Source organism: Mesorhizobium sp. M0518, assembly GCF_040321125.1.
Classification (GTDB): Bacteria; Pseudomonadota; Alphaproteobacteria; order Rhizobiales; family Rhizobiaceae; genus Mesorhizobium.
In genome coordinates this window covers 111,662-277,217 of record NZ_JAMYQY010000009.1, presented here as the reverse complement: position 1 = coordinate 277,217, position 165,556 = coordinate 111,662, and the positions used below count along the sequence as shown (strand labels likewise).

Annotated in this window: 159 protein-coding genes, 1 tRNA gene and 3 pseudogenes (1 of these 163 only partly in view); 86 read left to right on the top strand and 77 right to left on the bottom strand. The window is 61.1% G+C overall.

What is annotated here, in order from left to right; all coding sequences use genetic code 11:
* Positions 1-128 precede the first annotated feature (128 nt).
* The 5 genes from NKI66_RS15990 to NKI66_RS15970 are packed head-to-tail and all read right to left on the bottom strand — an operon-like array spanning position 129 to position 4,358.
* Positions 129-902, bottom strand: coding sequence for a LamB/YcsF family protein (locus NKI66_RS15990; RefSeq protein ID WP_031212611.1), 774 nt, complete (start codon positions 900-902; stop codon positions 129-131).
* A gap of 37 nt (positions 903-939) precedes the next feature.
* Positions 940-1,329, bottom strand: a complete 390-nt coding sequence (locus NKI66_RS15985; RefSeq protein ID WP_023809521.1) for an acetyl-CoA carboxylase biotin carboxyl carrier protein — start codon at positions 1,327-1,329, stop codon at positions 940-942.
* Positions 1,319-2,692, bottom strand: coding sequence for an acetyl-CoA carboxylase biotin carboxylase subunit (gene accC / locus NKI66_RS15980; RefSeq protein ID WP_023809522.1), 1,374 nt, complete (start codon positions 2,690-2,692; stop codon positions 1,319-1,321). Before accC ends, NKI66_RS15985 begins: the two co-directional genes overlap by 11 nt.
* Before the next feature lie 5 nt (positions 2,693-2,697).
* Complete coding sequence (locus NKI66_RS15975) at positions 2,698-3,147, bottom strand: acetyl-CoA carboxylase biotin carboxyl carrier protein (protein WP_023809523.1); 450 nt, start codon at positions 3,145-3,147, stop codon at positions 2,698-2,700.
* Positions 3,148-3,155: 8 nt separating this feature from the next.
* Positions 3,156-4,358 carry a pyridoxal phosphate-dependent aminotransferase gene (locus NKI66_RS15970; RefSeq protein WP_352442509.1) on the bottom strand — a complete coding sequence of 401 codons (1,203 nt, stop codon included), beginning with the start codon at positions 4,356-4,358 and terminating at the stop codon, positions 3,156-3,158.
* 203 nt (positions 4,359-4,561) lie between these two features.
* On the opposite strand from NKI66_RS15970, the gene NKI66_RS15965 reads away from it, so the two are divergent.
* Positions 4,562-5,740: an NAD(P)/FAD-dependent oxidoreductase gene (locus NKI66_RS15965; protein ID WP_352442508.1), complete on the top strand. Its 1,179-nt coding sequence runs from the start codon at positions 4,562-4,564 to the stop codon at positions 5,738-5,740.
* A 106-nt stretch (positions 5,741-5,846) separates the two neighbouring features.
* Positions 5,847-6,500, top strand: a complete 654-nt coding sequence (locus NKI66_RS15960; RefSeq protein WP_023809526.1) for a GntR family transcriptional regulator — start codon at positions 5,847-5,849, stop codon at positions 6,498-6,500.
* 46 nt (positions 6,501-6,546) lie between these two features.
* On the opposite strand, the gene NKI66_RS15955 is transcribed toward NKI66_RS15960, so the two are convergent.
* The 5 genes from NKI66_RS15955 to NKI66_RS15935 all read right to left on the bottom strand — a co-directional run bounded on the left by NKI66_RS15955 (position 6,547) and on the right by NKI66_RS15935 (position 10,543).
* The gene (locus NKI66_RS15955) at positions 6,547-6,996 is read right to left on the bottom strand and encodes a VOC family protein (RefSeq protein ID WP_023809527.1); all 450 of its coding nucleotides are present in this window, start codon (positions 6,994-6,996) and stop codon (positions 6,547-6,549) included.
* 20 nt (positions 6,997-7,016) lie between these two features.
* Entirely contained in the window at positions 7,017-7,796 is a 780-nt protein-coding gene (locus NKI66_RS15950) for an SDR family NAD(P)-dependent oxidoreductase (RefSeq protein ID WP_023809528.1), read from the bottom strand.
* Between the two features lie 94 nt (positions 7,797-7,890).
* Positions 7,891-9,369 carry an aldehyde dehydrogenase gene (locus NKI66_RS15945; protein ID WP_352752197.1) on the bottom strand — a complete coding sequence of 493 codons (1,479 nt, stop codon included), beginning with the start codon at positions 9,367-9,369 and terminating at the stop codon, positions 7,891-7,893.
* Positions 9,370-9,377: 8 nt separating this feature from the next.
* Positions 9,378-9,965 carry a thiamine pyrophosphate-dependent enzyme gene (locus NKI66_RS15940; protein ID WP_023809529.1) on the bottom strand — a complete coding sequence of 196 codons (588 nt, stop codon included), beginning with the start codon at positions 9,963-9,965 and terminating at the stop codon, positions 9,378-9,380.
* A gap of 5 nt (positions 9,966-9,970) precedes the next feature.
* Positions 9,971-10,543: a thiamine pyrophosphate-binding protein gene (locus NKI66_RS15935; protein WP_023809530.1), complete on the bottom strand. Its 573-nt coding sequence runs from the start codon at positions 10,541-10,543 to the stop codon at positions 9,971-9,973.
* A gap of 101 nt (positions 10,544-10,644) precedes the next feature.
* Here NKI66_RS15935 and NKI66_RS15930 point away from each other — a divergent pair, with 101 nt between their 5' ends.
* From NKI66_RS15930 to NKI66_RS15875, 11 genes are all read left to right on the top strand, one after another.
* A complete protein-coding gene (locus NKI66_RS15930) occupies positions 10,645-11,580 on the top strand; it encodes a LysR family transcriptional regulator (protein ID WP_127267891.1) in 936 nt (311 codons plus the stop codon).
* 105 nt (positions 11,581-11,685) lie between these two features.
* Positions 11,686-12,834, top strand: coding sequence for an acyl-CoA dehydrogenase family protein (locus NKI66_RS15925; protein WP_023809532.1), 1,149 nt, complete (start codon positions 11,686-11,688; stop codon positions 12,832-12,834).
* A gap of 9 nt (positions 12,835-12,843) precedes the next feature.
* The gene (locus NKI66_RS15920) at positions 12,844-13,584 is read left to right on the top strand and encodes an NAD(P)H-dependent oxidoreductase (RefSeq protein WP_023809533.1); all 741 of its coding nucleotides are present in this window, start codon (positions 12,844-12,846) and stop codon (positions 13,582-13,584) included.
* Complete coding sequence (locus NKI66_RS15915) at positions 13,577-14,707, top strand: CaiB/BaiF CoA transferase family protein (RefSeq protein ID WP_352442506.1); 1,131 nt, start codon at positions 13,577-13,579, stop codon at positions 14,705-14,707. Before NKI66_RS15920 ends, NKI66_RS15915 begins: the two co-directional genes overlap by 8 nt.
* A gap of 10 nt (positions 14,708-14,717) precedes the next feature.
* Positions 14,718-15,560, top strand: a complete 843-nt coding sequence (locus NKI66_RS15910) for an HTD2 family dehydratase (RefSeq protein ID WP_023809535.1) — start codon at positions 14,718-14,720, stop codon at positions 15,558-15,560.
* The gene (locus NKI66_RS15905) at positions 15,554-16,366 is read left to right on the top strand and encodes an HpcH/HpaI aldolase/citrate lyase family protein (RefSeq protein WP_023809536.1); all 813 of its coding nucleotides are present in this window, start codon (positions 15,554-15,556) and stop codon (positions 16,364-16,366) included. Before NKI66_RS15910 ends, NKI66_RS15905 begins: the two co-directional genes overlap by 7 nt.
* A gap of 26 nt (positions 16,367-16,392) precedes the next feature.
* Complete coding sequence (locus NKI66_RS15900) at positions 16,393-17,769, top strand: MmgE/PrpD family protein (RefSeq protein ID WP_023809537.1); 1,377 nt, start codon at positions 16,393-16,395, stop codon at positions 17,767-17,769.
* An 825-nt stretch (positions 17,770-18,594) separates the two neighbouring features.
* The gene (locus tag NKI66_RS15890) at positions 18,595-19,086 is read left to right on the top strand and encodes an alcohol dehydrogenase catalytic domain-containing protein (protein WP_023809539.1); all 492 of its coding nucleotides are present in this window, start codon (positions 18,595-18,597) and stop codon (positions 19,084-19,086) included.
* 937 nt (positions 19,087-20,023) lie between these two features.
* Complete coding sequence (locus NKI66_RS15885; protein ID WP_023809540.1) at positions 20,024-21,238, top strand: glycosyltransferase family protein; 1,215 nt, start codon at positions 20,024-20,026, stop codon at positions 21,236-21,238.
* Position 21,239: 1 nt separating this feature from the next.
* Positions 21,240-22,484, top strand: coding sequence for a glycosyltransferase (locus NKI66_RS15880; protein WP_023809541.1), 1,245 nt, complete (start codon positions 21,240-21,242; stop codon positions 22,482-22,484).
* Positions 22,481-23,632: a glycosyltransferase family protein gene (locus tag NKI66_RS15875; protein WP_023809542.1), complete on the top strand. Its 1,152-nt coding sequence runs from the start codon at positions 22,481-22,483 to the stop codon at positions 23,630-23,632. The genes NKI66_RS15880 and NKI66_RS15875 overlap by 4 nt, the downstream gene beginning before the upstream one ends.
* 36 nt (positions 23,633-23,668) lie before the next feature.
* Here NKI66_RS15875 and NKI66_RS15870 read toward each other — a convergent pair whose 3' ends face one another.
* The gene (locus tag NKI66_RS15870; RefSeq protein ID WP_081734794.1) at positions 23,669-24,334 is read right to left on the bottom strand and encodes a class I SAM-dependent methyltransferase; all 666 of its coding nucleotides are present in this window, start codon (positions 24,332-24,334) and stop codon (positions 23,669-23,671) included.
* A 233-nt stretch (positions 24,335-24,567) separates the two neighbouring features.
* On the opposite strand from NKI66_RS15870, the gene NKI66_RS15865 reads away from it, so the two are divergent.
* From NKI66_RS15865 to NKI66_RS15855, 3 genes are read left to right on the top strand one after another with little or no spacing between them, the layout of a single operon-like run.
* The gene (locus NKI66_RS15865) at positions 24,568-27,282 is read left to right on the top strand and encodes an ABC transporter transmembrane domain-containing protein (protein ID WP_352722834.1); all 2,715 of its coding nucleotides are present in this window, start codon (positions 24,568-24,570) and stop codon (positions 27,280-27,282) included.
* 34 nt (positions 27,283-27,316) lie between these two features.
* Positions 27,317-27,763, top strand: coding sequence for a cyclic nucleotide-binding domain-containing protein (locus NKI66_RS15860; protein ID WP_031212612.1), 447 nt, complete (start codon positions 27,317-27,319; stop codon positions 27,761-27,763).
* A 23-nt stretch (positions 27,764-27,786) separates the two neighbouring features.
* Positions 27,787-28,641, top strand: coding sequence for an MBL fold metallo-hydrolase (locus tag NKI66_RS15855; RefSeq protein WP_023809545.1), 855 nt, complete (start codon positions 27,787-27,789; stop codon positions 28,639-28,641).
* Position 28,642: 1 nt separating this feature from the next.
* On the opposite strand, the gene NKI66_RS15850 is transcribed toward NKI66_RS15855, so the two are convergent.
* Positions 28,643-29,404, bottom strand: a complete 762-nt coding sequence (locus tag NKI66_RS15850; RefSeq protein ID WP_023809546.1) for a polysaccharide deacetylase family protein — start codon at positions 29,402-29,404, stop codon at positions 28,643-28,645.
* Positions 29,401-30,489 (bottom strand): glycosyltransferase family 4 protein, encoded by a 1,089-nt coding sequence (locus tag NKI66_RS15845; protein ID WP_023809547.1) that lies wholly within the window; start codon positions 30,487-30,489, stop codon positions 29,401-29,403. The genes NKI66_RS15850 and NKI66_RS15845 overlap by 4 nt, the downstream gene beginning before the upstream one ends.
* 74 nt (positions 30,490-30,563) lie before the next feature.
* Here NKI66_RS15845 and NKI66_RS15840 point away from each other — a divergent pair, with 74 nt between their 5' ends.
* The 8 genes from NKI66_RS15840 to NKI66_RS15805 all read left to right on the top strand — a co-directional run bounded on the left by NKI66_RS15840 (position 30,564) and on the right by NKI66_RS15805 (position 40,713).
* Positions 30,564-31,745, top strand: a complete 1,182-nt coding sequence (locus tag NKI66_RS15840) for a DUF3095 domain-containing protein (RefSeq protein WP_081734769.1) — start codon at positions 30,564-30,566, stop codon at positions 31,743-31,745.
* Between the two features lie 179 nt (positions 31,746-31,924).
* Positions 31,925-32,029, top strand: coding sequence for a hypothetical protein (locus NKI66_RS15835; RefSeq protein WP_023809549.1), 105 nt, complete (start codon positions 31,925-31,927; stop codon positions 32,027-32,029).
* 535 nt (positions 32,030-32,564) lie between these two features.
* A complete protein-coding gene (locus NKI66_RS15830; protein ID WP_352442503.1) occupies positions 32,565-33,899 on the top strand; it encodes an adenylate/guanylate cyclase domain-containing protein in 1,335 nt (444 codons plus the stop codon).
* A gap of 157 nt (positions 33,900-34,056) precedes the next feature.
* Positions 34,057-35,952 carry an ABC transporter ATP-binding protein gene (locus tag NKI66_RS15825; RefSeq protein ID WP_023809553.1) on the top strand — a complete coding sequence of 632 codons (1,896 nt, stop codon included), beginning with the start codon at positions 34,057-34,059 and terminating at the stop codon, positions 35,950-35,952.
* Positions 35,949-37,847, top strand: coding sequence for an ABC transporter substrate-binding protein (locus tag NKI66_RS15820; RefSeq protein ID WP_023809554.1), 1,899 nt, complete (start codon positions 35,949-35,951; stop codon positions 37,845-37,847). The genes NKI66_RS15825 and NKI66_RS15820 overlap by 4 nt, the downstream gene beginning before the upstream one ends.
* Positions 37,848-37,849: 2 nt before the next feature.
* A complete protein-coding gene (locus NKI66_RS15815; protein ID WP_023809555.1) occupies positions 37,850-38,848 on the top strand; it encodes an ABC transporter permease in 999 nt (332 codons plus the stop codon).
* The gene (locus tag NKI66_RS15810) at positions 38,845-40,026 is read left to right on the top strand and encodes an ABC transporter permease (protein ID WP_031212616.1); all 1,182 of its coding nucleotides are present in this window, start codon (positions 38,845-38,847) and stop codon (positions 40,024-40,026) included. Before NKI66_RS15815 ends, NKI66_RS15810 begins: the two co-directional genes overlap by 4 nt.
* A gap of 207 nt (positions 40,027-40,233) precedes the next feature.
* Positions 40,234-40,713 (top strand): class I SAM-dependent methyltransferase, encoded by a 480-nt coding sequence (locus NKI66_RS15805; RefSeq protein ID WP_023809557.1) that lies wholly within the window; start codon positions 40,234-40,236, stop codon positions 40,711-40,713.
* A 124-nt stretch (positions 40,714-40,837) separates the two neighbouring features.
* Here the strand turns inward: NKI66_RS15805 and NKI66_RS15800 are convergent, their stop codons facing one another.
* A complete protein-coding gene (locus NKI66_RS15800; RefSeq protein WP_023809558.1) occupies positions 40,838-42,253 on the bottom strand; it encodes an adenylate/guanylate cyclase domain-containing protein in 1,416 nt (471 codons plus the stop codon).
* A 189-nt stretch (positions 42,254-42,442) separates the two neighbouring features.
* Here NKI66_RS15800 and NKI66_RS15795 point away from each other — a divergent pair, with 189 nt between their 5' ends.
* The 3 genes from NKI66_RS15795 (at position 42,443) to NKI66_RS15785 (ending at position 45,260) form a co-directional block, all read left to right on the top strand.
* Positions 42,443-43,282, top strand: coding sequence for a hypothetical protein (locus tag NKI66_RS15795; protein ID WP_023809559.1), 840 nt, complete (start codon positions 42,443-42,445; stop codon positions 43,280-43,282).
* A gap of 74 nt (positions 43,283-43,356) precedes the next feature.
* A complete protein-coding gene (locus tag NKI66_RS15790) occupies positions 43,357-43,881 on the top strand; it encodes a GNAT family N-acetyltransferase (protein WP_352630582.1) in 525 nt (174 codons plus the stop codon).
* Positions 43,881-45,260 carry a hypothetical protein gene (locus NKI66_RS15785; RefSeq protein ID WP_031212620.1) on the top strand — a complete coding sequence of 460 codons (1,380 nt, stop codon included), beginning with the start codon at positions 43,881-43,883 and terminating at the stop codon, positions 45,258-45,260. The genes NKI66_RS15790 and NKI66_RS15785 overlap by 1 nt, the downstream gene beginning before the upstream one ends.
* A gap of 306 nt (positions 45,261-45,566) precedes the next feature.
* Here NKI66_RS15785 and NKI66_RS15780 read toward each other — a convergent pair whose 3' ends face one another.
* From NKI66_RS15780 to NKI66_RS15765, 4 genes are read right to left on the bottom strand one after another with little or no spacing between them, the layout of a single operon-like run.
* Positions 45,567-46,637, bottom strand: coding sequence for an adenylate/guanylate cyclase domain-containing protein (locus NKI66_RS15780; RefSeq protein WP_128303844.1), 1,071 nt, complete (start codon positions 46,635-46,637; stop codon positions 45,567-45,569).
* 3 nt (positions 46,638-46,640) lie between these two features.
* Entirely contained in the window at positions 46,641-47,135 is a 495-nt protein-coding gene (locus NKI66_RS15775; protein ID WP_023809564.1) for a Rab family GTPase, read from the bottom strand.
* Between the two features lie 13 nt (positions 47,136-47,148).
* The gene (locus tag NKI66_RS15770) at positions 47,149-49,827 is read right to left on the bottom strand and encodes an OmpA family protein (protein ID WP_128303843.1); all 2,679 of its coding nucleotides are present in this window, start codon (positions 49,825-49,827) and stop codon (positions 47,149-47,151) included.
* 7 nt (positions 49,828-49,834) lie between these two features.
* The gene (locus NKI66_RS15765) at positions 49,835-50,509 is read right to left on the bottom strand and encodes a coiled-coil domain-containing protein (RefSeq protein ID WP_031212622.1); all 675 of its coding nucleotides are present in this window, start codon (positions 50,507-50,509) and stop codon (positions 49,835-49,837) included.
* Positions 50,510-51,411: 902 nt separating this feature from the next.
* Here NKI66_RS15765 and NKI66_RS15760 point away from each other — a divergent pair.
* Together NKI66_RS15760 and NKI66_RS15755 are read left to right on the top strand one after the other, a co-directional pair.
* The gene (locus NKI66_RS15760; RefSeq protein WP_352752191.1) at positions 51,412-54,318 is read left to right on the top strand and encodes a glycosyltransferase; all 2,907 of its coding nucleotides are present in this window, start codon (positions 51,412-51,414) and stop codon (positions 54,316-54,318) included.
* Positions 54,319-54,476: 158 nt separating this feature from the next.
* Positions 54,477-54,644: pseudogene (locus NKI66_RS15755) on the top strand (IS1595 family transposase); the annotation flags it as partial.
* Positions 54,645-54,737: 93 nt separating this feature from the next.
* Here NKI66_RS15755 and NKI66_RS15750 read toward each other — a convergent pair.
* Together NKI66_RS15750 and NKI66_RS15745 are read right to left on the bottom strand one after the other, a co-directional pair.
* The gene (locus tag NKI66_RS15750) at positions 54,738-55,820 is read right to left on the bottom strand and encodes a RelA/SpoT domain-containing protein (RefSeq protein ID WP_352752189.1); all 1,083 of its coding nucleotides are present in this window, start codon (positions 55,818-55,820) and stop codon (positions 54,738-54,740) included.
* Positions 55,821-56,228: 408 nt separating this feature from the next.
* The gene (locus NKI66_RS15745; protein WP_352752187.1) at positions 56,229-56,609 is read right to left on the bottom strand and encodes a type 2 periplasmic-binding domain-containing protein; all 381 of its coding nucleotides are present in this window, start codon (positions 56,607-56,609) and stop codon (positions 56,229-56,231) included.
* Positions 56,610-56,620: 11 nt separating this feature from the next.
* Between NKI66_RS15745 and NKI66_RS15740 the strand changes: the two genes are divergently transcribed.
* The gene (locus NKI66_RS15740; protein WP_348629834.1) at positions 56,621-57,097 is read left to right on the top strand and encodes a UvrD-helicase domain-containing protein; all 477 of its coding nucleotides are present in this window, start codon (positions 56,621-56,623) and stop codon (positions 57,095-57,097) included.
* A 632-nt stretch (positions 57,098-57,729) separates the two neighbouring features.
* Positions 57,730-58,209 (top strand): tyrosine-type recombinase/integrase, encoded by a 480-nt coding sequence (locus NKI66_RS15735; RefSeq protein WP_352752185.1) that lies wholly within the window; start codon positions 57,730-57,732, stop codon positions 58,207-58,209.
* Positions 58,210-58,610: 401 nt separating this feature from the next.
* Here NKI66_RS15735 and NKI66_RS15730 read toward each other — a convergent pair whose 3' ends face one another.
* From NKI66_RS15730 to NKI66_RS15650, 17 genes are all read right to left on the bottom strand, one after another.
* Positions 58,611-60,908: a molybdopterin-dependent oxidoreductase gene (locus tag NKI66_RS15730; protein ID WP_352752183.1), complete on the bottom strand. Its 2,298-nt coding sequence runs from the start codon at positions 60,906-60,908 to the stop codon at positions 58,611-58,613.
* Positions 60,905-61,783, bottom strand: a complete 879-nt coding sequence (locus NKI66_RS15725) for a nitrilase-related carbon-nitrogen hydrolase (protein ID WP_352752181.1) — start codon at positions 61,781-61,783, stop codon at positions 60,905-60,907. Before NKI66_RS15725 ends, NKI66_RS15730 begins: the two co-directional genes overlap by 4 nt.
* Complete coding sequence (locus NKI66_RS15720; RefSeq protein WP_352752179.1) at positions 61,770-62,789, bottom strand: M14 family metallopeptidase; 1,020 nt, start codon at positions 62,787-62,789, stop codon at positions 61,770-61,772. Before NKI66_RS15720 ends, NKI66_RS15725 begins: the two co-directional genes overlap by 14 nt.
* Positions 62,790-62,815: 26 nt before the next feature.
* Positions 62,816-63,628, bottom strand: coding sequence for an IclR family transcriptional regulator (locus NKI66_RS15715; RefSeq protein ID WP_352752177.1), 813 nt, complete (start codon positions 63,626-63,628; stop codon positions 62,816-62,818).
* A 39-nt stretch (positions 63,629-63,667) separates the two neighbouring features.
* On the bottom strand, positions 63,668-64,273 hold the full coding sequence (locus NKI66_RS15710) for a DUF1989 domain-containing protein (protein WP_352752175.1): 606 nt from the start codon (positions 64,271-64,273) through the stop codon (positions 63,668-63,670).
* The gene (locus tag NKI66_RS15705; RefSeq protein ID WP_352752173.1) at positions 64,270-65,025 is read right to left on the bottom strand and encodes an ABC transporter ATP-binding protein; all 756 of its coding nucleotides are present in this window, start codon (positions 65,023-65,025) and stop codon (positions 64,270-64,272) included. Before NKI66_RS15705 ends, NKI66_RS15710 begins: the two co-directional genes overlap by 4 nt.
* Complete coding sequence (locus NKI66_RS15700; RefSeq protein ID WP_352752171.1) at positions 65,015-65,821, bottom strand: ABC transporter ATP-binding protein; 807 nt, start codon at positions 65,819-65,821, stop codon at positions 65,015-65,017. The genes NKI66_RS15705 and NKI66_RS15700 overlap by 11 nt, the downstream gene beginning before the upstream one ends.
* On the bottom strand, positions 65,821-66,810 hold the full coding sequence (locus tag NKI66_RS15695) for a branched-chain amino acid ABC transporter permease (protein WP_352752169.1): 990 nt from the start codon (positions 66,808-66,810) through the stop codon (positions 65,821-65,823). Before NKI66_RS15695 ends, NKI66_RS15700 begins: the two co-directional genes overlap by 1 nt.
* A 2-nt stretch (positions 66,811-66,812) precedes the next feature.
* A complete protein-coding gene (locus NKI66_RS15690; protein WP_352752167.1) occupies positions 66,813-67,679 on the bottom strand; it encodes a branched-chain amino acid ABC transporter permease in 867 nt (288 codons plus the stop codon).
* A gap of 34 nt (positions 67,680-67,713) precedes the next feature.
* A complete protein-coding gene (locus NKI66_RS15685) occupies positions 67,714-68,856 on the bottom strand; it encodes an ABC transporter substrate-binding protein (RefSeq protein ID WP_352752165.1) in 1,143 nt (380 codons plus the stop codon).
* 93 nt (positions 68,857-68,949) lie between these two features.
* Positions 68,950-70,587 (bottom strand): rhodanese-like domain-containing protein, encoded by a 1,638-nt coding sequence (locus NKI66_RS15680; RefSeq protein WP_352752163.1) that lies wholly within the window; start codon positions 70,585-70,587, stop codon positions 68,950-68,952.
* 10 nt (positions 70,588-70,597) lie between these two features.
* Positions 70,598-71,179 (bottom strand): cysteine dioxygenase family protein, encoded by a 582-nt coding sequence (locus NKI66_RS15675; protein ID WP_352752161.1) that lies wholly within the window; start codon positions 71,177-71,179, stop codon positions 70,598-70,600.
* Positions 71,163-72,338 (bottom strand): cystathionine beta-lyase, encoded by a 1,176-nt coding sequence (metC, locus tag NKI66_RS15670; RefSeq protein WP_352752159.1) that lies wholly within the window; start codon positions 72,336-72,338, stop codon positions 71,163-71,165. Before metC ends, NKI66_RS15675 begins: the two co-directional genes overlap by 17 nt.
* A 412-nt stretch (positions 72,339-72,750) precedes the next feature.
* Entirely contained in the window at positions 72,751-73,692 is a 942-nt protein-coding gene (locus NKI66_RS15665) for an ABC transporter permease (RefSeq protein WP_352752157.1), read from the bottom strand.
* Positions 73,689-74,783, bottom strand: coding sequence for an ABC transporter permease (locus tag NKI66_RS15660; protein ID WP_352752155.1), 1,095 nt, complete (start codon positions 74,781-74,783; stop codon positions 73,689-73,691). Before NKI66_RS15660 ends, NKI66_RS15665 begins: the two co-directional genes overlap by 4 nt.
* Positions 74,780-76,198 carry an ABC transporter ATP-binding protein gene (locus NKI66_RS15655; RefSeq protein WP_352752208.1) on the bottom strand — a complete coding sequence of 473 codons (1,419 nt, stop codon included), beginning with the start codon at positions 76,196-76,198 and terminating at the stop codon, positions 74,780-74,782. Before NKI66_RS15655 ends, NKI66_RS15660 begins: the two co-directional genes overlap by 4 nt.
* 204 nt (positions 76,199-76,402) lie before the next feature.
* Positions 76,403-77,377 (bottom strand): BMP family protein, encoded by a 975-nt coding sequence (locus tag NKI66_RS15650; protein WP_352752153.1) that lies wholly within the window; start codon positions 77,375-77,377, stop codon positions 76,403-76,405.
* 224 nt (positions 77,378-77,601) lie between these two features.
* On the opposite strand from NKI66_RS15650, the gene NKI66_RS15645 reads away from it, so the two are divergent.
* The 4 genes from NKI66_RS15645 to NKI66_RS15630 all read left to right on the top strand — a co-directional run bounded on the left by NKI66_RS15645 (position 77,602) and on the right by NKI66_RS15630 (position 80,618).
* Entirely contained in the window at positions 77,602-78,420 is an 819-nt protein-coding gene (locus tag NKI66_RS15645; protein WP_352752151.1) for an amidase family protein, read from the top strand.
* Positions 78,417-78,932, top strand: a complete 516-nt coding sequence (locus NKI66_RS15640) for an amidase (RefSeq protein WP_352752149.1) — start codon at positions 78,417-78,419, stop codon at positions 78,930-78,932. The genes NKI66_RS15645 and NKI66_RS15640 overlap by 4 nt, the downstream gene beginning before the upstream one ends.
* Positions 78,933-78,997: 65 nt before the next feature.
* Positions 78,998-79,696, top strand: a complete 699-nt coding sequence (locus NKI66_RS15635; protein WP_352752147.1) for a DUF1989 domain-containing protein — start codon at positions 78,998-79,000, stop codon at positions 79,694-79,696.
* A 67-nt stretch (positions 79,697-79,763) separates the two neighbouring features.
* Entirely contained in the window at positions 79,764-80,618 is an 855-nt protein-coding gene (locus NKI66_RS15630; protein WP_352752145.1) for a polysaccharide deacetylase family protein, read from the top strand.
* Here NKI66_RS15630 and NKI66_RS15625 read toward each other — a convergent pair.
* Together NKI66_RS15625 and NKI66_RS15620 are read right to left on the bottom strand one after the other, a co-directional pair.
* Positions 80,597-81,517 carry a LysR family transcriptional regulator gene (locus NKI66_RS15625; RefSeq protein WP_352752143.1) on the bottom strand — a complete coding sequence of 307 codons (921 nt, stop codon included), beginning with the start codon at positions 81,515-81,517 and terminating at the stop codon, positions 80,597-80,599. The genes NKI66_RS15630 and NKI66_RS15625 overlap by 22 nt on opposite strands.
* A gap of 13 nt (positions 81,518-81,530) precedes the next feature.
* Entirely contained in the window at positions 81,531-82,544 is a 1,014-nt protein-coding gene (locus NKI66_RS15620; protein WP_352752141.1) for a GntR family transcriptional regulator, read from the bottom strand.
* 129 nt (positions 82,545-82,673) lie between these two features.
* Here NKI66_RS15620 and NKI66_RS15615 point away from each other — a divergent pair, with 129 nt between their 5' ends.
* Positions 82,674-83,891: an ABC transporter substrate-binding protein gene (locus NKI66_RS15615; protein WP_352752139.1), complete on the top strand. Its 1,218-nt coding sequence runs from the start codon at positions 82,674-82,676 to the stop codon at positions 83,889-83,891.
* Between the two features lie 86 nt (positions 83,892-83,977).
* Here the strand turns inward: NKI66_RS15615 and NKI66_RS15610 are convergent, their stop codons facing one another.
* Positions 83,978-84,640: an FMN-dependent NADH-azoreductase gene (locus NKI66_RS15610; RefSeq protein WP_352752137.1), complete on the bottom strand. Its 663-nt coding sequence runs from the start codon at positions 84,638-84,640 to the stop codon at positions 83,978-83,980.
* Between the two features lie 507 nt (positions 84,641-85,147).
* Between NKI66_RS15610 and NKI66_RS15605 the strand changes: the two genes are divergently transcribed.
* The 5 genes from NKI66_RS15605 to terL all read left to right on the top strand — a co-directional run bounded on the left by NKI66_RS15605 (position 85,148) and on the right by terL (position 90,372).
* The gene (locus NKI66_RS15605; protein ID WP_352752135.1) at positions 85,148-86,425 is read left to right on the top strand and encodes a hypothetical protein; all 1,278 of its coding nucleotides are present in this window, start codon (positions 85,148-85,150) and stop codon (positions 86,423-86,425) included.
* Positions 86,422-86,799, top strand: coding sequence for a hypothetical protein (locus NKI66_RS15600; protein ID WP_127291969.1), 378 nt, complete (start codon positions 86,422-86,424; stop codon positions 86,797-86,799). Before NKI66_RS15605 ends, NKI66_RS15600 begins: the two co-directional genes overlap by 4 nt.
* A gap of 299 nt (positions 86,800-87,098) precedes the next feature.
* Complete coding sequence (locus NKI66_RS15595) at positions 87,099-88,478, top strand: site-specific DNA-methyltransferase (protein WP_352752133.1); 1,380 nt, start codon at positions 87,099-87,101, stop codon at positions 88,476-88,478.
* Positions 88,475-88,921, top strand: a complete 447-nt coding sequence (locus tag NKI66_RS15590; protein ID WP_352752131.1) for a DUF5681 domain-containing protein — start codon at positions 88,475-88,477, stop codon at positions 88,919-88,921. Before NKI66_RS15595 ends, NKI66_RS15590 begins: the two co-directional genes overlap by 4 nt.
* On the top strand, positions 88,918-90,372 hold the full coding sequence (terL, locus tag NKI66_RS15585) for a phage terminase large subunit (protein WP_352752129.1): 1,455 nt from the start codon (positions 88,918-88,920) through the stop codon (positions 90,370-90,372). Before NKI66_RS15590 ends, terL begins: the two co-directional genes overlap by 4 nt.
* Positions 90,373-90,764: 392 nt before the next feature.
* Here the strand turns inward: terL and NKI66_RS15580 are convergent, their stop codons facing one another.
* Positions 90,765-90,995: a hypothetical protein gene (locus NKI66_RS15580; RefSeq protein ID WP_352752127.1), complete on the bottom strand. Its 231-nt coding sequence runs from the start codon at positions 90,993-90,995 to the stop codon at positions 90,765-90,767.
* 1,411 nt (positions 90,996-92,406) lie between these two features.
* Between NKI66_RS15580 and NKI66_RS15575 the strand changes: the two genes are divergently transcribed.
* Complete coding sequence (locus NKI66_RS15575) at positions 92,407-92,706, top strand: hypothetical protein (protein WP_352752125.1); 300 nt, start codon at positions 92,407-92,409, stop codon at positions 92,704-92,706.
* Between the two features lie 412 nt (positions 92,707-93,118).
* Positions 93,119-93,292 carry a hypothetical protein gene (locus NKI66_RS15570; RefSeq protein ID WP_023809614.1) on the top strand — a complete coding sequence of 58 codons (174 nt, stop codon included), beginning with the start codon at positions 93,119-93,121 and terminating at the stop codon, positions 93,290-93,292.
* A gap of 489 nt (positions 93,293-93,781) precedes the next feature.
* Here the strand turns inward: NKI66_RS15570 and NKI66_RS15565 are convergent, their stop codons facing one another.
* On the bottom strand, positions 93,782-93,970 hold the full coding sequence (locus tag NKI66_RS15565; protein ID WP_352752123.1) for a DUF3606 domain-containing protein: 189 nt from the start codon (positions 93,968-93,970) through the stop codon (positions 93,782-93,784).
* A 111-nt stretch (positions 93,971-94,081) separates the two neighbouring features.
* On the opposite strand from NKI66_RS15565, the gene NKI66_RS15560 reads away from it, so the two are divergent.
* Positions 94,082-94,945: an ATP-dependent DNA ligase gene (locus NKI66_RS15560; RefSeq protein WP_352752206.1), complete on the top strand. Its 864-nt coding sequence runs from the start codon at positions 94,082-94,084 to the stop codon at positions 94,943-94,945.
* Positions 94,945-95,172: a hypothetical protein gene (locus NKI66_RS15555; protein WP_352752121.1), complete on the top strand. Its 228-nt coding sequence runs from the start codon at positions 94,945-94,947 to the stop codon at positions 95,170-95,172. Before NKI66_RS15560 ends, NKI66_RS15555 begins: the two co-directional genes overlap by 1 nt.
* Here the strand turns inward: NKI66_RS15555 and NKI66_RS15550 are convergent.
* Together NKI66_RS15550 and NKI66_RS15545 are read right to left on the bottom strand one after the other, a co-directional pair.
* On the bottom strand, positions 95,169-95,414 hold the full coding sequence (locus NKI66_RS15550; RefSeq protein ID WP_352752204.1) for a hypothetical protein: 246 nt from the start codon (positions 95,412-95,414) through the stop codon (positions 95,169-95,171). The genes NKI66_RS15555 and NKI66_RS15550 overlap by 4 nt on opposite strands.
* Before the next feature lie 11 nt (positions 95,415-95,425).
* Positions 95,426-95,659 (bottom strand): hypothetical protein, encoded by a 234-nt coding sequence (locus NKI66_RS15545; protein ID WP_023809618.1) that lies wholly within the window; start codon positions 95,657-95,659, stop codon positions 95,426-95,428.
* A gap of 80 nt (positions 95,660-95,739) precedes the next feature.
* Here NKI66_RS15545 and NKI66_RS15540 point away from each other — a divergent pair, with 80 nt between their 5' ends.
* Positions 95,740-96,459 carry an SOS response-associated peptidase gene (locus NKI66_RS15540; RefSeq protein WP_127291943.1) on the top strand — a complete coding sequence of 240 codons (720 nt, stop codon included), beginning with the start codon at positions 95,740-95,742 and terminating at the stop codon, positions 96,457-96,459.
* Here the strand turns inward: NKI66_RS15540 and NKI66_RS15535 are convergent.
* Complete coding sequence (locus tag NKI66_RS15535; RefSeq protein ID WP_023809620.1) at positions 96,456-96,644, bottom strand: hypothetical protein; 189 nt, start codon at positions 96,642-96,644, stop codon at positions 96,456-96,458. The two genes, NKI66_RS15540 and NKI66_RS15535, sit on opposite strands and share 4 nt — an antisense overlap.
* A gap of 167 nt (positions 96,645-96,811) precedes the next feature.
* On the opposite strand from NKI66_RS15535, the gene NKI66_RS15530 reads away from it, so the two are divergent.
* On the top strand, positions 96,812-96,997 hold the full coding sequence (locus NKI66_RS15530; RefSeq protein WP_245273113.1) for a hypothetical protein: 186 nt from the start codon (positions 96,812-96,814) through the stop codon (positions 96,995-96,997).
* A complete protein-coding gene (locus tag NKI66_RS15525; RefSeq protein ID WP_023809622.1) occupies positions 96,994-97,281 on the top strand; it encodes a hypothetical protein in 288 nt (95 codons plus the stop codon). The genes NKI66_RS15530 and NKI66_RS15525 overlap by 4 nt, the downstream gene beginning before the upstream one ends.
* Positions 97,282-97,603: 322 nt before the next feature.
* On the opposite strand, the gene NKI66_RS15520 is transcribed toward NKI66_RS15525, so the two are convergent.
* Together NKI66_RS15520 and NKI66_RS15515 are read right to left on the bottom strand one after the other, a co-directional pair.
* Positions 97,604-98,326 (bottom strand): Crp/Fnr family transcriptional regulator, encoded by a 723-nt coding sequence (locus NKI66_RS15520; protein WP_023809623.1) that lies wholly within the window; start codon positions 98,324-98,326, stop codon positions 97,604-97,606.
* A 561-nt stretch (positions 98,327-98,887) separates the two neighbouring features.
* Entirely contained in the window at positions 98,888-100,330 is a 1,443-nt protein-coding gene (locus NKI66_RS15515) for a LuxR C-terminal-related transcriptional regulator (protein ID WP_031212654.1), read from the bottom strand.
* A gap of 192 nt (positions 100,331-100,522) precedes the next feature.
* Here NKI66_RS15515 and NKI66_RS15510 point away from each other — a divergent pair, with 192 nt between their 5' ends.
* Positions 100,523-100,897: a hypothetical protein gene (locus tag NKI66_RS15510; RefSeq protein WP_031212655.1), complete on the top strand. Its 375-nt coding sequence runs from the start codon at positions 100,523-100,525 to the stop codon at positions 100,895-100,897.
* 424 nt (positions 100,898-101,321) lie between these two features.
* Positions 101,322-103,145: pseudogene (gene ligD / locus NKI66_RS15505) on the top strand (DNA ligase D).
* Between the two features lie 43 nt (positions 103,146-103,188).
* On the opposite strand, the gene xth reads toward ligD, so the two are convergent.
* Complete coding sequence (xth, locus tag NKI66_RS15500) at positions 103,189-103,974, bottom strand: exodeoxyribonuclease III (protein WP_352752119.1); 786 nt, start codon at positions 103,972-103,974, stop codon at positions 103,189-103,191.
* Positions 103,975-104,525: 551 nt separating this feature from the next.
* Between xth and NKI66_RS15495 the strand changes: the two genes are divergently transcribed.
* From NKI66_RS15495 to NKI66_RS15445, 11 genes are all read left to right on the top strand, one after another.
* Positions 104,526-105,695, top strand: coding sequence for a fasciclin domain-containing protein (locus NKI66_RS15495; RefSeq protein ID WP_352443095.1), 1,170 nt, complete (start codon positions 104,526-104,528; stop codon positions 105,693-105,695).
* 914 nt (positions 105,696-106,609) lie between these two features.
* On the top strand, positions 106,610-108,247 hold the full coding sequence (locus NKI66_RS15490) for a methyl-accepting chemotaxis protein (protein WP_023809629.1): 1,638 nt from the start codon (positions 106,610-106,612) through the stop codon (positions 108,245-108,247).
* A gap of 23 nt (positions 108,248-108,270) precedes the next feature.
* Positions 108,271-108,738, top strand: coding sequence for a chemotaxis protein CheW (locus tag NKI66_RS15485; protein WP_127297589.1), 468 nt, complete (start codon positions 108,271-108,273; stop codon positions 108,736-108,738).
* On the top strand, positions 108,735-109,973 hold the full coding sequence (locus NKI66_RS15480) for a CheR family methyltransferase (RefSeq protein ID WP_352443092.1): 1,239 nt from the start codon (positions 108,735-108,737) through the stop codon (positions 109,971-109,973). The genes NKI66_RS15485 and NKI66_RS15480 overlap by 4 nt, the downstream gene beginning before the upstream one ends.
* Complete coding sequence (locus tag NKI66_RS15475) at positions 109,973-110,677, top strand: chemotaxis protein CheW (RefSeq protein WP_127297588.1); 705 nt, start codon at positions 109,973-109,975, stop codon at positions 110,675-110,677. Before NKI66_RS15480 ends, NKI66_RS15475 begins: the two co-directional genes overlap by 1 nt.
* Positions 110,674-112,947 (top strand): hybrid sensor histidine kinase/response regulator, encoded by a 2,274-nt coding sequence (locus NKI66_RS15470; protein ID WP_023809633.1) that lies wholly within the window; start codon positions 110,674-110,676, stop codon positions 112,945-112,947. Before NKI66_RS15475 ends, NKI66_RS15470 begins: the two co-directional genes overlap by 4 nt.
* A 22-nt stretch (positions 112,948-112,969) precedes the next feature.
* Entirely contained in the window at positions 112,970-113,989 is a 1,020-nt protein-coding gene (locus NKI66_RS15465) for a chemotaxis response regulator protein-glutamate methylesterase (protein ID WP_127297587.1), read from the top strand.
* 64 nt (positions 113,990-114,053) lie between these two features.
* Positions 114,054-115,007: a response regulator gene (locus tag NKI66_RS15460; RefSeq protein WP_023809635.1), complete on the top strand. Its 954-nt coding sequence runs from the start codon at positions 114,054-114,056 to the stop codon at positions 115,005-115,007.
* 362 nt (positions 115,008-115,369) lie between these two features.
* Positions 115,370-115,828 carry a YidB family protein gene (locus NKI66_RS15455; RefSeq protein ID WP_023809636.1) on the top strand — a complete coding sequence of 153 codons (459 nt, stop codon included), beginning with the start codon at positions 115,370-115,372 and terminating at the stop codon, positions 115,826-115,828.
* Positions 115,829-116,267: 439 nt separating this feature from the next.
* Positions 116,268-118,004 carry an adenylate/guanylate cyclase domain-containing protein gene (locus tag NKI66_RS15450; protein ID WP_023809637.1) on the top strand — a complete coding sequence of 579 codons (1,737 nt, stop codon included), beginning with the start codon at positions 116,268-116,270 and terminating at the stop codon, positions 118,002-118,004.
* 111 nt (positions 118,005-118,115) lie between these two features.
* Positions 118,116-118,652 carry a GNAT family N-acetyltransferase gene (locus NKI66_RS15445; protein WP_023809638.1) on the top strand — a complete coding sequence of 179 codons (537 nt, stop codon included), beginning with the start codon at positions 118,116-118,118 and terminating at the stop codon, positions 118,650-118,652.
* 219 nt (positions 118,653-118,871) lie between these two features.
* On the opposite strand, the gene NKI66_RS15440 is transcribed toward NKI66_RS15445, so the two are convergent.
* Entirely contained in the window at positions 118,872-119,846 is a 975-nt protein-coding gene (locus tag NKI66_RS15440; protein WP_352752115.1) for a 5'-nucleotidase, read from the bottom strand.
* A 366-nt stretch (positions 119,847-120,212) separates the two neighbouring features.
* On the opposite strand from NKI66_RS15440, the gene NKI66_RS15435 reads away from it, so the two are divergent.
* The 3 genes from NKI66_RS15435 to NKI66_RS15425 are packed head-to-tail and all read left to right on the top strand — an operon-like array spanning position 120,213 to position 122,784.
* A complete protein-coding gene (locus NKI66_RS15435) occupies positions 120,213-120,587 on the top strand; it encodes a DUF3489 domain-containing protein (RefSeq protein ID WP_245273115.1) in 375 nt (124 codons plus the stop codon).
* 5 nt (positions 120,588-120,592) lie between these two features.
* Positions 120,593-121,099, top strand: coding sequence for a DUF2924 domain-containing protein (locus NKI66_RS15430; protein WP_032908834.1), 507 nt, complete (start codon positions 120,593-120,595; stop codon positions 121,097-121,099).
* Positions 121,096-122,784, top strand: coding sequence for a recombinase family protein (locus NKI66_RS15425; RefSeq protein ID WP_023809640.1), 1,689 nt, complete (start codon positions 121,096-121,098; stop codon positions 122,782-122,784). The genes NKI66_RS15430 and NKI66_RS15425 overlap by 4 nt, the downstream gene beginning before the upstream one ends.
* Before the next feature lie 213 nt (positions 122,785-122,997).
* On the opposite strand, the gene NKI66_RS15420 is transcribed toward NKI66_RS15425, so the two are convergent.
* Positions 122,998-123,073, bottom strand: a tRNA-Ile gene (locus NKI66_RS15420).
* Between the two features lie 135 nt (positions 123,074-123,208).
* Between NKI66_RS15420 and NKI66_RS15415 the strand changes: the two genes are divergently transcribed.
* Entirely contained in the window at positions 123,209-123,922 is a 714-nt protein-coding gene (locus NKI66_RS15415; protein WP_352752112.1) for an SIMPL domain-containing protein, read from the top strand.
* 186 nt (positions 123,923-124,108) lie between these two features.
* Here the strand turns inward: NKI66_RS15415 and NKI66_RS15410 are convergent, their stop codons facing one another.
* Entirely contained in the window at positions 124,109-124,465 is a 357-nt protein-coding gene (locus NKI66_RS15410; RefSeq protein WP_023809642.1) for a hypothetical protein, read from the bottom strand.
* Between the two features lie 249 nt (positions 124,466-124,714).
* Positions 124,715-125,161 (bottom strand): YcgN family cysteine cluster protein, encoded by a 447-nt coding sequence (locus NKI66_RS15405; RefSeq protein WP_013530173.1) that lies wholly within the window; start codon positions 125,159-125,161, stop codon positions 124,715-124,717.
* A gap of 197 nt (positions 125,162-125,358) precedes the next feature.
* Here NKI66_RS15405 and NKI66_RS15400 point away from each other — a divergent pair, with 197 nt between their 5' ends.
* Both NKI66_RS15400 and NKI66_RS15395 read left to right on the top strand, forming a co-directional pair.
* Positions 125,359-127,503 carry an OmpA family protein gene (locus NKI66_RS15400; protein ID WP_352752110.1) on the top strand — a complete coding sequence of 715 codons (2,145 nt, stop codon included), beginning with the start codon at positions 125,359-125,361 and terminating at the stop codon, positions 127,501-127,503.
* 305 nt (positions 127,504-127,808) lie between these two features.
* Positions 127,809-128,333 (top strand): TIGR00645 family protein, encoded by a 525-nt coding sequence (locus NKI66_RS15395; protein WP_352752108.1) that lies wholly within the window; start codon positions 127,809-127,811, stop codon positions 128,331-128,333.
* Positions 128,334-128,467: 134 nt separating this feature from the next.
* Here the strand turns inward: NKI66_RS15395 and NKI66_RS15390 are convergent, their stop codons facing one another.
* On the bottom strand, positions 128,468-129,334 hold the full coding sequence (locus tag NKI66_RS15390) for an SDR family oxidoreductase (protein WP_128305473.1): 867 nt from the start codon (positions 129,332-129,334) through the stop codon (positions 128,468-128,470).
* A 179-nt stretch (positions 129,335-129,513) separates the two neighbouring features.
* On the opposite strand from NKI66_RS15390, the gene NKI66_RS15385 reads away from it, so the two are divergent.
* Together NKI66_RS15385 and NKI66_RS15380 are read left to right on the top strand one after the other, a co-directional pair.
* Positions 129,514-129,780 (top strand): type II toxin-antitoxin system VapB family antitoxin, encoded by a 267-nt coding sequence (locus NKI66_RS15385; RefSeq protein WP_023809646.1) that lies wholly within the window; start codon positions 129,514-129,516, stop codon positions 129,778-129,780.
* On the top strand, positions 129,777-130,166 hold the full coding sequence (locus NKI66_RS15380; protein ID WP_352555774.1) for a type II toxin-antitoxin system VapC family toxin: 390 nt from the start codon (positions 129,777-129,779) through the stop codon (positions 130,164-130,166). Before NKI66_RS15385 ends, NKI66_RS15380 begins: the two co-directional genes overlap by 4 nt.
* Positions 130,167-130,172: 6 nt before the next feature.
* On the opposite strand, the gene NKI66_RS15375 is transcribed toward NKI66_RS15380, so the two are convergent.
* Positions 130,173-130,808 (bottom strand): helix-turn-helix transcriptional regulator, encoded by a 636-nt coding sequence (locus NKI66_RS15375; protein WP_127297399.1) that lies wholly within the window; start codon positions 130,806-130,808, stop codon positions 130,173-130,175.
* Between the two features lie 8 nt (positions 130,809-130,816).
* Positions 130,817-131,689, bottom strand: a complete 873-nt coding sequence (locus NKI66_RS15370) for a S1C family serine protease (RefSeq protein ID WP_023809649.1) — start codon at positions 131,687-131,689, stop codon at positions 130,817-130,819.
* A 168-nt stretch (positions 131,690-131,857) separates the two neighbouring features.
* Between NKI66_RS15370 and NKI66_RS15365 the strand changes: the two genes are divergently transcribed.
* Complete coding sequence (locus tag NKI66_RS15365) at positions 131,858-132,808, top strand: S1C family serine protease (protein WP_352752106.1); 951 nt, start codon at positions 131,858-131,860, stop codon at positions 132,806-132,808.
* 6 nt (positions 132,809-132,814) lie between these two features.
* Here NKI66_RS15365 and NKI66_RS15360 read toward each other — a convergent pair whose 3' ends face one another.
* Positions 132,815-133,240, bottom strand: coding sequence for a VOC family protein (locus NKI66_RS15360; protein ID WP_023809651.1), 426 nt, complete (start codon positions 133,238-133,240; stop codon positions 132,815-132,817).
* A gap of 66 nt (positions 133,241-133,306) precedes the next feature.
* On the opposite strand from NKI66_RS15360, the gene NKI66_RS15355 reads away from it, so the two are divergent.
* On the top strand, positions 133,307-133,927 hold the full coding sequence (locus tag NKI66_RS15355; RefSeq protein WP_023809652.1) for a TetR/AcrR family transcriptional regulator: 621 nt from the start codon (positions 133,307-133,309) through the stop codon (positions 133,925-133,927).
* Here the strand turns inward: NKI66_RS15355 and NKI66_RS15350 are convergent.
* Positions 133,866-134,816: a LysR family transcriptional regulator gene (locus NKI66_RS15350; protein WP_023809653.1), complete on the bottom strand. Its 951-nt coding sequence runs from the start codon at positions 134,814-134,816 to the stop codon at positions 133,866-133,868. The two genes, NKI66_RS15355 and NKI66_RS15350, sit on opposite strands and share 62 nt — an antisense overlap.
* Positions 134,817-134,927: 111 nt before the next feature.
* On the opposite strand from NKI66_RS15350, the gene NKI66_RS15345 reads away from it, so the two are divergent.
* Positions 134,928-135,563, top strand: a complete 636-nt coding sequence (locus tag NKI66_RS15345; protein WP_023809654.1) for an FMN-dependent NADH-azoreductase — start codon at positions 134,928-134,930, stop codon at positions 135,561-135,563.
* A gap of 55 nt (positions 135,564-135,618) precedes the next feature.
* Here the strand turns inward: NKI66_RS15345 and NKI66_RS15340 are convergent, their stop codons facing one another.
* Both NKI66_RS15340 and NKI66_RS15335 read right to left on the bottom strand, forming a co-directional pair.
* Positions 135,619-135,918 carry an AzlD family protein gene (locus NKI66_RS15340; RefSeq protein WP_023809655.1) on the bottom strand — a complete coding sequence of 100 codons (300 nt, stop codon included), beginning with the start codon at positions 135,916-135,918 and terminating at the stop codon, positions 135,619-135,621.
* Entirely contained in the window at positions 135,915-136,649 is a 735-nt protein-coding gene (locus tag NKI66_RS15335; protein WP_023809656.1) for an AzlC family ABC transporter permease, read from the bottom strand. Before NKI66_RS15335 ends, NKI66_RS15340 begins: the two co-directional genes overlap by 4 nt.
* Positions 136,650-136,822: 173 nt before the next feature.
* Between NKI66_RS15335 and NKI66_RS15330 the strand changes: the two genes are divergently transcribed.
* From NKI66_RS15330 to NKI66_RS15305, 6 genes are all read left to right on the top strand, one after another.
* Positions 136,823-137,281 carry an Lrp/AsnC family transcriptional regulator gene (locus NKI66_RS15330; RefSeq protein WP_352677273.1) on the top strand — a complete coding sequence of 153 codons (459 nt, stop codon included), beginning with the start codon at positions 136,823-136,825 and terminating at the stop codon, positions 137,279-137,281.
* A 126-nt stretch (positions 137,282-137,407) separates the two neighbouring features.
* Positions 137,408-138,610, top strand: a complete 1,203-nt coding sequence (locus NKI66_RS15325; protein ID WP_352723225.1) for an MFS transporter — start codon at positions 137,408-137,410, stop codon at positions 138,608-138,610.
* Between the two features lie 21 nt (positions 138,611-138,631).
* Positions 138,632-139,318 carry a hypothetical protein gene (locus tag NKI66_RS15320; RefSeq protein WP_352613118.1) on the top strand — a complete coding sequence of 229 codons (687 nt, stop codon included), beginning with the start codon at positions 138,632-138,634 and terminating at the stop codon, positions 139,316-139,318.
* Between the two features lie 116 nt (positions 139,319-139,434).
* On the top strand, positions 139,435-139,698 hold the full coding sequence (locus NKI66_RS15315; protein ID WP_127297410.1) for a YMGG-like glycine zipper-containing protein: 264 nt from the start codon (positions 139,435-139,437) through the stop codon (positions 139,696-139,698).
* A 49-nt stretch (positions 139,699-139,747) separates the two neighbouring features.
* Complete coding sequence (locus NKI66_RS15310) at positions 139,748-140,371, top strand: outer-membrane lipoprotein carrier protein LolA (protein WP_023809660.1); 624 nt, start codon at positions 139,748-139,750, stop codon at positions 140,369-140,371.
* Positions 140,372-140,464: 93 nt separating this feature from the next.
* On the top strand, positions 140,465-140,674 hold the full coding sequence (locus NKI66_RS15305; RefSeq protein WP_023809661.1) for a hypothetical protein: 210 nt from the start codon (positions 140,465-140,467) through the stop codon (positions 140,672-140,674).
* 88 nt (positions 140,675-140,762) lie between these two features.
* Here NKI66_RS15305 and NKI66_RS15300 read toward each other — a convergent pair whose 3' ends face one another.
* Positions 140,763-141,062, bottom strand: a complete 300-nt coding sequence (locus NKI66_RS15300; RefSeq protein WP_127268097.1) for an HlyU family transcriptional regulator — start codon at positions 141,060-141,062, stop codon at positions 140,763-140,765.
* 112 nt (positions 141,063-141,174) lie between these two features.
* On the bottom strand, positions 141,175-141,876 hold the full coding sequence (locus tag NKI66_RS15295; RefSeq protein ID WP_023809662.1) for a PadR family transcriptional regulator: 702 nt from the start codon (positions 141,874-141,876) through the stop codon (positions 141,175-141,177).
* Between the two features lie 271 nt (positions 141,877-142,147).
* Here NKI66_RS15295 and NKI66_RS15290 point away from each other — a divergent pair, with 271 nt between their 5' ends.
* Positions 142,148-142,405: a DUF2798 domain-containing protein gene (locus NKI66_RS15290; protein ID WP_023809663.1), complete on the top strand. Its 258-nt coding sequence runs from the start codon at positions 142,148-142,150 to the stop codon at positions 142,403-142,405.
* 67 nt (positions 142,406-142,472) lie between these two features.
* On the opposite strand, the gene NKI66_RS15285 is transcribed toward NKI66_RS15290, so the two are convergent.
* From NKI66_RS15285 to NKI66_RS15255, 7 genes are all read right to left on the bottom strand, one after another.
* On the bottom strand, positions 142,473-142,841 hold the full coding sequence (locus tag NKI66_RS15285) for a thiol-disulfide oxidoreductase DCC family protein (protein ID WP_023809664.1): 369 nt from the start codon (positions 142,839-142,841) through the stop codon (positions 142,473-142,475).
* Positions 142,842-143,906 carry a DMT family transporter gene (locus tag NKI66_RS15280; RefSeq protein ID WP_352752105.1) on the bottom strand — a complete coding sequence of 355 codons (1,065 nt, stop codon included), beginning with the start codon at positions 143,904-143,906 and terminating at the stop codon, positions 142,842-142,844. It lies immediately after the preceding gene.
* A gap of 26 nt (positions 143,907-143,932) precedes the next feature.
* Complete coding sequence (locus tag NKI66_RS15275; protein WP_023809666.1) at positions 143,933-144,202, bottom strand: putative hemolysin; 270 nt, start codon at positions 144,200-144,202, stop codon at positions 143,933-143,935.
* 106 nt (positions 144,203-144,308) lie between these two features.
* A complete protein-coding gene (locus tag NKI66_RS15270; RefSeq protein WP_023809667.1) occupies positions 144,309-144,602 on the bottom strand; it encodes a GYD domain-containing protein in 294 nt (97 codons plus the stop codon).
* Positions 144,603-144,783: 181 nt separating this feature from the next.
* Positions 144,784-146,805 carry an RNA polymerase sigma factor RpoD gene (rpoD, locus tag NKI66_RS15265; protein WP_023809668.1) on the bottom strand — a complete coding sequence of 674 codons (2,022 nt, stop codon included), beginning with the start codon at positions 146,803-146,805 and terminating at the stop codon, positions 144,784-144,786.
* A gap of 423 nt (positions 146,806-147,228) precedes the next feature.
* On the bottom strand, positions 147,229-149,163 hold the full coding sequence (gene dnaG / locus NKI66_RS15260; RefSeq protein WP_023809669.1) for a DNA primase: 1,935 nt from the start codon (positions 149,161-149,163) through the stop codon (positions 147,229-147,231).
* A 136-nt stretch (positions 149,164-149,299) separates the two neighbouring features.
* Positions 149,300-149,680, bottom strand: a complete 381-nt coding sequence (locus NKI66_RS15255) for an RcnB family protein (RefSeq protein ID WP_023809670.1) — start codon at positions 149,678-149,680, stop codon at positions 149,300-149,302.
* Positions 149,681-150,067: 387 nt separating this feature from the next.
* On the opposite strand from NKI66_RS15255, the gene NKI66_RS15250 reads away from it, so the two are divergent.
* Both NKI66_RS15250 and NKI66_RS15245 read left to right on the top strand, forming a co-directional pair.
* Entirely contained in the window at positions 150,068-151,732 is a 1,665-nt protein-coding gene (locus tag NKI66_RS15250) for a Na/Pi cotransporter family protein (protein WP_023809671.1), read from the top strand.
* 144 nt (positions 151,733-151,876) lie between these two features.
* Complete coding sequence (locus NKI66_RS15245; protein WP_023809672.1) at positions 151,877-153,061, top strand: MFS transporter; 1,185 nt, start codon at positions 151,877-151,879, stop codon at positions 153,059-153,061.
* Between the two features lie 59 nt (positions 153,062-153,120).
* Here the strand turns inward: NKI66_RS15245 and NKI66_RS15240 are convergent, their stop codons facing one another.
* Positions 153,121-155,295, bottom strand: coding sequence for a heavy metal translocating P-type ATPase (locus tag NKI66_RS15240; RefSeq protein ID WP_023809673.1), 2,175 nt, complete (start codon positions 155,293-155,295; stop codon positions 153,121-153,123).
* 106 nt (positions 155,296-155,401) lie between these two features.
* Between NKI66_RS15240 and NKI66_RS15235 the strand changes: the two genes are divergently transcribed.
* Positions 155,402-155,818, top strand: a complete 417-nt coding sequence (locus NKI66_RS15235; protein WP_023809674.1) for a MerR family transcriptional regulator — start codon at positions 155,402-155,404, stop codon at positions 155,816-155,818.
* A gap of 8 nt (positions 155,819-155,826) precedes the next feature.
* On the opposite strand, the pseudogene NKI66_RS15230 reads toward NKI66_RS15235, so the two are convergent.
* Together NKI66_RS15230 and katG are read right to left on the bottom strand one after the other, a co-directional pair.
* Positions 155,827-156,383, bottom strand: a pseudogene (locus NKI66_RS15230) (GNAT family N-acetyltransferase).
* Positions 156,384-156,564: 181 nt separating this feature from the next.
* Entirely contained in the window at positions 156,565-158,763 is a 2,199-nt protein-coding gene (katG, locus tag NKI66_RS15225) for a catalase/peroxidase HPI (RefSeq protein WP_023809675.1), read from the bottom strand.
* 263 nt (positions 158,764-159,026) lie between these two features.
* Here katG and NKI66_RS15220 point away from each other — a divergent pair, with 263 nt between their 5' ends.
* A complete protein-coding gene (locus NKI66_RS15220; protein WP_023809676.1) occupies positions 159,027-159,980 on the top strand; it encodes a hydrogen peroxide-inducible genes activator in 954 nt (317 codons plus the stop codon).
* A 19-nt stretch (positions 159,981-159,999) separates the two neighbouring features.
* Here the strand turns inward: NKI66_RS15220 and NKI66_RS15215 are convergent, their stop codons facing one another.
* Complete coding sequence (locus NKI66_RS15215) at positions 160,000-160,713, bottom strand: DNA helicase (protein ID WP_023809677.1); 714 nt, start codon at positions 160,711-160,713, stop codon at positions 160,000-160,002.
* A 403-nt stretch (positions 160,714-161,116) separates the two neighbouring features.
* Here NKI66_RS15215 and NKI66_RS15210 point away from each other — a divergent pair, with 403 nt between their 5' ends.
* Both NKI66_RS15210 and NKI66_RS15205 read left to right on the top strand, forming a co-directional pair.
* Positions 161,117-162,100, top strand: coding sequence for a hypothetical protein (locus NKI66_RS15210; protein ID WP_023809678.1), 984 nt, complete (start codon positions 161,117-161,119; stop codon positions 162,098-162,100).
* A gap of 78 nt (positions 162,101-162,178) precedes the next feature.
* Positions 162,179-162,322 carry a zinc-binding dehydrogenase gene (locus NKI66_RS15205; protein WP_023809679.1) on the top strand — a complete coding sequence of 48 codons (144 nt, stop codon included), beginning with the start codon at positions 162,179-162,181 and terminating at the stop codon, positions 162,320-162,322.
* 103 nt (positions 162,323-162,425) lie between these two features.
* Here NKI66_RS15205 and NKI66_RS15200 read toward each other — a convergent pair whose 3' ends face one another.
* From NKI66_RS15200 to pcaD, 3 genes are all read right to left on the bottom strand, one after another.
* Positions 162,426-162,575: a hypothetical protein gene (locus NKI66_RS15200; RefSeq protein ID WP_245273118.1), complete on the bottom strand. Its 150-nt coding sequence runs from the start codon at positions 162,573-162,575 to the stop codon at positions 162,426-162,428.
* A 111-nt stretch (positions 162,576-162,686) separates the two neighbouring features.
* On the bottom strand, positions 162,687-162,932 hold the full coding sequence (locus tag NKI66_RS15195; protein ID WP_023809680.1) for a hypothetical protein: 246 nt from the start codon (positions 162,930-162,932) through the stop codon (positions 162,687-162,689).
* A 262-nt stretch (positions 162,933-163,194) separates the two neighbouring features.
* A complete protein-coding gene (pcaD, locus tag NKI66_RS15190; RefSeq protein ID WP_023809681.1) occupies positions 163,195-163,986 on the bottom strand; it encodes a 3-oxoadipate enol-lactonase in 792 nt (263 codons plus the stop codon).
* Positions 163,987-164,088: 102 nt separating this feature from the next.
* Here pcaD and NKI66_RS15185 point away from each other — a divergent pair, with 102 nt between their 5' ends.
* Positions 164,089-164,994: a LysR family transcriptional regulator gene (locus NKI66_RS15185; protein ID WP_023809682.1), complete on the top strand. Its 906-nt coding sequence runs from the start codon at positions 164,089-164,091 to the stop codon at positions 164,992-164,994.
* A gap of 114 nt (positions 164,995-165,108) precedes the next feature.
* On the opposite strand, the gene NKI66_RS15180 is transcribed toward NKI66_RS15185, so the two are convergent.
* Together NKI66_RS15180 and NKI66_RS15175 are read right to left on the bottom strand one after the other, a co-directional pair.
* Positions 165,109-165,423, bottom strand: coding sequence for a hypothetical protein (locus NKI66_RS15180; RefSeq protein WP_023809683.1), 315 nt, complete (start codon positions 165,421-165,423; stop codon positions 165,109-165,111).
* 128 nt (positions 165,424-165,551) lie between these two features.
* On the bottom strand, positions 165,552-165,556 hold the end of the coding sequence (locus tag NKI66_RS15175) for a GatB/YqeY domain-containing protein (RefSeq protein WP_023809684.1). Its footprint extends 445 nt past the window's final position; only the last 5 of its 450 coding nucleotides appear in the window; its start codon lies beyond the right edge, outside the window; it ends in the stop codon at positions 165,552-165,554.

The window sequence follows — 165,556 nt, the reverse complement described above, 5'->3', positions numbered from 1 at the left end:
ACCACCATTTGGCCTTTCCGGCCGCCCCCCCCAAGCCCGTTAACCCTCTGGCACGCGCCCCCGCCCGGTGGGTTGCTCAACCGCCCGCGCCGGGCCCCTGCGCCAGGGCCGCGTAACCGTTCGGTCGCTTAGGCCGCGAACGCTCTGACCCTGACGCCGCTTGCCTCAAGCCGTCTCCTGACATGCGCGGCGATGGCGACGGCAGCCGGCGTGTCGCTGTGGACGCAGATCGAATCGATCGGCGTCCGCAGCATCTGCCCGGAAAGCGTCTCGATGGCGCCTTGCTTGACCATTCGGACGACCCGTTCGGCTGCCCTCTCGGCGTCGTGGATGACAGCGCCTTCCAGCTTGCGCGAAACAAGGAAGCCTTCCTCCGTATAGGCGCGGTCGGCGAATATCTCGGACCTGACCGTCAGCCCAGCGTCGCGCGCGATCCTGTCCTGGAAGCCGAGCGCAATGACCAGGCAGATCAGGCCGGGATCGACGGCCTTGACCGCGCGCGTCACCGCTTCGGCGACGCCACGATCGGTCTGGGTAAGATTGCCTAGCGCGCCATGCGCCTTCACATAGTGGATCGGGTGGCCGGCATAGGCGGAAAGCGCCTGCGCCGCGCCGATCTGGTAGGCGACCAGCCTTTCGATCTCATCCATGGAATGCGGAATGATGCGGCGTCCGAACCCCCACAGATCGGCGAAGCTCGGATGCGCGCCAACGGCAACGCCCTTGTCGCGCGCCATCGAGAAGGTGGCAGCCATGATCTCGGGGTCGCCGGCATGAAAGCCGCAGGCGACATTGGCGGAACTGACGATGTCGAGGATCGCCGCATCGTCGCCGAGCCTGTAGGCTCCAAAACCCTCGCCCATGTCGGAATTGATATCGACCTGCAATCCTTGGGCCGCCATGGCGCTTTCCTCAGTGGTTCGAACCATCGCCTTTGCTTCACACCAGCTCGTAGAGCGGCGTGCCGTAGCCGACGACCGCTCCGTCCTCGATCAGCGCCGCGCCCAGCACGCCGTCTACCGGCGCGAGCACGGCCTTCAGGCATGGGCCGACCTGCAGGACGCCGACCGTCTCGCCCTTGCGAACCACCTGGCCAGGGTCGGCAACCGGCCGACCGGTCGTTGGATGATCGAGACGGAACACGCCGACGCCGGGCGCGCGCACGCCTTTGAAGACCGTTTCGGCCTTCGGGGCTTCGGCCGCGGGTGTCGAGGGAACAACGGATTGCATGTGCAGGCGCAACGAAAAGCCGGCCTCCGACACTTCGATCTCGCCGATGCCGGCGCTAACACACCAGCCGGCCAGCCTTTCGAGCTCCTCAACCGTCATCGCCGCCTCGTCCCTGGAGCAGACCGCCTTCAATGAGACGTTCAAGATGATGGATATCGAAGCCGCCGGCGGCAAAGCCGGGCTCCTCCATCAGGAGGCCGTGGAGCGGCGCGTTGGTGGCGATGCCGACAGCCTCCATCTCGCCCAGCGCGCCGCTCATGCGCCGGATCGCCTCGGCCCGCGTCGCGCCATGCGCCAGCAGCTTGGCCACCAGGGAATCGTAGTGCGGCGGCACGGTGTAACCGGAGTAGAGATGCGATTCGACGCGGATTCCCGGGCCGCCGGGCGGCGTCCAGCGCTCGACCCGGCCCGGATGCGGGCGAAAGCTGTAGGGATCTTCAGCGTTGATGCGGCATTCGACGGCGTGGCCCTGGATGCGGATGTCTTCCTGGCTGAACGACAGGGCTTCGCCCCGGGCGATGCGGATCTGCTCGCGCACGATATCGATGCCGGTGACAAGTTCCGTGACGGGATGCTCCACCTGCACGCGGGTGTTCATCTCGATGAAAGAGAAGCGCCCGTCCTCGTAGAGGAATTCGAACGTGCCCGCGCCTGTATAGCCGATGGTTAGGCATGCGTGGGCACACAGCTCGCCGATCTCGGCAATCGCCTCGCGGGCGATGCCGGGCGCCGGCGCCTCCTCAATGATCTTCTGGTGGCGGCGCTGCATGGAGCAATCCCGCTCGCCTAACCACACCGCCTTGCCATGCTTGTCCGCCAGAATCTGAATCTCGATATGGCGCGGGTGCTCAAGGAATTTCTCCAGATAGACTTGCGGGTTGCCGAAGGCCCGGTCCGCCTCTTTCACCGCCATCGAAACGGCTTCCAACAGAGCGCGCTGCTCGCGCACGATGCGCATGCCGCGCCCGCCGCCGCCGCCCGCCGCCTTGACGATGACCGGATAGCCGATGGCCTCGGCAATGGCGCGCACTGCCTGCTCGTCCTGCGGCAGCGCCCCCTCCGACCCTGCAACGCAGGGAACGCCGGCAGCGATCATCGTGCGCTTGGCGGAGACCTTGTCGCCCAAGGTGCGGATCGCCGCGGCCGACGGCCCGATGAAGGCGAGGCCGGCATTTTCGACGGCCTCGGCGAAGGCGGCGTTTTCCGAGAGGAAACCATAGCCCGGATGGATCGCGCCCGCGCCGGTGAGTTGCGCGGCCGCGATGATCTCGGCGATATTGAGATAGCTCTCCGTCGCCGCAGCCGGCCCGATGCAGATCGCCCTGTCCGCCAGCGCGACATGGCGAAGGCTCGCGTCGGCTTCCGAGTGCGCTGCCACCGTCTTCAATCCGAGATCGCGGCAGGCGCGCAGGATGCGCAGCGCGATTTCACCGCGGTTGGCGATAAGGACGGTGTCGAACATCGCCGCTAGCCCAAATCTTCGAGAACGAACAGCACATCGCCGGACTGCACGGCGGCATGGTCGTCCAACGCGATCTGGACGATCCGCCCAGCGCGATCGGATTCCACGACGTTGAACGTCTTCATGGCTTCGAGGACACCGACCTTCTGCCCTTCCACGACCACATCGCCAACCGAAGCGAGCGGCGGTTCGCCTTCGGTGCCGGAACGGTAGAACACGCCGGTCAGCGGCGCGCGGATCGAATGCCGCGCGATGGGCGGAGCTGTCGAAGCCGGATTTGTGAAGACGGCAGGGCCGGCGGCTGACCCCGACTGCGGCGAAGGCTGCGACGCGGATTGCGCCAGCACCCCCTGCCTGGACATGCGGATACGAACGCCATCGCGCTCGATCTCCAACTCGGCAATGGGCGAACGCGAGACAAATTCGATCAGCTTCTGGACGAAGTCGAGATCCATCGCCGGCCCTACCGCAGCGCTTCGACAGCCTCGGCGATACGCCCGATCGCTTTTTCGATCAGGTCCATCGACGTGGCTATGGAAATGCGGAAATGCGGCGACAGGCCGTAGGCAGAGCCCTGCACCACCGCGACCCGCGCCTGATCGAGCAGGTAAAGCGAGAAGTCGTCGTCGCTGCCGATAGGAGTGCCGTCCGGGCGGCGACGACCGATCAGGGCCGAGCAATTGGGATAGAGATAGAAGGCGCCCTCGGGCGTCCGGCAGGTGAGACCGGGAATCGCGCGCAGCAGATCCAAAGCGCGGTCGCGCCGTGCCTGGAATTCAAGCGCCCGAGGGCGAAGAAAGTCCTGAGGACCTTCCAGTGCGGCAATGGTCGCGGCCTGCGAGATGGACGACGGGTTGGACGTGCTTTGGCTCTGCACGGTCGCCATGGCGCGGATCAGCGGTTCCGGCCCGCCGGCATAGCCGATCCGCCAGCCGGTCATGGCATAGGCCTTCGACACCCCGTTCACTGTCAGCGTACGGTCCTTCAGCCTCGGCTCGACGCCGGCGATGGTATGGAAGGTTCGTCCATCGAACAGGATATGCTCGTAGATGTCGTCGGTCAGAACGTGCACATGCGGGTGATCGAGCAACACCCCCGCCAGCCCCGCAAGTTCGTCGCGGCTGTAGACGGCGCCTGTCGGGTTGGAAGGCGTGTTGAGCAGCAGCCATTTGGTGCGCCCGGTGATCGCGGCTCGCAGGGCTTGCGGTGTCAGTTTGAAGCCCTGCGGCTCCGTGCAGGGAACGACCACGGGCTTGCCTTCGCCGAGCAGGACGATGTCGGTGTAGGAAACCCAATAGGGCGCTGGGACAACCACCTCGTCGCCGGGGGCCAGCGTTGCCAGCAGGGCGTTGTAGATGATCTGCTTGGCGCCGCCCGCGACACTGATTTGCGAAGGCTTGTAATCGAGGCCGTTCTCGCGCCTGAATTTTCCGGCCACCGCCTTCTTCAGCGCGGCGGTGCCGTCGACCGCCGTATAGCGCGTCTCCCCCCTGCGCATCGCCTCGTAGGCCGCCTCGACGATGTGCGGTGGCGTTGGAAAATCCGGCTCGCCGGCGCTCAGGCTGATGACGTCGATGCCGGCCGAACGCATTTCGATTGCCCGCGCGGTGACCGCCATGCTGGGGCTTGGCTTGATGACGTCGAGACGGGGAGCGATGAGGCCCACGGGAAATCCTCGGCATGGCTGCCGCGACGTTGCCGGGCAGGTGATATCTGTTACAAATTGGATAATGTATTCTGTTTTTCACGTCAAACCTCTTTTTCTGCATCGAAGACCGGGTTATGTCTCGTTTTGGACGTGGACCGATAGAGGAAGATATCCAATCCTTGTCGCCGCGGATGATATTCGAGATAGGGAACGCGATTGGTATGGGCACAAACTATGATGTGGTGATCGTCGGCGGCGGCGTTGTCGGCAGCTCGATCGCCTACTTTCTGTCAGCCAATCCGGATTTCGATGGCAGGATCGCGGTGATCGAGCGGGACCCGTACTACACGGCGTCCTCGTCTTCCTTGTCGACCAGCGCCATCCGCCAGCAGTTCGGCACGGCGCCCAACATTGCCATGTCGAAGTTCAGCATCGACTTCCTGCGCCAGGTAAAGACGCGGCTTGCCATCGGCGACGAGTTGGCCGACATCGGCCTGCATGAGCCCGGCTACCTCGTGCTGGCGACACCCGAGCGGGCCGACGCGCAGCGTGCCAAGAACCGCGTTCAGCGCGGCATGGGCGTCGACGCCGAACTGATCGAGCAGGCCGATCTGGCGCGACGCTTCCCATGGCTCAACACGGACGATCTCGCCCTTGGCTCGCTCGGCCTTGGCAGCGAAGGCTGGTTCGACGGCCCCGGCCTGATGCAGGCATTCCGCCGCAAGGCACGCACGCAGGGCGTGGACTATCTTGCCGCGACCGTGACCGGACTGACCATGGCGTCTCCCGGCAAGGTTGGCGAAGTGGTTCTGGACAATGGCGACCGGCTTGCCGCCGGCACGGTGATCAACGCGGCCGGGCCATGGAGCGCGGGCATTGCCAGGATGGCCGGCGCCGACCTACCGGTCGTCCCGAGCAAGCGATGCGTCTTCGTCTTCGAAACACCGGCAAGGATCGAGAACTGCCCCTTCATCTTCGACACAAGCGGCCTCTGGCTGCGGCCGGAAGGTCAGCTCTTCCTGTGCGGTATTCCACCGGTACGCGAGAACGACCCGGACGATTTCGGCCTGGATGTGGACTACGACCTGTTCGACGAGTTGATCTGGCCAGCACTCGCCTATCGTGTGCCAGGCTTCGAACAATTGCGCATGCTGCGCGCCTGGGCGGGGCTCTACGAGTACAACACCTTCGACCACAGCGGCATCATCGGCCGGCATCCCGAGATCTCGAACTTCGTCCTGGCCACCGGCTTCAGCGGCCACGGCATGATGCACGCGGCGGCGACCGGGTCGGGCGTCAGCGACCTCATTGCCTACGGCGAGTACCGATCTGTCGACCTCTCGGCCTTCCGCTACGAACGGATCGCTGGCAATCAGCCTATCGAGGAACATGTCTACTGAAGCGAAACGGGCGACATGGCATCGCAGTGACAACGGTGCTATGCGTCCACTTCTTCAATCAAAACGGCGCCAGTCAACAAACACGGCGGCCGCCTCAGGCTGATTCATGCTCGTACAGAAGAAAACCATCTCGACCCAGGTCGCCGATGCCATCAGGCAGAAGATCCTGATCGGCGAATACGAGGCCAACTTTCAGCTGCGGCAGGAGCATCTGGCCACCGAGTTCGGCGTCAGCCGAATTCCGGTGCGAGAGGCGCTGCATCAGCTTCATTCGGAAGGCTTCGTCACGCTGGTTTCCCACAAGGGCGCCGTCGTTACCTCCATTTCCCTGGACGAGATTCTCGAGCTCTACGAATTGCGAGCCCGGATCGAAACATGGCTGCTAGCCCTGGCCATTCCAAGGATGACGGAGGCAGACCTCGCGCTGGCCCGCGAGCGCGCAAAGCAGCACCAGGAGCAGGGCAAGACAGGCGAGTACTCGAACCAGCTCAACTGGAACTTCCACGCCGCGCTCTACGCGCCGTCCGGCCGCAAGGCGACGATCGAACTGGTCGGGCGCATCTACCAGCAGCTGGAACGCTACACGCGCATGATGGTGACGCTCACCGAAATCCAGGCCCAGTCCGACCGCGACCACTGGCAGCTCATCGACCTGTGCGAAGCCAAGGATACGCTGCGCGCCGTCGGCCTTTTGGAAATGCATATCATCACCAGCGGCAAATTCCTGGTCGACCGGCTTGAGGAATTGCGGGGCAGCTGATCAGTCGCCCCGTCTCCTTGTCCAGCCCCAATCCTTCGCGCGAAGATCATTTGCCGGGCAGATTGGTCGCCCGGGTCAGCAGGATCACGCCTGCCTTGTCGGCTGTGTCGTAGTAGGTGAAGCCGGTGCGGTTTTCCCGGCGCCCGCGCATCAGCACGGCAAGTCCGTCGGTTTTCGCCTTGGTTTCGGCTGCGTCCGCATCACGAACCTCGAAGCCGATATGGAAGACACCTTCACCCTTGCTGTCGAGATGAATTCGCTGCGGTGAAGGATCGCCGTTCGGCTGGCACAGCTGCAGCTGAACGTTCGGCAAGTTGCAAATCCGATATTGCATCGCCTTGAAACCCTCGGGGCTTGGGACCTGCAGTTCTTCGTATTCAGCCAGCGGCGGATAGGGCTCCCATGGCCCGATGCCGATGGAGTCGTAGTAGGCCTGCGCCTTGTCGATATCGTGCACGACGATGCAGATGTGATGCAGCTTTTCGAAATTACCCATGTCGTCACTCCCCATTCTTCTCACTCCTTGATCGGGACCGTATAGTTCAGCACGCGGCGCCCCCCGTCGGGGTAGATCGTCTCGCCGGTGATGTAGGAAGCGTCGTCGCTGGCCAGGAACGCCACGACCGAGGCGATCTCGGCTGCCGTGCCGAGGCGCCCGAGCGGTGTACGCGAAAGGACCGCCCGTCTCATTTCTTCCGAATCGATGAATGTCCCGTCCATGACCATGTCCGTGGCGATGGTGCCCGGGCCGACACCGACCACACGGATGCCATGGGGAGCGAAGGCGACGGCCGCGGTGCTGGTGACCTGGTTCATGCCGCCCTTGGAGATCGCGTAGGTGGCGACACGCGGGTTGGCGAGGCCCGAATTGATCGACGACATGTTGATGATGACGCCGCCTCCACCTTGCGCGATCATCTGGCGGGCGGCCGCCTGGGTGCCCATGAACGCGCCCTTCAGATTGACGGCGAGAACCCTGTCGTAGTCCGCCTCTGTGATGTCGAGAAAGTCCTGGACCGGAGCGATGCCGGCATTGTTGACCATGATGTCGACACGGCCGAACTTCGCCACCGCCGCTGCAATCAGCCCATCGATCTGTTCCTTCTTGCTGACATCCGTAACGACCGCCAGGACGCTGTCGGTGGTGCCGATTTCAGCGGCACATTTTTCTAGCTCCACGGCATTGATGTCGCCGAGCACGAGCTTCGCGCCTTCGGCCAAAAAGCGTTCCGCGCAAGCGCGTCCGATGCCGCGCGCCGCGCCTGTGACAACCGCCACCTTGCCTGCCTGTCTCATGTCCAATCCTTCGATCATTTGTAAGTCGGCCACCGTCTCAAGGAGTATGGGCCGAGCTTGGCTACGGATGGGGATTCTCCCACCGAAGCCTAGCCTAGCGGATAACGAAGGGATTGGCGGTCTTGCCGGCGGTGTCTATCCACACCGTCTTGGTCTGCAGATAGGAATTGATGGCATCCTGCCCGCTTTCGCGCCCGATACCGCTCCTCTTGTAGCCGCCGAAGGGCGCCATGTAGGAGACGGCACGGTATGAATTGATCCAGACCATCCCCGCCTCCATTGCGGCCGCGCCGCGCAACGCCCGGCCCATGTCGCTGGTCCATATTCCTGCCGCCAGCCCGTAGGGGCTGTCATTGGCAATGGCGAAAGCCTCTTCCTCGTCGTCGAACGGAATGACCGAAAGGATCGGTCCGAACACCTCTTCGCGCGCGATCCGCATGGTGTTGTTCACGCCAGTGAAGATGGTGGGCTCGACGAACCAGCCCTCGGCCAATTCACCCGAGGCCGGCTTGCCGCCGCCCAGCACGCAAAGCGCACCCTCGCGGCGCGCGATGCCGAGATAGGACAGCACCTTCTCGCGCTGGGCTTGCGTGGTGATCGGCCCGACCTGCGTCTCTTGCAGCGCCGGATTGCCCAGTCGAGCGCTGGCCGCCAGCGTTATGACGCTCTCCACGAACCGGTCGTGGATTTTGCGATGCACCAGCAGCCGCGAACCCGCGATGCAGGTCTGGCCACTGGCGGCGAAGATGCCTGAGATCGCGCCGTTGACCGCGCCCTCGATATCGGCGTCGTCGAAGACGATGTTGGCCGATTTGCCGCCGAGCTCCAGCGTGACGACTTTTAGCTGTTCGGCAGCCGCTCGATAGACCGCGATCCCGCCAGGCTCACCACCGGTGAAGGCGATCTTGGCGACGTCGGGATGAGAGACGAGTGGCGCGCCGACATCAAGCGGCATGCCGGTAACGGTGTTGACCACGCCGGGCGGGAAGCCTGCCCGCGCAAACAGTTTCACGAACTCCAGCGTCGAGGCCGAGGCGTCTTCCGACGGCTTGATGACGACAGTGTTGCCTGCCGCCAGCAGCGGCGCGAGCTTCCATGTCAGGAGTAAAAGCGGCGAATTCCAGGGCACGATCGCTGCAATGACACCCAGCGGCTCGTGGCGGGTGAACGCGAACATGCCAGCCTTGTCGATCGGCAGCACCGCACCTTCGATCTTGTCGGCAAGACCGCCGAAATAGCGGAACCATTCCGGGATATAGCGCAGCTGTGCCGTCATTTCGGTGAGCAGCTTGCCATTGTCGCGCGTCTCGATGGCGGCAATGCGATCCGCGTTCTCCGCGATCAGCTCAGCCAGCCGCACGAGCAGCTTGCCGCGCGCGGTGGGCGTGATCCCGGCCCACTCCTTCGACCGGAAAGCAGCCTTGGCGGAGGCTACGGCGGCATCCACCTCGGCCTGTCCATCGCGCGGAATCAGCGCCCAGGGCCTGCCGGTGAACGGATCATGGCTCTCGAATGTATCGGCTGTCGATTGCAACCGACCGCCGACCGTGTTCTGGAAACTGACCAGCGCCATATCGGTCCTCAACAGGTGGTAAAGCCCAGATGGGCGCGAAAGCGGTTCTTGACCTCGACCGCGTCGCGCGGCGGCAGCGAGCGCGGCAGGTTCTCGGCGGTGATTTTCAGCACGAAAAGGCGCGGACCGTCGGCCGGATGCCGAAGCTCTTCACACAGCGTGTCGACCTCCTCCAGCGTACGCAGCTCGGCGGTCTTCAAAAAACCGCAAGCGGCCGCGACCTTGTCGAAACCAATGCCCTTGCCGGTATGGCTGGACTGCATGCCGGTCTCGCCGAAATGCTGATTGTCGAGCACGATCAGGTCGAGATTTTTCGGCCGCGCCACCGAGATCGTCGCCAGCGAACCGAACGCCATGAGCTGTTCGCCATCTCCGGTGATCACCATGACCCGCTTCTGCGGCTGGGCCTGGGCAAGCCCCAGGCCGATCAGCGCAGCACCGCCCATGGCGCCCCACAGATAATAGTTGTCGTTGCGGTCACCGGCAGCATGCACGTCGTAGCTCGGCGAGCCGAGACCGGTCACGACCAGGGCTCCGTCGCGGGCGTCAAGCAGCTTCTTCACCGCAACCCGGCGGTCCATCGTCGGTAAATTCATGTCGCTCACCACTTCTTCTTGCCGAGCAGCCGCTGCCCGATCAGCACGGCAATCTGCTGGTCGGCGTCGAAAGCCATCAAGGCTGCCTGCGCCACCGTCTCCACGAGATCGGGACCGGTCTCGGCGCGCAGCACCCTGAGGCCGATCGCCTTCAGCGAGGCCTCCGTCGCCTGCCCCATTGGCACCTGCCACGGATTGAACTCGGCCCACTCGCCTCGCATCGTCACCAGGACGAGCAGGGGAAAGCGCGCCTGCACGGGAAGCGACAGCATGTTGATGCAATTGCCGACGCCTGAGGATTGCATGAGCACGACGCTCCGCTTGCCGCCGAGCCAGGAGCCTGCGGCAATGGCGATGCCCTCCTCCTCCGTCGTCAGCACATTGGTGACAACCTCGGGATCCGTGCTGAAGCGCTCAATCAATGTGGTGTGGCCTGCGTCGGGCACGTAGGACATCTGGCTGATGCCGGCGGCCTTGAGCACGTCATAGACCGGATCCGGCCACTGCTTTTCAGACGCCGCCGGAGCGGCTGCAAGTGCTGCCGCTTGCGGATGTTTTGCTTCTATGCTCGCCGTCACCTTGGACCCCCGGGAATTTGGATTGGAACCAGGTTACCTCGGCTGTCCAATCTAATCTTCGTCCCTTTATTGTGATCAGATATAATGATATTCGATAGCTCATGGAGTTATCGCAGCTACGCACGCTCATCCACGTCGCCGAACTCGGCAGCCTCAGCAAGGCCGCCGACCGGCTGCACATTGCGCAGCCGGCGCTCAGCCGGCAGGTGCGCATGCTGGAGGAGGAATTGGGCTTTGCCCTTTTCCTGCGCCATGGACGCGGCATGGTGCTGTCTGAGCAGGGCAAGGAGGTGCTGGCGCACGCCATGCGCGTGATGGCCGAGATCGACGAGATCCGCGCCACGGCCACGCCCGCCGATGCGCCGCTAACCGGCGAAGTGGCCATCGGCCTGCCGCCCACCGTTGCCGACATTATTTCGCTACCGCTGGCGGCCGCCTTCGGCAAGGCCCATCCCAAGGCCAAGCTCAGGCTTGTCAGTGCCTACACCGGCTATCTGCTGGACTGGATGCACCGCGGCGAGGTGGACGTTGCGGTGCTCTACGACCCGCGCATGGCGCGTTCGCTGCGCTCGCGCCCGCTGCTCCTGGAAAACCTGTTCCTGATCGGACCGCCGGACGCGGGTTTTTCAACCGTGCGCGCCGTATCGTTCGCCTCGCTCGCGGGCAAGCGCCTGCTGCTGCCCAGCATCAAGCACGGGTTGCGCATCATCGTCGAACGCTGCGCCACGGATGCCGGCATCACGCTCGATGTCGGCATCGAAGCGGACTCATACTCCGCGCTGAAGGACCTAGTGCGCAACGGCCATGGCTGGACGATCCTGCCGCTCGCTCCTATCCATGCCGACGTGACCGCCGGGCTGCTCACCGCCGCGCCGTTGATCGATCCGGTGCCCGTGCGCCGCCTGATCCTTGCATACCCGGCGGACCGGCCTGCCTCGCGGCTGGCGCGGTTTGCCGGACAAGCGATCGAGGACATCGCCAAGGATCTTGTCGGGCGGGCCGTCTGGGTTGGCCAGCTTCTCGGTCCTCCGCCATAAGCATTTGAATTTCGTTATATCTGCTCACGCCTGCCTTGCATTGCGGATAGGGCGTCGAGGCGCGATAGTGAGGCCTGCAGCAAGACGAAAAGCCGGACAAACCTCATGGAACACTACCAGGACATTCGCGATGCCGTCGCCAGGTTGTGCGCGCGCTTTCCCGGAGAATACTGGCGCGCACTCGACAGGGACATGACCTACCCCGGTGAATTCGTCGCAGCGCTGACGCAGGCCGGTTGGCTCTCGATCCTGATCCCGGAGGCCTATGATGGCTCGGGCTTGCCGCTTTCGGCCGCCGCTGCCGTGCTGGAGGAAATCCAGCGCGCCGGCTGCAATGGTGGCGCCTGCCATGCCCAGATGTACACGATGGGCACGCTTGTTCGCCACGGCTCGGAAGCCCAGAAGCAGCGATATCTGCCGAAGGTCGCCACAGGAGAATTGCGCCTGCAGGCCTTCGGCGTCACGGAACCGAGCAGCGGCACCGACACCGGCGCGCTCAAGACTACTGCTCGCCTCGACGGCGATCATTTCGTGGTCAAGGGCCAGAAGATCTGGACCAGCCGTGCCGAGCATTCCGATCTGATGCTGCTGCTGGCGCGGACCACGCCGCTGAAGGACGGCATGAAAAAGACCGACGGCCTCTCCGTCCTCATCGTCGACATGCGCGAAGCCGTCGGCAACGGCCTCACAATCCGGCCGATCCGCACCATGATGAACCATGCCACCACGGAAGTCTTCTTCGACGATCTGCGCGTGCCGGTCGAAAACCTGATCGGCGAAGAGGGAAAGGGATTCCGCTACATCCTCTCGGGCATGAACGCCGAGCGTATCCTGATTGCCGCCGAGTGCATCGGCGATGCGAAATGGTTCATCGAAAAGGCCAGCACCTACGCAAAGGAGCGGCATGTGTTTGGCCGGGCAATCGGCCAGAACCAGGGCATCCAGTTCCCGATCGCAAGGGCCTACGCCAACATGCGCGCAGCTGAATTGATGGTGCGCCAGGCGCTGAGCCTCTACGAGGCCGGCAAGAACCCCGGCGCTGAAGCCAACATGGCCAAGATGCTGGCGGCCGACGCTTCGAACGAAGCCGCCAATGTCTGCATCCAGACTTATGGCGGGTTCGGTTTCGCTGAAGAATACGATGTCGAGCGCAAGTTCCGCGAGACGCGTCTCTATCAGGTCGCGCCGATCTCGACCAACCTCATCCTGTCATACCTTTCCGAGCACGTGCTTGGACTGCCGCGTTCCTACTAGGAGTCGTCCGTGAACGTCCTCATCGTCTACGCCCACCCGGAAGCAAAATCCTTCAACGGCGCCATGAAGGATCTCGCCGTGGAAACCCTGACCCGCGCCGGCCACGACGTGGTTGTCAGCGACCTCTATGCGATGGGCTTCAATCCTGTCGCAGGGCCGGGCGACATATCGGGCGAGCGCAACGATCCAGACTTCTTCAGCCTGCCGCGCGAGCAGACCGCCGCCTACGAGGCCGACGCACTCGCGGCCGACATAAACGCCGAGGTCGAAAAGGTGAAGCGGGCGGATTTCGTGCTGTTCCAGTTCCCGGTCTGGTGGTTCGGAATGCCTGCAATGCTCAAGGGCTGGGCCGATCGCGTCTTCGCGCGCGGTTTCGCCTATATGCCGGGCCGCAAATACGACACCGGCATGTTCAGGGGAAAGCTCGCCATGGTGGCCGCCACCACGGGCACGTCGGCCGACACCTACGCGCCCGATGGCATCGACGGCGACATCCTCACGGTGCTGTGGCCGATCCACAATGGTCTGCTGCGCTATTCCGGCTTCGACGTGCTGCCGCCCTTCGTCGCCTATATGCCGGGCCGTGTCGGCGACGATGGCCGCAAGGCCTATCTGGAAGCCTACCGCAAGAGGCTTGAGGACATTGATGGCACGCCGCATCTGTTCTTCCACGCAGCCGAGGACTACGGCAAGAACGAGCGGCTGAAGCCTGGTGTGCTGGCGCGCTCGGGAGTGCAGCGCAATGTCTGACGGCGCCCGCCCACTGGAGGGCCTGTTTGTCGTTTCGATCGAGCAGGCCGTCGCCGCTCCGCTCTGCACGGTCCGCCTTGCCGATGCCGGCGCACGCGTCGTGAAGATCGAGCGCCCGGAAGGCGAAACCGCGCGTCACTACGATTCCGCAGTGGAGGGCATGTCCGCTTACTTCGTCTGGCTCAACCGCGGCAAGGAGAGCGCGGTGCTCGACCTGAAGACCGAGCACGACCTGGCTCTCCTGCACCGGATGGTCGCGCGCGCCGACGTCCTCGTGCAGAATCTCGTGCCGGGCGCCATCGACAGGCTCGGCCTCTCGGCCGATACAATCGCGAAGGAGTTTCCTCGGCTGATAGCCATCAACATCGTTGGCTACGGGCAGGACACGCCCTACGCGGCCATGCGCGCCTACGACATGCTGGTGCAGGCCGAAAGCGGCATCTGCGCCGTTACCGGCACACCGGACACGCCGAGCAAGGTCGGGGTTTCCGCCGCCGACATCGCCACCGGCATGAATGCCCATGCAGCGATCCTCGAAGCCTTGCTCGCGCGCCAGAAGACTGGGCGCGGTCGCATTGTCGAGATTGCCATGTTCGACGCCATGGCCGATTGGATGACCGTGCCGCTGCTGCACTACGAATATGCGGGCCGTGAGACCCAGAGATATGGCCTGGCGCACGCTTCGATCTACCCCTATCGACCCTATGCCTGTCGGGATGGCAGCGTGGTCGTGTCCATCCAGCAGAACAATGAATGGAAGCGCTTCTGCACGCTCGTGCTGCAAAGGCAGGATCTGTTCGCCGACGAACGCTTCGCCACCAATGCCTGGCGGGTGGCCAATCGCACGGCACTCGACGCCGAGATCGAACCGATCTTCGCGGCAATCGACTGCGAAGTGGCTATAAACCGTCTCAACGAGGCGCAGATCGCCTGGGGCCGGGTGAGCGCAATGAACGACCTGCCGCACCACAAGGCGTTGCGCCGGACAGAGGTGGCGCTGCCGGACGGCAGGCGCATCTCCGTGCCGATGCCGGCAGGGCGGTCGGAGGGGTTCGCAACGGTCCCCAGCGTTCCCGCCCTTGGCGCCGATACGGACCGGATCCGGTCCGAATTCGCCGCCTGACGAGGACCTGATGAGCCTGGACATAACCACGCTGCAGGAATGGGTTGGACGCACACACACGGTCGAGGACATTGTCACCCCGCGCCTGCTGGCCAGCTTTGGCGCCACGCTTGGGGACCACGCGGCGCAGACTGCCGAGGGCGCGGCCCCGCCAGGACTGCACTGGTGCCTGACGCCGGACATTGCCGCCATGCGTGAACTCGGACCTGACGGGCACCCGGCCAAAGGCGGCTTCCTGCCACCGGTGCCGCTTCCGCGCCGCATGTGGGCTGCCAGCGACGTGCGTTTCATGGCGACGATCCGCTCCGGCGACCCCATCCGCCGCCGCTCGACATTGACCGCCATAGAGGAGAAGCATGGCCGCAGCGGCCCCCTCACCTTCGTCACGGTCCGGCACGACATTGCCAACGATTCCGGTCCGGTGATCGAGGAGGACCAGACCATCGTCTATCGCGCCGCCGAAGCTGCTGCGGCGACCCCTGCCCCGCCGGCCAATTCGCCCCTGGCCGCATCGCACGAGCGCACGATCAACGTCGATCCCGTGCTGCTCTTTCGATATTCCGCGCTGACGTTCAACGGGCACCGCATCCACTATGACGCGCCCTACGCCACGACGGTCGAGCACTATTCCGGGCTCGTCATCCATGGCCCGTTGCAGGCGACGCTGCTGATGAACTTCGCCACCGCCATTGCCGGCACGTCGCCGCGCCGTTTCTCGTTCCGCGGCGTGCATCCCGCGACCGGCCCGCAGCGCCTGCTTTTGAGCGCAACATCCCGAGGCCAAGATGGCATGGCCCTCGAGGTACGGTCGGCCGACGGCCATGTGACGGTGAAGGCCACGGCGCAATGGTGAGCTTCGTCACGCCTGTGGTGCCGCTCTTCGTACCCGGCTCGCGGCCGGAGCGCTTTGCCAAGGCCGACAGCAGCGGCGCGGATGCGGTCATTCTCGACCTCGAGGATGCCGTCGCCCCTGGCGACAAGGAGCGCGCCCGGGAAGCAGTCGTTGCCCATGCAGCCGTGCTGACATCCGCGGTCGTGGTTCGCATCAACGCCGTCGGCACACCCTGGCACGAAGTGGATATCGATGCCGTGCGGCGCCTCGACGGCGTCTCCGTCATGCTGCCCAAGGCCGAGCGGCCGGAAGACATTACTGATATGACCAGGCACATGGCACGCAGCGTTTCCGTCATCGCGCTGGTCGAGAGTGCTGTCGGCCTTGCCAATCTGCCGGACATATTGGCCACGCCCGGCGTCGTTGCCGTCGCCTTCGGCTCGGTCGACTTCTCGCTCGATCTCGGTTGCGCGCATGATCGGCTGATCCTGCTTGCGGCTCGCAGCGAAATCGTCTGGCGCTCGCGCGCCGCTGGCCGGGCCGCGCCGATCGACGGCGTAACGACCGACCTGAGCAATCCTGAAATCACGGAGGATGACGCCCGCCACGCCATGAAGATGGGTTTTGGCGGCAAGATGGCCATCCATCCGAGGCAGATCGAGCCGATTCGCAATGGCTTTCGCCCGAGCGAAAATGACATCACATGGGCACGCGACATCATTGGCGCGGCCTCATCAGGCGAAGCCAGCCAGGTGAACGGCGAGATGGTGGATCGGCCGGTCATCGAACGTGCAAGGCAGGTCCTGCGCCGGGCCGCTTTGGTCTAAAGGGCATGCCAGAGGAGGAGCAACAGATGAGCACGGACACCGCCGATTGGCCGACCGCCAGGCTCTGCTCGTTCATCGCCGAACTCGACTTCGAACAGATCCCGCCGCGCGTCGTTCATTTCGCGAAAGGACTGATGATCGACTGGCTCGGCTCGGCGCTGGCCGGCAAGGGTGCGCACCAGGTCGAGATCATCGACGGCTTTGCGCGTGCCATGGGGCCGGCGGACGGCCCAAGCACCATCATCCCGACGCGGCGGCGCACAAGCCCCTATTTCGCGGCGATGGTCAATGCGGCGGCCTCCCATATCGTGGAACAGGACGACGTTCACAACGGCTCGGTCTTTCACCCGGCGGCCGTGATCTTTCCGGCGGTCCTGGCGGTTGCCGAGGCTGAGGGGAAGACCGGCCGCGACGTCCTGACTGCCTGCATCGCCGGCTATGAAGTGGGCATCCGCGTAGGAGAATTCCTCGGACGCTCGCACTACGAGATATTCCACACCACCGGCACCGCTGGCGCTGTCGCCGCGGCCGCGGCGGTCGGCAGATTGATCGGACTGGACGCAGCCGGTCTCAACCATGCTCTCGGCTCCGCCGGCACCCAGGCGGCAGGGCTCTGGGAATTCTTGCGCGATGCCGCCGATTCCAAGCAGCTTCATACGGCGCGAGCCGCCGCCAACGGCCTGTTTTCTGCCTATCTGGCACGCGATGGCTTCAAGGGGGCCGCGCAGATCCTCGAAGGGAAAAAGGGCATGGCTTCAGGCATGTCCAGCGACGCCGATCCGGCCCGCCTGACGGACGGCCTCGGCAGCCGTTGGGCAACCGAGGAGACCTCCTTCAAATGGCACGCCGCCTGCCGGCACACCCATCCGGCCGCTGATGCGCTGCAGCTTCTCATGCGCGGCGAGGGGCTCGGTCCGGACGACATCGCTGATGTGGTAACCCATGTCCATCAGGGAGCCATCGATGTCCTGGGCGCGGTGGTCATTCCACAAACCGTCCACCAGGCGAAGTTCTCCATGGGCACAGTGTTGGGCCTCATCGCCGTCCATGGCGTCGCCGATCTCGACGCGTTCGAACACCAAGCACTTGCCGACACGCGCGTCGCCCGTTTCCGCGCCAAGGTGCGGATGGAGTTCGACGCCGAGATCGACAGACTTTATCCCAAGCAATGGGTCGGCAAGGTGAGCGTCATGACCATTGACGGCCGCAAACTCGATACCCGCGTCGACGAGCCCAAGGGCGACCCCGGCAACACGCTTGCGAAACAGGAACTGGAAGCCAAGGCCATACGCCTTGCCGAATTTCGAGGCGGCGCCACCGCCGACGAGATGCGCGCGTGTATAGCCCGCATCTGGAGACTCGATCAGCCCGGAAGCACGGCGCATATATTTGCTGAGAGTTAGCCCGCTATCGCGCCGAAGGACTGCATCCGCCCGAACGGATGGAGAATTGCCCGCGGCCGGTCGTGCTATGGGGCGTGCGCAGGAGCGACCGCAGTTGACTTCAGAGGCGATGTCAGCTTTCGGGAGATCACCCAGTGTCGAACGGCCGACTTGAAGCGCATTGCTGCCATTTGCGAAGATTGAACAAACGCTACTGAATTTGGGTCGTCAATTGCGAACGAGCGCATAACGGGCAGTTCGATTCCTTTCGCGCCGCCCTGTGTTGTAAAGCAGTTTGACGATAATGGTGGGCCCGGAGGGCATATTAAAATCCTTGGTTCTGTTGAGTTTTTCGTGGGCCAGAATCTGAAAGCTTCCCGTATCGTTTCGTATGCTCCCGCGACCCCAAACTGCCGACCATAGCTGACCTCGTTTTACGAACGTTGGGAGCAGGGTCCAGAACGGCGGAAATGGGGCCGGAACCCGACTGACAGCTTCGCGACTTCGGGATGGCCCTAGCGGACGTTTTACAAGTCTGGCATGTCCCATCGGAGACTCGACGACGTCGCTAGGCGAGAAGCGCCGAAACGCTTGTCCAATTATCCCCGGCCCGTTCCGCTTCGATCGCCTCATCAGGAGGCCTCTGGTCGCGCACCAACTTGACGATCTGTTAGCCATGGCAATTGTCGACTAGTATACTTAGCTGGAGTGTTCATGCTGAGGTTCTTGTCAGCGCGCCGCAGTCGCTAGAAATCCGGCCGGGCGCCATGCCACAGCCCGGCGCCAGCGAAGTGGTCGTTCACGTCAGCCGTGCCGGCATCTGTGGCTCCGACATTCACATCCTGCATGGCTCCAATCCGTTCGCCGTTCTATCCGCGCGTCATCGGCCATGAGTTCGCGGGCACCGTCACCGCGCTCGGACGCCATGTGACCGGCGTTGCCGTGGGAGGAGGCCGCGCGGTGGTCGACCCCGTGGTGTCGTGCGGCCACTGCTATCCCTGCCGGATCGGCCGTTCCAATGTCTGCGCCCACCTCGAAGTGATCGGCGTCCATCGCGACGGCGGTTTCCGTAACTTCGTCGCCGTCCCGGCGCATAATGCCATTCCAATTCCGGCCGACATGCCGTTCAGTCTGGCGGCGCTGGCCGAACCGATTTCGATTGCCGCCAACGTCCTCGACCGCACCGGCTGTGGCTCTGTGATACTGCTGATCAGGGTGCCGGAACCGTCGGCGTCACGGTGCTGCAGGTTGGCAAAATGCATGGTGCCCGCTGCATCGTGGCCGACATCGATGAAGCTCGCCTCGAGCGGGCGCTACGCTTCGGTGCCGACAAGGTGATCCACTCCGTGCGCGATCCCGTGCCGGCTCGCGCCTGAATCGCCGGCTGTTGCCACGCGTCGTCGAATGGCTGGCCGACAAGCGGCTCGATCCGCAAGGCATGATCAAGTAGCCTATAACTCATTGAAATTGCACTAAAATATCCCTATAATCCCAAAAGAGACCGACACCAGAGCCGTCAAAAAATTACGCTTTTGGTTTTAAAGGGAATTCGCCGCAAAGAATTTTCGAGGGTTCACCAACTATCGGGACCAATCGGGCGATTTTTGTACCTCACGACGTTCGACGGCCTGCCCAAGCCGTTTAAAGAAGTACCGTCACCGCTCCAATAAGGCATTGGCATGGGCCATAACGATCGACAAGCAACCGGTGTCGCACACACCCTGCAGCGGGTGGTGTGTTGCGACCGCGCTGGCATCCACTCGATTTTTGCTGAAATTCCGGCTAGCTTGGCGACAGATGGCTCAATTTCTGGTCGGTGAATCACAATGAGACCGCCCGTCAAGAGAATAATGGGCGGCACCTTTGGTCCCGAGGCGAGTGCAATGGCGCACGAATGAGTTCTACAAGAATGCGCCGTGCGACGCCAGCGACCTTGTCCTTTCGTATACCGATCAAGCAATTGGCTATATGGGCAAGATAGGGGAATTTCACCTTTACCAGTCCGGATTGGAATCAAGAGGGATGATTTCTGCCGATTTTTTTGACATCGCTTTCCTCTTCGATCCATCCCACAATATAACAGGAAGTCTCTGCTCACACCCGCGCGGCGATATTCGCCAACCCATCTAGTCTCGGACTCGCGATCAGAAAGCATATCTGAACGGCATTCCATAGAAGCAATATAAAATTGAAAATTGCGGCCAAACCCAGGATGGTTTCGAAGCCGGCGGGCCACTCACGGTGTCAAGGCGAGAATTTTAAGAGACGTTCAAGAATGACCCAGCACGCAGAAAACGCACGAATTCTCATGTACAGCCACGACACGTTCGGGCTCGGCCACTTGCAGCGCTGCCGGACTATTGCGCATTCGCTAGTCGAGGATTTCCGTGGGCTTCAGGTGCTTATCATTTCGGGTGCGACTATCGCTGGCGCCTTCGACTACCGCGCCCGTGTCGACTTCGTGAAGATCCCCAGCGTCATCAAGCTGCGCAACGGCGAATACACCTCGTTGGAAAAGGACATCGATCTGCATGAGACGCTAAGGATGCGTCAGTCGATCATCCGCCACACAGCCGAGACCTTCCGGCCGGATATCTTCATCGTCGACAAGGAACCGCTCGGCCTGCGCGGTGAGATTGAGGACACGCTGTCCTACCTCAAGACGCGGGGCACCACGCTGGTGCTTGGCCTGCGCGAGGTGATGGATGCACCGCATCTGCTCGAAGCAGAGTGGGCGCGCAGGGATGTGATGCGCAAGATAGGCCTGTTCTACGACAAGGTCTGGGCCTATGGCCCGCCGGATTTCTACGATCCGTTGACCGGCTTGGATGTGCCGCCGGCTGTCAGGGCAAAAATGAGATTCGTCGGTTTCCTGCAACGGAGCCTGCAGCGGAACCAGTTGCCCGGCCACCGGCCAGAGGGCGACTATATCCTGGTTACCACCGGTGGCGGCGGCGACGGCGCCGAATTGATTCACGACGTCATCGACGCTTATCAGCAGGATCCGAAATTGCAGCACAAGGCGCTGATCGTGCTTGGGCCTTACATGCCGGCTCGCAAGCGCAACAAGTTGCTGAAGAAGGGGGCCACGATCCCCTACATCAAGATTATCGAGTTCGACAACCGCATGGAAGACCTGATTGCCGGCGCCAAGGCGGTAGTGGCGATGGGCGGTTACAATACTTATTGCGAGATACTATCTTTTGACAAGCCGGCGCTCATCGTGCCGCGCATCGAACCCCGCCAGGAACAACTGATCCGCGCGCGGCGCGCAGCCGAACTGGGCCTCGTCGAAATGCTTTTGCCGGAGGAAGCCAAGGACTCCCAGCGATTTGCCGATGCACTGGTGGCGCTGCCGAATCGGCCTCGTCCATCCCAGAGTAATCCACATCTGACCCTGGAAGGGCTCCCTCATATTTCCGAAATCGTCGCGGAACTGCTCGACCGGCAGGCTGGCCCTCACCTTTCGGTTATTGAAGGCATGAACTGAGTTGCAACATCGCAAGATCGTCGTGGTTCTGAAGGGTTATCCGCGGCTCTCGGAAACCTTCATCGCGCAGGAACTGCTCGGACTGGAGCGTGCGGGGTTCGATCTGATACTCGTCGCGCTCAGGCGGCCGACCGACGCAAAACGCCACCCCGTGCATGACGAGATCAAAGCGCCCGTCCATTATCTGCCGGAATATCTGCATGAAGAGCCGCTGCGCGTGGTTCGCTCGCTTTCTGCTTGTTTGCTGCGGCCGGGCTTCTGGCGTGCACTGGGATCGCTGGCCGTCGATATGCCGCGCGACTTTACGCGCAATCGCGCGCGCCGTTTCGGGCAAGCGCTCGTGCTAGCGGCCGAATGGCCCGAAGACGCGGTATGGCTGCATGCGCATTTCGCGCACACGCCGGCATCGGTGACGCGCTATGCCAGCCAGCTTCTTGGTCTGCCCTGGAGCTGCTCGGCCCATGCCAAGGACATCTGGACTTCGGCGGATTGGGATCTGGCCAGCAAGCTTTCCTCGGCGCGCTGGACGGTAACTTGCACGAAAACCGGCTTCGACCGTCTGAAAAAACTCGCCGACGGCAACTCGTCAGTGCATTTGAGCTATCATGGGCTCGACCTTGATCGCTTCGGCATTTTCGGCGAGGCACGAAAACAGCATGACGGCTCGGCGCCGGACGAACCGGTTATCGTTCTGAGTGTCGGGCGCGCCGTTGCAAAGAAAGGTTACGACACCTTGCTGGAGGCCCTTGCCCTCTTGCCCGGTGATTTAGCGTGGCGTTTCGAGCATATTGGCGGCGGCGAGGAACTGGAACGGCTCAAGGCGTTGGCGCAAAAGCTCGGACTGGATGGTCGCATCTCTTGGAAAGGCGCGCTCGCGCAGGAAGAGGTGCTTGAGCACTACCGCCGCGCCGATATCTTCGCCCTGGCCTGCAGGATCACCGCAAATGGTGACCGCGATGGTCTGCCGAATGTTCTGGTGGAGGCGGCCAGCCAGCGGCTTGCCTGCGTGTCGACCGATATTTCCGGCGTGCCGGAGCTTTTATCGCCGGATGAAACCGGGCTGCTGGTTCCGACGGAAAACCCAATTGCCCTGGCACAGGCGCTGGAGCGGCTGATCCGTGATCCCGTGCTGCGTGCCCGCCTCGGCGACACCGCAGAGGCGCGCGTGCGCGGCAATTTCGATCACATAGCAAGCATTGGACAGCTCAAGGAGCTGTTCGAACGGGAGTGGCGGGCCGCCGAATGAAGCGGCTGCGCGCGTTCTTCTATGTCCAGCACCTGCTCGGCATCGGCCATCTCGCGCGCTCCAGCCGCGTCGCGGCGGCTCTGGTCGATGACGGGTTTGACGTAACCATCGTCACTGGCGGAGCGCCGGTCGCGGGGTTTCCGGGATTGGGGGCAATATCTGTAACCCTGCCATCTGTCACCTCCGGTGATGAAGGATTTTCCGGTCTTGTCGACCTGCAGGGCAAGCCCATCGACGATGATTTCAAGAAACGGCGTTCAGAGATGCTGCTGCAGGCATTCCGGGATTGCAGGCCTGATATCGTCATTGTCGAGGCGTTTCCATTTGGGCGCCGGCAGATGCGTTTCGAACTCTTGCCGCTGATCGAGGCCATCGACGCGGCGTCGCCCAGACCGCTGCTGGTGACGTCAGTCCGTGATATCCTTCAGGAGCGCGTCAAGCCGGGCCGAAACGAGGAAACGGTCGATCTCGTTAACAGGCATTTTGACCTTGTCATGGTCCATGGCGATCCGGCTTTCGCAACCATCGACAAGACATTTCCACTGGCGGGAGCGATCAGGGCCGAGGTTGCGTACACAGGGCTCGTTGCCGCGCCACCAGCGCCCGCGGCCTCCGAGCGTTTCGACGTTGTGGTGTCGGTTGGCGGCGGGGCCGCCGGAAAGAGCCTTGTCCGGTCCACCATCGCATTAGCGCGGAATGCCGACAACGCCTGGAAATGGTGTCTGATCACCGGCCCAAACCTGCCGAAGGACGAATTTGACGCGATTACACGCGATGCGACGCCGCGCCTGTCCATCTTCCGGTTTCGCGAGGATTTCGCCAGCTTGCTGACCGGCGCCCGCCTGTCGGTCTCGCAGGCGGGTTACAACACTGTCTGCGATGTCCTGCGCGCGCGCTGTCGCTCGCTGCTCGTTCCCTTTGCAGCCGGCGGGGAAACGGAACAGACGGTTCGAGCCCTTATGCTCGAAGAGCTCGGCCTTGCAACGGTGCGGATGGAAAAGGACCTGACGCCTGAGTGTCTGGCGCAAGCGATCGAACAGGCGCTTGCGGGACCGGCGCCAGCGGCGCATCGTCTCGATCTGGAAGGCGCCCGTCACTCTGCGCAAATCCTGCGCGAGCGGCAACGAACCTGGTCCTCGAAATCCTAACGCAGGTCGCATCTCGTTGGATTCGCGAAACGCGCTTCAAACAGTTCCAATCAGCATGAAGCGCGTATATTTTTTTGTCGGCAGTTCGCCGGAGAACCTGATCTCCCGTAGCGCCGCCATTGCTTCGAAGGCTGCAAGCGAAGCCACGCAGTTGATGTGCGTCGGCTCGCTGAAGTAATCGTTCGATTGCAGCAGCACATTCGTGCCCCGCGGAAGCAGGGCAAGCCAGGCACCCAGCTCGGCTATGTGTTCGCAGCTCGTATTGACCACTAGGTCGGGCCGCCCGGCGGCATAGTCGAGTGCGTACATATCTTCCGTCAGCGCCCGGAAGCGGTCGCCGGCTTCCCGGTTGAGGGTCCGGGCGACCGGCCCGACTTCCGGATCGATGTCGATGCTGTCGATCGCCGCAATGTCGAAACGGGCGTCGTTGAAAAGCATTGCCGGCAATACGCCGTACCATCCACCCAGCACCCATATACGCCCGAACCGGCCGCCGCAGCTTCCAAACAGCTCGTCGAGCGCCCACATCTTGCAAGCGACCTGCTTGTGGTTGAAGGCGTTGGCGATGTCGGCCGTCGGATGCTTGGCGATGACGCGCGCCAGCCCGGCGACGAGAGGGTGGTCGACATAGGCGGCAATTCCCCGGGCGAGATCCAAGGCTTGTTCGTGCCCGCCGGCATTGCGTGCTTGTGTGACATCCATCATATTCGTCCTCTATGTTGGGATTTCGGGCGACACAACGCAATATTGCCTCACGCGAGCCTGTTCGACTTGCGGATAAGACGATGCCGCCAGCCGTTTCGCCGTTGCACGGTGGCGAAGGGGGCCGATTGCGTCTGTCCCGACCAGCGGCGTCCATCCGCGAAGACATTGCCGATACATCGTTTGCCAGCAGGTGCTTTCACCGCCTGCATCCTCCAAACTGACAGTCGCATATGGAACCCAGCCTAGCCCGCTATATCTGGACGCACACCCGGAAGCAGCAGATCTGGATATTGATGATCGTCCTGCTTTCGATGATCCCATATTTCATGTCCTTCGACCTGCCGAAGCTGATCGTCAACGGCCCGATCCAGGGGAAGGGGTTCGAGCAACCCGGCACGACCCTGCCCTTCATGAGATTGCACTATAACCTGCCGTTCATTGGCGAGGTCCAGTTCTTCTCCGGTTTTCAGCTTGACCGCAAGGAGACGCTGCTTGCCCTGAGCCTTGTGTTCCTCTTGCTGGTCGTCATCAACGGCCTGTTCAAACTCTACATCAACACCTACAAGGGCCGCCTCGGCGAACGCATGCTGCGGCGTATTCGCTTCGATCTGATCGATCGTGTGCTGCGGTTTCCGCCGATTTACTTCAAGCGGGTGAAATCCGCCGAAGTGGCGACCATGGTGAAGGATGAGGTGGAGCCGCTGGGCGGCTTTATCGGCGATGCCTTCCTGCAGCCGGTGCTGCTCGGCGGCCAGGCGCTGACGGCCATGCTGTTCATCATGGTCCAGAACGTCTGGCTCGGAATGATAGCGGTGGTGATCGTGATCATCCAGATCGTACTCATCCCGCGGATGCGGCGGCGGCTGCTCGTGCTTGGGCGCCAACGGCAGTTGACGGCGCGCGCGCTTTCTGGCCGGGTTGGCGAAATCGTTGACGGCATCGGCGCGGTTCACGTCCACGATACGTCGAACTACGAGCGCGCCGACATAGCTGCTAGGCTAGGGCTCATCTTCAAGATCCGCTTCGATCTTTACCAATGGAAATTCATGGTAAAGTTCCTCAACAATTTTCTCGCACAGCTCACGCCCTTTCTGTTCTACATGATCGGCGGGTATCTGGTCATCGGGGGCCGGCTGGACGTCGGCCAACTCGTGGCGGTGATCGGAGCCTACAAGGACCTGCCCGGACCGATGAAGGAACTGATCGACTGGGATCAGGATCGGCAGGATGTCCAGGTCAAATATCAGCAGGTCGTTGAACAGTTCACCGTCGAGGATATCATTGCGCCGGGAATCGCGGCACTGACGATCGACGATCCCGGTCCGATGACAAACCCGCTGTCGGCGGTCGGTCTCTCCATGGCAGACGATGGCGGTGCAATGCTCCTCAACCGTGTCTCCATGCAGGTCAAGCCGGCTGAGACGGTGGCGCTGGTCAGCACCCCGACAGGCGGAGCGGAGGCGCTAGCAGAAGCCTTCGCGCGTCTGAACTGGCCAGAGAGTGGAAAGGTCGCTTCGGGCGCCGATGACCTGCTTGAACTCCCCGAAGCCGTGACCGGCCGGCGCATGTCTTACGCCTCGTCGGATGTTTTCCTGTTCCAAGCAAGCCTGCGCGATAACCTGCTCTACGGGTTGAAGCATGCACCGCTGACATCGGTGACTTATGACGGCGCCGCGGCAGACCAGCAGCGCTGGAATATGGACGAGGCGCGCCGGTCGGGCAATCCGGATTTCGACGTCCATAGCGACTGGATCGACTATGCTTCCGCCGGTGCTACCGGCCCGCACGACCTCTTTGAAGCGGTGCGCCGGGTGCTCGACGCGGTTCTTCTGTCGCGCGACATTCTGGATCTTGGCTTGCGCTCTTCGGCCGACCTCACGCGTCACACGAAGCTCGCCGGGCGGATCGTCGAACTGCGTGCAGCGCTGCGAACCCGGCTGGAACAGGAAGGGCTGCGCGAACTGGTGGTTCCTTTCGAGCCGGGCGCTTACAACACGGAAGCGACGATCGGCCAGAACTTGCTTTTCGGCGCCGCCGCCGGCCCCGAACTGGCCGACAAGGCTCTGGCGGCCAATCCCTACTTTGCTTCCGTGCTGAAGCAGGCCGGCCTCGACAGCACGCTCTACGAGATGGGCATGGAGATCGCCGAACAGGCGATCGAGCTGTTTGCCGACCTGCCGCCAGATCACCAGTTCTTCCAGCAGCTCGCCTTCATGAGCGCCGAGGAGATCCCCGCCTACGAGACCTTGCTGCAGCGGCTCAAGAACCGCCCCTACGAGGCGGTTTCGGAGGCCGACCGCGCCATGATCATCACCTTGAGCTTTGCCTATATCGAGCCCCGGCACCGCTTCGGCCTGCTGACCGACGAGTTGATGAGCAAGATCGTCGCCGCACGCAACCAGTTCTATGAAAACCTGCCGCCCGAACTGCACAACGCGATCGAACGGTATGATCCTGCCAAATACATTGCCGCGGCCACCGTCATGGACAATGTCCTATTCGGCCGTGTGGGAAACAACCATCCCGACGCCCCGGACCGCATACGCTCCATCGTCTATGACATTCTTGACGAGCTGGGGCTCTATGCCGAGCTTCTGGATGTCGGCCTGGACTTCAACGTCGGCGCCGGTGGAAGGCGGCTGACCGGCGGACAGCGACAGAAGCTCGATGTTGCCCGGGCTCTGCTCAAGCGTCCCGATTTTCTCATTCTCAACCGGCCGCTGTCGGCGCTCGACCAGCGCATTCAGGACAAGGTGCTGCGAAACGTGCTCGAGGAAGCCAGACGCGACGGCCATTCGCCGGCAATTGTGTGGGTCGTGACGAGTCCGGCAATGGCGATGATGTTCGATCGCGTTATGGTCTTTGACTCGGGTCAATTGGTGGAAGACGGTACACACGAGACACTTTTGGCAGAGAACGGTATCTTCAAGGAACTTCTGTCATAGTCTGGCAGACGCGAATTTAGGAAGGTTTGCGACAATGCTGCTCAAGGATGAAGTTGGAATGCTGCAACGCGTTCCCTTGTTCTCTGGCATTGAGCCGGCAAAGCTCAAGCTGCTCGCGTTCACATCCGATCGCGTGAATTACAGCGCCGGCCAGATTCTTTTCCGGCAGGGCGACGAGGCAGACGCTGCCTATGTCATCCTTTCAGGCAGGGCGGATATTCTGGTCGATTCCGACAGCGGGCCGATGAAAGTTGCCGAACTGCTGCCAAATTCGATTGTCGGCGAGATCGCCATATTGTGCAACAGCTCCCGCACTGCCACCGTCAGCGCGGCAAGTGATCTGGAGGCCTTGAGAATCCGCAAGGATCATTTCCTGAGGCTTATGAAGGAGTTCCCGGAAATGACCATCGAGATATTGCGGGTTCTTGCCGATCGGCTAAGCCATACGACCGCGGATCTGATCGACGCACGAAGCGCCTAGAGCTATGATGGGCCAAAGGTAGCATGGACGACGATTTTTTCCTGGTCAGATTTTGGGGCGTGCGCGGCAGCATTGCTGTATCCGGGCCAGAATTCGCTCGCTATGGCGGCAACACAATCTGCATTGAGATGCGATGCGGCAAGCATACGCTTCTGTTCGACGCAGGCTCTGGCCTGCGGCCTGCCGGCAAGGCGCTTCAGGCGTCGGATGTGACCGATTTCGACCTGCTTTTCACCCATTGCCATTACGATCACATCATCGGGCTGCCGGCTTTTGCGCCTATCTTCGACCCGAGCGTCAAGCTTACGCTTTGGTCCGGGCATCTTGCAGGACGCATGACGACCCGGCAGATTATCGATGAGTTCATACGGCCGCCGTGGTTTCCGGTGAAAATGAACGTCTGCAAGGCAAATCTCGACTGCCGCGATTTCGTATCCGGAGACGTGCTTCGGCCGCGCGAAGGGGTGGTGGTTCGGACCGGCAGTCTCACCCATCCGGGAGGCTGCATAGGCTACCGGATCGAATGGGGCGGCCGCGTCGTGGCGGTGATCACCGACACCGAGCACGAGCCGGACAAACTCGATCAGTCGGTGCTCGACCTGATCGAAGATGCCGACCTCGTCATTTACGATTGCACCTACACCGAGAAGGAAATGGAACGCCGCCGCGGTAACGGTCACTCGACATGGCAACAGGGCGTCAAGCTCTGTGAGGCGGCCGGTGCACGGGCGCTTGCGCTGTTTCACCACGATCCGACACGCACCGACGAGCAACTGGACGAGATGGAGAAGCTGGCCAAGGACAGGTTTGCCGGCGCTTTTGCCGCGCGGGATGGCCAGATGCTCAAGTTCCCGGTCTCATCGCACAGAAAGCGCTGAGCTATTTTCCTTTACCCGCGTGGCGCCCGATCAATGTCCTGATCGGAAGCCATGCACAGGGTTCAGCCTGTGCGGTGACTGTCAACAATCGTTCGAGGAAAAGCCAGGCCGATTCATCATGTACAAGATGGTGGGTGAGCAGGCCGATCGGCTCGCCGTCGGATGCATGCTGCAAGTGTGCGATGATAGCCTGGACCAATACACCATGATCGCGGCAGCCGCGCGTGCCATGCCAATCCATGATGTCGACATTGCTGTTGATGACCGCCAATGAAGCCGGCTTCGGCGGCCCATAGACTGACAAGGCCGCAAAACCTATCGATCCAAGGTCGGATACCACGCCGGCGTCGATCCTGTTCCAGGGCGGCACCAGCATCGGAACGGCACGTGCGCCGTGCAGGCCGGTTACTCGCGACAGTCCGCGAGCCAGATCATCGAGCACCGCCTCGCGTGGCCGATGCGCGCCGAGCTCCTGCTTTTTCTGGTCCTCGGGCGCATGAGTCCGGTGCGCCCAGCCATGGATGGCGACCGTGGCATGCGGGGCCTCGTCGAGCCGGGCGACAAGCTTCGCGTCGGTCAGGGCCGGAATGACGGCCAGAGTGACCGGAACCGCGAATTCACCGGTGAGGTCGAGCAGCCGATCAAGCGCAGGCGTCGGATACACGGCGTCGTCGTCGCGCAGCCAGAACTCCGCCTTGCGGCCCGCCCGTTGCAGGCGCGCCAGCTCTTCCACCAAGGGCTGCCAGATCGGATCGGACGTCATGAGACCGGGACCTTCGCAATAAGTTCGGCCAGACGCGCAGCTGCGCCACCGAGGGAACGTTCTTCGAGAACGAAACGCCGGGCTTCCGCGGCCATGATGGTTCTTTCGTCGTCCCGGGCCAGAAGCCTTTCAATGGCGGAAGCGAACGCCGCGACATCGCCCGGCGGGGTGAGAAACCCGGTCTGGCCATCCCGCACGACCTCCGGCACGCCGGCGATGTCCTGAGCCACCACCGGAAGGCCGGCGGCCTGTGCTTCAAGATAGGCAACGCCGTAGGCCTCGCCATAACCCGGCCAGACATAGATTCCCCCGGTGTAAAGGACATCCGGCACGGCGGCAGGCTCGATCGAGCCGATCCATTCGATACGATCGGCGGGCAAGCCGGCGAATTGCGCTTCGACCTCGTCGCGAGCTGGCCCGTCTCCGACGACCGACATGGTCCAGGGCATATGGCCGATCAAGCCGAGCGCTTGCGCCAGCATGCGATAGCTGCCCAGTTTGTCGCCCGGGCGCATCATGGCGACGGTAACGAGGCGCGTCGGACAACCCCGTGCCGGGATTTCCCGGAATGCCGATATGTCGATGAAGGGCGAAAGCATACCGAAAGCGGCCTTGGGAATAGCATCCGCCAGTCCCTGACGATCCCTTTGGGTGAAGCAGATGTTCAGAGCCGCTTGTTCGATGGCTCGCGCCACCAATGCTTGGCTATCGGCCCACAAGCCGGCATTGCGTCGCCTGGAATAGGAGGCTTCCGCTGTCACATAGGGGACAGCAAAGGCCGACGCCAGCTCCGGCCCGATCAAGTCGGGCGCCTTGTAATAGGGATGGTAGGTGAACCAGAGATCGGGCTTGCCGTCACGATCCCAAAGCTTGGTCAGCCGCGCGGCTTCCTCTGCGGCCTCGATCTTGAGTGCCTCGAAACTTTTCGACTCCGGCTGGCGTAGATAGAAGCGCAACTCAGATGCCAATTCGACGCTATGCCCTCCGTACTCCAGCGCTTTGACAAGCATCCGTGCCATCTGGCGGTCGCCGGAGACAACGGGATGATTGGGTGACTTCAGCGGCGCGTAGAAGGCAATTCGCATCGCGCGACCCTATCATCGGAAAGCCTGCGCAAGTCAATTTCCAAGCGTGATCGACTTCACCTTCAAGTCGTGGAATGTGCTATCTGATGGCCATGGAAACAGCTGTCGCGTCCGACCCTTTTGTCGCTTCTTTGCCGGTCTTCGCAAAGTTCGAAAGCGTTGCCGATATCGATAACTATCGGCCCCTCCCCGATGGCTGGGCGCTGGCCACTGCCGACATTGTCGGCTCGACCAAGGCGATCGAGGCGGGGCGCTATAAAACCGTCAATATGGCCGGCGCAAGCGTCATTTCGGCGCTGCTCAATGCGCTGGGTCGGCAAGATCTCCCCTTTGTCTTCGGCGGCGACGGCGCACTCGTGGCGTTTCCCGGCTCGGCGCTGGAGATCGCCCGCAACGCGCTGGCGGCCGTCCAAAGATGGGTGGCGGACGAACTGGGCCTGACCTTGCGCGCCGCGATCGTGCCGATAGGGGACATAAGGGCGCAGGGCCTCGACGTTCGCGTGGCGAGGTTCCAGGCCTCCGAAGCGGCCTTCTATGCCATGTTCGCCGGCGGTGGCGGCAGTTGGGCGGAAGCTGAGATGAAAGCGGGGCGCTACCGCATCGATCCTGCGCCGGTCGGCGCGCGGCCGGATCTGACCGGCCTTTCCTGCCGTTGGAACCCGATCGAAGCACGGCATGGCGAAATCGTCTCGATCATAGCCACACCGGGGGCGTCGCGCGACTTGCGCGGGTTTCAGTTTCTGGCTTCCGACATCATCGCCCTCGCCGGCAGGCAGGAGCGCGATGGCCACCCGGTGCCGGTGGACGGCCCGGGCTACAGTCTGCTGCCCGCCGGCCTGGATGTCGAGGCGCGGGCGATGGCCACGGCAGGATGGCGGTGGCGGTCGAAGCTGTGGATCGTGTTCCTGATGACGCTTACGGCTGTAACCGATCGATTTGGCTGGACGATTGGCCGTTTCGATCCGAAGGTCTACAAACGCGAGGTGGCCAGCAATTCGGATTTCCGAAAGTTCGACGACGGCTTGAAGATGACCATCGACGTTGACGCGGATGTGCTGCATCGGATCCAAGACCGGCTGAAGCAGGCGGAAGAGGCGGGCATCTGCAATTATGGCCTGCACCGCCAGAAGTCGGCCTTGATGACCTGCCTCGTCATCTCGCCGCTGCAGCGCGATCATGTTCATTTCATCGATGGCGCCGCCGGCGGCTACGCGATGGCTGCCGCAAGCCTGAAGGCGAAGGCGCCGGTCTGCTGACTGCTTGCGGAAATCGATTTCCGCAATATGCCCTCACTCATGGTTCTTGGCACCGGTGAGCCGCGCCATGGGAGCGGGTAGCCTGTCCGAATTGACGGGAAAGCAGATTTTTGGACGCCTAACGATCAACATATGACCGTCTTCTGAACCGGATTTCGAGGTGCGTCGCGCAAGTCGGCGTGATCGGACCGAGCTATGTCGGGTTGCCGCTGTCGGTTGCGATCGCACGCGCCGGGTTCCCGGTTTCCGGCTTCGACATCGAAGCCCGGAAGGTCGATGCCTGAGCAACGGCCAATCCTACTTGAGGCAGTGACGTCGACAGCCGTGCCGGCCGGGCGGTTCCGCACCACTGCGGATTTGCCGAACTAGCCGTCTGCGATGCCATCATAATCTGCGTTCCGACACCGCTGACGAAACACCGGGAGCCGGAGAGGATCCCCGAAGGATCCGATGCTGTCGTCGTGGCAACCTACCACGACGCGATCGACTATCAGGCGATCGCTGATCACGCTCCTCTGGTCGTCGACACACGCAATGATTTTGGCCGCCTCGGGCTGGTCCAAGCGACAGTGGTGGTGAAGGCCCGACCATGTCTGAGACGGCGAATTCTTTGCCCGATGTCAGCATCGAGATTGCACTCCGCCGGAAGCCTCGCCACATAGGGTTCCAGGTGATAGATGCTGTTTACGCCTGCTTCCTTCCTGCAAGGAGTTATTTAGGAAATTCTTCGCCGGCTTTCGTCGCCGAAGCCGGCTTCACTGCCTTCACTTGTGTGGCGGATCAAAGGAGATGGCTCGTCTTCGACGGGTTTGAGATAGCATGAGCACAGCGCAAGCAGAAGTTTCCACCATTCTCATGGATAAAGTTGCCGACTGGCTGAGCCAATCGGCGCTGGCGGGCAACGACCTGGAAACATTGGTAAAGGGCTTTTGTGAACGGTTGGCTGCTGCCGGCCTGCCGCTGAAGCGGGTGCATTTGAGCTTTTCGATGCTTCATCCGCTCTATGACGCGCTTGGTTTTACCTGGCTTCGCGGCCAGGGCCTGGAAGTGGAAGGCTTCCGCAGTGAGAACGGCGTTCATTCCGACAGATTCCTGACCAGCCCATACTACCATCTGCTCAGCAACAAGCTCGACCACCTGCGGCGCCGGCTTGACCCCTCGGTGCGGTCGGAGTTTCCTGTTTTCGACGACCTCAGGCGTATGGGCGTCACCGATTACATGGCATTCGTGCATCCCTTCAACGGCGATACCAGCCAGGGCATGATGGGGTCGTGGTCGACCGACAGTGCGTCTGGCTTCAGCGACGGCATGATTTCGGCGCTATTGCGGATCCAGAACTATCTCGCTATCGCCACCAAGATGGCGGTGCTCACGAAGCTCGCCGACAACATGATGACCACTTATCTTGGCGGCGACGCCGGCAGACGTGTGCTGGACGGCCAGATCAAGCGCGGCGAGGGTGACACAATCCGGGCCGCACTGGTCATGGGCGATATGCGGGGGTCGACAAGGCTTGCCGAAACCTCCGGTCGCGAAATCTACATCGATACGCTGAACCAGTTTTTCGATGCCATCGCTGCACCTTTCAATCGCAAAGGCGGGCAGATCATGAGTTTCCTGGGGGATGGCTTCATCGCCGTCTACCCCTGCGAAAGGCATCGCTCGCAGTCCGAGATCGCCTGCCAGGCTGCTCTTGCGGCAGCGCACAAGGCCAGCGCGCGCATGATGGAGCTCAATCTGCGCAGAAAGGAGCAGGGGTTGGGCGACATAAAGTTTGGTATCGGCCTGCATGTCGGCAATGTGATGTTCGGCAATGTCGGACTTACCGACCGGCTGACATTCTCTGTCTTCGGCTCGGCTGTAAACGAGGTCCAGCGTCTCCAGACCCTGACCAAGAAATATCCGCACAGCGTTCTCGCCAGCAAGGACTTCGCCAGCTATTGCGGCGACAACAGTTGGCTGACGCTCGGCACGGAGGAACTGGCGGGTATCAAGCAGAAGCTGACGGTGCTTTCACCCGATTTGTCGGGTGCTCTCGCGCTCGATGAAGACGCTGCGCCGATTCAGGACCGGATATCGGACGCCGAGCAGGTCATGCTGCTTCATCGCGATGCCGCGCGGTTGTCGGCAAGCGACCGGAGGAAGCTCCAGTAACCGACACGATCCGGTCCGAAAGCCTTGGTGTGCAGCCCGGTCGCCGGTTCCGTCGCGGAATTCGATTCGAATCCAAGTTGCTCTAGGCTGGCAATACGCTAGTCTCGCTTTTTGGGTCTGCCGCCCGGCAGACTGCCAGAGTGGGGCTGGTGTGAGGATGAATTCGGGCATTGATCTGCTGCGGATCGAGGATCTTGGCATCTCTTTTGCCATGATCGGGGGACCGTTGCATGCCGTCAGACGCGCAAATCTCCGCGTCCTGCCCGGCAAGGTTACCGCGCTTGTGGGCGAGTCCGGTTCCGGAAAATCGGTTCTCAGCCAGGCAGTGATGGGCATTTTGCCGAATACGGCCCACGTTCGCGGCCGTATCCTGTTTTCTGATCCTGAAAAGCCCGGCACGACGCAAGACATCCTGCAGATGCAGCGTGACGGAACCGAAATCCGGGCGTTGAGAGGCAGCCGCATCGGCAAAATCTTTCAGGAGCCAATGACATCGCTCTCGCCGCTGCACACGATCGGCAACCAGGTCAGCGAATCCTTGCAGATTCATACGCCTATGGCTCGGGCGGAGCGCAAGGCGCGGACCGAGGAAATGCTCGGCCTTGTCGGCTTCCCCAATCCCAAGCGCGCCTACGACATGTATCCATTTGAACTTTCGGGAGGATTGCGGCAACGCGCCATGATCGCCATGGCGCTTATCTGCCGGCCTGCTTTGTTGATCGCCGACGAGCCGACGACGGCGTTGGACGTCACCATCCAGGCGCAAATCCTGCAATTGCTGCGCGGGCTTCAGACCAAGCTGAACATGGCGATGCTGCTGATCACGCACGACCTCGGCGTGGTCGCCAATGTCGCCGACGAGGTGGTGGTCATGTACCATGGCGAGATCATGGAAATGGGGCCTGTCGAGGCGATATTCCGCCGGCCGGGCCACCCTTACCTGAAGGGCCTAATGGCAGCCGTTCCGCATTTCGACCTGAAGCCCGGTGAAAGGCTAAAGGCGCTCCGCGAGGTGCCGGTGAATGTCGGGAACCTGCTCGGCAAGCAGACTGCCCCGGCATCGAAGGGGCCAGACGACATCCTGCTGTCGGTAAGGGATCTGACTAAGACCTTCACCATCCGCAAGTCAGGATGGTTCAGCGGGGGTCATCAATCCTCTGTTCGCGCCGTGGACGGCGTGAGCTTCGACATCAGGCGGGGTGAGTGTCTGGGTCTGGTCGGCGAAAGCGGCTGTGGCAAAACAACCGTCAGCAAGATCCTCATGCGGGCCATTACCCCCAGCGGCGGTTCTGTGATCTTCAACGGCCGCGATGGACCGACCGACGTCCTGGGCGCAGAGGGAGATGCCCTGCGCATATTGCGCGCGAAAATCCAGATGGTCTTCCAGGACCCGGTTTCGTCGCTTTCACCTCGCATGACGGTGGAGAACATCTTGAGCGAGCCGCTGGAGATCCATGAGCGTGGCAATGCGGCGTCCCGACTCGCCACGGTCAAGAGCCTGATGCAGGCAATCGGGCTCGATCCGCGCTTCATCAAGCGTTATCCGCACAGTTTCTCCGGCGGGCAGCGTCAGCGCATCGGCATCGCGCGCGCATTGGCGCTGGGGCCTGAACTCCTGATCTGCGACGAGCCGGTTTCGGCGCTCGATGTCTCTGTCCAGGCGCAGATCCTGAATCTTCTGAAGGACCTGCAAAAAGAACTGGGCCTGACCTACCTGTTCATATCCCACAATCTGGCGGTGGTGGACTACATGGCAGACCGCATCGCGGTGATGTGCGGCGGGCGTATCGTCGAGCTTGCGCCGCGCGAAATTCTGCTCAGGAAACCAATCCACCCCTACACGCGCTCCCTGGTCGCCGCGGTACCTTTCCCCGATCTCGACCGGCCGATGGATTTCAAGACGCTGAAGCTCGGCGGCGCTTCTGACACCAGCGCATGGGGACCACAATTCCGCGAAGAAGGCGACGAGGATGTCCTGGCGCCGCTCGATCTTGGCGGCGGCCACCTCGTGCTGGCCCGACGTTCGGCCGATGTCAGCGAGTTACGCCATTGATCAGCCGTCGCACCGTCCTTGGCGTGATGGCTTCGGCACTCCTGCCGGGCACGTCGCGCGCTGGCGACCTGGAGCCGGAATTTCTTCGGCCGCAGCTGACGGCCAGGGCGCTGCCAGCACTCACCGAGCGCCTGCCCAAGAGCCCGCGCGCCTTGAATCTCGCCACGATGGGCCGGCAGCCGGGCCAATATGGCGGCACGCTGCGTACGATCATCGGCAGCCAGAAAGATATCCGGATGATGACGATTTACGGATATTCTCGCCTGGTCGGCTACGACGAAAAGCTTAGCTTGCAGGCCGACATTCTCGAAAATTTCGACGTCGCGGATGATCGCATCTTCACGTTCAAGATACGAGAAGGACACAAATGGTCCGACGGCAGCCTGCTGACGCCGGAGGATTTTCGCTATTGTTGGGAAGATGTCTGGCTGAACGATGAGCTTTCGCAAGGCGGGCTCGCCCCGACCCTGATGGCGGACGGCAAGCCGCCACGCTTCGAGATCGTCGATCCGTTGACGGTGCGCTATAGTTGGGATGCGCCCAATCCCGACTTCCTGCCCAAGCTCGCTGCCGCTTCGCCGATATCGCTTGTTCTGCCATCCGCCTATCTCAAGCAGTTCCACAAGAAATATCAGGATCCATTCCGGCTCGCCGGCCTGATGAAGGAGAACCGGACCCAGAAATGGACGCTCCTGCATATCCGTATGTCGCGGCAATATCGCCCGGAGAACCCGGAACTGCCGACGCTCGACCCCTGGCAGAACCGAACCAAGCCGCCGGCCGAGCAATTCATCTTCGAGCGCAACCCCTTCTTTCATCGGACAGACGAGAACGGCCGGCAACTGCCCTATGTTGACCGAATCATCATGAATGTCAGCTCATCGGCGATCATCTCCGCGAAGACCGGGGCGGGCGAGAGCGACCTGCAATGCATGGGAATTGACTTCAGCGATTACTCCTTCCTGAAGGACGCGGAGAAGCGCTATCCGGTGAAGATGCACCTGTGGAAACGCACACAGGGTTCTCGGCTGGCGCTGCTGCCGAATCTGAATTGTGCCGACCAGGTGTGGCGTGGCCTTCTGCGTGACGTGCGCGTGCGCCGCGCACTTTCGCTCGCCGTGGACAGGCGCGAGATCAATATGGCCGTGTTCTACGGATTGGCGCAGGAAAGCGCCGATACGGTTTTGTCCGAGAGCCCGCTCTACCGGCCGGAATTCGCTAAAGCTTGGGTTGCCCATGATCCCGACCAGGCCAACGCGCTGCTCGACGAGGTCGGGCTTCTGGCACGTGACGATGACGGCCTGCGGATACTTCCCGATGGACGCTCTGCCCAGATCATCGTGGAAACCGCCGGCGAAAGCACGCTGGAAACCGACGCGCTCGAACTCATCACCGATCACTGGCGAAAGATCGGCATCGCCCTGTTCATCCGGACTTCGCAGCGCGACATCTTCCGCAGCCGCGCGCTTGGCGGCCAGATCATGATGTCGATGTGGTCGGGCATCGACAATGGCGTGCCGACCGCCGACATGAACCCGAGTCAGTTGGCCCCCACAATCGACGATCAGCTGCAATGGCCGCTCTGGGGTGCTCACTACTTGTCTCATGGCAAGATGGGCGAGGCGCCCGATCTTCCTGCAGTGATCGAGTTAATGGTTTTGCTCAAGCGCTGGAACGCATCGACCGAAGCGACAGAGCGCGCCGAAATCTGGAATTCGATGCTGTCGATCTACACCGATCAGGTGTTTTCGATCGGGACCGTGAACGGAACGCATCAGCCGATTCTGGTGTCCTCACGGCTGCGCAATCTGCCTGACAAGGCGCTCTTCGGCTACGATCCGACCGCCTATTTCGGTGTCTACATGCCGGATACATTCTGGCTTGGAGAGTCCTGAGCGTGCTTCGATATATTGTCTGGCGCATTACTGTGATGGTTCCAACGCTGCTGGTGATATCAGCGCTGGTGTTCACGATCATCGAACTTCCCCCCGGCGACTATTTCGACAGCTATGTCGCCGAGCTTCGGGCACAGGGCGAAGGGGTGGATTCCGATCGCATCGAGATGATGCGCAAGGAATATGGTTTCGACAAGCCGCCGATCATTCGTTACTTCTATTGGGTCGGCGGGATGCTGCACGGCGATTTCGGCTATTCCTTCGAGTATGAGTTGCCGGTTCGCGACGTCGTCGGGGACCGAATGTGGCTGACTGTGCTGGTTTCCTTCGTCACGATCATCTTCACTTGGCTCATCGCCTTTCCGATCGGCATGTACTCCGCGACGCATCAATACAGTTGGGGCGATTACGGCCTGACCTTTTTTGGCCTCCTAGGCCTTGCCATTCCGAACTTCATGCTGGCGCTGATCCTGATGTATTTCGCCAACATCTGGTTCGGCACGTCCATCGGCCATCTCATGGACCCGCAATATCTCAGCGAGCCGATGAGCTGGGCCAAGGCGAAGTCGATACTCTCCCATCTCTGGATCCCGGTCTTGATCATCGGCACCGGCGGCACGGCAAGCATGATCCGGCGGCTGCGCGCCAATCTGCTCGATGAGCTACACAAGCAATATGTGGTGACCGCGCGCGCCAAAGGTCTTCATCCGTTCAGGGCGCTGGTCAAATATCCGCTGCGCATGGCGCTCAATTTCTTTATTTCCGACATCGGCTCCATCCTGCCGGCCATCATCTCCGGCGCCGAAATCACCGCGATCGTGCTGTCTTTGGAAACGACCGGGCCGATGCTGATCAAGGCGCTGCAAAGCCAGGACATGTATCTGGCGGGGTCGTTCCTGATGTTCCTCGCCTTCCTGACGGTTATCGGCGTCCTGATTTCCGACCTGGCGCTGGCGCTGCTGGATCCACGAATTCGTTTGCAGGGCGGCAGCACCAAATGAAAACGGATTCGCCGCTCCCCGCACCGAGTGCTCCACTAGAACACTATGTTTCCAGCGCGCCCTTTGACCTGCAGTCGGTCGAGGCGATGACGGTGGAGCAGTCGAAGGTCTTTCAGGCGTCGCAGTTGCGGCTGATGTGGTGGAAATTCCGCTTGCACCGGCTCGCCCTTGTATCCGGCATATTCCTGGTAGTGCTTTATTTCGGGATATTAATCTGCGAGTTCCTGGCGCCCTACAACCTGCACACGCGCAACATGGACTACATCTATTCGCCGCCGCAGCAGGTGCACCTGTTCCACAACGGCCAGTTCGTCGGGCCGTTCGTCTATGGCCGCCAGATGACGCTGGACATGGACACGCTCAAGCGGAACTACATCGACAACCAGGACGATGTTCAGCGGCTCCGTTTCTTCTGCAAGGCCGATCGTTACCGGTTCTGGGGCCTGATCGAAGGTGACAGGCATTTTGTCTGCGCTGCCGAAAACGGTCAGCTTTTCCTGGCGGGCACCGACCGGCTGGGGCGCGACGTGCTCTCGCGCATGATCTATGGCGCACGCATTTCACTGACAATCGGCCTCGTCGGCATCAGTTTCAGCTTCCTGCTGGGCATCGTCATCGGCGGACTGGCCGGTTATCACGGCGGTATCTTCGACCTGATCGTTCAACGAATAATCGAAGTTCTGCAATCGATTCCCAGCATTCCGCTATGGTTGGCCCTGGCGGCGATCATGCCGATAACCTGGAGCCCAATCCTGATCTATTTCGGCATCACCGTCATCCTCGGAGTGCTCGACTGGACCGGACTGGCGCGGGCCGTGCGTTCAAAGCTTCTGGCCTTGCGCGAGGAAGATTACGTTCTCGCCGCGCAGTTGATGGGCGCCGGAAGCAGCCGCATCATTAGGCGGCATCTCATTCCCGGCTTCATGTCGCATCTGATCGCGACGGCGACGCTCTCGATTCCTGGCATGATCCTGGGCGAGACGGCGCTGAGCTTCCTCGGGCTCGGCCTGAGGGCGCCGATAACCAGCTGGGGAATCCTGCTCACCGAGGCGCGCAGCGTCAGCGTGATCGCGTTCTATCCATGGCTTCTCCTGCCGATGCTCCCCGTCATTCTCGTCATCATGGCGTTTAACTTCCTCGGTGACGGCTTGCGGGACGCCGCAGATCCCTACAAGTGAGGTCGTTATTTTGCCGCGCGCCGTGCCGCCTATTCCACCCGGTATGATCCTTGCCGGCTGCCTGTACGGTTGTTGCAGTGTTCATCGTCCGCCTCTATATGTTCCGACACGTGATCGAGTTTGGCACTACGCCTTCGGGATACACCCGTGAACAGTTCGTGTCGGAGGCATTGCCGATCTTGAGCTGGTTCAGGACACACAAAGCATATGAGTCGCCTTGAGAATTTCATCAGCAGGATGACCGCACAGCGCGACATTCTCGACCAAGTCTGCGTCGAGGTGGCGAAGATGGAGGGGCTTGTGCTCGAGCTCGGCCTCGGCAACGGACGGACGTTCCACCATCTGCGCGAGCGCCTGCCCGGGCGCCGGATCGTGGTGTTCGACCGCGAAGTCGGTGCACATGCCAGCTCAATTCCCGAAGCCGAAAACCTCGTGCTCGGCGAAATACGCGAGACGGCCCGCAAGTTCATTGGCATCGAAGCCGCCCTTGTTCATGCCGACATCGGCACCGGCTATGACGATCGCGATGCAGTGACTGCTACCTGGCTTCCCGATCTGATTGCGAGCCTGCTTCGCGTCGGCGGCTTCGCGGTCAGTGGCACGCCGCTCGATCACCCGCTGCTGCAACGCCTCCCGGCGCCGACTTCAGAGCCCGCCGATCGTTATTTCCTCTGCAAGCGCGTGTGAGCGGCCGAGAGCCCTCATCTTTTCACGCAAACGATGCTCTACCGCAATTCCAAGGGAAAGTGCTAGGCGCTTTTCCCGAAAACCGTTTACACTTCCTTGGAATTGCTCTGGACGGCCCAATTGCTCAGGGGATTGTATACACCGCTATCTCCCGCTCGATGCCGCGCAGCGAGACTTCGTGAAGCACGGGCGTCAGAGCGTTCCTGCGCAACAGATCGGCGGTGAGATTGTCGTCGACCACTGCACGGGTGGCGAAGATAGCCTGTGCGTTGGCCAGGTTCTGGACCCGTGAAGCAATGTTGACCGTCTGGCCGAAATAGTCCTGTCGCTCGTTCATGGACACGGCGATGCAGGGGCCGGCATGGACACCGATCTTGAGCAGCAGATCCTCGCGCCCGCTTCTGTCATTGAGCGCACGCATGGCATCACGCATCCTGAGGGCCGCAGCCATCGCGCGATCAGGCGTCGCGAATGTCGCCATCACCGCATCACCGATGGTCTTCACCACCGCGCCTGCCTCCGCCGCGACGATCTCGTGCAGAACCTGGAAATGCACGTGCACGAGATCGAAGGCTGAAAGGTCGCCCACCCGCTCGTAAAGCGCGGTCGATCCGCGCAGGTCGGTGAACAGGAAGGTGAGGCTGGTGATCTTCAGGCGCTGGTTGATGTCGAGCGTATCCGTACGATAGAGGTCGCGGAACGTCTGGTTGGTGAGCAGGCGCTTGGCGGTCAGAAAAGGCCGGCGTTTGCCCAGGAGATTATGCAATGCCTCGCCGGCGATGAAGACTGCCGGCAGCACGCGGGTGTCGGTCCTGTTTTCCAGCGAAATACGCAGCGGACCGGGTAGCATTTCCAGTGTCTGGTTCTGGACATGGTCGCGGTCGAAAGCCAAAGACAGGCTTCGCCGCTCTTTTGTTGGTTTGCCCTTCGCGTCGATGAACTGCGCTGAATGGGTGACCGGCTCGAAGACGATGATGAATTCGGGCGGAAGCTGTATAAGCAGGACGGCCTTTTCACCCGGCGCCAGCTCGATATCCTCCAGCGAGAACGCTCCTATGTTTTTCGCCAGATCCTCTTCCGGCAGATCGACGCCGGATCCCCAGTAAATCTGGCGAAAATATTCCACCAACGGCAGTTCGTGTGGATTGTGGGCGGCAATCCTGCGCACGCGAGGGCTGACGGTGAATGTCACCTCGACCATCTCATCAAGGGTCGGCGAATAGCCTTCGGAGCATAGCGCGCAGGTGTATTCGTCCTTCTGCAGGGTTTTCAGCGTAGCGTTGGTGTCGAGCACGCCGCCACAGCCGGGGCACAGAACATTCCATGAAATGTCGAAGATGCCCACCCGCGCCGCATGGAGGAAGGCGCTTATGGCGCGTTCCTCGTCGAGGCCATGCTTGCTGGCGAAAGCCGGCACATTGATGCGGCAAAGTTCATAATCCTTGCCTTCCGCGATGGTCCGCCGGATCGCGTCGATTGCCTGGAGATCGACATCGGTTGATTGCCGCAAAAGCGAGAACAGATCCTGAATTTCGGTCATCGTGCAGGCTCCGGAAAATGCGCCCCCTAGGTGGTTCACCGGAACCGGTCTTTGTTCCGAGCGCTCCATCTTACTTCGAAACGGATCGTACGGCCATTCGAATGGCAAAGCCCGCGCGACGGTTCAATTTCCGTCGGGATTTTCACCGATCGCAAGCGGCACTATGGTGAGTCCATGGGGTATTCATCTTTGGGACTTTCTCCCGCGCCGACACCCGGCAACCCGCCATTTCCCGCGGCCCTGCGGCTTTTCTCGGCGGGAGTCATCATCGTCCTGATCGTCGGCGCCGGCCTGTTTTTCGCGCCTGCGCTGGTCAAGCCGCGCTGGCCCTGGGCCGTCACGCCGTTCAATGCCCGCTTCCTCGGCGGCTTCTACACCGCCGAAATGGTCGTGATGGCGGCGCTGCTGGTCTGGAACCGCTGGTCGCCAGGCAGGCTCGTGCTTGTCATGGCCTTCATCTTCACCGTCATCGTGTCGGCGGCTTCGTTCTTCAGTCTCGGCTATTTCAACTTCGAGCGCAAAGCGCCCTGGCTCTGGTTCTTGGTCTATCTTGCTTCGGTCGCGGTATCCGGATCGTTCCTTTGGCGGGCCAGGGGCCGTCCTTCCGCAAAGGGCGTGACCTTAAACTCTGCATGGCGCGGCTACATGTCGATGGAAATGGTGATCCTCGGGCTCTATGGCGTCGGTCTGTTGCTGTTTCCCCTGACATTCGGCGGCTTCTGGCCGTGGCCGATCGACGCCTTCCACGCTCAGGTCTACAGCGCCATCTTCCTCGCCGGAGCGGGCGGCACATATCTCGTCAGGAAAAGCGCGCCGCGCGAAGAGCTGCTGGTGCTCGGTCTGGCGCAGTTTCTGGTCGGCTTGTTTGCCATCCTTGGCCTTGTCATCACCGAGGCCGCAGTGCACCGGATCGACTGGACGGCGACGGGAACATTGTGCTGGCTCGCCCTTTTCGGCTGGATCGGAATCAGCGGCATCTTCAAACTCTACGCCGTCTCCTGGTACTTCAGCGCGCAATCGGCATCATAGGATGATGAGATGGCTGGATTTTCAGATGATGTCCGGTGCATCGTGCCGGGCCCATTGCCTTTGCCGGGAAAGCCATGACCAGCACGACCTCGCCATTCGCAAAGAAAATCCAGCCGCAACTCCGGGCCATTCGGCCAAGCGATGCGGAGGCGCTTTGCGCCATCTTCAACATGCCGGGCTTCCGCTGGGGCACGCTCAGGATGCCATTCGAGATGGTGGAGCAGGTAGAACGGCGTATCGCCAAGTCCGGCCAGGAAACCACCTGGATCGTTGCCGAGCTGGACGGCAAGGTCGTCGGCCATGGCAGCCTGGTCGTGCAGGGTTCGCCGCGCCGTTCGCACATCGGCGAGATCAATATCGGCCTTGACGATGGCTTTGTCGGCAAGGGTATCGGCTCTGCCATACTTGGCGCGCTGCTTGACGTGGCCGACAACTGGCGCGCCCTGAAGCGAGTCGAATTGACCGTCTATGCCGACAATGAACCGGCCATCCGCCTCTACACAAGCCACGGCTTCGAGGTCGAAGGCCGGCATGTGAAGGCCGGCTTTACCGAAGGGCGGTATCACGACCTTCTGAGCATGGCCCGGCTGCGGTTCTGATGACCACGGACTTTGATCCGACCCTTAAGGCTCCGGTGGATGTTCTGGCAGTGCTATCACTGCTCTGCCCGGAAGTCGTGCGTGACATCGAGCAGAACTGGAATGCACCGGTTTCCGAATACGCCCGCCATCTGTGGCGGCCGGTGGCAAGGCCTGCATCGAGTCCGGCGATCGCTGCCCGTTCGATCCTGCTTGATATACTGCATCAGCGCCTTGATTTGATCATGCAGCCTGAAGAGGTCGGCAAGGCCCTTGAAGAATTCGACCACAGACCGGTGATTCAGTCCGGCCTCCACTGCCTGCTTCTGATGGACCGGATCACCTTCGATGCCCTCCTGTTTGCCTGGCTCGGCGCGGTCGAAAACGGGCTGTCGGCCTTCGTCGGCTTCATGGGAACGACGATGACCATGGAGACAATTGGCCGGGAGGGGCCGGGATGGCTCGATGTCGGCGACGACAAGGTCAACTTGTTTGGCATGGGGCGCCACAAACTATGCCGCAAAAGCGCCTGCGCGGCCGGCCCGGTCACCCTCAACAAGCGGGCGCTCGAAGCGGTGGGCGACGAAACGGATGCCAGCCGCTGGCTGGGCACACTGCTCGCCAGCCAGGACAAGGTGTTTGGAACCGCCGCCGATGCACTGACAGAACTCAACGAGGATCTGGTCGCCGATTGGGATCGTTCCGGCATGGCTCGGCCGGTGTTCATCGATGACCGGCTCGCGGCTTCCGTCGTGGCGCGGCATCTGGACCATGACAGCAGCCTTCTTTCCAAGCTGCTCCTTGAGCCCGCAAGGCGTCAGCGTCTCGAACGTACCCTGCAAGAGACCGAATCGAGCCCATTTGGCAGATTCCTGCCCAATGCCACGGCCTATTTCTGGGGCATTCGCGAGGAGCGCGTGCGCAAGCTCGTCCTCGAGAACGGGCACCTGATCGAGCCTGAAAGGCCGAATGGTCTTTCCATCCCGTTCGAGCGGGCGCATCTCAAGCAGGCGCTGCTGGACGGCGTGCTGCTGCCGAACTTGTTCCTGACGTTCCTCGTTCTTGCCATATTGCCGCGCGTGCGGGTCGTGGGCGGCCTGAGGCAGATCGGTTATGTAGCGCTTTTCCATTCGATCCTGCTGGCCGCGCTGGATGAAACCGCGCCGGAAGAGCGCGGTCTGGCTGCCGAGTTGCAGGTTCGGGAAAATGCCTGGGGCACCCGGGTCATCGATGAAAAAATGTCGGTCCGCGAACAGGTTGCCGGCCTGCCGGCAGGGAGGCTGTTTCCTGACCTGCTCGGGCACTACCGTTCGCACACCTTTGCCGAGACGACCGACGACCTGAAACTGGTTCGTGAAAACGCCCGATGGCGCAAGATAGGCCGAGCCTTTGGCGTCTGATCCGGGCCGCATGCCCTCATTTGTCATTGCACTATTCCGGCCTTGCGGAGCCCGTCGACCGTGAGTTCGATATCGGCAGGGTTCTTGTAAGGCAAGACTTTGCGACGGTATTCCAGCGAATAGTCAGGATTGACGCGAGCAGTTCCTGCCATGCCGCCCACGCGTGGGGAAAACGGCCCAGATGGCCGTAACTGTCGTTGCGAGCCAGCCCCAAGTCGCCCAATGAGGGTCACTAGTTGGGTCAAATCTTTGCGTTGATCATTTGCGGCTTGAGATGCAGTGCGCTCCAGGATCGGCAACCGGAAATCAGGCTGGGAGCCGCCACATTCGTACACGACCTGCACCACGCAATTCCGTTTCCTCAAGTGGGTCGCAAGCAAATTTTGGCCCAAGCAGTTGGCGCGTTGCATCGGAGATACGGATTTCACCGGGCTCCGCGGACGTTTGAATACGTGAGGCGAGATTAACGGTCTCGCCCCACAGGTCATAGGCGAACCGCCTTTTGCCTATGACGCCAGCGACGATCGGTCCCGAGTGAATTCCAATTCTCAGCCTTATCGGTTCTCCTGCGAAGAGTTCGCGCTTGACCGCCTTGCGCAGTTCAACTGCATAGTGCGTGAGGGCTCGTGCATGATCGGATCGCGCGGTGGGCAGGCCAGCGACCACCATGACACAATCGCCGATAGTCTTGATCTTTTCGCAGCCGTGTCGTTCCGAGAGCCTATCCGCCGCCTTGAAAAAGTAATTCAAGATAGCGAGCGTAGTCACCGCTCCGACGCTGCGCGCTCTTTCGGTAAAACCGACGATGTCGGCAAAAAGCACACTCACCTCCGCGTGGTTGTCGGCAATTTTCTTTTGCGCTTTCAACCGCTTCGCGATCGACGCCGGAAGAATGTTGAGGAGCAGGGATTCCGCGCGCTGGTATTCACGCGACAATCCCTCCTGACTCTTCCTCAACGCCTCATTGGCCGAATGTAACTTCTCGTTGAGTTGGCGCTCCCTCTCTTGCAGAAGAGTCATTTCATAAGCCTTCTGTTGAAGCCGCTGCTTGTTGTCGCGTTCGGCAGTGGCATCAAGAAAGAGCAGCCACACGCAGTCATCATCAGCAAAAAGATGAAGGTCCGCGACACGCCCGCTGGGCAGTTCGACCATAGGCATATGAAATGGAAGCTCCGGGCAAGGCAGCAAACCTTCCATGAATTCAAGCTGGTCGGCTACAGGCTTACCGATGCGAAGGCATGAGAGCCCGTAATGTTCAACGTTACCGCCCTTCGCCGCTGTCCGCAGCTGGGCGTCAATTTTCACATACGCAATAGCACGCTCGTTGTAGAAGAAATCGTAAATCCAGCTTCCGACCTCTCTTGGCAATCTTTGCATGGTCTATTTGGTGACCATCGAAGCGAGTTTAAGAAACGCATCATCGACATGCTCACCCGAGAGCGCACTTGTCAGATAGACTTGCCATCCGCGTTGCCTCAGTTCGTCAATTTCTCTATCTGGTATTACCCACCGATCGGCCAGATCTGATTTGTTGAAAAGCAGTACGAACGGCATAGCACCGAATTCAGCCTCGACCCGCTCGCGCAGCGTGAGTGCAGCGGTAAGGGTAGCGGCGCGGGTTCCATCGACGACAAGCACGAGGCCTGTCGCACCTCGCACATGGCTGACGCGGAATGAGCCGATATCATCTTCGCCGGCCAAATCCCATAAAATCAGATCCACTGTTTTGTCCGGGAGTGCGACACTCTTTTTGTCGATTTTCACTCCCACCGTGGTCAAGTAGGTCTCTGAAAAGATGCTTTTCACAAACCTGCGAACCAGGCTCGTCTTTCCAACAGAGAACCCGCCCAACATACAGATCTTTTTTTGCAACATCTTGGGCTCCGACCTAGTCCAAGTTTACCGTAACGGAAACCCGGCGATTGGTGGAGCTACCAGCCTGACTATTTTCAGGCACCGCCGGTTCAAAGGTGCCCGCGCCCCGAACCAGCAGCAGTTCCGGGGCGACGCCGCGCTTGTTGAGAAGCGCACGAACTGTCTCGGCACGGGCGGCGCTGATCGACGCGTTGGCCGTCTCACGGCCCGTGGTGTCCGAATGGCCGGTCAACATGAACCGCGCAGTTACGCCTGACTTGCGGGCATTTTGGGCGAATTCCTTTATTTGATCCGCCAATCTGTCGAGAACCGGCGTCTGCTCTGGTCCCGGCACAACTTTGCCGGAAGAGAAGAAAATGTCGGTCGTCTGGATAGACTCTCTCAAATGATTGAGCTCTGCAAGGTCCAGCTCACGCAGTTGCGAGACATCCAGAACCACTCCGTCCGCCGAAAGTTGTTCAGCGGCGGCCTGCGCCCGGTTGATCCAGGCGGCAGGAGCCTCGCCCACGACAACGATGCGACCCTGGATGATCGAAAGTCGGACCGATTTCGGCGGCGTCAGCGACGCCGTCAGCCGCTTCACCACAAACTTCGGATCAAGGCTCTGGTAGAATTGCCACTGTGAATGAACGCGGGCAGGATCGACCTCCGTTCCGGACAGCAGAGCTTGCGGGTCGGCGGCAAGCGGGTCTCGCAGGCCGGAAATATAGAAATGTCCACCCCTGGTCGATTGTTGGGCGACGACAATTCCCGGTTGGGCCTCAAGTCGCGACACATAATACTGCCAGTGCTCCGCCGCGCGTGCTTCGGGGCTCACATCACGAACCTTGGAAATGTCGAATTCCGGTCCACCTGCCGAAAGCTGTCGGGCCGCTGCGCGCGCCCGATCTATCCAGGTGTCGGGAGCCTCGCCCTCGGCAATGATGCGATTATTGACGATCGAAAGTCGTACTGTATCCGGTGGATACAGCGACGCCGTCAGCCGTTTCAACACGAACTCCGGCTCAAGGCTCTGATAGAATTGCCATTGTGAATGAACCCGGGCGGGATCGACCTGCGTTCCAGACAACAGCGACTGCGGGTCGTCGGCAAGCGGGTCTCTCAGGCCGGCAATATAGAATCGGCCATCGCGTATTTTTTGTTGTGCAACGATGATGCCCGGCTGGGCCTCCAGTCGCGACACGTAGGCCTGCCAGCGCTTCGCCTCGAGTACTTCGGGGCTTACGTCACGAACCTTGGAGATGTCGAATTCCGGTCCGCCTGCCGAAAGCTGTCGGGCCGCTGCACGCGCCCGATCTATCCAGGTGTCGGGAGCCTCACCCTCGGCAACGATGCGCTCATTGTCGATTGATAGTCGTACTGAATCCGGCGGAGCCAGCGACGCCTTCAGCCGCTTCAGCACGAACTCCGGTTGAAGGCTCTGATAGAATTGCCACTGCGAATGAACCCGGGCGGGATCGACCTGCGTTCCAGACAACAGCGACTGTGGGTCGGCGGCAAGCGGGTCTCTTAGGCCGGCAATATAGAATTGGCCGTCGCGCGCCTGTTGTTCGGCAACGATGATGCCCGGCTGGGCCTCCAGTCGCGACACGTAGGCCTGCCAGCGCGACACATAAGCCTGCCAGCGCTGCCCGGATTGCCAGGAAAGAAAGAACCAACCGCCTGCCAGAATCAAAAACAGCAGGGCCACGGCGGCCACCAGCCACGGAAATCCCTCGTTTGATTCCTCCTGCTTCTGCTCCACGCAGGTCCGCAATTGCGCCTCTACCCCGGCCAACTGCGAACTGTCGCCGTCAAACTCTACTAAAGCCTGTGAGCATTCCTCATGGATGCGAAGCAATACATCGCGAACTATTTCATGCAATTCCTCTGGCGGATTTCCCCGGATCACCGAAACCAGGGTCGCAAACGGTCCAACTTCCGACCAGAGACGAAGGTCGCCAAAACGGATAGTGTCCAGGCCGCTCTGCTCTCTCTCGTTGAATGAATCTTTCACAAAATCTTGAATTGCACTAAGCATCGACGAAATCAGCTGGGGATCTTCGCTCGTCGCATTGTCGGCAGCTACATGCGCTATCAAAAGCCCGGAATTACGATTAATGAGAAAGGCATGCTCTACACGATAGATAAGAGAATGCTTTAGGACAACTTCCGAGAAGCTCGCACCTGTCCTCCAAGCTTCAAATCTCCACTTGAGCCCATGCCAGGTAAATATATGTCTTAAAGTTTCATTCAGTGACTGAAATGTCTGGTCGATCTTTTCCCCGATCGACTTGCGGATTGCCGGCAGAAACACCGGGTATAATATATCCGTCAGCGTGCGCGGGCTCTTCTGGATTGACCGTTGCACAGCCCGTTCGACAGCTGGCGCAAGCGCCTCGCCGAGCTGCGCATGAGTCGCTCGCGCGACCGCAATGGGAAGAACATCGCCCACCGCTGCCGCAAGCTGCTCGGGTTCGTCCAGCAGATGCGTAACTCGTGAAAGCTCCGAAATTTCGCGGCTGACCAGCAACTGGCGCAGCGTTTCCATGCGAGGATCGGCGGTTGGAACTCCGTCGAAACGCGCACGATAGTCCGGATCAACGTTCCGGGCAATTTCGACCAAAAGACGAGCCAGAGCCTCGCGATCAATTTCTGTATCGTTCGAGGCTGCTCTTTGTGGAAGACTGATTGGGTCGACGGTTGACGTCAAGGTCCCATCAACTCACTTTCCAGCTACGATCCGAGTTGCCCTTGCTGCCGACGGGATCCTGATTCAGACATTTCGCAACCTCTACAAACAGGCCAGCCAAAAGATTTCGGTCGGTCTTAACGTTGCTGAGATCGGCAAACATTTTCTCGATCAGCATCTGAACGCCTTCATTCTTCTGCTTAATTTCCTCACGCAACAAATGATCGTTTCGATTTATCCGGTCCGAAACGTCCCGCTCAAGCGCGCTCAATTGATCCGACAACGCACGCACCTGCTTTTCAAGTGCCTGGTTTTGCTCGCGAAGATTCCGGTCAATCTCCTTGTCGGCATCGGCTCGTGAGTCTTTTTCGTTCCGCAATTGCGCCGCGAGCGAATCGATCTGCTTCTTTGCATTTGACTCGTACATCTCAAGATTGCGCTTGGCTTCGGATTCGACATCCTTGAAGCGCTGCAACACCCGTTCTTCAAGCTTGGAAAAACGGCGGTCATAGTCCTGCATCTGGTTGCCGAACAGCAGATCGCGTATCTTGTCGACACCTACGGCGTCGCCGGCGCCCCCGTTTTCGCGAACCTGGGCCGCCATGAAGTTCAGCCCGCTTCCGTCTGCATTACCGATCAAATTTGCGTCCGCCTTGTTTGCGGAGGAAACGGCACTCGAAGTACTCGAAGATTCCTTGGCCATCCTTATACCCCTCTATTTGAACCACCTGCCACAGTGCAGAGACCCATAAACAGGTGAAGATGCCAGCAAAATCCGCGACCTGCAAGCCGGAATCTTCTTGGCGCAAGCCAATTTGCGTGCTCTTTTTACACGTCTTGGACCGGCCGAAAAAGCACCAGTACCGCTAGGTGTTGCTCTCGCCCCTCTCTGCGATAGCAACCATAGCCGTTTAATCTAATTGGTTATCGAGCGAAATCTACTATGAAGCCGAGTGATACAATGGCATTATGTATATCTATTTAGACAGATGTAAGTAATGAGTTTTCATTAGAAATTGCTAAAATAGCTGTTCCAGCGGGCAGCATATTGGCTCTCGCTCCGCTATATACTGCCACCATCAGCTTCCGGCGCGAGCTCAACAGTAGAAGGAGAATCTTCTTTTCACACGCGGAATCGCCGATCAAGAATGCAGCCCGGAATCGAGGTGTTTCGGTCGATAGGAGAGAGCAATAGGTCCCAATAGCTGGCAGTCATTCAACCAAAGCTTCAGTGGGCTTGCATTGTTGCGTCGTCGATTGCAAAGGACGGCAGTTTGCCATAGCCAGGCCAGGGACCGCAGCTTGTGGTCATGGCGCCGAGTTCAGGGATCGACATGAGTATGCGGCATGCTTGGCTTTGACGTGCATCTGCGACAGCCGGCGTCCGATCTCGGCGGCACGGATGAAATGCTGCGCCAGGCTTCTAACGTCGCTAGCAGGACAGGAGCAAGCTCGCACTGCAGCCAAATGGCGGCGCGACGGCTCGGAAGAGTTCACGGGAGACTGTTTGGATGCAGCATCCTCGGTGACCGTTTCCTTTGGCGGGAAATCGCCGGCTATGTCTCGGGGCTCTTGTACCTTCGAACCAGGCTTGGGTAAGACGGCATGGCGCATAATCCATTGGTTTCAATCGTGGTTCCTGCGCACAACGCAGAGGTGACGCTGGCGCGCGCACTCGATTGCCTTCTCGATCAGGAAATCGTGGATTGGGAGGCGATCATCGTCGACGACGCCTCCACGGACCGCACCCCCGCGATCATTGCCAGTTATGTGGAACAAGATTCCCGATTTCGGACGTTGAATTCTTGCGCCCGTGGCCCCGCCGGCGCGCGCAATAGCGGGATTTCGACGGCGCGCGGCCACTGGCTCATGTTTCTGGATGCGCACGATTGGGTAGACGCCAGCTTCCTCGCGAAAATGCTAGCCGCACTGGAGGCTGCGCCCGATTCAGTGGCCGCCTATTGCGGCTCCCAATGCGTGATGCCCGATGGCGAACTTATCTGGTTGAGCATCTCGTCAGAGGTTGCGATCCAGCCCTTTGAAACATTTGCCCGCCGGTGTGCCATCGCCACCCACGCGCTGCTGCTCGACCGGGAGACAATCGTCGAGTTGGGCGGTTTCGATGTGTCGCTGCGTACATGCGAGGACTGGGATCTGTGGCAGCGCCTCGCCCGTCTCGGCAGAAATTGGGTAATGGTCGACGAGCCGCTCGCCTTCTACCGGGCTAGCCCCAACTCGCTCACCCGCAATTCATCTCAGATGCTGGCCGACGCGGAAATCGTCATCGCCCGTGGCTTCTCTGCCGACTCCAGAGTCAAACACCCGGTGACTATCCACGCCAACGGAGCGAACTCGGCGGATGGCCGCACCGCTTCCGAAGCACTCGCGTGGTTCGCATTTTGGAACGCCGCGTCGGATTGCGGCGGCGGCTCGGGCTCGATCAACCCGCAGTCCCTGCGCGCGCTTCCGGCCGGACGCAAGTGGGCGAGTGAGATCGCCAAGGTAGCCATCAACGGCCTTGCGGTGGGAAGCCTGTCTGTGCCGGCGCAACTGGCTGCCAGGTGGGGAAGGTTCGGCCGCGCCATCACCGAGTTGATTACCGAACTCAGCAAGGTCTGGGACAATCCCGCAGCGGCTCGCCGCATCCAGTATCAGCTTGAGCAAATGCTTCTCGACGCCGACGATCTTGGCGCGCCGCGCAGGCTGGCGCGAACACTTGGAATCCGCGTCGACGCTCGAAATCCGACCTCGACCGAACTGCCGGAAGGAATCGACCAAATCTATGCCTACCTGATGATGGATGGCCACATCGAGGCCGTCGTACAATTCGGCGTGCTCGGGACAGTGACAAGGGATCATTGGATTGAACTGATCCGGAATTTCGCACCGCAAAAGGAGGCTGGCGCCAACACTCCGAACACGCTTCCAGCCCGGGTATTGTCAGGCACAGCCGAACGCGAGCCTGATCCGGACAGCCATTTCGGCAAACTCGCGAGATTGGCTGCGCAAGCGCGGGAGTTGGTCCGGTCGAGCGCCGAACCTGCGGAGCCTTCTGCCGCGCCGCGCCGTGCACGGCCCAGGCACGACGAGAATCGCACGTTGTTCTGGAATGGCTATTTCACGACCGAGGATCCCTGGAACTACGGTTCGTCCTATGAGCAGGAAAAATATGAGCGGCAACTCGAGATTCTGCCTGCGGGTCCCATCGGACGGGCACTTGAGCTCGCCTGCGCGGAGGGCCACTTCACGCGGCAGCTGGCGCCGCGAGTGGGCCATCTGACCGCAACCGACATCTCCGCCATAGCCGTGGGACGGGCCCGCGCGCGATGCAGCGATCAGCCGAACGTCGAATTCGGCGTACTGGATTTCTCCGCAGACACGCTGCCGGGTGAAATGGATCTGATCTTCTGTTCGGAAGTGCTCTACTATCTGGATGATCTCGCCGAGTTGCGGCGCATTGCCAAAAAATTCGCAGAGGCGTTGGCGCCTGGCGGCAGTTTCATCAGCGCCCACGCATTCGTGCTGCGTGACAATGTTGAAAGGACGGGCTTCGACTGGAACACATTCGGGGCACAAGCGATCTCAGAGGCGCTCGCAGCGACCGAAGGTCTCGTCCTCGAGCAGTCGATCCAGACCGAGCTCTATCGCATAGACCGCTTCCGCCGCCTGTCACCGCACGATGTAGTGACGGAACCGAGGATTGATCATGCGCCGATCCGCGCGCCCATCGGACTCGGGGTCGCCCGAAATATCGTCTGGGGCGGGGCGCGGGCCTTGCGCCGCGACGTCGCGCGCAGCGAGCGGCGGCCACGTATCCCTGTCCTCATGTACCACAGCGTCGCCGAAGAAGGTCCGGCTGCCCTCGCCCGTTTTCGGCTAACGCCCGCCGCATTCGCCAGCCAGATGGCATGGCTGCGCGCCAATGGCTTTCACGCGACCACGTCCGAGCAACTGGAACGGTCCATCGCCAACCGTCAGCCTTTCGCTGGCCGCCCAGTGCTCATCACCTTCGATGACGGCTTCCAGAATTTTGCCGACCAAGCCTGGCCAACCTTGCGCGCGAACGACCTGACCGCGGAAGTGTTCCTGGTGACTGACCTGGTGGGTGAAAGCGCGCAGTGGGATGCCGAAAACGGTCCGCCGACGCAGCTTATGGATGCCGGGACGGTGCGGCGGCTCGCCGCCGAAGGTGCGTTCTTCGGAAGCCATCTCGCGACGCATCGCGCGATCGATGGTCTGTCGAGCTCTGACTTGGCCGCCGAACTGCTGCGCTCTCGTATGTTCATCGAACGTTGGACCGGTCGGCCAACCTCGGCGTTCGCGGCACCCTTCTCTGTCACCGACCGACGGCTCGGCAGACTGGCCAAGGAGTCCGGCTATCGGATCGGCTTCGGCAGCAGACACGGGCCGGCGGACCTTAATTGCGATCCCATCGATCTTCCACGCATCGAGATTCGCGGGGATCGCTCGCTCGACGACTTTGTCGCCACCGTCGAGGCCATGCTCGATTAAACGGTGAACTTTGTCACGGTCATCGGTCCCGCTCACGTGCGCAAGATCGACGAAACGCTCCGCACTCGCCAGACTGCTGCGATCGCCCGATGTCACCCCGAGATCGGAATGACCTGCCCCGGCGGCTGAGTAAACACTGCCAAAATACCCGGCGCATCAGCATCTTCAAGCGCGGCATGCGTGGCACCTATCAGCCTTGCGCAAAAAAGCATCTGCACCGCGACCTCTCCGAATATGACTTCCGCCATAATTCACGCGTAGCCCCTGGCATGAACGACGATGCACGGGCCGGTCGCAGCCTCGATGGTATCGTCGGCAAGCGCCTCGCCTCGGGTTACTTCACACGGAAGCGAGCGACGGCGCTTAAGCCGAACCATAATAGGGCCTTTCGTAGGGTTCGGAGCTACCACCTGTGCAGGCTAACTGTATTCGATAGCCGCTTTTCCCGTGCAGATGGATTTCAGATTACGAGCAAATAAGTAAACGTCTCCGAAGTAATTCGGATACATTTCCACAAGCTTTTCTTTCTTATCTACCTCGACCAAGACAGCCTTCACCTCACTGCCCCTTAGCTCGATTTTTTGCTCGATCTCTTTCAGTTTTCGCGCACCTAATATAAGCGCCCAGAACGGCTCGATGGACAATTTATGATCTTTTCCATATTGAAGCAAATAGTATCGAGTTTTGGCTGCTTTATGTACGAAGTTTTCTGGGCAGTGAGTAGTATTATTGATTTTCTCTAGTATGCCGATCGCATCTATACGCTTGTTGAGATCCCGCAATTCTCGAACCCGGTCATTGTGATCCGGAACACTTACATGAACGGGGCACTGCTCAACGTGCGCGAATTCCGCCGACATAAGCTGGAAAAGGCGAAGCCAATCCTGGTCGCCCTCTCCGTGCTTCAAATCCTGGCCCCGGAATAGCCCGACAGCCTCAACCGCAGTTGCCCATGAGTGCTGAAGCTTGGTACGAACTTGCAACTCGATGCGTCGTCCGTCGAAAGCCTCGGTGTCGGCATCTCTGGGTCGGTATTTGAAAACAATATGGTGACTTCGATACCCGTCCGGCTTCGGCTCATCGATATAGTTAAACTCCCTAGAGTGGATCTCATGGGGGAACTTGTCTCGCATCGATGCGAGAAGCGAGCGAACACCTCTGATATCGGCCATGATCGCTCGGCAACCGCCGATGTCGTTCATGGTGTCCAAATTGGTGGTGGACTCTCGAAGCTTCCGACGAATGGATGCCATGCGCTTCGGCCGGGATGCCATGTCGCCCTCCAGTCGCAGGGCTCTTATGTGATGACCGACAGAGAACCGAACGCTGCGCATCGGCAGAAAGTGCGAGTCGCGCCAGCTATTGGCGATTGAGAAGATTTCGAGTGCGTCCACATACTGGCCGACAGTGATGTCTCGTCCGAACTGAATAGGTTTTGCCAGCCGGTCGCCTGCCTTGCGAACGGCTTTCATGCTGTAGGCAAGGCGCGGGTACTCAGTCATTGGAGCCAAGAAATCAAGATAGCCCGCCTCATTCTGGACTGGCCGGACTATCGCAGGGGAATCAGATCCCAAGAGTCATATCCGTTTGGGTAAGCGAAGTACCATAGCGCGCGACATCGGATCTCCGCGAGCGATCGTCTCGGCCGTATCTGCCTAGATCGCGCCCCTGGACATGACGCGGACGTAGATGCCGTCACGGTCAGCCAGCTTATAGTTCTTTTCAGTGCTTTAAGGGCGACGCCGACAACATAGCAATTGCCTCCTGAAAGATACCTCAGGACAATCGAAGGCTTCATGGCAGGAAATTGCCTTTTCTCCATCGCATTGGGCATTAAAAAGCACCACCGTGAGCCTTATTGCTCTGATGGTGGTACCTAGAAATCCGGGTGGGCGATATGCGAAGGTTCATCAAAGCCAATCGACGTTTGAGTGGGCCTGAATCATTCCCACTTGATTGTTCATGTCGGCGACGATCAGCGTCGGTGGCGGCAGTTCATCGAGGATTGGTCTTCGAACGATCTCCTCCCCATCGGCGGTGGCGCGACCGATAGGCCGCATGTTGAGGACGGCCATGCCGAAGCCGGATGCGACGGCCGAGCGCACCGTTTCGTAAGAGCGCGTGCGAAAGCGCACCTCCGGCCGTTTCGCCAGCTCCTCGATCGGCTCTCGAACGCGTGAGGACGATGCTGGGAAATCTTCCTGAATGATCCGTGCGGAACATTGGAAACCTTCGGACGGGTTCGTTCTGGAGCCCAATGCCCTAGAGGCAGCAACAGAGACCGAAGCCAACCTAGCGCTCACTGCCGGACCGGGAGCCGGCAAGACGGAGATGCTCGCAACGCGCCGACTTTCTCCTGCGGACGCGAAGCTGCAGATACCCAAAGCGTATCCTTGCGATCTCCTTCAAGGTCGATGCCAGCACGAACCTCAAGGCGCGCGTAAGGCGCCGGTGCGGCCACCAGCTTGGGGAACGCTTCGACAGCTTCACATTCCATCGCTTCGTGCTCCGCATAATCCAGCAGTTCCGCCTCGCGCTCACCGGGCAGGACGTACTGGCTGCGGACTTCTCCGTCGGGCCGGCTCGCATCCAGGGCCAGTCGATTACATTCAGGGACATGATCCCTCTTGCGAAGACGATCGTCGAGGGCAGCGTGATCGCGCGGAACGCGCTGAGGAAACATACAGCCAGGTATTCTTGGACGAGTTCCAGGACTGCACCGATCTCCAGTACGGCCTCATTAAGGCCTGTTTCCTTGGAACCGGCGCGCAACTCGTAGGGGATGTCATGGAAAGACAGTCTATCGCTATCGTGCAAAGGGAATGCCTGAAATCCGCCTCCCCGGTCAGCCCGGCGATCCGGAATTCGAGGCTGCCTATGAAAGGGCAACGCAGGGCCAGGGCCTCAAGGCAGCTATTATCGACCTACCCGGTCGGGCGTTGCCAAAGACATTCGGTCATGCTGCGCGGCGGCTTGAAGCGACGATGGAATGGCTGGACTTTGACGAAGCGACGCAGCGGAAGAATGCCCGTCTTATTGAACGCTTCCTTCGGATGCAGGTCGATCCTGCCTGTCCGCTAACTTGGCGCGATACGCCCGTCGAACATCTCGACGCCGACCATCTGCGTTCGATTATAGAAAGCGTCTTTGCCGCCACAGGACGGTTGCCAAGCACCTGCTGGTCGCAATCAAGAAGCTCTTGTGGGTGGGGATCGAAATTGAGAAATGGATCAAACCGCAGAACGAATCCTCACTGTCGATCCACGTCCGGATTCCTAATCGACCGCCAATCCCGCGTGGCGGGTCCCCATTCGGGAAAAGTTCGAGGCGCGCCATCCGATTGGCTCCCCGCCCCGCACCTGCTACGCGCTCGCGTTCTGGCTCGGCAACCGTCGAGGCGATATCGCCTCGTTGGAATGGGACGATTTGGTTTTCGAGGAGATCGAACTGTTCGACGGGGCTCTAGAGGTGATCGAGGCCTTCGATTTCCGGCAGAAGAAAACCGCAACCATCACGGCGGGCGCGAGATGTTTATTGGCGCCGCTTGATCGTTCGAAAGGCGGCACGGTGCTGAAGAATGCCTATGGGCACCCATTCGCGGAAAAGAGCCTCACCGGCATGATGGCACATTGGCACAAGCAGGCCGGCATTCCGGAGGGCTACACTCTGCACGGGCTACGCCGTACCTTCGGCACGTATCTCGCCGAATGCAACATCCAAGCGCGTGCTATCATAGAGGCGATGGGGCATTCTTCCATGACGGTGACGGACGAATATGTCCGAGAGGCCAACAAGAAGCGAATGGCTGTCGACATAGCCCGCGCCATCAATGAGCGCGAGGCCAAACGCGATGCGATGAAGCAGCGAGCGGCCCTGCGCGTCGTCAAGTAAGTGAAATCAACCGACCATGCGCAGCGTGGCCATATCAGCGGCCCTTTTTTTGGGGCCCACAATGGGTCCAAAACGTTTTGGACCGACGCATATTTTGATCAATAGACTCAATGGTTATGGTGGTGGTGGCAGTCAGGAGCGAACCAGTCTCTCCCATTTTCCCTGATTAGGCACAAAAAACAGCGACTTTCGGGCGTTTTTCGACTGCGAGAGGGAAACTGTATGGAACTCGCGCTGCAGATTCAATCGCTTATCGGAGAATTCCCTACACGTATTAACAGGGAAGTCATTGTCGGCAAGCAGGGAATTTGAGCGCGAAGGTGCAACCTGAAGATGGGTTTTGCGAGGTAAAGTGACAGAGCCCGCAGCGAGCCAGCCAATGGATGGCGGCAACTCGTACTCTAGTGAAGCTCGGGCATCTGGAAATGGCCTGGCTCCCGATCGCCCGCCAATTTTTTTATCTCGACGAGAGCAGACTGGGCTGAGGGGCCTTGACCAAGGAATGATGTCCCCTCATCCCGTGTCAGCATGTTCGGATTGCCATGAAGATCAAGGGCGCCCGGTCTTGCATAGGCCTCTGGATGATACCACGCGCCTGAGGCAAGTTGCACAACCCCGGCCATGATGTCTTGAGATAGCACCGCGCCGGCGAGGCAAGCACCCCGGTCATTGAACACGCGCACTGTGTCACCGTTCTGGATTCCACGTGCTGCGGCATCACTGATGTTGATAAGGATTGGCTCACGCCCGGCTATTTTTGAAGCCCGGCTCAGCTTTGCGTCGTCGAGCTGGCTGTGAAGTCGAGTCGAAGGCTGATTAGAAATCATATGAAGCGGGAAACGCTCGGCGGCCTTTGCCGAGTGCCATTCCTTCGGCGGCAACCAGACCGGATGGCCAGGGCAATTGTCATAGCCGTAGCCCGCAATCGTCTCACTGAAAATTTCTATGCGTCCTGATGGCGTTCGAAGCGGGTTGGCCATGGGGTCGGCACGGAAATCGCCGAACAGGATGAAGTCGTCCTCCGGCGACGGCACCTCGACAAAGCCTTCCCTCCAGAATTTTGAAAACTCAGGCAACTCTACATTGTGCACCCGAGCCTTCGAGCGACATCCGTCGTAAGCATGCTCGATCCACCCACGAATATCGCGACCCTCCGTGAACTGCTCCTGGAAGCCAAGCCGGCCGGCCAGGTCACTGAAGATGTCGTAGTCGTTGCGCGCTTGGCCAACGGGTTCAATCAGTTGCGGCATCGCGACGATGAAGCGATCGCGGGGTGATGCTCCGACATCATCCCGTTCAAAGGTGGTCGTCGCCGGCAATACGATGTCCGCTTGGCGCGCCGTCGCCGTCCACCAGACCTCATGCACGATGATTGTTTCTGGCCTGTTCCAGGCTTCGACCAGACGGTTGATGTCCTGATGGTGATGGAACGGATTGCCGCCCGCCCAATAAACGAGCTTGATATCAGGGAAGGTTATCGTCTTGCCGTTGAATGGGATTGTCCTGCCCGGCTGAAGCAGAAGATCCGCCATTCGGGCCACTGGAATTGCCAGACCCAGCGGGTTCTTGCCAGACTCCATCGCCGGAGAGCTGGTCGGCCGACGCGGCGTACCCATCCCGTTGATCGACCCATAGCCGAAGCCGAAGCCGCCGCCCGGCAGTCCGACCTGGCCAAGCATCGCGGCCAAAGCGATGAGTGCCCAGTAAGGTTGTTCGCCATGGTCGGCGCGCTGCAATGACCAGGTTGCTGAAAGCATCGTGCGGGCGTCGGCCATGCGCAGCGCTAGACCAGAAATCCTGTCCGCATCAATGCCGGTGAGGCCGGAGGCCCAGGCCGCGGATTTCGGCGTGCCATCCGTGAGACCGAGAACATAGTCGCGGAACCGCCCGTAACCGACCGTGTATCTGTCCAGGAAGGCGAGGTCGACACGTTCGTTGACAATCAGGGTGTGCGCAAACGCCAGCATGAGAGCGGTATCGGCGCCCGGCCTGATCGGCAGCCACTCGGCACCGAGCCAATCACTGAAATCGCGTTTGAGAGGACTGATCGAGACGAACTCGACACCTGCCTCCCGCGCCTGTTTGAGCCAGCCCGGACTTTCGTGGTTGCCGGCGCCTCCGGTGGTGATGAGCATGTTCTTTTCGGCCGCGCCGCCGAACAGAACCATGAGCTTCGTGTTCTTGATGATGCTCGGCCAGTCGGTGACAGGCCCTGCAACGGCTTCGATGCCGCCCACAATGTGCGGCAGCAGCACTGCCGCCGCACCCCAGCTGTAATTGGTCACCTGATCGACGCAACCGCCGAACCCGTACAGGAAACGATGGACAAGCGTGCGGGCGTGATTGATCCGCCCTGCGCTCGACCACCCATACGAGCCGCCGAAGATCGCTTTGTTGCCGTGCTTTTCCTTCACGCCGCGCAGTTGCCGCGAGACCAGCTGAAGCGCCTCCTCCCAGCTCACCGCAACAAACGGCTCGGCTCCGCGCCGCCGGGACAGGTCGCCTGGCCCTCTCAGCAGATAACCCTCGCGCACCATCGGCTGCGCTACGCGCGAGGCGGCATGCACGGCGCTCGGAACGGACTGGATCAGAGCCGATGGGTGGCTGTCGTGGCCGAAGGGCGAGACAGAATCGATCCGGCCGTCCTTCAGGTTCGCTTCGAATGTTCCCCAATGCGCGTGGCTCAGCCTACGGCTCATTGCGCCCGATCGCCTCCGGTGCCGAGCGTTACGACCTCGCTTCGGTAGAGTTCGTCACGGCGTGTATCCATGTGGCTCTGCACCATGGTGCGGGTCAGTGCCGAGTCAGGCCATTCCGCAAGGAGACAGTCGTCGCTGCTTGCCCCAGCCGGACCTGCCAGAAGCCGGCCATTGGGCCCGACGATGAAGCTTTGCCCTAGGAAACGTACGCCGCCCTCTTCGCCGGTGCGGTCAGCGCAGGCGATGGTGATTTCATTGCTGCAGGCGGCGGCCATCGCCAAGTGCATCGCCATCGGAGCGACGTTTGGGGCATCCTGGGACTGACGTGGCGGGACGGACCAGTTGCTCGGTGAGGCGACAAGCGTTGCACCGCTTGCTGCCAAGGCGCGGGTCACCTCCGGAAACCAGAGATCGTAGCAGACTGCCAGTCCCACTCTCCCCCAGGGCGTGTCGATGCAAGCGAGTTGATCGCCGAGATCGAAAAGGCTCTTCTCGCGGCCAAAGACATGCGCCTTGCGATAGCGCGAAACAGCCCCGTCAGGGGTGGCGATGACGGCGGTGTTGTAAAGCTGTTCTCCATCCCGCTCCGCCATCCCGGCGATCAGATAGATGTTCAGGCGCAGGGCAATCTCGCACCACGCCTTTACGCTCGTGCCGTCGATGGTCTCGGCGATCGCGAGCAGCTGGGACCGGTCAGGAAACACCAGCCCCGTCGTGCAGCATTCCGGCAGGATCACGATCGAGGCGCCGCGCCGCGCCGCTTCATCGATCTTTACCAGGGACAAAGCGAGATTTGCGGCGACCGTGCCATGCACTGGCGCGTATTGGCTCACGGCAACGATCGGTCGCGTGCCGCCTCCTTCAGGCTGCGACATCTGTATCGCTCCATTCAGTAGCCAGGAAGGCGACGCGATCGCCCGAATGCACGACGGGGTCGCGCCTTACCGCGATCACCCAGCTGTCTGTCTCGACCGCGATGTCCTCGATGACATCACCAAACAGGTTGCGGATGCTACCGATGCTGCCGCCAGCTTTGACAGCTGTTCCAGGCAGTACCTTCGGTTCGAACAGGCCGCCGGCCTTCGCCAGCCGGTGGGCGCGCCTGGTCACCCGCCTTATCTGGCGGGCGACCGGGTCCGACGATGTGGCCAGGATGCCGATCTTGCCAGCCAGCCGCATGAGACCGGCGACGCCATGTTCGACGTGATCCTCCTGCAGCCGGCCGCCGCCGCCAAGCTCGACCATGAAAGCGATCGCTCCCAGCGAAAGCGACTGGTAATCCAACGCGCCGCCGATGTTTCCCGGCAACTCGCCTGACGCGTTGGCGACGGGCATGCGGCAGGCAACCGTGGGCTCAAAACACGCTATGTGCGCCAGCAATTCGGCTTCTGAGACCCGCGCTTCCGGATGGACCTTGTAGACGGCGTAGGGCGCGGCATCGAATGGCGTGCCAAGCGTGTGGATGTTGATCACCACATCGGCGGACTTGCCGAAACGATCGAAAAGGGCCGCCGCGGCGCGCTCGGTCGCAAAACCGTTCGCCCGGCCGGGAAAACTCTGATCCATGTCGATGCTGTCGATCAGGGCCGTCTTGCGCCGCTCGTCGAAGGCCAGCACGTTGGCAACCGGTGTCACCACGACGCTGCCGGTCATCACGAACGGGTCGAGCCGATCGAAAAACCGCTGTGCGGCAAACACACCATTGATTTCGTCACCGTGTACGGCGGCATTCACCCACAGACAGGGTCCGTCACCCTGGCCGCGCTTGACCAGATAGGGAATGCAGATCTCGCGCCCGCTTGCGGTGGTGCCCGCACTGATCGTGCCGCGTTCGGTAATGGGCGCAACAAATGGCTGCGACTGAGGGACACGCTCGTTCATGCTTTGATCCGTCTATCTCGCGGTTGTCAGACTGGCGCGGCCGACCTTGCCAGAGCAGGCTTGGGTGAAGCGCTGGCAGAGCCGAACGGGTAGTCGGCGGCGCCGCATTTGATCGACAGCGTTCGCGCTTCTTCGTGCAGCAACGCGATCAGTGAATCCGTCTCCTCCTCAGCAAAGAACCGGTCGGGAATGATGAGGCCGAGGGCAGCGACGGTGTCGTTCGAGCGCCCCAGCACCGGAACGGCAATCGCAGACAATCCAGGAGCGCTCTCCCCTCGGGTCAGCGACACGCCGCTGTCTCTTGTCTCCTCGACCTGGCGCCGAAACACCTCGGGATCCGTCACGGTGGAAGGCGTGATCGGATCAAGGCGACGATTGGCGACAAACGCCTCGAAGCCAGCCGGTGTGAGACCCGCCAGCAGGACCTTGCCGGCCGACGTCGCATGGAATGGCAGTCTGTTGCCGACGCGCCAGCGCCCGTCGATATAGTGCGGGCCTTCAACAGCGAGGATGTGCAAGATGAGATCGCCGCGCATCACGCTGAGCGTTGTCGAATGGCCGGTTCGCTCGACGATCTGTCGCAACACCGGAAAGGCGGCATGCGCCAGCGGCTGCGATTTGATGTAGTTGGAGCCGAGCTCAAACGCGGCAAGGCCAACGCGATAGCGGCGCGTCTGTTCGTCCTGCTCCAGAAATCCGTTGGCGCGAAAATCGGCGAGCAGCCGCGATACCTTGCTTTTCGGCAGGGCCGTCGCTTCGGCGATTTCCGTGACCGAAAGCGTCTGTTCCTCGGTTTCGAACAGCTTGAGCAGTTTGAGCGCTGTATCGAGCGTTTTCATCTTTGATGGCTGCCTCCGGTTTCGAACATGCTGACGCTTTCAGTTCAGGATCTGGAACGCGGCGTCAGTCGGCATCTTGCCCGCGCCATTGACCGTCTGGATGTCCTGCGGACAAGCCGAAATGACCATCAGCAGATCCGCCTTCACGTCGAAGAGAACATGGTCGCCCGGCCGTGAGACCGGAGGCTCGCGGGTGATGACGCCTGCGCCTGACACCGGAAAGTTCATGAACAGGTTGAGCGGTCCGGGTGTGAAGGCCAACTGCTTGCCAACGCTTGCCAACGCGGCGTGGAAGTTGTCGTTGCAATTGTCGTGGTAGCCTTCGTATTTCAGCCGCTCATAGGTCTTCCGGCTGCAGCAGCACATCAACGTGTCATGGATGCCAGGCGACGTGTCCTCGATCACCGTGAGCATCGGGGTGAACAGGTTGCTCACATAGGTGTCGCCGGTAGCCGGTATGATGCGGCTGGTCGATGATCGCGTATGCTCCATCGACATGTACTCCTTCATGTCATTGAGAGCGAAGGCCCAGGTGTCAAGCACCTGCGACCCGTGCGTGTTGATGATCTTCAGCCGGCTCCCGCGACGCACCTCGAAGGCAATGCCTTTGCGGGCCGGGATGACAGTTGTTTCGGCATGGCTCATGTCTCGCTCCATATGTCTGTCGTCTCAACCACCGGCTCGCCGCCGAGGAAGGCAGCCTTGATACGGGGATCATGCATGACGTCGCTGGCGGGGCCGTCTGCGAATTTGCGGCCGAGTTCCAGGACGATCGCGCGGTCCGAGATCATCAGCGATCCGAACACATTCTGTTCCGCCATGATGACAGTCACGCCTTTGCCCCGGATCGAATTCACCGTCTCGAACACCTCCGACTGCATCCTCGGTGAAAGGCCCAGTGACGGCTCATCGAGCAGAAGAAGCCTGGGGCTGTTTTCAAGCACCATCGCCGTTTCAAGGATCTGCTGTTCGCCGCCGCTCAGATTGCCGGCAAGCTGGCGCCATTTGCGGCGCAGCATCGGGAAGAGTTCGATCACGCTCTCGATCGCGGCCGACGCCCTTGTCCGCGGCAGAAGGTATGCGCCCATCTCCAGGTTTTCATGAACGGTCATCTGGGGAAAGTTGCACCGCCCCTGGGGCACGATGCCGATACCGGTCTTGAGCCTTGCAGCGGGCGACAGTCCCTCAACGGACTTGCCCTCGAAGGTCAGCTTTCCGGAGAAGTGTTTGTTGAGGCCGAAAATGGATTTGAGCAGCGTCGATTTCCCGGCGCCATTGCCGCCGATCAGGCTGGTCACCGAACCGGTGGGAAAGACCGCGGAGAAGTCGCGCACGATCGGATGATCGAGATAGCCGACCGACCAGTCTCTGATTTCGAGTGCGATGTCACTGGCCATGGAATGCTAGCTCCATCGCTACGGCGTCGGCCTTGCCAAGATAGGCGTGCAGCACACGCTCGTCCTCCTTGATGAGGGACGGCGGCCCCTCGGCGAGCTTTCGACCCTGCTCCATCACCACCACCCGGGAACAGTGTTCCATGATGAACTGAACGTTGTGCTCTACTATGATGAATGTCTGACCGTCGCCGTTGAGTGACTGGATGAGGCCGGCGATCCTCCTGATGACCGTCGGGTTAACGCCAGCCAGCGGCTCGTCGAGAATGACGATCTTCGGATTGGACATCAGGGCCATCGCCAGCGCGAGCAGCTTCTTTTGCCCGTAGGACAGGAACGCGGCCGGGAAGGCCGACATCGTCGCCAGCCCCACCAGATGGATCAGCTCGCGGCCGCGCTCGCTGGCCCGACGCTCGGCACCGCGGCAGGCCTGCGTGCCGGCCAGCGCCTGCCACCAAGCGACGCCGTCATAGGCCTGGCGCGCGATCAGCACATTTTCCATGAGTGTCAGCCGGTCATAGACGCGCACATTCTGGAACGTTCGGGAAAGGCCTGCCTGGGCGATCTGCTCGGCGCGCGCGCCAGTCAGCCGCTTCCCGTCAAGCAACACGGAGCCTTGGTCCGCCCTCGTGAAGCCGGTGATACAGTCGATGGAGGTGCTCTTGCCCGATCCGTTTGGTCCGATCAGGCCCAGGATCTCGCCCCGCTCGACCACGAATGTCAGGTCATCGACCGCCCTGATGCCGGAAAATGATTTGCTCAGGCCCTCAACCGAGAGAAGTGGCTGCTGTGACGGCATTATTCGGTCCTCCTCAGCATACGGTTTCGGCGATCGGCCAGATATCCGCCCAGCCCCTGGGGCATGAACTGGATGGTTATGACCAGCACAAGTCCAAACAGGATCATGCGCAGTTCCGGTGCCAGGCGCAGCAGTTCGGGCAGGGCGGTGAAGACAAAGCTCATCAACAGCACGAACCAGAAGTGACCGGCGCCACCGACAATGACGATGATCAACATCATCTGCGCATAGTAGATGTCGAAGATGCCGGGATCGACGATGCCGAGCTTGAAGACGTAGAGCGCGCCGGCGAGGCCGCCGATGAGAGCCGAAAGAGCGAAGGCCGACAGCTGGTGAAGGAAGACGGAAATCCCTTGCGATCGCGCCAGATTCTCATCGAGGTTGACCGCGACGAACGCCCTGCCGAGGCGCGATCGAAGAAGCCACCAGGTCGCCGCGACGACCAGAGCACCGCAGCCGAGCGCGATCCAATAGAACCCTGATGCCGTGTTGCCATCAAGCAGGATCGTATCGCCCAGGCGAACCTGTGGCGACGGCAAGCCAGGAATGCCCATGGCGCCGCGAGTCAAAGATGTCCAGCTGCGCGCGAGCAGTTGCAGAAGCAGGCTGAAGCTGAGCGTGATGACCACGAACGCATCGCGCGACACGCGTAGCGCAGCAAGCCCGCCGACAAGCGAGGTGACAACGCAGACGGCACCCGCGCAGCCAATCGCCGTCCACGTCGAAAAGCCGTGATCGGTGACCAGTAGAGCCGATACATAGGCCCCAAGGCCCCAGAACCCGACCTGCGCGAACGACAGCAGGCCGGCATAGCCATAGACCACATTGAGGCCGGTGCTGGCGACGGCGAAGAAGATGGCAAGCGTCGCGATGCCGGTGATGTAGTCCGATGGCGACCAGAGTGGCAGCGTAAGCAGGATGACGGCACCTGCCGACAATCCAAGCCGGCGCAAGGGAGGCCAGGGCGAATTCATGCTGGCGGCGGCCATGCTCATATCCTGACCCCTTTGCCGAAAAGACCCATCGGCCGGAACTGCAGCATCGCGATCATCACCAGGAACACGGCCGCATCCTGCAGCGACGCCGACCCGAGGCCACCGGCCAGGCTTTCGGACACGCCAATAATCAGGCTGGCGACGACGGCGCCCGGCAGATGCCCGAGACCGCCGATGATGACGATCGCGAAAGCCTTGAACAGGATTGGCGCGCCCATCAGCGGATGGACTGTAAAGACTGGCGCCAGCACCGCACCGGCAAGCCCTGCCAGAGCCGTCCCGATCACGACCGCATGACCGGCGATGACCGTGGGCCGCATGCCAACGACGAGAGCGGCCTCGCGATTTTGCGACAGCGCCCGGATCGCCATGCCGAACCGCGTCCGTGTCAGTACGAGATGCAGTGTGGTGATCGAAACGATAGCGAAACCGACAGCGATCGCCTTGACCATCTCCACCCGCAACCCCAGGAAAGTAATGTCCTGGAAGCTGAACTCGGTGTCGACGATTTGCGGCGTGGCGCCGTAGAAGTAGATCAGCGCATTCTGGACAACGATGCCGATGCCGAGCGTCAGGATGATGCCGCGCTCGAACTCACCCTTTCGGATATGCCGCAGGAAAAGCACGTAGAGGAGATAGCCGAACGCGGCGACGCCGAGCGCCGACACAAACGCCGCCGGCAGGAAGCCGAACCCGAAATGGCCAACCAGCAACGCCAGGGCTAGTGCGCCGAGCGTATAGATCTGCCCGTGCGCGAAGTTGACGATTTCCAGAACCCCGAAAATCAGCGACAGGCCGACCCCGATGAGCGCGTAGATCGCGCCCATCACCAGGCCGTTTAGAATGAGTGTCGAGACAAGCATGACAACCTCGTTCGCGAAAAGGACCGTGGCCCGATCAGGTGTTGAACAGCCCTTTGACGACCACCTTGCTGTTCTCGATCTGCAGAATCACCGCCGAAGGATGGGCCTGGTGATGATCATCGAATTTCAGCACATCGCCCAGCGTCGCCTTGAAGGACGCACTCTCCAGCGCATCACGGATCTTGCCGGGCTCGGCCGACTTCGCCCGCTCGATCGCGTCGGCAACCAGCCTGATGGCCGTATAGCCCTCATAGCTTTGGGCATTCGGCACCTCGCCAAACTTCTTGCGGAACCGCTCGACAAAGGCTGTGTTGTCGCCGACCGTGATCTGCTCGGAATAAGGGAACACGCTCGTCGCGCCGTTGATCGCACCGCTTTCGACAACGCCTTCCTGCAGCTCCGAGAATTCGACGCGCCCTGTCAGCGGGATGGTCAGACCGGAGGCGCGGTACTGCCGCAGGAAGTTCAGTTCGTCTGCTCCATTGAGGTAGACGGCGATAGCGTCCGGCTTGTCCGAGCCCATGCGGGCCAGAAAGGCCGAGAAGTCCTGTGTGTCGCGGCCAAAGAAGTCGCCACTGCCAACCTCGACGCCGTTCTTCTCGAGCACGGTCTTCAGGGCGGCATGACCACCACGGCCGTAATCAGTGTCCTCGCCGGCGAAGGCAACTTTCTTGATCTTGCCGTCGGCGATCAGATAGCGGGCGAGGCCGATTGCCAGTTCCTGGTCGGACGGGTTGATGCGGAACGTCCATTTGTTGCCGCCGACACCCGCCAGTTCGGTGATTTTCGGCGAGGTTGACGTCTCGACCACCAGCGGGATGCCTGCCTTTTCGATGATCGGCATGATGCTCAGCGTGGCCGAGCTGCAGAGCGCGCCGACGATGGCAGCAACCTTGCCGACACTGATCAGCTGTTCGGCGCTGGCGGCGCCTTGTGTGGGGTTGCACTGGTTGTCCTGGACGGAGAGTTGAAGCTGTTGGCCTATGGTGCCGCCGGCAGCATTGATTTCCTCGATCGCGAGCTCCGCGCCCCAGCGCTGATGCTGGCCGAGATAGGCCGCGCCGCCAGTCTGTGGACTGCTGAGCCCGATCATGATGGGATCGGCGACGGCCAGCTGAGTCCCCAGCGCCAGGGCGGCCAGGGCAGCCGCAATTCGGATGGATGTCTGCAAGGTCATGTCTTATTCCCCTATTTTAGTGTTGCAAATAGCGCAACTGTTTTTCAGTTTATAGGCACGCTTTGATCACCCTCAAGCTGAGGGTTTCTGTTTTCATCCCGCGTTGGAAAGTCGTTTTTCGCTTTGTCGAGGCGTTGCGAACGATTCCGTTCGCGTCGGCAGGCAACGGCTCAGTTCAAGTTTCTCGGCGGCGTCGAGGCGGCCAACCAGACCCGTTTCCCAGGACAGGTAGCGACGAGCCGCCTCAAGGTTCCCGCTGTGACGGTCGTGGGTGAAAAAGACGAAATCCAGCGCCTGAGCATCCGATGGCTGCTCCGGTGTCGAAACCACCTCGAAGCCCGCTTCGCGCCAGCTGGCAGCGGTGCCCGAGAGCTCGGCCAGATTGGAAAACCCTTCTGCCCTGAGATCCGAGGCGACGAGTGCCAAGACGTCGCTGTCGTCGGCGCATAACACGACCAGCGCCGCGTTCCCGACATGTTTCAGCCGCTCGCTGAGCTGATGCCTGAGTGCCCATTGAGCGCCTGAAATGTGAGCCGAGCGATATGCCATGCTCGGCCTGACGTCGAGGACGATGGCATCGCGCGGCAGCGGAACCGGCGCGCGCGGCAGGTCCGGCGTCGCAGGGAGCAGAGGAGGTGGCGAGACAATGTCGCCCCATGCGTCTTCCGCGGCTGCCAGCACGTGGCAGTCGAGCCCCATCATCTTCAGATAACGCGCAACAACCACGGCCCGCAGGCCGGTATCGTCGGCCAGAACGATCCGCGCCCGGCGCACCGCGACCCACTGGTCGGTCGACTGGATAAGCTGGCCGCCTGCGGCGTGCGTGGCGCCATCGATGTGATGGCTGTGAAACTCGGCATCGCCGCGCACGTCAAGGAGATAGGTAGTCCGGAGCCCGTCGCCGAGCCAGGCATTCACCGTCGCGACATCGACAAACGGCACTTGCCACGCCTCGCCAAGCGTCCTCGCCCTGGCCCGCATCGTCGTCCGGCTTGCCTCGTCTGGTACCGCCTCGGCAGCCCGTTCCGATCCGCATTCGAGGTCGAGACCGGCAAGTGTCCAGCCCTGGGTCCCGTTCTCCAGCGCGAAGACGGGATTGGGAAAGCCGAGGTCACGAAGGATCTGGGCGCCGATAATGGATCTGGTGCGACCCGCGCAATGAACCACCACCGGAATCTGCGGATCCGGGATAATGGCGTTCGCCCGATAGGCAAGGTCGCCGTTGGGCAGACAGATGCTGCCTGGAATGTTCATCCGGCGATGTTCCTCGCGCGGTCGCCCGTCAAGCAGGACGAGTCTCCTGCCCTCCTGCTGCCAGCGATTGAGCTCTTCGGGAGAAACATGTGGTACCGAGAATGCTTCCTCGACCAGTTCACCGAACGCCTTGCTGGGAACGAAGACGCCCTCGAAAAGAGACAGGCCCGCCCGTTGCCAACCGGCCGCTCCGCCATCGAGAAAAGACACATTCTGATAGCCGAGGAGCAGGGCGATTTCCGCGGCGCGTTCGGCTCGCTGCGAATAGCCGTCATCCATGAAAACCAGGCGGCAGGCCGTTGAAGGTGCCAGGACCGGCAGTCCGGCTTCAAGCAGGCCAAACGGCAACGACGTTGCAAACAGGGGATGGCCAGAGGCGAATTCTCCCGCCTCGCGAACATCGAGCAGGGCAAGCTCCTGCCCGTCGGACAGCCACGCCTTCGCCTTGGAAGCACTAATGGGTGAGGGAAATCGCATCCTGTCTGCCCTATTTCTTCGTCGCGACAGCCATCTTCATCGGCTTTGCCTCACCCGCCTCGAGATCAAACATCAGACGCTCGCTGAGCGTCTCGAGCGCCTTCCCGTAGAAATGCAGATGCCTGATCGGCTGTTCGCCCCGGATCTCCACCGAGTGGATGTCGTCCGCCAGGAGCGCTATGCCGCTGCCCGGCCGCACGTCGACCTCACCAGTTAAGCGCAGCGTCGCGGGTCCGGCGCCGGTGCGTCCGTCGGTGCGCTCGTAAAGTGTGTTGTGCTCGGCACCCTCGACGGCGGCGATGCAGGCCCAGGTCGTGTGATTGTGGGGCGGTATCCGGTTTCCTGGCCGCATCACATTGAGATAGAGCGTGAAGCTGTCATCGGGATCGGTCGCGATCAGATAGCGGGCCTGCCGTTCCCCGGCATCGGGATCGGGATAACGATCGGGACCCCAGCGCCCCGGCAGACTCGCGGCCCGCTCGATGACCGCGAGGACATCGGCCAGACTGCCGCGGTTCGCGCCATCACGCTCGATACGCGTCTTTGCCTCGGCAACGAGTGCCTGGACTTCACCGTCAACGATGCTGGACATTGCGTTTCCTTTCGTCATGGCAGTTGGCTTCGTGCAGCACGTCAAGGCCGCGCTGAAGGTCATCGAGAAGATCGTCGGGATCCTCGAGGCCGATGTGAAGCCGCAGCAGCGGACCTTTCCAGTGTTGTTCGCTGGTTATGCGTACCGGTTTCGAAGGAAGGATCAGGCTCTCGAAACCGCCCCAGCTGGAGCCGATGCCAAACAGCTCCAGGGAGTCGATGAAGGCGCGGACCGTATCAGGGCTGGTGTCCACCAGTTCAACGCCAAACAGCCCCGTCGCTCCCGAGAAATCCCGGCTCCAGATAGTGTGCGAGCTGTCGGTCTCAAGGGCTGGATAGAGCACTCTCTCGACGGCGGGATGCCCCTTTAGCGACCCGGCTATCGTCTTCGCGCTCTCTTGGTGCTGGCGCAACCTGGCGCCCAGCGAGCGCAGCCCTCGCAAGGCAAGCCAGCATTCATCCGGCCCGGCAAGCACGCCGTGTCCGGCTGCCCAGTCCCTGATCCGCGGCAAGTGGCGTTCGTTCGCCACCGCCACACCCAGCATCGCATCCGAGTGCCCGACGATGTACTTCGTCGCCGCGTGGATCGCGACATGGGCGCCAAGGTCCAGCGGCCGGTGGAAGAAGGGCGTCGCCCAAGTGTTGTCGACAACGATGGCGATGTCGGGCGAACGGCAAGCGGCCGCGATCGCCGGAATGTCCTGGACCTCGAAGGTCAGGCTGCCTGGCGACTCGCAATAGACCACCCGAGTTTGCGGTCGCACCAGATCGCCAATGGACGCGCCGATGCCGGGAGCGAAGAACGTGACGTCAATCCCGTTGCGGCGAAGCTCGGTTTCGCAGAAATTTCGCGCCGGGCCGTACACCGCGTCAGTGACCAGCAGATGGTCTCCCGGGTTAAGCAGGGATTTCAGCGCGCCGGCAATTGCAGCCAGGCCTGACGGATAGAGAACGGCTCCATCCGCACCTTCAATTTCGGCCATCGCCTCGGCGAGCGCGAACGACGTCTGCGTGCCATAACGGCCATAGCGCAACGCGCCAAATTTGCTTGCCCGGGAACGTTCGTAAGCACCGATGTCAGGATAGAGCACCGTCGAGGCTCGGACCACTGGCGTGTTCACGACACCGCCGAAATCGGCTGGATGGCGGCCGGCATGCACCAGCCGCGTATCCCGTTTCAGCTTCGGGGACCGCATCGTCTAGCCCGCCTTCTTTGCATGTGTCGGCAGCGCCCGGCCCGGGACAACGCTTGCCGGATGCCCACCCGCTGCGGACACAATAACGACCGGCACAAATCCGTTGAGCCTGGCGACCAGCGCCCGCAAGATTTTCAGCAATGTCTTCTCCCAATCGTTGCACTATTTGCAACTTAATTGCATTATATACAAAAACCGTTTTGCGTGTCAAGACCGATGGCGTTGCCCTGGCCTGCGCACTGAAGGCCGGCGCCGATTGGCGATGAAATGGTGCAGCTCCGTGAGATGCCACAAAGCGGCGATGTCGGTGCGCGGACGAGACGCGGGCCGCACTCGTGTTGAGCCGGCCCGCATGGATCGCGGCGCTGTCGGTGCCCTAGCGGGCTTCCCGATCGAAGACAGTGCCTGTCGCCGCCGGTTGCCGAGTGCCTTTGTTGAACCACCCCAGGGCAACCAGCGACGCGGCGAAGGGCAGGATCAGAAAGATCTGATAGGGCACAAGCGGATTGGAGAACTGCAGCTGCAATTGTAGCGCGTCGCACAATCCGAAGAAGAGAGCCGCGACAACCGCACCGACAGGATGCCAGCGGCCGAGGATGATGGCGGCCAGCGCGATAAAGCCTTTCCCCGCACTCATGCCCTCGGAAAATATGTAGACCTGGCACAACACAAGATGGCAGCCGCCGGCCGCAGCGAAGGCACCGCTCAGTGCCAGGGAAACGTAGCGGACCGCCGTTACGTTGACACCGGCGGAATCAGCCGCCCGTGGGCTCTCGCCGGCGGCTCTCAGTCTCAGACCCGCCTGCGTCCGATAAAGGCAGATCGTGATGGCCGCCACGAGCACAGGCAGCATGTAGGCCAGCGGATCCTGATTAAAGAGGGCCGGACCGATCAGCGGCAATCCCGAAAGGTAGGGGACAGGCAGCGAAGCAAATCCGCTGACCGCGGTGCCGCCGCCGGCGATACCGAACATGGCGCGGGCCAGGAAGGCCGTCAGGCCAGCGCAAAGCAGGTTGATGGCAATCCCGGCTACGAGCTGGTTGACCGCCAGGCTGACGCACAGCAGGGCAAGCAGCAGTCCCGCCACCGCGCCCAGCAGGATTCCGGCGAAGAGCCCCGCGACCGGTGAGCCTGTGAGATAGGTGCCGGCCGCCGCCCCAAACGCACCCCACAGCATCATCCCTTCCAGGCCGACATTGTAGACGCCGCTGCGCTCGGCCAGCACGCCTCCCAGGGCCGCGAAGCCGATCGGCGTTGCCAGCCTGACTCCGGAAGCCAGCAGGACGGCGATCAGACCAATGTCCGGGAGGAAGCTCATGATTGTCGCTCCGTCGGGTTAACCTGGTCGGCCGGCATCGACTTGAGCCCGAATCCCTCGATCAGGCCGCCCAGAAGATCGCCTTTCCAGGCCAGGCTGGCGGCGACAAGGATGACGACCAGGCCAACAATGGCGTCGACGACGGTTCCCTCCACGCCGGCGGCCCGCTGCATCACACTGGCGCCGGATTTGAGCGCGCCAAGGAACAGGGCTGACAGCGGGGCAAAGGCCGGATTGGCGTTGGCGATGAAGGCGGCAACGACGCCATCGAAGCCGTAGCCGGGACTGAAAAGATGGAAGAGGCGATATTTCAAGCCAAGCACTTCGATACCGCCGGCTAGGCCAGCCAGCATTCCCCCCGAGGCCATCGAGGCGACGATATGGGTTTTCACATTCAGCCCGGCGTATCTGGCAGCCCTTGGGCTTTTGCCGACAATGTCGAGTGACAGGCCAGTCGCTGTGCGCGCGAAGATGAAGGCGATCACGCCTGCCGCGACAAGACCGAAAATGATTCCGATATGAGCGTCCGTCTGCGGCATCAGCAGCGGCAGCCGGTATTGCTCGGGAATCTCGTCCGAGTAGGGGTAAGGTGCCCCGCTGGCGATCATCGGGCCACTGACCGCGAAACTGACGACGTGGATGGCGATATAGTTCATCAGCAGGGTCACGATGACCTCGTTGATGCCCCGCCATGCTTTCAGGATCCCTGCGATGCTCGCCCAGAGCGCGCCACCCAGCATGGCGCACATAAGCGCCGTGGGGATTGCAATCATGGATGGAAGCGTGGGCAGGTGCAGCGCCGCCAGCGTGCCGAATAGGCCGCCTATGTAAATCTGGCCCTCGCCGCCGATATTGTAGACGCCAGCCCGCAGCGGCACCATGACCGCAAGCGAGGCAAGCAGGATGGGAGACGTTTTCACGATTGTGTTGGACAGCCCCCAATAGTCGAAAAGCGCCTCGTGAACGAGAGCGGCATAGGCCTTTACCGGATCGGCTCCCGTTGCCAGGATCAGGATTGAGCCAAGCCCGAGCGCCACGGCGACGGCCATGACAACCCGCAAGCCAACAAGTGCGTCGCGCAGTCGCGTCATTGTTGTTCTCCCACCGACAAGCCCGACATCAGCAAGCCGATTTGCTCGGCCGTCGCCTCCCCCGGAAGGACCTCTCCCGTGAAGCGGCCGCGATGCATGACAGCGATGCGATCGGCAACCTCTGCGACATGTTCAAGCTCCGTCGAAATGTAGAGGACCGCGACGCCGCGATCCCGCGCCTCAAGTATTTTTCGCTGGACGAATTCGATCGCGCCGACGTCAAGGCCCTTGGTCGCCTGCATGACGACTAGGATCTCGGGTCCGGCTTCAATTTCGCGCGCCAGGATGATTTTCTGCTGGTTGCCGCCGGAAAGCTCTCGCGTTTGCTGAGCGGGCGAACGGGACCGCACGTCGTAGCGTTTCATCATCCGCCGCGCCTGTTCAGCGATAAAGCGCGCATTGATCAGGCCCCAGCGTGAAACAGGCCTGCGACGAAAGGATCGCAGCGCGAAGTTGGTGGCAATCGAATGGTCGAGCACGAGGCCGGTGCCATGCCTGTCCTCGGGCACGAACCCGATCCGGGAGACCCGCATCCGCGCTGAAACACCGAGCCCGGTAATCTCCGCGGCGCCTGCGCGAATGCTGCCGGACTCAGGCTTGCGCAGACCGCAGATAATTTCGGCCAGTTCGCTTTGTCCGTTACCGTCGATACCGGCCACACCCAGGATCTCGCCCTGGCATATCGTCAGCGAAACCCGGTCAAGCGCCGTCAGTCCACGTTCGCCGCGCGCGACAAGATCCACACACTCCAGAACCGGACCTCCCGGCGCGGTCAGACGCGGAACCCGCACCGGCTCGACATCCCTGCCGACCATCAGTCGGGAAAGCTGCCGCACATCCGTCTGCCCGATGTCGCGCTCGGCCACCAAATGGCCGTGGCGCATGACGGAAACCGTATCGGCGACCCGCATCACCTCATCGAGTTTATGCGTGACGAAAAGGATTGTCGTGCCATCGTCGCGCAATGCCTTCACGCGTTCAAGGAACGAGTCGATCTCGTTGGGCGCCAGCACGCTTGTCGGCTCATCCAGCACCAGTATCTTGGCGCCCCTGTAGAGCATCTTCAGGATTTCCACCCGCTGACGCATGCCGATCGGCAGTTTCCAGATCAGTTGGTCTGGCTCGACAGCGAGGCCATAGCGCTCGCTCAACGCCGCGATTTTCGCGGAGTGCCGGCGCAAGTTCAGCGGACTGTGCAAACCACCGAGACCGAGAACGATGTTTTCGGTAACGGTCAGCGCCTCGGCCAGATGCATGTGCTGGTGGATCATGCCCACGCCATTGGCGATGGCATCGGCTGGCGACCTGAAGGAGACGGCCTTGCCATCGATCTGGATGCTTCCCTCGGTTGGCCGGTAGAGGCCGAAAAGCACGTTCATCAACGTGGTCTTGCCGGCTCCGTTCTCGCCGAGCACGGCACGAGCCGTCCCGCGCTCGACGGAAAGGCTGATATTGCTCAGTGCACTGAAGCCGCCAAACCGCTTGCTGATCCGATCAAGAACTAGGTACGACAATCACTTCTCCCACCTTGTTTCCCGGATTACCCACCGGTGCCGGCGCGACATTCGCGCAAAGCCAGGCACGGCCAGAAAGAGCCGGCCTGGCCGCGTTCGCGGCGCTCAGGCCGGTTCGATGACAAGATGGCCGGACCTGATCCTCGACATCAGGCTTGCAACCTCGGTGGCGGTGTCGGCGGGAATCTCGGACGCAAACGTCCCCAGCCGCACCACGTCGGGACTGTTGAAATCGTATCTGTAATTCTTGCCCGTCAGCCCTTCATCCCTGGCTGTCGTCAGCAGCGCCACGATCAGCGACTTCACATCAAGGATTGACGACTGCAGCATGATATCGGGCCACCTCGTGATGGCGTCGTAGTAGAGGCCGAACGCTTTCACGCCCCTCTCGCGGACGGCCTGCAGGGCGCCCTGCGTGGCGCTGTCCATTGTCGGCCATATGATATCCGCGCCCTGCGCGATCTGGTTCAGTGCCGCTTCCTTGCCTTTGGAGACATCGTCCCAGTCGCCGGTCCAGGTGGCGAACACCGCGCCATCAGGCCGCGCGCTCTTGAATCCTGCCTCGAAGCCGGCCAGCGTGTCATTGGTGAACTTGAACTTCTGCGCCTGGATCAGGCCGACCTTTCCGGACTTCGACAGACGTCCGGCAAGAAAGCCCAGCACATAGGCCGGTTGGCTGAAATAGAAATCGGCCGTGCTGACATTATCGGCGGCATGAAGGCCATTGGTGACAATGAAGCGGGTGTCGGTGAACCGGGCGGCCACGCGGTCGATCGCATCCTGGAACTCTCCGCCGTGCCCGATCACGTGGGTGAAGCCGCGCCGCGCGTAGTCCGAGAGAACCTCGACGTGATCCGGTTGCGTTACCTTCTCGCTGTAAGCCGTCTCGATGCCGAGTTTTTCGGTGACGACACCCATCGCCTCGTAACCCGACTGGCTCCAGCCATGGTCGGTGATGGCACCCGGCATGACGATCGCCGCCTTCAAGGTCCCGCTGGCCGCGAAGCCGGTGCGTGCCAGCAAAAGCGCCGGCGCCGCCAAGGCCGCTGTCGCAAGCAATCCGCGTCTCGTGATTTTCATCAGGTTCTCCCTCCCAGGAATTGCGCGGTCCAGCGATTGACGCTTCCGCACGCCGGCTACTAACCGTGTGGCGTGCCGGTCGCTCAAGTGAGCAGTTCTCAAGAGGGGTTGAACGGAGGGGGCCGGTGATTGCGCTCAAGCCCTCTTGAGGTCTTCTTACTGGCATCGGCTGCAAGCCCCGCCAGAAGTCAGCATGCGGAGGAGAAGAGAAGGATACTGGGACGTTGGCCGGACAGGCACGCCTGCTGATCGAGCATATCGAGACAGCGGACAGGCTCGTGGGGGCGGCACTGGACAAGGCTAGGGCGTCGACCGGCGTCTTCATAAGTTTGATGGAGGAAGCCGCGCTGGCCGAAGCCGCGGTGGCGACGCGACGAAGGTCCGCAGGCGCGGCGCTCAGCGATTTCGACGGCATCCCTTTCGCCGTCAAGGATCTGTTCGACGTCGTGGGCTCGGTCACCTCCGCCGGCTCACGTTCAAGACTGGCTGTGCCCGCCGCGCCGCGCGACAGCGCCATCGTGGCCAACCTGCGCAAGTTCGGCATGATCCCGATCGGCAAGTCCAATCTCAGCGAGTTCGCTTTTTCCGGCCTCGGCCTCAATCCCCACTTTGGCACCCCAACCGCGTCGGGACGGGAAGACCGCGTCCCCGGCGGCTCCTCCTCGGGATCAGCCATCGCGGTCCAGCGCGGGATCGTGCCGGTCGCGCTCGGCACGGACACGGCCGGCTCGGTCTGGGTGCCGGCCGCTTTCTACGGCATCGCCGGCTTTCAACCTTCACGCGGACGATATGACATGCGTGGGGTTTATCCACTGGCGGCGAGTTTCGACACTGCCGGCCCGTTGGCAAGAAACGCCGAGGACTGCCTTGTGATGGACGCCCTGATGCGCGGCGTCGCGCCGGCCAATACCGCCGCGCAGCATCGCTCGTCATTGAGCGGAGCCTGCTTGATGATCCCGGCCTCGAGCCGGCGGTTGGCCAGAATCAGCTGGCGTTCGCCGGCCAGCTGCGATCCGGCGGTTCGCTTGTCGAACAGCGCGTGATCCCCTCGATCGGCCGCGCCAGGGCCGCCATCGGCGAATTCGGCTGGCCCGGCGGCGCCGAGGCGGCGGCGTTTCATCGAGATCTGCTGGCATCGAAGGAACGTGAGCTCGTCGACCCGCGTGTCGTCGCCCGCCTCGAAATCGCGGCGGCGACCCCGCCGGAGAACATTGCCTTGCGGCGAATCCGGACCGGGTTGATCCGCGCACTGCGCCACGAACTTGACGGCGCCATCCTGATCCTGCCGACCGTCCCGCATGTTGCCCCGTTGCTGGCTCCGCTGGCCGGCAATGACGAATTCCTCGCCAGTCTCAATCCGCGGACATTGTCGATGACGATGATAGGCAGTTTTCTCGACATGCCAGGACTGGCCGTGGCCTCTGGAACCGACCCGCAAGGACTGCCGACGTCGGTGCTGCTGACCGGAGCAAGCGGCTTTGACGATGCGGTCCTGGCGGCCGGGCGGCTGGTGTCACGTGACCATGCGCCGACAGTTTTTCGTAACAGCGGTTGAGAATATCCCATTCGTGCGCGGGTCTCCGCAATGGCAAGGATACTTGCCATCAAAGGAGAACAATCATGGCGACATCCCGGGCAATGAGCGAACCCAGCATCCCTGACGGCCGCAACGGCACTGCATCCGCCAGGGTGTCCGAAAACGGCAGCCCGATCATCGGACACCTTTATGAAATTCCCGCCCGCGAGGGCCGCGCCGTCGTGGTTGGTGCTGGCCAGTCGCTCACCATCATCAACACCCACGGCTCCCAGGTCTGCGATTTCTGGGCCTTCAACGCGGCTGATCTCAACGAATTCTCGTCGATGCCGCACCAGCATGCGGTCGCGAGCGGAATCGGGTTGCGCGAGAAAAGCGCACTGGTGAGCAATGCCCGCCTGCCATTGATGACCGTAATCGAGGACACCTCGCCAGGCGTCCACGACACCGTCGTCGCCGCCTGCGACGTCCATCGCTATCGCCAGTTGGGCGCGCCAGCCTACCACGACAACTGCACGGACAATTTCAAACAGGCACTGCAGGCTATTGGCCGCCAGCCGGCCACGGTGCCGGCGCCCCTCAACATCTGGATGAACACGCCCGTCGCGGCCGATGGCTCGATCTCCTGGCTGGCGCCGGTCTCATCCAGCGGCGACCGGTTCGTGCTCCGCGCCGAGATCGACGTTGTCGCGGTCATGTCGGCGTGCCCGCAGGACATGGTCCCGATCAACGGCGCCGACCAGACGCCGCAAAGCCTGGCGTTCATGGTCGGCGAAGGGGAATGATCGGATGATCCTCAACCCAATCGCCTGGCCAAACGGGGCCCGATGCGCATGTTCGATATCGTTCGACATGGATGCCGACAGCCTGATCCACATCGCGAAACCGCGCGACGGTTTCAACCGGCTCTATCCCATCACGATGGGCCGCTACGGCCCGACGGTGGCGGTGCCGCGCATCCTGGAAACCTATCGGCGCCTCGGGCTGAAACAGTCGTTCTTCATACCCGCCTGGACGATGGAACAGTACCCGGACGCGGTGGAAGCAATCCTGCGCGACGGTCACGAGATCGGCCATCACGGGTTCCTGCATGAAGATCCAACGACCATCGCGCAACCCGAACAGCGCCACTGGTTCGAACGGGCGCTGCAGGTGCATCAGCGCATGACGGGCAGGAAACCGACCGGCTATCGGGCACCTGTCTACAATGTCACCCAGGGAACCGTGGACCTGCTTGTCGAACATGGTTTCAGCTACGATTCCTCGCTGATGGCCGACGACATTCCCTACCTGATGAAAACACCGGCCGGGGAGCTGTTTGAAGTACCGCCGCACTGGGGCAATGATGACTGGCCGGCTTTCGCGCATTTCGAGGAGATCGGCTATATGATGCCCGTGCGCTCCCCTTCGATTGGCCTATCGGCTTTCTTCGAGGAGTTCGAGGCGCACTATGAGGCCGGGGGCTTGTGGATGCCGGTCTGGCATCCTTTCCTGACAGGCCGGCTCGCGCGATGGCGGCTGGTGGAAAAGTTTCTCGAAAAGATTCGTGCCAGCCACAATGTCTGGTTCGCACCGCTCGCCGAAATCGTCGCGCATGTGGATGCCTTCCGGCGCGGCGGTGGCAATGTGCGCGTGGAGACCCTGCCCTATTATGACGGGCCGGTAGCGCTGATGAGCGATCGCGCTCAGGCGGCAATTCCCCTGTAGGTGTTGCCGAAGTCGGATGCTTCGCTGCGCAGCCAATCGGTGAACCGTCCAATGGTGCGCTTGGTCCTGCGCGACGGAACGAAGGCGACGCGGTAGCTGAAACCGTTCAGGTCGGGACCATCCATCCGCGCGAGCCTACCGGTTTCGATGCCTTCGGCGACCATCACGCTGGAGCACAGAAGTGGCCCGAAGCCGCGTTCCATGGCGTGCAGCGCAAGACTTTCGTCGTTGATCCAGGACAGCCGGCAGCCCTCCGCACCTGCCTTGCCGGCGGCGCCCAGCCACTTCGCCCAACTGGGACAGTCGATCGACCTGTTGTGCCATTGATAGGCGAGCAAGGGGCGCGACATGTGATCCTCGATCCTGGTCGAGGCACGGCCATCCGCCGGGATGGCGACCGCGGGCTGATAGACGTCGGTCAGGAGTGGCAGCGAGGAAAGCTCGTCGCCCGCCGGCATGCCGTATCGGATCGCGACGTCTGTATTGGCCGTGCGCAGGTCGACCAGCGCATCCGACCCCTCGACATTCACGCTCAGCCCCGGAAACGATCTTGTGAAGCGGGAGAGCCTGGGCATCAGCCAGCGCTCGGCGAAGGCGCGCGTCGTGGTCACGGTCAGCGTATCGCCCTGGCTCCTGTCCTCCAGTTCCTCGAAGGCTTCAGCGAACCGGTCGAAGCCCTCGCGCAAGACCGGGTAAAGCCTCTCGCCAAGCAAGGTCAGCGTCACGGCCCTCGGGGTGCGCTCGAACAGCTTCTGCCCGATCTGCTCCTCGAGATGGCGGATCTGGTGCGAGATCGCGGTCACCGTCACGCAAAGTTCCGATGCCGCGGCCGTGAAGCTGCGGTTGCGGGCGGCGGCTTCGAATGCGCGGATGGCGTTCAAGGGCGGAATCTTGCGCATGACTATCTCCTGTTCAGACAATTCGTTGCAGGTATGGCGCCACCTCGGGCTCCGGCAGGACCGAAAGAACCTTGAGCCGGTCCAGCGTACGGCGGCCTTCGTTGTGAAGATGGGCCGCATGGGAAGCCGCCGCGTCTTCGAACGCCGTCGCCAGCAGCCTGTCGATGATCTCCAGATGCTCGGCGAAAGTCGATTCGTTGCGGTAGATTCCTATGAATTGCGCAAACAGCGCGTCCACGATCATCGGCAGGCGGCACCCGTGCAGTATCTGGCTCATGCGCTTGTTGTCGAAGTGCCTCAGGCATGAGACGTGGAGATCCCGCTCGATGCCTTCGATGACATCCCTGGGTATCTTGCCCTCCATCGCCATGGCGGCCGAAACGGCATCGCGCATCGGCACAAGTTCCTCATGCCGCAGATGTGGCGCTGACTGTTTGAGCATGTGTGGCTCAAGCAGCATGCGCACTTCGCGATCGTGCGCGATTGCCTGTGCCGTGACCGGCCCCACAAGCCATGATGAGTGCAGGTTTTTTTCGACCAGACCGGATTCGCGCAGGCGCCAAAGCACTTCGCGGGCAACCGGGCGACTGACGCTGAAACTGTCGGCAAGCCCCTGTTCGTCAACCCGGTAATGGCCGAAGGCGATGGCGACCATTATGGCGGCCTCTACACTGGCGATCATCTGGTCCGCCGCCGGCTTGCCGTCCGGCCTGACCACTTCATCGAGCATGAAATCCTGCCCAGACAACCGTCGCTTTGTCAGCGGCGAGCCGTCAGGCTGGCCTGCGACGGCAAATCCGCGCCCGTCGAAACGCTCGATGAGGCCGTCATCGGCAAGTGTCCCCATTGCCTTGCGCACAGTGGCACGGCTCGTCTCGAAGACAGATGAAATCGGACCTTCCAGCAAGATGAGTCCGGGTTCGAGCGCGCCGGCTCTGATCGCGGACGCGATCTGCAGGGCGCAACGCCGGTACAGGGCGACGCTCGCCTCCTGCTGCTCTGGACTTTCTGAAACCGACGTCTGCATCGAACCTGTCGCAACGGGAGCGATCAGCCTGCTCCGTTTCCGCTGGAGCTACGTTCCCATAGAAAATGATGCTTGTAAACAATAGTCGTATTTTGCAGTATGGCGGAACGCTCCCGAGGACGTCCGATCATGCCCGCCACCCACGAACCGCTCTCCCGTCCCGCTGTCCTCACCAGACCACGTATCCTGCGGGTGCTTGGGACCGCATCCACGGTGCTGGAACCCATTCTTCGGCAAGCGAAGGCCGATCTGGGCTTCACGGTCGAGGGCAAGGTGCTTGATGGCAACATCGCCCACCAGGTCGGCGTCGTCGCGCCCGAGAGCTTCGACGTCTACGATCAGTGGTTCCACAATCTCGAATTCGTCTGGACAGCTCATTCCATCCGCCCGATCGAGCTCAGCCGGATCAAGAGGTGGAGCGAAATCGGCGAGCTTGCTCTCACCGGCAAGGCGGACGCAGCCCTGCCGCCGGTCCCAGGCGGTGGACCAAACAGGCTGCTTTACGTGCAGGGCGACGGGCGGCTCTCAGAAACGCCAGCCGAAAGGATCAGCATGCTGCCGCTGAGCCATTGCGCCGACAGCTTCGGCTATCGTCGCGAACTCCTGCCGGAGAGCGCTGATATGGGCGCGGAGAGCTGGTCATGGCTGCTCGACCCCGCCTGGAAGCGCGCGACATTGCAGAGCAATGCCTCCATCGGCGCCATCGATGCCATACTTGCTGTCCAAGCCGCCGGCCTGGTCCAGTTCCGTGACCCCGGCAATCTCTCTATCGCGGAAATCGACAGCCTGATGAGAATTCTCATATCGTTGCGCCGGCGCGGTCATTTTCCCCATTTCTGGGAGACGCAGGCACAATCAGCGGAACTGTTCGCAAGAGGCCGCGCCCGCATCGGCAGCATCTGGTCCTCGGCGCTGGTGTTGCCGGCACTGCGCGGCGTCGACATCAGGACGGCGGTGCCAAGGGAAGGATATCGCGGCTGGTTTGGCGGCATGTCGATATCGCGGCATGCCGCCGGGCCGGCGCTCGACATGGCGTATGAATACCTGAACTGGTGGCTGGACGGCTGGCCAGGCGCGGTTGTCGCCCGTCATGGCTATTACTTCTCGGCACCTGAATTGGTTCGCAGGCACCTGACGGCAGCCGAATGGGACTACTGGTATGGCGGCCTGCCGGCCGTGGACGATCTTGCCGGTCCTCTCGGTGACCTCGTCGTGACGCGGGGGCACATCAGGGAGGGTGGCGCCTACCAGGAGCGCGTATCAAGGATAGCGATCTGGAATGCGGTGATGGACGAGCACAATTACCTGGTCAGGCGCTGGCACGATTTCCTCAACTTTCGCCACTGACTTGGCAATGGCGAAGGTTGATCTTGTCCGCGGCCAGGCGGGGATTGCCTCCGCGACACGTTTGGGCGGCGGCTCGTTGCCCGGCCTCAGGCGGCCGCCTTGAGGCCGGAGGCGACCGAAGTGGCCAGCGCCCTTGCCTTCGCTTCGGCCTGTTCGACCGAATTCGCGCGCCGCTCGCCGCCGAATTCCTCATACTCCGCCGATATGGTGTGGATGTCGGAAGCGCCGAGATAGTGCGCGCATGCCGCAATGCCGGGGTCGAGTGCATTCATGTGCTGACGGATGCCGTCCTGGAACCCGAATTCGCCGCGCGAAGACACCACCACCAATGTCTTGCCGCGCAGGATTGGCTCGATCGGGAAGTCACCGCGCGCGAGATCAAAGGAGAACGTGCGTCCGATCCGCGCGATCTGGTCGAACCAGGCCTTGAGGGCCGCTGGCATGTTGTAGTTGTACATCGGCGCCCCAAGCACAATCAAATCGGCTTTCTCGACTTCATCGATAAGTTCATCGGAGCAGGCGAGCGTCGCATTCATGGCATCGGTGCGCGCCTCGGGCCTGGTGAAGGCGGCCGCGATCCAGTCCTGGGTCATGAACGGTGGCGGATTGGTGCCGACGTCGCGGTAGATTACTTCATCCTGACTGCGCTCTGCGAGCCAGGCATCCACAAATATCCTGCCAAGCCGGCGGGAGTGCGACCGTGCGACGCGGGCGCTCGAGTCTATGTGCAGTATCGTACGCTTTTTCATCGGGCCACCTGTGTAAGCTGAAGATGGCCGGGGTTACCGTGGTGTCCCCTCAAGCGCAAAATCGAACTGCTCAAGCGCCTATGAATTGCGCTCAACTGTGTCGAGACCGACAGGCTCTCCATCGGGATCTCAGCATGGCCGGCTGAGCCTTCCAGAAAGGAAGATCGAGCCCGAGGCTCTCCCGTCGGAAGCCGCAAGTTCCAATAGTTGATCGAATTTTCTTGATGTCAAACAGCTATTAGAGCCCTTCCGGATCAAATGCACCCGAGCATCACGGCGTCTCTGCAAATTCCAAATCACCTATTATGCGACGTAGGGCACATGTGCTTCGCCCGCGTCCAATTCGCTCGCCGAGAGAAAATGGCCTCGGCAATTCGAGTTGACTGCCGCTTCAAATCGAGCGCAAGTCCGTGTCACGAATGGTTGTGAACACCTGAATATAACCGAAATATCTTCGACGGTGGTTTCCCATTTTGACGACAAAATATTGGAGATAGCGACCCTAAAATGAGCGCTTTATTACTTTCTGCCTTTATTTCAACAGATGCGGAGCCACTGGCTCGTCGTTCTCTAACGCGAAATCCAACGCCTGCCCCAGGGCAAATGCCAATTTCGAATGCTCTGTCGCAGCATGCTTATGACGAGCGTTGGCTACAAGATTTGCTGTTTCGGCATCCCGAGTTGATCGTGGCCGACCGCCTTGAAGGCGGCTTCGGCGATGTCGTCCCCTTATGCCGGGAACTCGCCATTCCTCGTGCGGGCGGGACAGTGTTCGCGGATATCCTGGGCGTGGCCAGGAGCGGCCCGCTGATCGTTATTGAGTGCAAGCTTTGGCGCAACCCGCAGGCGCGTCGCGAAGTGTTGGCGCAAATCTTGGAATATGCCGCGCTGCTGCGACGCTGGAGCTTTGGCGATCTGACCGCAGGGATAAAGCGCAGGCTCGCAACCCGTGAGCCGAACCCGATCTTTGCCGCGGCGAAGCTTCGGTGGCCAGAGCTTGAAGAGGCTCCATTTGTCGATGCCGTGACGCGGTCGCTAAGACTGGGTGACTTTCAGCTCGTTGTCGCCGGAGATGGCATCCGCTCAGACACGCACGCGATTGCCGAGCATCTAAATTTGCAAGGCGCCGGCCTGGCCCAACTGACATTGCTTGAAATCCAGATTTGGCAAGCGACTTCTGGAAATATTGTCGTTGTGCCTACGGTGCCGCTGCGGACCGAAGTCCTGCAGCAGAGAGTTTTGGTCGACCTCGGCGGTATGCCGCTCTATTTGGAAACGCCAGAACCTATCAGCGCCCCGCCCGCTGACACCATGGAGAATGTTGTCGATCCCGACCGAGTAAACCGGCGGGGCATCAACCGCGCATTCTGGCAGCGGTTCATTGATGAGGTACAGTTCGACCACGCAGACCAACTGGCACCACGCCACGGCGGCGACAACTGGGTGAGAGTTCCCCTGCCCGACCCGCTCGGATGGCTGACTGCCTTTCGGTCGACTGGCAGCAGAGCCGAAGTCGGCCTGTTCCTGACCTTCCGCGAAGAGGATGGTCAGGCTCTCTTTGATGAATTCCACAATGACATTGCAGAATTGCGCGGAGAAACCGGCCTTGATTTGGTCGCGCGGCTGAAATCGGACAGGCCATTTCATCCGGAGTTGGGCGTGTTTAGGCCAAGGTCAGACTTCGCAGACGAAGGCCAGCAGCTCGACTGGCTCTGCCATGCGGCTAATCGCTTTGTTTCGTTGATCCGCCCAAGGCTCAGCCTGATGGCGGAGGCTGCCGAATGACAAGGCTGCTCAAATGGGAACGGCTGGCCCTGGAGGGCGACTTCTCAACCATGCCCGCGCCCCTTAAGTGGGATCAATCCGGCCGCTTCGCCCATTTCCTCAACGGGTACGAGGTCGCCGGAGGAATGGACGCTCTAGCCGGCCTTGCCATCGCAATGTCGGGGCAAGCTCGCAAGACGGGCAAATGGCAAGGCAGCGCGCTCGACCTTTGGCTCAGCCTGTTCTTCCAGCAACGCGCCCATCGCCATACCGGATCAGAAGACAATGACCCAATTCTCGACGAACTGTGTGAAGCGCTTCGTGTGGCTCTCAATCAACTGACGCCGGAAGAGGCCAAGGCATTGGCTCTGCGGCTCAAACAGGAGGCGCTTTAGCTCAGCATTTTGCGAATCAGCTTGCGACGCTGAGGTCGCTGAAAAAGCATGTATTGGTTCGGCCTAGATATAGGCCAACAAAATATTTTGTCGGCCTTCGGCATCACTTTTGCCGAGCGACAAAATATTTTGTTGCAATCTCAAGTCGTGATAACACAAAGAAAAATGCATTTAGTTCAAGTTTCGTTCGATGGATCCGAAGATTTGGTATTTTGCGCCAAGTCAATGGTCGCTATTCTCGGTAATTCTCAGGAACATACCGATGTCGGTCGTTCCTGGGCTGGCATTCAGAGGATCTCATGGCCACCAACATCACCACAGTTTCGATCCACGCACTCACCCCTTACCGCAACAACGCTCGCACCCATTCCAAGAAACAAATCCGACAAATTGCCGACAGCATCGAAAAATTCGGCTTCACCAATCCGGTCCTGGTCGACGAGAAGAACAACGTCCTTGCCGGCCATGGCCGACTCTCAGCAGCGCGCCTGCTGGGATGGAAGGACGTTCCAATCCTCTCGATCAACCATCTCAGTGAGGCGCAGAAGCGCGCTTACATCCTCGCCGATAATCGGATCGCCGAGAAGGCCGGCTGGGACAAGCAGATCCTGGCCATCGAGTTGCAGGCGCTGGTCGATCTCGACTTCGATGTGAGCCTCACCGGCTTCGACATCCCAGAGGTCGATCTGATCATCAGCGAGTTCTCGCCGGACAATCAGGATGATGAAGCCGAAGGGGACGAAGCGGAACATCTGGAGCAATCGGCGGGGCCAGCAGTAACACGGCCTGGCGATCTGTTCCTACTTGGCGATCATCGACTGCTTTGCGGCAACGCGCTTTCGGCAGAGCATTTCGATATGCTGATGCAAGGCGAGAAGGCATCCGTCTGTTTTACAGACCCGCCCTACAATGTTCCGATCGGCGGACACGTCAGTGGTCTTGGCAAGACAAGCCACCGGGAATTTGCAATGGCATCCGGCGAGATGTCCGACGATGAGTTCGCAAGGTTTCTGGAACAGTCGTTCTCACTGATTGCTGGGTCGAGCAAGCCGGGCGCTATCGCCTTCGTGTGCATGGATTGGCGTCATATCGCAGAGACCACATTGGCGGGTAAACAGACGTTCGGCGATCTGCTCAATCTGTGCGTCTGGAATAAGACTAATGCCGGCATGGGCAGCCTCTACCGCTCTCAGCACGAGCTGGTGCTGGTGTTCAAAAACGGGAAAGAGCCGCATCGCAACAACGTCGAACTCGGCAAACACGGACGTCACCGCAGCAATGTCTGGACCTACCGCGGCGCCAACAGCTTTGGCACGACGCGGATGGAAGAGCTCGAAGCCCATCCGACCGTCAAACCTGTCGCTCTGGTTGCCGACGCACTGCTGGACGTCAGCCGCCGCGGCGACGTCGTGCTGGACCCATTTGGCGGCTCGGGGACCACGCTACTCGCGTCGCACAAGACAGGGCGCCATGCACGCCTCATCGAGATCGATCCTCACTATTGCGATCTGATCATCCGCCGCTTCGAAAGGCATACGGGCAAGCAGGCAACGCTCGCCACCACGGGCGAGACGTTCGAGGAACTGTGCGAGCAGCGTGGCAGCCTCGAATCTTCCGACGCACGCGCCAAAACAGCGTCCGCGACCCCGGCGCCTGAAACTGTGGGAGGCCTGCTGTGACACGGAGAAAGAAAGCTGCCGACTACTCGATAGGCTACGGCAAGCCTCCAACTGAAACCCGGTTCCAGAAAGGAATGTCAGGCAATCCGAAAGGACGACCGAAAGGCAAAAAAAACATGAACACTATTGTACGTGAGACGCTCTTTGGGCCGATCCAAATCCAGCAGAATGGCAGGACGACGACGGTGACGGCACTCGAGGCCATCCTCCTCAAAATGCGCAACAATGCGCTTTCAGGCGATTTCCGGTCGGCGGCCCATGCTCTTCAGCTCGCATCACGTTGTGCCGAACTTGAGGAAAGCCGGCAACCCGATGCAGAGGTCGACGTGTTCGATCCGCAAACAATGGTGGAGATGATGCGGGATTATCTCGACCACAAGGACTCGCCAGAGAACGATACTGAAGCCCGTTCCAAGACCGGCGACGAGGGAGACGAGGAATGAACGCTCCAATCCCCCTACCGGGCCGACCATCCTCTTCGCCCGTTGCACCGACTGCCCTTCAGCTGCTGTTGGGCGCGGCCCGCGATGACTTGGCGACCTTCGTGGCGCTGGCTTTCTCCGCTGTCGATCCAGGTGCCAAGTATTTGCCCAACTGGCACATCCGCGCGATTGCGCATCAGCTCGAGCGCGTGTCAGCGGGCAAGTGCAAGCGCCTGATCATTACGATGCCGCCGAGATCGTTGAAGTCGGTCACCACGTCGGTCGCGTTCCCGGCATGGATTCTTGGCCGCGATCCGTCGAAGAAAATGATCTGCGTGTCTTATGCTCAACCTCTTGCAGTCAAGCACGCCAACGACTTTCGAACGGTCGTTAACACCGCATGGTACCGGTCGATGTTTCCGACCTTCAAAGTTAGCCCGCGCAAGAACACTGAAAATGAACTGCAGACCACGCTCGGCGGTGGGCGCCTGGCGACCTCGACCGGTGGTCAGCTAACCGGCCGCGGTGGCGACATCATCATTATCGATGACCCCTTGAAGGCAGATGAAGCGCATTCGGAATCGGCTCGCAATAGGTGCGCCGACTGGGTTCGCACGACATTGATGTCGCGCTTCGACAATCCCGCTGCCGGTGCCGTCGTCCTTGTCATGCAAAGATTGCATGTCGACGACCTGGCAGGCGTGCTTCTGGAGACTGGCGGCTGGGAGCATTTGAACCTGTCGGCGATTGCCGAGCAGAACGAACGCGTCCAGACAAGTGTAAATCGCTGGCACGATCGCAAGTTTGGCGACTTGCTCCACCCCGCGCGTCTGGGACACGCCGAACTGGACGGTCTAAAGCGCCTATTAGGATCACTCAACTTTTCCGCGCAGTACCAACAATCCCCTGCCCCACCGGACGGCAACATGGTCAAGAGGGTGTGGTTTCGCGACTACGATCCGCATCAGTTCGACCGTCGGTCGATGACCATCGTTCAAAGCTGGGACACCGCCCTTAAGGGCGACCCCTCCAGCGATTACTCCGTCGGAACGACATGGGCCAAGGACGACAACAACTATTATCTCCTTGATCTCGTGCGCGTCAGGGCAGCTTATCCAGACCTCATCAAGTCCGTCAAAAACTCCCTTTTGGAGCACGACCCTGACATCATCCTCATTGAAGATGCCGGCTCTGGCTCAAGCCTCATCGCCGACTTGGAAAGCCAAGACATCAGCACGACGGCGGTAAAAGCCAGAACCGACAAGGAAAGTCGGCTGTCACGCGTTGCCGCGATGATCGAAAACGGCAACGTCAATCTTCCGAAAGACGCACATTGGAGAGATGACTTCCTGCTTGAGGTGCTCGCATTTCCGCATGGCAGGCACGACGACCAAGTCGATTCCATGACGCAGGCGCTGATCTGGATGAAAGACGACAAGCCTACGGGGAGGTTCTATATCGGCAAATTTTGAAGTCCTGCTCCAAAATTTGGGCGCTTTCGCGAAATGTCAGCTTTGCGCCCACATAACGACGTTGAGCAGAACCCTGGCCCCATCCGAGGAGCGGACATTAAAGCGAACGGACGATGTAGCACGCCGACGCCGCTAGACGATCCGAGATACTGAGGTTGTCGGCTCAATGATCGCAGCTTGTAGCAGAGCGCGAAAGGCTACGGTCAGGACAGCCGCCGCGATCTGCACCCGGAGGGTTCGTTGCCACGCCTTCACGGAAATTATATCGCCCGGTTGAGAGCCCAACAGGTTCAATAGTTCCTCGGCGGCAGTGTCGATACGGCTGATCCCAGGGCGGAATCCCGGTCGGTCGGTTTTGACGTAGACAGGCGGGTTGAACCAACGAAGGGGCATCAGGGTTCGCGCACGTCGAACGCGACGAAGAGCTGCCAAATGGAGGCTGTATTAACGATCATTTCGACTAGTTGGCAGTCGGTTTCACGAAGGTCACGGCCGCGCTCGCGCACCAACGCAATGGTCGCCTTCACGGAAATTATGTCGCCCGGTTGATAGCCCAACAGGGCCTCGCGAACCAGCTCCTTGGCCGCTAGCTGCGCAGGCCAAACAGGTGCTTGAATGTCCATCCCATCCTCCCAGAGAGACAGAACCTCAATGACCCATTCTGTGGTGCACTTCCCCAAAAAGGCAAGGGCCGGAAACGTACAAAGCAGGTTCTGAAGGGCGCCAATCCCTTAGATCTGCGCCTTGCGCTTGAGGGCATTGCTGGGCGCTCTTGATCGTGCCAGCACACGTGCGGAGGGTCGGCCATTTCGTATCTCCTAGCGGTTTGTTCGGCCCTGTGAGAGCCTGGGCCACTGGTCGGATCGAGGGTCGTGCCGGTGATCTGCCAAACATTTACCCGGACGGAGAATGCTCCCCTTCGAGATGTGTAATCCGAAAGATCGTCGGGTTACGGTCGCAAAGCGCCGCCAAACTGCGCCCACAAGCGTTCGCATTCGCCATAGAAGATCATGGCTCCGCGAACATCGTATCCAAGCACCGAAGCGTTGGCCACGAACTGAATGGCCATACCCAAGGTGATGGGACCGATTTTGGCCTCAGTTTTAGTGGAGAGGTCGACCACACCAAACACTTCCGCATTGACGCCTCTGCCAGCCAAAACGGCCGTCGAGGGAAAGAAGCATTCGATTAGTCGCCCGTTGAAACGGCTCTACCAACTCTCAAAGGCAAGGTTCGCTCCCGATCACCCGACCTATCGCAGGTGGGGCGCCTTCGGCTGCAACAATCAACTGAATCAGGCGGCATCTCTCATTTCTGCGTCGTTGACGGGAAACTCCTGGAAAGACAGGCCACTCCGTCGAGCCCAATTCCGCTCAACATCGAGGAGTTCATTCTCACCAGTCAAGCCGTTCATAAACAGTCTGAGTACGTGTGCAGCTATGCGCTCACCGTCCTGCGAAGCAACACGTACACCGCGCTCTTTGCAGACCGCCCGACAAACATGGGCAAGCACCATAATATCGCTCGGCTCCAAAAACCGACCTGGATATAACATACCGTCCTCCGTGGGAAAGCTACATTGAGCTTCTGATTACATAGGGTCACCGGCAGCCACAATTAACTATGATAGTCGTTTACTCGACTCTGCAGAAATTTGAGCTGCCCGCCAAAACGCATCGGGCAGCGCCACTACGGCACCGAAGTACGGGCTATTCAGGTCACGCGAGGTACCTTCGAGCTTAGAATTTTAGGCAAGCTTCGCTTCTTCGCGTGAGAGATCCACCATGATCCGCAGGCAGTGCACTGTGAACTCTCCCCCGAAAGACCGATAGCAGCGGCGCAATTGTGTGGATCCGCGCTGTTTAGCCCATTCACTCGACGATGTTCAGGACGCTCGTTCTATGACAGCGACGCGCTTGGCCTCCCCTCATCGCTCCGCAAGCGGGGCGGGCGCCTTGATTAGTCATTTTTCTGGGAACCGTCGTTTCGCAGCGAAGTTCGGTACCGAAGGGACGTTCCGAGATGGAGTTGATCATGAAACAGGTTCTTTTCGCTTCAGCCATTATGGCACTGTCAACTGGCCTCGCCTTTGCGCAATCGACCACCACGACCACAGGCGGATCGTCGAGCTCGACAACCAAGACATTGCCGAGCACTACGACCGATCAGGGGACGGATTCGACCACCACGAGTGGAACGAACTCGAACTCCGCCAAGGACTGCGCTCCGGGTCAACAAACTGGTAGCGCCAAGCAGGCCGCGCCAGGTAAACAGGATACCGATGCTAACTCGGCTGCTCCTGGCCAGATGAAGAAGACCACGGAAGGCTGCTGACCTGCCTTGGACCTGTCCCAGGTTGATGCATAGCAGTCGATTCTCAGGATGTCGCCGCATTGGAAAAACCCGTCGTGCTAGGCCGGCACGGCGGGTTGATAGCAGGACCATAGTCTTGCATTTCGCAGCGAAGGTCCAAGCTGTGCCAGTTGGTTCTCTGCTTGTCCAACGGCCGTTCCTTTATATTAGTTAATCGATATATACGTGTCGTCGCCCGCAAGCTGTGTCATGTTGGTTCACCCTAGTGGCACCTGTTTTGCATCGCCCGCGACAGCAGGGGAAAACCAACACCCCAGCGAGTCCCGTTATCCCTGGGACGGCCCGCCGCTGCCGCGAATGGGGCGGCGGGCTTTTTTCTTATTCGGTGAAACGAAAGGTCATGCCGTAAGTTGGCCTCCCAACGGAGGAGCCGATGAAAAAGGAAGGCGATGGGCGTGTGGACAAAGGCAATCAGCAACTGCTTGCCCGACGTTTGTCTGAAGAAGTCGGCATTTCAGAACCTGAGGCGCGCGCTCTGATCAAGCTTATCGGTACGGACTGGAATTCGCTGCTTCGTGAAGCCCGATTCTTAAAGGAGCGTCATTAGAAGTCCGCCGCCTATTGGGGCGCCGGCGGCGGACCTGTTAAGCGGCTACATCCTTGGGAATCGACCGCTCGTAGGGTTAATGTGCCACTTGGAGGCCAGTTCCATGTAATTGCACAGCGGCAAGAGCATGCGACTTCCGCTTTATCCGGCATAGGCCATCAGGCGTAATTGTAGCGACGCCATTGTCTAGTATCATATGGGGCCTGGTCATTAGGCCCACCCTCGTGCCCAGCATGGTCGGCACGGTCACTCACTCGATCCTTCGGCTGCTTGATCGTGCCGACTACTGCCGACGTCTGCTACTGCCGGTGGAAAGAGCCGGTTCCAAGGGCTGGTGCCCTGGCAATTCATGCCAAGCGACTTGGCGTAGGTCGCGCATGTCGACCTGCTGGCCGCACGTGGGGCAGGTGTAGAAATTCTCCCGCTCGTCGGCTGGCTCGCCGCCGTGCTGCCTGCCGGGGATGGGTGGTCCAAGGTCGGATAGCTTGGTCATCTACTGCCCAGCGCTTTTGCTTCTCGTTCTAGCGTCTCACGGTCGTTGCCGTGCTTTTTGATAAGTTCACGCACCTCGGGGATCGTAAGCTGAAACTTGCTGGCGAGATAACCGACCTCGTACTCTTCGTCGCCTGATACCCGGTCGCGGTCCCGGAAATCACCCTTGCTCTTGTCGTCGGCCATTGGTGTTGCTCCTAGAGGTTGTTGATCCGCAACGCGCACCGGGTCGCATTGTTCATCCTTCTTGGAACTATTTTAGCTAAAGCTGATTGAATCGCGGGTGTGGGTCAGTTGATGCGTTTGAAGTTCATCAAGCCGATGGAGCCGGAGCTTGTTGACAACCCGCCAGAGGGTGACGACTGGATTCACGAAATAAAGTTCGACGGCTATCGCACGCAGATCATCAAGGACGAAGACGGCATCCGAGTGCTGACGAGGAGAGGGTACGACTGGACTGCACGCTACCAGATCCTTGCCGACCAAGCCGCCGCGATTGAAGCCGACGACTTCATCATTGAGGGTGAAGCCATCGTGGTTGATGAGGCTGGACGCTCCGATTTCCATGCGCTGCAGTCGGCGGTCAGCAGCCGCGAAGCCTATCAGGACTATTATCTCGTCGCCTTCGATTTGCTGCACCTAAACGGACACGACCTGCGCAGCATGCCGCTCGAGGATCGGCGCGAGATCCTGCAGGGAATGATCGAGGCCGGCGGCCGCATCCAATTCAGCGAGGCCATGCCCGGCACGGGCGACGCGGTTTACTACCTTGCCGACCAGACTGGACAAGAAGGCATCGTCTCGAAGCGCCGGGACAGTCTTTATCGCAGCGGACCGACGATGAACTGGCGCAAAATCAAGTGCTACGATGAAAAGGAGATGGACATCATCGGCGTTCAGCGTGATCCGGGCCAGGCGGCAAGGGTTCTTATGGCTGACAACGGCCGCTATCTCGGCACCGCCAACGTCATTTTCAAATTCGCCAAACGCAAGCGCCTGTGGGACCGCGTGCAGGGCAAGACCGGCGGTCCCGTGCCGAAAGGCCTGAAGAGAGACAAGGCGGAATGGCTGAAGCCGGGTCTTGTCGGCCGCGTGAAGTTCCTGAAGGGCGAAGAGCAACTACGCCACGCGAAGCTGCTCGATTACCGGGAGGAGGAATAATGGCGGTCGCCAAGAAAGATCAGGAGCGCATCACCTATGCCTGGATGTATGGCGCCCAAGCGCGCAAGGACGGTAAGGAGCGCTCAGTGCCGGAGTATTGGGAAGAACAGGCCGACGCTTGGCTGCAGGGTTTTGATGACCTTCCTTTGGCCGACGCCGGCAAGGTCAAGCCTGTCAGTGATCAGATGGAAGCGGAAGTTGATGAGGCCGGCGTCAGCGAGCATTAGAGCGGCTTGCCGCCGCGCATCATGGCCCGCGCAATCGCGAGCTGCGTTTCCGTCCTGGCGTTCTCTTTCTGCGTCATGTTGTCGGCGGCGATGAGCCGTTTCAACGCCCGCAATATCTCGCCCCGCGTCCATCCCGCCTCAATCATGCAATCGACAATCGCCTGAAATCCGGGCTCCATTGCCTCCTGGCAGTCAATTGCCCGGTCCTGATATTCGTCCTGTCTCCTGGGTGGATTGATCATGCGCTGCATTCTCAGTTGGCGGGGCCTTTGGGCATCGTCTCGGACGTAGTTCCGTCGAGAAGATCGAGAAACGAGTGCATCGCCTTCACCATCATCCGCGCACCGTTTTCGTTTAATGTGAAGGATCGCTTCCCCTCATCAGTCAACAGCCCGACCAGGCAGACCTTGGGATTGTCGCGGTCGTCGATATCGATTGTGACGCCCGATACCCCTGGCAGCATCACGTCCTTTTGCTTCTTAGGCATCACTACGACAGCCTTGACTCGTTCTCACTCTGTTCCCATTTTGGGCAGGCCTCGATCCTTGTCAATGAGACGACCCTAAAATGTGTGGACGCGTTTTCGTAAAATCGACAATCCCGGACATGGTGCGGCGCTTCGAGTTCGCGCACCCCGGCGACATCGAGCGCTTGGGCAACGGGTTCCCGATCTGGAACGGTGCGCCCAGCCTGACCTATCCAATCATTATCCGCGAAGAGCTTTCCACGAGCATGGCCGGTTTCGTTTCTGCGAAGTGGGGACTTGTTCCCGGCTGGGCGCGCGATGGCGGCGGCCGTCCGCCGCCTGTCAATGCGCGCTACGAGACCATTGCCAGCAATGGCATGTTCCGAAAGGCATATGCCGCGCGCCGCTGCCTGGTGCCTGTCGACGGCTATTTCGAATGGCAAAAGCTCGACCCTTCGGGCAAGAAAAAACAGGCTTACGCTATCGCCATGAAGGATGACGATCCTTTTGCCATGGCTGGAATCTGGGAAGAATATGCCGACAAGGCGACCGGCGAGTTGATCCGGACCTTCGCTGTCGCCACCTGCGAGCCAAATACGTTGATGGCGACGATCCATGATCGCATGCCGGTTATTCTGGCGCCGGCCGATTACATGCGCTGGCTCGGGCCGGAAACAGATCCTCGCGACCTCATGAAGCCCTATCCATCCGACCTCATGAAGATGTGGCCGATCGACAGCAAGGTCGGGAAACCAAGCAACAACACGCCCGACATCATCGACGAGATCGGTTTGGGGCCGACCGATTTGTTCGACGTCTAGAGATACTGATCGCCGTCGCCGCGGTGCTCATAGCAGAACCAATGTGATTCCCTGCGCGGCCGGGCAAAGCCCCAGCCGGCGACCTTGCCACAACCGTTACGCTCACATGTGTGGCCAAGCACCTTCACGTGGTCGCGCTGTGCCGGCGTCATGCCTTCGGCTAGTCTCGCTGGTTCGTCGCTCATGGCAGAAAGATTCCACAGTCAGACTTGACGGGCAAGGAAAATGTTCCTTTTCTGTTCTCATGGCACACGAACCGATCGACACGCTGGGCAAAGCGACCCGGCACAACATGCTTGTGAAAGCGGAATGCAGCTGCGGCAATGTCCGCTACTGCCGATCGGCCGACCTGATGATGGTCTACGGCGGCGGCGTCGATCCGCAGACGCTGAAGTTCAATTGCAGCCGGTGCCAACCTCAGATCAAGATCACGCTGCTGGAGGTGCATCCAGAGCACTTGCCGAAGCGTCTGCTGATCCACAAACCGATGAAGATCGACGGCAAGATCACCTGGCATACCGAGCGCTTCAAAGGATGACGAAGACCCTCGCCGATACGTTGGCCGCGCGCGAATGCCTCTATGTAAATTGCGGGCATGCTATGTGCTGCAAGTCCATCAAGCTCGACATCCATGCGCTGATAGATCGCCTCGGGCCAGATCACGGATCGATGCACTGGGACCTGGTCGGGCTTTTTGGCTGCTCGGATTGCAAGGCTGCGGGTCGCGACCATCGACCGGTGTTCTTCACATGTATTCCCGATTACGAGGGTCAGCAACGGAAGCGCAATCGCGAATGGGAGCCGACTTTCGATGGTGAGTAACAGGTAGCCGCGCGGCAGGGCATGGGAGCGTACCGGCAGCATGTGGAGTTGTTGGGCTGTGCGGCGCTGGCCAAGCAGACATCAGGTCCGCCGCCTAACACACACATGGCCATTCTTCCAGGCGCAGTTAAGGTGTGGTCCCGGAAGCCAAGGCCTGTGTGTGCGTCCGTCGGCCATTCCCTACGGTTGGGTAGAGTCATTGTGCTTGGCAATTTTCTCCAAGAGCTTACGTGAGGCTTCGAGGATAAGGCGTGTTACGGCGACTCGTCGGCAGGCTAGCCGCTGTGCTGGTCGGATAGCTTCGTCATGGCTATTTAGTGGTTTACGTCCGGCATGCGATGGTCTTAACGAGCAGTACGTATTCGGCCTCTGGCTTGCCGTAGGTGCCATTTGAGCAGGCCGCAAGGCCGCTGCGGTCCCTAATACGCACTTCGCCCCGCCGAGAATAGATGAGCCCGCGTCCTTCCAGCATTTGAAGCCCAACGGTAACTCCTGGCCGTCTTGCTCCAAGCATGACGGCGAGAAACTCATGGGTGATCGCAAGGCGTTCGCCGTGGATCCGATCGTCACACATCAGAAGCCAACGCGCCAAACGCTCTTCAAGGTTTGATTTGGCGTTGATCAGGGCCGTATAGCTGGTCTGAATGTGGAAGTAGTGGACATAGCGTAACAGGAACAGGCGCAATGTTGGGCTGTTCGCAAGAGCATCCTTGAAGGGCTCGGTTCCGATCCGGAAAGCGCTACCGGGCGACTGAACGTAACATTCATGCGGGGCATAGTCAGCGCCCATCACGAGCGCGGCACCGGTCATTCCCTCAAAACCGACAAGTCCAACCTCGGCCTCCTTGCCTGAAGCCGTCGCGACCACAGAAGCGATGCCGTCCTCCAGGAAGTAAACCGTCTCGATCTCTGAATCGGCTTTCTCTAAGGTCATCTTCAGCTTGAGGGCACACGGCTCAAGATGTGGCTGCAAAAGCGCCAGGTCACCAGGGTTAAGCCGACGCAGCAATTCGTTTTTATAGGAATCGTTCTGTGGATTGGTCATAGCTCAATCCCACTTGGGGCAAGAGCTTTCCAATCTCCTTGCCGTCCGCGCCCGTAAACACGTGCAGACGATTTGGCGAACTTACGCCCTCTGGCGCGCGATTGACAGTGAAATGCAAACTGATGCACGGCGTCCCCTCAGCCGCGGAATTACAAAACAGGGTGTACAAATTTAAAGGGTTGGAATCGTACAGAACTCTGCTTCGTACGAATCCAACAATTTGCGATAGCGGCCAACGAGCCGGCTTGATGTGCACCGGGAAGGAAGCAACTCTGGGGCGGCCTCGGTTTTGGCGGCACGATCAACTGGGCCGACGACAGGTTCTCGGCTTTCGGCGAAGCCATCGCCCGGACGGGCCTCAAAGACTTCGGTGACAGTCATGTACTGACCGGCTCGCTCGGCTTGCGCGTCAAGTGGTGAGTTGCTTGGCTCTTACAAGCTGATGTAGATCATCGTTGAGCGTCGGCTGTTTGGAGTTGCAGAGCTGAAGCTGCCATTCAGCTTCCGGCCCCAATGCTGCCGAGGAGCAATGCGCCTCTGAGGTGACCAGGAGTGAAGAAGCTATGCCAAACCCGCACGACGGGCGCCTTCTCTGATTGCAGCAGTGGCGACAGGATTGGTAACCGGATAGGTTCTGATGAACACCTCAGCCGTGAAATTCGGGAACTCGTCCTTCAGTCGCGAATTGATCCTGGCGACCTGAGGCGTTTCATTGAGCATCGCATGAGCCATTGCCACAAACAGAAGTGTGGCGGGCGAATCTGGCGCAGATTGACGTAGCGCGACCAGGGATTCACGGTAAAAGCCTAGAACGTAGCTGCATCGCGCAAGCATTCCATAATACCAAGGAACATAAGGATTTAGCCGGACCGCTCGCTTGGCCAGTTCGTAGCCACGCTTCGGGTCGCTACCAACAAGAGCAAGGCTACCCGCAAGAAAGGCAAGTGAGTCCGCGTCATTTGGAGCAGCCACCGACACTCGGTCATGTTCTTCGACAGCAGCTTCGACATCGCCCTGCAATGCCCGAAGATCGGCAAGCATTATGCGGGCGTAAATGTCGGCCGGATCGAGCGCCAGCGCTTGCTTGACACATTTGCTCCAGCTCTCGATCGAGCCGGAAAGGTTGTCGGTAAACCCGTTGATGGCTTCCACAGCATGCGCAAGTGCCAGCGCGGTCCAAGCTCTTGCTAGACCCGGGTCGAGTTCGATCGCACGCGCCAGTAGCCGTATCGCCTCCTTGTTCGACTCACGGGTGAAAAGGTGCTTCTGCTCAAGCCCAAGCAGATAGCAGTCATAGGCCTGCAAACTTGCTGGAGCCTTCCGACGAGCAGCATCGCGTCGCAGATTGGCGAGCTGACCGTGGCAAGTTGCAAGGACATTGATGACGTTTTCGGTCACGCTGTCCAGCATCGCAAACAGGTTGTTCGCGGAACGATCGTAACGCATCGTCCAGACATCGACCCCTGTGTGGGCGTCGACGAGTTGGACGCGGATGCGCACCCGCTGCCCGTCCACTTGAAAACTTCCCTCGATCACATAGTCGGCATTCAACTCTCGTCCGAGAGCTCGCACGTCAACACGCCGTCCCTTGTAGGAAAGCATTGTTTGGCGGGCGATCACCGCAAGGTCCCGGTAGCGAGAGAGATCAACTATGAGGTCCGCCGACAAACCATCAGCGATACGAGTCCAGCGTTCTTCTCCGCTTAGATTGTCGAACGGGAGAACTGCGAGGACCGGCGGACCCGGCTCGTCGGTCGAAAGACTTCCGGGTGGTGCATGGCTGCGGTCCTGCTGGCGGTGATCGGCAAGTAACCCAGCAAGCGCCACTTTACTGCGAACATCGAGCTTCCGATAAATGGCCGAAAGATGGGTCCGAACGGTGGTAGGCGCTATGAAGAGTGTTTCGCCAATTTCGCGATAAGTCATTCCCTCCGCAAACTTTGCCGCGACCATCAACTCCCGATCCGATAAGCCGGCGAGAGGATTGCCTACGGGGCGAAGCATCGTTCCATTTTCCTTGCTGCCGACCTGTGGCCAGAACCCGATGGCCTTACATCAGGATGAAAATACTACAGATGCGATATCGAAAACACTGCATTTGCACGATTCCATGCGACGGGTCAGCATCCTAGTCTCTGCAGGTGGGCAGGTTAGGTTGCTTGGCAGGCCTGGTCGATTTAGAACACGGAGGGCTCCATGACAAAGTTGCCTGTCTTGACCGTACTACTGGTGCTTTTGGTGTCGGCGGGGCCATGCTTGTCCGAAGGTACCCAAACCGACAGCAAACTGACTTCGGAAGAAACGGTGAAAGCTGCCAGCGCTGAACTGTATTCCGACATTCTCGTGCGAGCATGCAGGAACGGATGGCGGTATCCGCGCAGCTACATTGAAAACGGATTCAGGCGCCACCTGGCGGAGCTGAAACTGCAGCTTGTCGATCAGGGTTACACTGTCGTACCCGACATGACCGCGAATGATCCGCAGGTCCAAAGAACGATATCGAGGACCAAACGCCGTCTGGTTGGCTCGCGCCAATTCAGCTGTTCCCACCCATACTGGCGCGATGAATGACTCCAACGCGACGGTGTGCAATCTGATAGCCTGATTTCCGGCGGTTCTCCCCAGGTTGGAAGGATGGCGTTGACGAATGGCAGGTTGTTATTCCGGGAGGAGTGACACTCCTCCTGGGGCTGTAAACAACTTCATGGAATGACCGCTCTTCGGCTGCGTGGCTCCGCAAGCTGCCGATCCGCTCCCGGCCCAAAAGCCGAGCTAGCCTCAGTTGGCCCTTAGTAGGCGAGTGATAGCCCAATTTTCCTGCAACGAAGACCCGCTAGGCCCGCTGACCGACGAAGAAAGTGCGATTTCTCCTGTCGTTGATCTCCCTTGCAGCCGGCTGGCCCAGGATTGCCGGTGCAAGCAGTCGAACATGCTATTTCGCTAAAACCTGGAACCTATTGGTGCACTGAGCCTTGAGTCGCGGTTCGGAGGGTGCATGAGTAAGGCAGCAAACGGGCTCTCTTTCGTCGAGTTTCAGTCGCCGACTCTGGTCGCAACGGCGCCCGAGGGCAGCGAATGGATTCACGAGATCAAGTACGATGGCTACCGCACTGAGCTGATCATGCAGCGTGGCAAAGCACGGGCCTTCACGCGCCGTGGCTACGACTGGTCGCATCGATACCGCCGGATAGTTGAAGCAGCGGCGGGCTTGCCGGTGAGGACCGCGATCATCGATGGGGAGGCTGTCGTTCTCGGCGACACCGGCCTTCCGGATTACCAAGCCCTGGAAAGAGAGTTGGGCAATCCAGATTCCGCGAGACTCATCTTTTATGCGTTCGACCTGCTGCACCTTAACGGGCGCGATCTTCGGCAACTGCCATTGGTGAAGCGCAAGGCAGCCCTGGAGAGGCTACTGGAGAACACCGCGCCGACACTGACCTATGCCGAACATCTGGAGGTAAGCGGCAAGGATGTGTTTCAACATGCCTGCCGGATGGGGTTGGAGGGGATCGTATCCAAGCGCGTCGATGCGACCTACGGCTCGGGGGTTCAGACCAGTTGGTTGAAGGTAAAGTGCATCAAGAGCGACACCTTCCCTATCGTGGCTTTCGTAGAGAAACTCGGTGCTCACCCGCGCCGCATTGCATCGCTTTATATCGGGCGCCGCGAGGGCAACCGACTGCTCTATGCCGGGAAGGCTCGCAGCGGGTACACCTTGAGCGCTGCGAAACTTGTGCGAGAGCGGCTTGACCCGCTGATCATCAGCAAGTCGCCTTTGTCAGAGCCGATTGTGAAGCCGAAAGCGACTTGGGTGAAACCACACGTGCTGGCCGAGGTCCAGTTCAGCGGCGTCACCGATCGCGGGGTGCTGCGCGAGGCAGTGTTCAAGGGTTTGCGCGAAGACCTCGTGCCAATCCCGGCCAAGCCTCAAGCGCCATCAAAGCGACGCGGGCCAACCCGGAAACATGGCGTTCCCAGTGAAAACATCCTGCAACTGCTGCCAGACGCTGTCTCGCCCTCCAAGGACGAGCTTGCGCGTTACTGGGAGAGGGTTGCGGATCATGCCCTGGTTCATCTCGGCCACAGACCGCTGAAGCTGGTCCGCCATGCTCATGGCGCGACCTTCTATCACAAAGGCGCACTGCCGCAGATCCCGGCGGCAGTGCATCAATAGCGGCTGCAGAAGCGCGAGGGTGGCGAAGGTGTGCGCGTGTGGGTGGACGACCTTGCCGGTTTGCTGGGACTGGTCGAGATGGATGCGGTAGAGCTGCATCCCTGGAACGCCACCGTCGACGATATCGAACATGCCGACCGTATTGTTCTGGACCTTGACCCCGGCGAGGGCGTGGAGTGGGAGCAAGTCATCGAGGCCGCACTGGCGCTCCGCGACATCCTGGAAGCGGAAGGGCTGGAGAGCTGGCCGAAGGTTACTGGCGGCAAAGGCATTCACCTGATGGTCCCGCTGGAGAGCAAGATCACGCACGACAGCGGCCGCCTCTTGGCCAGGTCCTTCGCCAATCGGCTCGCTGAAGCGCATCCGGACCGCTATCTACTTTCGGCCTCGCCGTCGGCTCGAACAGGCCGCATCTTCATTGATTACCTCCGCAATGGTCGGGGCAACACTGCGGTGGGCGCCTTCTCGCCAAGGGCGCGCCCCGGCTTTCCAATCGCCCATCCGGTGACCTGGAGCCACGTTGAGGCAGCCATCCGTCCAGATGCCTTCACCATCGACCACCCATTTAGGGCAACCGTTAAAAAGGCGGCGAGAGCGCAGAACCCGCAAATGAAGATTCTCGCGGGGATTTCAGTAGCAAATTAGCAAGGACGCGTAGCCATCCCGAACGACGGATCAAGTGGTGTGCTTACCGGACCGGGTCGAGTTCTATCCAAGCGGGCGCATGATCGCTCGGTTTTTCCCAACCCCGCACGTCGGCGTCGACGCCAGCGTCACGCAACCTCTCCAAAAGTGGCGGGCTGACCAGAAGATGATCCATCCGCAGGCCAGAACTTCGATCGTAGCCGCCCTGGTAGGCGAAGTTCCAATAGGTGTAGACGCCTTTCTCCGGGTGAATGCGGCGGACGCCATCGATCCAGCCGCCATCAAGCATCTGGGCATAGGCTTGCCGGCTCTCCGGAAAGTAGACTGCATCGCCTAGCCAACGTCGTGGCGCCACGGCATCAATCGGGGTGGGCACGACGTTGTAGTCACCGCAGAGAATGCTTGGGATGCCTTCCCTCAGCAGCAGCTGGCCGTAGCTGATCAGGCGGTCGAACCAGCCCAGCTTATAATCGAATTTCGGGCCAGGAGCGGGATTGCCGTTGGGCAGGTAGAGGCAGCCGACGACGATACCATCCACCTCAGCCTCGAGATATCGGCTGTGCGTATCGTCAGGATCGCCCGGGAGCCCACGACGGCGCTCCAACGGCTCTTTTCCACGAGCGAGTATGGCTACGCCGTTGTAGGACTTTTGCCCGTGCCAGATTGCGCCGTAGCCGGCGTCCCTGATGGCTTCGGCGGGGAATTTCTCATCCGAGGTCTTCAATTCCTGAAGGCACACGACGTCATAGTCGGTCTGACCCAGCCACTTGATGAGCACAGGCAGGCGGCCGTTCACACCGTTGACGTTGAATGTTGCGATGCGGGTCATCAGGAGCTCTCTCCAAAACTCTTCACGCGGTATCAAGGTGAATGGCTCAGCAGTTGATCCCTCACTACGCTGCACAGGAAGACCGCATGCCGTCGGACCCTCTGCCATCAGATTTCGACATCGTTGATCCTCTCGGCTCCTTTTAACCGCCGAGCGTGGGGAAAGTTCAAGATGACAGCGATAGGATGAGTCCGGCCGAACTCGAGCGAAACTCTCAGGCAGGTGCGATGCGGCCCTCGACTGACTGAATGTCTGAAATGCGCCTCGAAGCCGACATCAAGAGTCGGCGTGCCGAACGTCCTGTCTGGCAGAGAGCGAACAGGCAGCTTACGGTATGATGATCCTCAGACGGGGCCGTTCGCGGCCCCTAAACTCGCGTTGAAAATCCTTGGCGCGCCATTGCAGTAGTGATGTCACCGCCTCCCGCAGTTTCATTGGTGGCGCAATCGTAAGGCCAAACGTCCAAAGAACTGCGCCTTGGGCAAATAGCCAAGGTCACTTATCAAAACTGATGGTTATGATAAATTCGCTCTCTCTGGGCGGAGTTTGGCATGAAGCGTCGACTGATTTTTGCAGTGTGCATCCTGATAAGTCAGGTGGCGGTCGGAAACGCCCAGACGGTTGAGACGGCGGTAGCACGCGCCCAGACGACTTCCGACAACAATATCATCCAGAATGCCGCTCTTTCCAAGGACTACACCACCCTTATAGCAGCTGTGAAAGCGGCCGGGCTGGTTGAGACGTTGGAGGGTAAAGGCCCGTTCACTGTTCTCGCGCCGACAGACGCCGCATTTGCAAGATTGCAGCAAGGTGCAGTGCAGGTTCTTCTTGCGCCCGAAGCTAAAAACGAACTCTCCAAAATCCTAAAGTGTCATGTGATTTCCGGAGATCTGAGTACCGACGCGATCCTCGCTGAGATAGCCGCGAACAACGGAGCCTACTCGGTCGACACAATCGGGGGATGCTCTCTCACTTTTCGGGCGGCAGGAAGCAATATTTCTGTAACGGACCAATTTGGCGACATTGCCAGTCTCGTTGCCAGCGACGTGAAACAGACGAACGGCTTGGTCTACGCGGTCGACAAAGTACTTTCGCCCGGCGCTCCAGACACCTCTCACGAAATTCACGCCTCTAGGATCTTTGCCGGACCGAACGAATATCCACCCACTAATTTCGCGGCTTATGGGATTCTGGCATTCAAATCGAAAGTTACCATCTACGACCAGGAACGGCAAAAGATGCTGTGCGAGGCGTTTGTGAATGCCGTCCTGCCGTCGTCGTCGCTCGTCGTCCCTACAGCGGCCCAAATGGTAACGGTATGGCCGATGGACAGCGCCGAGCATGCAAAGGCCGCAACCAAGGCGAACATAACCAGGACCTGCGACGAAGCCCTTCAGGATTATGGACTGGCTGTTTCGCAAAAGGCAGTCCGCGATGCAGTTGCAAGCGGCGTTGCTGTCGACGGCGACGGGCCTTTTCTGATTGCGTGGGCACCGCCGACGCAAATCGGAAAGCCTGGTGCTGTGGTTCTTAAAGCCGACCTTTCAACAGTGACCGAATACAAGATGGCAAGTGACATCATGCACCGGTGGGTAGTGGAAATTGAAAACAGGCCCGAGCTTTGGAGATCGGGAACGTTCGATAGAAGCTTGATCGCAACAGCTCGCGAGTGGGCGGATCACTACGGGTCCCTGATCTTTTCAGTCGTCGGTGTAAAGTGACGCCCTTCCTAGATTTCATAGCCGGGTTCGGTGTGTCCGGAGTGGTCGGATTGGTGCTTGGGCTCATTGCGATGACGATCATTGCGCCAAACACCACTGGTGGAGCGTTGCTAATCATTTTTGTTGGGATAGCAGTGGGGATTATTTTCGGCGCGATTTACCGCTCATTTAGACCAGCTAAGACGCCACCCGAAACGAAACAGTGAAATTTGCTGAGTACACGAAACGCGCTGGACTAAAAAAAAGATATTGAGTAAAAAAGCCGCCGAAGCGGGTTTTTCGTTATCAAATACTAGCCAAAAGCGCGGGGCCGAGGATCATTACCTCCGGCGGCCTGTCTGGAGGCAAAGCGCGGGAATATTCGAGGCCGCCCAGAGCGATCTGCAGGGCATTTGCTGATCCAGCAGAGCCGGGAGATCGGACTGAAGGCACGGATATTTGATGTGATTCTGTACCTCTTCTCAAGCAGCGTTCTGACGGTCGCTGGCGCAGACAGACCGTCAGAACGCCGATCATCACGATGTACGCTTTTGGACGCGGCAAATGTCGACCTTCTGGCCGAAATGAGGCGCATTGCAGACTGGCGACTCTGGGCCGCAAGCGGGAGGTCGGCTTTCGGGCATCGAGCTGACCTAAGCAGTCATTCAACTCATGGCCACAAGTAGCTCATACACGCTCCTCTTGACGCGGCGTGCCACCCTAGCCGATGTCGGGCTGATGTGCGTGGACGGCAGGACGTCCTTGACCACCGCTTCTGGCGCCGCCGATTGGCGAGCCGCCTCTCCATCATTTGCGATGGAACGGAAAAGAAACCATTCAGCATCAGACTGCCGCTTTTCGACGCACCTTTTCGAATACGTCGGAACGAGCGCTTGTCGCGCAGCCCACGATGCCCCCATTGGTGAACCGGTTCCATGAAGAGTCTGACAATACGCCACCGCATCCTCGTCAGTTTCGCTGCCGTTCTGGTGGTCATGTCCGTGATAGCCGTCATGGCGTACGCCTGGTTTCTTCAGGCGGGCCAGGAGGCGACTGAGGTCGAGAAGGGCATCCTACCGGACCTTTATCACAGCACCGAGATCATGACGGGCCAGATGGCGGCCCATAGTCTGCTTCAGGAATTTGCCCTTCAGGAAAACCCGTCGGACAGAAGCACGCTTGAAAGCGCGATCACGACCAATCGCGACCAAGTGCAGCGATCGATGGACGACTATGAGGCAACAATCGTCTCCGACATCGACAAGCAGAATTATGCACTCGTCAAAGAACTCGCCAACCAATTCCGTCTGGCTGAAACTGCTGTGCTGGACACAAGCCGGGCTGCCTTGTCGAAAGGTGAAACTCCCAATGAAAGCCCGGCCCTCAAGAACACCGTAGAGCCGATTTTTGTAAAATTGCAGTCCGCTCTGCAGGCCATGGTTGAGGATCATAGAGGCGAGGCAAACAGTGCGACCCAGCGGATCAGCTCGATCGTTAGAACGGCCGAAGTCGGTTTGAGTGTTGGCTTGTTGGTAGCCCTCGGGCTAGCCCTTCTTTTGGGTTACCAGCTGTTTCGCGCCATTACAGGTCCGCTCACCCGTTTGGTCAACGCGGTTCAATTGATGCGGCAAGGCGACTTCAGCGAACGCCTCGATCTGATGCGCCGAGACGAATTCAGTGTGCTTGCCGACGGCTTCAACGCAATGGCGGACGATCTCACAACCCTCATTGGTCAGGTTCAAAGGTCCAGCATACAGGTCGGCACGTCGATAACTGAGATCGCCGCCACCTCCAAGCAACAGCAGGCAACTGCGACTGAAATCGCAGCGACCACAACAGAAATCCGCGCGACAGCCAAGGAAATCTCCGCCACATCAAACGAGCTGGTCCGCACGATGAACGAGGTCTCCACAGTTGCCGAACAAACGGCTGCCGTCGCCGGCGGAGGTCAAGCCGGGCTGACCCGTATGGAAGAAACCATGCAGCAAGTCATGGAAGCGGCCGGCGCGATCAATTCCAAACTCGCGATCTTGAGTGAGAAAGCCGGCAGCATCAATCAGGTGGTGACGACCATCACAAAAGTCGCCGATCAGACGAATCTGTTGTCGCTCAACGCTTCCATCGAGGCTGAGAAGGCAGGCCAATATGGCCGGGGTTTTGCAGTTGTAGCGACGGAAATCCGAAGGCTCGCGGACCAGACGGCTGTCTCCACCTACGATATTGAGCAGATGGTCAAGGACATCCAGTCGGCAGTCGCGGCCGGGGTGATGGGCATGGACAAGTTTTCCGAGCAGGTCCGCCGGGGTATGCAGGAAATCCAGCAGGTCGGCGGGCAACTCTTCGATATCATTCAGCAGGTTCAGGGGCTGGTGCCACGTTTCGAAGTCGCCAATGAAGGCATGCAAGCACAGGCGACCGGCGCGGGGCAGATCAGCGACACGCTAACCCAGCTAAGCGAGGCAGCTCAGCAAACAGTCGAATCCCTTCAACAATCGACGCTCGCGATCGACGAGCTCAATCAAGTCTCAGGCGGCATGCGAAGTAGCATTTCGAGGTTCAAGCTGCGAGCATAGCGAGTCGGCAGTAGGAGGTGACAATGCTATTCCTCGCCTTCAGCATGGGTCCGGATCGCTACTTGATCGATGTCCACCAAATTGAAGAGGTGCTGCCCTATTTCGATGTGAAAGTTCTTCCGGGTGCGCCAACTGGTGTGGTGGGTTTGGTCAGCTATAACGGAATACCCATCCCTCTGATCGATGTTACCCATCTTGCGCTTGGCCGGCCATCGGAGCGCCTATTGAGCACCCGGATCGTTGTGACGCGCTATCCGGCGCATGATGGCGAGCAACGCCTGCTGGGGCTGATCGCGGAACGGGTGACGGATACGCTCGAGCGACACCCTGCCGATTTCGCGCCGTTCGGACTTGAACAAGGAACCCCGCCCTATCTTGGGCCGGTGGCTTCCGATGGTTCGGAGATCATTCAGTGGGTCAAAGTGGAAGCGCTGCTTTCGGAAGAGATTCGTACCGCTTTGCTCCGCCAGGCCGCAATAGGTGATCAATGACCGGCGCAATAGAAAAGCTCCTGATGGAAACCATCGGACTGGACAGTGCCAGTGTTGGTCCGACAGTGGTTCGTCAGGCGGTCAGAGACCGGATGGAAGCATGCCGGATAACCAACCCTCAGGCCTATAGGGAACACTTGACCGTTTCCTCGCAGGAGCTGCAGGAGCTGATCAATGCGGTGGTGATCCCAGAGACCTGGTTCTTTCGCGACCGAGAAGCGTTCACGATGCTGGCGCGGCATGCGCGCGTGCACAAGCCTGCTCAGCCGATAAGAGTCCTGAGCCTGCCATGTTCAACCGGCGAAGAGGCTTATTCGGTCGCCATGGCGATGTTCGATGCCGGCTTTGAGGCGCACGAGTTCAAGATCGATGGCGTGGACGTCAGCAGTCGCAATATCGCCACGGCTGAACGCGCCATCTATGGGCGCAATTCGTTTCGCGGGAGCCATCTCGAATTTAAAGATCGCTATTTCGAAGCGGCTGAGGGCGGGTTGCGGCCTATTGCTGGGGTGCTGAAACAGGTTCGGTTCAGGGTAGGAAACCTGTTCGGCTCTCGCGCTTTCGGGCAAGAGGTCTATGACATCCTGCTTTGCCGCAATTTGCTGATCTACTTCAATCGAGAGCTGCAGGATCGCGCATTGAGCTGCCTGAAGGACCTGCTGGCCAAGGACGGACTTCTTCTGGTCGGTCCGGCGGAAGCAGCTCTTCCAAGGTTGCATGGCTTTATTTCCGCTGAATGGCCATTGGCCTTTGCCTTTCTGAAATCGGAGGCCGTCAAGACCACGGCGCCGAAAGTTCCGGCCGCCGTCCCGGTGCGGGCGCCAAGCCCGAAGGTCAACATGAGCGAGCCTCTTCTTCCGTTCCGACCGACAATTGGCAATGAAGGCCGTAGGCAGGCTCCGACCAAGCCGCTTGCACAGGCCTCGGAAAGCCTCATCGCGGTTGAACGGATCGCCAATGCAGGACGGGTAAAGGAGGCACAGGAGGTCGCCCTGGCGCATCTCAAGGAATTCGGTCCTTCCGCGGAAATCTTCTACCTGCTGGGCCTCGTCCAAGATGCGGATGGTTCTGCACCCGAAGCCGCGCGAAGTTATCGCAAGGCGCTCTATCTCGCACCAAATCATCGAGAAGCTCTCGTCCATCTGGCCTTGCTGCTTAGCAAGCAAGGCGACCATAACGGCGCCGAGGCGCTGGCCGGCCGGCTGGGTCGGGTCCAGAAAAGGAGCGGCGGCTGATGGCGGCTTCGACAAAGATCGCTCAGCCGGTGGAGGAGATTGCAATCGACGACTGCTGGCGGCAAATAGGCGTACGGGGCGACAAGTCATGTCCGCTACTGGAGCAGCATCTCCACTGCCGGAATTGCCCGACCTACAAGAAGATTGCACGACGCCTTCTTGACCGTGCAGCGCCCTCGGCATACCGCGACGAATGGCATGATAACGCTGATCGTGCAGGGATCCATTCGACAGACAGCGACGCGCTGCAGACGGCCGTTCTCTTCCGTTTGGGGGACGAATGGCTTGCACTGCCGGTCGGTATTTTTCATGAAGTGGCTGAATCTCGTCGCGTTCATTCACTTCCACACCGCAGGAACAGTGCACTGCTCGGTATTGCGAATGTCCGTGGTGAATTGCTCATTTGCCTGTCCCTGGCCGAATTGCTCGGGATAGACGAGCGCAAGGAGGGGGAACAAGGCACACGCACCAAGGTATTTCGCCGCCTAGTCGTGGTAGGCGAGCACGACAAGCGGGTTGCTTTTACGGTTGACGAGATCCACGGCTTACATCGGTACCAAGAACGCGACACTCTCGATGTTCCGGCCACGATTGGCAAGGCAGTGTCGGCCGCTACAGTTGCCGTGCTGCCGTGGCAGGGACGAGCCGTTGGCTGTCTCGATCCACGACAACTGCTCACGATGCTTGACCGGAGCATCGCATGACAGATGGAGACTTCAGCCAGGTTTCGATGCTCACCCTCTTCCAGGCCGAACTGGAGACGCAGTCACAGGCTCTAACCTCTGGGCTTCTGGCACTCGAACGCGATCCTATCGCCCCCGACGCCCTGGAAGCATGCATGCGTGCCGCGCATTCCCTGAAAGGAGCTGCCCGCATCATCGACTTGATGCCTGCGGTCAAAGTTGCAAATGCGATGGAAGACTGTCTGGTCGCAGCGCAACGTGGGCATCTGAGGGTGCGACGGGAGCATATAGATGCGCTTCTGCAGGGCTCTGACCTTTTGAAATTGATCGCATCGGGATCATCGAGCGAGAGTGCCAACTCAGAAGTAGAAAGCTTTCTCGCGAAGTTCGAGGAATTGTCCCTCCCCGAGGCAAAGCCCGGGACCCAAGATTCTGCAGCTGATTTCGCAACTCCAGACCATGCCCAGGAGCAACTGGCGACGACCTCTTCAGCGAACGTCCTAGTTGCGGCGGTACCGCAAGCGCACGGCAGCATCGGCTCTGATAGAATGGTCCGGGTGACGGCAGACAGCCTGAACCGATTGCTCGGGTTGGCTGGCGAGTCGCTGATGGAAGCTCGGCGGCTCAGGCCATTCGCTGATGGGCTGCTACGGCTGAAGCGACTTCAATCGGACCTCGCAAGTGCGTTCGACAATCTTCATGCAGTGCTGCCGCCGGTTTTAAACCATGCGGCGGTGATGGAGGCGCTGGCTGAGGCGCAGCGAAAGCTTCGGTTAAACCAAGCGTTCCTGGCGGAGCGTCTCGATGAATTGGATTCAGTTGATCGGAAAGCGACCGATCTTGCCAACAGGTTGTACGACGAAACGTTGGCGAGCCGGATGCGGCCTTTTGAGGACGGCGTGCGACACTATGCGAGAACGATCCGCGACCTCGGTCGTACCCTTGGCAAGCGGGTGCGACTGGAGATTGTAGGCGGCTCGACCGGCATCGACCGCGATATTCTCGAGCAGCTTGATGCCCCTTTGGGGCATCTCCTGCGCAACGCTGTAGACCATGGGCTTGAACCGCCTGAGGAGCGCATCGCGATGGGGAAACCCGAAGAGGGGCTCATCAGGCTCGAAGCGAGGCATAATGCCGGGCTGCTGCAGATAGCCGTGGTGGACGACGGCAGGGGGGTCGAGCTCTCGAAGCTGCGCGAGACCGTCGTCGCCCGGCAACTTGCAACCAGGGAAAGTGCTGACACACTCAGCGAAACCGAATTGCTCGCATTCCTGTTTCTGCCAGGCTTTTCGATGAAAGCGGGCCTTACCGACGTCTCCGGTCGCGGTGTGGGGCTTGATGCAGTGCAAGCCATGACGAAGGAAGTCCGGGGAGTCGCAAGCGTCTCCTCAGAATTTGGGCACGGAACCCGATTTCAACTGCAATTGCCGCTGACGTTGTCGGTCCTGCGCACGCTGCTCGTCGATGTTGATGGGGAGCCCTATGCTTTTCCACTCGCTGCCATTTCCAAGACTTTGAAACTGCAGCGGACGCAGATCAATCTCCTGCAGGGCCGGCCACATTTTCGATTGAATGATCGACAGATCGGGCTGGTCACCGCGCGCGAGGTGCTGGATCGAGGTGAGCCCGGATCGGAACCGAACGAACTCTCGGTCGTCGTCGTGGATGCGGGTCGGGGCGATGCGTACGGCCTGATCGTCGACCGTTTTCTCGGGGAACGCGAGTTGGTGATCAGACCTCTGGACCCACGGTTTGCCAAGATCAAGGACATCAGCGCAGCAGCCCTGATGGAAGACGGTTCGCCTGTTCTGATCTTCGACGTCGACGATCTGATCCGATCGGTGGAGAAGCTTGCATCATCCAGCGGACTTCGAACTCTTCGGCGCGCCGCGGGCGGTCCCGAAGCGAGCAGGCGCAAGCGCGTGCTCGTGATTGACGATTCACTGACGGTTCGCGAACTCCAGCGCAAGATGCTGGGCAATTACGGTTATGAGGTCGAAGTTGCGGTCGACGGTATGGACGGGTGGAATGCCGTCCGGTCTGGTCCTTTCGATCTCGTCGTCACCGACATCGACATGCCTCGTATGGATGGCATCGAGCTGGTGAGTTCGATCAGAAAGGACGCTCATCTTAAGAACACACCCATCATGATCGTTTCATACAAGGATCGGGAAGAAGATCGCGCGCGCGGGCTCGACGCAGGTGCGGACTATTATCTGACCAAGAGTAGCTTTCAGGACGAGGCGCTGATCCATGCCGTCGTGGACATGATTGGCGAGGCGGTTGAATGAGAACGAGATGGGAAGCCAGCGAATGAGAATCGGCGTGGTCAACGACATGCCCATGGCGGTTGAACTTCTGCGTCGACTGGTCCTGTCGACCGGCGAACATCAGGTCGCGTGGATCGCGACCAATGGGCGAGAGGCGGTCGAGGTCTGCAGACGTGATCTGCCGGATCTCATACTCATGGATCTAGCGATGCCAGAGATGGACGGCGTGGAAGCGACCCGCAGAATCATGGCGGAAACCCCGTGCTCAATCTTGCTGGTGACCGCTAGTATCGAAGCCAACCTCGCCGGCGTCTACGAAGCAATGGGTCATGGCGCGCTTGACGCAGTCGATATTCCCTCAGTGGGCATCGAAGGTAACGCGTCCTCGCAATCCGCCCGGCTTTTGACGAACAAGATAGGGACGATCGGCAAGCTGATTGGTGATGCGCCGACCCAGGCAAAAAGGCGGATGTCACGTGCGGCTGAGCCGACACCTCGACGCCTGATTGCAATCGGTGCCTCCGCGGGCGGGCCGGCTGCCGTTGCCGCAGTCCTGAGTTCGTTTCCCGTTGACTTTGGCGGCGCGATTGTACTCGTCCAGCATCTCGATGCTCAGTTCGTTCCAGGCCTCGTTGATTGGCTGGGGCAGCATACGCCTCTCCCGATCAGTCCGGCGCGGGAAAGGGATAGTCCTCAAGCCGGCACCGTTCTCGTTGCCAGTTCTGCGGATCATCTGGTTTTCAAGTCAGCTCGGCAACTTGGCTATACGCCCAGCCCCAAGGACAATGTTTATCGGCCGTCCGTAGATGTGTTCTTCGAAAGTGCGGCGCAATGGTGGCCCGGCTCGGTGACTGGTGTTCTGCTCACAGGCATGGGCAGGGATGGTGCGCGCGGGCTGAGACAGCTCCGCGACAAGGGGCATCTCACAATCGCGCAGGATAAAGCAACCAGTGCCGTCTATGGCATGCCGAAGGCCGCCGCCGACATCGGCGCGGCTGTTGATATTCTTCCTTTGAGTGCTATCGGCTCACGTATAATCGAAGCCTGCGAGCGCTCCACGTGAAAGGGCCCGTCCGATGACGCAAGAACCAGAGCTGGTCCCGCCACTCGCAGATAATTATTCATCCATGGTTCTGCTCATCGATGATCAGATCATGGTTTGCGAGGCGGTCAGGCGCGCTCTAGCCACCGCGCCCGATATTTCCTTACACTTCTGCACCGACCCATTGAGAGCGATGGCGGTCGCGGATGAGGTAAAGCCAACGGTTATTCTGCAGGATCTCGTCATGCCCGGGGTCGATGGGCTGCATCTGGTGCGAGAATACAGGAAGCATGGGTCGACACGCGCGGTCCCAGTCATTGTGCTGTCGAGCAAGGAAGATCCAGCCACCAAGGGCGAGGCGTTCGCTGCGGGAGCGAACGACTATCTCGTCAAACTGCCGGACCGTATCGAGCTGATTGCACGTATTCGATATCACACGCGGGCCTATCTGGATCACGTCCAGCGAGACGCGGCGTACCGAGCGCTAAGGGAAAGCCAGCGACAGCTGATCAGTGCAAATCTCGAGCTTGAACGTCTGACGCGGATCGATGGCCTGACGGGTCTAGGCAACAGGCGCTATTTTGACGAATATCTGGCGGCTGAATGGAAGCGCGCTTTTCGCGCACAGTCCCCATTGTCGCTGTTGATGATCGATGCAGACAACTTCAAACGATACAACGATACCTATGGCCATATGGCCGGCGACGAGGTGCTCAAGCAAATCGCCCGCGTAATCCAGAGTGGTTCCGGCCGCTCCACCGATCTCGCTGCGCGGTACGGAGGCGAAGAGTTCGTCATCGTGCTGGTCGACACTTTACTGGAACAATCCAGCGCGATCGCAGAGCGGCTCGTCCAGAGCGTGCGGGAATTGAACATACCCCACGGCCCGGATCGCGTGACCATCAGCGTTGGCGCCGCAACAGCGGTGCCCACCGAGAACGAGACGCCAAACGATTTCGTCAATGCCGCCGATTTGGCTCTGTTTCGTGCCAAATCGGAAGGACGAGATCGTGTTGCGCTTCATATGTCCCGCAGCTAGAGAAGCTCAATGCACCTCCGAAGAGCGGGTGTGTAATTTGAGGCTAAGATGGGGCGTGAGAGCGGCACTCGGTTGAAGATAGGAGCCGGACAACGGGCTTGAAGACTGGTTGGGCAAACGTTGGGAATGACAGCGACAGCGAGCTGGCCAGGTTCCGCTCCCTCCTCCTTATCATTGCGCCGCTTAAAACCCCAGGGTTGATTGCCGTGTGAAGCACTGGCGCGGCGAGGAAAACTTGCGGCGCGCTTCGCTGCAGAATTCCGGGAGGAGAAGGCTGAGCGTGTTCCAGAGGTCTATTAACTCCAGCAGGCGGAACCTTGCGAGCCTCGAAGCCTTCTTCCTGTTAGCTAAGGAGGAAACCAATGGCAAATCTGGGAAGACTGGCTGTCGCGATGCTTGGCATTCTTGCTTACCAAAATCGCGATAAGATCGGTGACTTGATCCGCGGCGCGGGAAATCGAGATCCAAACAACACACAAGGCGGGCTCTTGGATCAGCTGTCCAAGGGCGTCTCCGGGACCGCGTTTGGGGACATCCTCGACCGCTTCAGAAATGCAGGAGCGGGATCGAAGGTCGATTCGTGGGTTAGTACCGGACCCAACGAACCGATCGACCCGAAGGACGTGGAGACGGCAATTGACGAGGACACTCTCACTGCGCTTTCGATGCAAACTGGTCTGTCGCGCGATGAGTTGATTGCCCGGATCACTAAAGACTTGCCCGAGGCGGTCGACAAGCTGACGCCAAGGGGCGAACTGCCAGCAGCGACCGATGAGATCGCACTCCTAGATCAGGTGCCGCCACGCACTCCAGAGCGGTAAACGGGGGATTACATCGACCGTTAAATTGGCCGCGCCGCAATCCGGAGCGCATGACTGAACGGGCGGGCCACGGCCTGCCGTTGGGCGCCGCGAAGGAAAGAGTGGTGAAAGGGGGCGATCTTCTCTTTGGACTGGTTGTGATGAGGCGGGACCCTGGCACAGGTCGGCGTTGAGTTCCACTCTGCATTTTATTCAACATGACCCTAAATTGATTGGTCCACCCGGTTCCGAAACGACACAATGCGGGCTCGGCTGAGGCCCCTCCGTCTTTGAGGTATCGTCCTCGCGACCGCGTAAACAAGAAAGTGAATGATCGACCGACGTGACGCGATCACCCCATGTAGCGGCTTGCCGATCGAGCTTCAAAGTCAGCCTGATAGACTTTTGAAATAGACGTCATACAATCCCATTTTTCTGCTTTCAATGAAAGCAAAGCGAAATGGCCGAAGAACGCGCCCAACGCCGTCTTGCCGCCATATTGGCCGCCGACGTGGTGGGCTACAGCCGACTTCTGGACCTGGACGAGCAAGGAACATTGAACGCGTTAAAGAGGAGGCGGAAGGAGATCCTGGAACCACTGGTCCGCGACCGTCACGGCCGTGTCGTAAAAGTGATGGGTGATGGCGTCCTAGTCGAGTTCGGAAGCGCAGTGAACGCGGTGTCATGCGCCGTCGAACTCCAGAAGCGGATGATGGCCGCGAACGAGGGTTTGGCGTTCGACCGACAAATCAACCTGCATATCGGCATCAATCTGGGCGATGTCGTTGTCGAGGACGGCGATCTGTTCGGCGATGGCGTTGTTGTCGCAGTGCGGCTTCAGGCAATGGCCGGGGCCGGAGATATCTGCGTCTCCGGCAGCGTCTACGATCAAGTCAAGCGAAAGCTTGAATGCGACTTCGACGAACTCGGTCCGCAAGCGATCAAGAACGTTGCCGAACCGGTATCCGTTTACCGGATTCGGTTATCGGCCTCATCTGAAAGTGGCGGACCGGCAGAGAAAGCGCCGCTGCCGCTCCCCGGCAAGCCCTCCATCGCCGTCCTTCCCTTTACGAACATGAGCAACGATCCGGAGCAGGAGGCTTTTGTCGACGGCCTCACCGAAGACCTGATCACGGATCTGTCGAGGAACAGCGAGTTGTTTGTTATCGCCAGCAACTCGGCTTTTGCATACAAGGGCAGGCATATGGATGTGCGTCGCATCGCGCGAGAACTGGGAGTGCGCCATCTTCTTGAGGGTAGTGCACGGCGGGCAGCTGGACGGGTGCGTATCAACGCTCAATTGATCGATGCGATCGGGGGCGACCACCTTTGGGCCGAAAGATTCGACCGAAGCCTTGAAGATATCTTCGCTGTTCAGGACGAGGTGACCGGCAAGATTGTCGAGGCTCTGGTGGGCCGTCTGACCGCCGCGCCGGGGCGCAACAGACCGAAGAACCTGGAGGCCTATGATTTATGTGTGCGTGCACGGGCCTTGGGCCTGCAAACGGCACTCACCGCGAAAGAAGCCATTTTCCTGCTGAACCGGGCAATTGCGCTCGATCCGGAATATGCGGAGGCGCATCGTTGGCTGGCACTCAACCTCTGGCTGGGCTGGGAGTTCTGGGACGAACCGATGGACCCCAATCGCACAAGTGCGCTTGCCGAAGCACAGCAGGCGGTCGAACTCGACCCGAATGACGCTGGGAACCGATGGGTATTGGGCGTTATACTAGGACATGAGGGTCGCTGGGCGGAATCGGATGCCGAATTCGCCGCCGCCCACAAGCTGGATCCCAACCACGCCGACGCATGGGCAATGCAAGCTGAACTGACGACGGAAAACGGCCGGCCTGCCGAAGCCATAGAGCAGGTGCGCAAGGCGCTGCGGCTCAACCCTCACCCGCCCGGTTGGTACTACTGGATGTTGGGCCAGGCTCAGTATGCCATCGGCGACTACGAATCCGCGGTTCAAACGTTGCGGAGACCCGAAACTTATCGCACGACTTCACGACGCCTGCTTGCAGCAAGCCTTGCGCAACTTGGCCGTTTGGAGGAGGCGCGCTGGGAGGCGGAAATGTTCATGATAAGCAATCCGCACTTCACAATCAGGCATTGGTCAGCTTCGCAGCCTTTCCCGGCCGAGGACGTCCGACGGCATATCGTGGAAGGCTATCGCATGGCGGGGCTGCCAGAATGACTGTCACGGCTATGCCGTCGGGGCCGCAGTGGATAGCGTCTCGAGGCTGCCGCAGCAGCGAATATTTGGTCTCTTCTGCCGGAACGAAATTCGTCAAATCGAGACTTGAACATGGCAAGTGAAGACTTTCGGCACCGGAAAGCACAACGGGAGGATCTCCCGGCCCTGATTACGCTCATGGACGCGGCGATCTCTGAACTCCAGAAGCCCTTTCTAGATGACGCTCAGATCCAATCCAGCCGGGCCATCATGGGGCTGGATACACAACTTGTCGACGACGGCACTTACTTCCTCGTGGAGCACAACGGCGTTTTGGCAGGTTGCGGCGGTTGGAGCCGGCGCGCAACGATGTATGGTGGAGATCAGTCGCCTGGACGTGATGCAGCGCTGCTTGATCCTGCCAAGGACGCAGCACGCATCAGAGCCATGTACACCCATCCGGACTTTGTCCGGCGGGGGGTCGGCCACTTGATCCTTGCGCTTTGTGAGCGTGCCGCCAAGGCCGAGGGCTTCGCCCGTGCTGAGCTGGCAGCTACCGCGGCCGGAGAGCCACTGTATCGCGCCTGCGGGTACCAATCCGTCAAGAAATTCTTCGACGAGCGTGGCGGGGCTCCGGTTCCTATCCTGCTTATGAGCAAGACGCTCTGACCTCCGGCTTACAGGGCAGTCGCACGCAGTTGGCGGCGCTCGCCGGCACGGAATGCTCACCTATACTTCCGCCCCATGGTCCGCTTTTGGTGAATGGACGGGACCGTACGAATGACTGCCATTGGGCGCAAAGCCGCCGTTCGGCTTCCACTATGCCCAGATCGCATGCCGTCACGTTCGGACGCTCAGTCAAAGCGAACGAGATCTAATCCTGAAGAATCAGCCGGCCGGGATTACCGGCGCAGCCGGATCGTGAGGTCCGGGAACATGGCCGGCAGGAACCACTGCCGCCGCGCCTAAAACGTGCTTCTCTTGATCATCAAAGAAAATGTGGGCCCCGAGCGCCTTCAGGATGGGTGCTTTCTCACGGCTGCCTACGAAGTGCGCCTCGTCAGCTGGTGTTCCCCACGCTCTCAGCGTCCGAATTACGCGCTCATGCGCAGGGGCGTTCCGGGCAGTGACAAGTGCGATGCGGACCTTACTCACGTTGCCCTCATTAAGGAAAACTCGGCGCAATGCCGATAACTTGTGAAGAAAATTGCCAAACGGGCCGCGCGCCATCGGATTGCTCGCATGCGCAAGGAAAGCCTCCAGGCCCTTTTCTTTGTAGATTGCGTCGGACTCGGGGCCAAACACTACAGCATCGCCGTCGAACGCGACCCGGACCTCGCCCTGGGGTGTTTCGGCACGATCCTTGGGCGCCAAGCCAAGCCGAGCAGCGGCTGCTCCGCCGTCCACCGCTCCTTTTACATCCGTGTCCGCGTTTGAGAGAAATAGGTCAATGCCCCAAGCAGGAACAAAAGGAGCGAGTGACCGCCCGCTAGTAAAACTGCCTGTCTTGACGACAAGCCCATAATGATCGATCGACTTGAACGCTCGGAGAGAGAGGTCGGGCGAGTTCTGGGACAGAAGGATCACTTCAACATACGGAGCAGCCTCAGGATCGTTCAGCGCGAGTAACCGCTCGACTACCTCAAAGCCAGCACCCCTGCGGAGGATCACGTCCTCGCGTTCGAGTTGCATGGCCGCATACGACTTGACGCCGTAGTTCTCGAATACGCGATGTTCCTCCTCCAGATCAAAAAGAGCGCGCGTAGAGATTCCGATGCGGAGACGGCTGGCCCTTAGCGTAGACCCTGGATCGCCATTCCCCTTGTCATCTTCGGCTGTAAGAGAGGCTTCCGCGATTTCCATTTGCCCTTCCTCCGATATTAAGACAGCCTAGGCAATGCCCTTTCTATATTTGACTTATTTCCGAAGAATTGAAGATCTGCGGTTCATTGCGGATCGCTGTCATTTCATCGCGATTTCCTAACTTTTCAAATGCCAGATGGACTTGGGAGCATCGACACGTCGTGGGAAGGTCCACTGGTGTGGTCTAAGCCCTCGAAGGCAGCGATATTCGACTGGACTTCATACGGCAACGAAGCATTGGTGTTGCCAGCGCAGCAGAAGAACAATGGATTAACAACGAGCAGAATCTCCAGCCCGCCAAGACAGCGGGCTTCGGTCAGTACAAGCGCCGGAATGGTCCGGGCTTCTAACTGATGGAGATTTGAAATGTCTATCTTTAACAACACCACTATGAAGGCCGACAATGCGGAAGCCGCCGATACGGCACCCAGCGTCGACGACAGCACCCCAACCCGGAAGCCGCGCGAGAAGTCCGTGGTGACCGTCGCGGTGACGGTCAAGAAGGCAAAGGACGAAGCGCCCGCAGCGCCTACCAAAACCGACATCGTCCTCAAGAAGCTGAAGTCGGCCAAAGGCGCTACAATCCAAACCCTGATGGATGCGACGGGATGGCAGGCGCATTCGGTGCGGGGTTTCCTCTCCGGTACCGTCAAGAAGAAGCTTGGCCACGAACTGCTCAGCGACACCGGCAAGGACGGACAAAGGCGGTACCGCATTGCCGAGGCGAAGACCGCCGGTTGACCTAGATGCGCAAAAGACAGGATCTGGATAGTGAGATCGCCGGGATTGGCGGTCTCACGCGTGATGAACTCACGGCAGCATGGAAAAAGGCCTATGGCTGCCCGCCGCCCAAAGGGGTCAAACGTGGGTTGCTTGAACGGTCGGCCGCCTGGCATCTCCAGGCCAAGCGATTGGGTGGTTTACCTTCGACCGTCAAGAAAACACTCGGAGCAGGCAACGCGCGCCAGTCCAACGTAAAGGCTGTCCAACCGAGCAATACTGGACCGGATCGCGAGGACGGTGTTCCGTCGGTCCGAGCAGCGTCATCGGATAAGGCACTAACGTCGCCGCCACGATCCCTTCCGCCAAGAATCGGCTCCCGTCTGGTGCGGGAATGGAATGGCCGGATGCACGTTATCGAAGTGGTCTATGACGGCTTCGTGCTCGATGGCAAGACGTACGGATCGCTGTCGGCTGTCGCCCGCCGCATTACCGGCGCCCATTGGTCTGGCCCGAGGTTCTTTGGCCTATGACAGCAATCCCTCGCCTCAACTGCGCGATCTACACTCGCAAATCGACCGAAGAGGGATTGGAGCAGGAATTCAATTCGCTCGATGCCCAGCGCGAAGCGTGCGCGGCCTTCATCGCATCGCAGGTCGGTCTTGGCTGGAAGTTGATGCCAAGCCACTACGATGACGGCGGGATTTCGGGCGGCACGATGGAGCGCCCTGCCCTGCAGCGTCTCCTACAGGACATCCGGGACAAAGAGGTCGATGTGGTGGTCGTCTACAAGATCGACCGCCTCACCCGTTCGCTGATGGATTTTTGCAAGATCGTCGAGATCTTCGATGCCAGCTCCGTCTCGTTTGTCTCGGTCACGCAGCAGTTCAACACCACAACCTCAATGGGCAGGCTCACGCTCAACGTGCTCTTGTCCTTCGCCCAGTTCGAGCGAGAGGTTACAGCAGAGCGTATCCGCGACAAGATCGCGGCCTCGAAGAAGAAAGGCATGTGGATGGGTGGCGTGGTGCCCCTGGGCTATCGTGTCGAGTACCGCAAGCTGGTGATTGACGAAACCGAGGCACAAACAGTCAGACACCTGTTCGCCCGCTATCTCACCCTGAGGTCAGTGCGCGACCTTGTCGATGAGGCTGCGAGCGACGGGGTTTCCACACGATCGCGACACCTCATAGACGGATCAGTTGCAGTTACCATGCCGTTTGGTCGCGGCAACCTCTACCACCTGCTTTCGAACCCGGTCTACGTCGGCAAGATCAGGCACAAGGATCAGGTCTACGATGGAGAGCACAAGCCAATTGTCACGTCTGCCACGTTCGACGAGGCCCAGGCACTACTTGCCTCTCAGGCGCCGCGGCGGCGAAGCGAGTCCAATGTCACGCAAGCCCATTTGCTCACCGGTCTGCTCTTTGATGAAGCGGGCGAGAAATTGCGATCGGTTCATGCCAATAAGCAAGGTGTTCGCTACCGATACTATGTCTCAAAGCAGTTCGTCGATGAGCGCAGGAAAGGTTCCGAGGGCTGGCGTCTTCCGGCACCCGCACTTGAGTCAGTTGTTGAGCATCGCCTCAATCGGATTCTCAGTGATCAAGCCCAACTGTCTGATTGGATTCGGCAATGGGCAGACTCTGGCGAAATCCAGGCAGCGATGCGGCGAGTTGACGAGATGCGGTCGTGTTGGGCTTCAGGCACTACGGATGCGAAGCGATCTCTCCTCCAAAAGATCGTTCACAGGATCACCCTCAAGCTTGGTTTATTGACCATCGAACTGGATCGCCGCTCGCTATCGGAATTGCTTCTCGACCGAAAGCTGCCACCCAACGATAGCGCCCAAGTAACTTCCATCGAATGTCCAATCGGAATGAAGCGTCGCGGCGTCGAAACGCGGATCGTGCTTACCAACGGATCCAATATCAACCGGGCACCCGATGCCGCCTTGATCAACCTTCTGCGCCGCGCCCACCTATATCTCGGCCAACTTACAGACGGAGTCGGTCGCAGCCTTACCGACGTTGCCATGCTCAACGGCACCGATACATCCGAGGTCAGCCGCCTATTGCCCTTCGCTTTCCTCGTTCCAAAAATTGCGGCCAACATCGTTGCAGGTGATCAACCTGTTGAACTAACGGCGCACCGGCTGTCCCGATTGTCGGACCTCCCCCTTACTTGGACTGACCAGGCTGCACTCCTGGGCTTCTAACCATCCGGCGAGCATCTCGCTGATCAGTCGACCATCGCTTTGGCAAACACTTGGCTACGGAATTCGCCCGACAGAGACGGACGACTTAAAAGTCGGGTGTTTTGCGTTTACCGCGGCGTCTCAGCCAAGTGTTGCCCACTACTCGGCGCTAACCCACGGAAATGTCGGAGGTATTCTGAGACGGTCGAAACCCCGAAAAACGAGGGGACTGGATGGTGGGCCCGGAGGGACTCGAACCCCCAACCAAGCGGTTATGAGCCGCCGGCTCTAACCATTGAGCTACAGGCCCCACGCGGGCTGGATTAATGTTTTTCGCATCGCGGCACAAGGCTTTCCCTACGGGCTTCCGCAGATCGCCCAAATCAACCCATAATCGCGCTCTACGCGACCCCTTGCGACTTGATCGCAGACCAAGGAGATTTTCATGACCAGACATCTTTTGCCTCTCGCGCTCGCCGCTGCAATCGCTTTTCCGGCGATGGCTGGAGCCGCCGATCTGCCGACGCCGCCCCGCATCATCGTGTCGGGCGAAGGCGAAGCAACCGTAGCCCCCGATCTGGCGGTCCTGACGCTGAGCGTCATGCGCGAGGCCAAGACCGCGCGCGCTGCGCTCGATGCCAACAATGACGCCATGGCCGCCGTGATCGCGGCGATGAAGTCGGCCGGCATCCAGGATCGCGACCTGCAGACCGCCGGCATCCAGATCAACCCGCGCTACAACTACACCAACAAGCCGGACGGCAGCCAGGAAGCCGAACTCGTCGCCTATCAGGTGACCAACACGCTTTCGGTGCGGGTGCGCGATGTCGACAAGACGGGCGAGATCCTCGACAAGGCAGTGTCGCTCGGCGTCAACCAGGGCGGCGGCATCGCCTTCACCAATGACAACCCGGCGGCCACGGTCACCGAGGCGCGCAAGAAGGCGGTCGCCAACGCCATGGCCAAGGCCAAGACGCTGGCCCAGGCCGCCGGCGTCAGCCTCGGTCGCGTGCTCGAGATCACCGATCAGAACATGGCGCCGACGCCAATGCCGATCAACGCCAAGGCCTTCGACGCCGCGGCCGGTGCTGCGGCTCCGGTGCAAGCCGGTGAGAACGCCTACAATGTGCAGGTCACCGTCACCTTCGAACTGAAGTAGGCGGCTCTGACGATCCGTGGCTGAGCCTGACCACGGCAATCATCAGCCAATAGCGTGCATGAAAAACCCCGCGGGATTGCTCCCGCGGGGTTTTTTCGAGCCACACCCTTCAAACGGAAAGGGGCTCGGCTAGTCCCGGCTGATCCTCGCAGACGATCATGCCTCTATGATCCGCCAAAGCCGGCCTTAGCGATAGATGACGGGGCAGCCGCGCTCATTGGCGAACACGACGACGACGCGGTCGCCGTCCTGGCGGCCCATCACCTTCACCGTACGACGGCTGACGTCGACGATGCGGGCACGGCGCAGACCCATGCGTTCGGCCTTGTCGAGGGCGCGGTCCGGCGAGCAGCCACGGCGCCAGTCGCCACGGCGCTCGTCACGGCGATGGCGATAACCATCGTCACCGGTATAGACGCCGAAACGCGGGTCGTTGTTGTTGCCGAAGCCCAGATAGAGGCTGTCGGCGTGAGCGGGAACGGCCGCCAGCGTGCCGAGACCGACCAGGGCCGAAAGGGCTGCCGTCTTGATCGTGTTGAACATCATCTTCTCTCCTTTTGCGGGCCTTCGCCCCTTGTGAACCGATGAGGGGAGAATGCGCTTGCCTGTCTGAACTCTTTACGAACCTGCCGTTCATCTCCGGTTCATATGGCGGGAAAAGGAAAGTTCCGGCCATTCGCCATCGTCCCCAGCCCTGGTGAAGGCCAGAACGCCTGACCCGGCGCCCGGTTCCAACCCCGCGGATTGGCCGAATGTCTTCAAACGCGAGGCTCTTGCTCACCGCCGCTGGTCCTACGGCTCCTCGTCCAGTACATAGTCAAAATAGTCTTCCGGCTCGGCAAGATCGGTTTCGCTCGCCTTGACCCGGCCACGCATCGAGATGCCGGCTTCATGCACGGTCTCGGCGCTGCCCGACACCAGCCGGTGCCACCAGTAGAGGTCGCGGCCTTCGGCCACCAGCCGATAGGCACAGGTGCTGGGCAGCCAGCTGATGGTTCGCACATTCTGCGGCGTCAGCCCGACGCAGTCGGGAACGCGCGCCAGCCGATTGGCATAGTCCGAACAGCGGCAGGTCTCGGCGTCGAACAGCCGACAGCCGACGCTGGTCCAGTAGATCTCGCCGGTGTCCTCGTCCTCAAGCTTTGACAGGCAGCATTTGCCGCAGCCGTCGCACAGTGATTCCCACTCGGCCGGGCTCATCGCCTCCAGCGCCTTGGTTTTCCAGAATGGCGTTTCCATTTCCGGGATGTGGCCCCAGCCGCGGGCAAGGTCAAGCGCGGCAATGGTCGCAATTGCGGCTATCGCCAGGTGAATGACATGAAGTTGCCTTCAAAAGGTCGGTCAATCGCCCCGTACGGCCTCTATCAGTGCCAGACTGGAACCAATCGGCACAAGATCGGTTTCGGCAAGGATGGGACCCCACAAGGAGAATTTCGATGAAACGCCAACCACGGATTCTGGCAGGCACGGCACTTGGCCTGTTGATGGCATCCGCGCCGTTGGGCGCGTTCCCGCTTCAGGGAAGTGTCGCGTCCGGTCTTGCCCAGCGCACGGCAGCCCCATTCATCCTGGCGCAAGCAGCATGCGCCGAAGGCGAAGCGGCCGAAGCCTGCGCACAAAAGCAGCAGGCGGAACCCGAACAGAAGCGCGAGCGCAAGAAGGCCGAGCCTGAACAGCAGGCCGCGCCTGCCCAGAGCGAGCAGCCCGCCGAGGAGCAGCAGCCACGCAGGAAGAAGCGCGACCAGCAGCAGCAGGCCGAGCAGGCGCCGGCCGAACAGGCAGCACCCGCGGAGGAACAGCAGCCGCGCAGGAAGAAGCGCGACCAGCAGCAGCAAACCGAGCAGGCGCCGGCCGAACAAGCCGCACCCGCCGAGGAACAGCAGCCGCGCAGGAAGAAGCGTGACCAGCAGCAGCAGACCGAGCAGGCGCCGGCCGAACAGGCAGCACCCGTCGAGGAACAGCAGCCGCGCAGGAAGAAGCGCGACCAGCAGCAGCAGACCGAGCAGGCGCCGGCCGAACAGGCCGCTCCAGCCGAGGAACAGCAGCCGCGCAGGAAGAAACGCGACCAGCAGCAAACCGAGCAGGCGCCGGCCGGCCAGGCGGAACCGGCCAACGACAATCAGCCCGGCGAGCAGGCCAAGCCGCGCAAGAAGAACAGGCAGGACCAGCAGGCCCAACCTGAAGTCGCCCCGGCACCGAAGGAGGCTCCCGCTGGAGAGGCGACGGCCCCTGCCGGCGAACAGCCCGCGGCCCAGGGCGAGCAGCCCCAGGACACGACGAAGAAGCGTGTCAGGAAACCTGTTGGCGAGCAGCCGGCCACAGCCGAGCAGCCAGCCACCGGCGAACAACCGGCCAATGGTCAGACGGCAGCACCGGTACAGGGCGAAAGCCCGGTGCAAGGCGAAGCACCGGCCGATCCAAACGCCGCTCCCATCCTGGACAGCCAGAAGGACGCCGAGCGCAGAGGCGGCCGCAAGCAGGGCGACAAGATCGTCCCCCAGGATGGCGAGCAGCAGAATGGCGGGCAAAATGCCCAGCAAGGTGGCGATCAGGGCCGCAAGCCGGTGGCTGCTCCCATCGACCAAGGCCCGCCCCCCACCGACGACAGGGCCGCACAGCAGGAGATCAAGCCCGAGAAGATCGCGCCGGTGACCGAGGAAAAGGGCACACGCGTAGAGCGTGCACCCGATGAGAACGTCCGCGACCGCCGGCGTCCGAAAGGCGTCGACGTCGTCAGGGAACTCGGCGACCGCGTCATCCTGCAGTTCAACAACCAGACGTTCGTCGAGAGCAATGACGCCCCGCGCATGACCCGCGGCGCCAGGAACGTCTATTATGAGGATCTCTCGGGCAATCGCACCCGGGAAATCGTCGAGCGTGACAACGGTGTCCAGATCGTCACCATCCGCAACCGCTATGGCGACGTCATCCAGCGTTCGCGCATTGCGCCGGATGGACGCGAATATGTGCTGAGCTATGTCGATGAGCGGCACTATGAGGACGACAGCGACTGGCGCGATCCCGGCGATGATCTGCCGCCGATGCGGCTGACAATCCCGCGCGAGGAGTACATTCTGGACTCCGAGGATGTCCAGGATCCGGACGACTACTACACCTTCCTCGAACAGCCACCGGTGGAGAAGGTCCAGCGCCTCTACTCGATCGACGAGGTCAAACGTTCGGCACGCGTGCGCGACATCGCACGGCGCGTCGATCTCGACACGCTCAACTTCGAATTCGGCTCGGCCTCGATCTCCGACACCGAGGTGCAGAAGCTCGAGGGCGTCGCCACCGCAATGGAGAAGTTGTTGAAGAAGAACCCGGCCGAGACCTTCCTGATCGAAGGTCACACCGACGCCGTCGGCACACCGGAGGCTAACCTGGCCCTTTCCGATCGCCGCGCGGAATCAGTGGCGGAAGCGCTCACCAACGCCTTCGGCATCCCGCCGGAGAACCTGACGACACAGGGTTATGGCGAGGAGTACCTGAAGGTCAATACGTCGGCGCCGAACCGCGAGAACCGGCGCGTTGGCATTCGCCGCATCACGTCGCTGGTGGCACCGGTCGCCAGCAACAATTAGGTCATGATTTCAAAACCATGACCTGGTTTGCGGAATCGGCACGAGAAGCATCCATCCCCGGCACTGCCGGGGGTGGATGGATGTGCCGGGTTCAACAAGAATTGTACAGCCATTAGACACGGCTCATTGAATCGCGAGCGCACCTACCCCAGATTCAAGCCTGGGCGTTCCCTGCCCCGTCCCGACTCCAGCGGGACGCATTGAGCCCCGCCGGACATTGTTCGGCGGGGCTTTTTGTCTTGCAAACGGTGGCGACCTGGCGGAATACGGCCATTGTCCGAGAGATAACCAGCCGGAATCATCCTATGAAGCGTCTCGAACTCGCCATCGAATCGATCATCCTCGCGTCGCGCTGGCTGCTCGTCGTTTTCTATATAGGCCTGGCCCTTGCATTGGCCGTCTATGCGCTGTCCTTCGGCAAGAAGCTTTATGAGTTCATTACCCTGGCGTTCACGCTCGGTGACACCGACACCATCCTGAAGATGCTCGGCCTCATCGATGCCGCGCTGGTCGCTTCGCTGGTGGTGATGGTCATCATCTCGGGCTACGAGAATTTCGTCAGCCGCTTCGATGACCAGGACGGCGGCGACGACGGCGTGCATTGGCTGGGCACGATCGATGTCGGTTCGCTGAAGGTCAAGGTCGCCTCGACCATCGTCGCCATCTCGTCCATCCACCTTTTGCAGGTGTTTTTGAACTCGTCGTCCTACACCACCGACCAGTTGATGTGGCTGACCATCATCCACCTCGCCTTCGTCGTCTCGGCCTTCATGCTCGCCTATATCGACCGGCTGATGGGCCTGAGCAAAGGCAAGAAGGACGAGGCGTGACCTGCGCCGGCCGGAAGTTGAATCAGTCCGGCAGGAACGATGCCCTACCGCCTTGTTCGAGCAAGGCTTTGCCATGACTCTGCGGGTGGCGAAGGGCTTGGCTCAACGCCCGCGTCGCGTCAAAACAAAGAGTTCTAGTAAATATTCCTGATCTTGCTGTCCGTGCGGGCGAACACCTCGTCGGGGACAAAAAAGTCGCCGGCCAGCGGCCCGGTCGCATCAGGCGCATACACCGAAAAATCGCTGATGCCTTCGGCGCGCAGCACCTCCTCGTCGATGTAGAAATTGCCTGTTGTCTCGCGCGCTGGCCGCATGAAGATGGCATGCGCCGCATCGGCCATGATGTCCGGCGAACGGCTCATCGCCGCAACCGTCGCGCCGCCCAGCAGATTGCGCACCGCCGCCGTGTCTATGGTCGAGATCGGCCACAGCGAATTGACCGAGATACCGTCCTTGGCGAACTCGGCGCTCATGCCCAGCGTGCACATCGACATGCCGAACTTGGCCATCGTGTAGGCGACGTGGTTCCTGAACCACTTGGCCTTCATGTCGAGCGGCGGCGCCAGATTCAGGATGTGAGCATTTTGCGCCAACTTCAGGTGAGGAATGCACATTTTCGAGACCAGGAAGGTACCGCGCGTGTTGATCTGATGCATCAGATCATAGCGCTTCATGTCGGTCTCGAGCGTGCCGGTGAGTTGGATGGCGCTGGCATTGTTGACGCAGATGTCGATACCGCCGAATTTCTCCACGGTCCTGGCGACCGCCTCGGCCACCTGTGCCTCCTCACGGATGTCGCACAGCACAGGCAGCGCATTGCCGCCGGCCTGTTCGATCTCTTCAGCCGCCGTATAGATCGTGCCCGGCAGCTTCGGATGCGGTTCGGCGGTCTTGGCCGCGATCGTCACATTGGCGCCGTCACGCGCGGCGCGCAGCGCGATCGCCAGCCCGATGCCGCGCGACCCGCCGGAGATGAACAGCGTCTTTCCCTTGAGCGACATTTTCCCTCCGCCTGCATTGTCTCGCTGCGCGATCCTTGCCTGTGACGGCCTCGGACATCAAGAGCTTGCTGCGGGAGGCCACGGTGACGTTGCGGAGGCTATCGTTGGCCAGCACTACAAACCTACTGGATTTATCGACCGCCTAGGTATATATTCTATATGGATAGGTATGATATAGAATGGCGCTATCGATCAAGAATCTGGAAGTCGAGCAACTGGCGCGCGAACTTGCCCGCCGCCGGCGCGTCTCGGTGACGGAGGCCATCCGCCAAAGTCTCGAGCGCGAGGTTGCACGCGAGCGGCTGGTGCCGCGCGACGAAGCCAGCGACCTGTTTCAGCGGTTGATGGCGATCTCCGACAGCGCCGGAAAAATCCCCAAACGCGAAAATGCGATGACCGACGACGAAATCCTTGGATACGACGAGTTCGGAATCCCGACGAAATGATCATCGATTCCTCGGCCCTGGTCGCCATTCTGCGCGCCGAGCCAGGTCACGAACGTTTCGTGCTGGCGATCACGCAGGCCAAGAGACGCCTGCTGGCCGCGCCAACTTTTCTTGAAACGACGATGGTTCTTGCCGGCGGCAAGCAAGATGAAATCCTGGATCGCCTCGACAGCTTCCTACACACCGCCTCGATCGAGACCGTCGCCTTCACCGCCGATCATGCAGCTGTCGCCCGCCAAGCCTTCCTGCGCTACGGCAAGGGTCGGCACCCGGCGGCGCTGAACTTCGGTGACTGCATCGCCTACGCCACGGCGCGGCTCGAGGCCATGCCGCTCCTGTTCAAGGGTGATGATTTCCACCTCACCGATATCGAGGCGGCGGTGTGATCGGGATCAGACCAGCACCAGCCCTTGGCGCATCGCAATGGCAATCGCATCGGTGCGGTTGGCGGCACCGAGCTTGATCAGGATTGCGGCGACATGAAACTTCGCGGTGTGCACCGAAATGTTGAGCCGCCGCGCGATCACCTTGTTTGGAGCGCCCTCGGCCAGCAGCGCCAACACTTCCGCCTCACGCGGCGACAGCGAAGGCCGGGCGGCATGCTCGTCGGAGGCTTCCTCCTCGAACGGCTCGCCATCGCCGGCACGGAAATCCTCATGGCGTCCGCTTCCGCGCTCGCCCGAGACGCGATAGCCGGCCGCGGCCAGCCGCGCCGCCGCGGCGATCAACAAATCGTCCGCGCCAGCGGACATCACGGCCAGCACCTCACCGGCGGGCCACTCGCCGCCAGCGCGTCCGGTCAGCAGCACCCGTGGAATGAGGGCCGGCACGCCATCACCAATGCTGTCGTCAACGATGGCGACGTCGGCTCTTCCACCGCCAGCCACGACCGGCAGCAGGTCATCGCTCGCGGCCAGCGATGCCGCCAGGCGCTCGGCGCGTGACGCATCGCCAAGCGCAATCAGCACCACCAGCCGCCGCGAGACGGCACCGTCATGCATGATCCGGTCGCTGGTGAGCGTGTCCATGGATCCTCTCAGCTCAGCGGCTTTTCGCCGATTGTCAGCGCGACATCGCGCTGTTCGCCGCCGCGCACGACACCGAGCGTCACCGAAGCGCCGGCACTGTCGGGTCCGAGCCTGCGGATCAGGTCCCGCGGGCCGTGCACCGCCTCGCCGTTCCACGCCACGATGATATCGCCAAGAGAGAGACCGGCGGCCTTCGCGGGACCATCGTCATCGAGACTCATCACCATCGCGCCGTGCGCGTCGCGGTCGCGTACCGGATGCAGGCCGGCGCCGAGATAGCCGCGCGCGACATGGCCCTTTTCGCGCAAGGTCGCGACCGCCCGCTCGATCGTCTCGTAAGGCATGATCAGCGCCCGGTGGCGCGGTCCGAACAACAGCATGCCGATCAGCGCACCCTTGGCGTCGAGAACCGGGCCGCCCTCGAAACGGCCGCCCGCGCCGACGGCAAGATTGATGCGCCGGTCGATGGTGCCGCCGCGCATCGAGCGCCAGGCCGGGCCGACTTCGCCCACCGAGCCTGAAACAGCCAAAGCGGAACCGTCACTGCTGCCGATGGCAATGGCGATGTTGCCCGGCCGCACCGCATCGGCCTTGGCCAACGGCGCGGCGCTGACGGCCTCCGCCGGCTTCAGCAGGGCAACACCGGTAGAAGGGTCGCGGCCAACCAGCTCGGCCTTCACCGTTTCCCCCGAAGCCAACACCAGTTCGATCTCCTCGCCGGCCTCGACAGCCTCTTCAGCGGTGACGAAATAGCCGTCGCGCCAGTGGAAGGCGCTTGCCGTGCGGTGATGATGCGTGGCGAAGCCAGCCGTTGCCGGCGCGGCCTTGGCGGCGAGATCGGCGACGGCTTGCGAAAACGCGCTCAGATTGAAATCGCTCATAATGGTCTCCTGGGTTCATCCATGCCCCAGATATCGCTCGACAGCGCGTCCGCGGGTACTCGCCTGACGGCTAGTTGCCGGTTTGACTGGCCATCTGGTCAGGTCGCTGCGGTTCCAGCCGCTCCGCACATATAGTCACGATCAAGCCTGAACACACGGAGCCCTCCCATGGCCCTCGCCGTCGCCAAATTCCAAACCGATGATACGCTGCTCGACGCCTATTCGACGACGGTTGCCGACGCCGTCGACCGCATCGGTCCGGCCGTCTGCCGCATCGAGCGCGTTGGCGGTCAGGGCGGCCATGGCTCCGGCTTCGTCATCGCGCCGGACGGGCTGGTCGTCACCAATTTCCACGTCGTCGGCGACGCCAGGACGGTGCGCGTGTCGATGCCGGACGGTGCCTCCCGCGAAGGCCGCGTGCTTGGCCGCGATCCCGACACCGACATCGCGCTGGTGCGCGCCGACGGCAGCTTTGCCGACATCGCACCGCTGGGCGATTCCAAGCGGCTGCGGCGCGGCCAGATCGCCATTGCAATCGGCAACCCGCTCGGTTTCGAATGGACCGTCACCTCCGGCGTCGTCTCCGCGCTCGGCCGCTCGATGCGCGCCTCCACCGGCCGGCTGATCGACGACGTTATCCAGACCGACGCAGCGCTCAATCCCGGCAATTCCGGCGGACCGCTGGTGTCGTCGGCCGGCGAGGTCATCGGCGTCAACACCGCCATGATCCATGGCGCGCAAGGCATCGCCTTCGCGGTTGCCTCCAACACCGCCAATTTCGTCATTTCGGAGATCATCCGCTTCGGCCGCGTGCGCCGCGCCTTCATCGGCGTCTCGGCCGACACCGTCAATCTGCCGCGACGCGCTGCCCTGTTGTCGCAAGTCTCGACCAGCACGGCGGTTCGCCTGCGCAGCGTCGAGAAGGACGGCCCGGCGGCCAAGGCCGGCTTGAAGGAGGGCGACATCATCGCCGCAATAGAGGGCCGCCCGGTCACCGGCGTCGACGACCTGGTGCGCGTGCTCGACGCCGAGCGCATCGGCCGCGAGACACAATGCACCGTGGTGCGCCGCACCGGCGTCAGCCAGGTGACGGTGACGCCGGTGGCAAGGGCGGGCTGAGGACGGTCACCGTTCCGCAGCCCCCTCGGCGTACTGCGCCAGAAACGCCTCGCTCGGCGGAATCGGCTTGATGACGTCGATCAGCACGCCATTGGGGTCTTTGGTGATGAAATGGCGCTGGCCGAAGGGCTCGTCGCGCAAGGATTGGAGGATCGGCAGGCCGGCGGCAAGGATCCGCTCATAGACCGCGTCCGGGTCGCGAACCTCGAAATTGATCAGCAGGCCCGATGTGCGGCCCCGCCCCTCCTTCGGGATGGTCTCGTGGTCGCCCTGGACGATGCCGAGATTGACGCGTTTGTTGTCCACCGATTGCAGATGCACATACCAGTCGCTTTCAAACAGCGGCTGGAAGCCGAAATGCTCGACATAGAACGCCGTCGTGCCGGCGACGTCGCCGGTCATCAGCACCGGGTAATAGCTCGTCGTCTTCATCTTTCCTTCTCCCGTCAATTAACATACAGTCTGCATGTAAATTGAATTAACATACAGGCTGCATGTATGCAACGCGATTCCGCGCGCCGTTCCAACCGTGACCGTACCGAGGCGACGCGCGCCGACCTGATTGCCGCGGCGCGAAAGCTGTTTACGGAAAAATCCTATGCCGAGACCGGCACGCCGGAGATCGCCGCTGCCGCCGGCGTCACGCGCGGCGCGCTTTACCATCACTTCGCCGACAAGCAGGCGCTGTTTGCCGCCGTGGTCGACCAGGAGGCGGCAGCGGTCGCCGAGGAGATCGAGCGCGCCTCGGCGCCATCACTCAATGCCCGCGACGCACTGATTGCCGGTTCCGACGCCTATCTCACCGCCATGCGCACGCCAGGCCGCACGCGCCTGCTGCTGCTCGACGGCCCGGCCGTGCTTGGCCGCGCCGCCATGGACGCGATCGACAACCGCCATGGCAACCGCTCGCTGCGCGAAGGGCTGGTCGCGGCGATGCGGGCGCAAACGATGACGAGATTGCCGGCCGACGCGCTGACCGCACTGCTCGGCTCCGCCTTCGATCGTGCCGCCCTGGCCATCGAGGCCGGTGCGTCAGCTCAGGACTACCGCGCGGTGCTCATAGCACTGATCGATGGCCTGTCTCTTCCTCAGGCACCTCGCCCGGTTCGAACTCGTTGAAGCAGCCGAGCTGGCGCTTGAACTGGTCGATCAGCCAGGCGGCCGCTGGCTTCGGGCTGCGATCGTTGCGGTGCATGGCAAACAGCGGCGAACTCACCTCCCTGAAGGATTCGAGGTCGATTTCGACCAGCCGGCCACTCGCCAGGTCGTCTGCTATCAGCCAGCGCGGCAGCCCGCCCCAGCCCAGCCCCTCGCGCATCAGCATATGCTTGGTGCGCACATCCGTCAGCCGCCAGGTACGGTAGGCGAAGACTCCGAAGTCGCGCCCCTTGGTACGCTCCGACTGGTCGGTGACGACAAGCTGCGTGTGTTCGCGCGCATCCTCGATCGCCACCGGCTTCGGCAGCAGGGCCAGCGGATGGCTGGGCGCGGCGGCCAGCACGATCGACATGAAGCCGATGCGCGCGAGATGCACATCGACATCGCCCAGCAGGCCGCCAATGCCAAGGTCGGCCTGCCCGCTGACGACATGATCGGGGATCAGGCCGAGCGTGCCGATATGCAGGCGCAGCATCACGGTCGGAAACTGCACCTCGAATGCCTTCAACACCCGCACCAGCACCGGCGACGGCAGCGCCGCATCGACCGACAGCGCGACTTCGGCCTCGAGCCCCTGGTGGTGGCCGTCGACGCGGGAGCGGATGCGCTGCAGCACGCCGATCATGCGCCGCGCATCCTCCAGCATCGCCCGGCCGATCTCGGTCAATTGCGGCTCGCGCGTGCCCTCGCGCTCGAACAGTTTCAGCCCCAGCTGCGCCTCGAGATTGGCGATGCCGTAGCTGATCACGGACTGTGCCCGGTTGAGCTTGCGGCCGGCGGCCGAGAAGCTGCCGGCTTCGGCGACTGTCACAAAGATCTGAAGTTGATCGAGCGTCGGGTTGGGCTGCATCGATATATCTAACTTATAGATGGATCGTATAGAAAATATACCAGTTTATTGAATGGATCGAAAGCCCCATATCTGGTGGGACAAATCATTCCAACCGCTGGAGAGCCCAAAATGTCCATTCTTCTTGTCACCTCAAGCCCGCGGGGCGCCGCCTCGCATTCGACCCGCATCGCTACCGAATTCGCTGAAAAGCTCGTCGCCGCCGATCCGTCGAACACGCTCGTCGTGCGCGACCTCGTCGCCAACCCGCTGCCGCATATCGATGCCGACTACGCCAGCGGCATCTACGTGCCGGCGGAAGCCCGCACTGCGCGCCAGGCTGAAGTCGTCGGCGTCTCCGATGTGGTGCTCGACGAGCTGTTTGCCGCCGACACAGTGATCCTGGCCACAGGCTTCATCAACTTCAACATCTCCTCGACACTGAAGTCCTGGGTCGATCACATCTCTCGTTCCGGCAAGAGCTTTGCCTATGGCGAGAACGGCCCCAAGGGTCTCGTCACCGGCAAGAAGGTCTATATCGTGCTGGCTTCGGGCGGCATCTACTCCGAAGGTGCGGCCGTGCAGTTCGATCACGCCATTCCCTACCTGCGCGGCGTGCTCGGCTTCCTCGGCATGACCGACGTCGATGTCATCCGCATCGAAGGCGTCGGCATGGGTCCTGACGCGGTGACCGCAGCGCTCGCCAAGGCGACCGCCAAGGTCGATGCCGTGGTGGCCGCCAGCCAGGGTGTCGCGGCTGCCGCGTAAAGAGCCAAAATTTGTCCGCTTCGAAAGGCAGGCGTGCGCGCCTGCCTTTTTCGTTCTAGCCGATGAGGTGCCTCAGCAGACCAGCGGCGCTGACTCCGATCAGCACGGTCGGCAGCATGGAAAGCCGCGTGGCGGCTACCAGAGTAACAGCCAGCGCCAGAATATCCGCCGGGGACTTCGACACGAAGGCCGGTGCGATGACAGAGATCAGCACGCAACCAGGCGCGGCTCCCATGACCGCCGTGGCACGCGCGCTGAGTGTGCGGTTGCGCAGCACGACATAGCCGCCGATGCGCGTCAGGTAAGTGACGCCGGCCATCAGCACGATGGTGAGAAAGGTCATTGCGTCGATCATGCATCACCCGCCATCAGCCAAGCCGCGACCAGCCCCGATACCGCGCCGGCGGCGACATACCAGGCGCCGGGAACGAAGAGATAGACCAGTGCTGCCACGATCAGGCTGACCAGCCAGGGCCGCGCCGCCGCCATACCCGTCCACATGCCGCGCATCAGCACCAGGAAGACGGCCGGGAACGCCATGTCAAAACCATAGGTCCCGACGTCGCCGAGCATCGGACTGAGCAAGGCACCCAGCGTGGTGAAGGACACCCAGGCGAGATACATCGCCAGCGCCGCGCCCATATAGTAGCGCGGGCTGAAGGCCGGCGTGATGCCGGCGGCAGCGCGCTGTTTGGCATCGGCCAGGCCCAGCGCCCAGCTTTCATCGCACATAAAGAAAAGCGCCGGAAACACCTTGCGTCGTGGCAGGTGGCGCAGGAACGGCGCCAGTGCCGCACCCATCAGCAGGTGACGGCTGTTGACCAGGAAGGTGATGGCGACGATGAGCACGACGTGCGGCGGCGACGTCCACAACTGGATCGCCGCGAATTCCGAGCCGCCGGCGAAGTTCAGCCCTGTCATGGCAGACAGTTCGACCGTGCTTAAGCCTTTCTGCGTGGCCTGGGCGCCAAGCACCAGCGCATAGGGGATGGTGCCGAACAGCACCGGCGCGCAGGACGCCACGCCACGGCGGAACTCGGATCCCGAACCATTGCCCGCCGCCTCGACTGCCTGTGAAATGCTCATGCGTCTCCCCTGGCGCGCCTCGCGGCCGCCGCTCCCGGGTTGCTTCTGGACTCTTGTGATGTCGGCCGCAAACATAGCGGCACCGGCTCACAATTTGGTTGCGAAGATTGTTGTGTTTCATCAGAATTTGGCATTTGGCGCTACAAAGCCATAAATAGATGGAATCCAGAGCCATGAAACTTGATGAGATTGACAAGCGGATCTTGCGGGCGCTGCAGCGCGACGGCCGCATGGCCAACAACGATCTGGCCAAAGAGGTCGGCCTGTCGCCCTCGCCTTGCCTGCGGCGCGTGAAGCTGCTGGAGGAGGCCGGTGTCATCGACCGCTACGTCGCAGTGCTGAACCCCGGCAGCATCGGCAAGGGCCTCACCTTCTTCACCCGCATCTGGCTGAAAACGCAGGATGAGGACACGATCGAGCATTTCGCCACCGAAGTCGCCAAGCTGCCGCAGGTGATGGAGTGCTACCTGATGCTCGGCGATTGCGACGCCATGGTGCGCGTGGTGGCGGCCGGCATCGACGATTACCGCCGCTTCCAGTCGGAGCATCTGAGCCGCATCAAGGGCGTGCAGAACGTCAAGACCGACGTCCCCAGCCAGACGATCAAATACACGTCGGAACTGCCGATCTGAGCTGCTGAAAACGGCGTCACGTCAAACTGGATAAAAAATGCAACCGGATTGTAGGATCGAACCCGGTGCCGGCGTCCTTCGGGTGCAAGCAGCGCGCAGTGCTGCCCTTAGGCATGGGAGATTAGAATGAGCCTTTCCTATCGTTGGGTCATCGTCGCCGCTGGCGCGCTGATGTCCTGTGTCGCCATCGGGACGATGTTTTCGCTGGCGATCTTCCTCGAGCCGATGGCGATCGACACCAACTGGTCGCGCGCCGGCATTTCCAGCGCCATGACGCTCAACTTCCTGGTGATGGGCCTTGGTGGCTTCGCCTGGGGCGCGATATCGGACCGTTTTGGCGCCCGCATCGTCGTGATGATCGGCGCGGTGCTGCTCGGGCTGGCGCTGGTGCTGGCCAGCCGCGCCGGTTCGCTGCTGAGCTTCCAGGTCACCTATGGCGTGCTGGTCGGTCTCGCGGCAAGCGCCTTTTTCGCGCCGATGATCGCGCTGACCACAGGCTGGTTCGACACCAACCGCAGCCTTGCCGTCTCACTGGTCTCGGCCGGCATGGGCGTGGCGCCGATGACGATCTCGCCCTTCGCCCGCTGGCTGATCTCCGCCTATGATTGGCGCACCGCCATGTTCGACATCGGCATTACCGCCTGGCTGCTGCTGTTGCCGGCGGTGCTGCTGGTGCGCCAGCCGCCGAAGCCCGTCTTAGTCGACCCCGGCTCCGCGCCGGTTGCCGAAGGTGCCGGCCTGACGGTCGGCCAGGCGCTGCGCTCGCCGCAATTCATCGTGCTGGGGCTGACCTTCTTTGCCTGCTGCGCGGCGCATTCCGGGCCGATCTTCCACATGGTCAGCTATGCCATGCTGTGCGGCGTCGCCCCCATGGCAGCGGTCTCGATCTACAGTGTCGAAGGCCTGGCAGGCCTCGGCGGCCGGCTCTTCTACGGCGTGCTGGCCGACAGGCTGGGCGTCAAGCCGGTGCTGATCGCGGGCCTGGCGATCCAGGCGATCGTCATTGCCGCCTATCTGTCGATCAGCCAGCTTGAGCAGTTCTACATGCTGGCCGTTATCTTCGGTGCCACCTATGGCGGTGTCATGCCGCTCTATGCGGTGCTGGCGCGCGAATATTTCGGCCAGCGCATCCTCGGCACCGTGTTCGGCGCCGCCACCATGCTGTCCAGCCTCGGCATGGCGCTGGGACCGCTTGCCGGCGGCATGGTGTTCGACGCCTACGCCAACTATTCCTGGCTGTTCATCGGCTCGGCTCTTATCGGGCTCGGCGCGGTCGGCATCGCCATCGCGTTCCCGCCACTGCCGCGCAGGGAGTTGCAGCCGGCTTAGCCCGGGTCGATTTCCCAAACCTTGCTGGCCAGGCGCGCAATCAGCCTGGCCCGTTCGGTTCGCCACGGATCCTGTCCCCTGTTTCATCCGTTCCCCCCCTTGCGCGGGGCAGTCCACGGACAACATTTGCACCGTGGGATCTCGACTGAGCTCGCGCATCCAGTCCACGCCAGAGAGGACACCCTGATGGCGGAACATCCGAGTGGAAGCGAAAGCAACAGAATTGCCGCAAGCGCTGTTGCCGACGACGATCCGCGTCTTGCATTCATTTATCAGGAGGCGGTGAGAGGTCTCACGCAACAGCAGACCCTTGTGGAGAACATGAGCACCCGCGCCGGCAGCCTTGTCTTTGCCACCGCATTCGCAAACTCATTGCTCGGCGGTGCGGCCCTTTCCAATGGGCTTGGGCTCTGGGACTGGACCGCGGTGGCCCTGCTGTTCGGCATCGGCGGGTTGATCGTCTTCATGCTTTGGCCCTACCACCAATATACATTCCGCTTCGATCCGGAAGAGCTGCTTGATCAATATGTCGACGGCGACAGGCCGACGACGATGTCGGCCATGCGCCGCGCGCTTGCCCTTCGCATCAAGGCGGACATGGCCGGCAACTGGCGAATTATCCAGCGGCTGCGGGTGGCGCTGCAGATTGCGCTGCTGTTTCTGCTGCTCGACATCCTGGCCTGGCTTTTGGCGATCGCAGGCATTTGAGCCGAAGGCGCGTGGCTCCGCCACGGCCAGGCTTGAATGGCAGGCAACGGTCGATGGATCGAAAAGCTCTCTTGAGCATTTAAGCTTTGGCTAATAGTAGCCCCAGGAGAGAACCAATGAAAAAGACGCTGCTCATTTTGAGCCTGCTCATTCCGCTCTCGGCGTGCTCCCGTACCGAACAAGGCGCCGCCGTCGGCGGCTTGGGTGGCGCGGCCGTAGGCGCCGCGGTGGCCGGAGACCCTGTGGAAGGGGCGGTTGTTGGCGGTGCGGTTGGTGCGATAGCAGGGGCCGTCATCGGCCACGCCAGCGAAGCCGGCCAGTGCAGATATCGCGATCGGTACGGCCGGGTTTACGTCGCGCGGTGCCCGAACGGCTACTGATCTCAACGCGTGATCTCCTTCGATCACGCGTTTGCTGGGGGTTAATCGAATGGCCTATCGGATCAAAAAGCTGCTGGGTTTCTTGTGTGCCGTTATCGGCGTTGCCGCGGTGAATGCCGGGGCTTCGGCCGCGCCGGTTGAAGCAAAGACGGTTGCCGATCACTTCTCATCGGTGAAATCCATGTCAGGGGATTTCGTGCAATCAGGCCCGAAAGCGGAAAGAAAACACGGCAGGTTTTTTCTCCAACGCCCAGGCAAGATCCGGTTCAACTATGCAGGCCAATCTGGGGTCAGCGTGATCGCGGATGGCAAATCCCTGGTGGTTTATAACAGGAGACTGAAGACATCGCGGCTTTATGCTCTCTCGAAGACGCCGCTTAAGCTGCTGCTCGACAACAAGGTCGACTTCTCCGGCAGTCGCGTCAAAAGCATCAGAGAAGACGGCGCTCAAGTAACCGTCAAGCTGGCCGACAGATCGGCTTTCGGCAATTCGAACATCTCCATGGTGTTCGACAGAAAATCGCTCGATCTGCGCAGATGGAGCCTCACCGACGAGAAGGGACTTACCACGACGGTGACCATCTCAAATGTGAGGCAAGGCGTTCGCGCTCCCGAGGGCACCTTCGTTATCGATTATGCGGCAAACCGTGAATTCAACACCACAACGAAATAGCCGAAACCGCAGCCATAATCACAGCGCCGGAACCAATAGGATCAGCGGCGGTTTAGTCCATGAAGGGACCGGAACCGCAAAGGACGCGGCACAATGATTGAAATTCACAGCATCGAAGCGGCCAACGCCAGACTGCGCATAAGGAGAGCCGAGCGCTCTCTGAAGCGCGCGAATGACTTGCTGGACGAGGAAGGCGGCGTCGCTCTTAACTTGGCATTGTGCGGCCGGATAAGGGCCGCGAGAAGGCATCTGATCGAGGCCAGGACCCGCCTGATGACGATTGATCCCACCAGGACGAGTTGATCGCCGGCGGTCGTACGTCAACCCGGACCGAGAGGTCCATCGTGGCGCAAAGGCCCGCATGGTTAGGCAGTGACCTGCTGGCGGTGATCTACCCAAAAATCCGGTCGCCCTGCTCGTCGACCAGTTGGATGCCCTTCTTGATCGAGATGTCGACGGCGTCGTCGAGCCCGGCGAAGCGGTCGGCGCGGATGAATTTGTGTTCCTTCACCACGCCGTCGATCTCCTTGGAGACGACGCCGCACGTCTGGTACTGGCCATCCGCCTTGTAGGGCGTGGCGCTGATCAGGAAGCCCTTGTGCTCGACCTGCTTGGCCGGCGCTGCGCTCGTTGGCCCAGCCGTTTCGGCTCCGCTGGCGCCACCGCCGAAAAGACGCTTCAGAAAAGACATCGGGCTTCCTCCAACAGCATTCATCCCGCACCATGTAGAGTGACGCGGGATGAATTTCACTATCGGTCCTTGGCCCAGCGGGCAAGGGCTGCGTCCGGTCGGCTGGACGAGCTTACTTGTGCGACAGCGCTTCCAGGGCCTCGGCGGCGGCTTCGAGGATGGCGATCGCCTCGGCCTGCTTGTCGGCCGGGGCGTCGACGAAGTCACCCAGAGCCGCGCGCAGCCGGTGGCGGACTGCGCGGAATTCGTCCCGCGCTTCCGAACGATCCCCGCGGCCACCCCGGCCGCCACGACGCCCGCCCTCTTCGCTCTCGTCGTTCCAGCCGAACCAGTCGCGCGCCTTGGCCATTTTGCGGCCGAAGCGCTCGAGATGGTCGAGCACGCCATCGATCATCTCGCGGTTGTCGGCGAGATGCGCCTGGCCAGCTTCGGTGATCGAAAACACCTTCTTGTTGCCGTCGGCGGCGGAGGCGGCATAGCCGGCCTCTTCCAGGAAGGTCAGCGTCGGGTAGACCACGCCCGGGCTCGGGCTGTAGATGCCGCTGGTGCGCTCTTCCAAGGCCTTGATGATGTCGTAGCCGTGGCGCGGGGCCTCGGCCAGCAGCGACAGCGTGATCAGCTTGAGGTCGCCGTCGGCCAGCATGCGCCCGGCGCGGAACATGTCGCCCGGGCCGCCCCGCCCGCCACCGCGACCGCCGTGCCCGAACGGGCCAAAACCGCCGCCCCCTCTGCCACCAAATTTGCCGCCGAATTTGCCGGCCATGTGCATGAACATGCGCTCGCCGAAATGATTGTTCCCAAAATGTTTGTGCATTGATTGCTCCTTGAGTTGTATCTTACGATATATCTTAATTATGCGAGCCAATCGGGAGAGTCAAGATATATCTTACGATGTATCTGAATGCGGCGCCAGAGGCTTGCTTTCACCGGAACGTACCGCTAGAAGGCCCGCGAGCGCCTCGGCTGCTCCGTAAGCGTCTGACGTCAAGCAACGCATCCAACCCCGGTCTTTCCGGGCAATTTTGCCGGTCACCGGCGAATGGATGCCAAAAGCGACGGACCGGATACTTCAGGGAACTCTCAAAATGACTGCAAGACATCAGCGCAGGAAGCTGCCTGCGCGCTATGCCGCTGTTCTTAGCCCGCTGGTGCTGTCGCTGTTGATGACCTTCATCGTCTCGTTCATCTCGACGTTGAAAAGCCTTGGCTTCCACCCCGAGCTGCCGTCCATCTGGCTGACCGCCTGGGGGCTGTCCTGGCTGGTGGCGTTTCCGACGCTGCTGCTGGTGCTGCCGGTGGTACGCCGCATCGTCGGCGCGCTCTGCGAGCCGGCCAGCCGATAACTCGCACGAAAAAAGGTCCGGAGATGTCCTCCGGACCTTTGCGCTTCTGGTCATTAATCACGAAGCGCTACCAGCGACCCTTGCGCCGGTTCCAGGCATAGAGAAGGTCGGCGAAACGATCATAGGCAAAGCGTGTCAGCGGCAAGACAACCGGATTGCCGAACACCATCGCCAGCCAGCCCTCGCCCGGCGTGACCTTCCACACGGCGATGGCAACGTCGGCGCCGACCAGCAGCCTGCCCGCCACGTCGGTGGCGTGCAGCCGGCGGCGGATATCCTCAAGCGACGCGCCATGCCCGGCAAGCGCTGCCGGTTCAAAATTGATGTCTCGGAACTCGATCCGCCCGGCCTTGACCGCTTCGATCAGCCGCCGCTTCTGCCTGCTTATGCCGGCATCGCAGACCGGGCAGCGCGTGTTGTACCAGACGGTCAGCATTTATCCGTGGCCATGCCTGTGGTGCAGGTCGGGATAATGCGGATGCCGGTGTCGCATTGGGGCATGCCGGTGCCAATGAGAATGCGGCTCGCTTACCGGCCCGTCATGATGGTGCTGGTGGTGTTCGTCATGCGCATGGCTGTGCTCATGCTCCAGTTCCTCATGGTCGTGCTCATGCTCATGGCGCTCCGACAGATGCAGCCACAGGCCAACACCCATCAGAAGTCCGGCGGCCGCAAGCTTGAGCGTGACGGCGTCACCCAGGATGGCGATTGCCAGCAGCGCGCCGATGAAGGGAGCGAGCGAGTAATAGGCCCCTGTCCGGGCGGTACCCAGATGACGCAGCGCCACGATGAACATCACCAGGCTGACCCCAATGCCGAAGAAACCGACTGCCGCGGTCGCTGCAATGACCGACCCCGGGGGAAACAAAGCACCGCCGGCAAGCGCCAGCCCGACATTGACGACACCCGCCACCAGCCCTTTGAGCATGGCGATCACCACCGGGTCGGTGGCGGAGATCCTGCGCGTGAAATTGTTGTCGATCCCCCAGGCCAGACAAGCCCCCGCCACCAGCAGGGCGCCACGGTTGAAGGCGACGCCCTCACCTTGCCACGACAGAAGAACGGCGCCCGCCAGAATGGCGAACGCGCCGAAAAGCAGGCGCCGGTCGACATTCTCGCGATAGACGAGCCAGGCGATCGCCATCGTCGCCAGCCCTTCCAGGTTGAGCAGCAGCGCCGAACTGGACGCCGTGTTGAGGGTCAAGCCGAACATCAGCAGCACCGGCGCGATGATGCCGCCCATGCCGATCGCCAGCGCCAGCCAGGGAATATCCCCAGCGGTCAGTTGCGCCTCCCCGGCCGCGGCCTGCCTGCCCCGAAGCAGGCGGTACAGAGCCAGCCCGAGACCGGCACCGAGATAGAGCAGCCCGGCCAGCATGAAGGGATTGACGCCATTGAGCAGCAGCTTGCTGAGCGGCGGCGTCGCCCCGAACAGGACGGCCGAGCCAAGCGCGAGTGGCACGCCGGGCCACAGATGCGAATGGGAATGCGGTTCGGACATGACCTCACCCTATCATGGCAAGTGTGTCACTTGCGGCGCATGGCCGCCTTTGGCCCGATGCACTTGTTGTCGCGAAACAGCGCCCACTCCTCGCAAAGGCGTCCATTGGGCAAGCCGCAGAATCCATATTCATTACCGGCCTTGTCCTTCCTGATCACCAGGCGCCCGCCGATCTCGCCACAATGGACTGATGCCGGATTGGCCATGCCGACCGGTTTTTGCGCACTGGCGCCGACGGAAAACGGCAGCGACGACAAAGCGGCAAAGCTGGCGACCAATATCGAAACCTTCTTCATCGCGATCTCCCCGGCCGCATTCTATCACGGCGAAGCGCCCCGTCTTGCGGCAAAGCGCCACCAGGCCGGCACCAACCAGCGACTTCGAGAAACCCTGCCGATTCCTTCACCCGAGCGAGGTGATGATCTCGCGGTAGGCTAATTCGGGAAAGGCCTTCAGCGTCCGCGTCCTGACATTGCCCGCTGCCGCCAGCATCAGCGAGAAGCGCGCCAGCACCGCGTCGTCGGGGGCTTCGACCACAGCCACCATATCGTATTCGCCCATGGTCAGGTAGAACGCCTTGAACGATCCGCCCATGTCTCCCAGTTGCTTCCTGGCGGCGTCGAGCCGCTTCGGTGACTCGCGTACGTTCCTGGCACCCTGCTCCGTCCAGTTCATCAGCACGATGTAGCTTGTCATGGCACACCTCCCTCCGGGGCCACGGAGCACGGCGGCTTCGCCGGGGCGGGCATCCGGGTTGTCGCCCAGAAAATGCATCCGACACGGAAATTATCCTCCTGAAGGGCCTGCAGCGCAAGAGTGCGTCCCGCAACAAAAAAGGGCGCCATCGGCGCCCTTGAACTCTTTGCATCGGTAAGTCTCAGCTATCCAGGAAGCTGCGCAGCTTGCGCGACCTGCTCGGGTGCTTGAGCTTGCGCAGCGCCTTGGCTTCGATCTGACGAATGCGCTCGCGGGTAACAGAGAACTGCTGGCCGACTTCTTCCAGCGTGTGGTCGGTGTTCATGCCGATACCGAAGCGCATTCTGAGCACGCGCTCCTCGCGCGGCGTCAGCGAGGCCAGCACGCGCGTGGTGGTCTCGCGCAGATTGGCCTGGATCGCCGCGTCGATCGGCAGGATCGCCATCTTGTCCTCGATGAAATCGCCCAGATGCGAATCCTCCTCGTCGCCGACCGGCGTTTCGAGCGAGATCGGCTCCTTGGCGATCTTCAAGACCTTGCGCACCTTTTCGAGCGGCATGGCAAGCTTTTCGGCCAGTTCTTCCGGCGTCGGCTCGCGGCCGATCTCGTGCAGCATCTGGCGCGAGGTGCGCACGATCTTGTTGATCGTCTCGATCATGTGCACCGGAATGCGGATGGTACGCGCCTGATCGGCGATCGAACGCGTGATCGCCTGTCGGATCCACCATGTCGCGTAGGTCGAGAACTTGTAGCCGCGGCGGTATTCGAACTTATCGACCGCCTTCATCAGGCCGATATTGCCTTCCTGGATCAGGTCGAGGAACTGCAGGCCGCGATTGGTGTACTTCTTGGCGATGGAGATGACGAGGCGCAGGTTGGCCTCGACCATTTCCTTCTTGGCGATCGCCGCTTCGCGCTCGCCCTTCTGCACCTGATTGACGATCTTGCGGAATTCCAGGATCGAGATCGCCGTTTCGGTGGCGAGGTTCTGGATCTCGGCGCGCAGGTCCTTGATCGCATCCTTCTCGTTCTTGGTGAATTCCTTCCAGCCGCGCGATGTCAGATTGCCGATCGAGCGCGTCCAGTTCGGGTCGAGCTCGGAACCCTGATATTCCTTCAGGAACTCTTCGCGGCGCACGCCGTAGCTTTCGGCCAGCCTGAGCAGCTTGCCTTCGTTCTGCACCAGGCGCTTGTTGATGTCGTAGAGCTGCTCGACCAGCGCCTCGATGCGCGCCGTGTTGAGCGACAGCGACTTCACCGCCTTGATCAGCTGGTCCTTGAGCTCCTTCAGCCGGCGGTCCTGGCTGGGCGACAGCGTGCCCGCAGCGGCGAGCCTGTTCTCGACCTGCTGGTCCTGCAGCTTGCGCAGCTTTTTGTAGGTGTCGGCGATAACGTCGAGCGTCTCCATCACCTGCGGGCGGAGTTCGGCTTCCATCGCGGCCAGCGACAGGCTCGCTTCGTCCTCGTCTTCGTCGTCGTCATCCGTCAGCCCACGCGTATCGGCGCCGACATTGGTGATGTCGTCTTCGTCGTCGCGCGAACGGCGCGGCTTGTCCTCGACCTTGGCTTCCTCGACGCGCTCGACCACCGGCGCCTGCTTGGCCTCGGGGCCGGCATAGGTGGCTTCGAGATCGATGATCTCGCGCAGCAGGATCTTGGATTCGTTGAGTTCGTCGCGCCAGATGATGATGGCCTGGAAGGTCAGCGGGCTTTCGCACAGACCCGCGATCATCGTCTCGCGGCCGGCCTCGATGCGCTTGGCGATGGCAATTTCGCCCTCGCGCGACAAAAGCTCCACCGAGCCCATCTCGCGCAGATACATGCGCACCGGATCGTCGGTGCGATCGGTCGGTTCTTTCTTGGTGGTGGTGGCGGCGACCGCGGTGCCGGTCTGCTCAGCCAACTCGTTGGCGTCTTCCTCGGCATCGGCCGCGGTGTCGGTGGCCTCGGGCTCCTCGCCCTGCTCGTCGTCCTCGACCACGTTGATGCCCATGTCGGACAGCATCGCCATCGTGTCCTCGATCTGCTCGGAGGTCACTTCCTCTGAGGGCAGCACCGAATTCAGCTCGTCCATGGTGACATAGCCGCGCTTCTTGGCGGCCTTGATCATCTTCTTGACAGCATCATCGGAAAGGTCGAGCAGAGGGCCATCGGTGGCGCCTTCGCGTTCGGTTTCGACCTCTTCCTTTTCCTTTGTCGCCATAGTCTTTATCTTCTCCTAGCGGCCGAACTTCAAAGCCGCGTAAGCTGTCGGACCAGTCAAATCGGATGCGCTCGCTTATGAAACGCGCTTCACCGGGCCAGTAACTGCATCAACTCGTTTCGTTTGGTGTATGTCGTTGCCCAAATCGGGTTTCCCCTTTTGGGCGACATGCATTAAGTCCAGATTAACCCTGATATCTGTGGCAGGCGGGCTGCCTGTCCAGTGACCAGTACCTCACATCGCTTGTTTTCCCGTGACGCGGGTTCGGGTTAACGTTTCGAATCGTCCTGATTCCGCCAATCTGCCAGAAGGTCAAGCGCCTCTCGCATGATTCGCATGAAAAAAGCGAATCAATTACCCGACTTAGCCCGTTACGCGCCATTTGGACGCGCAACGACGCTTTCTCAATTCACTCGCTTCCAACTAAGCTCGCCCAGCCCTGCCCGAGGAGACGCCAAACCCTTCGATCAGCGCTTCCGTAGCCTGCACATCCTGAAATTGCGCCTGAATTTCGATCAGATGCCGATAGTTTTCGTCTGTGGGATCGGTGGCGAGCGCCGCTTCCGCCTGTTTCAGCTCCTTATGTAAGGTGCGCGCGCTGCGCTGCAAGTGCAGCGCCTGGCTGAAAGCATCGCGGGCATCTTCAAGGGCGGCGGTCTCCAGCGCCGGCCATTGCCGCATCCGCCGGATCAGCCCGACGGCCCGCTCCCAGATCTCGGCGCAGCCGGCGCGTTCGATCGTCGCAATCACCGCCTGCCGGTCATTGGCCATGTCGTGCGCCATCGCGTCGAGAATCGCTCCATGCAGCCGCCTCAGATCGGAGTTGGCGAGATCGAGGAACTCGATATGAGCGAAATTCTCGTCGATCAGCGCCGGATGGTTGACCAATGCGACGATGATCGTCGCCTCGCGCACCGACATCCCTTCGCCGCCGCGTTTGACCAAAGCCGACTGGCCGAGGCTTTCGGTGATCGCCATGCGGCCGCTGCCGGCCTTGGCGAACTGCCCGCCGGGCGCGGCCGTCTTGCCTTGGCCCTGTTTCCAGTCTTGCCGATTTTGCCTGGTGCCGCGCTGCGAGCCGAAGAAGCTCAGCACACGCTCGCGCATCTCCTGCTGGTAGTGGTAGCGCAGGCTTTCGTCGCGGATGCGGCTGGTCAGTTCGCGCAGCGTCTTCTCGAGCTCGGCCCGCCGCTCCGGCGTATCGAAGACGCCGCCCGCCGTCTCACGCATCCATAAAAGGTCGACCAGCGGCCGCGCCTCGGCCAGAACGCGACGAAACGCATCCGGTCCTTCGGCCTTGACCAGATCATCGGGATCCTTGCCTTCCGGCAGCAGCGCGAAGCGCGCCGAGCGCCCGGCCTGCACAGACGGCAGCGCCATGTCGGCGGCCCGCCACGCTGCCTTCAGCCCGGCCTTGTCGCCGTCGAAGCACAGCATCGGCTCCGGCGCCATGCGCCAGAGCAGTTCGAGCTGGTTCTCGGTAAGCGCGGTGCCGAGCGGCGCCACGACGTTCTCGAAGCCGGCCTGCGCCAGTGCGATGACGTCCATATAGCCTTCGACGGCGATGACCGTGCCGCCCTTGGCCAATGCCTTGCGCGCGCGGGCGAAATTATAGAGCACATTGCCCTTGTGGAAGAGCTCGGTGTCAGGCGAGTTCATGTATTTGGCCAGCGCATCGGGCTGCAGCGCGCGGCCGCCAAAGGCGATGATCTTCCCCCTGGAATCCGGGATCGGGAACATGATGCGGTCACGGAACCAGTCATAGGAAACCGGAATGTCGTCGCCGTGGCGCACCAGTCCGCAAGCCTCGATATCGGCCTTCGGCACACCCTTGGCGGCGAGATGCTCCTTCAGCGCATTGCGGCTGTCGGGCGCAAAACCGAGCCGGAACGATTGCTGCGTCGCCGGCGTCAGCCCGCGGTCTCTGAGATAGGCGCGGGCTTTGGCGCCTTCCGGCCCCTGCAGCCGTTCCTGGAAGAAGGCGGTCGCCATCTCCATGACGTCGGTCAGGCTGGCGCGTTCCTTTTCGCGCCGCTCCTCCTGCGCATCGCGAACCGGCATCGGCACGCCGGCCATATCGGCGATCTTTTCGACCGCTTCGGGAAAGCTCATCCCGTCGAGTTCGGTGAGGAACTTGAAATGATCGCCCGAAACCGCACAGCCGAAACAATGGTAGCGGCCCTTTTTATCCTCGCAGTGGAAGGATGGGCTCTTCTCGCCGTGGAACGGACAACAGGCCCAATAGTCGCCGCGCGGCGCGTTGGTTTTCTTCCTGTCCCACGCGACGCGCTGGCCGATAACCGATGAAATCGGCACGCGGTCGCGTATCTCGTCGAGGAAGGCGGGTGGAAAGCGCATCGGGGAACTCGTTTCCCGATTATATAATCATACCCGCGAAATCCGACGACCCTTAATGCGGGCCATACCCGGTTTCCACAGGCAAAAGAGGCGGCCGTTGCGGGCCGCCTCTTTCCAATATCCGCCTGGGGACCGATTAATGCGCGGCAAGCGCGCCGAAAATGACGCCGGAGAGCACACCGACCAACACATAGTCGTTGCCGACGCGGATCCATTCCTGGCCGCGACCGGGACGATGCAGGCCGTAGCGGCCATAGTCGCGGATCGGCTGGTGCTGTCTCCAGCCTGAATATTTATGGCCGTTGCGCCAGTTGTTGCGCTTCACGATGACCTTCTTATGGATGACGCGCTTCTGGACGAAGCGCTTCTTGACATCCCTGTTGGTGGGCTTTTGCCAGTCGACCTGGCTGTAATTCGACTGCGGAGCGTTCGGTGCATTCAGCGGTGCGGCTTGGCCGGTGAGCGACGTAGCGGCCAGCATCGAGAAAGCGAGTGCGGAAAGGACAATGCGTTTCAAAAGAAGTCTCCTTGGTTGTCGATGCCAGAGGAATAGCGGGCCACCGATGAACCGAAGCTGAACGCCTGCATTACAATTGTGTAATGATTTCCTTTATTTACCCAATAGAGCTGAACATAATCGCAAAGGCAGGAGCCGGTCGCGCTGCTAACTCTGCCTATCCGTTGCTTCGAGCCCGCCCCGCAATGCAACCATTTGCGCGTCCGTCCATTTTCCGACACCGCCCGTCGCGCTGCAACGGCCCTTGAAATCGACAAGATTTTATTATCCGGCTAAAATATTCGAGTTATTATAAGTCACCGCCATGAACATGATTCGTACCCTCGTTTTCCCTTCTGATCGCCACGCCAAACAGGACGCGCATCCTGTTTGCATGCGGGGGGCGAAATGAGCGGGTCCGTCGTCCTTCTGCATCTGGCCGGCGCCGTGGCGCTGATGCTGTTTGCCACCCGCATGGTGAAGACCGGCGTTGAACGCGCCTATGGCGACGTGCTGCGCCACCGCCTGCGCGCCACCATGCGCAATCCGATCATGGCGGTGCTGGCCGGCACCGGCCTTGCCATCGCCCTGCAGAGTTCCACAGCCGTCACGCTGCTGGTCGGCTCCTTCGCCGGCTCTGGCATCGTCTCGGGCGCCGCGGGCCAATTGGCAGTGCGCGGCGCCGAGATCGGCTCTGCGCTGGTGGTCAAGCTGCTGACCTTCGACCTCACCTTGCTGGTGCCGCTGTGCCTGATCACCGGCACGGTCATGTTCATGGCCACCGAGCGGCGCGACTGGCGCCAGACCGGCCGCATTCTGGTCGGCATCGGCCTTTTGATCCTGTCGCTGGAGATGATCGGCCAGGCGTCTGAGCCGCTGCGCAACAGCCAGCTCATGCCGGTCATCATCAACTACTTCTCGACCGATTCCATCACCGCCTATCTGCTGGCGGCGCTGATCACCTGGCTGTTCCAATCGAGCATCGCGGCGGTGCTGTTGATGGCGACGCTGGCAGGCCGCGGCCTGATCACGCCCGAACTCGGCGTCGTTCTCATCCTTGGCGTCAACCTCGGCTCCTCGATCATCGCGCCGATGCTGACCCGCTCGTCGAGCCCCGAAGTGCGCGTCGTGCCGATCGGCAACCTCCTGATGCGCGGGCTTGGCTCGCTTGTCATGCTGATCCTGGTCATGATCTTCAGGCCGCACTTCGCCTTTCTCGGTTCGACGGCGGCGGACCAGATCGTCAATGCCCACATCCTGTTCAACGTGCTGATCCTGCTCGCCGGCCTGCCGCTGGCAGGGTTCGTCTACCGCGCTTCGGAGAAGATCGTCGCACTTGGCACCAAGCCGGTGCCGGCCGCCTCGCTTGACGTCGTCGAACTGTCCGCGCTCAACGAAAGCGCGCTCGACGTGCCGAGCCAGGCGCTGGCCAATGCCACCCGCGAGGTGGTGCGGGTCTGCGAGACGATCGAGATCATGCTCAAGCGCATCATCGAACTCTATGAAAGTGCCGATGCCGACAAGATCAAGGCGCTGGCCGCACTCGACGACCGCGTCGACCGCAAGCACGCCGCGATCAAGCTCTACCTCGCCAAGTTGACCAGGAACCCGCTGACCGAGGACGAAGCGCTGCGCTGCCAGGAACTGATCGGCGCCTGCGTCAAGCTCGAGCAGGTCGGCGACATCATCGTGCGCAACATGCTGGTGCATGTGAAGAAGAAATTCGAGCGCGGGTTGGAATTCACCGACGAGGGCTGGGCCGAGCTGTGCGCCTTCCATGGCTCGGTGCTGGCCAATGCGCGGCTTGCCTTCAATGTGCTGGTGTCGCGCGATCCCGAGACTGCCCGCCAGTTGGTGCTGGAAAAGGACCAGCTGCGTGACCGCGAGAAGGAAACCAGCGCCAGCCATTTCGTGCGGCTGCGCGACGGCACCGCCAAAAGCGTCGAGACCAGTTCGATTCATCTCGATACCATCCGCGACCTGAAGCAGATCAATTCGCTGCTGGCCTCGATGGCTTATCCGGTGCTCGAAGAGCGCGGTCTGCTCACTGGGTCGCGGTTGAAGGCGAGCTGAGAAGCAGCCAATCTCCCCCACAAGGAGGGAGATTGGCGCTTCACCGCCTCGCTCACTGAAGAAAACCTAAACTCGCGACAAAAATTTCTTCATTGCCCGCAAAGCCCATCCGTGGTTTGAGGCCGTTCCAGCTAAGGCCTTGCCATGTCGCTTCCGCTTATAGCCCTGTTCATTGCCGCTTTTGCCTTCGGCACCACCGAATTCGTGATTGCCGGCGTGCTGCCGCAGGTGGCGCAAGGTCTTGGCGTTTCGGTCCCCTCGGCCGGCTACCTCGTCTCCGGCTATGCCGGCGGCATCGCCATCGGCGGCCCGCTGCTGGCGCTCGCCACCAAGTCGCTGTCACGCAAAAGCCTGCTGCTCGGCCTCGCCATCGCCTTCACCATCGGCCAGGCGGCTTGCGCGCTGGCGCCCGACTTCACCTCGATGCTACTGTTGCGCATTGCCGTGGCGGTCGCGCATGGCGCCTATTTCGGCGTCGCCATGGTCGTCGCCGTCGGTCTCGTGCGCGAGGACCAGCGCGGCATGGCTGTCGCCGTCATCCTGTCCGGCCTCACCGTCTCCAACGTCATCGGCGTGCCGGCCGGCACCGCGATCGGCAACATCTGGGGCTGGCGTGCCACCTTCTGGGTGATGTGCGCGCTCGGCGTGGCGGCAACGCTTGCCATGGCAGCCCTGTTGCCGCGCACCACCGGATCGTCGGTCAGGCCCGCCGGTTTTGCCCGCGAGGTCCGTGTGCTGGCCCGCCAGCAGGTCTGGACCTCGCTGATCCTGATGTTGATGCTGATGATCGGCCAGTTCGGCCTGTTCACCTACATCACCCCGACACTGCTGGAGGTCACCGGGCTCGACGAGAACCTGGTGCCGTGGGTGCTGCTGCTCAACGGCGTCGGTGCCACCCTGGGAGTCTTCCTCGGCGGCAAGCTCTCCGACTGGAAGCTAATGCCGTCATTGATCACCATGCTGGCCCTGCAGGCGGTGACGCTGGCCGTCATCTACGCCGTCAGCCCCTATCCCCTGCCGATGGTTGTGGCGATCGTCGTCTGGGGCGGCCTCAACTTCGCCATCGGCACACCGATCCAGACCCGCATCCTGGCCTGGACGGCGGACGCCTCGAACCTCGCCTCGTCGCTCATTCCGTCCGGCTTCAATGTCGGCATCGCGCTGGCCGCGTCGTTGGGCGCCGCGATGCTGAACAGCGGCTATGGCTACCGTAGCCTGCCGCTGCTGGGCGCCATCGCCATGCTGGTCGCCGTCGCGGTCGCACTGGCATCTTATGTCTGGGAAGGGCGCAGCAACGCCACGCCGCCGCTGACGGCTCCGGCGGAATAGACCACGATCCGGAAAAGTGGCCGCCGGTTTTCCGAAAAGATCGGATCAACCAAAACACTTCACCCGCGCCAGCGCAGCAGGCGCATGGCGTTGGCGGTGACCAGCACGGTGGCGCCGGTGTCGGCCAGGATCGCCGGCCACAGGCCGGTGATGCCTAGAATGGTGGTGACCAGGAACACCGCTTTCAGCCCGAGCGCCACACTGATGTTTTGGCTGATATTGGCCATCACCGCCCGCGACAGCCTCACCATCCGCACGACGTCCGTGATGCGGCCATGCAGGATTGCCGCATCCGAGGTCTCCAGCGCTACATCGGTGCCGCCGCCCATGGCGATACCGATGTCGGCGGCGGCGAGCGCCGGTGCGTCGTTGATGCCATCGCCGACCTTGGCGACCTTCAGCCCTTCGCGCTGCAATTCGCCGATGATGCGCTGCTTGTCCTGAGGCAACAGCTCCGCCCGCGCCTCGATGCCGAGCGAAGCGGCAATGGCTTGCGCCGTGCGGCGATTGTCGCCGGTCAGCATGATCGTGCGGATGCCTTCGGCCTTCAGCGCCGCAATGCCGACCGCCGCATCCGGTCGCGGCTCGTCACGCATGGCGATCAGCCCTGCCACCACGCCGTCGGCGACCAGCACCGAGACGGTCTTGCCCTGCCCGTTGAGGCTGTCGACGGCAAGGCGCTGCACTTGCGTCATGTCGGCGCGTTCGCCCGCCGCCGGACCGGAGCCGAGGAAGACGGCGACGCCACCGACGCTGCCCTCGACACCTTTGCCCGAGATCGCCTTCGCCGCCAGAGCCGGCGGCACCGGCGCACCATCAGCCTTGGCCCTGTCGAGGATCGCCATGGCCAGCGGATGGCTGGAACCCTGCTCGAGCGCTGCCGCCAGCGCCAGCACGGTGCGTTCATCGCGGCCATAGGCCATGATGTCGGTCACCACGGGCCTGCCCGCGGTCAGCGTGCCTGTCTTGTCGAAGGCCACCGCCGTGATCCGGCCAAACCCTTCCAGCACCGCACCACCTTTCATCAACAGGCCACGCCGCGCGCCGGTCGCAAGGCCAGCGGCGATTGCTGCCGGCGTCGAGATGACGAGCGCGCAGGGGCAACCGATCAGCAGGATCGCCAGGCCCTTGTAGATCCATTCGTTCCAGTCGCCGCCAATGAGCAGCGGCGGCAACAGCGCAACCAGCGCGCCGACCGCCAGCACCGCCGGGGTGTAGTATCTTGAGAAGCGGTCGATGAAGCGTTCAGTCGGCGCCTTGGCTTCCTGCGCCTCCTCCACAAGCCGCACGACCCGAGCGATGGTGTTGTCAGACGCGGCAGCCGTCACGCGAACCCTGAGCACGCCGTCGGTGCTGACGGTACCGGCGAAGACGGGCTCTCCAGTGCCCTTGCGCTTGGGCGTGCTCTCGCCGGTCACCGGCGCCTCGTCGATTTCGCTCGACCCCTCGATGATCTCGCCATCGGCCGGAATGCGGTCGCCCGGCCGCACCAGGATGATGTCGCCGACGCCGAGCTGTTCGGCAGGAACTTCCGATGTGCCGCTCGCGCGTTCGACCAAGGCCGTCTTCGGCACCAGATCGGCAAGTCCCTGGATGCTCGCCCGCGCCCGGCCGGCTGCGACACCTTCCAGAAGTTCACCGATCAGGAACAGCACCACCACGGCGGCGGCTTCTTCCGTAGCCCCGATCATCACGGCGCCTATCGCCGCGATGGTCATCAGCATCTCGATCGAGAACGGCGTGCCGGCCAATGCCGCCATCAGCGCTCGCCGTGCGATCGGCACCAGGCCGACCAGCAGGGCGGCAAGGAAGACCCAGCGCTCGGCCGCAGGAAGAAGATGGCCGATGCCGTAGGCGGCGAGAAGCGCTGCCGCGCAGGCCAGCGTCAGCACAGCACGGCGGGAGCGCCACCACGCCTGCCCCGGCGCCGCATCGCTGTGATCATGATCAGCATGATCATGATCCTTGGCCACTGAAGCACGCCCATCGGCCCCGCCTTCCGCCTTGACGATGCCGTAGCCCAGCCGCGCCACCTGCCGCAGCACCTTGTCGTCGTTGAGCCAACCGCTGTGGCTGACCGTCATGCTGGCGCCGGTCACCGAAACCGAGACATCGGCGACGCCGTCGAGACGACGCACCGCCGTATCGATCTTGGCCGCGCAGGAGGCGCAGTCCATGCCGCCGATCTTGAACCGTGTCTGCCCGATCGTTTCCTGCTTGAGCGGCGTCGTCATCACATTACCTGCCTGTCTTGCCCGCGCGGCGTCGCCGCATGGGTCTTGAATGCTGATGTCAGGCACTATAATTGCTCTAGTCACTAGAGCTTCAAGGGAAAATTTCATGTTTTCGATCGGTGATCTCTCGCGTCGCACCGGGGTCAAGGTGCCGACAATCCGCTATTATGAGCAGATGGGCCTTGTCGCCGCGCCCGAGCGTTCGGAAGGCAACCAGCGCCGCTATTCCAGGCAGGAGCTGGAGCGGTTGGCCTTCATCCGCCACGCCCGCGACCTCGGCTTCGCCGTCGACGACATCCGTTCCCTGATCGACTTGAGCGGCCACCCCGAGCAGCCCTGCGGCCACGCCGACAAGATCGCCGAGGAGCAACTGATCTCGGTGCGGGAAAAGATTGCCCAGTTGAAGCGACTCGAGGCCGAGCTCGAACGCATCGCCACGTGCTGCAATGGCCAGACGGTCGGCGACTGCTACGTCATCCGCGCGCTGTCGGATCATGCGCTGTGCGCCGATGAGCATGGTTGAGACACATCCTACAGCTCGATCCGGAACCGCAAGCTTTCCGCCCCGCCATAGGCGGCGTCCTCGAAGAAGCGTTCGACGAGCTTGCCGCCATGGCCAGGATCACCTTGTGCGAGGCCGGATTGCCCGGCTTGGCGGTGATATCGACGTGAGCCAGGCCGACCGCCCTCGCCTCGTCCAGCATCAGCCGCAGCGCCTCGGTGGCGTAGCCGCGCCGCCGCTTCCACGGCACCACCGAATAGCCGATATGGCCGAGCACATGCGGCGGCAGTCCCGCCGTGCCCTTCTGCCAGCGAAAGCCGATCGAGCCCGACGCCTCGCCATCCCAGATCCAGCGGCGGAAGCCCGGCAGGCGCGGCACTTTTTTGCCGTCGGGCAAGCTGATCGGGCCGCCCTTGGCCTGGGGATTGTCGAGGTCGGCAAGAAAGGCCACGGGATCCTTTTCGATGGCCGCGAGCTGCTCGCGCGTCGCTTCCATCAGCCGCACATTGTCCGGTGACCAGCCGCGCTCGAGCGCCACCTTGTAGGATGGCAGATGTTCAAGCGCGGGTTTGACGATTTCGATCATGGTGCATCGGCGGAGACGCTACGCCGATAAATAGCAGCATTGCCCGGCAAGGCACGGTCCACCAAGGAGCAGCCTCTTACGACAAGGCCGCGTTTCCATCGCTGGAAACGCGGCCCCGATCTTATGTCCTTGGGAGGACTGGAGCTCCGGCGCAGGCGCGCGGGAGTACCCTTATGCGAAGTCAGGCGATGTCGAAGCGGTCGGCGTTCATCACCTTTGTCCATGCCGCCACGAAATCCCTGGCGAATTTCTGGCTTGCATCCGCGGAGCCATAGACCTCGGCAAGCGCACGCAACTGGGCGTGCGAGCCGAAGATCAGATCGGCACGGGTGCCGGTCCACCTGACCGCCTTGGTCTTGCGGTCGCGCGCCTCGTACACCTCTTCCGAACCCGGAACAGAGCCGGCGGCCGGATCCCAGACCGTGTTCATGCTGAGCAGATTGACGAAGAAGTCGTTGGTCAAAGTGCCCGGCCTGTCGGTGAACACGCCGTGCTTCGATCCGCCGGTATTGGCGCCGAGCACGCGCAGACCGCCGACCAGCACCGTCAATTCCGGCGCGGTCAACGCCAGCAACTGCGCCCGGTCGACCAGCATGGCCTCGACCGACATCGGCTGCTTGCCCCTGACGTAATTGCGGAAGCCGTCGACCTTTGGCTCGAGCGCGGCAAAGGAATGCACGTCCGTTTGCTCCTGCGAGGCGTCCATGCGGCCTGGCGTGAACGGCACCTTCACCTCATGGCCTCCGTCCTTCGCGGCTTTCTCGACCGCGGCAACGCCGCCAAGCACAATCAGGTCGGCAAGAGAGACTTTCTTGCTGCCCGCGTTGAACTCCTTCTGAATGGCTTCGAGCTTGGCAAGCACCTTCGACAGTTCCGCCGGCTGGTTGACGTCCCAATCCTTCTGCGGCGCCAGTCGGATACGTGCCCCGTTGGCGCCACCGCGCTTGTCGGAATTGCGGAACGTCGAGGCCGAGGCCCACGCAGTCGAGACCAATTCGGAGACTGAAAGGCCCGATGCCAGGATCTTCGCCTTCAGCGAGGCGATGTCCTGCTCGCTGACCAGCTCGTGGTCGATGGCCGGGATCGGATCCTGCCAGATCAGCTCTTCCTTCGGCACGAGCGGGCCGAGATAGCGGGCGACCGGACCCATGTCGCGATGGGTCAGCTTGTACCAGGCGCGGGCGAAGGCGTCGGCGAATTGCTCCGGATGCTCGTGGAAGCGCCGCGACACCTTTTCGTAGGCAGGATCTACCCGCAGCGCGAGATCGGTGGTCAGCATCGCCGGCGCGCGGCGCTTTGACGGATCGTGCGCATCCGGAACGGTGCCGGCCCCGGCGCCACCCCTTGGCGTCCACTGATGGGCGCCGGCCGGGCTCTTGGTCAGTTCCCAGTCGAAGCCGAACAGATTGTCGAAGAAATTATTGCTCCACTTGGTCGGCGTCGTGGTCCAGGTCACTTCGAGGCCCGAGGTGATGGCGTCGCCGGCAATGCCGGAAGCATGCTTGCTCGACCAGCCGAGGCCTTGCGCCTCGATGATCGAGCCCTCTGGCTCCGCGCCAACCAACGACGCATCGCCGGCACCGTGCGTCTTGCCGAAGGTGTGACCACCGGCGATCAGCGCCACGGTCTCCTCGTCATTCATGGCCATGCGGGCGAAGGTCTCGCGAATGTCGCGGGCCGAGGCCAGCGGATCCGGCGTGCCGTTCGGCCCTTCCGGATTGACGTAGATCAGCCCCATCTGCACGGCGCCGAGATGGCCGCGAAGTTCACGGTCGCCGGAATAGCGCTTGTCGTCGAGCCACTTGGTTTCCGAACCCCAGTCGACGTCCTGCTCGGGCTCCCAGACGTCAGCGCGGCCGCCGGCGAAGCCGAAGGTCTTGAAACCCATCGATTCCAGCGCGACGTTGCCGGTGAGGATCAGAAGGTCGGCCCAGGAAATCTTGCGGCCATATTTCTGCTTGACCGGCCACAGCAGCCGGCGCGCCTTGTCGAGATTGGCATTGTCCGGCCAGCTGTTGAGCGGTGCGAAACGCTGCTGGCCTGCCCCGGCGCCACCACGGCCATCGCCGATGCGGTAGGTGCCGGCACTGTGCCAGGCCATGCGGATGAACAGCGGCCCGTAATGGCCGAAGTCGGCCGGCCACCAATCCTGCGAATCCGTCATCACCTGGTGCAGGTCCTTGATCACCGCATCGAGATCGAGCGACTTGAATTCCTCGGCATAGTCGAACTCTTCGCCCATCGGATCCGAAAGGTTCGATTGCTGATGGAGAACGCCAAGATCGAGTTGGTTGGGCCACCAGTCACGGTTGCTCCTGCTGGAGGATCCGTGTGCAACGGGGCATTTGCCGGCGCTGGGATCATCGGTCTGTGCGTCCATGTTCTTCTCCGATCGTGGCTGTGTTGAGCTGTTCAACTGCTGCGTGACAGGGACATAGAAATGTCCCTGGAGGCGGTCCGTTTCATGGCTGGCGCGATGACCATATGCCCGATACGCGACCGAATATGTTGGATGTCCTGTTGCTGCGGGCATGCGCCTCACCAGGCGGTCCCGGCTGCTCCTCATCTTCGTTGCGACTCGTATAGCAAAGCCGTCTGATTAATTTAAGTTGGATTTCCTGATTACAGCGATAAGATGACATTATGACAAACCTGACGCTGAAGCAGTTGCGTTATTTCGAGGCACTGGCGCGGCACAACCATTTCGGACGCGCGGCGGATGCCTGCGCCATCTCGCAGCCCGCCATCTCGGTGCAGATCCGGGAGTTGGAGGAAACGCTTGGCACGGCGCTTTTCCAAAGAGGCCCACGCCAGGTCCGGCTGACCAATTTCGGCGAGGAATTCGCCTTGCGCGTCCGCGACATCCTGCGCTCGGTGGACGAGCTGACGGATCTGGCCCGCGCCTCGCGCGACCGGCTGGTGGGACGGTTGCGCATCGGCGTGATCCCGACGATCGCACCCTATCTTCTGCCTGCCATCATCGGCAACCTCGCCCGCATGCATGACGGGCTCGATATCCACGTGCGCGAAACGCAGACGCAGAAGCTGATCCAGGAACTGGCCGACGGCCGGCTCGATGCGGCCATCGTTGCCTTGCCGGTGTCGGAACCCTCGCTGACGGAAATCGTGCTGTTTGCCGAGAACTTCGTGCTGGTCCGGCCCGGCGAGGATGAGGGAAAGCCGGTGCCCAACCGCGAAATGCTGCGCGAGATGCGGCTGCTCCTGCTCGAGGAGGGCCATTGTTTTCGCGATCAGGCGCTGTCGTTCTGCAACATGCATTCGGCACGGCCGCGCGAGTTGCTGGACGGCAGCTCGCTGTCGACCCTGGTGCAGATGGTCGGCGCCGGCGTCGGCGTCACCTTGATCCCCGAAATGGCCGTGCCGGTGGAGACGCGCTCCGCGGCAGTCTCTATCGCCCACTTCGCCAATCCCCAACCATCGCGGACGATCGGCATGATCTGGCGCAAGACAAGCCCGATCGCCAAACAGCTGCTGCTTATATCCGAAGTGGTTCGCCAGGCGGCCGAAGCATTGCGCGCGCAGCACAGTTCGGCATCGGTTGCACAGCCTCTGAATCTACCGGCAGCGGCCCAATGAAGGCTGGCTGACCGGATCGTCAGCCTGCCGCGTGGAACCGGATTTCGCCCTTGTTCAGGAAGCAGGTCTTGTCGAACAGCGACAGGTCCAGAGGGTTTGGTAACCGCACGTCGCTGATATCGGGAACCGGCTTCCTCGCCGGATCGTATGAGCGATCGATCTGCGAGATGAAAACGAGGATCAATCCCCTGTCGCGGGCAAAGGCCTTCAGCGTGCGGACTTGCGCCATCAGGTCCGGGTTTTCCCGCTTCTGATCGAGCAGTTGCAGATAGTCTATGACCACCAGCGTACCGCGCGCCGCCGCCGCCAGCGTTCTGACGATGTAGTCGGCGCTGATGGCGTCGGAATTGTCGAACACGAACCGGTCGTTGAACCGTGCAGGGTCCGCCCCGATGGCGCGAAACCGGCCCAGCACATCCCGCTGCGTATACTCCAGCGTGAAGAACACACCGCGATGGCCTGATTTCATGGCTTCGACCGCGAGTTCGAGGCACATCAGCGTCTTGCCGTGGCCGGGTCGTGCACCCACCAGAACAAGATCGCCGGGCGCAAGTTGCGCAAACAGTATGCCGGCAGGCGCCGCCTCGGCTGCCTTGGCTGCAAGCAGACTCCAGCTGGCGAAGCCTTCCTGTGCTGCAACACGATCAAGCGCTTCGTGGAGCGGAATTTTGGCCTCGCGGGACAACAGCTTGGCTTGACGCTTCAGATGGTAAACGGGCGCGGACAGCTTCATTGCAAAACCTCCTGGTGCGAGCAGTTTCCGCAATCCCTCCTTATGCCTGGCGCTCGAACAGTCGGTTCGGTGATGAGAGTGCCCTGCATGAACGATGCTTTCCCGGCGGAGGGAGGAGGCGTGGGCTGCGCCAGAATCAGATGATAGCTCAATCCCTGCGTATCGAAAATCGCAGACATTCAAAGATGCGGGGAGCCCGCTGCAAGCCTCGAGCCAGCATCCCGGCGTAGGAGCATTTGCGCGCGTCGATCTCCTTCATGGCTCTTCGTGCGGACTTGCGGAGGGCACGCGTTAACAAAGGGTGCGCTAAACAAGATGTGTTTCGCCTGATAATGCGAGACCCTTTATGATCGATTCCCGGCGGCAACACCGCAAGGAAACGGCTTTGGCAGGAGTTGATCCGGTGCGGTTGAGATTCGTCCCTCTGGGTATCGTCCCGATCCTCAGCCTCCTCGTCGCCGCCATTGCCTTGACGATGTCGGCTCGATCCTTTGCCGCACCATCTGACGTTCCGGCCTGGCTGCAGGCTCACATCGGCAACAGCGACGGCCAGATCTCACAAATTGTCCTCGAACGAGCCCGCGCGCTTTACCGGAAGAAGGTCGCGCAAGGTGCAGTCAAGAACCCCTGCTACTTCGCCATGGATGCGACGCGCCCCAGCGATCTGGGCGATGGCGTTCTGGGGCGCCGCTATTACGTCATCTGCGAAGCCAGCCAGTCGTTTCGCGCGATTTCGTCGGGTCATGGCAGCGGCCGGGATTTGAAAGGCGTTGTCGATTTTTCGAACAGCAAGCGGTGCGCGAAGAATTTCGGCAATGCGATGGATTCGTCGTTGACGGCCGGCGGCGGCTATATCACCCGCGAGGCAAAAACCTCGTTCAAGGGCTATTACCGCACCGTTGCGAAACAGGACGCGGTTTTCCAGCGCACCTTCATCCAGTTCGACGGCGAAGGCGAGGCCGCGAATGCCAGGCAGCGGGTGATCGGCGGCCATGCCGCCCAGGTGCTGCACGGCCTATGCCTGCGCAAAAACCCGAAAAGTTCGCATGCCGACCATGACGGCTTCGTGCCGTTCGGCAAACTGGTGGACTATGCCGGCGGCCGCAGCAATGGCTGCACCAGCTGGTCGCCGGCGGATGCGCAGCAGATCATCACCATGGTCAAGGACAATCCGACGACGCTCTATATCTACCCGGAATCGCGCGACATCGCCGCGGTCGCAGCCAACCATTCACAGCCGGGCGCCTACTGGAACGCGTCCTGCCTGAAGGAAATCGGCACACCTAAATTCTGGCCGCGAAAGACCCTCGAGCCGATCATCGCCCAATACAGGAAGGATCACCCGGCACCACCGCCGCAGCCGCTGCCGATCTGCGAAGCGTCTTGAAGTCCGCATCGCACCGCCGCGTTGATTAGGACCGTGCCGCTTTATGTTCGGCGGAAAAGGCAAAGTGGCGGAGCGCGCGTGGAGATCGGCCGCCTCATCGAGGCCGGCAAAGTCACCCCCTTCGTGCAAGCCACCTACCCTCTTGGAGAGGTCGCCGAGGCGGAAGAACGGCTGGAAAACGAGCATGTGCGCGGCAGGATCGTATTTGAGGTCGCCGCCTAGCGACGTGGTTGCGTGGATTCCCCCGGACGCAGAGCTGGATCAGGCCGCCGAGCCAATTTTATCAAAAGCTAGCGGCGCGCCGAGGCTGGCGTCCAGCAGGGCGTCAGTCCCGTAAACGGTTGGCGGCATGATCCTGATGCTGCTCTGTCGCGACCTGCCTGGAGTCCAAACCGCGTTCTTTGGAATGCTGTGCCTTGTCGCGATTGGACAGAACCTTGTTTTCTTCGAGCTTGTCCTTTGGCGTTACGGTCATGGCGCCTGTCCCAGAACCCTTTCCCTGCGAACCTGCTCCGATGTGTTTCTTGCTCCCGCGTGCCATGGGCTGCCTCCAATCTATGAGAAATGTTCCAGGATCGGTGCTCATCTAGTCGTCAGGACGGTTTTTGTGATGGACGCTTTCCTGATTTTTGCCGCGAAGGATGTTGCGGTCGTCCGGATCGACGAGGTCCGGTGTGTCGGTTCTCATGTCCGATCCCTTGCGCAGCGCTTCGCGTTCCGCCGCTGATCGTTTCAGATCCGCCTCTGAATCGAAATCCTTGCCGGCGTTCTTTGTGTTTTCCCGCTCTTCAATGATGCGAATTTGTTGATCGTGGGTTTTGCGTCCAGTCATCGCTTCCTCCGGCGTGTTCGTGTTGGCGCTCGAAAGTCACCGGCCACCTCTAAGGTCGGGTCCGAGCCTGCCCTCGTGCTGATAATGGCAAGGTGACGGGATCGTTCCGAAAAGCGTTGAAGACGCTTTTCGCCAGATGGGCTCGGTTCGGCTTAGGCGCTCACGTTGACCGAGGCCGCCGCCCCTCTTCTGAACCATGGCCTCCTTCGAACGTTCGGCGACCACCGGACTGGCGCCGGACGCCTTTCCGTCGCGCTCCAGCTCAGCGCAGGAAATCGACCACAGCCTGGATGAACTCTGCCGGATACTCAATGTTCGACAGATGGACCGCGGGCAGCACGACCAGCTTCGCGCCGGGCACCGCCGCGGCAATCATCTCGCCGTGGCTGGCTGCTGTCACCGTGTCGTGCCGACCGGCGATCACCAGCGTCGGTCGCGGTATCAGTGCTACGGTACGGCGAAGATCGGCGTCGCGAACCGCCGCGAACAGGCCCGCCAGGCCTTGCCGGTCGATAGCCAGCAGCATGGTGCGAAACTCTTCGACCACGGGCTCGTTGGCGGCAACCATCGACGCGGGGAACCAGTTGCTCAGGAACGTCTCGGCGGTTTCCGACATGTCCGGTGCCTGCCGCACCGCGGCAATCCGCTCGTCGAAATAGCTTGCCGGCGAGAGATGAGACGAGGTGTTGCTCAGGATCAGCCGGTCGATCCGCTCGGGCGCGTGGATGCCGAGCCACTGCGCGACGAACCCGCCAAGCGACAGGCCAAGGAAATGTACGCGTTGCAGGTCGAGCGCGTCGAGCAGTTCGATGACGTCGCGGCCAAGCCGGTCGAGCGAGTAGGCGCCGACAGGAACGCTCGATCCGCCATGGCCGCGAAAATCGTAGCGCAGGATACGGAAATGCTTCGACAACTCGCCAACCTGCCTGTCCCACATGTGCAGCGTGGTGCCGATGGAATTCGATAGCACCAGCACCGGCTTGCTTGCCTCGCCGTCGAAGCGGTAGGCGATGCGCGTGCCGTCGCCCGTCGTGACGAAATTCAGCTTGTTCATGATGAAAATTCCTTCTGGAACGTTTGAATGAGGCCAAACGTAGCCGAGGGATAATTTTGTTGATATTACAAAGATGGGACAATCTTTGTAATAAAAACCGACATGACCGAATTTACTCTCCACGACCTTCAATGCTTCGATGCGGTGATTCGCACCGGCGGCTTTCAGCCTGCGGCGGCCGTGCTGCATCGCTCGCATCCGGCGGTGTTCGCTGCCGTCGCCAAGCTGGAGCGACAGCTCGACCTTTGCCTCCTGGACCGCAGCGGCTATCGCGTGCGTGCGACCGAGGCAGGGCTGTCGTTCCACCGCCGAGCGCTATCGCTGCTGCGCGAGCTGGATGGTTTGCGCGTCCATGCCGCCCAGTTGGCGATGGGTGAGGAAAGCGAGATCCACGTGGTGATAGGCGACCTGTGCCCGCGCCCGCATGTGCTGGGCATGCTCGGGCGGTTCTTCGCACAGTGCCCCGGCACCCGCCTGCATCTGCATTTCGAAGCGGTCGGCGGCCCATGGGAGCGTCTATTCGATGACGAAGCCGATCTGATCCTGCACTGGGTCGACAAGGGCGATGCGCGGGTGGAATGGGTCGATCTGTGCAAGGTGTCCTTCATTCCCGTGGTGGCGCCGGGCTTTCTGCCCGAGCGTATCGAGCAGCCGATCACCCTGGACCAGATGCAGGCACTCACCCAATGCGTCATGCGCGACAGCGCCCGCCATTCGCCACAACAAAACTATTCGCTGATCGAAGGCGCGCCGCAATGCCTCGTCGCCGACCAGGGCATGAAGAAGGAGATAATCCTGCAGGGCCTTGGCTGGGGCCACCTGCCCCGCTTCCTGATCGAGGAAGAACTGCATGACGGGCGCCTGCAATCCATTGCCGGCCGCCATCTGCCGGGCCGCACCGACGAACTGGTGGTGGCGCGGCGCCGCGACCGGCCGCATGGGCCGATCGCCAACCGGCTGTGGGATCATATCCAGCAGGAAGCGCCGACATTGCGCCGTGCATTGTAGCCGAGGAGGCCCGCCGGACAGATACCGACCAACCAGTCGCGAAAGGCGCCAGTGGAAATCGGTCATTAATGACCGGCCGTGCAATGCCAGGACCTCTCGGGTCCCGTCGAGCGATCACTTCCTGTGATACGCTCCAGGCTGGCGGCCGCTCTTCGGAGCCTTGACGTCCTTTGAACGCTCCGCGATAGCGGGGCCGGCCCCGGACGTCTTTTCGGTTGCGGCGCTCGGCGTGCCTTGCCTTGGCGGGTTTTGTCCGTCCGACTGGCGGGTTCGGTCTTCCACTTCGCCCACCCGGCGGGTGAGCCCCATTCCGCTGGCGGGCTTCTTGTTGGCGGCCGCATCCTGGGCGAATTCATCGGAAGCGTCGGCATCGGTCTTCGCCGGATATTTCGTCGCGCCGGTTTCGTAGCGGGTTTCGTTGTCAGTCATGACATCTCTCCAGTTGCATGACGGATAAACATCTCGGCGGTATCCGAGTTCCAACTCCTGGACTTCCGGACGGATCTGGGTTCCGGGAGCGCCCGGTCGGCCACCCAAGCGACGAGATGAGCAGCACCCTACT

Coding starts and splice junctions, on each gene's coding strand:
- NKI66_RS15990 (WP_031212611.1), bottom strand. CDS start 902: ATGGCGGCCCAAGGATTGCAGGTCGATATCAATTCCGACATGGGCGAG.
- NKI66_RS15985 (WP_023809521.1), bottom strand. CDS start 1,329: ATGACGGTTGAGGAGCTCGAAAGGCTGGCCGGCTGGTGTGTTAGCGCC.
- accC (WP_023809522.1), bottom strand. CDS start 2,692: ATGTTCGACACCGTCCTTATCGCCAACCGCGGTGAAATCGCGCTGCGC.
- NKI66_RS15975 (WP_023809523.1), bottom strand. CDS start 3,147: ATGGATCTCGACTTCGTCCAGAAGCTGATCGAATTTGTCTCGCGTTCG.
- NKI66_RS15965 (WP_352442508.1), top strand. CDS start 4,562: ATGGGCACAAACTATGATGTGGTGATCGTCGGCGGCGGCGTTGTCGGC.
- NKI66_RS15960 (WP_023809526.1), top strand. CDS start 5,847: ATGCTCGTACAGAAGAAAACCATCTCGACCCAGGTCGCCGATGCCATC.
- NKI66_RS15955 (WP_023809527.1), bottom strand. CDS start 6,996: ATGGGTAATTTCGAAAAGCTGCATCACATCTGCATCGTCGTGCACGAT.
- NKI66_RS15950 (WP_023809528.1), bottom strand. CDS start 7,796: ATGAGACAGGCAGGCAAGGTGGCGGTTGTCACAGGCGCGGCGCGCGGC.
- NKI66_RS15945 (WP_352752197.1), bottom strand. CDS start 9,369: ATGGCGCTGGTCAGTTTCCAGAACACGGTCGGCGGTCGGTTGCAATCG.
- NKI66_RS15940 (WP_023809529.1), bottom strand. CDS start 9,965: ATGAATTTACCGACGATGGACCGCCGGGTTGCGGTGAAGAAGCTGCTT.
- NKI66_RS15930 (WP_127267891.1), top strand. CDS start 10,645: ATGGAGTTATCGCAGCTACGCACGCTCATCCACGTCGCCGAACTCGGC.
- NKI66_RS15925 (WP_023809532.1), top strand. CDS start 11,686: ATGGAACACTACCAGGACATTCGCGATGCCGTCGCCAGGTTGTGCGCG.
- NKI66_RS15915 (WP_352442506.1), top strand. CDS start 13,577: ATGTCTGACGGCGCCCGCCCACTGGAGGGCCTGTTTGTCGTTTCGATC.
- NKI66_RS15910 (WP_023809535.1), top strand. CDS start 14,718: ATGAGCCTGGACATAACCACGCTGCAGGAATGGGTTGGACGCACACAC.
- NKI66_RS15905 (WP_023809536.1), top strand. CDS start 15,554: ATGGTGAGCTTCGTCACGCCTGTGGTGCCGCTCTTCGTACCCGGCTCG.
- NKI66_RS15900 (WP_023809537.1), top strand. CDS start 16,393: ATGAGCACGGACACCGCCGATTGGCCGACCGCCAGGCTCTGCTCGTTC.
- NKI66_RS15890 (WP_023809539.1), top strand. CDS start 18,595: ATGGCTCCAATCCGTTCGCCGTTCTATCCGCGCGTCATCGGCCATGAG.
- NKI66_RS15885 (WP_023809540.1), top strand. CDS start 20,024: ATGACCCAGCACGCAGAAAACGCACGAATTCTCATGTACAGCCACGAC.
- NKI66_RS15875 (WP_023809542.1), top strand. CDS start 22,481: ATGAAGCGGCTGCGCGCGTTCTTCTATGTCCAGCACCTGCTCGGCATC.
- NKI66_RS15870 (WP_081734794.1), bottom strand. CDS start 24,334: ATGGATGTCACACAAGCACGCAATGCCGGCGGGCACGAACAAGCCTTG.
- NKI66_RS15865 (WP_352722834.1), top strand. CDS start 24,568: ATGGAACCCAGCCTAGCCCGCTATATCTGGACGCACACCCGGAAGCAG.
- NKI66_RS15860 (WP_031212612.1), top strand. CDS start 27,317: ATGCTGCTCAAGGATGAAGTTGGAATGCTGCAACGCGTTCCCTTGTTC.
- NKI66_RS15855 (WP_023809545.1), top strand. CDS start 27,787: ATGGACGACGATTTTTTCCTGGTCAGATTTTGGGGCGTGCGCGGCAGC.
- NKI66_RS15850 (WP_023809546.1), bottom strand. CDS start 29,404: ATGACGTCCGATCCGATCTGGCAGCCCTTGGTGGAAGAGCTGGCGCGC.
- NKI66_RS15845 (WP_023809547.1), bottom strand. CDS start 30,489: ATGCGAATTGCCTTCTACGCGCCGCTGAAGTCACCCAATCATCCCGTT.
- NKI66_RS15840 (WP_081734769.1), top strand. CDS start 30,564: ATGTGCTATCTGATGGCCATGGAAACAGCTGTCGCGTCCGACCCTTTT.
- NKI66_RS15830 (WP_352442503.1), top strand. CDS start 32,565: ATGAGCACAGCGCAAGCAGAAGTTTCCACCATTCTCATGGATAAAGTT.
- NKI66_RS15825 (WP_023809553.1), top strand. CDS start 34,057: ATGAATTCGGGCATTGATCTGCTGCGGATCGAGGATCTTGGCATCTCT.
- NKI66_RS15810 (WP_031212616.1), top strand. CDS start 38,845: ATGAAAACGGATTCGCCGCTCCCCGCACCGAGTGCTCCACTAGAACAC.
- NKI66_RS15805 (WP_023809557.1), top strand. CDS start 40,234: ATGAGTCGCCTTGAGAATTTCATCAGCAGGATGACCGCACAGCGCGAC.
- NKI66_RS15800 (WP_023809558.1), bottom strand. CDS start 42,253: ATGACCGAAATTCAGGATCTGTTCTCGCTTTTGCGGCAATCAACCGAT.
- NKI66_RS15790 (WP_352630582.1), top strand. CDS start 43,357: ATGACCAGCACGACCTCGCCATTCGCAAAGAAAATCCAGCCGCAACTC.
- NKI66_RS15785 (WP_031212620.1), top strand. CDS start 43,881: ATGACCACGGACTTTGATCCGACCCTTAAGGCTCCGGTGGATGTTCTG.
- NKI66_RS15780 (WP_128303844.1), bottom strand. CDS start 46,637: ATGCAAAGATTGCCAAGAGAGGTCGGAAGCTGGATTTACGATTTCTTC.
- NKI66_RS15775 (WP_023809564.1), bottom strand. CDS start 47,135: ATGTTGCAAAAAAAGATCTGTATGTTGGGCGGGTTCTCTGTTGGAAAG.
- NKI66_RS15765 (WP_031212622.1), bottom strand. CDS start 50,509: ATGGCCAAGGAATCTTCGAGTACTTCGAGTGCCGTTTCCTCCGCAAAC.
- NKI66_RS15760 (WP_352752191.1), top strand. CDS start 51,412: ATGGCGCATAATCCATTGGTTTCAATCGTGGTTCCTGCGCACAACGCA.
- NKI66_RS15750 (WP_352752189.1), bottom strand. CDS start 55,820: ATGACTGAGTACCCGCGCCTTGCCTACAGCATGAAAGCCGTTCGCAAG.
- NKI66_RS15730 (WP_352752183.1), bottom strand. CDS start 60,908: ATGAGCCGTAGGCTGAGCCACGCGCATTGGGGAACATTCGAAGCGAAC.
- NKI66_RS15725 (WP_352752181.1), bottom strand. CDS start 61,783: ATGTCGCAGCCTGAAGGAGGCGGCACGCGACCGATCGTTGCCGTGAGC.
- NKI66_RS15720 (WP_352752179.1), bottom strand. CDS start 62,789: ATGAACGAGCGTGTCCCTCAGTCGCAGCCATTTGTTGCGCCCATTACC.
- NKI66_RS15715 (WP_352752177.1), bottom strand. CDS start 63,628: ATGAAAACGCTCGATACAGCGCTCAAACTGCTCAAGCTGTTCGAAACC.
- NKI66_RS15710 (WP_352752175.1), bottom strand. CDS start 64,273: ATGAGCCATGCCGAAACAACTGTCATCCCGGCCCGCAAAGGCATTGCC.
- NKI66_RS15705 (WP_352752173.1), bottom strand. CDS start 65,025: ATGGCCAGTGACATCGCACTCGAAATCAGAGACTGGTCGGTCGGCTAT.
- NKI66_RS15700 (WP_352752171.1), bottom strand. CDS start 65,821: ATGCCGTCACAGCAGCCACTTCTCTCGGTTGAGGGCCTGAGCAAATCA.
- NKI66_RS15695 (WP_352752169.1), bottom strand. CDS start 66,810: ATGGCCGCCGCCAGCATGAATTCGCCCTGGCCTCCCTTGCGCCGGCTT.
- NKI66_RS15690 (WP_352752167.1), bottom strand. CDS start 67,679: ATGCTTGTCTCGACACTCATTCTAAACGGCCTGGTGATGGGCGCGATC.
- NKI66_RS15685 (WP_352752165.1), bottom strand. CDS start 68,856: ATGACCTTGCAGACATCCATCCGAATTGCGGCTGCCCTGGCCGCCCTG.
- NKI66_RS15680 (WP_352752163.1), bottom strand. CDS start 70,587: ATGCGATTTCCCTCACCCATTAGTGCTTCCAAGGCGAAGGCGTGGCTG.
- NKI66_RS15675 (WP_352752161.1), bottom strand. CDS start 71,179: ATGTCCAGCATCGTTGACGGTGAAGTCCAGGCACTCGTTGCCGAGGCA.
- NKI66_RS15665 (WP_352752157.1), bottom strand. CDS start 73,692: ATGAGCTTCCTCCCGGACATTGGTCTGATCGCCGTCCTGCTGGCTTCC.
- NKI66_RS15660 (WP_352752155.1), bottom strand. CDS start 74,783: ATGACGCGACTGCGCGACGCACTTGTTGGCTTGCGGGTTGTCATGGCC.
- NKI66_RS15650 (WP_352752153.1), bottom strand. CDS start 77,377: ATGAAAATCACGAGACGCGGATTGCTTGCGACAGCGGCCTTGGCGGCG.
- NKI66_RS15635 (WP_352752147.1), top strand. CDS start 78,998: ATGGCGACATCCCGGGCAATGAGCGAACCCAGCATCCCTGACGGCCGC.
- NKI66_RS15630 (WP_352752145.1), top strand. CDS start 79,764: ATGGATGCCGACAGCCTGATCCACATCGCGAAACCGCGCGACGGTTTC.
- NKI66_RS15625 (WP_352752143.1), bottom strand. CDS start 81,517: ATGCGCAAGATTCCGCCCTTGAACGCCATCCGCGCATTCGAAGCCGCC.
- NKI66_RS15620 (WP_352752141.1), bottom strand. CDS start 82,544: ATGCAGACGTCGGTTTCAGAAAGTCCAGAGCAGCAGGAGGCGAGCGTC.
- NKI66_RS15615 (WP_352752139.1), top strand. CDS start 82,674: ATGCCCGCCACCCACGAACCGCTCTCCCGTCCCGCTGTCCTCACCAGA.
- NKI66_RS15610 (WP_352752137.1), bottom strand. CDS start 84,640: ATGAAAAAGCGTACGATACTGCACATAGACTCGAGCGCCCGCGTCGCA.
- NKI66_RS15605 (WP_352752135.1), top strand. CDS start 85,148: ATGAGCGCTTTATTACTTTCTGCCTTTATTTCAACAGATGCGGAGCCA.
- NKI66_RS15600 (WP_127291969.1), top strand. CDS start 86,422: ATGACAAGGCTGCTCAAATGGGAACGGCTGGCCCTGGAGGGCGACTTC.
- NKI66_RS15595 (WP_352752133.1), top strand. CDS start 87,099: ATGGCCACCAACATCACCACAGTTTCGATCCACGCACTCACCCCTTAC.
- terL (WP_352752129.1), top strand. CDS start 88,918: ATGAACGCTCCAATCCCCCTACCGGGCCGACCATCCTCTTCGCCCGTT.
- NKI66_RS15580 (WP_352752127.1), bottom strand. CDS start 90,995: ATGGACATTCAAGCACCTGTTTGGCCTGCGCAGCTAGCGGCCAAGGAG.
- NKI66_RS15575 (WP_352752125.1), top strand. CDS start 92,407: ATGAAACAGGTTCTTTTCGCTTCAGCCATTATGGCACTGTCAACTGGC.
- NKI66_RS15570 (WP_023809614.1), top strand. CDS start 93,119: ATGAAAAAGGAAGGCGATGGGCGTGTGGACAAAGGCAATCAGCAACTG.
- NKI66_RS15565 (WP_352752123.1), bottom strand. CDS start 93,970: ATGGCCGACGACAAGAGCAAGGGTGATTTCCGGGACCGCGACCGGGTA.
- NKI66_RS15560 (WP_352752206.1), top strand. CDS start 94,082: ATGCGTTTGAAGTTCATCAAGCCGATGGAGCCGGAGCTTGTTGACAAC.
- NKI66_RS15555 (WP_352752121.1), top strand. CDS start 94,945: ATGGCGGTCGCCAAGAAAGATCAGGAGCGCATCACCTATGCCTGGATG.
- NKI66_RS15550 (WP_352752204.1), bottom strand. CDS start 95,414: ATGATCAATCCACCCAGGAGACAGGACGAATATCAGGACCGGGCAATT.
- NKI66_RS15545 (WP_023809618.1), bottom strand. CDS start 95,659: ATGCCTAAGAAGCAAAAGGACGTGATGCTGCCAGGGGTATCGGGCGTC.
- NKI66_RS15540 (WP_127291943.1), top strand. CDS start 95,740: ATGTGTGGACGCGTTTTCGTAAAATCGACAATCCCGGACATGGTGCGG.
- NKI66_RS15535 (WP_023809620.1), bottom strand. CDS start 96,644: ATGAGCGACGAACCAGCGAGACTAGCCGAAGGCATGACGCCGGCACAG.
- NKI66_RS15530 (WP_245273113.1), top strand. CDS start 96,812: ATGATGGTCTACGGCGGCGGCGTCGATCCGCAGACGCTGAAGTTCAAT.
- NKI66_RS15525 (WP_023809622.1), top strand. CDS start 96,994: ATGACGAAGACCCTCGCCGATACGTTGGCCGCGCGCGAATGCCTCTAT.
- NKI66_RS15520 (WP_023809623.1), bottom strand. CDS start 98,326: ATGACCAATCCACAGAACGATTCCTATAAAAACGAATTGCTGCGTCGG.
- NKI66_RS15515 (WP_031212654.1), bottom strand. CDS start 100,330: ATGCTTCGCCCCGTAGGCAATCCTCTCGCCGGCTTATCGGATCGGGAG.
- NKI66_RS15510 (WP_031212655.1), top strand. CDS start 100,523: ATGACAAAGTTGCCTGTCTTGACCGTACTACTGGTGCTTTTGGTGTCG.
- xth (WP_352752119.1), bottom strand. CDS start 103,974: ATGACCCGCATCGCAACATTCAACGTCAACGGTGTGAACGGCCGCCTG.
- NKI66_RS15495 (WP_352443095.1), top strand. CDS start 104,526: ATGAAGCGTCGACTGATTTTTGCAGTGTGCATCCTGATAAGTCAGGTG.
- NKI66_RS15490 (WP_023809629.1), top strand. CDS start 106,610: ATGAAGAGTCTGACAATACGCCACCGCATCCTCGTCAGTTTCGCTGCC.
- NKI66_RS15485 (WP_127297589.1), top strand. CDS start 108,271: ATGCTATTCCTCGCCTTCAGCATGGGTCCGGATCGCTACTTGATCGAT.
- NKI66_RS15480 (WP_352443092.1), top strand. CDS start 108,735: ATGACCGGCGCAATAGAAAAGCTCCTGATGGAAACCATCGGACTGGAC.
- NKI66_RS15475 (WP_127297588.1), top strand. CDS start 109,973: ATGGCGGCTTCGACAAAGATCGCTCAGCCGGTGGAGGAGATTGCAATC.
- NKI66_RS15470 (WP_023809633.1), top strand. CDS start 110,674: ATGACAGATGGAGACTTCAGCCAGGTTTCGATGCTCACCCTCTTCCAG.
- NKI66_RS15465 (WP_127297587.1), top strand. CDS start 112,970: ATGAGAATCGGCGTGGTCAACGACATGCCCATGGCGGTTGAACTTCTG.
- NKI66_RS15460 (WP_023809635.1), top strand. CDS start 114,054: ATGGTTCTGCTCATCGATGATCAGATCATGGTTTGCGAGGCGGTCAGG.
- NKI66_RS15455 (WP_023809636.1), top strand. CDS start 115,370: ATGGCAAATCTGGGAAGACTGGCTGTCGCGATGCTTGGCATTCTTGCT.
- NKI66_RS15450 (WP_023809637.1), top strand. CDS start 116,268: ATGGCCGAAGAACGCGCCCAACGCCGTCTTGCCGCCATATTGGCCGCC.
- NKI66_RS15445 (WP_023809638.1), top strand. CDS start 118,116: ATGGCAAGTGAAGACTTTCGGCACCGGAAAGCACAACGGGAGGATCTC.
- NKI66_RS15440 (WP_352752115.1), bottom strand. CDS start 119,846: ATGGAAATCGCGGAAGCCTCTCTTACAGCCGAAGATGACAAGGGGAAT.
- NKI66_RS15435 (WP_245273115.1), top strand. CDS start 120,213: ATGTCTATCTTTAACAACACCACTATGAAGGCCGACAATGCGGAAGCC.
- NKI66_RS15430 (WP_032908834.1), top strand. CDS start 120,593: ATGCGCAAAAGACAGGATCTGGATAGTGAGATCGCCGGGATTGGCGGT.
- NKI66_RS15425 (WP_023809640.1), top strand. CDS start 121,096: ATGACAGCAATCCCTCGCCTCAACTGCGCGATCTACACTCGCAAATCG.
- NKI66_RS15415 (WP_352752112.1), top strand. CDS start 123,209: ATGACCAGACATCTTTTGCCTCTCGCGCTCGCCGCTGCAATCGCTTTT.
- NKI66_RS15410 (WP_023809642.1), bottom strand. CDS start 124,465: ATGTTCAACACGATCAAGACGGCAGCCCTTTCGGCCCTGGTCGGTCTC.
- NKI66_RS15405 (WP_013530173.1), bottom strand. CDS start 125,161: ATGGAAACGCCATTCTGGAAAACCAAGGCGCTGGAGGCGATGAGCCCG.
- NKI66_RS15400 (WP_352752110.1), top strand. CDS start 125,359: ATGAAACGCCAACCACGGATTCTGGCAGGCACGGCACTTGGCCTGTTG.
- NKI66_RS15395 (WP_352752108.1), top strand. CDS start 127,809: ATGAAGCGTCTCGAACTCGCCATCGAATCGATCATCCTCGCGTCGCGC.
- NKI66_RS15390 (WP_128305473.1), bottom strand. CDS start 129,334: ATGTCGCTCAAGGGAAAGACGCTGTTCATCTCCGGCGGGTCGCGCGGC.
- NKI66_RS15385 (WP_023809646.1), top strand. CDS start 129,514: ATGGCGCTATCGATCAAGAATCTGGAAGTCGAGCAACTGGCGCGCGAA.
- NKI66_RS15380 (WP_352555774.1), top strand. CDS start 129,777: ATGATCATCGATTCCTCGGCCCTGGTCGCCATTCTGCGCGCCGAGCCA.
- NKI66_RS15375 (WP_127297399.1), bottom strand. CDS start 130,808: ATGGACACGCTCACCAGCGACCGGATCATGCATGACGGTGCCGTCTCG.
- NKI66_RS15370 (WP_023809649.1), bottom strand. CDS start 131,689: ATGAGCGATTTCAATCTGAGCGCGTTTTCGCAAGCCGTCGCCGATCTC.
- NKI66_RS15365 (WP_352752106.1), top strand. CDS start 131,858: ATGGCCCTCGCCGTCGCCAAATTCCAAACCGATGATACGCTGCTCGAC.
- NKI66_RS15360 (WP_023809651.1), bottom strand. CDS start 133,240: ATGAAGACGACGAGCTATTACCCGGTGCTGATGACCGGCGACGTCGCC.
- NKI66_RS15355 (WP_023809652.1), top strand. CDS start 133,307: ATGCAACGCGATTCCGCGCGCCGTTCCAACCGTGACCGTACCGAGGCG.
- NKI66_RS15350 (WP_023809653.1), bottom strand. CDS start 134,816: ATGCAGCCCAACCCGACGCTCGATCAACTTCAGATCTTTGTGACAGTC.
- NKI66_RS15345 (WP_023809654.1), top strand. CDS start 134,928: ATGTCCATTCTTCTTGTCACCTCAAGCCCGCGGGGCGCCGCCTCGCAT.
- NKI66_RS15340 (WP_023809655.1), bottom strand. CDS start 135,918: ATGATCGACGCAATGACCTTTCTCACCATCGTGCTGATGGCCGGCGTC.
- NKI66_RS15335 (WP_023809656.1), bottom strand. CDS start 136,649: ATGAGCATTTCACAGGCAGTCGAGGCGGCGGGCAATGGTTCGGGATCC.
- NKI66_RS15330 (WP_352677273.1), top strand. CDS start 136,823: ATGAAACTTGATGAGATTGACAAGCGGATCTTGCGGGCGCTGCAGCGC.
- NKI66_RS15325 (WP_352723225.1), top strand. CDS start 137,408: ATGAGCCTTTCCTATCGTTGGGTCATCGTCGCCGCTGGCGCGCTGATG.
- NKI66_RS15315 (WP_127297410.1), top strand. CDS start 139,435: ATGAAAAAGACGCTGCTCATTTTGAGCCTGCTCATTCCGCTCTCGGCG.
- NKI66_RS15310 (WP_023809660.1), top strand. CDS start 139,748: ATGGCCTATCGGATCAAAAAGCTGCTGGGTTTCTTGTGTGCCGTTATC.
- NKI66_RS15305 (WP_023809661.1), top strand. CDS start 140,465: ATGATTGAAATTCACAGCATCGAAGCGGCCAACGCCAGACTGCGCATA.
- NKI66_RS15300 (WP_127268097.1), bottom strand. CDS start 141,062: ATGTCTTTTCTGAAGCGTCTTTTCGGCGGTGGCGCCAGCGGAGCCGAA.
- NKI66_RS15295 (WP_023809662.1), bottom strand. CDS start 141,876: ATGCACAAACATTTTGGGAACAATCATTTCGGCGAGCGCATGTTCATG.
- NKI66_RS15290 (WP_023809663.1), top strand. CDS start 142,148: ATGACTGCAAGACATCAGCGCAGGAAGCTGCCTGCGCGCTATGCCGCT.
- NKI66_RS15285 (WP_023809664.1), bottom strand. CDS start 142,841: ATGCTGACCGTCTGGTACAACACGCGCTGCCCGGTCTGCGATGCCGGC.
- NKI66_RS15280 (WP_352752105.1), bottom strand. CDS start 143,906: ATGTCCGAACCGCATTCCCATTCGCATCTGTGGCCCGGCGTGCCACTC.
- NKI66_RS15275 (WP_023809666.1), bottom strand. CDS start 144,202: ATGAAGAAGGTTTCGATATTGGTCGCCAGCTTTGCCGCTTTGTCGTCG.
- NKI66_RS15270 (WP_023809667.1), bottom strand. CDS start 144,602: ATGACAAGCTACATCGTGCTGATGAACTGGACGGAGCAGGGTGCCAGG.
- rpoD (WP_023809668.1), bottom strand. CDS start 146,805: ATGGCGACAAAGGAAAAGGAAGAGGTCGAAACCGAACGCGAAGGCGCC.
- dnaG (WP_023809669.1), bottom strand. CDS start 149,163: ATGCGCTTTCCACCCGCCTTCCTCGACGAGATACGCGACCGCGTGCCG.
- NKI66_RS15250 (WP_023809671.1), top strand. CDS start 150,068: ATGAGCGGGTCCGTCGTCCTTCTGCATCTGGCCGGCGCCGTGGCGCTG.
- NKI66_RS15245 (WP_023809672.1), top strand. CDS start 151,877: ATGTCGCTTCCGCTTATAGCCCTGTTCATTGCCGCTTTTGCCTTCGGC.
- NKI66_RS15240 (WP_023809673.1), bottom strand. CDS start 155,295: ATGACGACGCCGCTCAAGCAGGAAACGATCGGGCAGACACGGTTCAAG.
- NKI66_RS15235 (WP_023809674.1), top strand. CDS start 155,402: ATGTTTTCGATCGGTGATCTCTCGCGTCGCACCGGGGTCAAGGTGCCG.
- katG (WP_023809675.1), bottom strand. CDS start 158,763: ATGGACGCACAGACCGATGATCCCAGCGCCGGCAAATGCCCCGTTGCA.
- NKI66_RS15220 (WP_023809676.1), top strand. CDS start 159,027: ATGACAAACCTGACGCTGAAGCAGTTGCGTTATTTCGAGGCACTGGCG.
- NKI66_RS15215 (WP_023809677.1), bottom strand. CDS start 160,713: ATGAAGCTGTCCGCGCCCGTTTACCATCTGAAGCGTCAAGCCAAGCTG.
- NKI66_RS15200 (WP_245273118.1), bottom strand. CDS start 162,575: ATGACCGTAACGCCAAAGGACAAGCTCGAAGAAAACAAGGTTCTGTCC.
- NKI66_RS15195 (WP_023809680.1), bottom strand. CDS start 162,932: ATGACTGGACGCAAAACCCACGATCAACAAATTCGCATCATTGAAGAG.
- pcaD (WP_023809681.1), bottom strand. CDS start 163,986: ATGAACAAGCTGAATTTCGTCACGACGGGCGACGGCACGCGCATCGCC.
- NKI66_RS15185 (WP_023809682.1), top strand. CDS start 164,089: ATGACCGAATTTACTCTCCACGACCTTCAATGCTTCGATGCGGTGATT.
- NKI66_RS15180 (WP_023809683.1), bottom strand. CDS start 165,423: ATGACTGACAACGAAACCCGCTACGAAACCGGCGCGACGAAATATCCG.